The 223,324-nt window shown below is 68.4% G+C and carries 189 protein-coding genes, 4 tRNA genes, 1 rRNA gene and 1 riboswitch; of the genes, 98 read left to right on the top strand and 96 right to left on the bottom strand.

The features are described from left to right. Nucleotides 1–113 precede the first annotated feature (113 nt). Nucleotides 114–758 carry a DsbA family protein gene (locus ACFXK0_RS15735; protein ID WP_379410961.1) on the bottom strand — a complete coding sequence of 215 codons (645 nt, stop codon included), beginning with the start codon at nucleotides 756–758 and terminating at the stop codon, nucleotides 114–116. 148 nt (nucleotides 759–906) lie between these two features. Here ACFXK0_RS15735 and ACFXK0_RS15730 point away from each other — a divergent pair, with 148 nt between their 5' ends. The 5 genes from ACFXK0_RS15730 (at nucleotide 907) to ACFXK0_RS15710 (ending at nucleotide 4,953) form a co-directional block, all read left to right on the top strand. Further along, nucleotides 907–2,127 carry an NAD(P)/FAD-dependent oxidoreductase gene (locus ACFXK0_RS15730; protein WP_379410960.1) on the top strand — a complete coding sequence of 407 codons (1,221 nt, stop codon included), beginning with the start codon at nucleotides 907–909 and terminating at the stop codon, nucleotides 2,125–2,127. Nucleotides 2,128–2,218: 91 nt separating this feature from the next. Beyond that, nucleotides 2,219–2,614 (top strand): YciI family protein, encoded by a 396-nt coding sequence (locus ACFXK0_RS15725; protein ID WP_379410958.1) that lies wholly within the window; start codon nucleotides 2,219–2,221, stop codon nucleotides 2,612–2,614. After that, a complete protein-coding gene (locus ACFXK0_RS15720) occupies nucleotides 2,611–3,849 on the top strand; it encodes an RNA polymerase sigma factor (protein ID WP_379410957.1) in 1,239 nt (412 codons plus the stop codon). Before ACFXK0_RS15725 ends, ACFXK0_RS15720 begins: the two co-directional genes overlap by 4 nt. A gap of 173 nt (nucleotides 3,850–4,022) precedes the next feature. Then, nucleotides 4,023–4,499, top strand: a complete 477-nt coding sequence (locus ACFXK0_RS15715) for an NUDIX domain-containing protein (RefSeq protein ID WP_379410955.1) — start codon at nucleotides 4,023–4,025, stop codon at nucleotides 4,497–4,499. A 22-nt stretch (nucleotides 4,500–4,521) separates the two neighbouring features. Continuing rightward, nucleotides 4,522–4,953 carry a nitroreductase family deazaflavin-dependent oxidoreductase gene (locus tag ACFXK0_RS15710; protein ID WP_379410954.1) on the top strand — a complete coding sequence of 144 codons (432 nt, stop codon included), beginning with the start codon at nucleotides 4,522–4,524 and terminating at the stop codon, nucleotides 4,951–4,953. On the opposite strand, the gene ACFXK0_RS15705 is transcribed toward ACFXK0_RS15710, so the two are convergent. Next, nucleotides 4,954–5,904 carry an AraC family transcriptional regulator gene (locus ACFXK0_RS15705; protein ID WP_379410952.1) on the bottom strand — a complete coding sequence of 317 codons (951 nt, stop codon included), beginning with the start codon at nucleotides 5,902–5,904 and terminating at the stop codon, nucleotides 4,954–4,956. A gap of 127 nt (nucleotides 5,905–6,031) precedes the next feature. Here ACFXK0_RS15705 and ACFXK0_RS15700 point away from each other — a divergent pair, with 127 nt between their 5' ends. Then, nucleotides 6,032–6,763 (top strand): NAD(P)H oxidoreductase, encoded by a 732-nt coding sequence (locus ACFXK0_RS15700; protein ID WP_379410951.1) that lies wholly within the window; start codon nucleotides 6,032–6,034, stop codon nucleotides 6,761–6,763. Nucleotides 6,764–6,900: 137 nt separating this feature from the next. Here the strand turns inward: ACFXK0_RS15700 and ACFXK0_RS15695 are convergent, their stop codons facing one another. Next, nucleotides 6,901–7,737 (bottom strand): phosphoribosylaminoimidazolesuccinocarboxamide synthase, encoded by an 837-nt coding sequence (locus ACFXK0_RS15695; RefSeq protein ID WP_379410949.1) that lies wholly within the window; start codon nucleotides 7,735–7,737, stop codon nucleotides 6,901–6,903. Between the two features lie 339 nt (nucleotides 7,738–8,076). Here ACFXK0_RS15695 and pepN point away from each other — a divergent pair, with 339 nt between their 5' ends. The 4 genes from pepN (at nucleotide 8,077) to ACFXK0_RS15675 (ending at nucleotide 12,754) form a co-directional block, all read left to right on the top strand. Next, nucleotides 8,077–10,668: an aminopeptidase N gene (gene pepN / locus ACFXK0_RS15690; protein ID WP_379410948.1), complete on the top strand. Its 2,592-nt coding sequence runs from the start codon at nucleotides 8,077–8,079 to the stop codon at nucleotides 10,666–10,668. Nucleotides 10,669–10,815: 147 nt separating this feature from the next. After that, nucleotides 10,816–11,277, top strand: a complete 462-nt coding sequence (locus ACFXK0_RS15685; RefSeq protein ID WP_379410946.1) for an SRPBCC family protein — start codon at nucleotides 10,816–10,818, stop codon at nucleotides 11,275–11,277. Between the two features lie 198 nt (nucleotides 11,278–11,475). Beyond that, complete coding sequence (locus tag ACFXK0_RS15680; protein ID WP_379410945.1) at nucleotides 11,476–12,081, top strand: ClpP family protease; 606 nt, start codon at nucleotides 11,476–11,478, stop codon at nucleotides 12,079–12,081. Between the two features lie 82 nt (nucleotides 12,082–12,163). Next, nucleotides 12,164–12,754 (top strand): ClpP family protease, encoded by a 591-nt coding sequence (locus ACFXK0_RS15675; protein ID WP_379410944.1) that lies wholly within the window; start codon nucleotides 12,164–12,166, stop codon nucleotides 12,752–12,754. 85 nt (nucleotides 12,755–12,839) lie between these two features. Here ACFXK0_RS15675 and ACFXK0_RS15670 read toward each other — a convergent pair whose 3' ends face one another. Genes ACFXK0_RS15670 through ACFXK0_RS15660 form a run of 3 tightly spaced genes read right to left on the bottom strand, consistent with a single transcriptional unit; the run spans nucleotide 12,840 to nucleotide 16,394 of the window. Then, nucleotides 12,840–13,676 carry an SDR family oxidoreductase gene (locus ACFXK0_RS15670; RefSeq protein WP_379410943.1) on the bottom strand — a complete coding sequence of 279 codons (837 nt, stop codon included), beginning with the start codon at nucleotides 13,674–13,676 and terminating at the stop codon, nucleotides 12,840–12,842. A gap of 28 nt (nucleotides 13,677–13,704) precedes the next feature. Beyond that, nucleotides 13,705–15,186 (bottom strand): flavin-containing monooxygenase, encoded by a 1,482-nt coding sequence (locus tag ACFXK0_RS15665; RefSeq protein ID WP_379410942.1) that lies wholly within the window; start codon nucleotides 15,184–15,186, stop codon nucleotides 13,705–13,707. Then, on the bottom strand, nucleotides 15,183–16,394 hold the full coding sequence (locus ACFXK0_RS15660; RefSeq protein ID WP_379410941.1) for a patatin-like phospholipase family protein: 1,212 nt from the start codon (nucleotides 16,392–16,394) through the stop codon (nucleotides 15,183–15,185). The genes ACFXK0_RS15665 and ACFXK0_RS15660 overlap by 4 nt, the downstream gene beginning before the upstream one ends. A 60-nt stretch (nucleotides 16,395–16,454) precedes the next feature. Here ACFXK0_RS15660 and ACFXK0_RS15655 point away from each other — a divergent pair, with 60 nt between their 5' ends. Beyond that, nucleotides 16,455–17,054, top strand: coding sequence for a TetR/AcrR family transcriptional regulator (locus ACFXK0_RS15655; RefSeq protein WP_379410939.1), 600 nt, complete (start codon nucleotides 16,455–16,457; stop codon nucleotides 17,052–17,054). 185 nt (nucleotides 17,055–17,239) lie between these two features. Here ACFXK0_RS15655 and ACFXK0_RS15650 read toward each other — a convergent pair whose 3' ends face one another. From ACFXK0_RS15650 to ACFXK0_RS15625, 6 genes are all read right to left on the bottom strand, one after another. Next, a complete protein-coding gene (locus ACFXK0_RS15650; RefSeq protein WP_379410938.1) occupies nucleotides 17,240–17,635 on the bottom strand; it encodes a helix-turn-helix domain-containing protein in 396 nt (131 codons plus the stop codon). Nucleotides 17,636–17,697: 62 nt separating this feature from the next. Then, a complete protein-coding gene (locus ACFXK0_RS15645) occupies nucleotides 17,698–18,909 on the bottom strand; it encodes an alpha/beta hydrolase family protein (protein WP_379410936.1) in 1,212 nt (403 codons plus the stop codon). Between the two features lie 218 nt (nucleotides 18,910–19,127). Next, complete coding sequence (locus ACFXK0_RS15640; protein WP_379410935.1) at nucleotides 19,128–19,592, bottom strand: DUF5130 domain-containing protein; 465 nt, start codon at nucleotides 19,590–19,592, stop codon at nucleotides 19,128–19,130. Further along, complete coding sequence (locus ACFXK0_RS15635; protein WP_379410933.1) at nucleotides 19,579–19,854, bottom strand: hypothetical protein; 276 nt, start codon at nucleotides 19,852–19,854, stop codon at nucleotides 19,579–19,581. Before ACFXK0_RS15635 ends, ACFXK0_RS15640 begins: the two co-directional genes overlap by 14 nt. Nucleotides 19,855–19,927: 73 nt before the next feature. Next, on the bottom strand, nucleotides 19,928–21,532 hold the full coding sequence (locus ACFXK0_RS15630) for a glycoside hydrolase family 13 protein (RefSeq protein ID WP_379410931.1): 1,605 nt from the start codon (nucleotides 21,530–21,532) through the stop codon (nucleotides 19,928–19,930). Between the two features lie 209 nt (nucleotides 21,533–21,741). Then, nucleotides 21,742–22,155, bottom strand: coding sequence for a globin (locus ACFXK0_RS15625; protein WP_379410930.1), 414 nt, complete (start codon nucleotides 22,153–22,155; stop codon nucleotides 21,742–21,744). A 186-nt stretch (nucleotides 22,156–22,341) separates the two neighbouring features. On the opposite strand from ACFXK0_RS15625, the gene ACFXK0_RS15620 reads away from it, so the two are divergent. After that, complete coding sequence (locus ACFXK0_RS15620) at nucleotides 22,342–23,055, top strand: HNH endonuclease (protein WP_379410928.1); 714 nt, start codon at nucleotides 22,342–22,344, stop codon at nucleotides 23,053–23,055. A 1-nt stretch (nucleotide 23,056) separates the two neighbouring features. Here the strand turns inward: ACFXK0_RS15620 and ACFXK0_RS15615 are convergent, their stop codons facing one another. Then, nucleotides 23,057–23,626 (bottom strand): helix-turn-helix domain-containing protein, encoded by a 570-nt coding sequence (locus ACFXK0_RS15615; RefSeq protein ID WP_379410927.1) that lies wholly within the window; start codon nucleotides 23,624–23,626, stop codon nucleotides 23,057–23,059. A 67-nt stretch (nucleotides 23,627–23,693) separates the two neighbouring features. Between ACFXK0_RS15615 and ACFXK0_RS15610 the strand changes: the two genes are divergently transcribed. Both ACFXK0_RS15610 and ACFXK0_RS15605 read left to right on the top strand, forming a co-directional pair. Continuing rightward, nucleotides 23,694–24,407, top strand: coding sequence for an AzlC family ABC transporter permease (locus tag ACFXK0_RS15610; RefSeq protein WP_379410925.1), 714 nt, complete (start codon nucleotides 23,694–23,696; stop codon nucleotides 24,405–24,407). After that, a complete protein-coding gene (locus ACFXK0_RS15605; RefSeq protein ID WP_379410924.1) occupies nucleotides 24,404–24,724 on the top strand; it encodes an AzlD domain-containing protein in 321 nt (106 codons plus the stop codon). Before ACFXK0_RS15610 ends, ACFXK0_RS15605 begins: the two co-directional genes overlap by 4 nt. A gap of 282 nt (nucleotides 24,725–25,006) precedes the next feature. On the opposite strand, the gene ACFXK0_RS15600 is transcribed toward ACFXK0_RS15605, so the two are convergent. The 7 genes from ACFXK0_RS15600 to ACFXK0_RS15570 all read right to left on the bottom strand — a co-directional run bounded on the left by ACFXK0_RS15600 (nucleotide 25,007) and on the right by ACFXK0_RS15570 (nucleotide 36,733). Then, nucleotides 25,007–25,678 carry a hypothetical protein gene (locus ACFXK0_RS15600; protein WP_379410923.1) on the bottom strand — a complete coding sequence of 224 codons (672 nt, stop codon included), beginning with the start codon at nucleotides 25,676–25,678 and terminating at the stop codon, nucleotides 25,007–25,009. Between the two features lie 3 nt (nucleotides 25,679–25,681). Next, nucleotides 25,682–26,107, bottom strand: a complete 426-nt coding sequence (locus ACFXK0_RS15595) for an acyl-CoA thioesterase (protein ID WP_379410970.1) — start codon at nucleotides 26,105–26,107, stop codon at nucleotides 25,682–25,684. Nucleotides 26,108–26,148: 41 nt separating this feature from the next. After that, entirely contained in the window at nucleotides 26,149–31,026 is a 4,878-nt protein-coding gene (locus ACFXK0_RS15590) for an NAD-glutamate dehydrogenase (protein WP_379410921.1), read from the bottom strand. Between the two features lie 268 nt (nucleotides 31,027–31,294). Further along, a complete protein-coding gene (ettA, locus tag ACFXK0_RS15585) occupies nucleotides 31,295–32,971 on the bottom strand; it encodes an energy-dependent translational throttle protein EttA (protein ID WP_379410920.1) in 1,677 nt (558 codons plus the stop codon). Between the two features lie 69 nt (nucleotides 32,972–33,040). Next, nucleotides 33,041–33,574 (bottom strand): single-stranded DNA-binding protein, encoded by a 534-nt coding sequence (locus ACFXK0_RS15580; RefSeq protein ID WP_379410919.1) that lies wholly within the window; start codon nucleotides 33,572–33,574, stop codon nucleotides 33,041–33,043. Between the two features lie 121 nt (nucleotides 33,575–33,695). Beyond that, complete coding sequence (locus ACFXK0_RS15575; RefSeq protein ID WP_379410918.1) at nucleotides 33,696–34,670, bottom strand: serine/threonine dehydratase; 975 nt, start codon at nucleotides 34,668–34,670, stop codon at nucleotides 33,696–33,698. Beyond that, nucleotides 34,667–36,733 (bottom strand): cytochrome c oxidase assembly protein, encoded by a 2,067-nt coding sequence (locus tag ACFXK0_RS15570; RefSeq protein WP_379410917.1) that lies wholly within the window; start codon nucleotides 36,731–36,733, stop codon nucleotides 34,667–34,669. Before ACFXK0_RS15570 ends, ACFXK0_RS15575 begins: the two co-directional genes overlap by 4 nt. 136 nt (nucleotides 36,734–36,869) lie before the next feature. Between ACFXK0_RS15570 and ACFXK0_RS15565 the strand changes: the two genes are divergently transcribed. Both ACFXK0_RS15565 and ACFXK0_RS15560 read left to right on the top strand, forming a co-directional pair. Further along, a tRNA-Arg gene (locus ACFXK0_RS15565) sits at nucleotides 36,870–36,943 on the top strand. Nucleotides 36,944–37,041: 98 nt separating this feature from the next. Beyond that, nucleotides 37,042–37,452 carry a hypothetical protein gene (locus ACFXK0_RS15560; protein WP_379410915.1) on the top strand — a complete coding sequence of 137 codons (411 nt, stop codon included), beginning with the start codon at nucleotides 37,042–37,044 and terminating at the stop codon, nucleotides 37,450–37,452. Here the strand turns inward: ACFXK0_RS15560 and ACFXK0_RS15555 are convergent. From ACFXK0_RS15555 to ACFXK0_RS15540, 4 genes are all read right to left on the bottom strand, one after another. Continuing rightward, nucleotides 37,436–37,822: a pentapeptide repeat-containing protein gene (locus ACFXK0_RS15555; RefSeq protein WP_379410914.1), complete on the bottom strand. Its 387-nt coding sequence runs from the start codon at nucleotides 37,820–37,822 to the stop codon at nucleotides 37,436–37,438. The genes ACFXK0_RS15560 and ACFXK0_RS15555 overlap by 17 nt on opposite strands. Nucleotides 37,823–37,970: 148 nt before the next feature. Further along, the gene (locus tag ACFXK0_RS15550) at nucleotides 37,971–38,306 is read right to left on the bottom strand and encodes an EthD domain-containing protein (protein ID WP_379410913.1); all 336 of its coding nucleotides are present in this window, start codon (nucleotides 38,304–38,306) and stop codon (nucleotides 37,971–37,973) included. Nucleotides 38,307–38,458: 152 nt separating this feature from the next. Beyond that, nucleotides 38,459–38,887 (bottom strand): MerR family transcriptional regulator, encoded by a 429-nt coding sequence (locus tag ACFXK0_RS15545; RefSeq protein ID WP_379410911.1) that lies wholly within the window; start codon nucleotides 38,885–38,887, stop codon nucleotides 38,459–38,461. A gap of 138 nt (nucleotides 38,888–39,025) precedes the next feature. Next, the gene (locus ACFXK0_RS15540; protein ID WP_379410969.1) at nucleotides 39,026–39,634 is read right to left on the bottom strand and encodes a helix-turn-helix domain-containing protein; all 609 of its coding nucleotides are present in this window, start codon (nucleotides 39,632–39,634) and stop codon (nucleotides 39,026–39,028) included. 88 nt (nucleotides 39,635–39,722) lie between these two features. Between ACFXK0_RS15540 and ACFXK0_RS15535 the strand changes: the two genes are divergently transcribed. The 3 genes from ACFXK0_RS15535 to ACFXK0_RS15525 are packed head-to-tail and all read left to right on the top strand — an operon-like array spanning nucleotide 39,723 to nucleotide 41,899. Continuing rightward, nucleotides 39,723–40,349 (top strand): methyltransferase domain-containing protein, encoded by a 627-nt coding sequence (locus tag ACFXK0_RS15535; protein ID WP_379410910.1) that lies wholly within the window; start codon nucleotides 39,723–39,725, stop codon nucleotides 40,347–40,349. A gap of 25 nt (nucleotides 40,350–40,374) precedes the next feature. Beyond that, nucleotides 40,375–40,860 carry a DinB family protein gene (locus ACFXK0_RS15530; protein ID WP_379410909.1) on the top strand — a complete coding sequence of 162 codons (486 nt, stop codon included), beginning with the start codon at nucleotides 40,375–40,377 and terminating at the stop codon, nucleotides 40,858–40,860. A gap of 19 nt (nucleotides 40,861–40,879) precedes the next feature. Next, nucleotides 40,880–41,899: an alpha/beta fold hydrolase gene (locus ACFXK0_RS15525; protein ID WP_379410908.1), complete on the top strand. Its 1,020-nt coding sequence runs from the start codon at nucleotides 40,880–40,882 to the stop codon at nucleotides 41,897–41,899. A gap of 18 nt (nucleotides 41,900–41,917) precedes the next feature. Here the strand turns inward: ACFXK0_RS15525 and ACFXK0_RS15520 are convergent, their stop codons facing one another. After that, a complete protein-coding gene (locus tag ACFXK0_RS15520) occupies nucleotides 41,918–42,505 on the bottom strand; it encodes a TetR/AcrR family transcriptional regulator (protein WP_379410906.1) in 588 nt (195 codons plus the stop codon). A 135-nt stretch (nucleotides 42,506–42,640) separates the two neighbouring features. Between ACFXK0_RS15520 and ACFXK0_RS15515 the strand changes: the two genes are divergently transcribed. The 6 genes from ACFXK0_RS15515 to ACFXK0_RS15490 all read left to right on the top strand — a co-directional run bounded on the left by ACFXK0_RS15515 (nucleotide 42,641) and on the right by ACFXK0_RS15490 (nucleotide 48,072). Then, entirely contained in the window at nucleotides 42,641–43,558 is a 918-nt protein-coding gene (locus ACFXK0_RS15515) for an SDR family oxidoreductase (RefSeq protein WP_379410967.1), read from the top strand. Between the two features lie 179 nt (nucleotides 43,559–43,737). Then, entirely contained in the window at nucleotides 43,738–43,863 is a 126-nt protein-coding gene (locus tag ACFXK0_RS15510) for a hypothetical protein (RefSeq protein WP_379410904.1), read from the top strand. An 81-nt stretch (nucleotides 43,864–43,944) separates the two neighbouring features. Beyond that, nucleotides 43,945–45,315, top strand: coding sequence for an ATP-binding protein (locus ACFXK0_RS15505; protein ID WP_379410902.1), 1,371 nt, complete (start codon nucleotides 43,945–43,947; stop codon nucleotides 45,313–45,315). Nucleotides 45,316–45,378: 63 nt separating this feature from the next. Beyond that, the gene (locus tag ACFXK0_RS15500; protein ID WP_379410901.1) at nucleotides 45,379–46,254 is read left to right on the top strand and encodes an ABC transporter permease; all 876 of its coding nucleotides are present in this window, start codon (nucleotides 45,379–45,381) and stop codon (nucleotides 46,252–46,254) included. Beyond that, nucleotides 46,247–47,077, top strand: coding sequence for an ABC transporter permease (locus ACFXK0_RS15495; RefSeq protein ID WP_379410900.1), 831 nt, complete (start codon nucleotides 46,247–46,249; stop codon nucleotides 47,075–47,077). Before ACFXK0_RS15500 ends, ACFXK0_RS15495 begins: the two co-directional genes overlap by 8 nt. Before the next feature lie 2 nt (nucleotides 47,078–47,079). Next, nucleotides 47,080–48,072 carry an ATP-binding cassette domain-containing protein gene (locus tag ACFXK0_RS15490; RefSeq protein ID WP_379410898.1) on the top strand — a complete coding sequence of 331 codons (993 nt, stop codon included), beginning with the start codon at nucleotides 47,080–47,082 and terminating at the stop codon, nucleotides 48,070–48,072. A 6-nt stretch (nucleotides 48,073–48,078) separates the two neighbouring features. Here the strand turns inward: ACFXK0_RS15490 and ACFXK0_RS15485 are convergent, their stop codons facing one another. Continuing rightward, the gene (locus tag ACFXK0_RS15485; RefSeq protein ID WP_379410897.1) at nucleotides 48,079–48,399 is read right to left on the bottom strand and encodes a hypothetical protein; all 321 of its coding nucleotides are present in this window, start codon (nucleotides 48,397–48,399) and stop codon (nucleotides 48,079–48,081) included. Nucleotides 48,400–48,753: 354 nt separating this feature from the next. On the opposite strand from ACFXK0_RS15485, the gene ACFXK0_RS15480 reads away from it, so the two are divergent. Further along, nucleotides 48,754–49,266 carry a DUF4254 domain-containing protein gene (locus ACFXK0_RS15480; RefSeq protein ID WP_379410896.1) on the top strand — a complete coding sequence of 171 codons (513 nt, stop codon included), beginning with the start codon at nucleotides 48,754–48,756 and terminating at the stop codon, nucleotides 49,264–49,266. Here the strand turns inward: ACFXK0_RS15480 and ACFXK0_RS15475 are convergent, their stop codons facing one another. The 3 genes from ACFXK0_RS15475 to ACFXK0_RS15465 are packed head-to-tail and all read right to left on the bottom strand — an operon-like array spanning nucleotide 49,267 to nucleotide 51,901. Beyond that, nucleotides 49,267–49,617 carry a hypothetical protein gene (locus ACFXK0_RS15475; protein WP_379410894.1) on the bottom strand — a complete coding sequence of 117 codons (351 nt, stop codon included), beginning with the start codon at nucleotides 49,615–49,617 and terminating at the stop codon, nucleotides 49,267–49,269. Further along, a complete protein-coding gene (locus ACFXK0_RS15470) occupies nucleotides 49,617–50,765 on the bottom strand; it encodes a fatty acid desaturase family protein (protein ID WP_379410893.1) in 1,149 nt (382 codons plus the stop codon). Before ACFXK0_RS15470 ends, ACFXK0_RS15475 begins: the two co-directional genes overlap by 1 nt. A 44-nt stretch (nucleotides 50,766–50,809) precedes the next feature. Further along, nucleotides 50,810–51,901 carry a ferredoxin reductase gene (locus ACFXK0_RS15465; protein WP_379410891.1) on the bottom strand — a complete coding sequence of 364 codons (1,092 nt, stop codon included), beginning with the start codon at nucleotides 51,899–51,901 and terminating at the stop codon, nucleotides 50,810–50,812. 144 nt (nucleotides 51,902–52,045) lie between these two features. Between ACFXK0_RS15465 and ACFXK0_RS15460 the strand changes: the two genes are divergently transcribed. Then, nucleotides 52,046–52,693 carry a TetR family transcriptional regulator gene (locus ACFXK0_RS15460; RefSeq protein WP_379410890.1) on the top strand — a complete coding sequence of 216 codons (648 nt, stop codon included), beginning with the start codon at nucleotides 52,046–52,048 and terminating at the stop codon, nucleotides 52,691–52,693. 31 nt (nucleotides 52,694–52,724) lie between these two features. Here ACFXK0_RS15460 and ACFXK0_RS15455 read toward each other — a convergent pair whose 3' ends face one another. Further along, nucleotides 52,725–54,065, bottom strand: a complete 1,341-nt coding sequence (locus tag ACFXK0_RS15455) for an MFS transporter (protein ID WP_379410889.1) — start codon at nucleotides 54,063–54,065, stop codon at nucleotides 52,725–52,727. Nucleotides 54,066–54,180: 115 nt separating this feature from the next. On the opposite strand from ACFXK0_RS15455, the gene ACFXK0_RS15450 reads away from it, so the two are divergent. After that, nucleotides 54,181–54,735 (top strand): PadR family transcriptional regulator, encoded by a 555-nt coding sequence (locus ACFXK0_RS15450; RefSeq protein ID WP_379410887.1) that lies wholly within the window; start codon nucleotides 54,181–54,183, stop codon nucleotides 54,733–54,735. Continuing rightward, nucleotides 54,732–56,762, top strand: a complete 2,031-nt coding sequence (locus tag ACFXK0_RS15445) for an FAD-dependent oxidoreductase (RefSeq protein WP_379410886.1) — start codon at nucleotides 54,732–54,734, stop codon at nucleotides 56,760–56,762. Before ACFXK0_RS15450 ends, ACFXK0_RS15445 begins: the two co-directional genes overlap by 4 nt. Before the next feature lie 247 nt (nucleotides 56,763–57,009). Here ACFXK0_RS15445 and ACFXK0_RS15440 read toward each other — a convergent pair whose 3' ends face one another. Next, nucleotides 57,010–57,771, bottom strand: a complete 762-nt coding sequence (locus tag ACFXK0_RS15440) for a phosphotransferase enzyme family protein (protein WP_379410885.1) — start codon at nucleotides 57,769–57,771, stop codon at nucleotides 57,010–57,012. 333 nt (nucleotides 57,772–58,104) lie between these two features. Between ACFXK0_RS15440 and cmrA the strand changes: the two genes are divergently transcribed. After that, on the top strand, nucleotides 58,105–58,908 hold the full coding sequence (gene cmrA / locus ACFXK0_RS15435; protein WP_379410883.1) for a mycolate reductase: 804 nt from the start codon (nucleotides 58,105–58,107) through the stop codon (nucleotides 58,906–58,908). A gap of 155 nt (nucleotides 58,909–59,063) precedes the next feature. Then, nucleotides 59,064–60,359 carry a diaminopimelate decarboxylase family protein gene (locus tag ACFXK0_RS15430; RefSeq protein WP_379410882.1) on the top strand — a complete coding sequence of 432 codons (1,296 nt, stop codon included), beginning with the start codon at nucleotides 59,064–59,066 and terminating at the stop codon, nucleotides 60,357–60,359. Here the strand turns inward: ACFXK0_RS15430 and ACFXK0_RS15425 are convergent. Next, entirely contained in the window at nucleotides 60,356–62,020 is a 1,665-nt protein-coding gene (locus tag ACFXK0_RS15425; protein WP_379410881.1) for a helicase HerA-like domain-containing protein, read from the bottom strand. The two genes, ACFXK0_RS15430 and ACFXK0_RS15425, sit on opposite strands and share 4 nt — an antisense overlap. Nucleotides 62,021–62,191: 171 nt before the next feature. On the opposite strand from ACFXK0_RS15425, the gene orn reads away from it, so the two are divergent. Together orn and ACFXK0_RS15415 are read left to right on the top strand one after the other, a co-directional pair. Beyond that, a complete protein-coding gene (orn, locus tag ACFXK0_RS15420; protein WP_379410879.1) occupies nucleotides 62,192–62,830 on the top strand; it encodes an oligoribonuclease in 639 nt (212 codons plus the stop codon). A gap of 55 nt (nucleotides 62,831–62,885) precedes the next feature. After that, a tRNA-His gene (locus ACFXK0_RS15415) sits at nucleotides 62,886–62,958 on the top strand. 44 nt (nucleotides 62,959–63,002) lie between these two features. On the opposite strand, the gene ACFXK0_RS15410 is transcribed toward ACFXK0_RS15415, so the two are convergent. Then, the gene (locus ACFXK0_RS15410) at nucleotides 63,003–63,530 is read right to left on the bottom strand and encodes a CGNR zinc finger domain-containing protein (RefSeq protein ID WP_379410878.1); all 528 of its coding nucleotides are present in this window, start codon (nucleotides 63,528–63,530) and stop codon (nucleotides 63,003–63,005) included. A gap of 25 nt (nucleotides 63,531–63,555) precedes the next feature. Between ACFXK0_RS15410 and ACFXK0_RS15405 the strand changes: the two genes are divergently transcribed. Both ACFXK0_RS15405 and ACFXK0_RS15400 read left to right on the top strand, forming a co-directional pair. Beyond that, the gene (locus ACFXK0_RS15405; protein WP_379410876.1) at nucleotides 63,556–63,732 is read left to right on the top strand and encodes a hypothetical protein; all 177 of its coding nucleotides are present in this window, start codon (nucleotides 63,556–63,558) and stop codon (nucleotides 63,730–63,732) included. Nucleotides 63,733–63,836: 104 nt separating this feature from the next. Continuing rightward, on the top strand, nucleotides 63,837–64,187 hold the full coding sequence (locus tag ACFXK0_RS15400; RefSeq protein WP_379410875.1) for a hypothetical protein: 351 nt from the start codon (nucleotides 63,837–63,839) through the stop codon (nucleotides 64,185–64,187). Between the two features lie 69 nt (nucleotides 64,188–64,256). Here ACFXK0_RS15400 and ACFXK0_RS15395 read toward each other — a convergent pair whose 3' ends face one another. After that, entirely contained in the window at nucleotides 64,257–65,465 is a 1,209-nt protein-coding gene (locus ACFXK0_RS15395) for an Ig-like domain-containing protein (RefSeq protein ID WP_379410874.1), read from the bottom strand. A gap of 348 nt (nucleotides 65,466–65,813) precedes the next feature. Between ACFXK0_RS15395 and ACFXK0_RS15390 the strand changes: the two genes are divergently transcribed. Beyond that, nucleotides 65,814–65,886, top strand: a tRNA-Lys gene (locus ACFXK0_RS15390). Between the two features lie 232 nt (nucleotides 65,887–66,118). Here the strand turns inward: ACFXK0_RS15390 and ACFXK0_RS15385 are convergent. After that, nucleotides 66,119–84,241: an SDR family NAD(P)-dependent oxidoreductase gene (locus ACFXK0_RS15385; protein ID WP_379410873.1), complete on the bottom strand. Its 18,123-nt coding sequence runs from the start codon at nucleotides 84,239–84,241 to the stop codon at nucleotides 66,119–66,121. A 2-nt stretch (nucleotides 84,242–84,243) separates the two neighbouring features. Further along, nucleotides 84,244–85,455, bottom strand: coding sequence for a cytochrome P450 (locus tag ACFXK0_RS15380; protein ID WP_379410871.1), 1,212 nt, complete (start codon nucleotides 85,453–85,455; stop codon nucleotides 84,244–84,246). A gap of 41 nt (nucleotides 85,456–85,496) precedes the next feature. Between ACFXK0_RS15380 and ACFXK0_RS15375 the strand changes: the two genes are divergently transcribed. After that, a complete protein-coding gene (locus ACFXK0_RS15375; protein WP_379410870.1) occupies nucleotides 85,497–86,069 on the top strand; it encodes a hypothetical protein in 573 nt (190 codons plus the stop codon). A gap of 1 nt (nucleotide 86,070) precedes the next feature. Here the strand turns inward: ACFXK0_RS15375 and ACFXK0_RS15370 are convergent, their stop codons facing one another. From ACFXK0_RS15370 to ACFXK0_RS15355, 4 genes are read right to left on the bottom strand one after another with little or no spacing between them, the layout of a single operon-like run. Beyond that, nucleotides 86,071–87,300 (bottom strand): hydroxymethylglutaryl-CoA synthase family protein, encoded by a 1,230-nt coding sequence (locus ACFXK0_RS15370; protein WP_379410869.1) that lies wholly within the window; start codon nucleotides 87,298–87,300, stop codon nucleotides 86,071–86,073. Further along, entirely contained in the window at nucleotides 87,297–87,998 is a 702-nt protein-coding gene (locus ACFXK0_RS15365; protein WP_379410868.1) for a thioesterase II family protein, read from the bottom strand. The genes ACFXK0_RS15370 and ACFXK0_RS15365 overlap by 4 nt, the downstream gene beginning before the upstream one ends. After that, nucleotides 87,995–89,224, bottom strand: a complete 1,230-nt coding sequence (locus ACFXK0_RS15360; protein ID WP_379410867.1) for a beta-ketoacyl synthase N-terminal-like domain-containing protein — start codon at nucleotides 89,222–89,224, stop codon at nucleotides 87,995–87,997. The genes ACFXK0_RS15365 and ACFXK0_RS15360 overlap by 4 nt, the downstream gene beginning before the upstream one ends. After that, entirely contained in the window at nucleotides 89,221–101,709 is a 12,489-nt protein-coding gene (locus tag ACFXK0_RS15355; RefSeq protein ID WP_379410865.1) for an amino acid adenylation domain-containing protein, read from the bottom strand. Before ACFXK0_RS15355 ends, ACFXK0_RS15360 begins: the two co-directional genes overlap by 4 nt. Nucleotides 101,710–101,900: 191 nt before the next feature. On the opposite strand from ACFXK0_RS15355, the gene ACFXK0_RS15350 reads away from it, so the two are divergent. The 4 genes from ACFXK0_RS15350 (at nucleotide 101,901) to ACFXK0_RS15335 (ending at nucleotide 105,123) form a co-directional block, all read left to right on the top strand. Then, nucleotides 101,901–102,482: a hypothetical protein gene (locus ACFXK0_RS15350; protein WP_379410864.1), complete on the top strand. Its 582-nt coding sequence runs from the start codon at nucleotides 101,901–101,903 to the stop codon at nucleotides 102,480–102,482. A gap of 172 nt (nucleotides 102,483–102,654) precedes the next feature. Further along, entirely contained in the window at nucleotides 102,655–103,647 is a 993-nt protein-coding gene (locus tag ACFXK0_RS15345) for a copper resistance D family protein (RefSeq protein WP_379410862.1), read from the top strand. A 113-nt stretch (nucleotides 103,648–103,760) separates the two neighbouring features. Continuing rightward, nucleotides 103,761–104,357 (top strand): 4'-phosphopantetheinyl transferase family protein, encoded by a 597-nt coding sequence (locus ACFXK0_RS15340; RefSeq protein WP_379410861.1) that lies wholly within the window; start codon nucleotides 103,761–103,763, stop codon nucleotides 104,355–104,357. After that, on the top strand, nucleotides 104,341–105,123 hold the full coding sequence (locus ACFXK0_RS15335) for an alpha/beta fold hydrolase (RefSeq protein ID WP_379410859.1): 783 nt from the start codon (nucleotides 104,341–104,343) through the stop codon (nucleotides 105,121–105,123). Before ACFXK0_RS15340 ends, ACFXK0_RS15335 begins: the two co-directional genes overlap by 17 nt. On the opposite strand, the gene ACFXK0_RS15330 is transcribed toward ACFXK0_RS15335, so the two are convergent. The 6 genes from ACFXK0_RS15330 to ACFXK0_RS15305 are packed head-to-tail and all read right to left on the bottom strand — an operon-like array spanning nucleotide 105,109 to nucleotide 109,776. Then, nucleotides 105,109–105,864 (bottom strand): enoyl-CoA hydratase/isomerase family protein, encoded by a 756-nt coding sequence (locus ACFXK0_RS15330; protein WP_379410858.1) that lies wholly within the window; start codon nucleotides 105,862–105,864, stop codon nucleotides 105,109–105,111. The two genes, ACFXK0_RS15335 and ACFXK0_RS15330, sit on opposite strands and share 15 nt — an antisense overlap. A gap of 17 nt (nucleotides 105,865–105,881) precedes the next feature. Next, nucleotides 105,882–106,247, bottom strand: a complete 366-nt coding sequence (locus tag ACFXK0_RS15325; protein ID WP_379410856.1) for a VOC family protein — start codon at nucleotides 106,245–106,247, stop codon at nucleotides 105,882–105,884. Between the two features lie 57 nt (nucleotides 106,248–106,304). Then, nucleotides 106,305–106,712: a DUF6157 family protein gene (locus ACFXK0_RS15320; protein WP_379410855.1), complete on the bottom strand. Its 408-nt coding sequence runs from the start codon at nucleotides 106,710–106,712 to the stop codon at nucleotides 106,305–106,307. Nucleotides 106,713–106,744: 32 nt separating this feature from the next. Continuing rightward, nucleotides 106,745–107,581 (bottom strand): ABC transporter permease, encoded by an 837-nt coding sequence (locus tag ACFXK0_RS15315; RefSeq protein WP_379410854.1) that lies wholly within the window; start codon nucleotides 107,579–107,581, stop codon nucleotides 106,745–106,747. Next, nucleotides 107,565–108,524: an ATP-binding cassette domain-containing protein gene (locus ACFXK0_RS15310; protein WP_379410853.1), complete on the bottom strand. Its 960-nt coding sequence runs from the start codon at nucleotides 108,522–108,524 to the stop codon at nucleotides 107,565–107,567. Before ACFXK0_RS15310 ends, ACFXK0_RS15315 begins: the two co-directional genes overlap by 17 nt. 43 nt (nucleotides 108,525–108,567) lie before the next feature. Beyond that, nucleotides 108,568–109,776: an acyl-CoA dehydrogenase family protein gene (locus tag ACFXK0_RS15305; RefSeq protein WP_379410852.1), complete on the bottom strand. Its 1,209-nt coding sequence runs from the start codon at nucleotides 109,774–109,776 to the stop codon at nucleotides 108,568–108,570. 181 nt (nucleotides 109,777–109,957) lie between these two features. On the opposite strand from ACFXK0_RS15305, the gene ACFXK0_RS15300 reads away from it, so the two are divergent. From ACFXK0_RS15300 to ACFXK0_RS15250, 11 genes are all read left to right on the top strand, one after another. Continuing rightward, a complete protein-coding gene (locus ACFXK0_RS15300; protein ID WP_379410851.1) occupies nucleotides 109,958–111,439 on the top strand; it encodes a class I adenylate-forming enzyme family protein in 1,482 nt (493 codons plus the stop codon). After that, the gene (locus ACFXK0_RS15295; RefSeq protein ID WP_379410850.1) at nucleotides 111,436–112,683 is read left to right on the top strand and encodes a type III PLP-dependent enzyme; all 1,248 of its coding nucleotides are present in this window, start codon (nucleotides 111,436–111,438) and stop codon (nucleotides 112,681–112,683) included. Before ACFXK0_RS15300 ends, ACFXK0_RS15295 begins: the two co-directional genes overlap by 4 nt. Next, complete coding sequence (locus ACFXK0_RS15290; RefSeq protein WP_379410848.1) at nucleotides 112,680–112,925, top strand: phosphopantetheine-binding protein; 246 nt, start codon at nucleotides 112,680–112,682, stop codon at nucleotides 112,923–112,925. The genes ACFXK0_RS15295 and ACFXK0_RS15290 overlap by 4 nt, the downstream gene beginning before the upstream one ends. 480 nt (nucleotides 112,926–113,405) lie before the next feature. After that, nucleotides 113,406–114,059, top strand: coding sequence for a Crp/Fnr family transcriptional regulator (locus ACFXK0_RS15285; RefSeq protein ID WP_379410846.1), 654 nt, complete (start codon nucleotides 113,406–113,408; stop codon nucleotides 114,057–114,059). A 58-nt stretch (nucleotides 114,060–114,117) separates the two neighbouring features. Further along, nucleotides 114,118–116,268 (top strand): PfaD family polyunsaturated fatty acid/polyketide biosynthesis protein, encoded by a 2,151-nt coding sequence (locus tag ACFXK0_RS15280; protein WP_379410845.1) that lies wholly within the window; start codon nucleotides 114,118–114,120, stop codon nucleotides 116,266–116,268. 76 nt (nucleotides 116,269–116,344) lie between these two features. Then, complete coding sequence (locus ACFXK0_RS15275; RefSeq protein WP_379410844.1) at nucleotides 116,345–116,842, top strand: RDD family protein; 498 nt, start codon at nucleotides 116,345–116,347, stop codon at nucleotides 116,840–116,842. Between the two features lie 31 nt (nucleotides 116,843–116,873). Further along, nucleotides 116,874–118,034 (top strand): winged helix DNA-binding domain-containing protein, encoded by a 1,161-nt coding sequence (locus ACFXK0_RS15270; RefSeq protein WP_379410842.1) that lies wholly within the window; start codon nucleotides 116,874–116,876, stop codon nucleotides 118,032–118,034. Further along, nucleotides 118,031–118,873, top strand: a complete 843-nt coding sequence (locus ACFXK0_RS15265; protein ID WP_379410841.1) for a cupin-like domain-containing protein — start codon at nucleotides 118,031–118,033, stop codon at nucleotides 118,871–118,873. The genes ACFXK0_RS15270 and ACFXK0_RS15265 overlap by 4 nt, the downstream gene beginning before the upstream one ends. 333 nt (nucleotides 118,874–119,206) lie before the next feature. Then, nucleotides 119,207–119,509: a hypothetical protein gene (locus ACFXK0_RS15260; protein ID WP_379410839.1), complete on the top strand. Its 303-nt coding sequence runs from the start codon at nucleotides 119,207–119,209 to the stop codon at nucleotides 119,507–119,509. Between the two features lie 617 nt (nucleotides 119,510–120,126). Continuing rightward, nucleotides 120,127–120,744: a transglycosylase SLT domain-containing protein gene (locus ACFXK0_RS15255; RefSeq protein WP_379410838.1), complete on the top strand. Its 618-nt coding sequence runs from the start codon at nucleotides 120,127–120,129 to the stop codon at nucleotides 120,742–120,744. Between the two features lie 77 nt (nucleotides 120,745–120,821). Then, nucleotides 120,822–121,163, top strand: coding sequence for a hypothetical protein (locus tag ACFXK0_RS15250; RefSeq protein ID WP_379410836.1), 342 nt, complete (start codon nucleotides 120,822–120,824; stop codon nucleotides 121,161–121,163). A gap of 4 nt (nucleotides 121,164–121,167) precedes the next feature. Here ACFXK0_RS15250 and ACFXK0_RS15245 read toward each other — a convergent pair whose 3' ends face one another. The 6 genes from ACFXK0_RS15245 to ACFXK0_RS15220 all read right to left on the bottom strand — a co-directional run bounded on the left by ACFXK0_RS15245 (nucleotide 121,168) and on the right by ACFXK0_RS15220 (nucleotide 127,652). After that, entirely contained in the window at nucleotides 121,168–122,973 is a 1,806-nt protein-coding gene (locus ACFXK0_RS15245; RefSeq protein WP_379410835.1) for a TIM barrel protein, read from the bottom strand. Nucleotides 122,974–122,990: 17 nt separating this feature from the next. Continuing rightward, nucleotides 122,991–123,743 carry an ABC transporter ATP-binding protein gene (locus ACFXK0_RS15240; protein WP_379410834.1) on the bottom strand — a complete coding sequence of 251 codons (753 nt, stop codon included), beginning with the start codon at nucleotides 123,741–123,743 and terminating at the stop codon, nucleotides 122,991–122,993. Continuing rightward, a complete protein-coding gene (locus ACFXK0_RS15235) occupies nucleotides 123,736–124,800 on the bottom strand; it encodes a FecCD family ABC transporter permease (RefSeq protein ID WP_379410832.1) in 1,065 nt (354 codons plus the stop codon). Before ACFXK0_RS15235 ends, ACFXK0_RS15240 begins: the two co-directional genes overlap by 8 nt. Further along, on the bottom strand, nucleotides 124,781–125,899 hold the full coding sequence (locus ACFXK0_RS15230) for an ABC transporter substrate-binding protein (protein ID WP_379410831.1): 1,119 nt from the start codon (nucleotides 125,897–125,899) through the stop codon (nucleotides 124,781–124,783). The genes ACFXK0_RS15235 and ACFXK0_RS15230 overlap by 20 nt, the downstream gene beginning before the upstream one ends. 132 nt (nucleotides 125,900–126,031) lie before the next feature. Then, nucleotides 126,032–126,220, bottom strand: a riboswitch (cobalamin riboswitch). A gap of 66 nt (nucleotides 126,221–126,286) precedes the next feature. Next, a complete protein-coding gene (locus ACFXK0_RS15225; protein ID WP_379410830.1) occupies nucleotides 126,287–127,126 on the bottom strand; it encodes a hypothetical protein in 840 nt (279 codons plus the stop codon). A gap of 64 nt (nucleotides 127,127–127,190) precedes the next feature. Next, entirely contained in the window at nucleotides 127,191–127,652 is a 462-nt protein-coding gene (locus tag ACFXK0_RS15220; protein ID WP_379410829.1) for a MarR family winged helix-turn-helix transcriptional regulator, read from the bottom strand. Nucleotides 127,653–127,725: 73 nt separating this feature from the next. Here ACFXK0_RS15220 and ACFXK0_RS15215 point away from each other — a divergent pair, with 73 nt between their 5' ends. Together ACFXK0_RS15215 and ACFXK0_RS15210 are read left to right on the top strand one after the other, a co-directional pair. Beyond that, complete coding sequence (locus ACFXK0_RS15215) at nucleotides 127,726–128,703, top strand: pirin family protein (protein ID WP_379410827.1); 978 nt, start codon at nucleotides 127,726–127,728, stop codon at nucleotides 128,701–128,703. A 126-nt stretch (nucleotides 128,704–128,829) separates the two neighbouring features. Continuing rightward, nucleotides 128,830–129,126, top strand: coding sequence for an excalibur calcium-binding domain-containing protein (locus tag ACFXK0_RS15210; protein WP_379410826.1), 297 nt, complete (start codon nucleotides 128,830–128,832; stop codon nucleotides 129,124–129,126). Between the two features lie 65 nt (nucleotides 129,127–129,191). On the opposite strand, the gene ACFXK0_RS15205 is transcribed toward ACFXK0_RS15210, so the two are convergent. Next, nucleotides 129,192–129,425 (bottom strand): DUF3618 domain-containing protein, encoded by a 234-nt coding sequence (locus tag ACFXK0_RS15205; protein ID WP_375936923.1) that lies wholly within the window; start codon nucleotides 129,423–129,425, stop codon nucleotides 129,192–129,194. Nucleotides 129,426–129,500: 75 nt separating this feature from the next. Here ACFXK0_RS15205 and bcp point away from each other — a divergent pair, with 75 nt between their 5' ends. Continuing rightward, the gene (bcp, locus tag ACFXK0_RS15200) at nucleotides 129,501–129,974 is read left to right on the top strand and encodes a thioredoxin-dependent thiol peroxidase (protein ID WP_379410825.1); all 474 of its coding nucleotides are present in this window, start codon (nucleotides 129,501–129,503) and stop codon (nucleotides 129,972–129,974) included. Here bcp and ACFXK0_RS15195 read toward each other — a convergent pair whose 3' ends face one another. Continuing rightward, nucleotides 129,975–130,697, bottom strand: a complete 723-nt coding sequence (locus ACFXK0_RS15195) for a TetR/AcrR family transcriptional regulator (protein WP_379410824.1) — start codon at nucleotides 130,695–130,697, stop codon at nucleotides 129,975–129,977. It lies immediately after the preceding gene. A 115-nt stretch (nucleotides 130,698–130,812) separates the two neighbouring features. Here ACFXK0_RS15195 and ACFXK0_RS15190 point away from each other — a divergent pair, with 115 nt between their 5' ends. Beyond that, on the top strand, nucleotides 130,813–131,766 hold the full coding sequence (locus tag ACFXK0_RS15190) for an ATP-binding cassette domain-containing protein (protein ID WP_379410822.1): 954 nt from the start codon (nucleotides 130,813–130,815) through the stop codon (nucleotides 131,764–131,766). Between the two features lie 20 nt (nucleotides 131,767–131,786). Further along, the gene (locus ACFXK0_RS15185) at nucleotides 131,787–132,545 is read left to right on the top strand and encodes an ABC transporter permease (RefSeq protein WP_379410821.1); all 759 of its coding nucleotides are present in this window, start codon (nucleotides 131,787–131,789) and stop codon (nucleotides 132,543–132,545) included. Nucleotides 132,546–132,563: 18 nt separating this feature from the next. On the opposite strand, the gene ACFXK0_RS15180 is transcribed toward ACFXK0_RS15185, so the two are convergent. Next, entirely contained in the window at nucleotides 132,564–133,751 is a 1,188-nt protein-coding gene (locus ACFXK0_RS15180; protein WP_379410820.1) for a hypothetical protein, read from the bottom strand. 306 nt (nucleotides 133,752–134,057) lie between these two features. On the opposite strand from ACFXK0_RS15180, the gene ACFXK0_RS15175 reads away from it, so the two are divergent. Next, a complete protein-coding gene (locus ACFXK0_RS15175) occupies nucleotides 134,058–134,675 on the top strand; it encodes a TetR/AcrR family transcriptional regulator (protein WP_336083583.1) in 618 nt (205 codons plus the stop codon). Between the two features lie 19 nt (nucleotides 134,676–134,694). Here ACFXK0_RS15175 and ACFXK0_RS15170 read toward each other — a convergent pair whose 3' ends face one another. Beyond that, on the bottom strand, nucleotides 134,695–135,132 hold the full coding sequence (locus ACFXK0_RS15170; RefSeq protein ID WP_379410818.1) for a holo-ACP synthase: 438 nt from the start codon (nucleotides 135,130–135,132) through the stop codon (nucleotides 134,695–134,697). 11 nt (nucleotides 135,133–135,143) lie between these two features. Next, on the bottom strand, nucleotides 135,144–144,428 hold the full coding sequence (locus ACFXK0_RS15165; protein WP_379410817.1) for a fatty acid synthase subunit beta domain-containing protein: 9,285 nt from the start codon (nucleotides 144,426–144,428) through the stop codon (nucleotides 135,144–135,146). Between the two features lie 372 nt (nucleotides 144,429–144,800). On the opposite strand from ACFXK0_RS15165, the gene ACFXK0_RS15160 reads away from it, so the two are divergent. Both ACFXK0_RS15160 and ACFXK0_RS15155 read left to right on the top strand, forming a co-directional pair. Next, nucleotides 144,801–144,882, top strand: a tRNA-Leu gene (locus ACFXK0_RS15160). Between the two features lie 598 nt (nucleotides 144,883–145,480). Next, complete coding sequence (locus tag ACFXK0_RS15155; protein WP_379410815.1) at nucleotides 145,481–146,299, top strand: tyrosine-type recombinase/integrase; 819 nt, start codon at nucleotides 145,481–145,483, stop codon at nucleotides 146,297–146,299. Nucleotides 146,300–146,406: 107 nt separating this feature from the next. On the opposite strand, the gene ACFXK0_RS15150 is transcribed toward ACFXK0_RS15155, so the two are convergent. From ACFXK0_RS15150 to ACFXK0_RS15140, 3 genes are all read right to left on the bottom strand, one after another. Then, nucleotides 146,407–147,039 carry a nucleotidyl transferase AbiEii/AbiGii toxin family protein gene (locus ACFXK0_RS15150; RefSeq protein WP_379410814.1) on the bottom strand — a complete coding sequence of 211 codons (633 nt, stop codon included), beginning with the start codon at nucleotides 147,037–147,039 and terminating at the stop codon, nucleotides 146,407–146,409. After that, nucleotides 147,039–147,368: a hypothetical protein gene (locus ACFXK0_RS15145; protein WP_378918371.1), complete on the bottom strand. Its 330-nt coding sequence runs from the start codon at nucleotides 147,366–147,368 to the stop codon at nucleotides 147,039–147,041. Before ACFXK0_RS15145 ends, ACFXK0_RS15150 begins: the two co-directional genes overlap by 1 nt. Before the next feature lie 106 nt (nucleotides 147,369–147,474). Next, the gene (locus ACFXK0_RS15140) at nucleotides 147,475–148,956 is read right to left on the bottom strand and encodes a hypothetical protein (protein ID WP_379410812.1); all 1,482 of its coding nucleotides are present in this window, start codon (nucleotides 148,954–148,956) and stop codon (nucleotides 147,475–147,477) included. 586 nt (nucleotides 148,957–149,542) lie between these two features. Here ACFXK0_RS15140 and ACFXK0_RS15135 point away from each other — a divergent pair. Together ACFXK0_RS15135 and ACFXK0_RS15130 are read left to right on the top strand one after the other, a co-directional pair. Further along, a complete protein-coding gene (locus ACFXK0_RS15135) occupies nucleotides 149,543–150,229 on the top strand; it encodes a histidine phosphatase family protein (protein ID WP_379410810.1) in 687 nt (228 codons plus the stop codon). 182 nt (nucleotides 150,230–150,411) lie between these two features. Further along, nucleotides 150,412–151,848 carry an ATP-binding protein gene (locus tag ACFXK0_RS15130; protein ID WP_379410809.1) on the top strand — a complete coding sequence of 479 codons (1,437 nt, stop codon included), beginning with the start codon at nucleotides 150,412–150,414 and terminating at the stop codon, nucleotides 151,846–151,848. Between the two features lie 62 nt (nucleotides 151,849–151,910). Here the strand turns inward: ACFXK0_RS15130 and ACFXK0_RS15125 are convergent, their stop codons facing one another. The 3 genes from ACFXK0_RS15125 to ACFXK0_RS15115 form a co-directional block, all read right to left on the bottom strand. After that, complete coding sequence (locus ACFXK0_RS15125) at nucleotides 151,911–152,561, bottom strand: hypothetical protein (RefSeq protein WP_379410807.1); 651 nt, start codon at nucleotides 152,559–152,561, stop codon at nucleotides 151,911–151,913. A gap of 37 nt (nucleotides 152,562–152,598) precedes the next feature. Beyond that, a complete protein-coding gene (locus tag ACFXK0_RS15120) occupies nucleotides 152,599–154,755 on the bottom strand; it encodes an elongation factor G-like protein EF-G2 (protein ID WP_379410805.1) in 2,157 nt (718 codons plus the stop codon). Between the two features lie 133 nt (nucleotides 154,756–154,888). Further along, nucleotides 154,889–155,290, bottom strand: coding sequence for an NUDIX hydrolase (locus tag ACFXK0_RS15115; protein ID WP_379410804.1), 402 nt, complete (start codon nucleotides 155,288–155,290; stop codon nucleotides 154,889–154,891). Here ACFXK0_RS15115 and ACFXK0_RS15110 point away from each other — a divergent pair. Genes ACFXK0_RS15110 through ACFXK0_RS15100 form a run of 3 tightly spaced genes read left to right on the top strand, consistent with a single transcriptional unit; the run spans nucleotide 155,237 to nucleotide 157,577 of the window. Next, nucleotides 155,237–156,511 carry a protein kinase family protein gene (locus ACFXK0_RS15110; protein ID WP_379410802.1) on the top strand — a complete coding sequence of 425 codons (1,275 nt, stop codon included), beginning with the start codon at nucleotides 155,237–155,239 and terminating at the stop codon, nucleotides 156,509–156,511. The genes ACFXK0_RS15115 and ACFXK0_RS15110 overlap by 54 nt on opposite strands. A 47-nt stretch (nucleotides 156,512–156,558) precedes the next feature. Then, a complete protein-coding gene (locus tag ACFXK0_RS15105) occupies nucleotides 156,559–156,888 on the top strand; it encodes an ArsR/SmtB family transcription factor (RefSeq protein ID WP_379410801.1) in 330 nt (109 codons plus the stop codon). Next, the gene (locus ACFXK0_RS15100; RefSeq protein ID WP_379410965.1) at nucleotides 156,885–157,577 is read left to right on the top strand and encodes a cation transporter; all 693 of its coding nucleotides are present in this window, start codon (nucleotides 156,885–156,887) and stop codon (nucleotides 157,575–157,577) included. The genes ACFXK0_RS15105 and ACFXK0_RS15100 overlap by 4 nt, the downstream gene beginning before the upstream one ends. A gap of 10 nt (nucleotides 157,578–157,587) precedes the next feature. On the opposite strand, the gene ACFXK0_RS15095 is transcribed toward ACFXK0_RS15100, so the two are convergent. Together ACFXK0_RS15095 and ACFXK0_RS15090 are read right to left on the bottom strand one after the other, a co-directional pair. Next, nucleotides 157,588–158,322, bottom strand: coding sequence for an alpha/beta hydrolase (locus tag ACFXK0_RS15095; protein ID WP_379410799.1), 735 nt, complete (start codon nucleotides 158,320–158,322; stop codon nucleotides 157,588–157,590). 198 nt (nucleotides 158,323–158,520) lie between these two features. Then, a complete protein-coding gene (locus ACFXK0_RS15090) occupies nucleotides 158,521–159,462 on the bottom strand; it encodes an SDR family oxidoreductase (protein ID WP_379410798.1) in 942 nt (313 codons plus the stop codon). A 146-nt stretch (nucleotides 159,463–159,608) separates the two neighbouring features. Here ACFXK0_RS15090 and ACFXK0_RS15085 point away from each other — a divergent pair, with 146 nt between their 5' ends. The 3 genes from ACFXK0_RS15085 (at nucleotide 159,609) to ACFXK0_RS15075 (ending at nucleotide 162,627) form a co-directional block, all read left to right on the top strand. Further along, nucleotides 159,609–160,448, top strand: coding sequence for a helix-turn-helix transcriptional regulator (locus tag ACFXK0_RS15085; RefSeq protein ID WP_379410796.1), 840 nt, complete (start codon nucleotides 159,609–159,611; stop codon nucleotides 160,446–160,448). A gap of 332 nt (nucleotides 160,449–160,780) precedes the next feature. Continuing rightward, nucleotides 160,781–161,440: a hypothetical protein gene (locus ACFXK0_RS15080; RefSeq protein WP_379410795.1), complete on the top strand. Its 660-nt coding sequence runs from the start codon at nucleotides 160,781–160,783 to the stop codon at nucleotides 161,438–161,440. Between the two features lie 2 nt (nucleotides 161,441–161,442). Further along, the gene (locus ACFXK0_RS15075; protein WP_379410793.1) at nucleotides 161,443–162,627 is read left to right on the top strand and encodes a PrsW family intramembrane metalloprotease; all 1,185 of its coding nucleotides are present in this window, start codon (nucleotides 161,443–161,445) and stop codon (nucleotides 162,625–162,627) included. Here the strand turns inward: ACFXK0_RS15075 and ACFXK0_RS15070 are convergent. The 7 genes from ACFXK0_RS15070 to prpD all read right to left on the bottom strand — a co-directional run bounded on the left by ACFXK0_RS15070 (nucleotide 162,610) and on the right by prpD (nucleotide 173,341). Beyond that, nucleotides 162,610–163,410, bottom strand: coding sequence for a crotonase/enoyl-CoA hydratase family protein (locus ACFXK0_RS15070; RefSeq protein WP_379410792.1), 801 nt, complete (start codon nucleotides 163,408–163,410; stop codon nucleotides 162,610–162,612). The two genes, ACFXK0_RS15075 and ACFXK0_RS15070, sit on opposite strands and share 18 nt — an antisense overlap. Before the next feature lie 121 nt (nucleotides 163,411–163,531). Beyond that, entirely contained in the window at nucleotides 163,532–165,175 is a 1,644-nt protein-coding gene (locus ACFXK0_RS15065; RefSeq protein ID WP_379410790.1) for an ABC-F family ATP-binding cassette domain-containing protein, read from the bottom strand. Nucleotides 165,176–165,377: 202 nt separating this feature from the next. Continuing rightward, a complete protein-coding gene (locus ACFXK0_RS15060; protein WP_379410788.1) occupies nucleotides 165,378–166,316 on the bottom strand; it encodes a methylenetetrahydrofolate reductase in 939 nt (312 codons plus the stop codon). Next, complete coding sequence (locus tag ACFXK0_RS15055; RefSeq protein ID WP_379410787.1) at nucleotides 166,306–169,704, bottom strand: pyruvate carboxylase; 3,399 nt, start codon at nucleotides 169,702–169,704, stop codon at nucleotides 166,306–166,308. Before ACFXK0_RS15055 ends, ACFXK0_RS15060 begins: the two co-directional genes overlap by 11 nt. A 96-nt stretch (nucleotides 169,705–169,800) precedes the next feature. Then, nucleotides 169,801–170,925 (bottom strand): bifunctional 2-methylcitrate synthase/citrate synthase, encoded by a 1,125-nt coding sequence (locus ACFXK0_RS15050; RefSeq protein WP_379410785.1) that lies wholly within the window; start codon nucleotides 170,923–170,925, stop codon nucleotides 169,801–169,803. Then, the gene (gene prpB, locus ACFXK0_RS15045) at nucleotides 170,925–171,839 is read right to left on the bottom strand and encodes a methylisocitrate lyase (protein WP_379410783.1); all 915 of its coding nucleotides are present in this window, start codon (nucleotides 171,837–171,839) and stop codon (nucleotides 170,925–170,927) included. The genes ACFXK0_RS15050 and prpB overlap by 1 nt, the downstream gene beginning before the upstream one ends. Next, nucleotides 171,839–173,341, bottom strand: a complete 1,503-nt coding sequence (prpD, locus tag ACFXK0_RS15040; RefSeq protein WP_379410782.1) for a 2-methylcitrate dehydratase PrpD — start codon at nucleotides 173,339–173,341, stop codon at nucleotides 171,839–171,841. The genes prpB and prpD overlap by 1 nt, the downstream gene beginning before the upstream one ends. Nucleotides 173,342–173,496: 155 nt before the next feature. Between prpD and ACFXK0_RS15035 the strand changes: the two genes are divergently transcribed. After that, complete coding sequence (locus ACFXK0_RS15035) at nucleotides 173,497–174,930, top strand: short-chain fatty acyl-CoA regulator family protein (protein ID WP_379410780.1); 1,434 nt, start codon at nucleotides 173,497–173,499, stop codon at nucleotides 174,928–174,930. Between the two features lie 26 nt (nucleotides 174,931–174,956). Here ACFXK0_RS15035 and ACFXK0_RS15030 read toward each other — a convergent pair whose 3' ends face one another. Continuing rightward, entirely contained in the window at nucleotides 174,957–175,583 is a 627-nt protein-coding gene (locus tag ACFXK0_RS15030) for a DUF4203 domain-containing protein (protein ID WP_379410779.1), read from the bottom strand. Between the two features lie 149 nt (nucleotides 175,584–175,732). On the opposite strand from ACFXK0_RS15030, the gene ACFXK0_RS15025 reads away from it, so the two are divergent. Together ACFXK0_RS15025 and ACFXK0_RS15020 are read left to right on the top strand one after the other, a co-directional pair. After that, entirely contained in the window at nucleotides 175,733–176,161 is a 429-nt protein-coding gene (locus ACFXK0_RS15025; protein WP_379410778.1) for a DUF6325 family protein, read from the top strand. Between the two features lie 13 nt (nucleotides 176,162–176,174). Further along, nucleotides 176,175–176,501, top strand: a complete 327-nt coding sequence (locus ACFXK0_RS15020) for an SHOCT domain-containing protein (RefSeq protein ID WP_379410776.1) — start codon at nucleotides 176,175–176,177, stop codon at nucleotides 176,499–176,501. Between the two features lie 4 nt (nucleotides 176,502–176,505). On the opposite strand, the gene ACFXK0_RS15015 is transcribed toward ACFXK0_RS15020, so the two are convergent. Beyond that, the gene (locus ACFXK0_RS15015) at nucleotides 176,506–177,519 is read right to left on the bottom strand and encodes a phosphotransferase family protein (protein WP_379410775.1); all 1,014 of its coding nucleotides are present in this window, start codon (nucleotides 177,517–177,519) and stop codon (nucleotides 176,506–176,508) included. A gap of 252 nt (nucleotides 177,520–177,771) precedes the next feature. Here ACFXK0_RS15015 and ACFXK0_RS15010 point away from each other — a divergent pair, with 252 nt between their 5' ends. Then, entirely contained in the window at nucleotides 177,772–179,076 is a 1,305-nt protein-coding gene (locus tag ACFXK0_RS15010) for a lipase family protein (RefSeq protein WP_379410774.1), read from the top strand. 46 nt (nucleotides 179,077–179,122) lie between these two features. On the opposite strand, the gene ACFXK0_RS15005 is transcribed toward ACFXK0_RS15010, so the two are convergent. Further along, nucleotides 179,123–179,737, bottom strand: a complete 615-nt coding sequence (locus ACFXK0_RS15005; RefSeq protein WP_379410773.1) for a TetR/AcrR family transcriptional regulator — start codon at nucleotides 179,735–179,737, stop codon at nucleotides 179,123–179,125. 226 nt (nucleotides 179,738–179,963) lie between these two features. Between ACFXK0_RS15005 and ACFXK0_RS15000 the strand changes: the two genes are divergently transcribed. From ACFXK0_RS15000 to ACFXK0_RS14985, 4 genes are read left to right on the top strand one after another with little or no spacing between them, the layout of a single operon-like run. After that, on the top strand, nucleotides 179,964–182,030 hold the full coding sequence (locus ACFXK0_RS15000) for an acyltransferase family protein (protein WP_379410772.1): 2,067 nt from the start codon (nucleotides 179,964–179,966) through the stop codon (nucleotides 182,028–182,030). 47 nt (nucleotides 182,031–182,077) lie between these two features. Further along, nucleotides 182,078–182,659 carry a TerD family protein gene (locus ACFXK0_RS14995; RefSeq protein WP_379410770.1) on the top strand — a complete coding sequence of 194 codons (582 nt, stop codon included), beginning with the start codon at nucleotides 182,078–182,080 and terminating at the stop codon, nucleotides 182,657–182,659. Between the two features lie 45 nt (nucleotides 182,660–182,704). After that, nucleotides 182,705–183,409 carry a response regulator transcription factor gene (locus ACFXK0_RS14990; RefSeq protein ID WP_379410769.1) on the top strand — a complete coding sequence of 235 codons (705 nt, stop codon included), beginning with the start codon at nucleotides 182,705–182,707 and terminating at the stop codon, nucleotides 183,407–183,409. Between the two features lie 49 nt (nucleotides 183,410–183,458). Next, a complete protein-coding gene (locus tag ACFXK0_RS14985) occupies nucleotides 183,459–184,799 on the top strand; it encodes an ATP-binding protein (protein WP_379410768.1) in 1,341 nt (446 codons plus the stop codon). A gap of 230 nt (nucleotides 184,800–185,029) precedes the next feature. Here ACFXK0_RS14985 and ACFXK0_RS14980 read toward each other — a convergent pair whose 3' ends face one another. Next, the gene (locus ACFXK0_RS14980; RefSeq protein ID WP_379410766.1) at nucleotides 185,030–185,698 is read right to left on the bottom strand and encodes an MspA family porin; all 669 of its coding nucleotides are present in this window, start codon (nucleotides 185,696–185,698) and stop codon (nucleotides 185,030–185,032) included. A gap of 41 nt (nucleotides 185,699–185,739) precedes the next feature. After that, the gene (locus ACFXK0_RS14975; protein WP_379410964.1) at nucleotides 185,740–186,396 is read right to left on the bottom strand and encodes an MspA family porin; all 657 of its coding nucleotides are present in this window, start codon (nucleotides 186,394–186,396) and stop codon (nucleotides 185,740–185,742) included. Between the two features lie 182 nt (nucleotides 186,397–186,578). Between ACFXK0_RS14975 and ACFXK0_RS14970 the strand changes: the two genes are divergently transcribed. The 6 genes from ACFXK0_RS14970 to ACFXK0_RS14945 all read left to right on the top strand — a co-directional run bounded on the left by ACFXK0_RS14970 (nucleotide 186,579) and on the right by ACFXK0_RS14945 (nucleotide 192,717). Beyond that, a complete protein-coding gene (locus tag ACFXK0_RS14970; RefSeq protein ID WP_379410765.1) occupies nucleotides 186,579–186,908 on the top strand; it encodes a hypothetical protein in 330 nt (109 codons plus the stop codon). Between the two features lie 161 nt (nucleotides 186,909–187,069). Further along, nucleotides 187,070–188,422, top strand: coding sequence for a cytochrome P450 (locus tag ACFXK0_RS14965; RefSeq protein WP_379410763.1), 1,353 nt, complete (start codon nucleotides 187,070–187,072; stop codon nucleotides 188,420–188,422). An 18-nt stretch (nucleotides 188,423–188,440) separates the two neighbouring features. Beyond that, nucleotides 188,441–189,682: a cytochrome P450 gene (locus ACFXK0_RS14960; protein WP_379410762.1), complete on the top strand. Its 1,242-nt coding sequence runs from the start codon at nucleotides 188,441–188,443 to the stop codon at nucleotides 189,680–189,682. Next, complete coding sequence (locus ACFXK0_RS14955; protein WP_379410760.1) at nucleotides 189,682–190,926, top strand: glycosyltransferase family 4 protein; 1,245 nt, start codon at nucleotides 189,682–189,684, stop codon at nucleotides 190,924–190,926. The genes ACFXK0_RS14960 and ACFXK0_RS14955 overlap by 1 nt, the downstream gene beginning before the upstream one ends. Continuing rightward, a complete protein-coding gene (locus ACFXK0_RS14950; RefSeq protein WP_379410758.1) occupies nucleotides 190,920–191,642 on the top strand; it encodes a class I SAM-dependent methyltransferase in 723 nt (240 codons plus the stop codon). The genes ACFXK0_RS14955 and ACFXK0_RS14950 overlap by 7 nt, the downstream gene beginning before the upstream one ends. Before the next feature lie 55 nt (nucleotides 191,643–191,697). Next, nucleotides 191,698–192,717, top strand: a complete 1,020-nt coding sequence (locus ACFXK0_RS14945; protein ID WP_379410756.1) for a prenyltransferase — start codon at nucleotides 191,698–191,700, stop codon at nucleotides 192,715–192,717. 12 nt (nucleotides 192,718–192,729) lie between these two features. Here the strand turns inward: ACFXK0_RS14945 and ACFXK0_RS14940 are convergent, their stop codons facing one another. Next, nucleotides 192,730–193,386 carry a class I SAM-dependent methyltransferase gene (locus ACFXK0_RS14940; RefSeq protein WP_379410755.1) on the bottom strand — a complete coding sequence of 219 codons (657 nt, stop codon included), beginning with the start codon at nucleotides 193,384–193,386 and terminating at the stop codon, nucleotides 192,730–192,732. A 66-nt stretch (nucleotides 193,387–193,452) separates the two neighbouring features. Here ACFXK0_RS14940 and ACFXK0_RS14935 point away from each other — a divergent pair, with 66 nt between their 5' ends. Beyond that, nucleotides 193,453–193,599, top strand: a complete 147-nt coding sequence (locus ACFXK0_RS14935) for a DUF1059 domain-containing protein (protein ID WP_379410753.1) — start codon at nucleotides 193,453–193,455, stop codon at nucleotides 193,597–193,599. 93 nt (nucleotides 193,600–193,692) lie between these two features. Here the strand turns inward: ACFXK0_RS14935 and ACFXK0_RS14930 are convergent, their stop codons facing one another. Then, a complete protein-coding gene (locus tag ACFXK0_RS14930; protein ID WP_379410751.1) occupies nucleotides 193,693–194,721 on the bottom strand; it encodes a beta-ketoacyl-ACP synthase III in 1,029 nt (342 codons plus the stop codon). 88 nt (nucleotides 194,722–194,809) lie between these two features. Here ACFXK0_RS14930 and ACFXK0_RS14925 point away from each other — a divergent pair, with 88 nt between their 5' ends. The 3 genes from ACFXK0_RS14925 to ACFXK0_RS14915 all read left to right on the top strand — a co-directional run bounded on the left by ACFXK0_RS14925 (nucleotide 194,810) and on the right by ACFXK0_RS14915 (nucleotide 196,169). Beyond that, nucleotides 194,810–195,391, top strand: coding sequence for a TetR/AcrR family transcriptional regulator (locus ACFXK0_RS14925; protein WP_379410750.1), 582 nt, complete (start codon nucleotides 194,810–194,812; stop codon nucleotides 195,389–195,391). Between the two features lie 98 nt (nucleotides 195,392–195,489). Further along, nucleotides 195,490–195,726 carry a hypothetical protein gene (locus ACFXK0_RS14920; RefSeq protein WP_379410749.1) on the top strand — a complete coding sequence of 79 codons (237 nt, stop codon included), beginning with the start codon at nucleotides 195,490–195,492 and terminating at the stop codon, nucleotides 195,724–195,726. 5 nt (nucleotides 195,727–195,731) lie between these two features. Further along, nucleotides 195,732–196,169, top strand: a complete 438-nt coding sequence (locus ACFXK0_RS14915) for a hypothetical protein (protein ID WP_379410748.1) — start codon at nucleotides 195,732–195,734, stop codon at nucleotides 196,167–196,169. Nucleotides 196,170–196,210: 41 nt separating this feature from the next. Here the strand turns inward: ACFXK0_RS14915 and ACFXK0_RS14910 are convergent, their stop codons facing one another. Continuing rightward, a complete protein-coding gene (locus ACFXK0_RS14910) occupies nucleotides 196,211–197,116 on the bottom strand; it encodes an alpha/beta hydrolase fold domain-containing protein (protein ID WP_379410747.1) in 906 nt (301 codons plus the stop codon). A gap of 25 nt (nucleotides 197,117–197,141) precedes the next feature. Then, nucleotides 197,142–197,684, bottom strand: coding sequence for a YaeQ family protein (locus ACFXK0_RS14905; protein WP_379410746.1), 543 nt, complete (start codon nucleotides 197,682–197,684; stop codon nucleotides 197,142–197,144). A gap of 63 nt (nucleotides 197,685–197,747) precedes the next feature. Between ACFXK0_RS14905 and ACFXK0_RS14900 the strand changes: the two genes are divergently transcribed. Continuing rightward, on the top strand, nucleotides 197,748–198,176 hold the full coding sequence (locus tag ACFXK0_RS14900) for a hypothetical protein (RefSeq protein ID WP_379410744.1): 429 nt from the start codon (nucleotides 197,748–197,750) through the stop codon (nucleotides 198,174–198,176). A 15-nt stretch (nucleotides 198,177–198,191) separates the two neighbouring features. Here ACFXK0_RS14900 and ACFXK0_RS14895 read toward each other — a convergent pair whose 3' ends face one another. The 5 genes from ACFXK0_RS14895 to ACFXK0_RS14875 form a co-directional block, all read right to left on the bottom strand. Next, complete coding sequence (locus ACFXK0_RS14895) at nucleotides 198,192–198,533, bottom strand: MmcQ/YjbR family DNA-binding protein (RefSeq protein ID WP_379410743.1); 342 nt, start codon at nucleotides 198,531–198,533, stop codon at nucleotides 198,192–198,194. Between the two features lie 36 nt (nucleotides 198,534–198,569). Continuing rightward, nucleotides 198,570–199,451, bottom strand: coding sequence for a metal ABC transporter permease (locus tag ACFXK0_RS14890; protein ID WP_379410742.1), 882 nt, complete (start codon nucleotides 199,449–199,451; stop codon nucleotides 198,570–198,572). 9 nt (nucleotides 199,452–199,460) lie between these two features. Continuing rightward, nucleotides 199,461–200,189 carry a metal ABC transporter ATP-binding protein gene (locus ACFXK0_RS14885; RefSeq protein WP_379410740.1) on the bottom strand — a complete coding sequence of 243 codons (729 nt, stop codon included), beginning with the start codon at nucleotides 200,187–200,189 and terminating at the stop codon, nucleotides 199,461–199,463. Then, entirely contained in the window at nucleotides 200,186–201,121 is a 936-nt protein-coding gene (locus tag ACFXK0_RS14880) for a metal ABC transporter substrate-binding protein (protein WP_379410739.1), read from the bottom strand. Before ACFXK0_RS14880 ends, ACFXK0_RS14885 begins: the two co-directional genes overlap by 4 nt. A gap of 67 nt (nucleotides 201,122–201,188) precedes the next feature. Further along, complete coding sequence (locus tag ACFXK0_RS14875) at nucleotides 201,189–201,563, bottom strand: cupin domain-containing protein (protein WP_379410738.1); 375 nt, start codon at nucleotides 201,561–201,563, stop codon at nucleotides 201,189–201,191. Between the two features lie 70 nt (nucleotides 201,564–201,633). On the opposite strand from ACFXK0_RS14875, the gene ACFXK0_RS14870 reads away from it, so the two are divergent. Together ACFXK0_RS14870 and ACFXK0_RS14865 are read left to right on the top strand one after the other, a co-directional pair. Then, nucleotides 201,634–202,095: a MarR family winged helix-turn-helix transcriptional regulator gene (locus ACFXK0_RS14870; protein ID WP_379410737.1), complete on the top strand. Its 462-nt coding sequence runs from the start codon at nucleotides 201,634–201,636 to the stop codon at nucleotides 202,093–202,095. A gap of 184 nt (nucleotides 202,096–202,279) precedes the next feature. Beyond that, nucleotides 202,280–202,513 carry a hypothetical protein gene (locus tag ACFXK0_RS14865; protein WP_379410736.1) on the top strand — a complete coding sequence of 78 codons (234 nt, stop codon included), beginning with the start codon at nucleotides 202,280–202,282 and terminating at the stop codon, nucleotides 202,511–202,513. Here the strand turns inward: ACFXK0_RS14865 and ACFXK0_RS14860 are convergent, their stop codons facing one another. Continuing rightward, complete coding sequence (locus tag ACFXK0_RS14860; protein WP_379410734.1) at nucleotides 202,514–203,938, bottom strand: amidase; 1,425 nt, start codon at nucleotides 203,936–203,938, stop codon at nucleotides 202,514–202,516. It lies immediately after the preceding gene. A 165-nt stretch (nucleotides 203,939–204,103) separates the two neighbouring features. Here ACFXK0_RS14860 and ACFXK0_RS14855 point away from each other — a divergent pair, with 165 nt between their 5' ends. Next, nucleotides 204,104–205,678 carry an AIM24 family protein gene (locus tag ACFXK0_RS14855; RefSeq protein WP_379410733.1) on the top strand — a complete coding sequence of 525 codons (1,575 nt, stop codon included), beginning with the start codon at nucleotides 204,104–204,106 and terminating at the stop codon, nucleotides 205,676–205,678. A gap of 54 nt (nucleotides 205,679–205,732) precedes the next feature. Here the strand turns inward: ACFXK0_RS14855 and ACFXK0_RS14850 are convergent, their stop codons facing one another. Beyond that, nucleotides 205,733–207,037, bottom strand: coding sequence for a hypothetical protein (locus ACFXK0_RS14850; RefSeq protein WP_379410732.1), 1,305 nt, complete (start codon nucleotides 207,035–207,037; stop codon nucleotides 205,733–205,735). A 366-nt stretch (nucleotides 207,038–207,403) separates the two neighbouring features. Between ACFXK0_RS14850 and ACFXK0_RS14845 the strand changes: the two genes are divergently transcribed. The 3 genes from ACFXK0_RS14845 (at nucleotide 207,404) to ACFXK0_RS14835 (ending at nucleotide 209,881) form a co-directional block, all read left to right on the top strand. Then, complete coding sequence (locus ACFXK0_RS14845; RefSeq protein WP_379410730.1) at nucleotides 207,404–207,961, top strand: hypothetical protein; 558 nt, start codon at nucleotides 207,404–207,406, stop codon at nucleotides 207,959–207,961. Between the two features lie 109 nt (nucleotides 207,962–208,070). After that, nucleotides 208,071–209,216 carry an acyl-CoA dehydrogenase family protein gene (locus ACFXK0_RS14840; RefSeq protein WP_379410729.1) on the top strand — a complete coding sequence of 382 codons (1,146 nt, stop codon included), beginning with the start codon at nucleotides 208,071–208,073 and terminating at the stop codon, nucleotides 209,214–209,216. 140 nt (nucleotides 209,217–209,356) lie between these two features. Beyond that, a complete protein-coding gene (locus tag ACFXK0_RS14835; RefSeq protein WP_379410727.1) occupies nucleotides 209,357–209,881 on the top strand; it encodes a DUF4254 domain-containing protein in 525 nt (174 codons plus the stop codon). A gap of 142 nt (nucleotides 209,882–210,023) precedes the next feature. Here ACFXK0_RS14835 and ACFXK0_RS14830 read toward each other — a convergent pair whose 3' ends face one another. Continuing rightward, entirely contained in the window at nucleotides 210,024–210,548 is a 525-nt protein-coding gene (locus ACFXK0_RS14830; RefSeq protein ID WP_379410726.1) for an Rv3235 family protein, read from the bottom strand. Nucleotides 210,549–210,661: 113 nt separating this feature from the next. Then, entirely contained in the window at nucleotides 210,662–211,504 is an 843-nt protein-coding gene (locus tag ACFXK0_RS14825; protein ID WP_379410725.1) for a DUF72 domain-containing protein, read from the bottom strand. Between the two features lie 104 nt (nucleotides 211,505–211,608). On the opposite strand from ACFXK0_RS14825, the gene ACFXK0_RS14820 reads away from it, so the two are divergent. The 4 genes from ACFXK0_RS14820 to ACFXK0_RS14805 all read left to right on the top strand — a co-directional run bounded on the left by ACFXK0_RS14820 (nucleotide 211,609) and on the right by ACFXK0_RS14805 (nucleotide 215,612). Beyond that, nucleotides 211,609–212,832: an MFS transporter gene (locus ACFXK0_RS14820; protein ID WP_379410723.1), complete on the top strand. Its 1,224-nt coding sequence runs from the start codon at nucleotides 211,609–211,611 to the stop codon at nucleotides 212,830–212,832. A 25-nt stretch (nucleotides 212,833–212,857) separates the two neighbouring features. Further along, nucleotides 212,858–213,052, top strand: a complete 195-nt coding sequence (locus ACFXK0_RS14815) for a hypothetical protein (RefSeq protein ID WP_379410722.1) — start codon at nucleotides 212,858–212,860, stop codon at nucleotides 213,050–213,052. Nucleotides 213,053–213,123: 71 nt separating this feature from the next. Continuing rightward, a complete protein-coding gene (locus ACFXK0_RS14810) occupies nucleotides 213,124–214,329 on the top strand; it encodes an Ig-like domain-containing protein (RefSeq protein WP_379410721.1) in 1,206 nt (401 codons plus the stop codon). Beyond that, nucleotides 214,326–215,612 (top strand): LCP family protein, encoded by a 1,287-nt coding sequence (locus tag ACFXK0_RS14805; RefSeq protein WP_379410719.1) that lies wholly within the window; start codon nucleotides 214,326–214,328, stop codon nucleotides 215,610–215,612. Before ACFXK0_RS14810 ends, ACFXK0_RS14805 begins: the two co-directional genes overlap by 4 nt. 36 nt (nucleotides 215,613–215,648) lie before the next feature. Here ACFXK0_RS14805 and fadD32 read toward each other — a convergent pair whose 3' ends face one another. Then, on the bottom strand, nucleotides 215,649–217,520 hold the full coding sequence (gene fadD32 / locus ACFXK0_RS14800; RefSeq protein WP_379410963.1) for a long-chain-fatty-acid--AMP ligase FadD32: 1,872 nt from the start codon (nucleotides 217,518–217,520) through the stop codon (nucleotides 215,649–215,651). Nucleotides 217,521–217,547: 27 nt separating this feature from the next. Further along, nucleotides 217,548–218,801, bottom strand: coding sequence for a KasA/KasB family beta-ketoacyl-ACP synthase (locus tag ACFXK0_RS14795; protein WP_379410718.1), 1,254 nt, complete (start codon nucleotides 218,799–218,801; stop codon nucleotides 217,548–217,550). Between the two features lie 198 nt (nucleotides 218,802–218,999). Here ACFXK0_RS14795 and ACFXK0_RS14790 point away from each other — a divergent pair, with 198 nt between their 5' ends. Beyond that, on the top strand, nucleotides 219,000–219,992 hold the full coding sequence (locus ACFXK0_RS14790) for an acyl-ACP desaturase (protein WP_379410716.1): 993 nt from the start codon (nucleotides 219,000–219,002) through the stop codon (nucleotides 219,990–219,992). 4 nt (nucleotides 219,993–219,996) lie between these two features. Here ACFXK0_RS14790 and ACFXK0_RS14785 read toward each other — a convergent pair whose 3' ends face one another. The 4 genes from ACFXK0_RS14785 to rrf all read right to left on the bottom strand — a co-directional run bounded on the left by ACFXK0_RS14785 (nucleotide 219,997) and on the right by rrf (nucleotide 223,144). Next, complete coding sequence (locus ACFXK0_RS14785; RefSeq protein WP_379410715.1) at nucleotides 219,997–221,277, bottom strand: diguanylate cyclase domain-containing protein; 1,281 nt, start codon at nucleotides 221,275–221,277, stop codon at nucleotides 219,997–219,999. A gap of 38 nt (nucleotides 221,278–221,315) precedes the next feature. Next, nucleotides 221,316–222,125 carry an SAM-dependent methyltransferase gene (locus ACFXK0_RS14780; protein WP_379410714.1) on the bottom strand — a complete coding sequence of 270 codons (810 nt, stop codon included), beginning with the start codon at nucleotides 222,123–222,125 and terminating at the stop codon, nucleotides 221,316–221,318. 93 nt (nucleotides 222,126–222,218) lie between these two features. After that, the gene (locus ACFXK0_RS14775) at nucleotides 222,219–222,881 is read right to left on the bottom strand and encodes a YdcF family protein (protein WP_379410713.1); all 663 of its coding nucleotides are present in this window, start codon (nucleotides 222,879–222,881) and stop codon (nucleotides 222,219–222,221) included. 146 nt (nucleotides 222,882–223,027) lie between these two features. Next, nucleotides 223,028–223,144 (bottom strand): 5S ribosomal RNA (gene rrf / locus ACFXK0_RS14770). Nucleotides 223,145–223,324 lie beyond the last annotated feature (180 nt).

Raw genomic sequence — 223,324 nt, 5'->3', positions numbered from 1 at the left:
CGGTACCCCCCCCCCCCCGCCAACCCGCTGCCGGCGCTCCGCCCCCTACTCCCCAAGCACCGGTGCCTGATCGACGGGACCCAAGGGGGCGCGAACCTCGAGCGCGCCAGCGCTCAAATAAACACAGGCTCTTCTGTGCGGGTGCGCTTCAGTTCGAAGAAGTGGGGGTAGGAGGCCAGGGCGAGCACCCCGTCCCAGACCCGGCCCGCGTCCTCGCCGCGCGGGATGCGCGAGAGTACGGGGCCGAAGAAGGCGACCCCGTTGACGTGGATGGTCGGGGTGCCCACGTCGGGGCCGACCTTGTCCATGCCGGCGTGGTGGCTCACGCGCAGCGCTTCGTCGTAGTCGGTGCTGGTCGCGGCGGCGGCGAGGTCGGCGGGCAGGCCCAGTTCGGCGAGGGCGTCGGCGACGACGGCGTCGAGCGTTTCGCCGGTGGTCTCGCGCTCGTATTCGTCCTTGCGGTTGTGGATGCGGGTGCCCAGTGCGGTGTAGAGCGGGGAGAGGATCTCGTCACCGTTCTTCTCGGCAGCGGCGATGGCCACGCGGACCGGGCCCCAGGCCGCGGCCATCAGCTCGACGTAGCGTTCGGGCAGGTCGTCGTTGCCCTCGTTGAGTACCGCCAGGCTCATGACGTGGAAGCGGGCGTCGATGTCGCGCACCTGCTCGACTTCCAGGATCCAGCGCGAGGTGATCCAGCACCACGGGCACAGCGGGTCGAACCAGAAATCGACGACATCTTTCGTGGCCTGATCGCTCACGAGTTTTCCTCTCGGGTCAGCGTGTGGCGGACACGCGCGGCCCGCCGCCAGATGCAACCGCGCGCGGGCCGGAATCGTTCCCCCGCGCGCCGGAGCGGATTAGGCTCGTCGGCGAGGAGTCCGGTCGCCCGCGAGAAGGAGTCCGTTCATGAGCTCGAATCAGCGTTTCGTCGTCATCGGTGGCGGGCTCGCCGCCGCCAAGCTCGCCGAGGCTTTGCGCGCCAATGATTTCGACGGTCAGGTGACCGTGCTGGCCGGCGAGGAGGAGCTGCCCTACGAGCGGCCGCCGCTGTCCAAACAGCATCTGGCCGGCACCCAGCAGCTGCCCGATTTCACCGTCGACCAGGCTGCCTGGTATCGCGATCACCACATCGACCTGCGGTTGGGCACGACCGCGACCGCGTTCGACGCGCGCGCCAAGACCGTCACCCTGCCCGATGAGTCCACGCTGTCCTACGACAAGCTGGCGCTGGCCACTGGGTCGCGTCCGCGCACGTTGAAGGTGCCCGGCGCCGACGCGCCGAACGTTTATACCCTGCGCACCATCGGCGATTCCGATGTGCTCGCGCAGGTGCTGCGCACCGAGCAGCGGCTGGTCATCATCGGTGCCGGCTGGATCGGGCTCGAGGTGGCCGCGCAGGCCAGGGCCCGCGGTGTCGATGTCACCGTGCTCGAGTCGGCGCCGCTGCCGTTGATCGGCGCGCTGGGTCCGGAGATGGGCGCCTTCTACGCCGACGTGCATCGCGCGCACGGCGTCGACCTGCGCACCGACACCACCGTCGAGGCGATCCTGACCGACGACGGCAACGCGACGGGCGTGCAGTTCGGCGACGGCGAGGTGGTGCCCGCGCAGGCGGTGCTGATCGCGGTCGGCGCCGCGCCCAATATCGAGGCGGCGATCGCGGCCGGGCTCGACTACGACGGCGGCGTGCTGGTCGACGCCGCGCTGCGTACCAGTGATCCGGATGTGGTGGCGGTGGGCGATATCGCCGAGCAGCAGCATCCGGTGCTGGGGCGGTCGGTCCGGGTCGAGCACTGGGCGACGGCGCTGAACCAGCCCGCGGTCGCCGCGCTGACCATGCTCGGTAAATCCGCTGCCTACGACCGGCTTCCGTATTTCTTCAGTGATCAGTACGACGTCGGCATGGAGTACACCGGCTATGTCGGGCGCGGCGACGATGTGCGGGTGGTGGTGCGCGGTGATCTCGACGAGCGCGAGTTCGTCGCGTTCTGGCTGGATCCGCAGCACCGGGTCAAAGCGGGGATGAACGTCAATGTGTGGGACGTGACCGACCGGATCAAGCAGCTGATCCTGTCCGGGGAGCCGGTGGATCCCGAGCGGCTGGCGAATCCCGATATTCCGCTGTGATTTGTTGCGCGGGTCTGTCGAAACCGGCGCGACGGCTCCGACCTGTAGGTGCGGGCGCCGACCGGGCGCCCCGGAAACAAGGAGCACTGTCGTGAAGTTCATGCTGGTCAAGACCTATACCGGGGCCGCCTACTGCGATCTGCCGCTGCCGGAGTGGGCCCCCGAGGACATCGCCGCCCACATCGATTTCCAGCGCGCGCTGGGTGCGCAGCTCGCCGCCGCGGGCGAACTCGTCGACGCCCAGGGCCTGGCCGAACCGGACCAGGCGCTGATCGTGCACGCCGACGGCCGGTCGGCGCCGGTGGTCACCGACGGACCGTTCCCGGAGACCAAGGAGTTCCTGGCCGGGTATTGGATCGTCGACGTCGATTCCCGCGAGCGGGCGATCGAGATCGCCGCGCAGGCCTCGGCCGCGCCCGGTCCGGGCGGCACCCCGATCGGCGAGTACATCGAGGTGCGTCAGGTGATGAGCGCCCCCACCCCGTGAGCACCACACCGCACGTCGAGGACCTGCTGCGCGAACTCGCCCCGCAGGTCCTCGGCGTGCTGGTCCGCCGGTTCGGCGATTTCGACCTGGCCGAGGATGCCGTGCAGGACGCGCTGCTGGCGGCGACGACCCAGTGGGCGACCGACGGACTGCCCGGGAATCCGCGCGGCTGGCTGATCCAGGTGGCCCAGCGCAGGATGGCCGACGCGGTGCGCGCCGAGGTGGCGCGACGGCGCAGGGAGACCACGGATTTCGTGCGCGCGGTACCGGTGACGGTCTCCGGCCGCGACGACACCCTGGACATGTATTTCCTGTGCTGTCATCCGGATCTGCCGCCCGCCGGGGCGATCGCGCTGACGTTGCGGGCGGTCGGCGGGCTGAGCACCGCCGAGATCGCGGCCGCCTTCCTGGTCCCGGAAGCGACCATGGCGCAACGTATTTCCCGCGCCAAGAAGCGGCTGTCGGAGTCCGCGCGCCCGTTCGCCGACGGTGCGCACGACAGTTCCCGGCTCGGCGCGGTGCTCCAGGTGCTGTATGTGATCTTCACCGAGGGACACACCAGCAGTTCCGGCGCCGGTATCCGCCGCGGCGATCTCGCCGCCGAGGCGATCCGGCTGACCCGCGCGCTGCACGCGTTGCTCCCGGAGCACCTCGAGGTCACCGGCCTGCTCGCGCTGATGCTGCTCACCGATGCGCGCCGGGCCGCGCGCTCGGGCCCACACGGCGAGCTGGTTCCCCTGCACGAACAGGATCGTTCCCGCTGGGACCGCGCCCAGATCACCGAGGGCCTGCGCCTGCTCACCGCCACCATGCCGGCCGGCCTGACCGGGCAGTACCAGCTGCAGGCCGCCGTCGCGGGCCTGCACGCCCAGGCCGCCCGGGTGGAGGACACCGACTGGGCGCGCATCGCGGCGCTCTACACCCTGATCGAACGCAGGAATCCCAACCCGATGGTCACCTTGAACCGGGCGGTGGCGACCGCCATGCTGCACGGCCCAGCAGCCGGCCTCACACTGATCGACACAGTGGCCGAACCGCTGGCCCGTTCGCATCGACTGGCCGCGGTCCGCGGGCATCTGTACGAGATGACGGGCGATACCGCTGCCGCCGTCGCGCAGTACCGCCTGGCCGCGAAACAGACCGCGAGCGTGCCCGAGCGCGACTATCTGCTGCTGCGCGCCGCCCGCCTACGGACCGGTCCGGCCGCACACGTGGACACCGCACAGCCCCGGTGACAACGCCAGCCCGCAGGCCGGCGACCACGCCGCGTTCGCCCACCCTTCTCGCAGACGGCGCCGGCCCGTGTGCTGGCCGGCGACACCGCCGCCGGCCTCGCAGTGTCGGCCCGCGTGCCCGGCCGGTTCGCCGGTGGCCTCGCAGGACGGTCGGACCTGGCAGACTCGCACCCGTGACGGAGGTATTCAGCGCGGGTGTGCTGGTCTATCGGCGCGGCACCGCCGGGATCGAGGTGCTGCTCGGGCACATGGGCGGTCCGCTGTGGGCGAAGAAGGACGCGTCGGCCTGGTCGATTCCCAAGGGCGAGTACGTCCCCGGCGAGGAGACCGCGCGGGTGGCCGCGGCCAGGGAGTTCACCGAGGAACTCGGCCTGCCCGTACCCGAGGGCGAGTGGATCGATCTGGGCGAGGTGCGCTACGGCAGCGGCGGCAGGCGCAAGACTGTCACCGTGTGGGCGGTCGAGGGTGATCTCGATCCGGCCGCGGTGGTGCCGGGGACCTTCGAGATGGAGTGGCCGCCGCGCTCGGGCCGGCTGAGCGTTTTTCCCGAGATCGACCGGGCGGACTGGTTCGATCCGGCCACGGCGCAGGACAAACTCGGCAAGGGCCAGCGCCCGTTCCTCACCCGTCTCACCGAATCGCTCGGCTGAGCCGGAGGCGTAGATTGCGGTTATGCCCACCGACCTGCAGCTGAAGATCATGAACGCCGGCCACCGCGTCCTGCTCACGCTCACCGGCGGCCGCATCGGCAACTCCATTTTCGGGATGCCGTCGCTCGAACTGACCACCACCGGCCGCAAATCCGGCGAACCCCGCCGGGTGATGCTGACCGCGCCGATCGTCGACGGCGACACCATCGTCGTGGTGGCCTCCCGCGGCGGCGACCCGACCCATCCGGCCTGGTTCCTGAACCTGCGCGACAACCCCGATGTCGAGGTGTCGTTGCAGCGCGGCCCGGCCCGGCCGATGACCGCCCATGTCGCCACCGCCGAGGAACGGGCGAAACTGTGGCCCCGGGTGGTCACCGCGTACAAGGGCTACGGCGACTATCAGACCAGGACCGACCGTGAGATCCCGCTGGTGCTGTTGTCGCCGCGCACCTGATCAGCCGACCAGCGCGGCCCGGAACTCCGTCGGGCTGCTCCCGCGCGAACGCTTGAACGCCGCACTGAATCCGAAGGCATCGGAGTAGCCGACGGTGGTCGCCACCTGGGCGACGCTGCGGGTCGGGTCGGCGAGCAGTTCCTCGGCCTCGGCCATCCGCCATTCGGTGAGATAGGTCAGCGGCGGTTCCCCGATCACCTCGGTGAACCGCTTGGCGAACAGTGCCCGCGACACCGCGGCCTCGGCGGCCAGGCTCGCCACCGTCCAGCGCTCGTACGGTTTGGCGTGAATGGCCTCCAGCGCCGGGCCGACCACCGGATCGGCCATACCCCGATACCACGAGGGCGCGCAGTGCTGCTGGGCGGCGAGCCAGGTGCGCAGGTTGCAGACCAGCGCCCAGTCCAGCAGGCGATCCATCATGGCCTGTGAGCCCGCGCTGTGCCGGACCGCTTCGGCGGCGGATTCCTCGAGCCAGGTGCACACGTCGACGTCGGCGGCGACCACCATCACCGGCGGTAGTGCCCGCAGCAGCCGTTCGTGGCGCCTGCCCGCGGCGCGATAGGCGCCGACGATCAGCGAGGTCTCCTCCTGCGCATCGGCTTCCGCGATCAGCTCGATGGATTCCGTTGTGGCACAGGACAGATCGACGGTGCCGAAACCGTCGGGCACGAAACAGGACAGTTCGTACTCCACCGGTGGCCGGTCGGCCACCTCGTCGATGCCGTCGAGCCGGAAGGGTTCTCCGGCCTGGATGATCGCGGTGTCCCCCGCCGTGAGCGGGGTGCGCGAACCGTCGGCGAGCACGAGGGTGCCGCCGCCACGCAGCACACACACCATGATCAGCGGCGCCCGGTCGGCGAAGTGGATCGTCCAGGGCGCGCGCAGGACGGCGTGGGCGAGGACCGAGCCGTCGGCGCGGATGCCACTCAGCAGTGAACTCAACGGATCCATGCCACCAGCGTAGACGAATTCCTATCAACCCGAGATGATCAACCATAGATCGTCCACCGCTTTCCCGGTTGACTCGAAGGCACGGAGCGCACCGCTCCGCCGGTCACGATCCACCAGGGAGCCCACCGTGTCACAGTCACCCAGCACCACCGCGTCGACCAGCCTGACCAGCACCGGGGCGACCCCGAGCGAATCCGGAACGCGCACAGCGCTTGTCGTGCTCGCCCACCACCGCGCCGACTCGCTGTCGGCCCATATCGCCCGGCGCGCCACCGATCGGCTGACCGCCGCCGGGTACACGATCGACTTCCTCGACCTGCACGCCGAGAACTTCGACCCGCGGATGACCGTGGCCGACCAGCCCGACTGGGGCTACCGCGACAAGCGGTACTCCCCCGCGATCGAGGCGCACATGGCGCGCCTGCTGGCCGCCGAAGTGGTGGTCGTGGTGTTCCCGATCTACTGGCAGAGCGTGCCCGCCATTCTCAAGGGCTGGATCGACAGCGTCTGGAACTACGGTTTCGCCTACGGCCGCAGCAAGCCCCGGCTCGCGGGCAAACGGATCCTGTGGCTCGGCCTGGCCGGCGCGACCGCCGACGACGAGATCGTCGCCGGTATGCGGCAGCTGCTGGACGCTCAGCTCAGCGTGGGCCTGGCCTATTACAGCGGCTTCGCCGACTCCCGCGTCGGCGTGCTCCCCGATGCCGAGGAGCAGCCGCAGAGCATCGATGACGCGGGCAATCTCGTCATCGGCGCGGCGATCACCGGCGATGCCCGCGCCGCGCACTACGCCGCCTTCGACGCCAAGGCGGACGGCTTCGTCGCGGAGTTCCTCGCCGCCGAACTGGTCACCGCCTGAGCACCGCGACCGCGTGGTGGCGCCGGCGAACGGCTCGTCGACGCCGCCATGATGCCGCCGTCGATCAGGTCGACCCCGTTGTCCCCGGCCCACCGTCCGAGTGCGGCGCCGAAGTATCGCCCGGCACCGCGCGGGCATCAGCCCTGGATGCCCTGCCAGGTCTTGCCGGTGATGCGCTGGTAGGCGTCTTCGTACTTGCGGCGGGTCACCTCGACGATGTCGGCGGGGATCTCCGGGCCCGGGTACTCCTTGTTCCAGCCCGTCGAGGTCGCCCAGTCGCGCACGAACTGCTTGTCGAAGGAGCGCTGGGCGCGGCCCGGCTCCCACTCGTCGGCGGGCCAGAAGCGCGAGGAATCGGAGGTGAGCACCTCGTCTCCGAGGGTGAGAACGTCACCGTCCCACCCGAATTCGACCTTCGTGTCGGCCACGATCACGCCCGCTGTCGCCGCGTGCTCGGCACCGCGCGAGTAGATCTCCAGGGTCAGCTCACGCAGCCGCTCGGCGACTTCGCGTCCCTCCTGGTTCACCACGTCGGCGAAGCTGATCGCCTCGTCGTGACCCTCGGCGGCCTTGGTGGACGGGGTGAAGATCGGCTCGGGCAGTTTGTCGCCGTCACGCAGACCCGGCGGCAGCGCGATCCCCGACACGGTGCCCGACTGCTGATACTCCTTGAGCCCCGACCCGGTGAGATACCCGCGCGCGATGCACTCCACCTGCACCATCTTCAGCGGCTTCACCCGGATACCACGCCCGGCGAACTCGGCGGGCACATCGGTCGCCGAGACGACATGGTTGGGGATGCCGGTGAAGTATTCGAACCACCAGTTCGACAGCTGGGTCAGCAGCGCGCCCTTGTCCGGGATCGGCGTCGGCAGCACGACGTCGTAGACCGACACCCGATCGGAGGCGACCAGCAGCAGGGTGTCGCCGTCGGAGTAGAGGTCACGAACTTTCCCGGCGTGCACATGCTTCAACGTCGAGCCTCCGAATTCTGGGTGCGAATTTCCGTCCTGGGAACTGTACCGGCAGGGCCGGGTGCCGAATCATCCCTGGTCACCACGAGCGAGACCGGTCACATCCGGCGGCGGAGCGGTCGTGTGCGGCGTCGCCCGAGATCCACGTCGAGGCAGGCCGGCCAGCCGCCGGCACCGACCGGCGGCGCGGGCACGTCGATCGTGCTGATCCTCGGCACCGGGTCCTGGGCGGACCCGGGAGCGGCGGTCGGTGACAGGTGGCATTGTGGACGCTGACGCGCGCGCCGGTGGAGCCGGGGCGCGCGGACGTGCCGTGTTCGTCGACGACGAAGGAGATCTATGTCCGCCCCGAATCTCACCCGCGACCAGGCGGTCGAACGCGCGGCCACCGTCGCCGTGCACAACTACCGGATCGAACTCGACCTCACCGATCAGCCGCGTGGCGCAGGTTCGGCCGTGTCGGACACCTTCGGCTCCAAGACCACGGTCACCTTCAGCGCCACCCCGGGCGCGAGCACCTTCATCGACCTCGTCGCGCCGCGCGTGCGCTCGGCCGTGCTCAACGGGGTCGACCTCGACATCAGCGACTACGACGAGTCGGCCGGGATCGCGCTGGCCGACCTGGCCGCCGACAACGAGCTCGTGGTCGAGGCCGACTGCGAGTACTCGCACACCGGCGAGGGCCTGCACCGTTTCGTCGACCCGGCCGACGACAAGGTCTACCTGTACTCGCAGTTCGAGACCGCCGACGCCAAGCGCATGTTCGCCTGCTTCGACCAGCCCGACCTCAAGGCCACCTTCGAGATCGTCGCCACCGCGCCGGCGGACTGGCAGGTCGTCTCCAACGGCGCCACCGCCGAGGAGCACAAGGTCGGCGCGGTCGTGCGGCACACCTTCGCGACCACCCCGAGGATGAGCACCTACCTGGTCGCCATGATCGCCGGTCCGTACGCCAAGTGGACCGACTCGTTCAGCGACAGCCACGGCGAGATCCCGCTCGGCCTGTTCTGCCGCGCCTCGCTCGCCGGCCACATGGACGCCGAACGCCTGTTCACCGAGACCAAACAGGGTTTCGCCTTCTACCACGACAACTTCGGCGTGCCGTACGCCTTCGGCAAGTACGACCAGCTGTTCGTCCCGGAATTCAACGCGGGCGCGATGGAGAACGCGGGCGCGGTCACCTTCCTCGAGGACTATGTCTTCCGGTCCAAGGTCACCCGCGCCTCCTACGAGCGCCGCGCCGAGACCGTGCTGCACGAGATGGCGCACATGTGGTTCGGCGACCTGGTCACCATGAAGTGGTGGGACGACCTGTGGCTCAACGAGTCGTTCGCGACCTTCGCCTCGGTGCTGTGCCAGGCCGAGGCCACCGAATACACCAGCGCCTGGACGACTTTCGCGAATGTGGAGAAGTCCTGGGCCTACCGCCAGGATCAGCTGCCCTCGACGCACCCGATCGCCGCCGACATCCCGGACCTGCACGCGGTGGAGGTCAACTTCGACGGCATCACCTACGCCAAGGGCGCTTCGGTGCTCAAGCAGCTCGTCGCCTACGTCGGGTTGCAGCCGTTCCTGGCCGGTCTGCGTGCCTACTTCGCCGAACATGCCTACGGCAACGCCACGTTCGACGATCTGCTGGCCGCGCTGGAGAAGGCCTCCGGACGCGACCTGTCGGATTGGGGCGCGCAGTGGCTCAAGACCACCGGCCTCAATATCCTGCGCCCCGATTTCACCGTCGCCGACGACGGCACCTTCGCGAGTTTCGCAGTGGTGCAGGAGGGTGCCGCGCCGGGTGCCGGTGAGCACCGGGTGCACCGGATCGCGGTCGGTGTCTACGACGAGGTCGGCGGCAAGCTGGTGCGCACCGACCGGGTCGAACTCGATCTCGACGCGACCGGGCGCACCGAGGTGCCCGAGCTGGCCGGCGTGCCGCGCGGGCAGCTGGTGCTGGTCAACGACGACGACCTCACCTACTGCTCGCTCCGCCTTGATCCCGAGTCCCTCGACGTCGTGGTGCGGCGCATCGGCGACATCGCCGACTCGCTGCCGCGCACGCTGGCCTGGTCGGCGGCCTGGGAGATGACCCGGCAGGCCGAACTGAAGGCCCGCGACTTCGTGGCGCTGGTGCAGCGCGGGATCGGCGCCGAATCCGAGATCGGCGTGGTGCAGCGGCTGCTCATGCAGGCCGCCACCGCCATCTCCAGCTACGCCGACCCGGCGTGGGCCGAGCAGGAGGGCTGGCCCGGCTTCGCCGACCGGCTGCTCGAGCTCGCCCGCGCCGCCGAGGCCGGTTCGGATCATCAGCTCGCCTTCGTCAACGCGCTGACCGGGGCGAAGCTGGCCCCGCGCCACACCGAGGTACTGGCCGGGCTGCTCGACGCCGATCCGGCCGGGGCCGGACTGGCCGGGCTCACCGTCGACACCGATCTGCGCTGGCGCGTGGTCACCGCGCTGGCGGCGGCCGGGCTGATCGACGCCGACGGCCCCGAGACCCCGGCCATCGACGCCGAGCTGAAGGGCGACCCGACCGCCGCCGGTCAGCGCCAGGCCGCCGCGGCAGCCACCGCCCGGCCGATCGCCGAGGTCAAGGCCAAGGCCTGGGACACCGTGATGGGCGACGATTCGGTGCCCAACATCACCGCCCGCGCCATTGTCGGCGGGTTCGCCCCGGCCGGTCAGGGTGAGCTGCTCGCGCCGTATGTGGACAAGTACTTCGCGGCGATCCCGGCCGTGTGGGAACGCCGCTCGAGCGAGGTCGCCCAGACCGTCGTCGTCGGGTTGTACCCGCACTGGGCCATCTCCGCCGAGGCCGTCGCCAAGGCCGACGAGTTCCTCGCCGGTGATCATCCGCCCGCGCTGTACCGCCTGGTCTCCGAAGGTCGCGCCGGAATCGAACGTTCGCTGCGCGCACGGGAATTCGACGCGAAGTAGGCATACTCTCGCGATGGCCCCGATCCCACCGGATCGGGGCCATCGGTCGTTCACGGCGTAGCGCATTCGCCATGGACATATCTACTACTGCGAGTAGTATTCAGTGCGGGGGACTTCCTCCATGTCGGACTTCGAAGGAGAAGCGGGATGGAAACTGTTGTCGTCGAACGCGTGATCGCGGCACCGATCGAGCAGGTCTTCGACTGGTGCGCGGTCACCACCAACTACGAACGCTCGTTCTGGGTGCTGCGCAACCGGCTGACCACGCCCGGCCAGGACGCGCCCTACGGGCTCGACGCGATCCGCACACACACCTGGCTGGTCGGCCACTTCCGCGAACGGGTGACCCGCTACGACGCACCGCACTCGTTCGACTACGTGGTCGACCGCAGCTTCCCGCCCGCCCGGCACGAGGGCGGCACCATGACTTTCACGACGGTGCCGGGCGGAACCCGGGTCGTCTGGACCACCACCAGCGAGATGAAGATCCCCCTCATCGCGGGCCCGCTGACGCGCCTGCTGGCGAAACCGCTCATCGGCCTGGTCTTCGGCCAGATCCTCGACCACTGCGCCACCGAACTCACCACCACCGCACCGACCGGCCACTGATCCACCGCACCAGTTGTGCCGCACAGACTGCCGAACCGCGCAGCCTGTGCGGCACAAGCCGGCTGGTCGCGTGATCAGCCGATCACACCTGGTGTCAGGAGGCGGCGCCGGCGCGAGCAGGCCGATCGCTGCTGTGAGCAGATCTGCTGGGGGCAGCAACAGCGGCGAATCGTGGTGCGCGCGAGGCACGGTGGACCCATGGCACACGACGACAAGACTCCGATGTTCAGCTGGCGGGCACGCGAACAACTGTTCGGCCGCCGCATCCTCGTGCTCGACGGTCCCCTCGACGACGACAACGGCACGCTGCTCATCACCCAGCTGCTGACCCTGGCCGCGCAGAGCCCCGAGGCGTCGATCTCGCTGTGGATCCACTCCCCCGGCGGCTCGGTCCCCTCGATGCTCGCGATCCGCGACGTGATGCGGCTGGTCCCGTGTGAGGTGTCCACCCTCGCACTCGGATTGGCGTGCAGCGCAGGGCAGTTCCTGCTGTCCTCGGGAACTCCCGGCCGTCGCTTCGCGCTGCCGCACGCCCGCATCCTGATGCACCAGGGCTCGGCGGGTATCGGTGGCAGCGCGGTCGAGGTGGAAGTGCAGGCCGACGACCTGCGCTACACCGTCGACACGGTGCTCGGCCTGATCGCCGCCGATACCGGACAGCCCTTCGACCGCGTCTACGAGGACTCCCTGCACGACCGCTGGTTCACCGCGCCCCAGGCCCGCGACTACGGCTTCATCGACCACATCGTCGAGTCCTTCGACCAGGTCGTCCCGAACCGCCACCGCATCGGCATCACCGCCTGAACCCCCAGCGAGCACGCGGGCACAAGGGGAGCTCGGCGGGCCACCCTTACGGCAGGCCACAACACTCGGAGAGGCGCAACACATGACCAGTTACACGATCCCGAACGTGGTGTCCCAGCATCGCGGCGGCGAGCGGATCACCGACATCTACTCACACCTGTTGAGCGAACGCATCGTCTACCTCGGCACACCCATCGACTCCGGGGTCGCCAACGCGCTCATCGCCCAGCTGCTGCACCTGGAATCCGACAGTCCGGGCCAGGCCATCAGTCTCTACATCAACTGCGAGGGCGGCGATCTGTCCGCCATGCTCGCCGTCTACGACACGATGCGCTTCATCAAGGCACCGGTGCACACCACCTGCGTCGGCCAGGCGATCGCCGTCGGCGCGGTGCTGCTCGCCGGTGGCGCGGCCGGTCACCGGGCCATGCTCCCGCACACCCGGATCGTGTTGCACCAGCCCGCGACTCGCGGCCAGGGCACCATCCCGGACCTGATCCTGCAGGCCGACGAGATCGTCCGTATGCGGGCCTCGATCGAGGCGATCCTGTCCCGGCACACCGGTCAGACACCGGAGACGCTGCGCCGCGACACCGACCGCGATCGGGTGTTCACCGCCGATACCGCCCTCGAGTACGGGCTGGTCGACCAGGTGCTGCACGAACGCGAGTGACGGCCACCGGCGTCATCGTGCAAATCGGCCGCCGTCAGTCGATATACCGACTCAGCGGCGCCGATTTGCACGATTACGCCGGGCGTCACTGCTTTTCGATACGGTCCAGGTAGACGCGGCGGACATCATCGTCGACGCGAGTGATCGCGGCGTCGTCGTGGGCGGCGGCGCGCAGCAGCCGCATCAGCGGCTCCGGGACCAGCCCGGCGGCATTGGCCGCCAAGCCGACATACCCCGGTACGGATGTCTCGGCCGCGCGCGTCTTGACCGAACGGACGACAGCGGCGGCGATGTCCTCGGGTTCGACCGCGGGCAGGATCCCGTAGTCGATGCCGGAGCTGAGTTCGGTGCGCACAGCCGAGGGCAGCACCGCGCTCACACTGACGCCGGTGCCGTCCATTTCCAGGCGGGTCGCGGCGGTCAGGCCGACGACGGCGTACTTGCTGGCGTTGTAGACGGCCAGCCCCTTGAGCGGGAATTTGCCCGCCAGCGAGGCCACATTGACCACGTGTCCGTACCCGCGCTCGACCATGCCCGGCAGGGCCAGGCGCATACCGTGGATGACGCCGAAGACATTGACATCCATGGTGAGCTGATCGATCCGGTCGGCCTGGTCGAGGAACGCGCCATTGGGCATTACGCCCGCATTGTTGACCAGCACGTCCAGCGGCGCGCCCCGCCACCGCGCTGCGGCGTCGAGAAACGCCGCGTAGGAGGACTTGTCGGTGACGTCGAGGGCGTGGCCCAGCGCGCGCTCGCCGATCCCGGCGGCCGCTCGCACCGCCAGCGCCTCGTCGAGATCTCCGAGGGCGACATAGGCGCCCGCCTGGGCGAAGGCGGTCGCGGTGGCCAGGCCGATGCCGCGCGCGGCGCCGGTGACGGCGACCAACGCGCCGCTCAGATCGATGCGGGGGTAGCTCATGAAATGTCCTTTCGGCGACGCTGCCGGTTCACGCGGGGATCTCTACATCGTCGGTGGTCGTGACGGTGAAGTCGGCCGGATCGAAGGAACTGACCCGGGTGGTCAGCTCGCCGGTCGACCACGGCCAGCTGAAACTGTTGCGGCCGTTGGCATCCAGGTAGTAGCTCTGGCAGCCGCCCGCGTTGTAGACGGTGCCTGCCAGCGCGGCCTGCACCTGCTCGACATAGCCGGCCTGCACCTCGGGACGCACATCCAGCGCCGACCAGCCCCGGCGCCGGGCCGTGGTGACGGCCGCGACCAGGAACTCGACCTGGGCTTCGAGAATGGCGAAGGCCGAGGAATGGCCGGTGCCCAGGCTGGGGCCGAGCACGGTGAACGCGTTGGGGAAACCGGTGGTGACGGTGCCGAGGTAGGCCTCCGGCGAGCCCTGCCAGTGCTCGGCCATGGTCCGGCCGTCGGCGCCGCGCACGATGTCGGCGAGCGGGGTGTCGAGGATGTGGAAGCCGGTGCCGAGGATGACGGCGTCGACCTCGGCGGTGCTGCCGTCGGCGCCGACGACGGTGTTGCCGCGGAATTCGGCGACCGCGGTGGCGTGGACCTCGACATTGTCGCGGGTGAGCGACTGGAGATAACTGTTGGAGAACAGGATCCGCTTGCAGCCCAGCAGATAGTCGGGGGTGAGCTTGGCGCGCAGCGCCGGATCACGCACCACCGCGCGCAGATACGCCGAGCCGACGGCCTGCACCGTCTGCATGAGCGGTCGGGGATGCCGGAAGGCCACCCCGAGACCCTCCATGATCGTGTACTCCACCGCGCGCAATGCCGTGTGCGCGAACGGAATGCGCCGCATCATCCGCTTCTCCACCGCGGGCACCGGATGATCGAGTTTGGGCAGCACCCACTGCGCGGTGCGCTGGAACAGGTGCAGCGCGGCGACCTCGGGCGCGATGGCAGGCACGAACTGCACCGCCGACGCACCGGTGCCGACCACCGCGACCCGCTTGCCACGCAGGTCGTAGTCGTGGTTCCAGCGCGCGGAATGGAAGACCGCACCGGTGAACTCGGCCAGGCCGGGGATCTCGGGAACGCGCGGCTCGTTCCACGGGCCCGCCGCCGAGACGACGAAGCGCGCGGTCAGTTCACCGGCACCGGTGCTCAGGCGCCAGCGCTCGGCCGCGGTGTCCCAGTGCGCGCCGGTCACCTCGACGCCGAAGCGGGTGCGCTCGGCCAGACCGTGCTCGCGGGCGACCCGGTCGACGTAGCCGAGGATCTCGGGCTGGGTCGCGAACAGCCGCGACCATTCGCTGTTGGGCGCGAAGGAGAACGAGTACAGACCCGAGGGCACATCGCAGGCACACCCCGGATAGGTGTTGGCCCGCCAGGTGCCGCCGAAGGTGTCGGCCTTCTCGACGATGACGACATCCTCGACGCCGGCCTCGGCGAGCTTGATCGCCGCGCAGACCCCGGAGATCCCGGCGCCGATCACGATCACTTCGTGGTGGTTGGTCACAGGTCGACTCCTTCGTGCGCCGCGCGGATCGCCGCGGCGACGCGTGCGGGTGTGGTCCGGCGGGCGATCTCGAGCGTCGCCGCCCGCCGGCGGAAATCCATGAAATTGGGGCCCATGACGGCCAGGTCGACGGCACTGGGCTCGACCCGGATCACCCGGGTCCCCGCCGCGCGCAGCAAGGCGACCTCCCGATCCAGACCGCGGGTCATCTGCCCACGCAGCAGCCGTTCGGCCCGATCCAGACCGGTCGCGGGCTCCCCGCCCGCCGAGGTCATCGGGGCGACGACGACCACCTCGTCGAGACCGAGCGGCACCAGCAGATCCGCCGACACCGACGACACCGCCCCACCGTCGACATAGTCGCGCTCCCCGATCCGCACCGGCGGAAACCACCCGGGTATGGCCCAGGATGCGGCGATCGCGTCACCGAGCCCGACCGCGGGCACCCGCCCCGATCCACCACCGCGGCCGCCGGCACCACCTTCTGCGACCTGCGCGGCACCACCCTGTGCCTGCGCCCGCGCCGCGGCGTCTGATGCGGGGTGTTGCGCGCCGGCCGACGTGTCGAGTGCCGCACGGTCCACGCCGGGGTTCGAGCCGGTGGTGGATGCCGCGCCGGAGCGGGGTTCACCACCGGTCCGGTCAGCCGCGGCCGTGGCACCGGGCACCCTGTGCGCCGCCGACACGGCGGGCGTGCCCGGCTGCGTGTTGTCGGCGCCGAAGGCGATGCGCTCGCCGGTGGCCGCGTCGGCGGCGACCAGCCAGGTCGCGGGGTGCGGCACCCAGCCGGTCGGGTCGGCGAGGGCGTGGCCGAAGGCGCGCAGCCAGGCGGCGTCGCCGCGACCACGGGGCAGCAGGCCCGCCAGGGCGGTGTAGGCGGAGCCGCGGCGGAGGCCCGCGGCGACCAGGCCGCGACCGGGCAGCCCGAGGCCGGGCAGCGGGGGCAGCGCACCGGGGTCGACGGCCACGTGCCCGGCGAGTACCGGGTCGGCGTCCGGGGTGGCGTCGAGGGCGGCGAGCAGGGCGGTGGGCGTGCGGCCGGAGCCGAGGGCGGCGACGATCTCGGCGCCCGCCGAGGTGCCGACCAGGACCTCGGCGTCGCGGACGTCCCAGTCCAGCGCGCGTTCGACGGCGTCGAGGGCGGCCACGGTCCAGGCGAAGCCGAGGATCCCTCCGCACCCGATGGCCAGGCCACGTCGTGTAGTCATGATTCGGATACTAACGGTATTTGAATTCCAGCGGTAGCCCGTCTTGCTAAACTCCTGCGCATGGCCAGGATGACGCGCAAGCAGTCGCACGCACGCACCCGTGAGCGTCTGGTCGAAACCGCCAAGCGCCTGTTCCTGGCCGACGGATACAACGTCACCTCCCTGGAGAAGGTCGCCACCGAGGCCGGCTTCTCCAAGGGCGCTGTCTACTCGAATTTCGCCACCAAGCACGAGCTGGGCCTGGCCGTGCTCGACGTGGTGCATGTGGAGCGCGGTGATTCACTGTCGGCCGCAGTGCTGACCCACGACACGATGGTCGAGCGCATCGAGGGTTTCGCGCGGTGGGCCGACGAGAACATCGGCGACGTCGGCTGGACGGCACTCGAGGTCGAGTTCGCCACCAGCACCCGCCATCTACCGGCGATCCGCGAGGAACTGGCCGTCCGCCGCCGCACCCTCACCGCGATGCTGGGTTCCCTGATCGCGGTACACGCCGACGAGATGGGCATCGAACTACCGGTCCCGGCCGAAGACGCCGCACTGCAACTGCTCTCCCTCGGCATCGGCCTCGGCGTCCAGCGCGCGATCGACCCAGAAATGCCGGTCAACTCCCTGGTCGACCTACTCCGCACCCTGATCGAATCCGCCCGCACCACCTGAGCAGCGAACATCGTCTGACGCGAAGCACCACGTGTCCGGCGCGTCGACATTCGGCATCGCGATCGAATTCGGCGCCACGATCCGGCGATCCGACCAGTTCGCCTACCGGCCCCACCGACCATCACGCCCGTGGGCCCGGCGGCGCATCGCCCCCGGCGACCTCGCCGGCCGGCCCAGCGCCGCGATCAGGCGGCCAGCAGCACCGGGTTCGGTGTGACGGCGTGCGGCTGGGTGCCTGGCATGGGCGCGGGGATCCGGCGGTCACCACCTACCACCACCACGGCGGGGGCCATGGCGTGGCGGCGCATGGTGTGGGCGACCTGCGCGACCAGGTCGCCGACCGAGGTTCCCAGTGCGCCGGCCAGTGCGGCGATCATCTCGCTCGACGGCTCCTTGCGGCCGCGTTCGACCTCGGACAAGTACTGCGGCGAGATGCCTGCCCGGCCCGCGGTGTCCACCAGGGTGGAGCGCTGTTGCCGGCGCAGCGCGCGCAGGTGTTCACCCAGTGCCTCGCGCCACAGCGGCTCCGGCCGCCGCTCGCGGCCGCCCGCGATCACGCGCAATCGGTTGTGTTCGCCCATACTCCGAGGGTAGGGATCGGGCGGCGCGAACACCGCGCTCTTCTGCTGTCGGCGTAACCGGCTCAGCGGGTGATGCCGAACCTGGCGTCCACCCAGGCGAGCGCGTCGGCGAAGGACGCGCCGACGATCTCGCTGTGGTCGGTGTCGTCGAACTTGCGGTAGTCGACGTTCTGGCCGTTGCCCTGCTGGTCGTCGACCATGGCATCGGTCGACTGCGGCAGCACGGTCAGATCGTCGCGGCCCTGCAACACGAGCACCGGCACGGTGAACGCCAGACCGCTGGGATCGTTGTCGTCGAGCACCCGCAGCAACGCCGACAGATCGCCGTCCTCGGTGAACACGTCCCTGGTCGACAGTCCACCCCACTTGCCCTTGTCCCGCAGTCCGGTACTGCACTCGGACTCGGCGATCGGCAGCATCGCCACCGCCTTGTCGGTGAGGAACCGGCCGGGATCGACCGTGGCGACCGTCTGCGCGCCGCGCACCAGCAGCGGCACATACACCGACAGGTCGCCCGCGCCGATCCGGCCCAGCGGATTGGACACCGTCCACTTCGCCATCCGCACCTGCTCACCCAGATGCGAGACCGGCGCCAGCGCCACGGCGCCGAGCAGCGGCGTGTCCGGCGCCCACCCGGTGGCGGCACTCGCCGCGAACAGTGCCGCGTGCCCGCCCTGTGAGTGCCCCATGGCGACCCAGCGAGAGCCCACCGACTCGTCGACCGCGCGGGCCGCCACGGCGAGATCGGCCATCGCGCGCTGCTCGGTGCCGCCGATCAGATAGCCGTGGTCGCCGGGTGTGCCGAGGCCCTGGTAGTCGGTCCTGGCGACCGCGTAGCCCTTGGCGATCCAGCGCGCTTGTTCGTCGCGGCTCGGCGAGGACCCGTCGGTGCGCGAGGGTGCGCACACATCGGCGATGCCGTTGGTGCCGGGCGCCCACGAGATCAACGGCCAGCCACCCGCGGGCGCGGTGCCCTCGGGTACCGCCAGCGTCCCCGAGACGGCGACCGTCGCGCCCTTGGCGTCCACGGAGCGGTACAGGATCAGGTGGTTGCGCGCGCCGGGCACCGCCTGCGCGCCGGTCAGCGCCTGGGTCCGGATCACCGAGGCGCGCGCCCCCGGCACCGATTCCGGTGCGGGCGTGTAGAAGTCGGCCTGCGGCGCGCCCACTGCGAGCCCGGACGCACCGGACGCCTCATCCGCGCATCCGGCGACCGGAAGCGCCAGGCAGACGACCGCCGCCGCCGTGATCACCCGCGCGATTGCTGTATCCATAATCCCCCCGCTGCCACCATCCATCGACCGTCACCCGCGGCCGGTAAAACCGTCGATCAGATTACTCGATGACCTGCGAAAGACCGGGCGCCGCATCACGTCCGGGACCGAGCTCGGTGCGGGACCCTGCCCAGGAACCCACGGATCGGCGCGGCAGCGACCCGGAAACACGAACGGCGCGTTCACCCAGTAGGTGAACGCGCCGGACGCGGAAGGAACTAGCGGCCGATGGCGGCGGCCATCACCCGCACCGCCGAGATCAGGCCGTCGATCAGGTTGCCCTGCCGGAACGAGGCCAGCGCGGCGGTGACGCCGAGCTGGCAGATGCGGTCGTTGGCCCGCTCGGCCACGTCCGCACCGGAGCGCACCTCGATCGCACCCTGGTTCGGCGATACCGCGATGAGCACCGAATCGGCCGCCTCGGGGGTGTTCGGCAGCAGCGCGTCGGCGCCTGCGGCCGGATCGTTGCCGAGGTCGCCGAGATAGATGTTGAAGCGCACCTTGGTCGCCCGGGTCGCCTCGGTGAGCGCGTTGTCGAGGGAGATGCGCTCACGGTCGGTGAAGGGCACCTCGTCGAAAACGGTGCCCGACTCGTGCACACCCGAGACACGGCCGCTGCTGGTCAGCACGGAACCGTGCGGCAGGTCGGCCTCGACCACCGCGGGCCACTTAGAACTTGCCACTTGCCCGGCCTCCGATCAGCGCCGCGTCGGCGGCTTCGAGAGCCGCATGACTGCCATGCGACTCGGCGGTGTGGTGACCCGCAGTGGTCACCTCGTCGGTAGCGCTCCACAGCACCGGCGAGTGGGTCCACTTCTGCCCGAGCGCGAAGTGGGCCGGCTTCTCACCGGGAAATTGCTTACCGAGATAGGACAAACCCGCGATCGCGAAGTAGATCGCGGCCGGGATGCCGACGAAGATCAGCACTGTCTCGAGAATGCTCACGGTCCAACGGTAGACGATGCTGTGTAGTAGTTCATCCTCCGGCTCTCGGTTCGTGATGCGTGTCCGGTGAGTTTCAGACCAGCCAGGCCGCCGCGTTCGCGGGCAGGTGCTCGTCGACCACGGGCGCGCTGGCCAGCAGCATCTCCCCCGGCGGCAGCTGGATCGGCCCACTGGAGGCGTTGAGCACACAGATCAGCCCGCCCGGCCTGCGGAAGGCCAGGGCGTCGTCGGGGCTGCCGTACCACTCGATCCGATCGCCGGCGAATTCCGGCCGGGTGCCGCGCAGCTCGATCGCCAGCCGGTACAGCGACAGCGTCGAATGCAGGGTCTCCAGTTGGGATTCCACGGTCCGGCCTGCCCAGTCGGCGGGGATCGGCAGCCACGATCGCGCGCCGTCGGTGAAGCCGAACGGCGGCGTCGCGCCCTCCCACGGGATCGGTACGCGGCAGCCGTCGCGGCCGCGTTCGGTGCGGCCCGAGCGCAGCCACACCGGGTCCTGCAGGACTTCCTCGGGCAGGTCGTCGACATTGGGCAGGCCGAGTTCGGCCCCGTTGTAGACGAAGACCGCGCCGGGCAGCGCCAGCTCGACCATCATCATCGCCCTGGCCCGCGCGACCCCGGTCTTGCCGCCGCCGTAGCGGGTCACCTCCCGCTCGACGTCGTGATTGGACAACGTCCAGGTCGGCGGGGCGCCCACGGCCTCCACCGCGTCCAGCGAGTGGGTGATCGCCGCGCGCACGCCCTCGACGGTGAACGGTGTCTCGGCGAGCCGGAAGTTGAAGGCCAGGTGCAGTTCGTCGGGGCGCACGTATTCGCCGAAGCGGATGTTGTCCTCGACCCACACCTCGCCGATCGACACCGCGTGCGGATAGTCGTCGAGGACGGCGCGGAAGCGGCGGTGGATGGCGTGCACGCCGGGATTGTTGAAGCGCGGATCGTCGTCGTCGTTGACCAGCAGTTTGGTGCTGACCTCGGCCATATCGGGCAGGCCGTCGGGTTTGGCCATGCCGTGGGCGACATCGAGGCGGAAGCCGTCGACGCCGCGGTCGAGCCAGAACCGCAGCGTCTTCTCGAAGTCGTCGGCGACCTCGGGATTGGTCCAGTCCAGGTCGGGCTGTTCGGCGGCGAAGATGTGCAGGTACCACTGGCCCGGCTCACCGTCGGCCTCGGTGACCCTGGTCCAGGCCGGGCCGCCGAAGATGCTCGGCCAGTTGTTGGGCGGCTGCGACCCGTCCTCGCCGCGGCCGTCGCGGAAGATGTAGCGGGAACGTTCGGGACTGCCGGGCGCGGCGGCCAGCGCCGCGGTGAACCAGGGATGTTCATTGCTGGTGTGATTGGGTACCAGATCCATCGTGACCTTGATCTCGCGATCGTGGGCCTCGGCGATCAGCTCGTCCATGGCCGCCAGCCCGCCGAAGAGCGGGTCGATGTCGCGCGGATCGGACACGTCGTAGCCGCCGTCGGCCTGCGGCGAGCGCATCACCGGACAGATCCACAGCGCGTCGACCCCGAGTAGCTCGAGATACCCCATCTTCTCGCGCACCCCGCCCAGGTCGCCGATTCCGTCACCATCGGAGTCGGCGAACGAGCGGGGATAGACCTGATAGAACACGGCGGTTGTCCACCACGGAGCGGTGCTGTTGTCCCCCGGCACCGGCGAGGCAGGTGTCTGTGTCACACCCGCAATATTGCCAAAGTTCGCCCGCAATATTCCTCTGGCGCGGCGATTTCTCGAGATCCGGCAAATCGCCAGCGTCGGCCACGCCGGGCCGAAACATCGCGGTAAACCTCGTTATGGCCCCGAAACCGGGCCGCCACCTGCCGGTCATCAGCGAACGCGGGGCACGCAGCCCGTCGTTTGGGCGCGTTCTACCCGGGAGGTGGGGGCTAGGTGGGCGCGTTTTGGAGGGATGCTGCGGCCATTTGGAAGTACTCCAGCAGGGCCTTGCGGTGGGCGTCGTCGAGGACCGACGGTTCGATCTCGCCGACGGCGATTGTCATGCACCGCATCCACGCGTCACGTTCCAGCGGCCCGATGACGAACGGATGGTGACGCATCCGCAGCCGCGGGTGGCCGCGCTCGTCGGAATAGGTCCGCGGGCCACCCCAGTACTGCTCGAGGAACATCCGGAGCCTGCGCTCGGCGGGACCGAGGTCCTCCTCCGGATACATCGGCCGCAGGATCTCATCGGCAGCGACCTCGCGATAGAACACCGACACGAGGCGGCGGAAGGTCTCCGCGCCACCTACCGCGTCATAGAACGAGGTCGTTGTCTGCTCACCTGAAGTCACGTCCCCCATTGTGCCCCGGCGATCGGCGGGCCGACCGGGCGGCAGCCTCGCATCACGAACGCGCGGCCCTTCAACCACAGTTCACCCGGAAGTTTGAAAAATAGCCGTGCAATACCGGCTCGAGCATGGTCAACTGGGTGACAGTATCGGCCCCAGATACCACATGATCCTGCCAATCATGAAATTGAGGTCAAGATGAAGCAGCGACCAGGCGCCCGGTCACACGAGGCGCGCGCGCACCGACAACTCCAGCCCGCCGACGTCCACAATCGTGGCTCGGGGGCCATCCCGCTGCACATCCTGTCCGATCACCATCCGGGCGCATCCGGTCGTCACGACCTGCCGCATCACCCCGCGCCATTGCATCTCGCCGGAGACCACGACGCCGCCGCGTGGCGCAAACGCCGGGTCCTCCTCCTCAATGCCACCTACGAGCCGCTCACCGCACTGTCCGCACGTCGCGCCGTCGTGCTGCTGATCTGCGCCAAAGCCGACGCCGTGCACGACGATCCCGACGCCCCGGTCCTGCATTCCGCGGGCGCCGCCGTGGCGATTCCCTCTGTCATCCGCTTGCGCACCTATGTGCGGGTGCCCTATCGCGCCCGGGTCCCGATGACCCGCGCCGCGCTCATGCACCGCGACCGCTACCGGTGCGGTTACTGCGGCGGCAAAGCCGAGACGATCGACCATGTCATCCCGCGCAGTCGCGGTGGCGAGCATTCGTGGGAGAACTGCGTCGCCAGCTGCGCCCCGTGCAATCACCGCAAAGCCGACAAGATGCTGACCGAGCTGGGCTGGACCCTGCGGCATCCGCTGGTCTCCCCCAAAGGCCCGCACTGGCGGCTGCTGTCGACCACCGCCGAACTGGACCCGATCTGGTTGCAGTATCTCGGCGAAGGCGCCGCCTGAGTCAGGGGCTCTCGATCACCATCGAGGCCCAGGTACCCGGCTCCAGCGCCTCGAAGACATGCGGGAGATCGCCCAGGTAGCGCACGTAGTCGCCGGGGCCGATCTCGATCGGCTCGTCCGCCGGGCCGACCAGTGCGCGCCCGGCGGCCAGCACCACGTGCTCGACCACACCGGGGGTGTGCGGGTCGGAGCGCCGGGTGTGGCCGGGCTCGGCCGCGATCCGGTACACATCGCAGCGGGTGTGTGACTGGCCCGCCGCGAGCAAGGTCACCCGGTAGCCGGCATCGGCCGAGGGCACCGGCGCGCCCTCGTCGGCGCGGATCAGCTGGACATTGGGCCGGGGCGGGTCGAGCAGCCGCGAGAACGGCATCTCCAGCGCCACGCAGAGCGCCCACAGGGTTTCCAGACTGGGGTTGCCGGTGCCCGATTCCAGTTGCGACAGCGTCGATTTCGCGACCCCGGCCCGGCTGGCGACCTCGGTCAGCGACAAACCTGCGCGGGCGCGTTCGCGCCGCAGCGACGCCGCGATCACCGCTTGGGGTGGTCCGGCGACCGGGTCCTGCCGGTCCATCAACGCCTCCTGGGAGCTGGCGAGTTCGCGTTGACTTTACCCACCCGGGGCGTTCATTATGAGAAACATGCGTTCGATATGGCGAACACTCGATCGGCGAACCGGTACCGCCGTGGCCGCGGCCTGCCTGGCCGTCGGCCTGTTCGGGGTGTCCTACGGTGCCTCCACGATCGCGGCCGGGTTCCCGATGTGGATGCCGATCGTGATGGCGGTGACGGTGCTCGCCGGTGGCTCGGAGCTGCTGTTCTTCGGCATCGTGGCGGCCGGTGGCAGCCCGATCGCGGCGGTCGTGGCCGGGCTGCTACTCAATGCCAGGCACCTGCCCTACGGGCTGTCGGCACCGGAGGTGTTCGGCCGTGGCTGGCGGCGCGTGCTCGGCGTCCACGTGCTCAACGATGAGTCGGTCGCCTTCGCGACCGCGCCGGGCGACCAGGACCGCAAACGGGCCGCGTACTGGGCCTGCGGCATCGGCGTCGCCCTGTGCTGGCCGCTCGGCGCGACCCTCGGCGCCGCGCTCGGCTCGATCGTCCCCGACACCTCGGCGCTCGGCCTCGACGCGGTCTTCCCGGTGATCCTGCTGGCCCTGATCCTGCCCGCGCTGCGCGATCGCGCCACCCTGCGCCCGGTCCTGACCGGCGCTGCCCTCGCTGTTGCCGTCGCCCCCTTCGTCCCCGCCGGCCTCCCGGTCCTGATCGCACTACTGGGCCTCGTGTTCGCACTGCGTCCCCTGGAGCAGGCTCATTCGGATCGCCGACAGCCTGCCCAGGTGGGACGGTCGTGAACGCGCCGTACCTGCTGCCCGCCATGCTCGCGCTCGCCGTCGGCACCTACGCGCTGCGCTGGACAGGCCCCGCTTTGCGGCATCGGCTTCGCCTGTCCGCCAGGACGATCCACCTGCTCGACACCGGCGCGCTCATCCTGCTGGCGGCCCTCGTCGCGACCTCCACCATGCCGACCGGATCCGGCGAACTCGGCCTCGCCCTGCCGGCCGGCGTGGGCGTCGGCGGCCTCCTCGCCTGGCGCCGCGCCCCACTGCTGCTCACCGTGCTGGCCGCAGCCACCACCACCGCCCTGCTCCGGCTGGCCGGCGTGCACTGACCAGGATCCGGTGAACTCAGCGCCGCACCGTCAGTCCGGCGGGACGACCGTGGATTCGCCTGGCGCCATCGCCGCTCGTGACACGCAGACCGCAGCCGCGCCGCTGCGATGGGCGGTCACCTGGCGTCGGCCACCGCCGCACGTGTGCGCAGCGTCGGCAGCCAGCGACTGATCGGGGCATCGACTACGGGCATCGCGACCGGCGCAGCTCAGGTCGACGCGCACTCTGCCGGCGAACGACCGGCCGGCCTCCACGGCAGTCTCGCTGAGCGGATGCCGGATTCAGCTGGGTGACAAGGGAATCGCGCCGCCGAGCCGACGGGCGACCGAGCCGTAGCGGGCGTCGAGGCGCAGCCAGGTGCGGGTCGCACGGACGCGGACCAGTTCTGTGGGCTGGATCCGGCGCGATTCGGCCTTCTCCCCCGCGTGCGGAATGAAGTCCATGGCGGTCAGCGCGAAGACCACCCGCATCGGGACCTCGACCTCGATATCGCCCGCGCCGGTCACGGTGAGCACCGATTGATCCAGCAGGGAGGCGGGCGGGCCGTGCGCGCCGCCGTGTTCGCGGGCCACGTCGGCGCCGCGTTCGGCCAGTTCGACCAGGGCGCGGGCGGGCACGTCGTCGACGTGGGTGAAGCCGTCGACCGGCGGCAGCGCGCCACGCCAGGCCGAATCCATCGAATAGCCCAGGTCGACGGGGTGCCCGGTGCGCAGGCCCGCCAGCACCGTGTCCGCGCCTGCGGTGGCGTCGGCGACGCCGAGTTCGGCGGTGACGGTGCGCACGGCGAGGGTCTCGAACCCGGTCGCCACCCAGGCCGAGACCAGGCTGGACCCGCGGCGGCGCAACCGGACGACGGCGGCGGGGTCCAGGCGCAGAGCCCTACTGAGAAAGGTGGCCAGGTTCTCGCGTTCGGCCGGGTCGGGCGTGTGCAGCACCCGCTGTTCGGAACTCACGAATCAGGCCCGCCACAGTGCCAGATAGTCGCGTTCGGTATCGCTGAGCCTGCGCAACCGCTGGGTCTCGATATCGAAGGCCGCCAGCTGCGTGGTCGCGGTGACCGCGGGCGGCGAATCGGGTGCGGCGCCGTCGGCCCGCACCTCGTAGCCGATGGTGAAATCGACCGCGCGCAGCTGCTTGACCCACATCGCGATATCGAGCGGGGTGTCCTCGTGCCGCAGCTGCCCCCGGTACTTCACGTGCAGGTCGACCAGCACACAACCCTGACGCCCCATCGACGCGGTGGGCTTGTCGTCGTCGAAGAGCCAGGGAATGCGCGCCTCTTCCAGCAGCGTCACCATCCGCGCGTGGTTCACGTGCTGGAACACGTCCATATCCGACCAGCGGATCTCGACCTTCGCGTGAAAACGCTGCGGCAACACCAGATCTGCCGCGGGTGCGGCGGTGTCGCCGTTCGGCGAACTCGTCACCGTGGTACCTCCGATTGGGCGCCCACCCCGCTCACCATGCTCCGCACCTGTCGCGCGGCGACCGACAGTGTGGCGAGGTCGTGGGTCCCGGACTCGAACAGTTCCGACAGGGCCGCGCGCGCACGACCCAGCCGGGACTGGTTCTTCGACTCCCAGTATGCAATTTTCTCGTCGGCCGTCTCCTCCGGGTCACCCGCGGAGAGCACATCGAGGGTGAGCGAGCGCAGCGAACCGTACATGTCGTCGCGCAGCGCGAGCCGGGCCAGCGCGTGCCAGCGATCGCCGCGTTCGAGATGGCTGACCGCCTCGAGCAGCCAGTCGATCTTGAGATGCTCGTTGAGCGCGTAGTACAGCGCGCCCACCTCGGCGCCGTCACGATCGGCGATATCGGCGATATCGACCACGTCCAGCAGCGGGAACAGGCTCAGCAGCCCGAACACCTCGGTCGCCAGCTCGGTCGGCGCGCCACGGGCGATCAGCTCGGCGGCGCCCTGGGTGAGCGAGGTGACGTGATGTCCGCGCAGCCAGCCCGGCACCTGCGGCGCGAGTTCCTGGACCCGGCGGCGGTAGCGGTTGATCTCGGCGCCCACCGCGACCGGCTGCGGCCGGTTGCTCAGCAGCCAGCGCGAGGCCCGGTCCAGCGTGCGCTTGGATTCCAGCTCCATCAGATCGCACACCCCGGCCGGGGCGTCGGCCCCACGGATGCGGGCCCACACATCGTGCAGCTCGAAGATCTCGCTGGCCGCGGCGAAGGCACGCACCACATCGGTGGTGGTCGCGCCGACTTCCTCGCCGAGCCGGTGCGCGTAGGTGATGCCGCCGTAGTCGACGACCTCGTTGACGACCATCGTGGTGACGATCTCGCGCCGCAGCCGGTGCTTCTTGATCTCGGCCCCGAAGCGCTCGCGCAGCGGGGTCGGGAAATACATCGGCAGCCTGCGCGCGAAGTAGGCGCTGTCGGGCAGGTCGGTGTCGAGCAGGTCGGCCTTGAGCCCGAGTTTGACGTGCGCGAGCAGGTTGGCCAGTTCCGGCGAGGCCAGACCGCTGCCCTCCTCGTCGCGCCGCTTCAGTTCGGCGGTCGACGGCAGCGCCTCGAGCTCGCGGTCCAGGCCGCGGCGCTGCTCGAGATCGTCGATGACGCGGCCGTGCACGCTCACCATCTGCGCCGCGTCGGTGCGCGCGATACCGATCAGCACGTTCTGATCGACGTTGTCCTGCAACACCATCCGCGCGACCTCGTCGGTCATCGAGGCCAGCAGCGGATTGCGGTCGGCGGGGGCCAGCGCGCCCGCGCTCACCACGCCGTCGAGCAGCACCTTGATATTGACTTCGTGGTCGGAGCAGTCGACACCGGCGGAGTTGTCCAGCGCGTCGGTGTTCATCTTGCCGCCGGCCCGGCAGAACTCGATGCGCCCCAGTGCGGTGGCGCCCAGGTTGCCGCCCTCGCCGACCACCTTGACCCGCAACTGTTTTCCGTCGACGCGCACCGCGTCGTTGGACTTGTCGCCGACCTCGGCATTCGATTCGGTGCTCGCCTTGACGTAGGTACCGATGCCACCGTTCCACAGCAACTGCACCGGCGCCAGCAGGATCGCGCGCACCAGCTCCGGCGGCGACAGTGCCTGCACCGCGTCGGGCAGGCCGAGCGCCGCCCTGGCCTGCGGCGAGATCGGCACCGATTTCACGGTCCGCTCGAACACCCCGCCGCCCTCGCTGATCAGGGCGCGGTCGTAGTCGGCCCAGGACGAGCGCGGCAGCGCGAACAGGCGTTCCCGCTCGGTGTAGGAGGTGGCCGCGTCGGGGTTCGGGTCGAGGAAGATGTGCCGGTGGTCGAACGCGGCGACCAGCCGGATGTGCCGGGACAGCAGCATGCCGTTGCCGAACACGTCACCGCTCATGTCGCCCACGCCGACCGCGGTGAAGTCCTGGCTCTGGGTGTCGATGCCCATCTCCCGGAAGTGGCGTTTGACCGCTTCCCAGGCGCCCTTGGCGGTGATGCCCATGGCCTTGTGGTCGTAGCCGGCCGAGCCGCCGGAGGCGAAGGCGTCACCGAGCCAGAAGCCGTAGCCGGTGGCCACGTCGTTGGCGATGTCGGAGAAGCTGGCGGTGCCCTTGTCGGCGGCGACCACGAGGTAGGTGTCGTCACCGTCGCGGCGAACCACCCGCGCCGGCGGCAGCACCGCGCCGGTGGCCAGGTCGACATTGTCGGTGACATCGAGCAGACCGGAGATGAAGGTGCGGTAGCAGGCGGTGCCCTCGGCGATGCTCGCCTGCCGGTCCGCCGCCGGGTCACCGATGGCCGCCGGCGGGCGCTTCACCACGAAGCCGCCCTTGGCGCCGACCGGCACGATCACCGCGTTCTTCACCGCCTGTGCCTTGACCAGGCCGAGGATCTCGGTGCGGAAGTCCTCGAGCCGGTCCGACCAGCGCAGGCCGCCGCGGGCCACCGAGCCGAAGCGCAGGTGCACGCCCTCGACCCGCGGCGAGTAGACGAAGATCTCGAATTGCGGCCGGGGCTTGGGCAATTCGGCGATCTCGCGCGGTTCCACCTTCAGCGACAGGTAGTCGCGCGGGCGGCCGTCGGCGTCGACGACGTAGTAGTTGGTGCGCAGGGTGGCCTTGATCAGGCCGAGGATCGCGCGCAGGATGCGGTCGGCGTCCATGCTGACCACTTCGTCGATGCCGGCCCGGACCCTGGTCTCCAGTTCCGCCGCGGTGTCGGCCGAGACGGTGTCGGGGTCGAACCGCACCGCGAACAGCGCGACGAACTGGCGCGCCACCTCCGGATGGGCCAACAGGACCCGCGCGATATTGGCCTGGCTGTACGGGAAACCGGCCTGCTGCAGGTATTTCGCGTAGGCGCGCAGAATGGTCACCTCCCGCCAGCCGAGCCCGGCGCGCAGCACCAGTTCGTTGAGGCCGTCGGCCTCGGCCCGGTCGTACCAGACCGCCTCGAAGGCGTCGGTGACCCTGGACCGCAGGGCGTCGGTATCGGTGCTCGGCGTCAGCAGACCGGCGTCGAGGTCGGTGACCAGCGGGCTGCGCAGCAGATCGGGGCGCGCCTGCAGGCCGAAGTCGTAGATCCAGCGTTCGGCGTCGAGCTCGAGCCGGTAGGGCCGCTCGTCGACCACTTCGACACCCAAACTCTGCAGCACCGGCAGCACCTGGCTCAGCGAGACGCCGCGCCCGGCGATGTAGAGGCTGAATCGCCAGGTGCCCGGCGCGGAATCGGCGGTGCGGTAGAGGAATTGACCGATATCGCCCTCGTCGAGGCCGGCCAGGCGGCCGAGATCGTCGAGACCGCGCGCCGGGGTGAAGTCCTCTTTGTAACTCTCGGGGAAGGTGTCGGCGGCGCGTGCGACGGCCACCGGGTCGTGCTCGGTGGAGGTGCCCGCCTCGCTCTCGATCCGGTCGCCCCAGGAGTGGCTGGCGCCGTCGAGCAGCTCCTGGATGCGCAGCCGGTTCTCCTCGGAGGTGTCCGGCGTCGGCGCGTGTGCCGCCGTGGACAACATGACCGTGAAATAGACGCTGGCGAGCTCGCTTTCGCTGACCCGGGCCGAGTAATCGATATCGGTGCCGCCGAGTTCGCGGACCAGGATGTCCTGCATCTCGAGCCGCACCGCGGTGGTGTAGCGGTCCCGCGGCAGGTACACCATGCAGGCGACGAAACGGCCGTAGGAATCCGAGCGCAGGAACAGCCGCACCTGGCGGCGCAACCCGACCCCGAGCACCGCCACCGCGGTCCGCCGCAGGGTCTCGGTCTCGGCGGAGAACAGTTCGGTGCGTGGGAAGGACTCGATCACCTCGAGCATGGCCTGCCCCGAGAACGACTCGAGGTCGAAACCGGCCGCCTCGATCGCGCTGCGTACCCGGCGGTTGATCACCGGGATGTCGAGCACGTTCTCGTGCACCGCGCTGACGGTGAAGATCCCGATGAACAGGTGCACGCCGACCACCGCGCCCGCGTCGTCGACATCGGCGACGCCGACGAAGTACGGGTACACCGACCGGTGCACAGTCGCCCGGACCAGGCCCTGGGTGAGCAGCAGCAGCGGCCGGTCGCCGCCGTTGATCGGGACCTGGAAGTCGGTGCCGACACCGGGGCGCAGCACGCCGAGCGCGCTGCCGTCCACGGCGCTGGAGACGGTGTGCCCGCCGACGGTGTCGCGCCGGTAGCGCGCGTAGCCGAGCAGCGTGAAGTTGCCGTCGGCCAGCCAGCGCAGCAGATCGGCGCAGGCGCCCAGGTCGTCGGCCGGGAAGGGGGCCGAGGAGCCGGTCGCAGTCTGGTCGAGCCGATCGGCGAGCTCGGACTGCACCCGGACCATGTCCTCGGTGTCGTCGATGACCTGCCGGACATCGGCGATCACCTCGGGCAGCGTCGCGGCGATCCCGTCGAGTGCCGCGCGGCTGGTCGACGGATGCAGCTGCAGGTGCATCCACGATTCGGCCAGGCCGACCGCGCCGTTGCCGTCCACTTCGTGCGGCGCCGCGGAGACCAGCTTGCCCTCGGCGTCCCGGATGACCTCGAAGATCGGATGGATCACCTCGGTGACGCCGACCTGCGCGCGGTTGAGCGCCGCGGTGATCGACTCGACCAGCAGCGGCATGTCGTCGGTGACCAGCTGCACCGCTGTCCCCACACCGGCGCCGTCGTCGAGATGGTGCACCCGCACCAAAGCCTTGCCCTTGGGCCGCTCGGTGGCCAGCTCGAGGTGGCGGCGGAAGATCTGGGTGATGCCGGTGATCGTGCAGTCCACGTCGCCGGCGTCGACGTGCCGGAAGTACGCCTCCTCCAGGGTGGCGAGCTCCCCGCGCAGAGGCTGGGGCAAACGCGCTGCCCACGCCGCGCTGGACAATTCCGACGAGACCGTCATTTTCCGTCCACTCCCAAGGATTCGGTTCCGCTTCGGTTCCGCACTACAGGTGACGCCGAATCGAGACTAGCCCGAGGTCAGGGGACGCGCCGAGAGACAACACGATTGCCCCGCCGGTAACTTCGCAATCGCCGGGTTACCGCTCCCGAACCCGCCGCGCCGCAACGGATTCCGCCCGCAGCGAACAGTCGCGGGCACCCCCGCAGACACCGCGGGCAGGGTAGTGACACTGCACTACCCTGCCCGGCCGGCCTGCGGTGAGCGATGCTCAGTCGCGGGTCAGCTTGCGGTGGGTGACGCGGTGCGGCCGGGCCGCCTCGGCGCCCATTCGCTCGATCTTGTTCGCCTCGTAGGCCTCGAAGTTGCCCTCGAACCAGAACCACTTGGCCTCGTTGTCGTTGTCGCCCTCCCACGCGAGGATGTGGGTGCAGGTCCGGTCCAGGAACCAGCGATCGTGGGAGATCACGACGGCGCAGCCCGGGAACTGCTCGAGCGCGTTCTCCAGCGAGCTCAGGGTCTCGACGTCGAGGTCGTTGGTCGGCTCGTCGAGCAGGATCAGGTTGCCGCCCTGCTTGAGCGTCAGCGCCAGGTTCAGGCGGTTGCGTTCACCACCGGAGAGCACCCCGGCCGGCTTCTGCTGGTCCGGGCCCTTGAAACCGAACGCGCTGACGTAGGCGCGCGAGGGCATCTCCTGGTTACCGACCTCGATGAAGTCCAGCCCGTCGGAGACGACCTGCCAGACGTTCTTCTTCGGGTCGATGCCTGCACGGTTCTGGTCGACGTAGCTGAGCTTGACCGTCTCGCCGACCTTCACCTCGCCGCTGTCGGGCGCTTCCAGGCCGACGATGGTCTTGAACAGCGTGGTCTTACCGACACCGTTGGGGCCGATCACGCCGACGATGCCGTTGCGCGGCAAGGTGAACGACAGGTCCTTGATCAGCTGACGATCACCGAAACCCTTGTCCAGGTTCGACACGTTGACGACGATGTCGCCCAGGCGCGGACCCGCGGGGATCTGGATCTCCTCGAAGTCCAGCTTGCGGTGCTTCTCGGCCTCGGCGGCCATCTCCTCGTAGCGACCGAGGCGGGCCTTGTTCTTGGCCTGGCGGGCCTTGGCACCCGAGCGCACCCAGGCCAGCTCCTCCTTGAGGCGCTTCTGCAGCTTCTGGTCCTTCTTGCCCTGGACCTCGAGGCGCTGGGCCTTCTTCTCCAGGTAGGTGGAATAGTTGCCCTCGTAGCCGATGGCCCGGCCGCGGTCGAGCTCGAGGATCCACTGGGCGACATTGTCGAGGAAGTACCGGTCGTGGGTGACGGCCAGCACGGCGCCCTGGTAGGAGGCCAGGTGCTGTTCGAGCCACAGCACGCTCTCGGCGTCGAGGTGGTTGGTCGGCTCGTCGAGCAGCAGCAGGTCGGGCTTGCTCAGCAGCAGCTTGCACAGCGCGACGCGGCGGCGCTCACCACCGGAGAGGTTGGTGACCGGCTCGTCCGGCGGCGGGCAGCGCAGCGCGTCCATGGCCTGCTCGAGCTGGGAGTCGACATCCCAGGCGTCGGCGTGGTCGAGGAACTCCTGCAGCTTGCCCATCTCGTCCATGAGCTCGTCGGAGTAGTCGGTGGCCATCAGCTCGGCGATCTCGTTGAAGCGGTCCAGCTTCACCTTGACCTCGCCGAGGCCCTCCTCCACGTTGCCGCGGACGGTCTTCTCCTCGTTCAGGTCGGGCTCCTGCATCAGGATGCCCACCGTCGCGCCCGGCGCGAGGAACGCCTCACCGTTGTTCGGCCGATCCACTCCCGCCATGATCTTCAGCACGCTGGACTTACCCGCGCCGTTCGGTCCGACGACGCCGATCTTCGCGCCGGGCAGGAAGTTCAGCGACACGTCGTCGAGAATGACCTTGTCGCCGTGCGCCTTGCGAACTTTGATCATCTGATAAATGAACTCAGCCATATATGGAAGCCTATCGGTGCGGGTAACGGGGATGAGATGCGGAGCGGGCCGGGTGCCGCGGACAGCGCCTCAGGCGTCGACCTGCTCGGGGATGCCCGCCAGGGGCATCGCGTCCGGCGATCGCGCCGGGAGGGAATCCGCCGCGGTCGTAGAGGCTACGGCAGTGGGGGCGGTCGACGCATACTCGGCCGGGTCCGCGACACCGGCGACCGTCGGTGCAGCGCCGCCGTGGCCGGAAATATTCCGCCGGCGCACGACCGAGGCGCTGCATCGGCCGAGATCGGGCCCGACGGCGACCGCGCGCATCTCCAGATCCCGCCGCTCGCCGCCGTCTTTGCCGCGGTACTCGTGTGAGCGCAGCTGACCGTAGGCGATCACCGGATCGCCCCGGTGCAGCGACCGGTCCACCCCGTGCACCAACCGGCGCCAGCAGGACACCGTCAGGTACAGATTCCCGTTGTCCACCCATTCGCCGGCGTTGGGATCGAACCGGCGGGCGTTGCTGGCCATCCGGAAGGTCACCACCTGCTCGCCGTTGGCGAGATCCCGCCGCACCGGATGGGTGACCACCGTGCCGATCACCGTCGTGTTCGCCTCGTACATCGAAACCGCCCCCACTCGATCGTCGTTGCTCTGACCACTCAACAATGACCCGGCGCTGGCGCGATCGGGGTGCCGGATCGCGATCTGTGGACAACTTTCGCAGTTGTGGACATCCCCTGTGTCAGAGGACGGGCAGCTCGGTGTTCGCCCCGCACAGCACCACGATCGGGCGCACCCCGGGCTCGGGCTGGTAGACCCCGCTCTGCACCGCTGCCAGCGCCGCGGCGCCCTCGAGCTCCACGACCACCCGGAATTCGCGCCACAGGTACTCGCGTGCCGCCGCGATCGCGTCGTCGGCGACCGAGAGCGCCGGCATCCGATGACGTCGCGCGATGTCGAAGGCGATATCGCCGACCCGGGTCGCGCACAGCAGCTCGGTCGCCCTGGACTGCGCGCCGATATCCACCGGCCTGCCCGCGGCGAGCGCGGCCGAGAGCGCGGGCGTGTGCTCGGACTCGACTCCGACGATCTGTCTGCGCTTGCCCAGCGCGGCGCCCAGCCCGGCGATCAGCCCGCCACCGCCGACCGCGGCCAGCACCGGCGGCCTGCCGCGCACCTGTTCCTCCAGCTCGAGCCCGACGACACCGGCGCCGGCGACCACCGCGGGCATGTCGTAGGCGTGCAGATGCTCGGCGCCGCGCTCGGCGGCCAGGGTCACCGCCCGTTTCTGCGCCTCGGCGTAGCTGGTGCCGTGCCAGAGCACCTCGGCGCCGTGCGCCCACATCGCCGCGACCTTGGTGTGCGGCGCCGACTCGGGCACCACCACCGTGCACGCCTTTCCCAGCTGGGCGGCGGCCAGCGCGACCGCGATCCCGGCATTGCCGCCGGAGGCGACCACCACGTGCGCGGCCTTCTCGTCGGCGGTCAGCAGCGCGTTGAGTGCGCCACGCACCTTGAAGGTGCCGCCGTGCTGGAGGAACTCGAGCTTCAGCGAGACCGGCACCGGACCGTCCGGACCGTCCACGCTGGTGTGGAAGACCGGGGTCTTGCGCACTCGCCCGGTCAGCCTGCGCCGCGCCGAACGCACATCGGTGCGCAGGACGCGGGGCGGCTCACGCTCGGCCGATTCGCTCACCGGCACGCCACGTGCGCTCACCGGCGCGCCTCGCCGTCGCGGCGGGCCAGCTCGGCGTACATCGCGTTGTAGGCGGTCAGTTCGGCGTCGTTGTCACGGTCGGCGGCCCGGTCGGTGCGTTTGGCCAGCCGCTGATCGCTGCGCGACCACTGGATCAGCAGCGCCAGCATCACCACCACCAGCGGCACCTCACCGCTGGCCCAGGCGAAACTGCCGCCGTTGCGCTGGTCGGCGAGCAGATCGATGTGCCAGCCGAGGCCGAGCGTGCGGTAGAACCAGCCGCCGAGCACCGTGGTCATGCTCATCAGCGCGATGCCGAAGAAGGCGTGGAACGGCAGCGTGCCGAAGACCATGCCGAGCTTGGTCAGCGGCGCCACCTCGCGCGGCTTGGGATCGATGCCGATCACCACCCAGTAGAACAGGTAGCCGCTGATCAGGAAGTGCGCGTTCATCATCAGGTGCGCGGCGTGCGAGTCGACGTAGGTGTCGAAGATGCCGCCCAGGTAGAGCGCGTAGAAACCGGCCACGAAGATCACCGAGGCGACCACCGGCTGGGTCAGGAACCGCGACACCGGGTTGTGCACCGCGGCCAGGATCCACTCGCGCGGCCCCGGCACCCCGCCGCGACCGGCGGGGGTCAGCGCCCGCAGCGCCAGGGTCACCGCGCCGCCGAGCGCGAGCAGGATCGGCGCCAGCATCGACAGCGCCATGTGCGCGCCCATGTGCACGCTGAACATCGCGGGCGCGTACCGGCCGACGCCCGACGAGGTGGCCAGCAGCAGCACCAGACAGCCGCCGCACCAGGCGATGGTCCGTCCCAGCGGCCAGGCGTCACCGCGCTTGCGCAGCCGGTGGACTCCGAGCAGGTAGAGCGCGGCGAGCACGATCGCCAGCGTCCCGAAGATCAGGTCGAAGCGCCAGTCGAACAGCAGGCGCGCCACCGTCGGCGGCCCGTCGATGACATATCCCAGCTCGACTTCCATCGGCGTCGGCACCGCGGTCGGCGGCGGGGGCGGGGTGCGCCCGAGGCCGACGGCCAGGCCGATGGTGGCCGCGAAGATCAGCATCTCCACCCCGGCGAAGCGGATCAGCGCCGAACGATCGCGCGGGTCGGCCGCCAGCGCCGGCAGTGCGGCCCGGCGCTGCAGGTAGCCGATACCGGCCAGCACCAGCAGCGCGGCCGTCTTGGCCAGCACCAGCCGGCCGTAGGTGGTGGTGAACAGGTCGCCTGCGGGCACCCGCACCCAGGCGTTGACCACGCCGCTGACCGCGATCACCGCGATCGACACCGTCGCGGCCAGCGAGAACCTGCGCGCCGCGATATCGGTGTTCGCGCCGCCGCGCATCGCGTGCGCGAGCACCGCGACCAAACCGCCGACCCACACCGCCGCCGACACCATGTGCAGCAGCAGCGAGTTGGTCGCCACATCATGGGACCCGCCCGAGGACGAATGCCCGGTCAGCGCCAGCGGCATCATCGTGATCAGCGCACCGCCCAGCAGCACCGGGGTCCAGCCCCAGCGCAGCGCGCAGCGGCAGCCGATCGCCACGATCAGTGCGAGCAGCACCGTCGTGCGCCAGGCCCCGGCGACCTCGACCTGCGTGATCACCGGCCAGAGCTTCTCCGGCCGCCAGATGTCGAGCACCGGTTGCCCGGTGGTGTCCGACACCGTCAACGGCACCAGCAGCGCCGCGGCGCCCGCCCAGACCAGCGCCGCGGCGGAGGCGCGCCGCACCGCCCGGTACCCACCGGCCTCGAGCAGCCCGCTGTCTCGCGGCGGCAGCAGGAACGCCGCGAACAGCAACGAGCCGACCGTCACCGCGGCGGCCAGATCGGCGACAGCGCGCAACGCGGGCAAGCCATATGTTGTCAACGGCCCCGGATCGGGTATACCCAGCAGACTCAACGCCTGCGCCGCCGACAACCCGACCACCATCGCCGCGACCACCGCGGCCACCGCCCCCGCGACAGCGCTCAGCACTCCGAATGACGCAGCGTTCCCCGCCGCCGCAGTCCGACCCGGCTCCGCCGGTGGTCCACCGTCGACGGCGGGTCCAGCGGAGGGGTCCTGCGATAACGACATGACAACGAGGGTAGTTCGGTCGGCCCACCCCGCCCCGCTGGGGCTCTCCCCCACGCCCCCCTGCCCCGATCCGGTCGGTCGCTATACTTTTTCGAGCTGGACAGCAGGGCCGTGATCGGCCAATGTATATGCCACTGCCTCCGTAGCTCAGTTGGATAGAGCAAGAGCCTTCTAATCTCTAGGTCGCAGGTTCGATTCCTGCCGGGGGCACAAATGGCTCCTGACCTGCAAGAACTGCCGGTCAGGAGCTTCGACCTACTCCAGCACAATGCTCCAACAGCTAGAAACATTGCCCCTATTGTGGCTGTATGAGCCAGGACCTCGACGACATCAACGAGCTTCTCGAGGACTTCACGAGCGAGCTGCGGCAGCAGAACAAGGCCAAGGGCACGATCGATCTCTACGCGCGGGACGTCGGCTACTTCCGGAAGTACCTGATCAGCGAAAACCTGCCTCCGACCCTTGAGTCATTGACACGTCAGCGGCTCGGGGCGTACATCGAGCACACGCTCAACCGCCTGAATCAGCGCACGCAGAAGCCGGTAAACCCGGAATACGCGCACCGCCAGTACCGCAGCCTGCAGCAGTTCTGCAGCTCGGCCGGACGGACCAGCGCCAGTTCGCACGCCGAGGAGGCGCCAATCAGCCTGCGGGGCAACGTGGTTCAGCGGCAGGATGAAAAAGGGCTCAATGATAGCCGGGTCACGATCGAATGGTGACATCCACAGCTCCATTTTCGCTCAACCATTTCTTGAGCTCGAGACCCGCGAGAACCATAGCCGATTTCACTCCGACATCCACTGGACCAATTATGGACCCCGAAGCGCCTGCCACCGAACACCCGCCCATTCGTGCGCCCGAAAAGTCTGTCGAAGAAAACTCGCAGCCTCGCAGATCGGCGGATCCGAGATCGGCATCCGCAAAGCTTGCGCTCCGCAAGTCAGCACCAACCAGATTTGCACGCCGGAAGTCCGAATCCTCGAAGACCGCGCTCTGAAGACGGGCATCACAGAAAATACCACCAGATGCCGAACAGCCACGACCTTCGATCTTGCGGAGCCGCAGGGCCAGAAGGCCAACGCTTGACATCACTCCTGGTCCGGCCATAAATCAACTGCCCCATACTACTTTTCCTTCCCGCTGGGGCCTTCCTCGCGACGATGCTGCTGGTAGTCCTGTTCACCGACGCCGACATCACCAGTGGCTCATTCATGGCCTGGCCATTGCCTACACGCGCCTATTTGATGACGAGTTCCCCTGTCACCATCACGCCGATGGAACTGATCTCGATGAACGTGGCTTCATCGGGATGGACCAGCTCCTGATAATTCTTCGACGAAAAGAACGCGTCGTGATCCGGCCAGTTGTCGAACCAGATCTCGGTCAGGCCGTCGTACGCGGCACTGGGGTATCCCCGCGCTGGGACCGGGTGTGAGACCGCGTATTTCCGCACCAGTGCCTCAGCTTCCGGGATCGACATGAAAAGCGGTGCGTGCTTCGTCCGGTGGTGATTCACGAACTGCTCGAAGGTCATTTCCGGCACCCGGTTGATCATGAAGACAAGTTTGATCATGTATCTGATCCATTTCTTTGCGTAGTGTCCGGCCGGTCGTTCAGCCGCACACACCTACGCTAAAACCTCACATAGATGTGAGGGTCAAGACTCGGTGACGCAGCACACAGAGAAGGTCGATTTCTCCGGTACGCAGAACCGCGACCGTCGGCTCACCCGGAGGCCTCGAGCCGGATGGCGTCGCATCGGGCGCGCGTCACCGCATCTGCTCGGGGTTCGGCCGGGGTGTGCGGGTGATGCGCGCGATCGACGTCCATGAGTTCGTCGAGGGCGTCGCGGGCACGGGTAAGTTCGGCGATGTGCTCGGTCAGCCGGGCACGTTCGCGCGCCATCCGCTCGAAACCGATCTCCGCATTCCGCTCGGTGGGGGCATCGACACAGCGCACCAGCTGGGAGATCGTGCGGCTGGACAACCCGGCCGCGTACAGCTGGCGCAGCAGCAGCACCCGGTCGACGTGGTCGAGGGTGTAATGGCGTTGACCGCTGGGGCTTCGAGTGCTGGTCAGCAATCCCTGTTCCTCGTAATAGCGCAGTGACCGGACACTGGCTCCCGTGCGCGTGGACAACTCACCGATCCGCACAGCCGTCCTCCTCATGATCTGCGACACAGGCAGTCTCCTCGCACGTCCCATGTCAACTTTCAGCGTAATTCTGTCGCCGGCGCCCCACCCCCGGCGCCGGGCCCGGTCGCGGGTAAGCGCTCGGCGGCAAACAGGTGGTCACACATTATTGCCCTCGCCGTGCGATGACCCCGGTGCGTCGGCGCGCACGTGTGCACGCATCCCTTGCACACCGAACAGGATCAGCAATTCGACCGCACCGCCGTCGGCGCTGCCGAGCCAGTGCGGCAAGGATGTGTCGAACTCGGCGGCCTCGCCGGGCGGCAAGGTCAGGTCTTGCTCGCCGAGCACCAGCCGCAGGCGACCGTTGAGCACGTACAGCCATTCGAAACCGTCATGTGTCTGCGGTGTCGGTTCGAGCGGTTCGGGCACCGCGGGAATGATCATCTTGAACGCCTGCACCCCACCCGGCCGCCGCGACAGCGGTATGAAGATCAGCCCGAACCGCCGGATCGGCTTCAGGTGGATTCGGGGGTCGCCGGCGCGCGGGGCGCCGACGAGATCGTCGAGCGGAACGTCGTAGGTGCGCGCGAGGGGCAGCAGCAATCCCAGAGTCGCCCGGCGCTGCCCGCTCTCCAGCCTGGACAGGGTGCTCTCCGATACCCCCGTCCGCGTCGACAGGTCGGCGAGGGTGATGCCGCGATCTCGACGCAGCGCGCGCAGCCGCGGACCGACCAGGTCGAGCACATCGTCCGTTTCTCGATCCATGAGTTCCATCTTGCCGTAACAGCAAGATTGCGTGCCAGACCCAGCTTGGCCCGGAAACACTGAAAGTGTCCCGATCAAAGGAGTCTTGATGAGCCCCACCGACGCGGTCACCTTCTGGAACGGCGTCTACGCCGCCCGCTCGCCGGCAACCGACCCTCAGCCGAACGACCGTCTCACCGAGGTGGTTTCGGATCTGTCACCCGCAGACGCGTTGGATCTCGGATGCGGCGACGGCGGCGACACACTCTGGCTCGCCGACCGGGGATGGCATGTCACCGCCGTCGATATCTCGGCCGTGGCGGTCGCCCGGCTCGCCGACCTCACCAGTTCACGCGGCCTGGGTAACCGCGTCACCGCCGTGCGGCACGATTTATCGAAGTCCTTCCCACAGAGCCGATTCGACCTGATCTGCGCCCACTACCTACACACCCCCTTCGACCTGGACCGGGCCGACGTCCTGCGGGTGGCCGCGCACGCTTTGCGCCCGGGTGGGCGACTGCTGGTCGTCGACCACGGCTCGACCGCACCATGGTCGTGGAATCAGGACCCTGACCTCCACTATCCGAGCCCACAGGATGTCGCCGCGGGGATCGATCTGGATCCGGCGACGTGGCTCGTCGAGCGGGCCGACGCGCCCCGCCGGATCGCGACCGGACCGCAGGGACGCACCGCCGAGGTCATCGACCATGTCCTGCTGATCCGCCGCACTGCCTGACCGGCCACCGACGAAGGAGACCGTCGTGCCCTCCACCCACCGACGCCACGACGCCGCACCGCCCCGGACCGGTAGCAGCGAAACCGCTACTCTGCGCGCATTTCTCGACTACCTCCGGGCCTCGATTGCCGCGAAGGTCGACGGTGTCCCCGAACCGCACGTGCGAACAGCGGCGGTGCCGTCGGGCACGAACCTGCTCGGACTGCTGAATCACTTGACCTTCGTCGAACGCTCGATATTCCTCGGGGCCGATGTGACCGACTGGCAGGCGACATTTCGAGCCGCACCGGCCGACAGCGTGGCCGATGTCGTCACCCGCTACCGCGAGACAGTCGAGCGCGCGAACGAGGTTCTCGATGGGTGCGCCGATCTCGGCGCACCCATGCCGCAGTCGAAGCATCCCGCTCCCAGCGTCCGCTGGGCACTCGTCCACATGATCGAGGAGACCGGCCGCCACGCAGGCCACGCCGACATCCTCCGCGAATTGATCGACGGCGCCACCGGGCGCTGACTCCACAGGACAGGAACACATGATCACCGCAACCCGGCAGTCGTCGCACCGATCCGTACGCGCGATGGTGACCGTCACGCTGACCCTGCTGCTCACGGTCGGCGCCGCGGCGTGCACCACGCCGACCCCCGCCGACGTTCCCTCGCACGCCATTGCCACCCACAACGACCCGGAGTTCGGCAACACCTTCCGGCACGAGTTCGCCGATATCGACGGGGTCCGGATGCACTATGTGACCGGTGGCAGCGGCACACCGGTGGTGCTGATACACGGTTGGCCACAGACCTGGTTCGGCTGGTGGCCGATCATGCCGGAGCTGGCCGAGAAACACACCGTCTACGCCATCGACCTGCCCGGGCTGGGAGACAGCACCGGCTCACCGAGTGGCTACGACAAGGCCACCCTGGCCCGGTACGTGCACACCCTGATCGCCGATCGGCTCGGCGTGCGTGATGCCCGCATCGTCGGGCACGATTTCGGCGCCGCGGTGGCATTCCACTACGCCGCCCAGTTCCCCGCCGACACCGCACGCCTCGGCTACCTCGACCTGCCGCTCCCCGGGCCCGCGATCGATGCGCCCACCTACCGTTCGATGAGCTGGCATATCGCCTTCCACTCTCAGCGGCGGGTTCCCGAGGCGGTCGTCGACGACGACGTCCGCGAGTACCTGGCGCTGTTCTATCCGCAAGTCGCCTTCGGCGGATCGGCCTTCGGTGGCACGTCGGACCGATCGCCGTTCACCGACGCCGAGATCGACGAGTACGCACGGACTTACCGCCAACCCGAAAAACTGGCAGGCGGCTTCGAGCTCTACCGCGCTCTCGACCAGGACATCCGCGATGCCGTGACAGCGGCACCGACACAGGTGCCCACGCTGCTGATGACCGCCCAGGGCCAGCTAGACGCGGTCCGGGCCACCGTAGCCCCACGGATGACCAATATCGTGCGCGCAGTGGACGTGCCGAACGCAGGACACTGGCTCGTCGAGGAGAACCCGCAGTTCGTCACCTCGGAACTGTTGCACTTCCTCGACAGCTGAGTCTCCTCCGATGCGAGTTCACGTACCTGGAATCGCGGGATGTTCGACGGATGTGGTGAGTCGTCCAACAGTGTCCAGGGTTTCCCGGACGTGCTCGGCAAGGGAGCGCCGGTCAGGGTCGTCGATCCAATTTTCGAAAGCAACCTTGAAGGCGGCGATTCCGATTTCCGCCGCGAGGGCCGCGGTGGCGGTCTCCAGCCCGCGTGCGCGCAGCGCGTGAGCCAGGGTGGCAGCGAGAGTCGCGAGTTTGGCCAGTTCGCGCTCCTGGAGTTCAGGGTTGGCGGCGACGACGGCCTGGCGTTGCCTTGCCAGGTCTGCGCGTTCGTCGAAGACGGGAGCGGCTTCGGTCAGCGCGTGGGCGATCACCCCCAGTGGCGCGAGTGAGCTGGGCGCAGTGGCCGTCGCGTCCGCGAGGATGTCAACGAGGGGATTCGCCAGAAAGAGGACTTCCCGTTTGTCGGCGAAATGCCGATAGAACGTCCGATCGGTAAGCCCCGCGCGGGCGGCGATCTCCGCGACCGTGGTGGCCTCGAACCCCTTGTCGTTGTAGAGCTCCAGCGCCGCCCGCTCGAGTCGGCCGCGCGCATCGGGCTTCCATCGACTCATGCCGTGATCCTACAGCCTGATGTCATAGGCCGACATCAGGTGATGACAGAGACTGACATCAGTCCTATAGTGATGTCACCAACTGACATCACGGGCGTCTTTCGACAAAAGCGCCCGCAACAGAAGGGCACACCCATGCGTGTATTCGTCACCGGAGCATCCGGACATATCGGCTCCGCTGTCGTTCCCGAACTGCTCGAGGCAGGACACCGAGTCGTCGGCCTGGCCCGCTCGGACTCCTCGGCCTCCGCGTTGACGGCCGCAGGCGTAGACGTATACCGAGGCGACCTCGACGATCTCGATGGCCTCGCTGCGGCCGCCGCAGCGGCTGACGGCGTCATCCACCTGGCCTTCAAACACGACGCCATGTTCGCCGGCGACTTCGAAGGCGCGGTCGCAGCGGATCTGCGCACCGTAGAGGCACTCGGAGATGCGCTCGCAGGCTCCGGCAAGCCCCTGGTCACCACGTCGGGAACCATGCTGCTCGCCGGGTTGGATCACACCGCCACAGAAGCCGACGTCCTCGACGCAGGGCCGCGGATCGACGCCGAGAACGAGGTCGTCGCACTCGCCGCACGTGGCATCCGCTCGTCGGTGGTGCGGCTCGCTCCGACTGTGCACAGCGCGCAAGACCGCAACGGGTTCGTCCCGACCTTGATCTCCATCGCCCGGTCCACCGGCGTCGCCGCCTATATCGGCGACGGGGCCAACCGCTGGCCCGCCGTACACACCCTCGATGCCGCGCACCTGTTCCGGCTGGCGCTGGAATCCGCGCCGGCCGGGTCACGGCTACACGGCGTCGATGACCAGGGCGTGCCCTTCCGGCAGATCGCCGAGACCATCGGCGGGCGACTGAACCTGCCTGTTGTCAGCATCCCCCCGGCGCAGGCCGAGGCGCATTTCGGCTTTCTCAGCGGCCATGTCACGGTCGACAACCCGTCGTCGAACACGCTGACCAAGACCCTCCTCGGCTGGAAACCGGTCCGACCCGGCCTTATCGACGACCTCGTCCGAGGCCACTACTTCGGCGCTCCGGCAACCACATCCAGCTGAGCATTTCCACCGCATGGCATCGGTTCGACGACGCAGAGGACAACTTCCGAACCCTCACGATCGCGGGCCGGGCAGCCCTTCTCGTCGACCGGGATCGCGGCAGTCGTCGGGGAGCGGACGCGGTAGGGCCAGAATCGCCTTCGCCGGCGCGGCGGGCGGATCCGGAGAGGAGTTCGGCAATGCGATTCCGGGTCTGGACCGACGGACCGGTACTCTTCTGCCTCATGTGGATCATTCTCGCCATTTCCGTGGTCAGCTCCGTGATCATTGCGATCCTGTTCGCTACCGGCTTCCCGGAGCACTGATCGGGCGCACTGAGCGTCAGTAAGGTAGCGACTCGGTAGCTATCGGTCTGTTCCACCTCCATCCGGTGCGATGATCGGCGGATGCCGAACAATTGCCAGACCATCGCACGCTCCGATGACGGTCGTTCGTTCGTGGTTGCCGATGCCACCGGCTGCGGGCTGGTGGCCGGGTCGCTGGCGATCATCGCCAGCGCGCTGCACCGGCAGCTCGTGCTGGTCGAGGAACGGGCGGACACCTCGCCTGCGCGGTTGCGCGGACGGATGATCGGCACGCTGGTACCCGACGGTATCGATGTCGGCGCCGGGTATCCGGTCGACGACGGCACGGTCGAGCTGGTCGACGCGGCGACCGTGCAGGCGCTGCACGACACCACCGGCGCCCGGCTCGACATCGGCGTCAATCTCACCCCGCCCGGCGGCCCGGCCCGCCTGCTGCCCACCCGGTTCAACCGGCACACCTTCTGGTGCGGCCAGAGCGGCTCCGGCAAGACCTACGCGCTCGGCGTGGTGCTCGAGCAGCTGATCGCGCACACCGCGCTGCCGGTGGTGATCTTCGATCCCAACTCCGACTTCGTCCATCTCGGCGAGCTGAACCCGGACGCGAGCGGGCCCACCGCCGATGCCCTGCGCCGCCGCGACATCCGGGTGTTGCGGCCGCATCAGGGCGCGCTGCTGCGGGCCAGGTTCACCGAGATCCCGCTGCCGTCCAAGGCCGCGATCCTGCAGATCGACCCGATCGCCGATCGCGAGGAGTTCAACGAGCTGCTGCACCTGTCGACGGTGCTCTCGGCCGCCGACCTCGACGACACCCTGCCGCATCTGCGCGCCTCGGAGTCGCCCGCGCAGCGACGCCTCGCCATGCGGATCGAGAACCTCGGCCTGCTCGACTGGGAGGTGTGGGCTCGTGACCGGCGCGCGGTCACCGATGTGGTGGCCGAACGGCCCGACGCCACCGTGCTCGACCTGGGCGGTTTCTCCACCGCCGCACAGCAACTCGTCGTCGCGCTCGCCCTGCTCGACGACCTGTGGGACCGGCGCGAGGAACGCCGTCCGGTGCTGCTGGTCATCGATGAAGCGCACAATCTCGCCTCGCCCCGGCTGGATTCGCCGATCGCGGTGGCGGTCAGGGAGCGGCTGATCCAGATCGCCGCCGAGGGACGCAAATTCGGCCTGTGGCTGTTGCTGTCGACGCAGCGCCCGTCGAAGGTGCATCCCGGCATCCTGTCCCAGTGCGACAATCTGGCGCTGATGAAGATGTCGTCCCCGGTCGATCTCGCCGAGCTGGGTACCCACTTCGGTTACGCGCCCGCCGCATTGCTCGACCGCTCGCCCTGGTTCCGCCAGGGCGAGGCGCTGTTCGCCGGTGGTTTCGTGCCTGCGCCCGCGCTGGTGGCGATGAACACCCGGCTGACCAGACAGGGCGGTAGTGACGTCGGTGTGCCATTGCGCTGAACAACCGACGATCCGTGCCGTTTTCGTCCTGATCGCCCGGGATCGGCCTAGAGTTGACTGATTGTGCGGGGCAATGCGGAGGGGGACGGTCAACTCGCGATCGCGGTGCGCCGGTGTCCGGTCCGCCGCCGCAGGCCGAGCGTGATCGGGGTGTATTGGACGCTGGCGCGTGCCGGTTTCAAACGGCAGGCCCAGTACAAGCTGGCGATGTTCGCCGGGCTGTTCACCAACTGCGTCTTCGGGTTCGTGCGCGCCGCCGTGCTGGTCGCCGCGGTCCGCGCCGCCGGTGATTTCGGCGGCTACGACGAGGGAACCATCGGCGCGTACGTGTGGCTGTCGCAGGCGCTGCTCGGCGCCACCCAGTTCATGGGCCCGCCGATCGATCTGGTCGAACGCATCAAGACCGGTGATGTCGCCATCGATTTCCTGCGCCCGGTCGACGTGCAGCTGAGCTATCTGGCCGGCGACATGGGCCGTGCTGCCTGTACCTTCCTGCCCCGTGGTGTGCCGAGCATCCTGATCGGCGCGGCGACCTTCGGGCTGTCGATGCCGACGACCCCGGTGGCCTACCTGCTCGGCGTACTCAGTGTGCTGCTGGCGGTGGCGCTGTCGTTCCTGTGCCTGTTCGCGGTGGCGCTGATCGGCTTCTGGGTGGTGGAGATCCGTGGGATCCGCGTGCTCTACCAGATTGTCGGCACGTTCCTCGCAGGTCTTTTCGTACCGGTCCACATGTTCCCATGTTGGCTGCAGGCCATCGCCAGGGCGACACCGTTCCCCTCCATCCTGCAGGCGCCGATCGATACGCTGTCGGGCCGGGTCGCCGGCATGGAAGCGCTGTGTACCGTTGCAGCACAAGGATTTTGGGTGCTGGTGATCGGACTGCTCGGCAGAGTGATGCTGCGTGCCGGCCAACGCAGACTGGAGGTACAGGGTGGCTGAACCGGAGACCCGCATCGTGGCCGGGACCTGGTTCACCCCCTACCTCGCAGTATTGCGTTCGCGTGTGAAAGCACAGCAGGTGTACCGGCTCTCCTTCGCCACCGAGGTGTTCAGCGCGTTCCTGATCGGGCTGGTCGAGTTCGCCGAGGTCTGGGTGATCTTCCACAATGTCGGCACGCTCGGCGGCCTCGACGTGAATGCGGCGCTGTTGCTGTTCGGCCTGTCCAACACCTCCTTCTCGCTCGCCCAGGTCCTTGTCGGGCACCTCGATTCGCTACCGGCGATGATCCGGATGGGCGCACTCGACGCCTACCACCTTCGCCCGCAGCCGCTGCTGCTGCAACTGATCACCAGCGATATCTCGCTGCGCAGGTTCGCCCGCGCCGCCGTTGCGGTGATCGTGCTCGGTATCGGGCTCTGGCGCAACGACATCGACTGGGGCATCGGCCCGGTTACCTTGATCGTGATCACCCTGCTGAGTGGAATTGCGCTGTTCTGTGGCCTTTTCGTATGCGCGGCCGGACTACAGTTCTTCCTGATCGACGGTGCCGAGCTCACCAACAGCTTCACCTACGGCGGTTCGTTCGCCGCGATGCAGCCTGCCTCGGTGTTCCCCACACCGCTGAAACTGTTGTTCGGGTTCGCGATCCCCGTCGCGTTCACGGCGTACGTGCCGACCATCGCGCTGCTCGGCCTGCCCGGCCCGCCGCTGTTTCCCGCATGGTCGGCCTGGCTGACCCCGCTGGCGGCGGTCTGGGTGTGGTTGCTGGCGTTGTCGGCATGGCGGATCGGTACGAGGCACTATCAGGGAGGGGGTGGCTGACGATGGACGAACGAGACGATGCCGAACCGATCATCGACATCGATGACCTCACCCGGCAGTTCACGGTCTACCGCAAGAACGGCAGCCGCTGGCGCAGACACCGCGACACCATCACCGCGGTCGACCGGATGAGTTTCCGGGTCGAACGCGGCTCGGCGGTCGGCTATATCGGCGCCAACGGCGCGGGCAAATCGACCACGATCAAAATGCTCACCGGCATCCTGGTCCCCACCTCGGGCAGCGTGCGTACCTGCGGGCTGGAGCCGGTCCGTCAGCGCAGGGAGCTGGCCTCGCGTATCGGGGTGGTGTTCGGGCAGCGCTCGCAGCTGTGGTGGGACCTGCCGCTGCACGAGTCGTTCTCGATCCTGGCCGCGATCCACCGGCTCGACCCCGACATCGCCGACAAGCGCACCCACGAACTGGTGGAACAGCTCGAGATGGCCGACACGCTCGACACTCCGGTGCGCCAGCTCTCGCTCGGTCAGCGGATGCGCGCGGAAGTGGCTGCCGCGCTGCTGCATTCCCCGGAGCTGGTGATCCTGGACGAGCCGACGATCGGGCTCGACGTGCTCTCCAAACAGCGATTACGCGAGTTCCTGCGCGCCGAACGGATCGAGCGCGGCACCACGCTGCTGCTCACCACCCACGACATGGGCGATATCGAACGGCTCTGTGATCGCGTGCTCGTCGTCGATCACGGCAAGTTGGTGTACGACGGTTCACTGACCGGCCTCGGCGCCACCGTCGGTGCCCGCCGGGTGTTGGTGGTCGATCTGGCCGCGCCCACACCGGATCTCGACGATCTGCCGTGCGGGGCGCAGTTGCTGTCCAGCGAGGCGGGCGGCATGCGCCAGCGGCTGGCCTTCGACGCCGAGCACACCACCGCGGCGGCGTTACTGGCCGCGGTGTCGGACCGGGCGCAGGTGCGCGATCTCTCGATCGAGGAACCGGGCATCGAGGATGTGGTGCGGCGGATCTACGAATCCGCGCGCTGAGCGAATTCAGCTCGGCGCGTGCGGATTTCCGGAATACAGGCGCACCTCGCCGCCCTCCCCGAGAAAGGCGTTGACCAGCATGATGCGCTGCGCGTGCAACTCGGCCGCTTCGGGGGCGGTGGTGGTGATCGAGATCTGCGGAATGGCCGACCAGTTCACGACATAGCGTTCCGGTGGCCCGTCGTCGTCGGACAATCGCGCGATCCGGAACACCGATACCGCGTGGCGCTCCATCAGATCGCCCACGACATCGGCGATTCGCTGTGGGTCTTCCAGCGCGAACAGGAACCCGAAGGTCAGTTCGGGCGAGGACACATAGGCCGGCACATTGTCCGAGGTTAGTGCATCCTCCCGGCCCCGGCAGCGCACACCGGGAAATGATTGCCCGAAATGTGCCGAGCGGTTACCCGGGGGACGCACCGTGGTGACCCGGCCGTAACGGTGGATAACGATTTCCGCCGTCGCCCGGATTTGTACTCCGTACTATTGCGCGTCGGCCGCCGGTCGCGCTTTCCTGAAAGGGTCCCGAATTTCCCGGGTCGTCTTCCTCGCCGCAGCGTCGCGGACAATTCGTCGACGCCCGGGCGGGGCTACGCCGGTGCCGGGGAGCGCACCTCCCCCTCAGCCTCCCCGGCCCCGGCGTATCCAAGCACGAAACTGCGCATCCCAAGGGCGTGCACCATGCCGAACGATCCCGCCGGCCCTTCTGTGGACGCCACGCAACTGCCTTCGCCATCGGCACTGTTGCGCGCGTTCGGCCACTCCACCGACCAGGACCATCCGGTGCTCGAGGCGGCCTCATGCCTGGCGCACTGCCACGCCCGCAGGCGCACCGCCGTCGACGCCGCCCGCGATCCGGCGGCGGGCGCCGCCTCCGGGCAGCTGCTCGACGATATCGACGACACCCGCGCCACACTCATCGCCCGCATCGACGACTGGGTCGCGGGCAATGTCGCGCACCGCAGCGGCGCCTCGCTGCACACCGAGACCCTCGGCGCGGTGATCGACCGGATGGCAGAGAAATGGATCGCCGCCCAGCAGGCGCTGGGCGGCGATCCATTGACACGTTCCACACCGCGGCTGCGGGAGGCCCGCACCCACATGCACTGGTGCCGATTGGCCGAGCTGACCGACGGCTACCGGGATCTGATCACCGATGTGACCGAGCGGCGCCGACGGCTGCCGGTCTGGTGATCAGGGCTTGCCCTGTTCCCCCGCGACCGGTTCGGTCTCGGTGACGATCTCGGCATCGGTGACGACCGGCTCGGTGCGCCGATCCCCCGCCCTGGATTCGGGCCGCTCCGGCTCGTCGACATCCGCGTCGGCCTCGGTCTCGCGACGTTGTTCACGTTCTACCGCGGCATCGCGGCGCGCGGCCGCGGCCGCCTCGTTCATCTCGATCACATCGGTGACGAATTCACCGATTTCCCGGGCCACCTCGGCGACGGTCCCGGTGATGAGTGCGGCGATATTGCCGACCCGGCGGGCACCGGAGGACGTCAATTCCTGGACGAGGTCTTTGTCTGTCTCGAATTTCCCGATCATCACACGCCCACTTCGGTTGCCTTCCGATTACGGACAACGATAACACCGGGCCGCCGGGCCTTCTTCACGAAGCGATCGGGCACCGACAGCAGGAAGATCTTGGCCCACACCGAGCCGATCTGCTTGGAGAATCGGCCGGTGTTGTAGGGCAGGCCGTACTTCTCGGCCAGCGCCTTCACCTCGGGCGCCATCTCCGGGTACCGGTTGGCCGGGATGTCCGGGAACAGGTGGTGCTCGATCTGGTGCGACAGGTTGCCCGACATGATGTGGAACAGCCTGGAGCCCTTGATGTTCGCCGAACCGAGCATCTGGCGCACGTACCACTCGCCACGGGTCTCGACCTCGGTCTCCTCCTTGGTGAACGTCTGTACACCGGCGGGGAAGTGGCCGCAGAAGATGATCGAGAAGGTCCACAGGTTGCGCACCAGGTTGGCGGCGGCGTTGCCGGCCAGGGTGTGCAGGAACAGCGGACCGGTCAGCAGCGGGAAGGCCACGTAGTCCTTGACGACCTGCTTGCTCGCCTTGCGCGCCTGGCCCTTGAGCAGCGGCTTGAGGTCGGACCACTTGCGCTTGCCCTTGATGATGTTGTCGGCCTCGAGGTCGTGCACCATCACGCCCCACTCGAACAGCACCATCAGCAGGAAGGCGTAGATCGGGTTGCCCAGGTAGTAGGGGTTCCACTTCTGGCCCTCGTCGATGCGCAGGATGCCGTACCCGATGTCGCGGTCCATGTCGTGGACGTTGGTGTAGGTGTGGTGCATGAAGTTGTGCGAGTGCTTCCACTGATCCGCCGGGCACACGGTGTCCCAGTCGAATTCGCGGGAGTTGATGCCGCGCTCACGCATCCAGTCGTACTGACCGTGCATGACGTTGTGGCCGATCTCCATGTTGTCGAGGATCTTCGACACACCGAGCGCGGCCACGCCGGCCAGCCAGAACGGCGGCAGGAAGCCCAGGTACATGAGGCCGCGGCCGGCGATCTCGAAACCGCGCTGCGCCTTGATGATCTTGTAGATGTAGTCGCGGTCGCTCTCGCCCAGGTCGGCTTCGATGCGCGCGCGCAGCTCGTCGAGTGCCGTGCCCAGCTCCTCGACCTGGTCGGGGGTCAGGATGACCGGGCCGTCTTTGCCTTCGGTGAGGATCGTCATGTCGGTATCTCCCCTTGGTTGGTGAATCGGGCTGTGGTTGTCGTCTAGAGCGCGATGTCGACGTCGCCGACCGCGGTGTTCACGCAGATCTGGATCTGCTTGCCGGGATCGGCGTCGAGCTCGCCGGTGCGCAGGTTGCGGGTGCAGCCGGAGACCTTGGTGGCGGTGCAGGAGAAGCAGATCCCCATGCGGCAGCCGTATTCCGGGGTGAGCCCGGCGGCCTCGGCCTGGTCGAGCAACGGTGCGCCGGTGTTGTCGGCGGTGACGGCGCTGCCGGAGAAGGTCACGGTGCCGGTGGCCTCGGCCGGATCGGTGGGCACGGTGGTGAGGGTGAACTCCTCGCTGTGCACCCGATCGCCCAGGCCCTCGGCCTCGAAGAGGGTCTGCACCGAGCGCATCAGCGGCGGCGGGCCGCAGACGAAGGTCTGCGACTCGGCGAACCAGGGCGCCACGCGCTGGAGCTCGTCGTAGTCGAAGAACCCACTGCCGATGGAGGTTTCCCCGTCGACGACGGTGCCCGGCTCGACCGGGTAGCGGAATTCGACGCGGAAGTTGGGGCGGCGGTTGGCGATCGCGGTCAGTTCGGCGCGGTGCGGCACCAGCTCGGGCTGACGCGCGTAGTGCAGGAAGGTCACCGGGCCGGTGAAGCCCTCGGCGTCGAGGGTGCGCAGCATCGACAGCACCGGGGTGATGCCGGAACCGCCGCTGACCAGCAGCACCTTGGCGGGCCGCGGCTCGGGCAGCGCGAAGACTCCGGCGGCGGGCGCCAGATCGACGATCAGGCCCGGCTTCGCGTGCTCGTGCAGGTAGTTCGACACCAGCCCGCCCGGGTGGGCCTTGACGGTGAGCTGCAGGAAGCGATCGCCGCGGGTCTCCGGGTCGATCGGCGAGTAGCAGCGGGTGTGGCGAACGCCGTTGATCGAGACGCCGATCTGCACGTACTGACCGGCGGTGTGGCCGCGCCACGGCCGGGTGGTCCGCAGGGTGAGCGTCACCGAACCGGGGGTGACGTGCGAGACGTGGGTGACCTCGGCGCGCAGTTCCCGGGCGGTCAGCCCGGGGCGGACGAGCTCCAGGTACCGGTCCAGCGGGTGCGGCGTCGTCAACGTCTGCACCAGATCGATCAGTCCCACCATGTGCGTGTGCCCCTCTGCGGAAGTTCCTCGGCATGCGATCCACATTTCAGTGCACGCCTGTACACTCACCAGTGTGCCGGATGGACCCATCCCGCTGTCAACCGGCAATAATGTGAGGCGGGCTACATCTCCAGGGAAGTGACTATGGTGAACGGCTGTATGCTCACCGATGTGACTGAGCAGGCAGGAACCCGTAACGAGCGCAAAGCGCACACCCGGGCGGCCCTCCTCGACGGCACGCTGACGCTGGCCGCCGACCGCGGCTTCGCGGCATTGAGCCTGCGGGAGATCGCGCGTTCGGCCGGAATCGTGCCGACCGCGTTCTACCGGCATTTCGCCTCGCTCGACGACCTCGGCGCGACCCTGGTCGACGAGGGTGTGACCGCGCTACGGCTGGCCTTGCGCGAGGTCAGGCGCAAGCCGGACGCGCATCTGGCCGATACCGTGCGCTTCGTGTTCGACCAGGTGCGGGCCAAGCGCGCGCTGTTCGGTTTCCTCATCCGCGAACGCCACGGCGGCTCGGCCGCGCTGCGTCAGGCGATCGCGATGGAGATGCAGTTGATCGTGCGCGAGATCGTCGCGGATCTGTCCCGCCTGCGGGCGCTGGACTCGTGGAGCACGACCGAGCTCGAGATCGCCGCCGACCTGCTGGTCACCACCGTCACCGACGGTATCGCCGCGTTCGTGGCCGCCACGCCACGGGAGGAGGCGGCGATCGTCGAGCGCACGGTCATGCAGATGCGCCTGATCGCCCTCGGGATCGCGGGATGGCTACCCAAGAACACCGGCTGATCCACAGTGTGAACATTCGTTCACTGTGAGATCACCCAGCGTCGGCCGGTTCCGCCCGTGCAGGCGCGCGCACCGGCAGCAGCACCAGCAGACCCGCGACCAGCACGACCAGCAATCCCGCGATTCCCGCGCGATCGGACCCGAACGCCCAGACGAACAACCCGAACAGGGCGGGCGCGAGGAACGACACCGCGCGCCCGGTCGTGGTGTAGAGCCCGAACAGCTGTCCCTCCCGTCCCGGCGGGGCCAGCCGCGCCAGATACGAGCGGGCCGAGGCCTGCGCGGGCCCGACGAACACCGTCAGCGCGAGCCCGAAGATCCAGAACATCAGCGTCCCCGACACCACCAGCAGCACCAGACCGCAGCCGATCATCCCGATCAGCGAGGCCACGATCACCCGTTTGGGCCCGATCCGGTCGTCGTAGCGGCCCGCCAGCACCGCCGCCGCACCGGCGACGACATTGGCCGCGACACCGAACAGCAGCACGTCGGCGTCGGCGAACCCGTACACCTGCACCGCCAGCACCGCGCCGAAGGTGAACACCCCGGCCAGCCCGTCCCGGAACACCGCGCTGGCCAGCAGGAACCACACCGTGTGCCGATCCTGGCGCCACAGCTCACGCACGTCACGCCACAGCACCCGGTAGGACCCGGCGATCCCGGCCCGCGCCGCGCCCGGATCGGCGCCGGTGCGCGGCAGCTCCGGCACCGCGAACAGCACCGGCAGCGCGAACACGGTGAACCAGACCGCGGCCAGCACGATCACCAGCCGGACATTGAGCCCCTGATCGGTGGGCATGGCCAGCAGCCCGCGGGTGTCGCCGTCACCGGCGAGGAACCCCACGTAGCAGACGAGCAGCAGCACGATGCCACCGAAATAGCCCATCGCCCAGCCGAATCCGGAGACCCGCCCGACCGTGGCCGGGGTCGACACCTGGCGCATCATGGCGTTGTAGGGCACCCCGGCCAGTTCGAAGGTGGCCGAGGCGAAGGCCAGCAGCGCCAGCCCGAGCCACAGGTCGTGGTAGTCGTCGTGCACGAAGAACATCAGCGACATGGCGCCCGCGGTGAGCGCGGTCAGGGTCGCCAGCGCGCGTTTGCGGGAGCCGACCGCGTCGAAGTACTGCCCGGAGACCGGCGCGGTCAGCGCGACCACGAGACCGGCCGCGGCCAGCGCCCAGCCCAGCCACGCGCTGGCCGACACCCCGCCGGGCAGATCGTCGCCGACCTTGTCGGTCAGGTACACCGAGAAGACGAAGGTCAGCGTGACGGCCTGGAACGCCGAGGACCCCCAGTCCCACAGCCCCCACGCCAGCACCTGCCCACGTCCGGCCGCCTCGCCGACGGTTTCGGACGCGTTCACCTCGGTCATGGGCGAAGCGTAATGGCGATCGCGGCGCCGGGCAGGACACATCGGCGTTTCGGCACGCCGTCGTTCGATATGAACCCGGTTGCATAGTACCGGGTGTAACGGATATTCTCGTCGCATGGCATTGGAGCACGCATTGCTGGTCTCGCTCAGCGAACGAGCGGGCTCGGGATATGAGCTCGCCCGCCGATTCGACAAGTCGATCGGCTATTTCTGGAGCGCCTCGCATCAGCAGATCTACCGTGTCCTCAAGCGTATGGAGGAATCCGGCTGGGTGACCGTGGAATCGGTGACCCAGCAGGGAAAACCCGACAAGAAGGTGTACTCGGTCGCGCCGGCGGGACAGACCGAGCTGGCCCGCTGGATCGCCGAACCCAGCCAGGCCACCAGCGCCCGCGACGAACTCGGCGTGAAGGTCCGCGGCGCCGCGCACGGCGACATCGAGGCAGTGTGCGCCGAAGTCGCCCGCCATCGCGCCGAGCACGCCCAGCGGCTCGACGAGTTCCGGCTCAGCGAAAAGAAATTCTTCCCGGTACCGGACCAGCTCTCCGGCACCGCCCTGCACCAGTACCTGGTCCTGCGCGCGGGTATCCGCTCGGAGTCCGGCTACGTCGAATGGTGCGACGAAGTACTGCAGGCCCTGCGACCGCGAAAAGGTGAACCCAGCCCATGAGTTCGTTTCCCCATCTGTTCGAACCGCTCGACCTAGGCCACACCACCCTGCGCAACCGGGTGGTGATGGGTTCCATGCACACCGGTCTCGAGGACCGCGCCTGGGACACCAACAAGCTGGCCGCCTACTTCGCCGAACGCGCCCGCGGCGGTGTCGGCCTGATCATCACCGGCGGCTACGCGCCCAACCGCACCGGCTGGCTGCTGCCCTTCGGCGGCAAACTCACCAACAAGACCGAGGCCTACCGCCACCGCACCATCACCAAGGCGGTGCACGCCGAAGGCGGCAAGATCGCCATCCAGATCCTGCACGCCGGCCGCTATTCCTATCTGCCGAACAGTGTTTCGGCCTCCGCGATCAAGTCGGCGATCAACCCGTTCAAGCCGCGCGCGCTGTCGAGCAGGGGCGTCGAGTCCACCATCGACGACTACGCGCGCTGCGCGGAACTGGCGAAGTTCGCCGGGTACGACGGCTGCGAGATCATGGGCGGCGAGGGCTATTTCATCAACCAGTTCCTCGCACCACGGGTGAACAAGCGCACCGACAAGTGGGGTGGCACCGCCGCGAACCGGCGCAGGCTGCCGGTGGAGATCGCCAAGCGCATCCGTGCCGCGGTCGGCCCCGATTTCATCATCGTGTTCCGGCTCTCGATGGCCGAACTGGTGGAGAAGGGGCAGACCTTCGAGGAGATCATCGCGCTGGCCAAGGAATTGGAGGCCGCGGGCGTCGACATCCTCAACACCGATATCGGCTGGCACGAAGCGCGGGTGCCCACCATCGTCACCTCGGTGCCGCGCGCGGCGTTCGTGGAGTTCACCGCCAAGATCGCCCGCCAGGTCGGCATCCCGGTGTGCGCGTCGAACCGGATCAATATGCCCGAGATCGCCGAGGAGATCCTCACCCGTGGCGACGCGGCGCTGATCTCACTGGCGCGCCCGCTGCTGGCCGACCCCGAATGGGCCAACAAGGCCCAGGGTGACCGTGTCGACGAGATCAACACCTGTATCGCCTGCAATCAGGCCTGCCTGGATCACGCCTTCGGCAACAAGAAGGTATCGTGCCTGGTCAATCCGCGCGCGGGCAGCGAGACCACGCTGAACCTGCTGCCGACCCGGCGCGCCAAAAGCTTCGCGGTGGTCGGCGCGGGCCCCGCCGGGCTCTCGGCCGCGGTGAGCCTGGCCGAGCGCGGGCACCACGTCGACCTGTTCGAGGCCGACGACAAGATCGGCGGCCAGTTCGACATCGCCCGCCGCATCCCCGGCAAGGAGGAGTTCGACGAGTCGATCCGCTACTTCCGCCGCAAGATCGAGCTCACCGGCGTCACCCTGCACCTCGACAAGCGGGTCACCGCCGGGGAATTGATCGCAGGCGGCTACGACTCGGTGGTGCTGGCGACCGGGGTGCGTCCGCGCATCCCGAACATCCCCGGCATCGACCATCCGATGGTGCTCTCCTATGCCGAACTGGTGAAGGAGGAGAAGCCGGTCGGCAAGAAGGTCGCGGTGATCGGCGCGGGCGGCATCGGCTACGACGTCAGCGAATACCTCACCGTCGAAGGTCATCCCACGCTCAAGCTCGACGAGTGGAAAGAGGAGTGGGGGGTCGACGCCGACGACGAGCAGGTCCGCGGCCAGCTCAAGGAGCCCAAGCCTTCGCCCGCCGCCCGCGATGTCGTACTGCTGCAACGCAAGTCGACTCCGTTCGGCAAGGACCTGGGCAAGACCTCGGGCTGGGTGCACCGCGCCGCGCTCAAGGCCAAGGGTGTCGAGCAGGTCGGCGGCGTGAACTACGAGCGCATCGACGACGCGGGCCTGCACATCTCCTTCGGTGACAAGCACGAGAACCCCCGCCTCATCGCGGTCGACAATGTGATCGTCTGCGCCGGACAGGAATCGGTGCGCGAACTCGAGGAGCCGCTGCGCGCGGCCGGCATCGACCTGCACCTGATCGGCGGCGCCGACGTGGCCGCCGAACTCGATGCCAAGCGCGCCATCGCCCAGGGCACCCGCCTGGCGGCGAACCTGTAACCCACCCCGACCCGGTCGTCCGACGCGACGGACGACCGTCGCACCGCCCCGTCCACCGAACTCGCATCCGGTGGACGGGGCGGTGTTCTCCGTCCTGGTACGCGACCGGCGCGCGGCGACGAACCGCGTCGACACCATCCGGGCAGCGCCGCTGGGTCGTCGGACGGACAGCGTTCTCCGTCCCGGTCACCGACCGGCGCGCGCAGCGACAAACCGCGCCGACACCCCTCCCGGCAACACCGCCGGGTCATCGGACGGACGCGTCGCGGATCCTGGTGAGCGGCGCGCGTCCGGATGGGGTCTCATACCAGTGGAGGTGGCCGAGAAGCCAGTCCTGGTAGGCGATTTCGGCATTGCGTGGCTGGCAGGCGGCGCTCAGGAAGTAGTCGATCTCGGACAGTTCGTAGCCGACGTGCACCAGCGGCAGCAGCTCGGCGAGCAGGGCGCGATCGGCGATGGCGAGCGGACGCACTGCGTGGTAGCCACCCAGCAGCGCGGTGATCTGGTCGTACCGGACGTGCGGTGGTCCGCCGGCGCGCAGCGACAGCCAATCGATCGCACTGCGTTCGATCGCCGTTGCCAGGTCGAACATCGCCGTGGTGCGGTCGGCGAGACCGAAGTCGATCACCGAGCCGACCCGATGCCCACGCCAGAGCAGGTTGGTCGCGTGCCAGTCGCCGTGGGTCCACAGCGGCGCGGCACCAGCGAGATCCACCCGCAGATCAGGTGTTTCGGCCCGCCAGTCCCGTGCCGCGAGAAACTCCGCCACCGCCGGACGCCGCGCGAGATGCCATTCGAACGCCTCGTGCACCCCCGCGTGCATCGACGCGACCAGCGGACGAGCCGCCCGAGCCGGTGCGTCGAACCCCTCCGCGGCCAGGTGCAACCGAGCCAGCGTCACACCGGCCCCCTCCGCATCGGCGCTGTCACGATAGGGCGACCAGGAGAAGTCCGCCCGATACCGGTCCTCCCCCACACCGACCGCCTGCACCTCGTAGACGAACAGCACGGAACTCCCCGCCCCGCCGCCGGATTCGCCTTCCGAAGGCGGGTGAGCGCCGGCGGCTTCACCAGCCGCACGCCGATCGGCATCGCCGGATCCACCTACCGCACACCGATCGACGCCGTCGCCTCCCCTCGCACCGCCCAGCGGATCCCCAATAGGCAGGTCTACGCCCGGCGCCGCGACGCCCGACCGCGAACGGGCACCGGCGCGGTGCGTAGCAGCAGCACCGTGGCGTGGTGGGAGACATCGGTAGCCATGTCGACCGTCATGCTATGCCGGTCGAGTGGGGTGCCGGGGCCCGGCGCACTCGCGTGGGAGATCCCCTAAGCTCCCCGTGTGAGCTTGCCCTCCCCCACTGCAGACAATCGTGCCGTCGTCACCGGCGCTTCCTCCGGTATCGGCACCGCGCTGGCCGCCGAGCTGGCCGGTCGCGGGTATTCGCTGATCCTGGTCGCGCGGCGCGGCGAGGTGCTGACCGAACTGGCCCAGCGGCTGACGCTGGCCCACGGCATCACCGCCGAGGTGCGCGCGGTGGACCTGGCCGATCGCGGGCAGCGGGCCGGTCTGGTCGACGAGCTGGCCGTTCGCGATATCGCGATCCTGTGCAACAACGCCGGCATCGCGACCTTCGGTCCGGTCGCCGAACTGGACTTCGCCTACGAGCGCGCGCAGATGGAACTCAACGCCACCGCCGTGCACGATCTGACCCTGGCCGTGTTGCCCGGCATGATCGAGCGCAATGCGGGCGGCATCCTGATCAGCGGTTCGGCCGCGGGCAATATGCCGATCCCGAACAACGCCACCTACGCGGCGTCGAAGGCCTTCGCCAACACCTTCTCCGAGTCGCTGCGCGGCGAGCTCAAAGGCAGCGGCGTGCACGTCACGCTGCTGGCCCCCGGCCCGGTGCGCACCGAGACACCCGCGCCCGAGGACGAGTCGATCGTGGACAAGATGGTCCCCGATTTCCTGTGGGTCTCTTCGGAATACACCGCCAAGGTCTCCATCGACGCCCTGGCCCGCAACAAGATGCGCATCGTGCCCGGCCTGATCAGCAAGGGCATGAGCGTCGCGGGCAACTACGGTCCGCGCGCGGTCACCGCGCCCATCGCCGGCGCGTTCTACCGGAAGCTGGGCAGCTGAGCCGTCCCTGAGTGCGCCTGCCGCGTCAGCACTGCGTCAGGAATGCCGTCGCGGTGGTCAAGGACTCGTCAACGCCGGGTCCGGCGCCCGCGCGGCGGCGTAGTCCTGGAATCGGCCCCGCCGTCCGAGCGCGGGGGCGTCCCCAGGAGACCACCGTGACGTTGCTCGACATCTTCCCGTCGTTGCGCGCGACCACCGTGCCACGGCTCGACCCCGCCGTCTGGCCCGCCGACACCCACTACGACCCCGACGGCCGGATCACCCTCGGCACGGTGGCACTGGCCGACCTCGCCGACCAGTACGGCACACCGGTCCAGGTGATCGACGAAGCGGAGGTCCGCGCCCGCTGCCGCGCCTACCGCAGGCACTTCCCGAGCACCGAAATCATCTACGCGGGCACCGCGCTGATGGTCGGGGCGGTGGCGCGCTGGGTCGCCGAGGAAGGCCTGTCGGTGCAGGTCGGCTCCAGCGGTGAACTGTCGGTGGCACTGGCCGCGGGCATCGCGCCGCGCCGGATCGTGCTGCACGGCGACGGCAAGACCTTCGACGAGCTGAAGACCGCCGTGGACAGCGGCGTGGGCCGGATCGTGGTCGGCGCGATCAGCGAGATCACCCTGCTCGCCGCGCTGGCGACCGAGCCCCAGCAGATCCTGCTGCGCGTCGACCCCGGAATCGATGTCGACCGCGGCGTCCATCACGGCTTCCCGCTCGGCAGCAGCTCGCTCGAAACAGCCGTCGCCCGCATCGCCGGCCAGCCGAACCTGCGGCTCACTGGGCTGCACTGCCATCTGGGTGGCCAGATCCACAATCCCGACCACTACGGCGAGGCGATCCGCCGGATGATCGGCGAAATGGCCTGGATCGACAACGAATACGGTCTGCTGCTCAGCCACCTCGACATCGGCGGCGGGCACGCCATCGCCTACCGGGGCGGCGACGCCGAACTCAACCTGACCGAGCTCGCCGACATCCTCGACGACGCACTCGACGCCGGCTGCGCGCGCCACCGCTTCCCGCGCCCGGTGCTGGCCATGGAACCCGGGCGCGCGATCGTCGCCAGGGCGGGCATCACGCTCTACCGGGTGCTCTCGGTCACCGATACCGGCGAGGGCGGCGCCCGCGTGATCGTCGACGGCGGCGGCTGCGGCCAGGGCAGCGGGTACGGCGCGGTGGTCGTCAACCGGCACCCGACCGGTCCCCAGCGCATCGCGACGATCGCGGGCAAGCACTCCGAGGCCGGTGACCTCATCGCCCGCGACGTGCGTATCCCCGCCGATCTGCGCGCCGGCGAGATCCTGGCACTGCCCTGCACCGGCGCCTACCATCACGGCCTGGCCTCGACCTACCGCACGGTCGGCAGGCCGCCGATCGTCGCCGTCGCCGACGGGCGCAGCACGCCCCTGCTGCGCCGCGAGACGATCGCCGACCTGCTGATGCGCGAACTCGGCTAGCGCCGCCTGGTCCCGAACAGGCTGCGGCTGATCTCGCGCCCGGCCGCGCTGGCCGCCGACCGCAGGAAGCTCTTGACCGCCGGATTCCTCATGATCCGTTCCGCCGCCGAGTCGTCCTCGGCATCGTTGGCCGACCGGCCCGGCGCCGGGGCCGTCTCCGGGGTGGGATCGGCGGCGGCGACACTGGCCAGCAGCTTCTCGTAGGCCGATTCGCGGTCGATGGTCTGGCCGTATTTGCCTTGCAACGCGCTGGTCAGCGCCTTGGACTTGATCGCGTCGTCGCCGATGGTGTCCATCAGCGAACGCGGCGGCACGATCTTGGTCCAGGCCACCGGGGTCGGCGCGCCCTTCTCCGAGAGCACCGTGACGATCGCCTCACCGGTGCCCAGCGAGGTCAGCGCCGATTCCAGGTCGTAGACCGACGACTTCGGGTAGGTGCGAACGGTTTTCGACAGCGCCTTCTGGTCGTCGGGGGTGAAGGCGCGCAAGGCGTGCTGGACGCGGGCACCGAGCTGGGAGAGCACCGGGTTCGGGATATCGGTGGGCAGCTGGGTGCAGAAGAACACCCCGACGCCCTTGGAGCGGATCAGTTTCACCGTCTGCTCGACCTGCTGCAGGAACGCCTTGGACGCCTCGGCGAAGAGCAGATGCGCCTCGTCGAAGATGAACACCAGCTTGGGTTTGTCCAGGTCACCTTCCTCGGGCAGCACCTGGAACAGGTCGGCGAGCACCCACATCAGGAAGGTGGAGAACAGCACCGGCCGCGCCGCCTGCTGCCCCAGTTCGAACAGCGTGATCACGCCCTGCCCGCCCGCGGTGCGCAATAGATCCGGCGGATCCAGTTCGGGTTCGCCGAAGAAGGTGTCGCCGCCCTCGGCCTCGAGATTCACCAGCGCGCGCAGGATCACCCCGGCCGTCTGCGTGGACACCCCGCCGATCCCCTTGAGGTCTTCCTTACCGTCGGGGCTGGTCAGATGGGTGATCACCGCGCGCAGATCCTTCAGATCCAGCAGCGCGAGCCCCCGCTGATCGGCCCAGTGGAAGATCAGGCCGAGCGTGGACTCCTGGGTGTCGTTGAGGCCGAGCACCTTGCTGAGCAGGATCGGGCCGAACGAGCTGATCGTCGCGCGGATCGGCACCCCGATCCCGCCGGTACCCAGCGAGACGAACTCGGTGGGGAACGCACTGGGCACCCACTCGCCCGCGCCGGTCTCGGCGGCGCGGGCACGGATCTTGTCGTTGTCCGCGCCGGGCTCGCTGAGCCCCGACAGATCGCCCTTGATATCGGCCATCACCACCGGAACCCCGGCGCGCGAGAGCTGTTCGGCGATGCCCTGCAGTGTCTTGGTCTTGCCGGTGCCGGTCGCACCGGCGACCAGGCCGTGCCGGTTCATCATCCGCAGCGGAATGCGCACGCGCGCACCGGGATCGGCGACACCGTCGACCATCACCGTGCCCAGCTCCAGCGCGGCACCCTCGACGGCGTACCCCGCCGCGATCTCCTGGGCGGCCGCCGATGGTGGCCGCTCCGACGACGATTCGGCGCTCGCGGCGGCTTCCCGTTCGGCGGCTTCGGCGGCCGCGGCCGCCTCCGCGGCGACCCGCGCCGCCTCCTCCGCCGCTTTGCGTGCCGCCGCTGCCTTCTCCTGGGGGGTGGTCATCCGCGCGTCCTCCGTCTTGTCACAAAGCCGTACGCAAGTCCAGGGCAAACTGTATCCCCGCCGGTCACCTCGTTGCCGCCGCATCCGGTGATGTCGCGGGCAATCCGGTCGCCTCGCCCGTGCGACGCACCTACCGATCCGGCGGCCGAGCGCACCGTTAGGGTGGCTCAGGTGTCAGACAAACTCCTGGTCTGGATGGATTGCGAGATGACGGGGCTCCGTCTCGACAGCGACAAGCTGATCGAGATCGCCGCGCTCGTGACCGACAGCGACCTGAACATCCTCGGTGACGGTGTCGACATCGTCATCCACGCCGACGACGCCGCCCTGGCCTGCATGCCACCGGTCGTCGCCGAGATGCACGCGAAATCCGGTCTCACCGAAGAGGTCAGGGCCTCCACGGTGACCCTCGAACAAGCCCAGGCCGAGGTCCTCGACTACATCCGCCAGTACGCGCCCGCCACGCGCACGGTTCCGCTGTGCGGCAACTCGATCGCCACCGACCGCGGCTTCATCGCCAGGGACATGCCGGAACTGGACGCGCACCTGCACTACCGGATGGTCGATGTGAGCTCGATCAAGGAACTGTGCCGGCGCTGGTACCCGCGCATCTACTTCGGGCAGCCGGAGAAGGGCCTGGCCCACCGCGCCCTGGCCGACATCAAGGAATCCATCCGCGAACTCGAGTACTACCGGCGCACCGCCTTCGTACCGCTGCCCGGCCCCTCGACCACCGAGATCACCGCCGCCGCCGCGGCCGCCACCGAGGCCGTCGATGTCACCGGATCCACCCTCCGACCAGCGGATTAGGGATTGAGCACTCCAACACGCTAGTATTTACCGCGCCGGTGAATAACCGGTGATGGTGACTGTAGTTCAGTTGGTAGAGCACCAGGTTGTGATCCTGGCTGTCGCGGGTTCGAGTCCCGTCAGTCACCCCGAGAGAGAAAGCCCGGTCCCCACGGACCGGGCTTTCTCTGTCTCAGGACCGCATTGCCCGCCCCGCCCGGTGCCTGCGCACCGCGGACCGGTTCGCACAGGCCGGGCTGCAGAAACGCTGTCGGCCATTGCGTGAGGTATCGGCGTAGACCCGCTCGCAGCCCTCGGCCGCGCAACCGCCCAGCCGGTCCATGCCGAGCCCCGTCAGATGCAGTGCGGTGCCGACGGTGATCAGGGCCGCGATCTGACGATCGGTGGGGACGCCGGGGTCGCGGAAATGCAGGTGCCAGCCGTCGCCCACGTGGTCGGTCAGCCGGGGCGCCGAGGCGTACTCGGCCAGCAGGACGTTGAGCGACGCCGCGCGCTGCGGCCGATCCGCGCACACCACCACCTGTCGCCAGCGCGCCAGGAACGCCGTCACCGTCGCGAGGTCGGCCTCGGTGGGCGGGATGGACAGCACCAGCCCGGCCGCGGCACAGCGGCGCGCCAGCTCGGCCGCATCCGCGCACGGCTCGTTCAGCAGCTCGATGCCGAGCTGCACCGGCTCCCGTCCGTAATGGTTGTAATGCACAATGCCATTACAACAGACTCGGAGCATGAACAGTCACAGCACACACATCTGGCGGATCGAGTCCTGCCATCGGACCAGCGAGGGCCTGATCGCTTACCAGCGCTGCCGCTGCGGTGCGCGCCGGGTCGTCGCCGGTGACCCGGGGGTCGGCATCTCCGCCGAGCTACGCGCGAGTAGGCAAGGGCTCGCGGCCACGGCGTAGACCATTGGAGGTTCATGACGCGCATCACGTTTGCCCGCTACACTCTGGACCGTTGCCCAGATGTGGGGCATCTCTCGTCAGCGCTCGACCGGAAAGACCACTAGATGAAGCGTTCCACCGTCGTCGTGGCCCTCGCGGCCGCCACCGTGCTCGGCCCCGTCGCAGGTGCCGCGGCGGCCGCCCCCGGCCTGCCCCTCACCGAGTTCACCGCCGACCTCCCCACCGCCACCGGCGGCGCCGGGCTGCCCACCGAGCTGCCCGAGTCCGGTTCGGCGCAGAGCGGCTCGACGACCGGCATGGAGACCACCGGCTCCTCCGGCACCGGCTCGGCCGGCCTGCCCAACCTGGACCGTCTGCTGTTCGGCGGCCGCATCCTGTGCGGCGCCCTCGGCAGCGCGCTGGCCGTCGCCGGCGAGGCGATGATGGACTGCGCCGACCTCCCGACACCCGCCTGAACCACCGGCGAAAACACGAAGGTCCACCGGAGTTCTCCGGTGGACCTTCGTTGTCCGCGCTGGGCGTGGCTAGTCGGCGTCGGCGTTGCCCGCCTTCCACTCCGGCCACGGGATGTTCCAGTCACCGAGCCCGTCGACACCGGACAGTGTGCCGCCGACGGTGTTCTTCACGATGGTGATGTCACCGCGCTTGGCGTTCTCATACACCCAGCGCGCGTTCGCCGGGCTCAGGTTCAGGCAGCCGTGGCTGGTGTTGGAGTACCCCTGCGCCCCCACCGACCAGGGCGCCGAGTGGAAGAAGATGCCGCTGTAGGAGATCCGGGTGGCGTAGTCGACCGGGGTGCGGTAGCCGTCGGCCGAGTTCACCGAGACACCGTAGGTCGAGGAGTCCATGATGATGTGCTCGAACCGGTCGCTGACGATGTAGACGCCGTTGTCGGTGGGCGTGCTGTCCTTGCCCATCGAGGTCGGCATCGTCATGATCACCTCGCCGTTGCGCTCGACCACCACCTGCTTGGTGTTGTCGTCGGCGGTGAAGATCACCGCGTCGCCGACGGTGAAGAACGAGTGGATGTTGTCCTGGCCGAACAGACCCTCGCCCAGGTCCTTGCCATAGACGTTCACATCGATGGTCACCTTGGTGCCCGACGCCCAGAAGTTCTCCGGCCGCCAGCGCACCTCCCGGTTGTTCACCCAGTAGAAGGCGCCCTCCACCGGGGGTTCGGTGGTGATCTTGATGGCGTCCTGCACGGCACGCCGGTTCGGGATGTCCTCGTCGAACTGGATCGCCACCGGCTGGCCGATACCGACCACCTCGCCCTCACCGGGCAGCAGATACGGCTTGGTCTGATTGTTCGGGGAGCTGGTGGTGAAGCTGAGCGTGGCCGAGTTCGCCCCGCCCAGACCGATCGCCGACGCGGTCAGCTGATAGGTCTTGCCGTAGCCGAGCACCTCGGTGGTCTCCCAGGAACGCCCGTCGGCGGCGAGCTTGCCCGCCACCTTCGTGCCCTGCTGGTTGGTCAGCGAGACGTCGGTGAAGGTGCCGTCCTCGACCTGGAAGCCCAGCGGCATCCCCGGCGAGACACCGACCTGACCGTCCTTGATCGCCGAGACCAGCTTCGGCTTGATCAGCTCGGTGATCGGGTTGCGATCGATCGCAACCTCGACACCGGTGCCCTCCGCCGACGAGCACGCCGAGGCGCCCAACGCGAACACCGTGAGCAGCACCACCGGAACGATTGTCCGTAGCGACCGAGGTCGCCCCCGCTTCTTACCCATGTCAACCCCGTTTCCGTACCGACGCGATAACCATGCGCCGCAGATCCCACCGACTGAACCGTTCGTGCCAACCGCGCCGGCGGGGCGTTCGAGATCGTCGTCCCGTCATTCTGCCAGCCCGCCCGGCCGCAACCAACGGGAAAGCCCCCGCGACACGACCAGTTCACAATCGTTAGATACGTCTGGAGCCCGCCACCGTTAACAACGCGAACAGCATCACGTCACCGCTGGTCAGAGCCCGATTTCACTTTCCGCCCCCGAGCCTGTTACTGTTTGTTCCGCACCGGAGAGCGGCGCAAGGGAGACACCGAGAGGTTCTCCCCAGAGTCACGCTCCACAGCAAACCAAGCGCCATTAGCTCAATTGGCAGAGCAGCTGACTCTTAATCAGCGGGTTCGGGGTTCGAGTCCCTGATGGCGCACAGTAACAGTAGGCCAGGCCCGACCACCGGGCCTGGCCTACTTTGTTTGTCGTCTGTGACCAAAGAATCGCTGAGCACCGTTTCAGCTAACCCCACCTGGCAGCTGTTCAACTCCCCACTGCGGCCTTCCGGTGATTTTCGTCATATTTTGGACGGAAGCGCTGCGCGCGGTGACAGCCAGGTGGAACTCGGACCCCTCGGCCTGGGTCGAGACGCACACAGGATGCTTTCGTCAGCGATCGTGCCTACCGACGAACTCCGCGACCAAGCCGCACACGAGGACCGGCTCGGTGAAGCAGACGAAGTGGCCCGAGCGCTCGAGCTCTGAATATTCGGAACCGGGGATGCTGCGGTTGATGAATTGTCCGGTCGAAACGCCGACTACCGAGTCGTGCCGACCTTGGACGACGAGAGTCGGAACCTTGATGGACGCCAGTCTGTCGGTGAGGTCGGAGCCCTGCGCGAACAGATCGAGGTAGCGGAGGCCGGTGCGCGGATCCATGCTCTCGCACTCCAGGAGAAGATCGACCAGGCTGCGTTCGAGAGTGTCGTCCACCGGAACGCCGCCCGCCTGGATGGCGGCGAAATCGTCTGCGATGACAGTGTCGAGTTTGTCGATTCGCCCCCTGCGGTTGGCGAACTTGTACGAGCCACCGAGAAGCGACAGGGACGCTACCCGATCTGGATGGGACAACGCCATCCACTGCGCGAAGATCGAGCCCACCGAGGCGCCGCCGAGATGGAAGCGGCCCCGCACGCCGATTCGGTCGAGAACACGAATCTGGAGATCGATCAAACTGTCGAGGCTCAGCGTGCTGGTGGTCCGGGTGCGACCGACACCGGGTTGGTGGATGACCACGACGCGGCGACTTTCGGCGAGGTTCGTGAACAGGTGGGCGAACATACCCGCACCGATGTTGAAGGGATGCATCAGTACCAACGGGAGCTCGCCGGTCCCCACGTCGAAGACTTCTACCTCACCTTCCACGTCCTCGACGACGGTCGATCGGACCGCTGGACAGAACCGCTGGAGGACGCGGAGATTGCCCGGAGGCGCTGGTTCGCCCCCACTCGTCCGCAGGTCGGTCAGGTAGGTCTCGCGCAGCTGACCGAGCTGGTTGCTGAACCACGACGGCTGAGGTCCACGACGGTCGTGTATCCGGCCGATCGTCCCTGACATGTCAGCGACCTTCGCGCGGACCTGCTCGGTGTAACCGATCGGAATCGCCAATCGCACGAACCCGTCGAGTCCGGGATACACCGGGCTCGACAGGTGCGGGCCGACACGAACGCCTGTTCGCTGGTACAGGTGCGCAGCCAGCGTCATCGCGTCCGCCTCGGCCGTACCGTCCGACGCCACGCACAGGGCAAATGTCGGCTTGTCAGGAATGACATGGACACCCTGCGCCCGAATAGCGTGCGCCATTTCGGATACCACGATCTGTCGTTCGGTCACCAGCCGGTGTGCCGTGTCGAGGTCGTCCAGACCCGCGTGCATGACCGCGCGTCCGATGGCCGAGAACTCTCCGTGGTCGCTCGCGAGCCGCGTTCGAAGGCGTGTGCTCAGCGGTTCATACGACGTGCCGACCAAGCCGCCGGACGTCAGGGCAAAGTTTTTCGACAGGCTCATTGTGGTCGCGTCCGCGTATCGCAACGTCCTGGTGAGTGCCTCGGCGAGCGATTCCGACCGCATTTCCGCGGTGACAGTGTTGTCGACAATGCGCGTGGAGTCGAGAACCAGTCGTGTACCGGACCGGTCGCAGACCGCGCGGATCCGCGCGAGCTGACTATCCGGGATCGGAACGCCACCCGCGGAGTTCGGGCACAACTCGATGAGTACGAACGATAGTGGCTCCGGCATCGTGGCCAACGCCCGATCGACGGCGGCGGCGAGTCCGTCGGTCTCGATATTCTCGATTCCGACAGCGGTGAAGCGGTTCTCGGCCAGGGCGGCGAGCCACGTGGGAAACGCGCCGTTGTGCAGTACGGTGCCCCGTCGACCCGGCCACGCACGGCACAGCATCGACTCCGATTGGCGTCCGCTCGACGCAAGGACGATGCATTCGAACGGAAGCCACGAGGGCATCGGAGGATTCGACGCCAGCAGTTCGGTCATCCGTGCGCGGACTGTGTCGTCGTCGCGGTCGGCCCATGAGTCGGAGATGAGGTCGAGCTCGACATCGGTTCGCTCGAGGCTCAGCACGTCCATCGGCGGGCCGACCTGCACGTCGTCCGGTGTCTCGGGCCCGGGATCGCCGATCAGGAGCATGATCTCGGCGACGCCGGTGCGCTCACCGTGGGGTTGGCACAGGTAGATCGGCGACTCGGCCGGTTTGAATTTTCGTTTGAAGTGATAGTTCCCCAGCGGGGTCAGTCCGGCCTGGCTCATTCGCTCGAGCTCATCGACCAGGATCGGGTCGGCATTCGCCGAAGTTCCTGTCGGTATCGCGAAAGTTGCTCCCAGACTGAAGATGTCGATGCCCTCACCGCGGAGACGATCCACGATCTGGGTCACGGTGTACTCCAGGCATCCTGGAGGCGTGTCGGGGCCGTAGAACTCGACATCGAGCAGGTACCCGTTCTGCACGCCGAGTCGCGAAATGACAACCACCGCGACCAGGTCGTCATCGACAAACGTGAGGAATACCCGATAGACCGGCGGGAGGCTGCCGCGCATCAGGTCGGCTCGGATGGTCCCGACGTAGGGGCTGACATTCCGCTTGCTTGCCGACCAGGCGTCGATGAGCCGTACAACCTCCCGGTCGTATCGGGACAGTTCGTCGGTCCGGCATTCGGCTACCCGGATCTCGCCGGAGCGTGCGAACTTGTTCACGACTCCGCGCAACCGACGCACCGCTCCCCCGGTGAGTGTGAAGGAGCCGATGTCGCCGATCTCCTGCATGACGCCGAACGGAGTCGCGCCGAATCGCTGCCCACGCACAGTATCCAGTGGGTCCGGCCAGAGCACGCTGAGCCGAGCACCCGCACTCGCGGAAACATCACCGAATTCCGCAAGAGCGTCGATCGCGGATTCGGCGGGGCCGGTGTAGCCCCAGACCAGAACGATGTCCCCGACCCACCCGACATCGAGATACCACTGCTCGCTGGTCGGCACATAGACGAAGGGAGCGATGTCGCGACCGGCGAGCGCGTTCTCGAGTCGATACGCGCGTGAGAGCTCAGCGATCGCGGCGCCCACGTCCGCGAGCACGGGCAGGTCGGCACGCCGGACCATCCGTCCGTTCGGCAGGTCGACCACCTCCCCCACACCGGGCACAGGAGCGCGCACGGCCGAAGAGGTGACAGCTGCGGCGGAGAACCCCTCGATCACCGCTGCCGAGAATGTCTGGCGGAGGTACGCCGCGACGGCAACTGTCGACGGGCTGTCGTAGAGAAGGGTCTTCGGCAGCGGGCCGAAATATGATTCCAGGTAGCCGACGGCCCGTAATCTGTCGATCGACGAGAGTCCGGCCGCGTCGAAATCGTCGGGCGCGTTCTCGGATATCCCGGTGAATCGCTCCAGCACCAGATGAATCTCCTGCTCGAGATCGTGGGCCGGGGCGGTCAAGGAAGCGATATGTGCACGGAGTCCGTCCACGGTCGCCGCATCCACGACCGCGACGGCGGAGACAGCGACCCCGAGCTTCGCCGTCAGCCGTTCGGCCAGGTCGACGGCGAAGATGGAATCCAGACCCAGCTCGCGCCAGGTGCGGGAGGAATCGAGGGCGCCGCGCTCCATGTCGAGGATCGCGGCCACCTCGTCGTGCACCCAGCCGTTTTCGAGCACGGGAACCTCGGCGGCAGGATCCGACTCGGGCTCTGATTCTGAGAACCAATGCCGCAGCGGCGCGAACGGCGGAGTGGGTAGCGAGATCACCGGCGGAATGCGCGTCCACAGGACACTCCAGTCGACCTCGTGCCCGGTCAGCCATCGATCCACCACGGAATCGAGGTTCCGTTCCGCCAGCCCGTCAGGGTCCGCACGCAAGCAACGCTCGTCGGGTTGCCCATCGCCGAGGGCCGCGGCGGCCGCCCGGAAATCGGCGATGTCGCGGCATCTCAGGATCGCCCGTGCTCGACCACCCGAATGCCGTCGCTGCAAGGTGGCGGCTATCCGGTCGATCGAATGGAGTTCGGTTGCCTCCGCGGCGAGTACGCGCGCGTAGGCCGCCAGGCGAACCTCGTCGTGCGCTGCCAGCGGAACCACGTACTCCCGCGACGGCATGCCGTGCGCCGACGCCGACGCCGAACTCGGCGCGGAGCCGAGTACGACGTGCGCGTTCGTCCCGCCGAACCCGAAGGCGCTGACCCCGGCGACGAGGTCACGATCGGTCGGCAGGTCGACGGCGGTCGTGACGATGCGCACAGGTGTACCGGCCAGCACGATCTGCGGGTTGAGCGAGTTCAGATGCAGCTGACCCGGCACCGTGCGATGCCGGAGGATCTGCACCGTCTTGATCAGTCCTGCCATCCCGGCGGCTGCCTCCAGGTGGCCGACCGAGGCTTTGATCGAGCCGACCAGGATCGTGCCATCGGTCCCGGAGTCGAGTGCCTGCTTGATCCCCTCGATTTCGACAGGGTCGCCGAGCCGAGTTCCCGTTCCGTGCGCTTCGAGATAGTCGATCGAACCGAATTCGGTGTTCGCGTCACGATACGCTGCCCGCAGAACCGCGGCTTGTCCCTGCGGTGAGGGTGCCGTCAGCGAGGCCGTCCGGCCGGCGTGGTTGACCGCGCTTCCTCGAAGAACAGCGAGCACCTGGTCGTTGTCACGAAGGGCAACGGCCAACGGTTTCAACAGCACGGCGCCTGCGCCCTCCCCGCGGACGTACCCGTCGGCACGAGCGTCGAAAGTGGCGCAGCGCCCGCGTTCACTGAGCATTCCGGCATCGGCGAAGGATTGGTAGAGCCCTGATGTCAGGGTGAGGTTGACGCCGCCGACGATGGCCTGCGAGCACTCGCCCGAGCGCAGTGCCCGAATCGCGCGGTGTACCGCGACGAGCGAACTCGAACATGCGGTGTCGACGGCCTCGCTGGGACCGCTCAAGTCCAGCATGTGTGATACGCGGTTGGCCAGTACCGCGTGTGACAGCCCGGTAGCCGAATGGGCGCGATCGGGGATTCCGCCGGCAGACATCAAGTCCTGGTAGTCCATGGTGGACACGCCGACGAAGACACCGGTCGCACTACCGCGCAGATCCTCCGGTGCGCGGGCCGCGTCCCAGATGGCTTCCCAGCACACGGTCAGGAAAAGGCGCTGCTGCGGGTCCATCACCTGGGCTTCGCGGGGGGAGATACCGAAGAACTCGGCGTCGAACGCGGTCGCGTCGTCGATGAACCCGCCCCGGATTCCGGCCATGACGGGGTTGTCGTGCAGTTCGGCGCGGTCGGGTGGCACCGAGCGCACGAGGTCCTGACCTTCGATCAGTGCGTTCCACAAGTGCCTGCTCGAGGGGGCGGCGGCGATCGACGACGCCATGCCGATGATGGCGATCGGTTCGTGATTCGACGCCGCTCCCGGTGTCGTCACCACCGGCACAACGCCGTCATCGGGCACAACGCCGCCATCGGACACAACGCCGCCGTCGGGCACAGGCAGCGTGACCAGCTCGCGCAGGTGGTCGGCGAGATGCTGGAGCGTGGGATTGTCGAAGGCGACGGCCGGGTGCAGGCTGGTGCCGAAGGCGCTGTTGAGACGCTCGATCAGTTCGGTGAGCGTGATCGAGTCGAATCCCAGTTCCAGTAGTTCGGCATCGAGATCTACTTCCGCGGCAGGGACGAGCAGGAAGTCCGCGGCATGTCGTCGCACCTCGGCGACAAGCTGGTCAACCGGCATCCCGGCGATGACGGGGTCCGGTGCGGAGACCGGTTCCGGTGTGGAGCGCGGGCCAGGAGGTTGTGGCGTTTCCAGTTCCGCGACGTGCAGTACCGGATAGCCGGCGCCGATAGCCCGTGCGAGCACACCGAACGCCGTCGCTGTCGCCATCGGCACCATGCCATGGCGGCGGCGCAGCTCCTCGAGCACCGGGGTGGGCATGCGCATTCCCCCCTCGGCCCACAGCGGCCAGCCCACTGAAACCGATGCGCCCGAACGGTTTCCCGCGCGAACGAGTTCATCACGTTGTCGGCAGGCAGCGTCGAGGTAGGCATTGGCGAACGCGTAGTCGGTTTGGCCAGGGCTCGGGTTGCGTGCTGTGAGTGACGAGTAGGCGACGAAGAAGTCCAACGAGTCGTTCGCGGTGGCGCTGTCGAGAACCCGCATACCCGTCAGCTTCGGTTCCAGAACGGCAGCGATGTCCGGTCGAGTCTTGCCGGCCGCTAGTGCGTCCCGCAGTGTCCCCGCCGCGTGGATCACACCACGCAACGGCCCGGCGAATCGGGCCTCCGCGAGCGCCCGGTCGACTGCGTCGGCATCGGTGACATCGACCTGCCGGAATTCGATCCGGCCGAGGCCGTACCGGTCGATGAGTTCCCGCACCTGGGGACTCGCGGGTGATCGACCGAGCAGCCACACTGTGTCGGCGCCGGCATCTGCCAGCCACGCGGCGGTCGCTACGCCGAGTCGTCCACCACCGCCACTGATCACATAGGAACCCCCGCTGACCGGCGGTGGCGCAATGTGCGGCAGGTCGGCCTCGACCATGGTCGCGACTTCCCGCGCGGCCACAGCGCCGCGGTGGTAGCGCACCTCGGCCACCTCACCACCACCGGTTTCATCGAGCAGCACGCGCGCCGCGGCAGGCACGGGCATACCGCCCAGGTCGACGACCGCGGCGGACACCGGCATTTCGGCGGCCACGGACCGGAGCAGACCAGCCGTGGCGGGTCCGGTCGGGTGTGTCGAGGCCTGCCAGGCGCACACCAGCCGCACCGGGGTGCGACCGCGTCGCGATGCGTATCGGGCGGCCACCCGAACAACGGTGCTCACCAGCTGTACCGGGGCGACTGTCGGCGGGTCGAAGAGCACAACGAGGGCGTCGACGTCGCCGGCGGTGTCGACGTCTTCGTCGAGCGAGACGGCATGGACACCGCGGTGCCGAGCCTCGGCGATCAGTGCCTCGGCCAACGGCTGATCGCTGTCGGCCAGCGCGAGGACACCCACCGATCTCGGCGCGCTCGTCACCGTGCCGATGGCCGCCGGTTGCCACTTCGGGACCTCGAAGCGCAAGGAAGTAGCCGACCCCGACGGACGCCCGGTACCCGGTCGGGCCGGATTCGGCACGTTGTAGGCGCGGCGCCGCGTAGGGACGCCGGGATAGGCCAGCCTGCCCGGCTGGTCACGCCACAGTTGTTTCCACTCGATCCGGGCGCCGTCGACCCACCATCGGGCCAGCCGGTCGAGATCGCGAGTTCGCAATGCCGCTGTGGCCACAATGTCTTCCGATGCCGGGCTGCGGGTGCTCGGCGCGCCGAGGTATGTTCCCGCACCGGCCGTGGAGTCCGGAGTGGACCCGGCGGCAAATCTCTGGAGCCGGTTCGCGAGTTCTTCGCCGGTCGAGCAGACGACGGCGAGCCGATGGCCGAAAGCCGGCCGACCGACTTGGCTTGTCCACGCCAGCCGGGCGAGTACGCCACCGGCAAGATCATGCGCGAACGCGGCCAGATTCGCCGCGTACTCGCGAAGCCGGTCCACGTCGGGGCACGACAACAGCACGAGATGTGGACCGGTGCTTCGGCCCTCCTGTCCGCGCGGGGGTGCTTCTTCGACGACGACGTGGACGTTGGCGCCACCGGCCCCGAACGAACTGACGCCGGCCCGCAGGGGTAGCCCCGGCACGCCGGGTAGCCACTCGGTCAGGCGCTGCACCGGTTGGGTTCCCAGCTCGCCGAACGGAATGCGTGGATTGACTGTCGCCGGACCGATGGACGGCGCCAAGCTTCGGTTCCGAAGCTGAAGGACGGCCTTGGTCAGTCCGGCGATTCCGGCCGCGCCCTCCAGATGGCCGATATTCGACTTCACCGAACCGACCCAGCGGGGAACGGATTCGGACCCGAGTCCGCGAAACGCGGCGCCGAGCGCGGCGATCTCGATGGGATCACCGAGCGCGGTTCCTGAACCGTGTACTTCCACATACGAGATCGTCTCCGGCGCCACCTCCGCGTTGCGCAGGGTCGACATGATGACCTCGGCCTGAGCGTGCGGGTTCGGGACGGTGTATCCGCTGGTGTGGCCACCGGCGTTCACGGCGGTTTCCCTGATCACGGCCCAGATGTCGTCGCCGTCGCGCAGCGCGGCCGCGAGGGGTTTGAGCAGCACAGCTCCCACGCCTTCGCCGGGGACGTAGCCGTCGGCGGCATCATCGAAGACTTTCACTCGGCCGTCGGCGGCGAGCATGTTCCGTTCGCCGAGCGACACCAGGTGCGACGGGTGCAGGACCAGGTTGACTCCACCGGCGATGGCGCTGCCGCATTCACCGTCGCGCAGACTCCGCACGGCCAGATGCACCGCGGTGAGCGAGGACGAGCAGGCCGTGTCCACAGCCATGCTGGGCCCGGAGAGATCGAGCGCGTAGGAGACTCGATTGGCGATCGACCAATAGGCCGAGTGGGCGCCGTTCGGCGTCCCCTGCTGGTCGAGTCGGGCCCCGATTTCCCCATATCCTCCGTACATGACACCGGCGAAGACGCCGATGGCGCGTGCCTGCGTGTCATCGCCCAGGTAGCCGGTGCGCTCGAGCAGATCCCAGGCCGTCTCGAGGAAGAGCCGCTCCTGTGGATCGATGTCTTCGGCGACCTTCGGCAGGATCGAGAACAGCGCGGCGTCGAACGAGTACGGGTCGGTGATGAATCCACCCCACGCTTGGTAAGGCTGGAGGCCTCGACGCGGATCGGGGTGATCTCGCCAGTGCCACCGCTCGGGTGGCACTTCGGTCAGCGAGCAGATGCCCGCGCGGAGATTGCTCCACAGTGTGTCGATGTCGGGCGCGCCGGGGTATCGCCCGGCGACACCGATCACGGCGATGTCACCGGCGCTGCCTGTCGAACCGCTGGCTGCGGTACCGCCGGACGCAACCTCAGGTTCGGCGATCCGATCGGTGACCACCACCGCTTCCGGACAGTCGGTGGCCAGACGTCGCGCGAGCGCCCTGATGGTTTGCGCTTCGAAGAGCAATGTCGGTGGCAGCGTTCCGAAGTCGCGCTCGAGTCGTTCCAGGAGTTGAACTCCGATGACCGAGCTGACGCCATAGGTCTCGAACGTCGCGTCGAGGGTGAGTTCCTTCTCCTCGAATCCCAGGACGTCGCAGAAGGCCCGCCGAACAGCTGTGCGAGCCTGCTGGATGCCGGCTGGATCGTCCGAGGAACTGCTCGCTGCGGCGGGCACGTCGGGAATCGCCGGGATCGTTTCCCGGTCCGACGCCATGCCGAAATGACGCAGCCCGTTGGCCTGGGTTTCGACGATCAGGGTCTGGCCCTGCCCAGATCGCAATGCGGCGGCGAGCGCGGGGATCGCCGAATCGGCTGTCAGTGGCAGGATCCCGTCCGCCGCCAGCAGCTGCCGGTGATACGACGTCGACGCGACACCGTCACCGCTCCAATACCCCCAGTTGACAACGGTCACCTGGCGCCCATCAGCCCGGGCCGCGACGGCCATCGCGTCCATCGCACGGCAGGCCGCGGCATAGTTCGCCTGCCCCGCGGAGTCGACCAACGCCGCGGCCGACGATGTGACCAGCACAGCCGGGTCGGAGCCGGTGAAGGTGTGGCCGAGCAGATGTGCCAGGCCGTCGACCCGAGGACGCACCACTGCCGCGATGTCGTCGGCGGCCAGGTCGCGAATCCGGCGATCGCGCAGCTCACCCGCACAATGCACCACCGCATCGATTCCGCCGAGCAATCGTTCGGCCGCACTCAGCGCCTGCTCGATACTCCCCCTGTCCCCGATATCGGCTTGCAGATAGTGCACGGTGGCCGTGTGCGCCACCCGCTCGACGATGGGGCTGACCGCACTGATCGGTCTGCGCCCGATCCAGACCTGTGTACCGAGTCCTTCGGCGGCGTGGGCCGAACAAATCGCCTGCCCGATGGCACCGGTCGCACCGACAACGACGAGCCGTCGACCGAGTCCCAGCCCCGTTCCCGCACCGACGACAAGCGGCCGGAACACTCTGTGCAGCAATTGTTCCGAGCGCACAGCGAGGACTCGGTGCGTCGAGTCGTCCGGCATCTCGACCAGCAGGGCTCGGCGGATACGGTCGAAACGCTCATTGTCGTCGCGGACGTCGATGCAGCGGACCGTCCAGGTCGGCTGTTCCGCGGCGATCGCGCCGGCGAATCCGGGGATGGCGCTGTCCACCGCGCTCGGCGACTCCTGCTCGACCACGACGCCCCGCCGTGTGATCAGCGACAGCCGCACCGGGCGCGCCCCGAGCTCGTTGTCGAGCTCACGACACCAGTCACTCAGCAACGCAAGGGTTTCCGACAAGGTCGCATCCGCCGGTCCGGGCAGAACAATCACCGAGCGCACGGCCGGGGTCAGTGTGCCTCGCAGTGCGTGCGGCTGGTCGAAGGGAACAAGCGTGGCATTTCCCGCGGCATCCCGCATCAGGGCGGCGCTCAGATCGTCTCGTGATCGATCAGCGATCACCAGCAGGTCGCCGTTGTCGGGCACCGACGTCCTCGCGTCGATCGGTAGCCACACCGGGTAGAGCAGACCGGTGCCGCCGGCCTGCGGGTCCGGATTCACCCGGATCGCCGCTGCTGTCATCGGATGCAGCCGCAACCCGTCGAATTCCGCGACGAGGGACCCAGCGGAGTCGGTGAGCCGAACCCGGTAGGTGGTGCCGGTCCGCTCGCCGATGACCGTTGTGGCGCGAGTCGACCACCCCCACATCGAAATTCGCCGTACCGCCACCGGGACGAGTGCCGATCCGTCGCCGAGCCCGGGCATGGCCCCCAGGGATTGCAGCGCCGCGTCCAGCATCGCGGTTTCCGCGCCGAAGCCGGGCGCTATCGGATTCAGGACGCCGACCACCAGGTTGTCGCCCACCCGGATTTCGCCGAGCCGACGGTATCGGGCACCGTAGTCCAACCCGGCGTCGGCAAATTCCGCGTACAGGCGATCCGCGCGCACCGTCCCGTGGCAGGCCGCCGCCAGCGCCTGCAGATCAAGATGATCGGGAGTAGCCGCCGGATCGCCGAGGACCTCCAATGATGCTGTCACAGCAACGGTTTCATCGGCCGACCCGATCGCCAGCAATCTTTTCGTCACGTCGTCGGGATCGAGGCCGGTCACGCGGGCGGAGATTGTGATGACAGCGTTGTTCTCGACGGTCAGCGGCGTGCGCCATCGAACCCCGGACAGCGCAAAGGCACCCGGCCTGCCTTCGCGGTCCAGCAGACTGCGGGTGAACTCGATGGTCGCCGCTCCCGGCAGCAGCCTCGTTCCGGCGATGACATGGTCGGCAACCACCGGGTGATCCGGGCGAATCCGGAACTCGACGCTGCCATCACCTCCCGTGGATCCCGCGGTCTCGCCGGCCGCGTCGTTTCGCCACGGCAACGACGGCGGGGCGTCCTGCACGATCACCACGCTGTTCGTTCCCGAGAACCCATAGCTCGCGACAGCCGCCGTCCGCGCGGCACCTGGACGGTATGGCCACGGATGTTTGGTGGCCGGTACCCGAAAGCGGCCGAGACCGTTGATCTCCGGATTGGGCACGGCGTAGTTCGCCAACGGCGGAACGATCTCCATCTGTAGACAGAGAACGGCTTTGATCAGGCTCGAGATGCCCGCCGCGGTGGTGGTGTGGCCGATGTTCGCCTTGACCGAACCCAGCCAGGCAGGCTCGTCGGCGGCGAGCGACTCGCGCAACCCGGCGATCTCGATCGGGTCACCGAGCGGAGTACCGGTGCCATGCGTCTCGACGAAGGAGATATCGCGCGGCTCGACGCCCGCGCGTTGCAGAGCGCACACCATCAACTCCGCCTGCGCACTCGCGTTCGGAGCCGTGATCCCGTTGGTGTGCCCATCTCCGTTGACACCGGTGCCACGCACCACCGCGAGGACGTTGTCGCCATCGCGCAGCGCATCCCGCAGACGACGCAACACGACCACACCCACGCCCTCGCCCAGTACTATTCCGTCGGCCGATGCGTCGAACGGCGCACTGGTGCCCGTCGGCGACAGCATGCCGACATTCGCGGAACGAACCTGGAGTGAGGGCGTTTCCATCACCGCGACTCCACCAGCGAGGGCGGTGTCCACCTCTCCGGTCAGCAGCGCCTGGCACGCGAGGTGAACGGCCACCAACGACGACGAGCACGCGGTGTCGACAGCGATAGCCGGCCCGCGCAGGTTGAGGAAGTAGGAGATGCGGGCGGCCAGAATCGACGCCGAACTGCCGAGAAACGCCTGGGCGGTCTCGTGCGAGTTCGTCACCCGCAGCTGTTCGCCGTGGTCACCGGGCGCACAACCGACATAGACACCGGTGCGTCCCCGGTTGCGGACGTCTGTCAGGTGTCCTGCGGCGTCCAAAGCGTTCCATGATTCCGTCAGGAACAAGCGCTGCTGACAGTCCATCGCGGCAACATCGAGCGGCGAAAGGTGGAAGAACGCATGGTCGAAGGATTCGATATCGTCGATGAGCGCGGCCCAGCGACCATCGGGTCGGGCGCTGTCGGCGACGTTCGACCCGGCGCCCCATCGTCGACCGTTCACCTCACCGATCGCACTACGGCCCGCGGCGATGTTGCGCGCGAACTGCTCCAGGTCGTCGGCGTCCGGCCACCGACCAGCCATACCGACGACCGCGACCGCCGTCCCGTTGTCCTCTGCGAAGGGATCCGGCTCGGCCTCGGCGTCCTCGGCACCCTCGGACCCGGTCGGTGTGGTGTGGGCGGCGGCGGTCAGCAATGCGATGGTCGCGATCTCGCCGGCGAGATGGTTCGACAGTTCCTCGACGGTGGGGTACTCGTAGACAATCGTCGACTCGAGATCGGTGGCAAGCGCCGAATTCAGGTCCCGAACCAGTTGCACCGCGCCAACCGAGTCGAGTCCCTGATCCCGGAACGATTGCCGGGTGTCGATCTCGGGTGGCTCGGCGAACAGGATGTCGGCGAGGCTGGTCACGATCACCGAGGCCACGTCGACGGTCGCGGTGTGATCGGCCTGACGAATCCTGCCCTGATCAGCCCTCTTCGACTCCGCGGCGGGTTCGGACAGGGCCCGGTGCATGCTCATCTCGGCCGCGATGGCCGCGGGAAGTTCGCGGCGGGCAGGCGACGACAGGTGCGCCTTCAACTCCCGGACGGCATCCGGCCGATGTCCCGCGACAACGCGGGCCAGCGACATCGCTTCCGCGACAACGCGATCGCCGTCGCAGAACTTGACCGGTGCCCCCCGGCGTTCGAGTTCCCGACCGGAATACTCGCTACCCGTCAACAGCATCTCCTGAGACAACGAGCTGCCCAGCCGCTGTTCCAGAATGTAGCTCGCACCCATGCCCGGAGTAATCCCGTGACGGAGGAAATTCGCCGCGTAGTACGCGTCACGGGACATGACCACCAGGTCGCCGTACAGCCCGAAGGCCAGACCGCCACCGAACGCGTTCCCCGCCAGGGCGGTGACAACCGGCTTACGGCAGGCCGCCAGACCCTCGTAGACAACGGCGGCGTCGGCGAAGGTGGTGCGCTGGGCCGCGACATCGCTGACCGCTTCGGGAGTTCCACCCAGGCAGAACTCGTCTCCGTTGCCCGCGATGACCAGCACCCGAACGGCGTCATCCGCGTCGACCTGCGCGAGCACGGATCCGAGCAGCTCGAGAAGATCATCGGTGAGCATATTGTGTGTCGCGGGTGAGTCGAGACGGAGCAGTCCGATACCGTGCGGCAACAGCGAGAACGAGTGCCCGGAACCCGATTCGGACGGCAGCGAGACGATCTGCTCTTCGGTCGATTCGGCAGGCAGACGCTCCGGTGTCGCGCGGTCCCGCCAGCCACCGAGTCGGCACTCTTCGGTGTCCAGCGGTGCCACCGGCAGACTCACGCGCCGCCCGATCGGCGTCGCGCGCGGGTCGAGCGTCGCACCAGCGCACCATGCGGGCGCGATCTCGCGCGCCGATCCGGTGCACGGCGCGCTGTGCTCGATATTGTCGGCGACTCCGCTGCTGTGCTGAGGTCCGGACGGCGCCCCGTCAGCGTAGTCCGCGAGCGCGACAGCCAACTGACTCGAGCTGGTGCAGCTGACGGCGAGGCGGACCCGGCGGTGGCGGCGCCCGACCCACAGGGTGTGCGCGATGTCGGCGAGTGGAACCTCGACGCTCGCTGCCCTCATCAGCTCACGCAGCGTGCGTCCGGGCAGTTGCTCCGGCGGTCCCAGCCGCGCGCCGGCCGATTCGAGGACCACATCCACGGTCGCTGGGTCGAGACCCAGATCGGCGAGCGTCCAATCGACGTCGATCTCGTCGCAGGGAACGCCGAGAACTTTCGCGACTCGATCCAGCACGGACTGCGCTGATGGGCTGTCGGTGGCCGATTCGTTGTCGCGCAGCCAGCGACACAGATCTGCGGAGAATCTGCGCAGCGACGACTCCGAATCCGCAGAGAGCAGAACGGCGATCTCGCCGTCGATCGCCTCTGCGCGATGGTTCGTCGGCGGCCGTTGCGGCGCGGCCTCCACAATCACGTGCGCGTTTGTTCCGCCCGCCCCGAAGGCACTGACCCCGGCGATTCGGGATGCGTATCGAGCGGGCCACGGGATGGTTTCCTGCGGAAACTCGAGAGTCGGCGCGACATCGACCACCGCAGCGTTGAGCTGCGCCGAGTGCAACGTCGGCACGATCGAAGCGTGCTCGACTTGCAGGACGGCCTTGATCAAGCCCGCGATGCCCGCCGCACTTTCCAGGTGCCCGAGATTGGTCTTCACAGATCCGACGTGCAGCGGGCTGTTCTCGGTTCGCTCGTGGGCGATTTCACGGTGAATGGCAGCGGCCTCGATCGGGTCACCGAGCGCTGTTCCGGTGCCGTGGGCCTCGAGGTAGCCGATCTCTGCGGGCTCGACATCGGCCGCGGCGAGTGCGGCGGCGATCAAGGCGGCTTGGGCGGCGGGATCGGGCACGGTGAATCCGGCAGAACGACCATTGTGGTTGACCGAAGTACCACGTATCACCGCGTGGACGACATCGCCGTCGGCCTGGGCCCTGGCCAGCGGTTTGAGGACGACAACGCCCACCCCGTCCCCCGGCACGTAGCCATCCGCCCCGGCACCGAATGCCCGGCACCGTCCAGTCGGCGACAGGAAGGTGTCGGCGGACAACTGCACGTACTTCTGTGGATGGGTGGTGATGTTGACCCCGCCGGCGAGCGCTACCGTCGATTCGCCGCGACGAAGGCTCTGCACCGCGAGGTGTACCGCGACCAGGGAACCGGAGCAGGCGGTGTCGAGTGCGATGCTGGGACCCGCGAAGTCGAAGGTGTAGGAGACCCGGTTGGGGATGGCGGAGTGCAGCGCGGTGGGCGCGACACCGTCGGCATCGCGGTAGAGCTGGTAATGGTTCCACATGACGCCGCAGAAGACGCCGACGGTCTCCGTGCGGAGCGACTCCGGTGGTCTCGCGGCGTCCTCCAGCGCACGCCACGCGGCCATGAGGAACTGCCGTTCCTGCGGGTCCATCGATTCCGCCTCGCGGCGACTGATACCGAAGAAGGCGGGAGCGAAGTGGTCACGTTCGGGAAGCACACTGCCCCAACGGCTGTAGGAAGTGCCGCGCTCGGTCTGTGGGCCGTGGGCGAGGGGCTCGGGCCACGCATCGGCCTCGATCTCACCCACACTGTCCTCGCCCGCCTGGAGCAACTGCCAGAACGCCGCCAGGTCCGGCGCGCCGGGACAGCTTCCCGCCATTCCGATGATCGCGATGGGCTCGGGGGCACCCGCAGCGACCGGGTCCGGGTAGGTCACCATCTGCGCCGTCGAGCGATCCGGCTCGCCGTAGGTGACGCAGACGTGCCCGGCGCGGCTCCGCCGTAGCAGCTCGTCGAGCAGGCCGAGCGCCGTCTCGGTGGGTAGACCGGCCGCCGGGTCGGCACTCTCCCCGGCACGCATCCCGCCCTCCTCCCAGTAGGGCCACGCGATGCTCAGCACCTCACACGGACTGTCCCGATGAGTGCGGCTCCAGAAGTCGAGGCTGGAGTTCGCGTAGGCGTACGCGCTCTGCCCGGGATTCGCCACGGCGCCCGATACCGAGGTGAAGGACACGAAGAAGTCCAGGTCAGCCGGATCGACAGCACGCCACAGATTCCGCGCACCGTCCAGCTTCGGGGCGAGGACCGCACGGGTGCGCTCGGCCGAACCCGCGATGAAGACGGAGTCATCGAGTACGCCGGCCAGGTGGAAGATCCCATCGAGGCGTCCGTATTGCCTCGTCAACTCGGCAACCGTGTCGTGACACGTATCCGGGTCGGTGACATCGCATTCGGTAAAGGTGACGGTCGCGCCGCGCGACCGCCAGGCCACGTGGTCGGCAGCAGTGGCAGCGGGCGGCTGTCTTCGACCGACGAGGTGAACGGCCGCGCCGTGTTCGGTGATGAGGTACTCCGCCAACTTGCTACCGAGGCCACCCGACCCGCCCGAAATGAGGTACCTACCGCCCGAGCGCACCAGCGGTGCTGCGGCGGCCACTTCGACCGGTCGATAGTCGAGAGCCTGAAGATGCTCCCGGGTCAGCCGAAACAGCCCGGACTTCCGTGCGCTGACCAATGCGGTGATACTGCGCGCGACCGCGGCGAGTGGCGCGGTGCGCTCGGCCACGAGCACCGCCGCCGACAACAGTCGAACCTCGGCGGCCGCTGTCGCGCAGAATGCACCTGTCCCCTGGAACTCCGGCACCGGCCGGTCGACCAGGCCGAGTAGCAATGCGGTGCACGGTCCGGTGGTGCGGCGACCGAGCCCGCGGACGAGGTCTTGATACTCCGCGACCGCTGCCACCTGGTCGGCGCCGGCGACGACGCACCATACGCCGGTGGGGTCGGGCGTATCCGGCGCAGTGGCGTGCTCTCGCACGGACCAGCCGGTGGCCTCGAGCGCTACCCGCAGCCGGCTACGAAGTTCGGCATCGTGCCCCAGCACGCTGATCGTGTGCCGACCCGCGGGCAGGCCGGCCGCCGGGTCGATGTCCACCCACTGTGCTGCCCACACCTGTGCCGTCGGCCGAACACGAGATGTGGTGCGGGGCTCGGGTGCCGCAGGTTCGGCGATCGGTCGAGACGGACGGTATTCCGCTTCTATGTACCGGGTGAGGTCATCGACGGTGCTGTACTCGAACAGCACCGTCGGATACAGGCGGACACCGAGCGTGTGGCCGATGGTTGCGGAGAGTTCGAGCAACGCAACGGAATCGAGCCCGAGCTCGTAGAAACCCGTGCCGGAATCGATGTGCTCGACCTGGACACCGAGGCGCGCGGCGATCGTGCCACGCACGGCATCGTGGACGAAATCCGGCTCCGCCGTCGTCGACGCCGAGCGCGGTTCGCGCACTGCTGGTAGTGGTTCCGGGTCGGGCTGGGCCCCACCGCGCGAATCACTGCCCGTGAGATCCGAGATCAGCCGCCGATTCCGGATCCGCTTGCAGGTCAGCCGCTCGATGCGCGCGACAAGGCCGCCGTGCGGGTCGACGATGTCGTAGTTGTTGTGCATCACGTCGCCGGTTCGGGCATGTACCTCCGCGGCGGGCACCCACACTCGGCATCGCGGGCCGATGAGTGGTTTCACCAGGGTGGCCTTGGCGATCGTGATCGGGATGTAGGGCTGTTCGAGCTTGGGCGTGCGGGCGAAAGCGACCAGGGTCGAGGCGTCGAGCAGCGCGGGGTGCAGATGGAATCCGGTGGGTGCCGGATGGTCGGGGTCGAGCGCGATGTCGGCGATCAGACCCGTTCGCGTCCGGACCAATCGGCCGAGGGCTCGCATCGGCATGCCGTGGACTATGTGTTCCGACCGGGCTTGTGTGTAGAGGTCGTCCATGGTCGTGAACGCCGGGCCGGCCAGGTCGTCGGCGTCGGCGAATCCCGGATCGGGAGGCTGGGCAAGGATGCTCATCGTCGCGGTCATGTGTCGACGGACGGTGCCGAATTCGCCGCCGTCACCAACCGAGATGCTGGTGACGAGCACGTCGAGGGCACCGTCGGGCCTGCGTTTCAGTCCGATCCGCAGGCGGCGGTCGAACCGACTGTCGGTGACGACAGGTTCCTCGAAGATGATGCCGGTCAGCTCCAAGCAGCCCTCGACACCGCGAGTACGTGCGAGCCGCCAGACCACGTCGAGCAAGGTGGCGCCGGGAAGCACACTCGTCTCGTGGACGTGATGGTTGGCCATCACGAAGTCCGTACGGGAGAGCAGCAGCGTCGCGCCCAGATCCTTGTCGGACATGATCACCATGCGACGGGGAGACTCTCGACTCCGTAGAGGCCGACCGACGGCGGGCGCATCCGCACCTCGTCGACCGGTACCGCGAGGTGCAGGCCGGGAAACCGGGCGAACAGGCGGGAGAAGACTTCCTCCAGTTCCATCCTGGCGATGGCGTGCCCCAGACAGTGATGGGGGCCGTAGCTGAAGGACAGATGATTACGTGGATTGCGGGCGACATCGAGGACGTCCGGGTGCTCGTATGCCCGGGGATCGCGGTTCGCCGTTTCGAGCACCATCACCACGCCCTCTCCCGCGTGAATGGTCTCGCCGTCGATCTCGATGTCGGTGACAGCAACTCGCTGTACCGGGTTCTGCACGATGGTCTGGTGGCGCAATAGTTCCTCGACCGCCGAGGGCCACAGGTCGGGTTGCCCGGCGAGGCGGGCGAGCTGATCGGGGTGTGCGAGCAGCGTGTAGGCACCCAAACCGATCATGGTCGCGGTGGTCTCGTGTCCGGCGACCAGAAGAATGAGTGCGATCTGCACCAATTCCTGCCGCGCCATCGTCCCGGGCAGCAACTGCTCGTGGACGAGGCGGCTGAGCAGATCGTCGGCCTGTTCTGCCTGCTTGCGGGTGAGCAGTTCGTCGAGGTAGCCCATGATGGCCCCCATCGCCGCCATCACCTGTTCCTGTGTGCTCGCGATATCGATCATCGCGCGCGTGTTCTGCTCGAAGACAGGTCGATCCTCGATCGGCACACCCAAGAGCCGGCAGACCATGCTCGACGGCACCGGAAAGGCGAGGGCCGCGACAAGATCGGCGGTCGGCCCGACCGTGTCAATCTCGTCCAGACACGAATCGACGATTTCCGCAACCACTGGCCGGAGCTCGGCAGCGCGCCGTGGCGTGAACTCTTTGACGAGTATCCGGCGCACCCGCAGGTGGGCGGGGCCATCGGTCCGCATGAAGGTGTCTTTCAATGGCGAAGCGAACGCGCCCTCATAGAGGAACGGATAGCCGGGCACACCCTCATCCGAGCTCAGCCTGGAATCGTCGAGCAGGCGCCGGACGTGCTCGTGCCGCGTCACGAGCACGGCGGGCAAGCCACTGGCCAACCGCACCCGCTGGAACGGTGCCGAATCCTGCAACTTCGCATACGCGCCGGGCGGATCGAATCGCGATGTGCGTTCGGAAGGGAAGGGGCACAGGCTGTTCGCGGCGGCGGTCTCGCTCATATGGCCAGTCTGCTCGCAGGCTCCGGACCCGCTGCCGAATAGTGAGCATCGGCGCGGGCTGCAAAGTGTTGGCATGGCAGGTGCGAATCAGCGCACGACAGGAGGGGCCGATGACCGAGGAAATCCGGACCGCCGAGGGTGAGGTGACCGGTTTACGCTCGGTCGGTATCACGCGAGTCGACGGCAAGACGATGCTCGAGCACGCCGGCGGTCCGGTAAAGATCCGGGAATTGTCCGAGCTGTTCCACACCGCGGTACTCGAGGATGATCTGCTGCACGATATGTTCGCGCGTGGTTCTCGACATCACGCCGTTCATCTCGCGCATTTCCTCGAGGAGATCATGGGTGGTCGTCAGCGCTACACCGACCTGCACGACGGTGTAGCGGGGTTGTTCGAAGCCCACCGGGATCTACGAATCACCGAAGACCAGCGACGCAGGTTCGTCGAGATCATGATCTCGGTGCTCGACATCGTCGACTTTCCCCGAGACAGTCGATTGCGAGCGGGATTCTCGGCCCGGCTGGAACAGGGCTCGCACTTCTCGAAGAACCTCTCGCAGGTCGGTGCCGAACCGCTGGACCCATGGCCACCGGTCGGTACGTGGGATTGGTGATCTAGGCGAACCGGTAATGCCGTTCGAAGCCCTCGATCGACTCGAGTACGGCGAGACCTGTCCCAGCCAGGCACGCCTCGAAGAGCTCGCGATAGGGCTCGATCGTCATCTCGGCGTGCTCGACTCCGCAGAACCGCTGCTCCCCGAGTTCGCTGACGAGCTCGTAGGTCGCCATGTCGAGTTCCTGACGCTGCCCGATGGCCGCACTCATCGCCATCGGCCCGGGAGCGGAGGTTGCGCCTTCTTGTAATGTGCCGCTGTAGAATTCGGAGCAACAACCTGACCCGTAGGAGAACAGGCCGACTCGCTGACCCGGCTTCGCGTGACCGTGCACCAGCATCGAACACAGGGCGAGGTACAGCGAAGCGCCGTAGGTGTTTCCCACGTCTTGGGCGAATTCCAGGCCGCCCGCCATCGCGACCTGGAAGTGCCGGGCGACCTCGCTGCGGGAAAGGCGACCGTTCTTTCTGGTCAGCGTGCGGTGTGCGCCGACCACCATCCCCGCGAACGGGGTATGGAACACCATCCGGTCGAAGGAATTGAAGGTCGCTCCGGGGTTGCGCTCGCAGTACATCGCATAGGTCTCGTCCAGGCAGGTCAGGTAGGACAACAGCGATAGATCGGAATTTCCGGCCTCGAGTTCGGGGCGCGGGCGCAGGGTGTCCATGACGTGGAAGGTGTACATACCGCTACGGCCCAGGTCGATCTCGAGAATCGAGGGATCTCGCCCGACCAGCATAGCTACCGCGCCCGCCCCCTGGGACGGTTCCCAATAGCTGTCGATATCGATCCGGGCAGCGGCGTCCGATGAGATGACGAGCGCTCTGGCTCGCGGGTTCGACGATGTGGCGACGATCGCGGCGGCGGCGTGCAGTGCGGCGGTCCCGCCATAGCACGCGTGCTTCACCTCGAACGAGCGACAACGCCTCGTCAACCCGAGCAGGTGGTGGATGTAGGTGCTGATCGGCTTGCCGAAATCGAGGCCCGACTCCGTACCGACCACGAGCAATTCGATGTCGCCGATATCGGCCGGCGACATTCTCCGCAGTAGCGGCAATGCCGCGTTCACCGCATTGGTCACCGGATCCTCGCAGGGCAGGTTCACCGATTTGCGGCGCATCATCAGATTGGTCAGCCGGTCGCGATCGAGACCTCGAGCATCGAAAAGCACTCCGGCATCCAGCGACGCACGTCCGACGTAACCATCTATATCGTGGATTCCAACTCTCATCGCCGAGCCTGTCCTTCCATGTCGTCATAGATGGCTTCCAGAATCGCCGCGCTGTGCTCGCGGTGGTAAAAATGTCCGCCGGGGAAGGCGCGGGCGCGGAACGAATGCCCGGTGATGTCGCGCCACGCCAGCACATCGGCGACCGAGACAGCCGGGTCCTGCGCACCGACGAACGCCGAGACAGCTAGCGGCAGCAGCGGTTTCAACGGCGCGTCGTAGGTCTCGTGTACCGCGAAATCGGCGCGCAGGATCGGCAGAAAGGTCGCGAGGAGGGCGGGATTCCGGATGACCTCGTGCGGAATTCCACCCAGCCCCACCAGGTAGTCGATGAAGACCTCGTCGGAGGCGGTATGGACCGACGGCCACGACGGCGCACGATGGGGCGCCCGGCGGCCGGACACCGCGAGGAGCCGGGGCATCGGCGCACCCAGCTCGTACAGCTTGCGGGTGAGGGCGTAGGCGACGCCCGCCCCGAAACTGTGCCCGAAGAACGCGAAATCCCCGACCAGGCGGGGTCCGAGTACGTCGATCACGTGGTCGACGACCAGCGGCATCGACGGCGGCATCGGCCGGTCACGGTGAGCTTCCCGGCCAGGAAGTACGACGGGGGCCACCTGGAGCCGGTCGGCGGGGTGTTTCCACCCCAGAAAAGCCAGCGCGCCGCCTCCCGCGTGCGGAAAACAAAATACCGTCGTCACTGTCGTCCGATCACGATGCTGGTGTTGAAGCCGCCGAATCCGTAGCTGTTGCTCAGTGCCACGGCATCGGCAGCGAGAAGGGTGCCGATACGCGGATGACGCATCGTCGACGAGATCGGTGTCACGAGCCCCACAGTCGGATGCAGCCTGCCGAGCTCGAGCTGGATCAGGGTGGCGACGCACTCGACCAGACCTGCCGCCGAAAGAGTGTGCCCCACCATCGATTTCGTTGCGTTTATCCAGGGGGGATCGGCAACCCGCGCGAAAACTTGATCCAGGGCCGCCAGCTCAGCGGCATCGCCGACGACCGAACCACTCGCGTGCGCGTTGACGTAGGCAACCCGGTCGGGGGTGATCCCCGCCGCGGCGATGGCCTGACGCATCACCTCGGCTTCGACGTCCGCCCGGGGTTCCGGGCCTGCCGAGGCGTGCAGGCGCTCCGCCCATCCGCGCACTACCCCGTATACGCGTGATTCGCGGCGTTCGGGGGGTGGATCACGCTCGACCACGACCGCGGCCGCGGCCTCCCCCGGGATGAACCCCGCGCGGTCGACCGAGAGCGGAACGCTCATGCTGTGCCAGCTCAGCGCACCGGCGTTCGCCAGCGCCCGCGATTCGATCGGTGCGGATCTGCCGACGGACCCGACGACTACACAGGCGTCCGCTTCACCGGTCGCCAAGAATCGGCAGCCGCAGATCAGCGCGGCATTGCCGCTCGCGGAGGCCGCGCCGACCTGGATTCCAGGGCCGGTGATCGCGAGAACCTCGCTGATCACCGAGAGCAGGTGCGAATCCATCAGGCTCAGCGCGAGGCGCGGCGACACGTACTGTTCACGCTGCGCGAACTGCCCCTCGGCGCGGTGCACGGCGTCGGCGGTGAGATTGTTGCCCGCGACGACCAGCGCGATCCGCCCGGGGTGATCATCGTTCGCGAAGCCCGCATCACGCCATGCTTCCAACGCGGCGAGCACGCCGGCACGCACCGGCGGACCCGATCGCGCACACACCTCGGCGGCCCGCGTGGCGATCGCCACGTCGGGATACCGCTGCACGACGTCATCGAACGCGAGAGCAGGCAGCGGAGCCCGATATGTGGGGTATTCGGGATCGCGGACCTCGCCGACGCCGGTCAGCCCGCCGCGTACCGCCGCGGCGAAAGATTCGGTGCCGACCCCGACCGAGCTCACCAGACCGACGCCGGTCACTCGCGGGTGCCGTCCGCTCACACTCCGCCGCCGAGAACCGCGGAAATCTCGCCGAGACTCATGGTCTTCGCGAATCGCGCAATCGGGACCGAGACGTCGAGCGATTCCATCGCGCGAACGAGGACCTCGGCCCGTTCGATACTGGCCAGACCGAGGTCGGAGAGGGTGTTCTCCGCTCGAAGAGCCGCGGGATCCAGCGCAGGCGCGACGTCGCTCACGGCGTCGACGAGTTCCGGCAGCAGTACCCGGCCGTCGAGATCGGGCCGGTCCCCGGCGACGGGGATCACTCCGTTCTCGCTGTGCAAGTCGAACTGCAGCAGTGACGCTACCGATGCGGTGGATCTGTCTTCGACGGCGTCCACCCACAGCCGAATACGGCGGTAGACCGGTGCGGGCAGTGGCGCGCGACCATCGCTCCACGCCGGATCAGCTGCGGACACAACGGCATGGGCGTTGGTACCGCCGAGGCCGAAGGCCGACACACCGGCGACCCGTCCACCTTCGCGTTCGGGCCAGGGCATGGCCTCGGTCACGGGGAAGAAGGGCGAATCGGCGAAGTTGAACCGCGGATTCGGATTGTCGCAGTGCAGGGTAGGCGGAATGACGCCGTGCTGGACGGCGAGAACAGCCTTGACCAAACCCGCCATACCCGACGCACCCAGCAGGTGGCCGATATTGGACTTCACGCTGCCGACCGCACAGGACCTCGGTGTCGCGCCACCACGGAAGACTCTGCTGAGGGCCTCGAGTTCGATGGGATCACCGATCACCGTGGCCGTACCGTGCGCTTCGACCATGCCGACCTCCGCCGGGACGCGCCCGCTCATCGTCATGGCGTTGCGGATGACCCGCTCCTGACCGTCGAGACCGGGAGTGGTGAGACCCATGGTCCAACCATCGTTGCCGACCGCGACGCCATCGATAACCGCTCTGATCCGGTCGCCGTCGGCGATCGCATCCTCGAGTCGCCGCACCATCAGCACCGCGCCGCCCTCCCCCGGGACAAAGCCGTCCGCGTCGGCCGAAAACGTGCGGCACTCACCGTGACCCGACAGTGCTCCCATCGCGGCGAACTCGCGATACGGCTGCCGATCGAGCAGGTATTCGGCCGCCCCGACGAGCGCGGTCGAGACCTCGCCCTGGAGCAGGCTGTGGCGCGCGAGCGCCAGCGCACCGAGCGCGGACGAACACGCGGTGTCCACCACCATCGCGGGGCCACGAAGGTCGTAGACGTGGGCGGCCATGGCGGCCATGAAGTTCTGGTCGCCGCCGGAACCAGCGTGTCCGTGCCGCTGGATCACGCGGTGACGATAGTCCGTCAGCCGGCCGCCGACGAAGATCCCGATGTCCGACCCGGCGACCTCCTTGCGGAGATACCCCGCGTCGGCCAAACACGCGTCGACGCCTTCGAGCACCAGCCGTACGGTGGGGTCGAGCGAAATGCCCTGATCCGCCGACAGTCCGAAGGCTTCGGCATCGAAAGCCTCCACACCGGAGACGAATCCGCCCCTTCCGGGCTGCCCGGCCTCGTCGTCCCACCGACCTGCGGGCACGCTCGAGATCGAGTCGGCGCCGCTGCGCAGGTTGGACCAGAACTCGGCGACGGTGTCGGCGGCGGGGAACCGGCACGACATCCCGACAACAGCGAGGCGTCCCGAACCCGGATGTCGTCGGCCGCGGCGAGCATCGATGTCGCGGGCGGCGCCGAGCGCCTCGGCGGCCCGGCGCAGTGTCGGGTTCTCGATCAGGTCGGTTGGCGTCACCGGCCGGCCGAGGAGAGCTTCGAGCCGTACGGTGAGTTCGGCCAATGCCACGGAGCCGACCCCGAGATCGTGAAAGGTGGTGTCCGGGTCCAGGTCCGCATCGGCCAGTCCGAGGACCTCGGCGAAGACCTGTTTCATCGCGAAGGGCACCTCGCTGCCCAAGTGCGGCGCCTGCGCCGAGACCACACTGTCCGCTCGTGGTTCGAGTCCTCGCGTGATATCGGGGAGGTCGAGCAACCGGTCGGGCTCGAGACGCGCGCGCCCGGTGACCACGACGGTGTGGGGTTCGAGGAGACCGTCGATGGCCAGATCGATCACCGCCACACCGTCTTCGACCCGGAGCGGAGCCAGACCGCACCGGCTGGTGTCTCCGCCGCGCATTCCGCTGACTTCCCACTCCGGCCACGCGATGGAGACGACGCCGCGCTGCCCACTGCGCAACGCCAGCTGGTCGAGATATCGGTTCGCCGCCGCATAGGAGCCGACTCCGGCACCGAGGGCGGGGAAGGTCGCGGCCACCGAGGAGAACAGGATGACGAAATCGGGATCGGCGCGATCGATCTGTTCGCGATTCCTGGACTCCCACAGGCGACATTTGGCGTCGAAAACGCGGGCGAGTTCCGCAGGATCGGTGTTGGCGAACTCACCGACACCCGGCATGGCGCCCGCGCAATGTACGACACCCGCCCAGGGACCCCAGCGATCGGTGATCTGCTCGCAGAGCGCGGCCAGCCGGGCGTCGGCGAGGTCGCCGAGGTAGAGCTCGACCTCCACGCCCGCCACGCGCAGCCGATCGATGGCGCCACGCACTCGTTCAGCGCGCCGGGCCTCAGCGCTCTGATCGCCGGCGGACAGTTCCGGAACCGCGCGGGTGCCACACAACACGATCCGTCGTGCGCCGCGGGCGGCGAGGTGGTCGGCCACCAACACGCCGAGCAGGCCGGTACCGCCGGTGACCAGGTAGGGACGATTCGGGTCCAGCGCCCGGCGCTCACCGTCGCGTGGTTGTTGGGCGGCCAGGACCGGGACGTACGGTGCGCCACCGCGATATTCGACCTGCGGTGCGGAGTTCCCTACCTGTGCTTCGATGTGGCGAACCGCGTCGACACCGCGCTCGTCGGTGGCGAGGGCCGTGCCGTGGAAGGTGGCCGACTCGGCCGACAGTGCGAGCACCAACCCCGCCAGATCATTGCCGAGTCCACCTCGCGATGCGACACCGGCGACGTGGATCCAGCGGACACGGCGGCGCAGCTGGACAGTCGCGCGCAGAACCGCCCACCGCGCCGCCCGCTGGGACACCACGCCATGGTCGACACCGAAATCACAGGCGTCCACGATCGCATCGACCCGCTGACAGAGATCACGCATATAGCGCTGTAGCGCACCATGATTCGTGGGCAGGTCGGCGAGGTCGATCAGCTCGTGCCCCGCTGTCGCGTCCGCCGGCAGGCCACGATTCGATGCGGCGACGAGAAAGGCCAGGCGTGGCTTGCTCGACGGCCGAGCGGAGTGCTCGGTCGCGGCGATCCATCGGATTTCCGCGAGCAGCACATCATCGGAGGGCGCACGGCCCCGCACTCGGTCGGGGAGCGTTGCCGCCCAGCCGGTGCCGGGGTAGCGCACGGACGGGTTGTACCGATGTGGTCGGGATTCGAATGGATACACCGGGAGGTCGAGCAGTCGACCGCGCGCGGCGGAATTCAGACCGGCCCAGTCGACCGATTCCCCGCGTAGCCATTTCGCGCATGCCCGTTCCAGCTCGGTTCGCGCCGGGTCGGCGGTGACGATCGGGGGTGCTCCAGCGATCAAGCGACGCAACGCGGAACGAACCTCGGCGATGGAGGAGACGATCACGGCGAACCGTTCAGCCATCGGCTCGCGGCCGATTTGAAGGGTGAATGCCAGGTTGCGCAACAGTGCGACCGCCTCGCGGTGCGGGGGTTCCGTACTGGGACGCAAGGCCGGCCGATCGTCGAGTGCGCGTCGGATCTCTTCGACCAGCCGATCGGGAATCGAGGACTCGGAGTCGACAAGCCGCGCGATTCGTCGGAGGACCGCCGCATCGTCGACGCTGTCCGTCGTGCTCGGCGCGAGATGCTCGGCCTCCCGGGCATCCAGCCAGCGAAGCAGTCGCTCAGCGCTTTTCACCAGCGCCGAGGAGGTCCTGGCCGACAGCACAACGGCCTGGGGCCGAACCGAATCCGGAGCGATCGGCAATTCCTCGGGCGAGGCGGTTTCGGCGACGACGACATGCGCCGTCGCGCCGCCCGCACCGAACGAACTGACACAGCCCACCCGCGGGTGCGTCCCGTCGAGGACCCAGGGGCTGCCCTGACGCTGCACATGGACCGCGGCGCTCGCCCAGTCGATCAGCGGATTCGGTTCCGACGCGTGCAGGGTCGGCGCGAGGTACCGATGCCGTAGCTGCAGGATGACTTTGATCAGACCCGCTATGCCCGCGGCGCCCTCCAGATGGCCGAGGTTCGACTTCACCGATCCGATCGGACAGGACGGGCGCTGCGTTCCGAGTACCGTGGTGACGGCGTCGACCTCGATCGGGTCGCCGATCCGGGTGCCGGTGCCGTGTGCCTCGATATAGCCGACAACGTCGGGCTCGACGCCCGCGCGGGCGAGCGCGGCTTTCATCACCGCCGCTTCGGCGGTCGGGTCGGGGACCTGGTAGCCGTTCGTGCGTCCGGTGTGACCGATGGCCGAACCCTTGATCACGGCATGAATACGGTCACCGTCGGCCAGGGCTCGGTCGAGGGACTTACACACCAGCACACCGACGCCCTCGCCTGGCACCATGCCGTCGGCATCGGCGCCGAAGGGCGAGCACCGCCCGCTCGATGACGTCATGCCCAATTGACGCTGCTCGATGAAGCGCATCGGGTGGGTGATCACATTGACTCCCCCGACGAGCGCGACTTCGCATTCGCCATCGCGCAGGCTGCGGCAGGCCAGGTGCACAGCGGTCAGCGACGCCGAGCACATGGTGTCCACGGTCATACTCGGGCCGATGAAATCGAACGCATAGGACACCCGATTGGCGATCCCGGCCGTCGACGACCCGGTACTCACCAATCTGCCGGCGATCCGTTCCTCGACTCCGACGAACGAGTAGTCGCTGTACATGGTGGCCGCGAATACGCCGACCGCACGACCGTATTCACGAGACAGTCGGGCCGGTGGGTATCCCGCGTCCTCCATCGCTGCCCACGAGGCTTCGAGGAACACGCGTTCCTGCGGATCCATCAAATCGGCATCGACCGGAGTGATGCCGAACAGACCGCTGTCGAACAACTCGGGCCCCGTGAGGAATCCGCCCCGCAGCGGCCCCGCTGACCGATCATGGGCCGCGTGGTCCGGTGGCATCGCGCCGACGGCGTCGATTCCATCGCGCAGGAGTGTCCAGAAGGATGCGAGATCGTCGGCTCCGGGGAAGCGACCGGCCATGCCGACGACGGCGATGTCGGTGTTCGGATCGGCGTCGCGGGTTCGTCCGGCCTCTCGGGCCGGCTCGACTCGGCGGGATGGCGCCGCGGCGGCGTCGACAACGGCATCTCGAAGGCTGCGGTGGGCGAAGAAGGCGGACGCGCGCAGGGGAATGTCGCGCGCGGTGAGTGCGGCGGCCAAGCGCTCGAGGGTGAACGACGACAACGAACTCGACTCCAGCGGTGTGTCGAATTCACCAGGGTGCGGCGACCGGCCGGTGGCTTCAGCGAAGGCTGCGGCGAGGTGGACGAGTACGTCGGATTCGCCGGTGGCCGAGGTGTTGCCGGGCGCGGTGCCTGCGGGCGCTGGTAGTGGTGTCCGCGGATGAGCCAGCGGTGTCTTCGGCAATGCAACCAGCCTGCCTGCGGCGCGGGCAGGCTGCCAGCTGTCCAATGATCCATCGAGCCACAGCGCGAGACAATCGGCGTCGTCACCACCTGGACGAGGTTCGCTCCGGTGCCCGCGGTGCGCTATCTGGCTGTCCGGGGATCGCAGTACCGCCTCGATACCTGCCTGGAGCTCGCCGATGTCCCGGACGCAGCATCCCCACCGCCAGGCCGAGGCCGACCGCCCACGTTGCGTACTGAAAGCCAAGTCGTCCAGCGACACCACTGTCGCTGTGCTCGCCAGCCATTCACCCAGTTGGCGAACAGATGCGATCACTTGGTCGCGAGTGGCGCCGGACCACACCACGGCCCGTGGTTCGGCGCGGCCGACCCGGCCCTCGTCACTATCGGTGCGCGGCCGTGGCGCGCGCAGGAGCGCATGGGCGAAGCCGCCGCCCGCGGCGAATCCCTGGACGACAGTCAACGGACGTGCACTGCTCAACGGTTCGATCGTCCGAGCGACCCGGATCGGGAGATAGTCCCAGGGGACCATCGGGTTCAGCTCGTCCGCTGTCGAACCGGGAAGGATCCTGCCCTGCCGAATCTGTGCGACGGCACGCGCGATCTGGGCCATTCCCGATGCCGCTTCGGCATGGCCGAACACCGACTTCACGCTGCCGATGGGAACGGGCGCAACGGATCGGTCCGCGCGGCTCGGGTGTTCACCGAGAACTCTTCCCAGGGCTTCCATCTCGGCGGCATCGGCCACGGCGGCACCCGCGGCGGCGCACTCGACGTATCCGATGTCGGCGGGGACCGCGCCGGCGAGGTCGAGTGTTGTCCGCAGCGAGGCGGCCATCCCGTCGACAGACGGCGATTCGAATCGCCTGCCGCCGCCGTGATGTCCAGCGTGGGTCGCCGCGACGACAGCGACTACGTTGTCTCCGGCTCTTTCCGCGTCCGCCAACGGCCTCAGCACCATCGCGCCGACGGCTTCACCGGGAAGCCATCCGGCTGCTGCGGCGGCGAACGCCGGAAGATAGTCCGCTGCGGGGTCCTTCGCCACGAGACCCCAGTCGCGGAGCTGATCGAGGTGAGTCGATCGCAGGATCAGGTTCGAGCCGACCACGACAGCGGCGGCGCACTCACCGTCGGCCATGCTGCGGCGGGCGAGGTGGATCGCGGTCAGCGTCGAGCAGCAGCCCGCGTCGATCGCGATGCTCGGCCCGTCGAAGCCGAAGTGATGTGAGATGCGTTGACATATATCGGAAGTCACGGTGCCGAAGTCCTGCCACATCGCCGCCACGAAGACACCGACCCGGCCCGCTGAGGAGCGCAGTTGCTCGCTCGTGTAGCCGGCGTCCTCCAGCGCGGACCATACGCGTTCGATGCCGAGCAGAAGTTGCGGATCGGTCCGGCTCGCCTCGAGTGGCGTCATACCGAGCAGATCGATATCAACGCGATCCACCGAGTCGAGCCAGCCACCCCGGCCGCGCACGCCACCCGGTCGGCCCGGCCCCAATCCGGTGGCACCCGAGGTGAGCAACTCCGACAACTCGTTGTCCGCGCAACCGGGCAGCATGGTGCTCAGACCGATCAGTGCGGAGGGCTCCGAGCGGTGCGCGATCACCGCGTCCTCGGATCGCGCCCGAACCCGGGTCGCGCCGCCCAACAGCGAACAGAGGAACACGTGCCGCGAGTCGAGGCCGAGGGCGGAACTCAGGTGTGCCGCGGAGACCTCGCCGATCGGGCAGAGTCCCACGCCCGACTCGGCCTGGTGCTGTTGGAGCAGTTGCGTCATCGCCCCGGCTTCGATGGCCAGGTAGCGCGCGGCGTTCTCACCGTAGAGCGGTTCGATGCTGTCGAGCGCGCCGATCAGATAGATCTCGAAGGCCGCGCTGTCGAAGAGTTCTCGATTGTAGTAGAAATGGGCCTCGCGAAGCAGGCCCGCGCCGACCGGTTCGAGCTCGTGCGTCTGCGGTCGGTAGTAGTAGGTGCCGGGCGTGATGCCGTTCACCCGTCCTTCCCGGACGAGTACGTAGGTCTGTACCCCGTAGCAATCGCCGGCCGAGGGATACCGATATCGTTCGAACTCGGACGATTCCGGAGCCAGCAGCGCCAGCAACTCGCCGAGTTCGGCGGCTTCGACGTTGCGTTCGGCGAACTCCCGGACGCTCCTGCGGATCGTTTCGCCGGTGCTCGGACGCGCGCTGAGCGCAACGCCAGGACTCCCCGCGCTCGCCGCCCGTCGATTGCGATGTTCGGCTTTGAACGCCGCGCGGCTGGCGGGCGAGAAGAAGTCCACCGTGTTCCCCGTGGTCGCGGCGGGCATCGGATCGTCGGTCAAGGTCGCTGCGATCGCACGCACGGTCGGCTGGGGGAGCACATCGGCCACCCCGATCGGCCGCTCGAACCGCTGCTTGATGTCCTCGGAAACCTGAACGAGCGTGAACGAGGTCGCGCCCTGGTCCCAGAGGTCGGCGTCCGGATCGATCGGATACCCGAGCGCTTTCTCGAAGGCCGCGACGAGCTGGTCGAGCGCGGTGGCCGCGCCGAGTCCGCCGACGGGCCGATCCCGCACGTTCGGCGCAGTGCCGGAGGGCAGGTGCCAGGGCAGCGCGGCACGGTCGAGCTTGCCGTTCGTGGTGACCGGGAAGGTGTCCAGGCAGACCAGGTGGTTCGGCAGCATGTAGTCCGGCAGCACATCCTGGCAGCGCCCGCGGATCTCGGGCAACGTGATCGGCGCCCCGGCCGACCGCACGTAGGCGACCAGCTTGGTATCACCGCCGGCATCCGGCCGCGTCAACACCACCACGTCGAGGACATCCGGATGAGCGCGAATATGAAACTCGATCTCGGCGAGCTCGACTCGGTGCCCACGGACCTTGACCTGATTGTCGGCACGGCCGGTGAAGGTGAGCTGCAGATCCGCGCCGAGGTAGGCGCGGTCGCCCGTTCGATACATGCGGGTAGCCGGTCGCAGCGAATGCGGATCGGCGACAAACGACCCGGCGGTCGCGGCGGCCGACCCCCAATAGCCTTCCGCGACACACGCTCCGGCGATATAGAGATCGCCCTCGGTCCCGATCGGGCACGGCGCCAAGTGCTCGTCGAGGACGTAATATCGTGCGTTGTCGATCGGCCGACCGTACGGAATGCTCCGCCAGTCCGGGTCCACTCGATCGACAGCGAAATAGTTCGACCACACGGTGGCTTCCGTCGCACCGCCCAGGCTGATCAGCCGCGCTTCGGGAGACACCTGCCGAAGGGCGGCGGGCAGGTCGAGCGGCGTGTAGTCGCCGCTGAGGAAAATCAGCCGAAGCCGCGGCAGCGGGGTATCGAGCAATGTGCGTAGTTGCGCGAGTGCCGCGGGCGCGGAGTTCCAGAATGTGATGCCACGGTCGAGGATGCCACGGAGGGCAGCCGGATCGCGCCGCTCGACGTCGTCGGCGATATACAGTCGCGCGCCGACGCCGAGCAGACCGAAGACATCGAAGACCGACAGGTCGAACCCCAACGCCGCGACCGCGAGACCGTAGTCGTCACTGGTGAATTCACCGATACGCCAACACCACTGCAGCAGATTGGCCAGCGAGCGGTGGGAGACTGCGACACCTTTCGGAGATCCGGTCGTTCCCGACGTGAAGATCACATAGGCCAGCCGATGGGGATGATGGGGTGGGAAGACGCGGGTCGGGTGCGTCGGGAGGTCGAGGTGTCGCAGCGGTGAAACGTCGATCTGGCGGACACCGACGTCGCGCGGGCCAGGAGTCTCGGCGGTGACGAGAGCGACCGTTGCCCGGGTCTGCCGAAGCACAGAACGAAACCGTTCGATCGGAATCGTCGGCTCGACCGGAACATACGCGGCGCCGGCTTTCACCGTGCCAAGGACTGCGGCCACCATCGCGGCACCGCGAGCGCACCCCACCACGACCAGATCACCTGGCCGGACGCCTGCCTGATGCAGAGTCTCCGCGATCTGCTGTGCCCACCGGTTCAGCGCGCCATAGGTAACCTCCTCCCGTCCGGTGACTATCGCGACAGCATCCGGTCGAGCTGCGGCGATTCGTTCGAAGGGACGATGCGCGGGCTGCTCGGCATCGAACTCGTGATCAGTTCTGTTGAACAGATGAACGATTCGGCGATACTCGGGCAGCGTCGGGGTGCCGCGCGGCGCAGGCGCGGGATCGTCCCCCACAGCCAGTCGGTGCACCATCGATGAATAACGCGCGAACGCCGTTTCGATCCAGCCGTCAGCGAAGGCGCACTGATCGACATCCCAGCCGAACCGCACAACCTCGCCGTCGGAGAAGCCGACGCAGTCGACATGGACACCGGGGGTCGCGCTTTCCCACGCCGCGAGCCGGTATCGGGCGGGCAGCGGCCACCGTGACGCGTCGACATCGCAGGTGAAGACCAGCGAGGGCGTTTCCGGGGCAGGTGCGGCGCGACGCAACCGACGTCGCACACGGAGACCTTCCACCTCGTCAGCAGCCAGGTCCTCGGCGAGCAGCACCGCGAGTTCGGCGGCGAGTCGTCCTACCTGCTCATCAGGTCGAGCGGTGGCGACCCAGCTCAGCCTGGTGAGACCGGTGGAATCGGGGTGCTCTCCCCAACGCACGACGGTGACCGGCACCGGCGCGTTGTGCTCTGTTGCGCACGCGATGAGAAACGCGGCCAGCAGCAGCGCGTCGACAGTGGAACCCGCGGCCACCGCGGCACGTCGCAGACCGAGAAGCTCGACCGGCTCGCCGTCGATCCTTGTCCGACAGCGCGACGGCGCCGACACCGGCGGTAGCTCCCCGCCGCCCACCAGTTCGCCCAACTCCGCGAACCGTGCTTCCCAGTGCGGTGATCGGACGGCGCGCCGACCACCACCCTGCTGGTCCAGGACATCGACCGGTGGGCCGGCCAGCCGTCCGCGTGCGGGCGCGCCATCGAGCATCCGGATCAACTCACGAGCCAGGAAATGACACCAGGGCGCATCCACAACCGAGATGTCCAGCGCGACGTGGAGTTGCGCATGCGCGTCATCGACAGTCACTGCGACCGTCGCCGCGGGCCAGACGCCGACCGGACGATCGCGGTGCAGAAGCAACGACCGCACCGCCGCGTGCGGATCGCGTCGAATCCCGGGACCGGTGCTCGTCTCCGGCACCCGATCGTTCTCGCGCAGCACAGGCACCCGCCAGCCGGCCGGGGGTTCGGCGAGCTCGACGAACCTGCCGTCGTCGGTGAGCACCACCGAGAGCAATTCGTAGGTCTCGATCCAGGTAGCCACCGTGGCATCCACCTGGCCCAGCACGGCCATCGGCACATCGAAGGAGAAGGCCAGGCGACCGCTCGGTGCCGACTGATCGGCGGCCCTGGCGACGACATAGGACTCTTGCAGCGCCGTCGGCGAGACCGGCAGTGCGACGATCGGCGCGCCGAGCATCCGCAGGATGTTTTCGAAGTCGGCCATCGCCATGACGATCGGCACGGGCCATGCGGCAGGATCAGCGATGTCCCACCTGAATCGGAGTCCGCCGTCCTCCTCCCACACCTCGCAGTCGAGTGCGACCCCCGAGGTTTCGACCGCTTGCCACTGGATGTCCCGCGCGAAACTGTCGGCGTCGACGGCGGGAACAGCATCGATCATGCTGGTGAAGGCGAGCCCGATGTCGTCGATGACCCCTCGTGCGGGATCGTCGGCGGCGCGCCGGGCGGCACGCGCGACCGATACCGAGGACAAGCCAGGATTCTCGAGTCCACGCCACACTTGACGGTGAACGGCCGTCGCCAGTTCCGCGATGTCGAGGCGGTCGTCCGCGAGAACGGGCAGCGCGTAGCTGAACGGACCCGCCATATCGTCCGACCCGGAGGGCAGCCACGGTCGGTTGCTCAGGGTGACCGCGGCGACAACGCTTCCGCCGAGCGCGTGGATCTGAGTCGCGCAGAATGCCGCCAGTACCGCACTGGACGCAGTGAGCCCGGCCGCCGCGGCCCACGCGCGTACCGCCTCCCACTCGGCCCGCGACAGACGCCCCGCGCGACTGTCGCGTCGCTGGCCGGTCGGTGCCGGCGGAGCGACACAGCGGGCGGTCGCGGCGCCCAGCTCACCAAGAATCTCTCCGCACGCCGGGGGCGCGGAAGTCCGCGTTCTCGCGCTCAGAGTCCGCACAGCCGAGGCGAATTCGGCGGTGCCTGCCGCTGGGAGGCTGCTGCCCGAGTACAGCGCACCCCACTCCGAGAGCAATCGTTCGGTGCTGTATCCATCGAGTAGCAGCATGTCGAACGCGAGGTCGACGACGGCACCGCCGTGCTGGTGGACGACGACCGCCACGGTCGCCGCCCGATACCCGGCCTGCCCCGCCGTTGCGATGGATTCGCGCACAACGCCGATACCGAAATCCATGGTCGAGGCTGGATCGCCGGTCTTCCGTACCACCGTCAGCATCTGCTCAGCGGTCACCGCGTCGACCGTGAGCACGCCGCTCGAATTCACCGTTGAGCGCAGCGCTCCGTGCCGAGCGACAATCGCGTGCCATGCGGTGACCAGCGCATCCAGGTCGACGTCGGGCAGCATCAGACGCAGATAATGCCGACAGCCGACAGCATCGGCGGTCAGCGCGGGATTCGTACCGATCAAGTACGCCTGTTGCTGTGCGGACAACCCGACATCGGTAGTGGCGTCATCGATCCGGGTCTCGGAATCGGAAGGCGACACAGCCACCGCGGTCGCCACCTGCCGACTCAGCGCGTCGAGATCTGCGGCGGTCATCAGGGATTCGAGATCGAGTTCGGTACCGAACTCCGCTTCGAGCGCGGCCCACAATCGGGTGACTGCCAGCGACGGGTGTCCAGCCGGCACGGGCGTCTTCGCGGTGATCGCGTCGATGCCCAGAGTTTCCCGCACGACCGACTCGACACGGGTTCTCACCTGCTCGAGATCCATGAACGCAGCCCCCTGAGAGCCTCGGGTCGATGACAACCTCAGCCTTGCCGCCGGAGACTCGAACAGTCGACCAGGAGTGGACGTCCTGACCGGATGCACATTTTTGCGCCTCATCCCCCACCGGATGTTGGCAGTCTTCAGATCAACAGCGCATCACCTGATCTGGGGGCAGCAGTATGATTTCGATCGGATCCGGCGCTGAGGCTGATACCCAAGCGCACCAACGCTTTTCCTGGTTTTCCCAGATCAACTCGGGCAAACATTTCCCAGCACTGCGGATCTATGTGGCCATCCTCATCGCGCACGCGATCGAGCACACAGTCCAGGCCTTTCAGATCTACGTCCTCGACATGCCGCGGACGAAGGCAGGCGGGTTCATCGGCTACCTGCTCCCTGCGGTGAACAAGGACGAGGTCCTGCACTGGACATACGCCGTACTGATGATCGTCGGGCTGATCCTGCTTCGCCCGGGCTTCAAGGGCCGCAGCAGGAAGTGGTGGACGATTGCCCTCGGGATTCAGATCTGGCATTTTGCCGAACACACCTTCTTGCTTGCGCAGTACTGGTCCGGGATGCATTTTCTCGGTCGGCCGGTGCCGACCAGCGTCGTACAAGCCTTCTTCCCACGCGTCGAGCTGCATCTCATCTACAACATGGCTGTCATGCTGCCGATTCTGGCCGCGTTGAGCCTGCATTGGTTCGGGCCCGCCGCCGCAGGCTCCCAGGGTGATTGCGACTGTCGTTCGCATTTCCGTTGACCGTCATGCAGTTCCTGTCCGACCATCTCCTGCACCTGATTGTCGGAGGATTCCTCGTCTTGTTCCTCCGCAAGGCCGTCGTCTCAGCTGTTCGTCCCACCACAAGCCCCGATGACATCGAGTCCGGCGGATCGGCACAGACCGGCGAGTGTTGCGACGAGAGCGCGACAGGATGACATCGAGCAGGCGGGCATTCGGGCTCGCGGTGCTGATCACGACAGCACTCGCCGCGCTCCTCGCGGGAATATCGGCTGGTCATATCGCCGATCCACCGCCGCCCGCGTTGCTGGCCTTCGATCCGGGACCGTTCACTCGATGGGGTGGACCGCTGCTGCGACTCGTCGGGACGACAACCGCGGTTCTCACGGTCGGATCGCTGCTGGGCATGGTGCTGTTGGGCGGACCGACCGAGCACCGGCGGACCACGGATTCCCTGCGACGCGGAGCCCGTCGGCTCGCGCTGACGACGGCGGCCACCTTGGCCTTTCAGGCAATGCTTGGCATCTCGGCGATTGTCGGCAAGCCGGTGCTCGACATCCCCCCAGCCGACGTTGTCGCGTGTCTGACATCGCCGAGCATCGCGTACTGCCTCGCGGGCAGTGCCGGCTTCCTGACGCTGGCCGTACTGACACGAACGACCGTCCTGCCCCTGACGCTGCTCACGGTTGCCATGGTTGCCGTGTGTCTACCGTTCCTCGGCGGCCATCCGAGCTCGGCGTCGAATCACGTGATCAATGTCGCGATGATCGTCGCGCACGTCGTGTGCGCGGCACTGTGGGTGGGTGGTGTGGCGGTGCTGGTGTTCATCGGGGCCGTGCGGGGTGATCGTGCCGCGCTCCGGGTGGCGTTGCCGAAACTCAGCCGCCTCGCGCTGGTGTGTGCGGCAGTCACGGCCGCGAGTGGCCTCGGCAGCCTCCTCGCTCGAATCCCCGAGGCGGACGGATTCTCGCGCACCTATCTTCTTCTCGTACTCGCCAAGGCGGCCGGGCTGGCCGGCCTCGTCGCGTTCGGCGCGTGGCACCGACGCCACAGTGTCCCCACTGTGGCACGCGGCGGCAGTCCAGAGCGGTTCTTGTACACCGGTTTTGCCGAGGCGGTCGTGATGACCGCCGTCGTCGCCACAGCGACCGTGCTGTCACAAACCCCGCCCGGGGGGCCCGGATGACCCGGACCGTCGTGCTTCGGGTCCGCGAGGCCCACGTCTGGATCGCGCACACCGGAGATGTCACGACCCTCGATTGTCTGAGCCCTGAGGAGCTCCGGAGATGGCGGCGTATCGTGCCGACGGAAGCGCGCCGGGCGTTCGCCGCCGCCCACGCCCTCGCCCGCCACGCGCTCAGTTGGTGCGCGCCACGGATCGACCCGTCGGAATGGCGGCTGAGTGCGCGGAACCCACATGGCCGACCCGAGGTTTCGGCTCCGCGGCTCGACGCGGACATCCGCGTCAATCTTTCGCATACCGACGGGATGGTCGCCGTCGTCGCCACCTTGACCGACGCGTGCGGAATCGACATCGAACGGCGTGCTGACTCCGCCATGGTCTCGCGGGTCGCCCATCGGGTGCTCTCCGCTACCGAACTCGCCACGATGCGCGACCTCGACCCGGCGGCTCGAACGGACCAATTCTGTCGCCTGTGGACGCTCAAGGAGGCGACAACCAAGGCGCTGGGAACGGGTTTGCGCACGCCCTTCGACACCATCGCCTTCGATTTCGACGACGACCGGAACGCACGTCGTGCCGACAACGATCCGAGCTGGTCGATGCGCTCGTGGCCCGCCTCGCCCGAGCACCATGTGTCCGTCGCGGTCCACGCACCGAAGGTCGACTTCGTCGTCCACAGTCTTTCCGAGGAGCTCCGTGCTCGAAATCCCTGACACGCCTGTCCTTTTCGTCAATGCCTTCGGACAGGGCCCGGCCCCCTGGTCCCGCCTCGGCGAGCAGATCGCCGGTCATCCGACATCCCTCTGGACACCTGCCTTGCAGTGGACCGGGGCGACCCAGGCGTCCGAACTGTCACGACAGCTGGCGGCACTCGGCCGACCGGTTCACCTTGTCGCATGGTGCACCGGACCGAAGATCGCCCTGCGGGTTACCGCGCGACACCCGAATTCCGTCGCCTCGCTGGTCTTTCTCAATCCGTCACTCAAGGGGCCGAGTCGCGCGAAATCTCTCGACACCGAATACGAGTCCGAACTCGAGGCACTGCTTCGCACCGTATACAGACGGCAAGCGAGCGCCGGCCGGCTCGCCGAAGCACTCAACCGACGGCGGTCAGCTGGTACCAGCTCGTCCATCGGCTTGCCTGCCGAACTCGCCGACGCGGGAGTCGGCGCCTTTCACAGCGCGCCCGATCTCATCGCGTATGCGACACAGCATCTGGAGTTCTGGGAGGACGACATCCTGGCCGACACCGCCGTTCGATCGATTGCCGTCCCGATAACGGTCATCTCGGCAGTCCAGGATGTCGTCGTGTCCGCAACCGATGCCGCCGACATCGCGCGAGTGTTCCCGCAGTCGGAATCCGCCACCGTGGGTGGTGGGCACTTCTCTCTTTTCACCCACAGCGACGAGGTGGCGGCGAAGATCTCCGCTCATCTCGCCTCCGTGCGGACGCGAACCCGGTCGTCACTCCCACGGTAGCCGACCGGTACGCGTCCACTTGTCGATCCGATCCACCACGCCCGGAGCTCGCACCGCCGCCGTCAACACAGCGGCGGCCTCGGCACCCCCGTGCGCGGGCAACGCGTCGAAAGAGTTGGTATAAGCCTTGATTCGGGCGATCGTCGCACGATCTACTCGAACGCACCGTCTGGTCGCGGCGGTAGCCGCCTGGTCCACACGCTCACTCACCTCGTCGACCAGCCCCATCCGCGCCGCTTCGGGGGCCGTCATCGTCCGAGTCGACAGCGCGAGGTGGCGTGCTCCCCCAGGGCCGACTCTTCGACGCAGAAAGGGATACACCGCCGCGGGCACCAGACCCCACAGGGCCTCGGGTAAGGAGAAGGTCGAGCCGGCTGAAGCGAGCACGACATCGCAGGCCGCGACCAATCCGACCCCGCCCCCCGCCACTTGTCCGTCGACGATCGCGATCGTGGTGAGATCGCCCAGCGCGAGGCGTTCCAGGACCGAGTAGAAATCCGCTGTGGTCCGGACCGGTTCAGCGACATCGGCCAGGTCCATACCAGCGCAGAACCACGGGCCGTGATGCCCGAGTCGCAGGACCCGGACCGTGGGTGATCTGTGAACGACGTCGAGGGACCGGTGCAGCGCCGTCAACAGATCGGCGTCCAGGACGTTGCGCCGCCCAGGTCGGTCGAGTGTGAGTGTGGCAGTGGCCCCCTCGATATCGAGTTCGAGGGGGCCACCGGAATCAGCGCGCATCGTCGGACGGAACCGTCCTAGCCCATCGGGGGCGCGATGCAGAAGGGGTGCCCAGCCGGGTCGATGAAAACCGACCAGTAGTCGCCACCGGGCTGGTGCTCAGCCTTGACCGCGCCTGCGGCCAGGAGTTCCTTCTCCGCGGCCGCGAGGTCCTGTGCTTCGAGATCGAGGTGGAACTGCTGGGGAACATCGCCTTTGGGCCACGCAGGCGCGACGAAGTTCTCTACCTTCTGGAACCCCAGCTTGAGCCCGGCGTCGCTCGCCAGATACGCGACGTTGTCGTCGCGGTGGACCACGTTCCAGCCGAGGACCTTGGCGTAGAACCCGGAAAGCGCGTCATGGTCGGGGCAGTCGAGCGTGGTGCAGGTATACGACGCGATCATACTGAGTGACCTCCTTGGTCGTTCGTTGAGGAAATATCCGATCTGAACCTCACCCGATTACGCTCGTTTGGTCCGCAGTGCCTTGACAACCTTCAGGTCGGTGGACTGGACGAACTCCGCGTACTCCGGTGAATCCTTGGGGCACAGGGCAATCAGGCCTTCCTTGTCGAAGACCAAGCCCCACCCGTGGGTGCGGGTCAAGGGCGATGTGCGCAGGCACGGCTGTTCCTTGGAGAAGAACTGCGCACGCAGGTCAGCCTTCTCCGCCTCGCTCACCTCGAGATCTTGCCGGGCGAACCAAGACTCGAACAACACGTCTTCTTGGGTATAGGTGTACGGGTGCTCGGACAGCATCTCGTACTGGATCTGCGCGACCGATCGTGAGGATCCCCGCGCGACCGGCACCTTCCCGTAGTCGACCTTGCAATCATCGGCCACCGCGATGAATGTCCCGATGTAGTTCATTGCGCTCCTTCGGTACGGCTGACAATCATTGGCTAGTTCCGACTCACTCGGCCCAGCAGTGCGGTAAGGGCCAGACCGATACTCAAGATCCCCACCACCACAATTGCCAGCAACGCCGGGCCGAGCGCGGAGAGGTTCCAGTTCTCCGTGAGCAAACTCCGCAGCGCCTCCAGGATATAGGTGACCGGGTTGACTGTCGCCACCGCGTCGAGAAGCCCGTTCAGCTGATCCTTCGGCAGGAAGGTCGTGGTAAGGAACGCGAAGGGGAAGAACAGGATCGTTGCCGAGGCGACAGCGGCCGTGCTCGCGGTCTTGAAGGCGATCGCGTAGGTGAATCCGGGGAACACCATACCCCATAGTGCCGAAATAGCAATGAAGACAAGGAATCCCGCGATGCCGTTGTGGAAACCGACACCGACGAAGAAGCCGAGACACAGCACGGGGAGGGTCATCATGGCCACCAAGACGAAGTCCGCTGCCATCGTGCCGATCAGCAAGGCCAGCCGCGACACCGGCGTCATCAGCAAGCGGTCGAAATAACCCGAGTTCAGGTCCGCTACCAGCGATGCTCCTCGGCTGATTCCGGTGACCGCGAAAACGATGCCGACAGGTAGCTGAAATGCCTTGTAGTCGATCGCGAGCGCCGACTCGGTCAGTTTCTCGAGCGACCCGATATTGACCGCCATGAAGAAGACCGGAATCATCAGGGCCGGGAACACCGCCTCCGGCTCCCTCGGCAGCTGGCGGATCGATCGCATCGCGATGATCGCCACATCACGAAGGAACGACGAGGTCCGCGGCGCGAGCTCGGGGTCGACCGCGAACTCGTCCTGTGTGGAATGCATTTCGACTTCAGCGGATCGACTCATTCTCGCCCTCCGTGATGTGGCCACCGGTGAGTTCCATAAAGACATCGTCCAAGGTGGGGGTTCGCAGTGTGATATCGGTGAGTTCCAGCTCGGCCTTCTGAATCGCCATCGCGACCGGGCCGATGGTCTGCGCACCATCGGAGGCCCTGGCCTCGATTCGCTCCGCGAGCGCCGTCACGGATTTCACCCCTGGGATCGCTGCGAGCGCTGCCTCCGCGCGCCGCGCGTCACCCTTGATGTTGGCAACGACGATGTCGTCCCGGACCGTGCGTTTGAGCTCGTGCGGGGTACCCTCCGCGACCAGACGGCCCTCGTTGATGATGCCGAGCCGATGCGCCAGCGCATCCGCTTCCTCCAGGTACTGCGTGGTCAGCAGAATCGTCACGCCGAGTTCCTGATTCAGCCGCCGGACCTCGTCCCACATCTGCTGTCTGCTGCGTGGGTCCAGCCCCGTGGTCGGTTCGTCCAGGAACAGTACCGGAGGCCGGTGCAGCATCGCCGTCGCGATGTCGAGACGTCGCTTCATGCCACCGGAGTAGGTCGAGACTCGTTTGTCGAAATCGCTACCCAGATCGATGAGCGACTCCAGCTCGGCGATCCGCTTCTTCGCGACGGCCGGCCTCACGTTGTACAGCTTCGCCTGCAGCGCCAGCATCTCCCGCCCGGTCTGCAGGCCGTCGATGGCCGTGGCCTGCAATGCCGCACCGATACGAAGTCTGACATTGGTGGGGTCGGTCGCGACGTCGTAACCGGCGACCCGGGCAGAGCCGCTGGTCGGCATGAGCAGCGTGCAGAGTATCCGCACCGTCGTCGACTTTCCGGCGCCGTTCGGTCCGAGCAGGCCGTACACCTCACCGCGTGGGATTTCGAGGTTCAAACCCTCGAGGGCGACCTTGTCCTTGAATGCTCGCCCGAGGTCTCGCGCAACAATCGCGGGAGTCATCATCGCTTCCTCACTACCGGTCGACTCCTGATGAGTGCCGTGGTCACAGCTGAAAGAACAGCCAGTCGTTGGGCTTTCCGAGCATGGCCTTGACCGCCGACTCGTATCGGGTCTGCGAAGCGAAGGCATGCTGGCTGAGGGTGTGCGCGTCGCGGAAGAGCTTCTCCAGGGAACTGGATTCCCGGAAACCCGTCGAACCGGCGATCTCGTGCACGATTTCACTGATCTCGCGCGCGGTTTCGATCACAAAGCACGCGGCGAGCTGCATGGCGATGCCGTGTTCGGTGGTGACGAATTCGCCGGTCAGCTGGTGCTGCCACAGCTGATCCACCGTGTCGTAGAGATAACCGCGGGCAGCACGGTACTTGGCCTCTGCTTTTCCGAGTTGGCGTTGCACCGAGGGGCTGTCCCCGAGAACCTCCATCATGAAGTTCCCTCGCTTGGTACGCACCAGCGCGCCGACCTCGTCCAGACCGGCCCGCGCGACGCCCAGTGCGGTGGCGGCGAAGGCCGGGTGTCCCGACCAGAGCCGCGACTTGTACAGGGGGCCGGAAAAGTGACTGTTCGGCTCGCCCAGCGTGAGTGGCGCTACCCGTGCGGCAGGAACGAACACCTGGTCGTAGGCATAGTCGTGACTGCCGGTTCCTCTGAGCCCCAGAACATCCCAGTTCTCCACCAGCTCGCAGGCACCACGGTCCATCGCCGCCAGGAGCATGACCGGCCCGGTGGGGGTCATTGCGGGCTGCCCGTCCACCATGAGCATGGCGTAGGCGGTCACCCAGGTCGCGATGTGCGCGCCTGAGGCGAAGCCTGCCCGACCCGAGACGAGGTAGCCGCCGGGGACCTCGACGGCCATCGCCGGCGGAAACGCGCCGCCACAGATGACCGCGCCCTTGTCCGCGAAGACTTCCTCGACCCCCTCCGCGGAGAGTGCCATCATCGCGAACGCCTGGCTGTTCATGTTGCCCACCAGGAAGCCGGCGCTCGAATCGACGCGGGACAGTTCCTCGACAAGCCGAGTCGCCTCGAGCGGATTCAGCTCCAAACCGCCGAGCGACTCGGGTACCTGCACCTGGAACGCGCCCGCGTCGACGAGCGCCCGCGCGACGTCGTCGGGGAGCCTGCGATGCGCCTCACCGGCCGCGACACCCGACCGCAAGATCGGAATCAACCTCTCGAGCATCTCGTCGACAATGCGCGCGGAAGGGTCCGTGTCACGCTCGACTGGTTCGCGGGATTCGATCACGGTCATGTTCCCCACCTCGTGGCCTGGGCTCGCTTGTCCACGGGAAGGCTAGGAGCATCAGGCGGACGAGACTGCGCAGAATTGAGCTCTCTCCACAGATTCTTCCAGCGCTCAACCTTGAGCCTCGAGCATGCCCGTGGCCGTCATAGCGTGCGATGACAGCATCCGGCCATCGTGAGGAGTTCCTTTGCGCGAGCAGTTGTTGCACGACCTGCTCGATCGTCGGGCGAAGCTGTCACCGTCCAAGATCGCCCTCTGCGCCCGCGACCGGTCGTGGAGTTACGGACGAGTGCGACAGATAAGCCTTGCCATCCAGGGTTACCTGCGCGACCTGGGAGTCGAGCGCGGCGATCGGGTGCTGACACTCGCCTCCGCCAGCGCGATGGCCGTCCCCCTGGCCTTCGCGTGCTCGCGGGCTGGGCTGGTCTATGTCCCGGTCTCCCCGGATCTCAAGCCGTACCAGTTGCGAATGATCGTCGACGATTGCCGGCCGACGGTCGTGGTATTGGAGTCCGCGACGAACGATCTGGCTGCCGATGTGGCCCCGGACGTGCCGCGCATCGACATCGACGAGCTCGCCGAGGCGCGCCGCAGGCCGACGCCTGGCCGCTATCGGCCCGCGATCTCGTGCGATCCGGTGTGCCTGATCTACACCTCGGGCAGCACCGCCGCGGCGAAGGGTGTCGTATCCACGCACGCGCAGGTACTGTTCGCCACCAAGGCGATTCAATTGCGGTTGAACTACACAGCCGACGACAGGGTGCTGTGCGTCCTCCCTCAGTCCTTCGACTATGGCCTCTACCAGGCATTCTTGACCACAGACGTGGGAGCGACCCTGTTCTTGGAGCCCCGGGAGTCGGCAGGAACCGCCATCCTGGCGACGCTCGAACGCACCAGGACAACGGTGCTGCCGTGCGTCCCCTCTCTCGCCCAGATCCTGCGGATGGCCGTCACCCGATCGGGCGAGCCACCGGCGAGACTGCGCATGATCACCAGCACCGGTGCCGCTCTGGCCCCCGCGACCATCCAGGACCTGACCGACCTCATTCCCGGACTGGCGGTCGTGCGAATGTTCGGACTCACCGAATGCAAGCGAGTGGCGATCATGCCCATGGACCAGCTCGACCAGCGCCTCGACTCCGTCGGCTATCCACTCGACGACATCGAATGCTTCGTCGTCGACGAGCAGGGCAACCGGCTACCACCCGGCCACCGGGGCGAACTCGTCGTGCGCGGCGCGAATGTCATGTCCGGGTATTGGAACGCTCCAGACCTCACCGAGCAGCGTTTTCGCCGGGACTACCTCGGCGGGACCTTGCTGTGGACCGGCGACCTCTGTCACCTGGACGAAGACGGATACCTGTATCACCACGGCCGAATCGACGAGCAGTACAAACAGAACGGATTCCGGGTCTCAGCCGCCGAGATCGAGGGCGCGGCTCTCGACATTCCGGGAGTGTGTCAGGCAGCCCTCATCGCCCCGACCGACGACCAGCCGGCGTGCTTGGTCGTCGTCGTCCAGTCCGATCTGACGCTGCGCGACATCGTCGTCCAACTCGCCGATCGAATCGAGCGGAGCAAGATGCCGCAACGGACACTCATACGAGACAAGTTGCCGCTGAACATCAATGGAAAGGTCGACAAAAGGCTGCTGCGGGAGTCGTTGTGACCGGCACGTCGTCGGTCGAGCTGGCCTGCCGGTACGGAAGCCCACTGTATGTCTACGACCTCGCTCTGGTACGAGAATCTTGCACGAACTTGCGCGCTGTTCTGCCCCCGGGCAGCAGGCTGTACTACTCGTTGAAGGCAAATCCGCATCCAACGATCGTCGCGTGCCTGCTCGACCTCGGCTGTCATCTGGAGGTCAGCTCGGCCGGCGAGGTGGACGTGGCGTGCGCTGCGGGCGCGTCACCGGATCGTGTGCTCTTCACCGGTCCAGGAAAGACGCGGTCCGCGATCGAGCACGCGCTTCGGGTCGGCGTGCGGCGCTTCTCGGTCGAGTCGGCGGGCGATCTCGATCGGATCGCGACGGCGAGCCTGGCGCATTCGACGAAGGCCGAGTGCCTGATCCGCGTCAACCGCGATGCCCCGCTCGCGGGGGGTTCGCTGACCATGACAGGTGTCTCCTCACAGTTCGGTGTCGACGCTTCCCTGTTGATGGACAGGCCCGAGCTGTTCGGTTCACGTCCCGGCGCCGACATCAGCGGATTTCACCTCTACGCCGCGTCGAACATCGCCGACCCGGCGCGCCTCGCCGAGCAGCTGTACGAAAACGCCGTCATCGCAGCGGAACTGAGCTCGGCGACCGGCATCGCCCTGCGCGAGGTAGACCTCGGTGGCGGGTTTCCGGCTCCCTATGCCGGACGAGGCACAACACTCGACGTCGCCGAGCTCACGGGACTCGCCGAGCGTTTGTCGTCGGTATGGTCCTGCTACGACCGACCACCCCTGCTCAGCTTCGAATCCGGCAGGTTTCTGGTAGCGACAAGCGGGTCCCTGGTCGCCGGCGTCGTCGACAGCAAGACGTCCAAGGGATTCACCTATGTCGTGCTCGAATCCGGCGTCAACCATCTGGGCGGGATGTCGGGACTACGGAAGCTGCCACGGCCACAGCCGAGTGTCGAGGTCCTCGGCGGCGCGGACGGTCTGGTACGGGGGTCGCTGGTCGGCCCGCTGTGCACACCGATCGACTGTCTGTCCAGCGATGTCGAACTCCCGGTGGTGACCGAGGGTGACCTGATCCGCATTCCCGACGTCGGCGCCTACGGATTGACCGCGAGCCTGATCGCGTTTCTCGGCCACCCGGCACCGACCGAGATCGTCATCGACGGCGCGGACGGTGTCATCTCGGCCAGCCGGTTGACGATCGCCAGAACACCTGTCGGTCCCGAACCTTTCAGGGAGTCACCATGAATGACCAGTTCGTCGCCATTGTGCGCACCCGCCTGCCGTTCCTCGCGGCGGACGAGCCCCTGCTGCCGGATGCCGACCTCGCCGAGCTCGGGCTCGACTCCCTGCGGACGGTCTCGCTGCTTCTCGATCTCGAGGACGCTCTCGATATTTCCCTGCCGGATTCGGCAATCGGTGATCCTCGGACATTCAGCACCCCCCACAATTTGTGGCTCGCGGTGGACGCGGTTCTCTGCAATAGGTGACCACCACCTACCCGGGATCATTTCATGATCATTCGGCCACGCCCGGACCGACGTCGAGCCGTCTGGGCATCACATGCCCCAAATACGTTGGGGCCCTGCGCTCTTCGCAGGTCACGCAGCCCAAGACGGTTGACGGGGGTGGTACGTCTTGATATTTTTGCCAGGGAGAGAATCCAGTTGGTTCCAGGGGAGGGACCTCACGATGACAAACGCATCAACGATTAGGCAGTAACGACCAGCAGGACTGTCGAACGGTACGCCTTCGCGGTGCAATCTCGACAACGTTCCAGCCCGACGCTCCGTTCCTGCGATTTACCCGAGTCGAGGGCAATCCGCCTCGCTACCGATTCGGTTCGAGTCCGCCGGAGCGGGACTGGACGTACCATGATCTTGGGGAACGACGTGACTATCGACTGGTCCAGCAGCTCACCTTCCAGACAGGCTCAGACTCCGGAGCCGACCGCACAGCATCGACCGCCGGTGACCGAACTGTCGCTGGGCCTCTCGCTGGCGGATCTGATCAGCAAGGGCCAACTCCGTGGCCCTGTCCGGCGGATACCCACGGGCAGCCGGATCTACGGACGCAGCGACACTTCGGACTGGATCTGCTTGATCCGCACCGGCTGGGCGAAAACCCTCAGCACCTCACCGCAAGGCAAGCTGTGCGTCCTCGGCATCGAAGGGCCGGGGTCGGTGCTCGGAGTCGCCAAGGACGCCAAGGGGTCGCGCAGTGAGGACGTGGTGACCAAGAGCGAGGTGATGTTCAACGTGATCCCGCGCATGGACTTCGAAAAGTTCCTCGCCACTCCTCCCTTCAGCACCCAATGGCGCGGTCACATGATCGATCTCATGACGGAAAGACAGCGGACGATCGTCTCTTTCGTCACCCTCGACAGCGAGCGGCGACTCGCCGCGACGCTGATCCAGCTGGGTACCAACTGGGGGATCGCCCACAACGGCTGTACTCGGCTTCGATGTTCGCTCACGCACGAAGAACTGGGTCAGATGGTGGGAACCACCCGGTCGCGCGTCGGATACTTCATCAACAGATTCCACGACCTGGGACTGGTCACCAAGTCCACCGACGGACTCGGCCTCCGCATGGAAGCACTGCGACGCTTTGTCCACGGTTGAGCACGGCACCGGACGTCGCGCTTGGTTGTTCCCGGGACAGGGGTCCCAGGTCGCCGGCATGGGCATCGAACTACTGGCCCGCTTTCCCGCCGTCCGACGACTCTGCGATTCGGTGCTTGACTTCGATATCGCTGCGGCCTGCGCGGGCGACGCCGGGCATCTCGAGCGGACCGACCACCTCCAGCCGACACTGTTCACAGTCAACTACCTCTCCGGGCTGGCCCGCCGTGACAGCGAAGGCTGGCCCGATGTGATGGCGGGCCACAGTCTCGGTGAGATCAGCGCACTCGCCATCGCAGGCTTCATCGACTTCGAACAAGGGCTTCGCCTGGTCGCGGCCAGAGGCCGGTTGATGCACGCGGTCCGCGAGGGTGGTATGGCCGCCGTGGTACGCGTCCCTGCGGCTGTCGTCGCCGATGTGCTTCGCTCCAGCGCGATCACCTCGGTCGACATCGCGAATTGGAACTCGCCCACCGAGACGGTTCTGTCCGGGCCGACTGCGGATCTCGCGCTGTTGAACGACGAAGTCCGCGCGGCGGGAGGCATCCTCGTGCCGCTCAAAGTCGGTGCCGCATTCCATTCGCGCTATATGGCCGACGCCGCGCGGGCCCTCGAGGCCCACCTGTCCAGGGTGGACTTCAGGCAGGGTGTCGTCCCGGTGCTCAGCAATGTCACCGCCGGCGAATACACGCCGCACAGCGCGGCGCGGCTGTTGGCCCAACAGGTGCGCGAGGCCGTTCGCTGGAGCGACTGTATGGCGGCGTTGCGTGCTCGCGGGGTCACCGAGATCGCCGAGGTGGGCCCCGGCCAGGTGCTGACCAAGCTCTGGTCGGCGAATATCGGCGCAAGCCGATCGAACCCGGGTACCGAAAGACTATCGACCACGTCGAGGTCGGGCGCATCGGCCGACGACGACTTCCGCACAGCACACGGCGTGCGGCAGGCCTACGTGGCCGGATCGATGTACCGGGCGATCTCCTCGGTGGAATTGGTCGAACGTATGGCGAAGTCCGGCTATCTGGCGTTCTTCGGGACCGGCGGACTCACTCGGGAGGAGATCGATCACGCCACGTCGCGGCTCGCCCGTACCTGTACAGGTCTGCCATACGGCCTCAATCTACTCAACCAACCCGACAGGATCGACGCCGAACAGTGGGTCGTCGATGCCGCCCTACGTTCGCGGGTATCGGTCCTGGAAGCCGCGGCGTACACCACTCTGTCAGCACCTCTGGTCCAGTTCAGGTACGCGGGCAGCCGGCTGACCACCGGGCGGCCGCACGTGCCGAATCGGATACTCGCCAAGGTCTCACGCGGCGAGATCGCGCGGAAGTTCCTGCTGCCCGCGCCCCCGAAGCTCGTCGATGAGTTGCTCGGCACAGGGCTGCTCACCGACGAGGAGGCACAGGTCGCGAAGATGGTGCCGGTCGCCTCCGATATCTGTGTCGAATCCGATTCCGGCGGTCATACCGACCGCGGCAGCGCACTGACCCTGATACCGAGCATCGTCGACCTGCGCACGACCGTGTCTTCCGAGTGCCTGCTGAGCAGGCAGGTGCGCGTCGGTGCGGCGGGCGGCATCGGTACACCGTTCGCCATCGCCGCGGTGCGCGCGCTCGGCGCCGAATTCGTCCTCACCGGATCGATCAATCAGTGCACACCGGAGGCCGGGACATCGGAGACCGTGAAGGACCTCCTGTCGACTCTCGGTGTCCACGACACGGGTATGGCGCCGGCGGCCGATTTGTTCGAGGTCGACGGCCGAGTGCAGGTGGTTCGCCGGGGGACGCTCTTCGCCGCACGAGCCAACAGACTGCACCGGGTATGGCGCGAGCACAGCCGCTGGCACGACATCGATCCCGCGGTCCGATCCAGCATCGAAGGCCAAATCCTCAGAAACACCTATGAATCGGCACTCGAGCAGGTGAAAGCACGCTATCTGCGGCTGGACCGACCCGACCGTCTGAAACTGATCGAGAACGACCCGCGTCACGAGATGGCCGCGGTATTCAAAATCTACCTGGTGCATTCCACCGACTCCGCCATCGCGGGCAACCACCGCCGCGCGGCCGACTTCCAGGTCCATTGCGGACCGGCGATGGGTGCATTCAACATGTGGGCCCGCGGAACGGACCTCGCAGACTGGCACAACCGGCACGTCGACACGATCGCGGACGCGTTGATGGCGGCCGCACTCGGCGGGTCCGGCTGAATAACATTGAGCAGCGCAAGGGACGTGATCGAGAGAGGCTTGCAGCCGTCGCCAGTATCACTGCCGGAGGTTACGGATGTTCGTCGCGCCTTTCTCGAAGCGGGCCCTCGCCTGGCTCATCGACATGCACGTCAGCATGATCGCGCTCGTTTTCGCCTACGTGGTGAGCACCTGGGGATCGAACAACCACGGGGGATCGACCGCGACCGTCATCACCATCGTGGCGTACGTGGTGTGGTGGATGGTCGGTTTCGTGAATCGCTGTATCTGGATGGGACGCACCGGCCAGTCCTGGGGCCGCAGGTTCTTCGACATCTCGCTGGTCAACGAGCGCGACGGGAAACCGATCGGCATCTGGAAAGCCTTCATCCGCGAGAACACACACTTCCTCGACTATTTTTCGCTCGGCTACGGCTGGTTCCGGCCGCTCAAAGACCCCAAGGGCCGGACGATCGCCGACTACCTGAACAAGACGATTACCGTAGAGGGCCAGCCCCCACATCAACCAGTGATCGTCGCCGACCCAGCCGGGGTGGCCGACACCAGCACGAGCCCAACGAAAGCGGAAGTGTGATCCCTGATTGCCCCCTCCCCCACCCGCTACCGTGACCCGGTCGGTCCCGCACTCCCTTCGCCGCGCGCGCCTCCAGCGCCGGCACGGACTGACCGAGAAGCCCTTCCCCTCGGCAGCTGACGCGGTTGGCTCGGTCGTGGCGTTTCACGCAACCGATCCAGCCACCGTCTTCCTAGGACTCGCTGCCCGCCTGGCACCCGTGTCCGCCGAGGAATTGTCAGCCGAGTTGTACGACTCCGGGTCGTTCGTGAAAATGCACGCGATGCGCCGCACGGTGTTCATCGCCAGACGAGCCGACGTCGCGCGGCTACGGGCGGCAGTGACCGACGATCTGGCCGTGCGCGAGCGCCGCGCGATTCTGCGGCTGTTGAGCTCGGCCGATCTGGGTGAGACCTGGCTGAGATCGGTACAGGACGCGATCTGCGACGTTGTCGCCGACGGGATCTTGCGATCCGGCGCCGCGCTCGTCGAGCTCGAACCTCGGCTCACACAGCAAGTCCGCGCACCGGACAGGGCGTCGGCCAAGTGGGTTTCGATCGGGAGCCGACTACTCGGACTGCTCGCCATGGAGGGCTGGATCGAGCGTGGCGGTCCGGTGGGATCGTGGCAGAGCAACCAAGTCACCTGGGTTCGAGCGAGCGGGACGCCGCCGGTTGATCCGGCCGCGGCCCGGGCGTGGCTGTTGTCGTCCTACCTTGACCGATTCGGACCCGCCACCATGACCGATCTGACCTGGTGGACCGGATGGGGCAAGGGCGTGATCAATCGAACCCTCGGCGACATCGGCTCTCGGACAATCACATTCGAGGACGGGCAAGCGGCCGTGACAACCGACGACGACCTCCTCGACGACGAACCGGCGAGTACCGGGCGGGCGGTATTGCTCCCGTCGCTCGACCCGACCGTCATGGGCTGGAAAGAACGTGACTGGTATCTCGGCCCCCTTCCGACCGCCCAACTCATCGACCGCTCCGGCAATATCGGCCCCACCGTGTGGTGGGACGGTGCGGTCGTCGGCGGCTGGGGCCAGGATGCCGGAGGCACAGTGCGCTGGGAGCCACTCGCACCGCTGACGGCACAGGCACGCGAAGCTATCGGCTCCGAAGCCGACCGGGTGACCGGCTTCCTGGACGGCCGCACGGTCGCCCCACGGTTCCGAACTCCGCTCGAATTGCGCTTGGCGGCGTCGTGACCGAGCCGTTGTTGATCGTCGATTCCCCACCGACGCAGCGGGAGTTCGTTGACAGCTACCTCGCGCGCTCGCGGCCGCTCGTTGTGCGCAACGGCCTGCAGAGTTGGAATATGCCTCCTCCGTGGACCTTCGACAGCGTGCTTTCGATGGTCGGCGATCAGCGGGCCCCGATCTACGACAGCCTGTTCACCCTCACCGGGCTGACGACACTGCGCAAGTATCATGCTCGGTTCGTTCAGAACGCCGAACCCGGTGCGCGCCCGCCCTATCTGCGATGGTTCTCCCGCCAGTCCGCGGAGCGGCTGCCCTGGGCCGACGACGCTTTCCTGGCCCTGGCGAACTCGTGGCATGCACCGGAGTGGATTCCGACCGAGGGATATACCTTCCCCGCCGGTGCCACGGCGGTCGATATCGCACGTCAGTCCTTTCCGGCGAAGGGGATTTTCGTGTGCGGCCGGGGTGGGATGACCCGCTGGCACGTCGATCCCTGGTACAGCGACGCGTACCTGTGTCAGGTGATCGGCCACAAGCGAATCCTGCTCTACCCGCCGGAAACCACCACTCCCGCTGATCCAGAAGCGCTTTTCGCCGTCATCGACGCGCCCGGCATGCTGCCCCCCAGGTGGCCGTCGAGTCCATTGATCGACGTCGTGCTCGCGCCCGGCGACTGCGCCTATATCCCCCAGCAGCACCCGCACGCCGCGCTCGCCATGTCCCCGAGCTTGTCGCTGACCTGGAACTTCGTCCACAGCGCGAACGACACGGGCTATCGATCCCTGCCCAGCTCGGACGCCGCCGAGGACGCGGCTTTGGCCTATTTTTCCAACATTCGCGCATGAGGCTATGGCGGGGCGATATGTCGCGACCGGCGCGGCTGCGGGCGTATCGTGCCGCCGCGACCGCGCTGGCGCTGCGCAGCGATCACACGTTGCGTGCGCTCGTTGATGCGGCCGTGCCGGTCGGGGCCGGGATCGGTGGGCAGACCGCGCTGCTGGAGGTCGCCGGGACGCCGGTCTTCGTGAAGCGGGTGCCGCTCACCGAGCTGGAGCGACGGGCCGAGCAATCGCGCCGTCGCCTACTGGGACGACCGGCCACAGATACGCCACCGGATCGAGGCGGTGCGGGACGCGTCCGCGAGCATCGAGCGGGAACTCGCCGCCGGGACCGCGTTCATGAACAGTCGTGGCCTGCTGCACCTCGACACGCACTTCGAGAACATCCTGACCGACGGCAGTCGCCTCTACTTCGGCGACTACGGCCTCGCGCTGTCCGCCGACTTCGACCTCTCGCCGTCGGAAGCCGCGTTCCTCGACCGGAACCAGACCTATGACCGTGGGCGTCCCGGCCGGAACCGCCGCGCTCATCACCCGGCACGCGCCGATCGCCGCGACGATGTCGGCGTTCCTGCGGACGTTCCAGCAAACGAGCCGGCGCACGCCGTATCCGGACGAGGAGATCCGCTACCTGCTCGATGACCGGGAAGCCACACACGGCCGGTCCCTCTGACACCGCGGAAGCAACCCCTCGGCAGTCCGGCGGTTCCGTCAACCAACGGTCACAGACCCGTTATCGAAGCACCCCCGATTTCGGCGCTCATGCCACTTTCGCACCAATCCGGACAGCGACGAGCTGGGCAAACGCATCCGAAACCAGATTTTCGAGAACTTTTTCTGTGACCCGCGCCACCGCGGTAACGCCGGCAAACCCCCTGCATAGATAACGATTCTGCAACCGCCAGGCGAAGCTACCAAGATCGCCATCGTTTGCCGTTCAGATTCTGTTTACCCGGCGTTCACTTATCGTGACCATTCTGCAATCAGGTCACAAACAGACCTGCGGTTTGGTTAGCCCGGAAGTATCCAACCTTCGGAAGTACCGAACAGCGCGTGGTCTCCCCGCAGCCAGCTGTGGAGCACCGTGCGACGCGGCGGACAGCCATCGAGCGTCCCGCCCTGACAGCGTCGCACCTTCCATACAGACAGAAACAACACATCGCCTGACCGGCGTGCGCCGCTGCGTGCGCTGCCGCGATCCACCGTACTCCTCCGCGATGCCGGTGCTCGCCAGACAGAGATGAAGGAACAGAAAAGCAATGCTCAACAAAGACAAGCTCAGCACCGTTATCGGCCGTCGTTCGCGCCGTGAGGCGTTCACCGTGGCGGTCGCCGCGGTCGGTCTGGTCGCCGTAGCCGCGTCCTCCGCCGTCTCCTTCGCCGACGACAGCGTTCCCGAGCGTGCAGCCATGGTCGTCGAGCAGGCGGAGACCATCCCCGCCGCCGGCGCCGCCCCGGCCGTGGAGGCCGCCCCCGCCCCGGCTCCCGAAGCCGCACCCGCGCCCGCTCCGGAGGCCGCCCCGGCCCCGATGCCGGAACCGGCCCCCAAGACCTACCCGAACAACCTCGACGGCTGGATCCGTGAGGCGCTCGACATCATGGCCGCCAAGGGCATCCCCGGCACCTACGAGGGCATCCACCGCAACATCATGCGCGAGTCGACCGGTAACCCCCAGGCGATCAACCTGTGGGACATCAACGCGATCAACGGCATCCCCTCCAAGGGCCTGCTCCAGGTGATCGACCCCACCTTCGCCGCGTACCACGTCGAGGGCACCCCCTTCGATGTCTGGAACCCGGTCTCCAACATCGTCGCGGCCTGCAACTACGCCGCCGCCCGCTACGGCTCGATGGACAACGTCAACAGCGCGTACTGACAGCTGCTGACGCATTGAACGCCCGCGCCCCGGTCATCGTCGACCAGGGCGCGGGCGTTCGTCGTAGAATCGCCGACGTGCCAGACAGCGCCGATCAGGCACCCGATCACGCGCATTCCGACGCGGCCACCGCCAGCCGCGTCGCCAAGGCCCGCCGGCTGGCCGCCTACGCGTGGTCGCGCGACATCTGCGCCACCGAACTACGCGCCCTCCCCGCCGCCACCCTGCGCAAACTCGCCAGAGCCGCCGACACCAACCCGCCGAGCACCGGTGAGACCTGGCAGGTCGTCGCCGACCTGCTCGACCAGAAGGACGGCTGGGCCGCCCGCAACCCCGGCCACCCGGCCGCCGCCCGCACGCACGCGGACGAGAAGCTGCTGTGGGTGAAGCCGCCGGTGAAACCCTGGTCCCAGTCCTGAACGGTCAGTCCGGCCGCAGAACGGCCGCGTACTGCTCGACCTGTCCGGCGGTGCGATCACAGCCGACGAGCACCGGCAACGTGCCGAGACGGCGCAGTTCGATCCGGTGCCGGTGCACAGCGCCGGATCGGGGGTCGTGGACGGTGGCGTCGTAGTGGGTGTCGTCGATGGCGGTCACGCTCAGCCGGCGGCTCAGCCAGTCCCAGCCGTACCGGGCGAACAACTCCCGTTCGATGACCTGCTCGGCGGGCTCGCGCAGACTCGACCAGCCCCGGTACAGGTCGAACAACTCCGTCGGGTCGCCGGTGCGCCGGACCAGCGCCGCCATCCGGTCGGGGGTCAGGTTGCCCCAGTACCGGCCCTCGGGCAGGTCGACCAGGGTGGGCGCGAAGCGGTGCCCACCGAAGCTGCTGATCCGCCACACCCGAACCCCGGTCGCGTCGCCGTGGGCTTCGCGCAACCGCTGGTAGAACGGGTAGCCGAGGGTGCCGCAGCAGGCGTCGACCGAGGCGTGGGTGCAGACCACCAGGTCGCGGTGCCCGGCCGGTTCCCGGTACGGCGCGAAACCGTCGAGCGCGGCCGGGGCGGCGCCGAAGAGGGCATCGATCAGCTCCGGCGCCCGCTCGGCCGGGACGTGGTACTCGGCCCGGCGCAGCGGCGCCGCCGGGCCGTCCGCCCGGTCGAAGCGGATCACCCGCATCGCGCCCGGCGCCGAATACCGCGCATCCGGGGCGGCGGCGAAGGTCTTCATCGTCCGGCCGGCCTCGGCGATACTCCGGGTCGCCCGGCGCAGCGCCGCGCGCAGCGCTTCGGGCACCCGGGCTGTCTCCCACACCGGCGTCCCCATGCCGGGCGGCCACGGCAGCGGCAATTCGAGCATGAGGAAATGGTCGAAGGATCGCGCGGTGCCGATCGGATCCTGCGCGCTCGCCCGCGCGCGCGACGAACACGACTCGGCGGCCGGGATCACCGGCTCGGGCCGCGGCAGGCGCGACACCCGTCCGGCCATCGCGTCGAGCACCGTGTGCCGGGCGCGCCGGGCCTCGGCGTCGAGCTCGTCCACCGTCCCCAGTTTGGTGACGCTCTCGATCGCGCTCGGGCCGGTGAACCCGTGCGCCCGCAGCACCCGGTACAGCTCGGCGAAGTCCACGATGCCGTCACCGGGGGTGATCGCCGGCGGCATTCCCCCGCTCGCGCGCAAGCTGGCGCGCGCGGGATGGTCGCGCACGCCGACCGCGGCGATGTAGGGGGCGAGCTCGGCCAGGTGCCGGTCGGGCGGCTCGCCGCCGTAGTGCACGACATTGCCCGGATCCCAGCACGCCAGGAACGCTTCGTGCCCGACGCGGCGCACCAGCGCCACCGTGTCGGCGGCTGTGCGGGTCAGCCCGCCGTGCGGTTTCACCGCGATCGTCACACCGAGGGACGCGGCGTAGGGCGCGGCCGCCGACATCAGGCGCAGGTAACGCTCGGCGTGGGCGAGTTCGGGACAGCCCATGTCGACCAGGACACGCACCTTGAGTCGCGCGCAGTGGTCGAGCTGGCGGCGCAGCGCCGCCGTGGCGCGTTCCTCGGTGCTGTCGAGATCGGCGGCATGGCTCAGGATCGCCGGTGTCAGATCGTTGGCCCGGATCATCGCGGCGACCTCGGTGACCTGCGCCTCGGTGCTGTCGGGGGTGATCACCTCGGTGACACCGTGCACCGGCAGCGCCACCGACTCGAAGCCCGCCACGCGGATTCCGGCCAGCGCGCGGTCGAGCGGGAACTGCGCCCACGGGCGCACGGTGCAGGCCAGCCCGGACTCCATCGACATCGGCATCCTCTCGGTCGTCACTTCTCGTAGCGGGTGATGATCACCCGGCGTGGCCGCTGCTCGTCGACGAGCACCGTGTGCGCGCGCACCCCGTACAGCTCGCCCACCGATTCGTCGGTGAGTGTGGTCTCGACCGGCCCGATCCGCACATCGCCGCCGCCGAACAGCAGCATCGCGGTGTCGGCGATCTCGATCGCGTGATCGGGATGATGGGTGGTGAGCACGACGGTGCGGCCTTCGTCGGCCAGGCCGCGCAACAGATGCAGCACCTGTCCCTGGTTGCGCAGGTCCAAGGCCGCGGCTGGTTCGTCGAGCACCAGGATCGGGCTCTCGGACACGATCGCGCGCGCGATCAGCACCAATTGCCGCTCACCGCCGCTCAGGCTCGGATAGTCCCGCCCGGCCAACTCCGCCACCCCGACGCGCGCCATCGCGGCGCCGGCCAGTTCCCGGTCGCGTCTGCCCGGCATCGCCGCGGCGCGCAGGTGCCGGGCGCGACCCATCAGCACCATGTCGAACGCGGTGTAGGAGAACGTCGTCCGATGATGTTGCGGCACATACCCGATCGTGCCCGCGCCCGCGACCCGGCCCTCGGTCGGCGCGGCCAGACCGACCAGACAGCGCAGCAACGTGGTTTTCCCGCGCCCGTTGGGGCCGAGCACGGTGAGCACCTCACCGGCCTCGAACCGGTGCGAGACCTCGCGGAACAGCCAGTTCACGCGGTCGTGGGTGTAGCCGAGCGACTCCACGGCCAAGGCGGGTTCAGGCATCGGACCACATCCGGCGGCGGCTGCGTTGCAGCAGGATCAGGAACACCGGCGCGCCGACGAGGGCGGTGAGCACCCCGAGCGGAATCTCCGCGGCGCCGAGGGTGCGCGTCACCGTGTCGATGATCGTCAGGTAAGCGGCGCCGAGTCCCGCGGTCACCGGGATCAGCACCCGGTGATCCGGCCCGACCCACAGCCGCGCCAGGTGCGGTACCACCAACCCGACCCAGCCGATCACACCGCTCACCGCGACCGCCCCCGCCACGATCGCGGCCACCGTCACCAGCAACAGCCAGCGCAAGGGCGCGGGCCGCACCCCCAGCGTGGTGGCGTCGTCGTCGCCGAGGGAGAGCAGGTTGATCCGCCAGCGCAGGGCCCAGATCAGCGCGCCGCCCAGCAGGACCGGGCCGAGCGCGATCGCGACCTTGCCGAAGCTCGCGGTGGCCAGACTGCCCAGCAGCCAGAACACGATGGCCTGCAGTTCGCCGTAGGGGTCGGCCAGATACGTCAGCAGCGATACCAGCGCCGCGAAGAACGCGCCGACCACCATGCCCGACAGCACGATCGTCAACGGCGCCGCCCGCCGTCCCCGGCTGGTCGCGAACACCGCGACGAGGGCGAGCAGTCCGAACCCGAAGGAACCGAAAACCAGTGCCGCCGAACCCAAGCCGAGCACAATGGCCAGTGCGCCACCGAACGACGCCCCCGACGACACACCCAGAATGTGCGGGCTGACGATCGGATTGCCGAACACCGCCTGCAACACCACCCCGCACAGGGCCAGGCCTGCGCCGATCAGCATCGCGAGCAGCACGCGGGGCAGCCGCACCCGCAGTACCGCGGCCTCCTGGGTCGGCGACCAGGTCTGCTCGAGCTCGAACACTTGGCCGAGCAGGATGCGGACCACCTCGTCGACGGCCACCGGGTAGCGGCCGACGCCCAGCGCCAGCACCCCGACCGCCAGCACGAAGACCGGCAGCCCGATCAGCACGCAGTACCAGCGCACCGGCCGGGTTCCGGAACGCTCGGTTCCGGTCTGCTCAACGACCGAAGTCCGCATAGTCGCGCGAGCCTCCGTTACTCGGCATCGCCAGCATCGCGTCCAGCTGCGCGGCGGTGGGTTCGACCCCGTACAGGAAGCCGTACTGGCGCACGATCTCCGCGCGCAGCCCCGGTGCGCGGGTGCCGTGCACCAGGCCGGCGAGCCATTGCCACATCAGCGGTGACTCCTGGCTCGGCGGATCCCACCGGTAGCCGCCGAGCGGAACCTTGTACACCCGGCGCTCACGCACCGCACGCAACGTCGCCAGGGCCGGGTCGCCGTAGAGATCATCGGGCTGGGCCGGACCGAAGTTCCCGAGCAGCACGACGTCGGGGTCCCAGGCCAGCAGCTGTTCGGTGCCGATGGTGGCGCGCTGCTGGCCGATCCCGGCGGCGCAGTTGCGCGCACCGGCCAGTTCGATGACGAAATGGTTGTAGGAACCGGCCCCCGCGGCGTGCATGGCCTCGGCGCCGCCGAACAGATACAGCACCGAACATGCCGGGTCGGCGGGCGCGGCGGCGCGCATCCGGTCCAGGGTGGTTCGCATCCCGTCGACGATCCGGCTCGCCCGCTCCCGCTTGCCGAGCAGTTCGCCGTACATCCGCACCGCGCCCTCCAGATCGGCCTGCGTCCCGTAACTGAGTTCGGCGACGGTCAGGCCCGCGGCGCGCAGCGGCTCGGTGATCCCCGGCCCACGATCGCCCCACTGGATCACCACATCCGGTTCCGCGGCCAGGATGCTTTCGACATTCGGCGCGAACTCGGCGCCGGCGACATCGGTGCGCACGTCGAGCAGGCGCGGATACACCTCGCCGAGGAAACCGCTCTCGATCGCGGTGGCCGAGGCCGCGTTCATCCCGGCCAGCACATCCGGGCCGCCGTTGACCGCCACCATCATCGACGCCGCCGGCATCGGGATCGTCACCACCCGACGGGCCGGACCGCTCAGCTCGACGACCCGACCGGTCAGATCGGTCACGGTCAGCTCGGCGCCGGTGCCCGCCGATCCGGTGCCGCCGCACGCGCCGGCGAGAAACGGCAGCGCGGCCGCGGCCAGTGTTCCGCCGAGCATCCTGCGTCGCGACATCTCGCCGCTGGGCGGCCGGTGATCGGGCATCGGGTCGGTCCTCTCGTGTCCGGAAGAGGACTCGAGCACACGCCACCCGGCCACGATCGAAACCGCCCCTGCACCGTCACCGATCAGGGCATTTCTCGCTGCCACCCGCACGCCGCCGCGGGTCCTCGCCCGTGGATGGTGTCCGCGACAGGTCAGTATCCTGACTCCCGGATCAACGCGCACCCCGACCTTCCAGCCTGGCGGCCGTGGTCTTCGGTGGGGTCGGCTCCCCGGTCACAGTGGCGGGACCGTGCCGGATTCACACCGGCTTCCTGGTTCCCGTCGCGGTAGTTCGAGCGACACTGTAACGCCACCGGGCGGTTTCGGTGTATCCGCTCATCGGTATCGCGACATTGCCCGTGACGGCGGCGCTCGCGGGTCGCGGACTCACTGCGCGGCCGCGAAGTAGGCCGTGCGGACCTCGATCTTCGCCGGTAGTGGGAAGTCGGGGCTGCCCGAGCCGAGTGGGCCGACGGCGACCTGCCAGGTGTTCGAGGACTTGTCGATGGCGGTGCGGGAGTCGGAAGGTTGCAGGACCACCTCGTGGCCGCCGGAGCAGGAGTAGGCGCCGACCAGGCCGTCGGCGCGGCCGCCCCAGGCGCCGCCGACGCGGATTCGGCACTGGCGTCCGTCGGCGAGTTCGAGTGCCCAGGGTTCGGGTGATTCGGTGCGGCCGATGGGGGTGAGCGGCGGGTCGACCTGATATTCGCGCAGGGTGCGCTGCCAGGGGTCGGAGCCGCAGAGCAGGGCGGTTTTGCCGGGGGTGGGCCAGCAGACATCGGCCGCGGCCGCGGACGGGCCGCAGTGGTAGATGCCGGACGTTGTCGCCGACCGGCTCGGGACGGCATCCGCGCAGTTCAAGGTGCTGACCGGGTCGGCCGTCGCGAGGGCGAATCCGTCGCGGGGCTGACCGGAGGCGTCGACGGCGATCAATGTCACCACGGCGGTGGCCGGACCCGGCACGGGCGCGGGCGTCTTGACCGGGGAACCGGCGTCGGACGGTGCCGGAGTGCCGCCGCCGGTCGGTGCCGTGATGTCGGGAGCCGGCGTGCCGCCGCCGGTCGGCGCCGTGACATCGGGCGCTGGCGTGCCTTCGCCGGTGGGTGCGGCACTCGACGGCAGGAAGGTCATCCCGGGATAGTCGATGGGTTGCTGCTCGTCCGCGCAGCCGACGAGCGCGACCGCGCAGACCGCGCCGATCACGCCCAGTGTTCGTCCGATGATCATGGCCGCCCCTTCGTCCGAGAGCTCGAACCCCGACGTCTGTGCATCGTCTGCGCGGCCGCGCTCGTTAACCCGGCGAACAGATCCCGTCGGCCGCCTCGATCACCTTCGCCGACAGCGACCGCAGCGCGGCGCCCTCCTGCTCGGTGAGCTTGTCCACGAACAACTCTCGCACCAGTTCCACGTGCTCGGGCGCGGCCCGCCGCAGCACCTCGCGCCCCGCCTCGGTCAGCGAGACGATGATCCCGCGCGCGTCGTCGGGCGCGGGCACGCGGTCGACGAGTCCGCGCGTGGCCATCCTGGCCAGCTGCTTGGACAGCCGGGACTTGTCCCAGCGCACCTCGGCGCCCAGGTCCTTGGCGCGCAGGCAGCCGTTCGGCGCGGCCGAGAGCGACACCATCAGTTCGTAGTCGGCCATCGACAGGCCGTGTTCGCTCAGCCCGGCGTTGATCGCCCCGTCCAGGCGCTGGCGCATCTTGATGAACGCCTGCCAGGTCTGTTGCTCCGCCGCGGAGAGCCATCTCGTCACGGGAATGATCCTAGATGGCTTATGGTTGACATGGAAACCAAGTACCGAAGGTCCACCTCAGGAGGCGTTCGCCATGCCAGCTATCACCGTCGACGACATCATGGTGTTGCCCCGGCTGCCCCGGCCCGACGTCACCGAGACCCAGCGGCAGGTCCGCCAGATCACCAGCGCGCACCGCCAGCAGGAAGGCGCGGGCTTCGAGGTCACCCGGCCGTTCCCCAGCGTCGATCTGCGCGCCGCCGACCCGTTCATCCTGCTCGACCAGATGGGCCCGGTCGCCTACGAACCCTACGAGGCCAAAGGCGCGCCATGGCATCCGCACCGCGGCTTCGAAACCGTCACCTACATGATCGACGGCACCATGGTCCACCACGACTCCCAAGGTGGCGGCGGCGTCATCGGCGAAGGCGACACCCAGTGGATGACCGCAGGCTCGGGCATGCTGCACGACGAACTGCCCGAAGAGAAACTGGTCATCTCCGGCGGCACCTTCCACGGCATCCAGCTGTGGGTGAACCTGCCACGCGCCAAGAAGTTCGCCACCCCCCGCTACCAGGACCTGCGCGCCGGCGAACTGACCCTGGTCAGCTCACACGACGGCGGCGCACTGGTCCGCATCATCGCCGGCGAGCTCGCCGGCCACGCAGGCCCCGGATCGACCCAGACCCCCATCGCCTACGCACACGCCTCGATCAGCCCCGGCGCACAGCTGGAAACCCCATGGCCACAACACTTCACGGCCATGGCCTACGTGCTCGGCGGCAGCGGCACCGTCGGCACCGAACGCAGGCCGATCAGCGCCGGACAGCTGGCGGTCTTCGGCGCCGGCGACGCGATCTCGCTCACCGCCGACACCGAACAGCACACCACCACCGGCGATCTGGAAGTACTGCTGCTCGGCGGCACACCGCTGCGCGAACCGGTGATCCAATACGGGCCGTTCGTCATGAACACCAAGGAAGAAATCATCCAAGCCATGGAAGACTTCCAGGCCGGTCGGATGGGCACCATTCCCGCCGAACACCTCACCGGTCGCCGGTTGGGTGAATAAGCGACCACGAATCGGAAGAACCCGCGCGGTTGACAACGGGCGGCCCCGTCACGAAGGTGGACGGGGCCGCCCGCCATTCGATGTGTCCGGGCCCACCACCGAACCGCAGCAGACATAGAGGAATTCATGAACGTTCGCCGGCTCACTGTCAGCCTCGCCGCCGTAGGCCTCGGCCTGCTCGTCACCCCCGTCGCCAATGCCGACGTGGTGTCGGGCTCCGCGGGCACCGGCTCATCCAGCTTCGACTCCCTGCTCGGCGCGACCGGCTCGGCCAACCTGGTCCAGTCCGGCTCGGCCGGCGGCGCCTTCGCCAGCTGCGACGAAGCCATGCGCGCTGGTCGCGCCCCCCTGTTCCGCGGCGAAGCGGGCTACTCCCCCCACCTGGACCCCGACGGCGACGGCCTCGCCTGCCCCACGCAGTAAGAGAACGCAGAAAAGCACCCGATGTGGCAGCTGCCGCATCGGGTGTTTTCTTTACCGCCGGAAAGTCAGCGGCGGAAGATCTTGATCAGGAGCAGGCCCGCTACGAGGGCACCTGCGCCGATCACTGTGTATTTGACCTTGGGCTCGTTGAACTTGGCGACCACCATCGCCTTGGTGTCGTCCGCGATCCGTTGCGGATCGGCGCGCACCGCCAGTTCGTCGAGTGTGGTCGCCAACCGGGCGCGCGCGATCTCGATCTCGCGCTCGATCCGGTCGGTGTCGTCCTTGGCCACCGTCACCTCCAGGTAAATGTCTGCTGCTCGCCGACGAGTCTATCCATGCCCCTGGGCGGCCTCGTCGGTTACCGTGCGGTGGTGACCGACAACCATCGCCTCTCCCCCGGAGACACCGCCCCCGATTTCACGCTGCCCGACGCCGACGGCAAGGACGTGTCGCTGTCGGATTATCGCGGCCGCAAGGTGATCGTCTATTTCTACCCGGCCGCCAGCACCCCGGGCTGCACCAAGCAGGCCTGCGACTTCCGCGACAACCTGGCCGAACTCGGCGGCGCTGGCATCGAGGTCCTCGGCATCTCGCCGGACAAGCCGGCCAAGCTGGCCAAATTCCGCGACAACGAGGGCCTGACCTTCCCGCTGCTCTCCGATCCCGAACGTGACGTGCTGAAGGAGTGGGGCGCGTTCGGCGAGAAGATGATGTACGGCAAGACCGTCACCGGCGTGATCCGCTCGACCTTCCTGGTCGACGAGCAGGGCAAGATCGAACTCGCCCAGTACAACGTGCGCGCCACCGGGCATGTCGCCAAGCTGCGCCGCGACCTGTCGGTCTAGTCAGCCGCCGAAACCGGCGATGTACACCTCGTAACCGTCGAGCAGCCGGGCCAGGCCGAATTCGAAATCGGCACGGTCCCAGTCGATGTCGTCGTCCTCGAAGGCGGCGGTGGCGAGGGCGGCCGAGACCGACGGGAAGCGCTGCGGGTCGAGCACCCTGGCCATCACCGAGACGAAGTCGCCCTCGTCCACGTCCAGGTCGCGCAGGAACCGCCGCTTGCTGACCACGAACATCGACACGTTCATCACCAATTGGAGCTTCACCGGCATCGGCACCGCCGCCTCGGCCAGCACGCCGAGCGCGGTCTCGAGCCAGGCCATGTTGTTCGGTCCCCTCGGCGGCCGGGCCAGCGGTATGTCCATCCACCACGGATGCCGGCCGATCCGGTCGAACTCGGCCAGCGCCCACTGTTCCAGCCCCGCGCGCCACGGCGTCCCCGGCGCGATGACGGGCGGCTCGCCGACCACCCGGTCCATCAGCAGATCGATCAGCGTGTTCTTGCTGTCGACATAGCGATACAGCGACATCGCGGTGAAGCCGAGCTGCTTGGCGACCCGGCCCATCGACAGCGCCGCGTACCCCTCCGCGTCGGCCACCTCGACGGCCGCGTCCAGGATCTGATCGAGGGTGAGACCGCGCCGGGGGCCACGCGCGGCGGGCTGGTCGAGCCCCCACATCAGCTCGACCACCTTGGGCAATGCCGTATCGCCGGACGTCGTCATCGACTCCTACCTCCTCCGCTCGCCTCGACTCTAGCTGTCGCCTCCCTTGCGCTTCAGAACTGCTTACTCTATAAACTAGGTTTATTACATAAACAGTTTCTCGAACGGAGAGCTCATGCCCACCGAACCCGCCCCCGCGCTCACGGTCAGCGCCCTGCGCAAGTCCTACGGCGCCCACGTCGTGCTCGACGACCTGGACCTGAGCGTTCCCGCCGGCACGGTCTTCTCCCTGCTCGGACCGAACGGCGCCGGCAAGACCACCCTGGTCCGCATCCTGGCCACACTGATCCAGCCGGACAGCGGCCGGGCCGAGGTCTTCGGCCACGATCCGGTCGGTGACGCCGATGCCGTGCGCAGGCTGATCGGCGTCACCGGTCAGTACGCCGCCGTCGACGGCGTCCTGACCGGCACCGAGAACCTGCGCATGACCGGCCGACTCCTGCATCTGGGCCGCGCGGAGACCAGGCGCCGCACCGCCGAACTCCTCGACCGCTTCGACCTCACCGACGCCGCCGACCGGCCCGTGGACACCTTTTCCGGCGGTATGCGCCGCCGGCTCGATCTCGCGATGAGCCTGATGGGCAGGCCGCGCATGGTCTTCCTGGACGAGCCGACGACCGGTCTCGACCCGCGCAGCCGCCGCGACCTGTGGACCGCGATCCGCGAACTCACCGCCGACGGCACGACGATCTTCCTCACCACCCAGTACCTGGAGGAAGCCGACCAGCTCGCCGACCGGATCGCCGTCCTCGACGGCGGACGCATCGTCGCCGACGGCACCGCCGACGAGCTCAAACGCCTGGTCCCCGGCGGGCACCTGCGCCTGCGCTTCGCCGAGCACCGGCTACTGACCGCCGCGGCCTCGGTGGTCGCCGGCGGTCACACCGATCCGGACCAGCTGACCCTGCAGGTGCCCTCGGACGGCAGCGCGACCGAGATGAAGCACCTGCTCGACCGCTTCGCCGAACTCGACATCGCCGTCGAACAGCTGACCGTGCACACCCCCGACCTCGACGACGTCTTCTTCGCCCTGACCGGTCAGCCCCGCCCGGCCGTGGCCGCGGCCTGAGCAACGAAACGAGAACTGCCATGAACGCCCTGCAAGACTCCGCCACCATGCTCGACCGCAATATCCGCCACACCCTGCGCAGTCCCGACATGATGATCATGACGGTCGCGCTGCCGGTGATCATCCTGCTGATGTTCGTCTACGTCTTCGGCGGCGCGATGAACATGGGCCGGGGCGCCTACATCGACTACGTGGTGCCCGGGATCATCCTGCTGTGCGCGGGTTTCGGCGCGTCCACCACCGCGGTCTCGCTGTCCACCGACCTGGCCGAGGGCATCATCGACCGGTTCCGCACCATGGCCATCGCCCGTTCGGCGGTGCTCACCGGACATGTCACCGAGAGCGTGCTGCGCAATCTGATCACCTCGGGGATCGTGATCGGGGTGGCGATGCTGATCGGTTTCCGGCCGACGGCCGATCCGCTGCGCTGGCTCGGCGTGGTCGGTGTGCTCGCCATGTTCATCTTCGCGCTGTCCTGGCTCGCCGCAGCGCTCGGCCTGCTCGCGCGAAACCCCGAGGCGGCCAACGGCTTCACCTTCGTATTCATGTTCCTGCCCTATGTGAGCAGCGCGTTCGTGCCCACCGAGTCGATGCCGACCTGGCTGCACGCATTCGCCGAGAACCAGCCGGTGACACCGGTGATCGAGACGATGCGCGGGCTGCTCATGGGCACGCCGATCGGCACCAGCGGCCTGCTCGCCGTGCTGTGGTGCGCGGGTATCGCCCTGGCCGGGTATCTGGGCGCCGGCGCGCTGTTCCGCCACCGCAACAGGTCCTGACAGACGCCCCCGGGCGGGTCAGTCGGCGGATTGGGACTGCGGCCCCTGCGGGGTGACGGCCTGGGCGGGCTGCATACCCATCGGGATCCCGGTGCCGGGCACGGTCGGCGCGGCGGCCGGGATCTGCGGCACGATCGGCGGCGCGGGTTCGAGCGGCAGCGGATCTTCCTGCGGCGCATCGCCGTACAGCTGGGTGGGGTAATCGAGGGGGAACTCGGCCGGGTCGACCAGCTGCGGGTTCGGCGACACCGTCTCGTACTGCGAGGTGTCCGACAGCTCCGGCACCGGGGGCACCGCACCGGTCTCGGCCGAGCCGGAGTCGGTGGTGTGCTGGATCTCGGGGACCTGCGGGGCGACCGGGCCAGCGGGCGCCGCACCGGGCTCCGAGGACACCGCGGTGTTGTCCACCGCGGGCGGCCCGCTGTTCATCACCGCGTACGACCCGCCCGCGACGAGCCCGCCGGCCAGCACACTCGCGGCCGCGGCGACCAGCGCCGTGCCCCGCTTGGACCGCGGAGTGAGCACGGCCGGCACCTCGGTCGCGTCGCCGAGGGCGACCAGCGCCGCACCCGCCGCGGGGGCGAACGGCGCCAGTCGGCACGGCAGCACCGGCACCCCGAACCCGGCGACCGCCTCGCGCACCGCGGGCGCGTCGGCCGAGGAACCGACGAGCACGACGGCGCCGGGCTTCACCGAGGCCGCGTCGAACTGATCCCAGGCCGCCGACACGCCCGCGCGCAGGGCATCGGGAGTGGGCGCGCCGGTCTGCGCGTAGGCGGCGAGGACGCGGTGGCGGCCCGCGTCGATCAGCGTCATCGCCTGGTAGCCGGGCACCGCCTCGTAGACGAGCAGGGTGTCGAACTCGTCGAGCCAGGTCATCGCGCCTGCCACGAACAGGTGCGCCGACTTCGCCGAGACCAGGGAGGCACTGCTCCAGTCGCTGGTTGCCAGCCGGGTGACGATCGCGCGCCGCTCGTTCGCGTCGCGGTAACTCACTGCCGCTCCGGCGATCTCGTACTCGTCGTCGAGTTCGGCGGCGAGCGCGTCGAGCGCGGTGTGCACCGCCGCGGCCACCTCGGCCTTGCCGTCGCCGCCGGCACGCATGGTGCGGCGCAACAGCATCCGGTCGGAGAGGGTGCCGCCCGACTCCGCGAAGGCGACCGCGTGCACGGCGCCTCGCTCGGTGCTGACGCCGAGGGTTACCACAGATCCTGGTGCCACAAGTCTTGCCTTCCCCTGTGCGAAAACTGTGCGAATCGGGTGCGGAACGCCGGCCGCGCGGGGGCCCACGTGGATGCACGCACGCTCATCTGATGATTCGTCACCGGTCACCGCCCGGATGGGTGGGATCTCACCCGATCATCGGCACATTGTTGACACGCTGTCGGTATGCGCGTGTCGGGAACGTCGGGATACCGCTAGCCTGGATGGGTGGAAGTACACGCGCAGGCCCGGTCCAAGCAGAGCCGTCCGGACCCTGCGCTGGAATTGCAGGACGATCCACAGGAACTGATGCCGCGCAAGCGGCCGACCCAGGAACGCAGCAAGCGCAAATTCGACGCGCTGTTGCAGTCGTCGCGGGAATTGCTGGTCGAGGTCGGTTTCGAATCGTTCACCTGTGAAGAGGTCGCGCAACGCGCCGAGGTGCCCATCGGCACGCTGTATCAATTCTTCGCCAACAAATACGTGATCGTCTGCGAGCTCAACCGGCAGGATCTGGTGGCGGTGTCGCGCGAGCTCGCCGATTTCCACGGCGAGGTGCCCTCGCTGGACTGGTTGCGGCACATGAACCAGTTCGTCGACCACCTGGCGAATCTGTGGACCACCGATCCCTCGCGGCGCGAGGTGTGGCTGGCCATGCAGTCGACCCCGTCGACGCGGGCCACCGGCGCGCTGCACGAGAAGGAATTCGCCGAGGTGGTCTCGCAGATGCTGCGGCCACTGACCCCGCGCACGCCGCGCGCCCGGCGCACGATGATGGCCGAGGTACTCGTGCACGTCGTGTATTCGATGCTGAATTTCTCGGTCCAGGACGAGCAGTCCAATGCCGACGCCGTCGCCGAACTCAAGCGCCTCATGGTCGCTTATCTCCTTGTCGCAGAAAAGGAATCGCGGACCGCCCAGGAGTGACGGTCCGCGATCGGTAGAACTAGCGAGTGGTTTCGCGCCCTTCGATGAGGTCGGCCAGTTCGCCGGGGTCTTCCAGTACCACCATCGCCGCGGCGGTGTCGCCGTCGTGGGTCAGCGACAGGTGGACCCGCACGCGTGGCAGGAATTCCGCGGCCAGGCCGTGCAATTTGATGCTCGGCCTGCCCCAGGCGTCGTTGACCACTTCGATCAGCGGATACGGGTTGTCGCCGATCTGCGGGCTGCGCGCGAAGCGAGACGATGCCCAGGCCTTGAGCACCGCCTCCTTCGCGGCCCAGCGTGCGGCGAAGCTGCGGGCCGGGTCCGTCTGCTTGCTCTGGCAGTAGCGGCGTTCACCAGCGGTGAAGCTCTCCCTGAGCATCGTCGTCCCCGACCGTTCCAGCTGCTCGGCGAACTCGGAGATGGTGACCAAGTCCAAACCGATTCCGAGAATCGTCACGAAGCGGCAGCCTACGACGCTTCGCCCGACTGCGGAGCCGAACCGACCTGGTACACACCCGCGCCGTCGAGGCGGGCCTGCGGCGAGAGCAGCATGTCGGCCTCGAGCTGGCGAATCTGCTTGGCCGGGGTGCCGTCGGCGCCCAGGCGGCGATCGGCCGGCCGCTCGTAGAGCGCCGCGCCGCCACACATGGCCTCGGCGAAACGCTGCCTGCCCGCGAGCTGACGCGCCTGCGCCCGCTCCTGGTAGTCCGCCCGCGCACCCGGCTCGATCGCCGCCAGGAACGCCTGCGGATGCACCACCGCGAGCAGCCCGGACACGTGCCCGAAGCCGAGCGAAGTCACCAGGCCCGCCTTCAGCGCGAACTTGTCCCCGAAGCGCAGCGGCTCGCGCGCCCACACCAGGTGCGGGTAAGCCTGCATCTTCTCGTCGACGCAGTCCAGGCTCCGGTTCGGCGGCACCACACCGTTTTCCAGCACCTGGCACAGGCCGATGAGCTGGAAGGCCGCCGCGCCGCCCTTGGCGTGACCGGTGAGGCTCTTCTGCGAGACCACGAACAGCGGTGCGCCCTCGGTACGGCCCAGCGCGCCGGCGAGCCGCTCGTGCAGCTCCGACTCGTTGGGATCGTTGGCCGCGGTGGAGGTGTCGTGCTTGGAGATCACCGCGATGTCGTCCGGGGTGACACCGAGCTTGCGCAGTTCGGCGGCCAGCCGCGAACCACTGCCGCCACGACCCGCACCCAGTGCGCCGAGACCCGGCGCGGGGATGGAGGTGTGCACGCCGTCGGCGAAGGACTGCGCGAAGGCGACCACACCGAGCACCGGCAGACCCATCTGCACGGCCACGTCACCACGGGCCAGCAGCACGGTGCCGCCACCTTGGGATTCCACGAACCCGCCGCGACGGCGGTCGTTGGCGCGGGAGAAGTACCGGTCGCTGATGCCCTTGGCGCGCATGGCCGCCGAGTCCGCGGTGGCCGACATGTCACCGAAGCCGACGATGCCCTCGATACCGAGATCGTCGAAACCGCCGGCGACCACGACCTCGGCCTTGCCGAGCCGGATCTTGTCGACGCCTTCCTCCACCGACACCGCCGCCGTGGCGCACGCCGCGACCGGGTGCACCATGGCGCCGTAGCTGCCGACATAGGACTGCACCACGTGCGCCAGCGCGACGTTGGGCAGCGCCTCCTGCAGGATGTCGTTCGGGCGCGGTTCGCCGAGCAGGTTGTCGACGTAGAGCGAGCGCATCGAGGACATGCCACCCATACCGGTGCCCTGGGTGTTGGCCACCAGGCTCGGGTGCACCCAGCTCATCAGCTCGTCGGGGCTGAAGCCGGCGCCGACGAACGCGTCCACGGTGCAGACGATGTTCCACAGCGCGACCCGGTCCACCGAGGCCGCCATGTCGGCCGAGACGCCCCAGATGGTGGGATCCCAGCCGGTCGGGATCTGGCCGCCGACGACGCGGGAGAGCTTCGCCTTGCGCGGCACGCGGATCTCGGTGCCCGCCTTGCGTGTCACCGTCCAGTCGGCCGAATCGGCGACCGGGGTGATCACCGTGTGCTCCGGGTCGGCGGTGTGGAAGGCGCGGGCCTCGGCCTCGTTGGCGACGGTGAAGCTCAGGTCCTGGTCGAGGAAGACCGAGGTGAGCAGCGGTGCCGCGTTGTCGAGCATGGCGCCGTCGTCTTCGTAGCGGCGCACACCGCAGCGCTCGACGACGGTGTCGTGGTAGCGCTCGGCCAGCTCCGACTCCGGCACCAGGTCCCCGGATTCGGTGTCGTACCAGCCCGGCTTCGGGTCGTTCTCCCAGCGGATCAGACCGGTGGTCCAGGCCAGTTCGAGCACACCGGCGGCGGAGAGCTGATCCTCCACCTCCATCTCGAACCGGGTCCGCGAGGAGCCGTACGGGCCGAGTTCGGCCGCGCCGACGATGACGACCATGTCGGCGAGATCGGCGGTGACCGCACCCCATTCCGGCACCGGCAGTGCCGAGCTCAGGGTGGGCGGTGCGGGCAGCGCGGCGATGGTGGCGGCGGTGGCCGCCTCCTGCTCGCTCGCCGCCGCGGCTTCCTGGGCCTGCTTGGCCAGCGCGGGCAGGTCCAGCTTGGCGCGGGCCAGGCCACCGGTGAGGTCGATCTGCTGTGGGCCGGTGATGGTCACCTGACGAGCCCGCGAGGTGCACCACTTGAGCAGCTCGGTGGCCATCTCGGTGGTCGACCAGGTCTGCACGCCCGCCTTCTCGGCCGCCTCGACCACCGGGTCGTTGTGGCCCATCAGCCCGGTGCCGCGCACCCAGCCGATCAGCGCGTGCACCATGGTCACCCGGGCGGCCCAGGACTTCTCGGCGCGCCAGCGGGTGACCACCGCGTCGAGCGCGGCCTTGGACTCGCCGTAGGCGCCGTCGCCGCCGAACAGGCCACGGTTGGGCGAACCCGGCAGCACCACATGCAGTTTCGCGTCCACGTCGTGGTCGGCGCCGAGGGCGGACAGGCCGCCGATCAGCCGTTCCACCGACCACAGCAGGACCCGCATCTCCATTTCGGCGCGCGCACCGGCGTCGGCGAGGTCACCGGCGACGCGCGGTGCCGCGAACGGCAGCAGCAGCGTCGGGGTCATCGCGTCCTTGGTCTTGATCTTGGCGCCACCGGCATTGTCGACCTGCTCGGTGCCGACCCACTCGATCAGGGCGTCGAGATCCTGGTAGGAGGCCATGTTCGCCGGGACCACCCACAGCGCCGCGCCGTGGCGGGCGTTGTCGCGGTAGAGCGAGCGGTAGAACTTCAGCCGCTCGTCGTCGAGCTTGGAGGTGGTGACCACGACCGTGGCGCCACCGGCGAGCAGCTTGCCGGTGACCGCGGCCGCGATGGAACCCTTGCTGGCGCCGGTGATCACGGCGGTGTCGTCGGACCACAGGCCGGGCTCGGCGGTGTCCAGTGCGGCGTCGGCGATCTGGCCGTAGACCCCGGCCAGCACCGAACGGGCCTCGTGCATGGCCCGCTGACGCCACCAGTTGGCCTGCGCGGCAACGGCTTCGCCCGCACCCAGGTAGCCGGTGAGCGGCTGTTCGGCGGTGACGGCGTCGTCACCGAGCCACATCTTCGCCAGGTCCTCGCGGGCGGTGGCCCAGCGGTCGTCGATCAGGACGGCCTTGCGGGCGTCGAACGCCGGCGCGACCAGCCGCGGCCAGTCCGCGCCGAGCTCGGCCGACACCAGGTCGACGAGGGTGTCCGGGGTGGCCTCCGGCGCGCTGACCTGCTCGCTGAGCCCGAGCTGTTCGAGCACGACCCGCGCCGCGGTGGCGAGCACGCCGTCGCGCCCGGTGATCTGCTCGGTGAACTCACCCAGCGCGGCCGCGTCGACGGTGCCGCCGGACGCGCCACCCGCGCTGGGCAGCGAGACCGCGACCCCGCGCCGGGCGGCCACGGCCTGCACGGCCGCGTCGATGGCGGCGTCGACCGAAGCCGCGTCGCTGAGCGCGCCGCCGACCAGTCCGCCGAGATCGCCGCCGCGCACGCTGGCGCCCTCACGGGTGCCGAGGGAGACCTCGGCGGTGACGTGGCTGGCCCAACCGTCGCCGAGCTCCCAGGTCTTCTTGACCCGGTCGGCGATGGCCGCGGGCCGCTTGCCGGACGGACCGAAGACCTTGCGCAGGTGATCGCCGATGGCATCGGTGAGCACGGTGCCGAACGGCTTGTAGGTGCGGGCCAGCCGTTCGACGGTGCCCGCCAGCGCGCCCATGTCGGCATCGGCGGCGCCGTCGATGGCGCCCAGCGACAGCTCGGCGCCGAGGTCGACCAGCAGCTGGTTGCGTCGCGAGGAGACACCGTCGCAGAGGCCTTCGATGGTGTCGACCGGGCCGATCTGGTCCAGGCGCAGCTTTGTCCACAGCGCGATGAGCACGCGGGTGGCGTCGGCGGCGCTGAAGACGATGTCGTCGGGGCGCGGACCGCCGGTGGCGACCGGTGCGGCCGCGGCGACCGGGGCCGCGGCGGGCGCGGTGGTCTCGGCGGCGGGCGCTTCGTCGATGTCGTCCTCGACCGGCGCGGGATCGGTGTCGGTGGCGTAGACGACCGCGGCATCGCGCTCGACATTGACCACCTCGACGGTGGCCGACCCGAACGCGGGCAGCTTCAGCGTCTGCGCGGCCAGGTTCGCCACCGTCGGGGTGGCGCCGAGGCCGATCTCGACGAAGCGCTCCACGCCGAGACCGCCGTGCGCGGTGTCGGAGAACAGCAGGTCCTGGGTTTCGATCCAGCGCACCGGGCTGGCGAACTGCCAGGCCAGCAGCTCGATCAGCACCACCCGGCACAGTTCGGCCGAGCGCTGCGCCCAGCTGTCGAACTCGGCCAGCACAGCTCGCAGCGGCTCCGAGGGCACGAGTTCGGCGATCTCGGTGAGGAATTCGCGGCTCAGCGAGAACGGCCGCGGCACCAGGTTCGGGATGTAGCGTCCGACCAGCACCGCCGGGTCGATCTCGGTCGGCAGCAGCTGCTCGAGCTTGTGCCGGAACTCCGGGACGCCGTCGCGCAGCACCGAGGAGTGGAACGGCACATCGATGCCGGGCACCAGGATGAACGCCCGCTTGCCACCGAATTCCTCGCGGCGCCGGTCGATCTCGGTTTCGAGGGCCTCGAGGCCGGCGACCGTGCCCGCGATGGCGTACTGCGAGCCGCGCAGGTTCAGGTTCACCACCTCGAGGAATTCCCCGGCGGCCGCGCCGACCCCGGCGACGAAGTCGACGACCTCGGCGTCGGGCAGGCCGAGCTGCGACGGGCGGATGGCGGCCATCCGGTAGTCGCTGCGGCCCTGGGAGTCACGCGGGACCAGCTCGTGCATGGCCGAACCACGCTGGAACACCACCTCGAGCACGGCTTCCAGCGGCAGCACCCCGGCGACGGCGGCGAGCGCGTTGTACTCACCGACCGAGTGACCGGCCAGCATCGCGCCCTCGACGAAGGCGCCCGCTTCGCGCAGCTCGGCGACCTGGGCGACACCGAGGGTCGCCATGGCGACCTGGGTGAACTGGGTCAGGTGCAGCACGCCGTCCGGGTGCCGGTGTTCGACACCGCGCGCCTTGAGGTAGGTCGGGTTGTCGCGCACCACCGCCAGGATCGAGAAACCGAGGGCTTCGCGGGTGTGCGCGTCGGCCCGCTCCCACACCTGCTTGGCCGCCTTCGAGCGGGTCAGCGCGTCCAGACCCATCCCCTTGCGCTGGATGCCCTGGCCCGGGAAGGCGTAGACGGTCTTCGGGGCGGCGGTGCGCCCGGTCGCGGTCATGACCAGGTCACCGTCGACCCGGCAGGAGACCTCGACGATCTCGCTGCCCGCGTCCACCGCGATCCGCTCCACCCGCACGTCCACGGTCGCGCCGGGACGCACCATGCCGAGGAACCTGGTGGTCCAGGCGGTGAGTGTGCGTGCGGGAACGGAGCTTTCGGGATCCACCGCGACGACCGCGTGCTGGGCGGCGGCCGAGAGCCACATGCCGTGCACGATCGGGCTGCCCAGCCCGGCCAGTGCGGCGGCCGCCTCGGAGGTGTGGATCGGGTTGTGGTCGCCGGAGACGGCGGCGAAGGCGTGCATGGCGCGCGGGGCGGTCATGGTGACGTCACGACGACGGCGACGCGGGGTGTCGGTGGCGGCCTCGGACACCGCACCGGCCGCGCGCGGCGGATCGGTGAGCTCGCCCGCGCCGTTGCGGCCACGGATGGCGAAGCGCTCGACGAGCCGGGCCAGCGGGGTGGCGTCCAGGCCCTGATCGAGGATCAGGCCCACCGAGACGGCCACCTCGACGACGCGGCCCATATCGGTGTCGACGACCTCGCCGCCTTCGGCCCGCACGACCAGAATGCTGGTCTCGGAAGGCAGTTCGCTCAGCAGCTCGATCTGGTGATCCAGGTGGACCAGGTCCAGCATGCCTTCGATCACCGAACCGCCCGCCGGGGTGCGCGCCGCGCCCAGCACCGCGAACACCGCGGGCCAGCAGGCGCCGACGAGCACGTCGGGCGCGGTGCGGCCGAGGGTGCTCAGTGTCGCGGGCAGACCGGAGCCGGTGACTCCCGCGTGGTCGGCGACCAGATCGGGCATCCAGGCCAGGTTCAGGTGCGCCACACCGGCTTTCACCTCGGGCAGCGCCTGCCCGGCGGCCACGCCGAGCAGCGCCGACATGGCTGCCTCGGCATCGGCTTCGGTGATCACCGGCGCGCCACCGGAGTACACGCTCACCGGCACGGTGATCCGGATCGTCACCGCGTCCTTGCCGAGCAACGGCACCGACAGCTCCACATAGCTGAATTCGGCTTCGGGACCGGTGGTTTCGGTGAGGGTGGCGCCGGTGCGCTGATGCACCGCGCTCCCCTGCGTCACGGTCCACTCGGCGGTGCCGCCGAGGCGATGCACCGGGTTGACGGTGGTGCGTCCGGCCCACTGCACATCGGGCGCGGCCAGCACGGTGTCGATCGCACCCGTGGCCACCCCGGCCACGCGGCGCGCGTCCCGCAGCGCGGGCTCCTGGCCCGCGGCGACCAGCGTGTCGGCGGTGTCGCGCTCGAAGCGGTCGAGCAGCTCGCCCACCGGCTCGTCGACCCGGGTGATCCCGGCGACGGCCACAGTGCCCGGGATGACGCACACCTGATCGGCCGAGTAGCGCGGATCGTGGGCCTGCCACAGCGAATCCGAGCGCCACCAGCGCCGCACGTCCGCGTCGACGACGGGCACGAAGTTCACCGGCTTGCCCGGCGTCTTGCACAGCGAGACGAAGAACGGCACGTCGGCGGGGTGCAGCACGGTGTCGGCGACCGCCGGGTACTGCTTCTTCAGCGTGCACAGAGCCTGTACCGGGTGCTCGAACTCGGCGTCGTCGGCGAACAGCGTCTCGATCTCGCCGCTGTCGGCCGGGTGCAGCCGGGATTCGGTGCGGCGCATCATTTCCGCGAACCGGTCGCGCCAGCTGATGTCGAGCCAGTCCGAGCGGGTGGCGTCGATGATCGCGTCGCCGATATCACTGCCGCAGTCGAACGAGATCGGGACATCGCTCGACACCGCCAGCGAGACATAGCGTTCCAGCCACTGCTGGTAGGTCATGGTGGCGACATCGCCGAAGTACGGCTTGGCGGTGGCGTCGAGCGCGGCGATGATCTCGTCGCGGCGGCGCGCCACGGCCTCGGCGTCGCCGGCGACCTCGTCGAGCAGGCGGCCGGTGCGCGAGGCGGCATTGTCGATCTCGTGGATGTCGGCGCCGAGCTGGCTGCGACCCGAGGCCATCCCGCCGCTCGCGGTGCCGGCGCCGACCCAGTCGGGGGTGCCGGGGGTGTCGACGAGCAGCTGCTTCACCTCGGGCGCGGTGGTCGCCTCGAGGGTGGCCATCGCGGCGGTGCCGACGAGCACACCGTCCAGCGGCATCACCGGGTAGCCGTGGCGGGTGGCCCAGGCGCCGGTGAGGTAGTCGGTGGCGCGCTCGGGGGTGCCGATGCCGCCGCCGACGCAGACCACCACATTGTCGTGGCCGCGCAGCTCGGAGTAGGTGGCCAGCAGCAGGTCGTCGAGGTCTTCCCAGGAGTGGTGACCGCCGGCCTTGCCGCCCTCGATGTGCATGATGACCGGGTAGTCCGGTACGGCGTCGGCGATGCGCAGCACCGCGCGGATCTGCGCGACGGTGCCCGGCTTGAACGCGACATGGCTGATGCCCGCGTCGCCGAGCTCACCGATCAGCGCGACGGCCTCGTCGAGCTCGGGGATGCCCGCGGTGACGATCACGCCGTCGAGCGGCGCGCCGGCCGCGCGGGCCTTCTGCACCAGGCGCTTGCCGCCCAGCTGCAGCTTCCACAGGTACGGGTCGAGGAACAGCGAGTTGAACTGCACCGCGCGGCCCGGCTGCAGCAGCCGGCGCAGCTCGGTCATCCGGTCGGCGAAGATCTGCTCGGTGACCTGGCCGCCGCCGGCCAGCTCGGCCCAGTGGCCCGCATTGGCCGCCGCGGCGACGATCTTCGCGTCGACGGTGGTCGGGGTCATGCCGGCGAGCAGGATCGGCGAGCGGCCGGTGAGCTTGGTGAACGCGGTCTCCACCACCACCCGGCCGTTGGGCAGGCGCACCGGCTTCGGCGCGAAAGCCGACCACGGCGTCGATGGTTCGGGCGCGGCACCCGGGGTGAGCAGGCTGCGCTGGCCCGCGCGGGTGGCGGCGGCGATCACGCCGACACCGGTGCCTTTCAGCGAACCGCCGGTGACCCGCGAGAGCAGGTCGCCCGGGCCCAGTTCCAGAATCCACTGCGCGCCCGCGCCGACGACGGCGTCCACGGTCGCGACCCAGTCGATCGGATCGACGAGCACCTGCTGGGCGAGACCGGCGGCGAACTCCGCGTCCAGCTCGCACTGCCGCGCCCAGCCGGCCACCAGCTCGACGGTCTCGGCCAGCGCGGGGTGATGGAAGGCGACGTCGACCGGGATGTCCTCGAACACCGGCGCGAACACCGCACCGCCACGCGCCTTGCTCTCCCGCTCCCGGGTCTGCTCGTCGTGCAGTTCCGCGCAACGCGCCCGCACCCGATCGAGCTGCGCGGGCGCACCCGAGAGCACGACGCGGCGACGGCCGTTGCGGATCGACAGCACGGCGGCGAGCGCGGGGTCGACACCCTCGCCGACCTCGGCCACGATCGCGCGCAGCTCCTCGGGATCGACATTCGACACCGCGACCATCGGCGACCGGTCACCGACCGGCATCAGGCCACGCCGGCGCGCGACCAGCCCGGCCGCGGCACCGACGAGCTGGGCGATCGCCAGCATTTCCGCATCGCGCGCACCGCCTGCCTCGACCGCGGCGGCGGCGAAGAGCCCCTGCGAATGCCCGATCACCGCGACCGGCGCGTTCTCGGCCGGATCCAGGCCCTGCAGCCGCAGTGCCCTGGTCGCGGCGAGCTGGGTCAGCAGCACGCCGGGCATGGAGACCGCCGCCGCGCGCAGCACCGCGTCCGCGGGCGCCGAGGACGGCTCCTCCGGCTCGTCCAGCTCGCTCTCCAGCACCCAGCCCATGGGATCGAAGCCACTGGGCCGCACCACCAGCAACTGCGCCGCAACCGGTTCGATCAGTGCCGCGGCCTCGTGCACCAGCGCGGCCAGCTCGGCCTCGAGCGCACTGTCGCGACCGATCTCCTCGAGCTCGCGCAGCCACTGCGCACCCTGCCCACCGAACGCCAACGCGTATCCCACCCCGTTGCGCAGCTGCTCCAGCAGCGCCACCCGGGCACCCAAGACCTGCCCGGATCCCGTTCCGAGTTCGGTGCTCTCGTTGATCGTCAAGACGCTCGACTTCCTTCTCCTGGCATTCCGCCCACCGACGGCACGCGCACGTATCCGGCAGCCCTTCGGGCCTGTTGCGAGCCACGATCGCACAAAATCATGAGGAAAGCCTCACGTTTCCCGCCGCCCAGCCAGCTACTCCCGGGTATTTCTGTACGCCCGTACCATTTCAATCTGAAACATGACCCTCCCTCACGTTTGAACCCGCAGGTGAGGGCGCTCGGACTGGATGCGAAACATGAGTGCCCCTCACATTGGGGTTTACCAAATCGTTATAACCCCAGGTCGTGTTACCGACCGGTACGCCACGCCGCCACCACGCTTCGCGTAGCCGGAATTGCCCGGTAGAGTTTGGACGGTCGTACACATCCAGCGCGAGTGGCGAAATTGGCAGACGCGCCAGATTTAGGTTCTGGTGTCCACGGACGTAGGGGTTCAAGTCCCCTCTCGCGCACAGATTCACGGTAGATCTGCCGCATTCACGTGCCGTGTGTTCGAGCGCACTCGAACACACGGAGGTGACCTGGGAAATGCGCTCCCACCTGCACGAACTCCTGGCAGATTTGCCAGGATCGACCATCCCTGCCCCTGCCGGACCGCGCACACGGCGCGATCGGGGGCAGCGATGATCCCCCCGTTGATTCCCCCGCAGGCGCCACTGGAACAGCTGATCCGTGGCCCACTGCCGAAGCCGCCGGGACCCGACCCGATCCCCGACGACGACGTGCTGTTCGGCATATCGACGGTCGGCGACGCCGGCAGAGTCCTGGACCGATACGTGATGACCGCACTCGGCTGGCTGCCCGGGACACGCCTGGGGATACGCACCCTGGACGACCTCCTGCTCGTCAGCGAAGCCGCCGACGGTCCGGTCCACGTCACCGCCGACCGCTACTTCCGCATCCCGTACCGGCAGCGCCGCCGAGTCGGCCTCCTCATCGGCCAGCGCGTCCTGCTCACCGGACGCCGCAGCCGCAGACAGCTCCTGATCCATCCGCCATCCCAACGGGCAGGGTCCTGGCCACCCAACTCGCCCTGCTGGCCGGTGACCCGTGGTCGTCCCGAACGCGGTCGCCACGACGAGCGACACGATCGCCGCCGCGCGCCTGCTACTCACGCAGATGGGACTGTCGCCCGCAGACCTCGTGACTCCCGCCACCTCCGTGCCGACGTTCGCCGAAATCGTCCCGGCGGTCCGCGCGATCCGCACCACTGCCCGCACCAACCGGGCCTCTCGCGGAGGCACCAGCGCCGTCGAACACTTCATCTCCACCGTCCGCTGTGTCTACCGGTACGCCGAAGATCGAGGATGGATACGTGCCAGCGGCAACCCCGCCCGGCAACTCGCGTTTCCCGCACGCCGCAAATCCCACCGCTACGCGATCCCGTCGGACCAACTCACCGAGATCTGCCGAGTCGCCGCCACCACTGGCAACGATCCCGACCTGGACTCCCTGATCCTGCGCCTTCACCTCGAAACAGTCTGTCGCCGAGCCGGAGCCCTCTCACTCCGCCCACACGACCTCGACATCTCACGATGCCTGGTCTTCCTCCGCGAGAAGGACGGAACCGACCGCTGGCAACCGGTCTCCCCCACGCTGATGAGCCATCTCGTCGCTCACGGCCACGGGCGCCACAGTCCTCAATCCGGGCAACTCCGATACCGGAACGGTAAGCCCATCACCCATCGACGCTACGACCACATCTGGCACCGCCTCGGCCTCGAACTCCCGTGGGTCGCCACTCAAGGCGTCACCACACACTGGCTGAGGCACACCACTCTGACCTGGGTCGAGCGCACCTTCAGCTACGCCGTCGCCCGGGAATACGCCGGGCAGGCAAAACCGGCGGCACCACCGCGACCTACGTGAAAGCCGACCTGTTCGAAATCGCCGCCGCCCTGTCAGCCCGACACAGGAAGCACACCCGCTACTTCTCGCAGACAACAACATCGACCCTGGCATCAGGCGGTAACTCGTCAGGACAGCAGATCAGATTCCCAGTCGGCGAAGCGATCCCGCATCGCAGCGATGTCAGCGACGGCGACGCCGTAGGGCGTGAAGTCGCGGTCGGGGATCTGCCGGAGGTAGGACAGCGATTCGGCGAACATGCTCCGGTCGAAGCCTGGATTATGTTCCGACGCAACGATAAGGAGGGCCTCACGCGTGTAGCGTTCACTGACCAAGATGGCGTCGATATCGAGATAGTCACGCGGAGCCCAGCGATTGAACAGCGCATCCATCTTCCCGGCCACCGCGTCATCGGGATGCAAGACCGGCCCGACTTCGAGCAGAACGGGTGACTTGGACCGCCAAAACACTCCGAGATCCACCTTGGCTACGTACCCCTCGGCGAAAGAAACCGTCAACTGCACTAGGTCAGGTGTGCGGCGCACAAACGAAACATCGAGACCCGCCTCGAGGAAGGCCGCGGCGACGTCATCAGCGACCTCGCCAGGGCTTCCTCGCCGATCGGAGAACAGATCGACATCCTCGGACGGCCGCGAACCCATCCCGTGCAACGCCACCGCATGACCACCACCGAGCACGAACCCACGGTTACCAACGGTGCGAAGTGCGATGCGGGCCAGCTCGAGTTGACGCTGATCCATCAGGCAGCCGCGCGCAGCTGCGGGAACTGCTGCTCCCACAGCGCGCGCACTTGTCGCGCCGGACGCATTTGCGCCCAAATCACGGCAAGTAGCCGCCCACTGACCAGTTCACGCAGGTGACGGCCGGTGCCCTCTTCCAAGACGATCTTGTACACCGCAGTGCGGTCGTATGAATCGTCCAGGTCGAACTCGGTTCGACCACCCCACGCCAACTCCGTCGGCAGCCGCAACACCCCATGTTCAGGCCCACGCAGATCCGCCAAGGAGTCAACGACCTCATACGGCTTGACCTCGGCAAAACTGAACGGCGTACCGGGATGATCGGACATACCACCAGTCTGCCCGACGGCTCGAGGTAGGTAAACCGCGGCACGGTCTAGCGGTAGGTCTCGGCACCGCGGCGTAGGCGATCAACACCTCGCCGACATCGCCCGGTCAGGGCATTGAGTTCCGCGCCGCATTTGTGAGATCCATTCGTTCCTCCCAGGTCATGTACCGATTCCGCGGCGGGCCAGGAACACCGGTCAGCGGATCAAGTCTCTCGACGTGCGCCCTGCACCACTCAAGCCACTCGATCGCCGCCGTTCGCTGCTCCTCGTCCTGGATCACCTGGACCCGAGCCGCCATCGCAACCAAGTAACGCCGGATCGCGCCTACCTCCGCCCATTGAGATGCCTGCTTTCGCAGTTCCTCGGCCTTCAGGTTCTCTTTGTGCTGGATCTCGGCGAGACGCGCCGCTTCGCGCTGACGCTCCGCCTCGGCAATCTGTCGAAGCCTGGCCGCTTCCTTCGCAGCATCACGCCGATCCGCATCCTGCTCAAGCCATTGCATGGCCTCGGGCAACAGATCCTCGACCACGATTCGCCGCTTGGAATTGTCGTTGAACTGCTGAAAGTCGCGACCCTCCAGAAGGCCGACACTGATGCCGAGCTCATCGTTGGGGACCGAGTCCCATTTCGGAATACGGTTCCAAGAGTAGCGTTTCTGCTCCTCGATCTCTTTGAGAGTGGGAACGTGAGCGACGCGGTCATGCTGCTGAATCACACTGACGGAGTAACAGTAATCGCGAATGGTGATCTTGAGATCCCCGTGCTCATAAGTTCGCTGGTATCCGTGGCGGTCGACCTCACGGCGCGGCAGCACCGTCCTGTGTCCACGGGCATCCGCCTCGGTCCCGAAGGTGTGGAGGATCCGTAGCGCACGAGGTTTGACCTGCGCGGTGCAGTTCAGACGTTTTTCAGTACGGACGCTCGCGACGACCGGGTGCCACCGAGGAATGCGGTCGCCCGCAGCAACATCGCGAGGCCACGTAGAGAGCCATTTCGGTGCGGTGATAAAGGTGAAAATCACCTCACCATCGGTATCGGTGTTCGCGACCATGAGGCGACGTCGCGCGCCGGCGAACTGGTTGGCGTTGACCAGGTCGACAAGCCTCGAAAGGTACCGCTTCCTACCCGTCGCACCCCGACGAAGTTCACCGCTCGCGGCCTCGACGTCTGCGGCCAGCTGGCGCGCCGCCGCCAGTTCCTCGTTGTCTTGCCGCTCGATCGCGGGGTCACCTGCTTCAACCGACGCCGATACCACTGTTGTGTCTGGTTTCTCAGGAAGCACTCGTGGGGACGGAACCGCGCGAGCGGTCTGACGCTCGCCGTCGGCGGAACTCGCCGTCGCCGGCCTCCGGCGTACCTGCTTGGTCACTGCCGGGAACGCCCCGTGGGCGCGATAGTATTCGCCGGTTTCGGTCAGCACAGCGCTCCAGCCACCACGCTTGGTGATCCTCACAAGTCGGCGGTTTTGCAGAGCGATCGCGGTGGTCTTGTAGGTCGAGTTCGGCCAGTCGCGCGGCGGGCAGCCGTCTGCGATCCAGTCGAGAACCTCTCGCTGACGACCATTCAACGGGGTGGCTGTGCTGACCATATGACGATTCGAGCACAGCTGCCTCCGAGTAGCCAGTGCCAAATTCACGGACTCCCCCGGCGCCGACATCTCTGGCAACGACAGCGAGACGAACCGCCGCGTGATGCTTCGTCATGCCGCTCGAACCCCTCGCCACAGGTCGCCTACCGTCGTGATACTGCCGCTCATGTGCGAGCTCGGTCTGCTGATGTAGCTCGGCCTGTGCCAGTTCGGGTGCCGAGGTGGATGGAACTCCAGGAACAGCGCCGTCCAGAATGCTGGTGGGATCGCGGAAGTAGGTCGCGTACCGCCATCTCTCGGGTGTCCGGTACAACACGAACGTGGTCGGAGTCCCCCACCTCAATCGAGCGGCCAGGCTGCCTTCGGTCATGAACGTGACCCTAACCGGCTGGTCGACCGCAGTTCCGTCGGCGGACCGCTGCTCTGCCCCGCCGACGGTCCAGGGCGCGAAAGATCCCGATCAATGGGAAGCCCCGTATTCGATTCGGGCATACAGCTGCTTCTGTGAGTCGCGACACACCCCCCCATTCCGGGAAAGGCACTCCCACCCATGCGAATCCGATCTCTTCGATTGTCCATTGCAGTCATGGCGGCTGCGGCCACCACCGCTACCACCGGCGTCGCGTCCGCCGATATCGACTTCGGAAGCTCCGGCGGCGGCGACATGGTCATCACCCTGGTGCGCCATGCCGAGTCTCTCGGTAACACTTCCGGCCTGATCGACACCAAGGTGCCCGGACCCGACCTGTCCGCACGCGGCCGGACCCAGGCCGACAATCTTGCCGTCCAGCTGGCCGGCAAGAATTACGACTGCGCCTTCGCGTCCAATATGGTGCGTACCGAGCAGACTGCGGCACCGACCGTCGCCGAGCAGGACCTGAGCCTGGGCATTCAGCCCGGTTTCCGGGAGATCGAGGCAGGCGAGTACGAGGGCACCCCGGAGGCCGATGCGCTGTCCGGGTACCTGCAGGCGCCGATCAAGTGGCTCTCCGGCGACCTGAACGCCCGGATTCCGGGCTCCATCGACGGCAACGAGTTCGACGGGCGCGTCGATCAAGCACTGCTCGATGTGCAGCGCAGTGGCTGCGTCAACCCGGTGATCTTCTCGCATGGCGGCACCATCATGTTCTGGTCGATGATGAACGCAGCCAACGCCGACAAGAACAAGCTCGGCACCGATCCGATGCGCAACGGCGGCCGCGTCGTCCTCGAGGGCAACCCACAGAAGGGCTGGACGATCGTCGAATGGGTCGGCCACCCCGGCCTGGGCTGATCCACCGTTCCGCGCCCCGGTGCCACCGACACGATCGATGGCACCGGGGCGCGATCGCATCTCAGCCAAGATCCCCATTGCGCAGTCGTGAGTCGCCCGGAGCCACCGGATCCCGTGGACCTAACACCGTAAATGTAACCGATTCGTCCGCAAATATAACCGTCGTGTGGTTACATTTGCGCATGGCGAACTTGGATGAGCTGGTGGCAGAACTCCGAACCGCTGACGGCGACCGCGTCGACGTAGAGGTCAAGTCAGCGGCCGGCGGGTTGCCGCAGTCGTTGACCAGCACATTGAGCGCCCTCGCAAACCTACCGGGTGGCGGCACCATCATCTTGGGACTGGATGAACGCACCGGCTTCCGACCAGTACCCCTGTTCGACATCCAGCGTCTGAAGCAAGGAGTGGCCACCAAAGCCCGGTCCTTCACGCCACCCGTCCGGATCGTCATCGAGGATGCGGCCGTCGACGAAAGTCCGGTCATCGTCGTGCGGGTCCACGAGTGCGACCGGTCAGCCAAACCATGCCGGGTGTCCGCCAGCGGAACGGCGTACCTGCGCAGCCATGACGGCGACTTCGCAATGTCGGGGCTCGAAGAACAAGCATTCCTGGCATCCAGACAACAGCCGTTGTTCGACCGCGCGCCGGTGGCAGGCGCAACCCGGGCGGATCTGGACGAGGACCTGGTCCGCGAGTTCCTCCGATCGGTACACGACCGCGATCCACACGGTCTGGGACGGTTCACCGACGACAATGAACTGCTCCTGCGTGCTGGTGTCGTGGATTCGGCGAATGTCCCGACGGTCGCCGGGATACTCGCGATGGGTCTGTATCCGCAGCAGTGGTTTCCGCGGTTCATGATCCAGGCCGCCGCGGAACCGTTGCCCGGAGATCTGCCCGGCAGCCGAGCACGCAACCAAACCACGATCACCGGCCCGATTCCCCGCATGCTCGACGAAGCCCTGGCATGGGCACGCCGGACGTTCGACACCACCATCGTCACCGACGACGACGGCACGGTCCGGGATCGACCGGAATTTCCGCTGGTCGCCTTCCGGGAGCTGATCGCCAACGCGCTCGTCCACCGCGACCTCGACCACTGGTCGATGGGGACGGCGGTCGAGGTCCGGTTGCGCCGTGATCGCTTGGTTATCACTAATCCCGGTGGCCTCTATGGGATCACAGTCGAGCGATTAGGGCGCGACGCGGTGACTTCCGCGCGCAACGCTCGACTCGTCGCGATCTGCCAGCACGTCCGATCCCCGGAGACCCAGGCTCGGGTCATCGAAGCTCTGGCGAGTGGACTTCCCATGGTCGCCGAGTCACTCGCGGCGGTGTCCCTTCCGCCGGCCCGCTATGCCGACGCCGGGATACGCTTCACCGCGGTCCTGTACCACGCACCGCCTGGACCGGCCGCCATTGTGAGCCTGAACCTGACCGAGCAGCGAATCTACGACGCACTGGCCGCAGGGCCACACAGCGTCACCGAACTCGAAACCAGGCTCGGCCTGTCCGGGCCGAACATCCGCAAGGCACTGCGAAGCCTGCGAACTGCCGGCCTCGTCGAACAAGAGGGCGGTCGCGGGAAGCCGACGACCTATCACCGCAACGCATCCTGATCGCCGCCGCGACGTGATTCTCTATCGGAGCCGAACTTGCCGAAGCCGTGGCGAATCGATTTCTAGGAGGTCGTGGTCCACGTCCGTGTGGGTGCTTCGCGGGTGGCGCAGGTGCCTGCGGGGAGGTCCAGGACGGACTGGAGGGTCGGGTCTTCGTCGATGGCGTGCCACAGGTGGCCGGTTTTGGTGGCGGGGCCGGGGTCGGACGGGCCGGTCAGGTGCCAGCAGCCGGTTTCGTCGTGGGCGACGTGCAGGATCGGTTCCTGTTGTTCGAAGACCTGGGAGGTCTGGACGCACTGCGTGCCGACGACCCAGTGGCGCATCCACCAGGCGCGGGGGTCCCGTTCCATCACCCGGTCGACCACCCACCAGATGAACGGCAGGTCTTCGTGCGCGCGTGCCTGGCCGGCGGTCAGGTCCGGGCCACCCTGTGGCACCTGCTCGAAGGGGTCGTCGACGAGGGCGTAGGCGTGGGAGCCCTGGTGGGGGAAGACCACGGCGTGGAAGGTCGCGCCGCCGGGGTTGCCCGCGCCGATGCCGATGGTGATGCGGCCCGCGTGCGGATCGGAGCCGGTGGTCCAGCCCAGCGCGTAGGACGCCAGTTCGCCTTGCGGCCCGACGAATTCGCCGAAAGCCCGCCGATCCATGCCGGTCGCGTCCGCCGTCGGCACTTCGCTCATTCGGCCGGGAATCACCTGCGCATCCGTGTTCACCCGGGGATCGTAGCCACTCTCGCTGTCGCCCGGCGATTCAGGCGGGGGCCTCGGCGCCTTCCTTGCGTGCCCGTTGCGCGGCGGCGGCAGGCATCGGCTCGTGGCGCAGGTACTCGCGGGTGAACGATCCCGCGCCGTGGGTGAGTGACCTCAGGTCGACGACATACCCGCTCAGTTCGAGTTCGGGGACCTCGGCGCGGATGTGGGTGCGGCCGGTCTCGGCCGGTTCGGTGCCGAGGATGCGGCCGCGCCGGGTGGACAGGTCGCCCAGGACGGCGCCCAGGTGCTCGTCGGGCACGGTGACCCGCACCGCGGCGACCGGCTCGAGCAGCCGGGTGCCGGACGTGTCGGCCGCATCGCGCAGGGCGAGGGCTCCTGCGGTCTGGAAGGCGGCGTCGGAGGAGTCCACCGAGTGCGCTTTTCCCTCCAGCAGGGTCACCCGCACATCCACCAGCGGATACCCGGGTGTGACCCCGCGCGCGGCCTGCGCCCTCGCTCCCTTCTCCACCGATCCGATGAACTGGCGCGGCACCACGCCACCGACCACCCGGTCGACGAACTCGAATCCTGTCCCCTGCGGCAGCGGTTCCACCTGGACCCGGCACACCGCGTACTGCCCGTGCCCGCCGGACTGCTTCACCAGCCTGCCGTTGCCCTCGGCCGGCGCGGCCAGGGTCTCCCGCAGCGCCACCCGGAACGGTTCGACGTCCACGCGCACCCCGAACCGCCCGCGCAACCGTTCCAGCGCGACCTCCCGGTGCGCCTCCCCCAGACACCACAGCACCAGCTGATGGGTGTGTTCGTTGTTCTCCAGCCGCAGTGTCGGATCCTCGGCGACGAGCCGGGTCAGGCTCTGCGAGAGCTTGTCCTCGTCGGCCTTCCCCTGCGCCCGGATGGCCACGGGCAGTAGCGGTTCCGGCAGTTGCCACGGCTCGATCAGCAGGGGCTGCCCGGTGCTCGACAGCGTGTCGCCGGTTTCCGCGTGGCCGAGTTTGCTCACGAACGCGATATCGCCGGCGACGGCCTCGCTCAGGGTCCGCTGCTGTTTGCCCAACGGTGCGCTGACCCCGCCGACCCGGTCGTCGGCATCGTGTTCGGGTCCGCAGACGTGGACGGTGTCCTCGCTGTGCAGCGTGCCGGAGAACACCCGCACCAGCGATATCCGGCCCACGTACTGGTCCGACGAGGTCCGGATGACCTCTGCGGCGAGTTCGCCCGCCGGATCGCAGCGCAGCGCGGTGGGTGTGGCGCCGTTGCCGCGCGACACGGCCGAGAGCGGGTGTTCGAGCGGTGTCGGGAACCCGCCCGTGATCAGTTCCAGCAGTTCGAGCGTGCCGAGGCCCTGCTCGGCGTCCTCGGGCGCCGGGGCCGCGAACAGCACCGGATGGAAGCTGCCACGCGCGACGGCGCGTTCCAGGTCATCGACCAGGGTGTCGAGTTCGACGGGTTCGCCGTCGAGGTACCGGTCCATCAGCGTTTCGTCTTCGCTCTCGGCGATGATCGCCTCGATCAACCGATCGCGGGCCGGGTCGAGCTCGGTGAGCTGTTCGGCGGACGGTTCGGTGCGCTCGCGTTTCCCGCTGCGGTAGTCGGCGACCCGGCGCTCGAGCAGTTCCAGTAGTCCGATCGCTGGCCGGTGCCCGTCGGGGTTCTTGGGCCCGTAGACCGGCAGGTGCAGGGGCAGCACGGTATCGCTCGCTCCGTCGGCCAGCAGCGCCTGACAGGTCTGTATCAGGTCCTCATAGTCCGCCCGTGCGGTGTCCAGATGTGTCATCACGATGGCCCGCGGCAGCCCCACCCGCGCGCATTCGGCCCACAGTTCCCGCGTCGCCCCCGCCACACCCTCGACACCGTCGGCCGCCGACACCAGGAACAGTGCCGCGTCCGCCGCCCGCAACCCGGCCCGCAGTTCGCCGACGAAATCCGGGCAGCCCGGCGTATCGATCAGATTGATCTTCACCCCGCCCCACAGCACCGGGACCACCGACACCTGCACCGACCTGTGCTGTCGCCGTTCGACCTCGTCGTAGTCCGACAGCGATGTCCCGTCCTCCACCCGCCCGGCCCGGTTCACCGTCCCGGTCGCCAACGCCAGCGCCTCCACCAGCGTCGTCTTCCCCGCCCCGCTGCTACCGACCAACGCAACATTCCGGATACTCTCCGGTCGCTGCGCCCCGTTCGTCCGGTCCACCATGTCGCACGCTCCCTCGGGTTGGGGCTTCGGCTCCTTCGAGCTTCCCACCGCAGGCAGGGGCACGTCCACGGTTTCGCACCGATCGATGCCGCGACCCAGCACGAGTGGCCGATCGGGCAGGTGTCCGCAGCGTTCAGTGCTGGACCAGACCGCCGACCGGAGTGGACGTGATGTGACCGGTTGCCGGCAGGGTCTGGGCCAGTGCCAGGCCGTGATCGACAAGTGATGCTCGGCGCAGAGTCGCCACCTCGCCGATCGGCGTCCAGGTCGGCTCGACAGTCGCCCCGTTCGGTTCAGCTCGCAGCCGACCGCCGGTGATGCGCACGCGGTAGAAGATCCCGACATTCTGATGCTCGACTCCCGAGTGGGCCATGGCCGCGGGGATCACCCTCGAATCCACACCCAGCAAGCGTTCGACAACGCCGTCGTAGCCGGTCTCTTCGGAGAACTCCCGGGTCACCGCATCGTAGGGATCCTCCGCATGCTCGACCCCACCGCCGGGAAGTGTCCAGTTCGTCTCACCGCACGCGGCCACGTGACGGGCGAGCAGCACCCGGCCCTGTTCAAGGCATACGGCGTAGGCCGCGATCCGGAAACTCACCCGCTGAGCCTAACCCGCCGACTGGGTTCAGATCTCCATGTACAGTGGCGGGCCCGTATCGCGGAGAGGTTGAACCTGGTGAAGGTGTTCGATGCGGCGCGGGGTGCGCGAATGGCCAACTACAGCGCCGTCTCCACCGCGCTGGCGCTGTGCAGTGATCGTGAGCTGCGGGAGCTGGTGGCGGGGGCGGTGCCGTTGGGTTCCGGGATCGGGGGGACTTCGGCGTTGCTGGAGGTGGATCGGCGGCCGGTGTTCGTCAAGTGGGTGGCGTTGACCGATCTGGAGCGGATGCCGGATAACGTGCGGTCCACCGCGAACCTTTTCGGGCTGCCTGCTTTTTGTCATCCCGGGCTCGGTGTTCCCGGATGCCCGGGGTGGGGTGCCTGGCGGGAGCTGGCTGTGCACACCATGACGACGAATTGGGTGCTCGCGCAAGAGTATGCGGGCTTTCCGCTGATGTATCACTGGCGGGTGCTGCCGCATGCCGGGCAGGCGCTGCCCGCGGAATTGGCCGACGTGGACGGCGTTGTCGCCTACTGGGGTGGCGGATCGCAGGTGCGGCACCGGATGGAGGCGTTGCGGGACTGTTCGGCGAGTATCGCGCTGTTCCTGGAGTACATCCCGCAGAACCTGCACGACTGGCTGGATGTTCAGGTCACGGCCGACGAGGAGACGGCGGTGCGGGCCTGTGCCATGGTGACGAAGGAGCTCGAGGCCGGGATCTCGTTCATGAACGCCCGCGGGCTCCTGCATTTCGACGGTCACTTCCAGAACATTCTCACCGACGGTGAGCGGCTGTTCTTCACCGATTACGGTCTCGCGATCTCCGACCGGTTCGACCTGTCGACCGAGGAGGCCGGCTTCTTCGCCGCACATCAGAGCTATGACCGCTGCTACACGATCACCCACCTGGTGCAGTGGCTCGTCACCGCGCTGTACGGGTTCGGGGGCGACGAGCGCATCGCGTTCGTGCGCGCCTGCGCCCGGGGGGAACCGCCGACGGGAATCCCGGCGCCGATCGCGGCGATCCTGCTCCGCCACGCCGAAATCGCCGCGGTGATGACCGACTACTACCGCGAGTTCCGTTTCGAGAGCAGGCAGACACCGTTTCCCCTGGCGACGATCCGCGAGATCGGCGGGCCGCGCTCGTTCTGATGGATCCATCGGTTTCTGAATACAGATTTACATGTACTATCTGAATCATGGCGACCGCTCTGCACACCGACGCACTGGCCCGATTCGGGCACGCGCTGTCCGATACCACCCGCACGCGCGTGCTGCTCGAACTGCGCGACGGCGGTGCTTATCCCGCTGAGCTGGCCGACAAGATCGGCGTTTCCCGCCAGATCCTGTCGAACCATCTGGCCTGCCTGCGTGGCTGTGGGCTGGTCGTCGCCATACCGGAAGGCCGGCGCTCCCGCTACGAGCTCGCCGACCGGCGCATCGCCGCCGCGCTGGGCGACCTGCTGGGCCTGGTACTCGCGGTCGACCCGGCCTGCTGCCCCGCCGCCGACGCCGAGGGGTGCTGCTGATGACCTCCCTCGGCATGCCGTCGACGACCTCACGCGGGCTGGACCCGGCCCGGAAAGCCTTGCTGGCACGGCGGATTCGCTGGTTCGTCGCCCTGACGATCTCCTACAACGTGCTCGAGGCGATCATCGCGCTCACCGAGGGCACCCGGGTGTCGTCCACCGCGTTGATCGGGTTCGGCCTCGATTCGGTGATCGAGGTGTCCTCCGCGGCCGCGGTCGCCTGGCAGTTCGCCGGCCGCGATCCCGAGCAGCGGGAGCGGATCGCGCTGCGGATCATCGCGTTCTCGTTCTTCGCCCTCGCCGGCTACGTCACCGTCGATGCCGTTCGGTCCCTGCTCGGCATCGGCGAAGCCCAGCATTCCCCGGTCGGCATCGCGCTGGCCGCCGCCAGCCTGGTCATCATGCCAGTGCTGTCGGCGGCGCAGCGCCGCGCGGGCAAAGAACTCGGATCCGCCTCGGCGGTCGCCGATTCCAAGCAGACCCTGCTCTGCACCTACCTCTCGGCGGTGCTGCTGGTGGGCTTGCTGCTCAACAGCTTGCTCGGCTGGTCGTGGGCCGACCCGATCGCCGCGCTGGTGATCGCCGTGATCGCGGTCAAGGAAGGGCGCAATGCCTGGCAGGGCGATACCTGTTGCCCGGCGCCCGTCGCCCGGGGCGCGGACACCTGCTGCGACAGCACCGGGACCTGACCCACCGGTCTCACCTCATATGCCGGGCGAGAAACCGGCCCGCCGCCTCACCCGCGTGCTGCGGGACGCCGGTGTGCCCGCCCATATTGGCGTTCAGCGTCTTCTCCGTGGAGCCGAACGCGTCGAACAGGTCCAAGGCCATTTGCCGATCGTTTCCCTCGTCGTCCCATTGCAGCAGGACATACAGCGGAATGGTGACCTGCCTGGCCTCTTCGATAATGGCGCGTGGCACGTAGCTTCCCGCGAACAGGACGGCAGCGGCGATGCGCGGCTCGACCACCGCCAGCCGGGTGCCGATGGAGATCACGCCACCCGAATAGCCGACCGGCCCGCCGATCCCGGGCAGCGCGAGGAGCGCATCCAGGGCGGCCTGCCATTCCGGGACCGCCTTGTCGACCAGCGGGAGGATGAGCCGGTCGACGATCCCGTCGTCGACCGGCTCACCGGCCGCCAGCGCCCGGCGCAGGTCGGCGACGGCCTGATCGGCGGCCGCCGAACGGGGCCGGTCACCGCTCCACGGGAGCTCGATGGTGGCCACGGCGTAGCCCTCCGCCACGATGTGCCGGGCCCGGTCGAGCAGGCGCGGGTAGGCCGTGCGCAGCCCGAGGGGCGGGGGGCCGAGCAGGATCAGCGGCAAAGGTTCGGCTGTGGATCCGGGCGTCCACAGGATGCCGGGGATCTCGCCGAGGGTGAATTCGCGCTCGCGGATATCGTCGTCGAGGCGCTGTTCAGTGGTGAATTGCATGGTCGTGCCTTTCGGGAGTGCTGTCGAACAGCGCTCCCGGGCGACCTATCGCCCGACCGAGACCCCAGCGGAGAGCGCCCATGTCGATACTGCGTTCACGGGTACCACCTCCTCGGTCTCTTGCACGGCCCCCGCACGGTAACAGCGGCCGACACGGTTCGCCAACAGGTTTTCCGGTGGTCGCTGCTCGCCTCCGCCTTATTCCGGGATGCGGACGCCGGTGCGGTCTTCGGAGATCTGCCAGATGCACTGGGCATCTTCGGGGCTGCGCAGGCGGCTGTAGAGCTTCTGTTCGGCGGGTGGGCCGCCGAAGTGGCCGGGGCCGTTGGGGCCGTAGAAGCGTGCGGTGTGGGCGTCGGGGGAGGTGGCGGCGTAGAGGGCGGGGAGTGCGGCCGAGTCGACGGTGCCGACGATGAGGCCGCGGGCGGAGAACCACCGGATGAGTTTCACGCCGAGGGTGTCCGCGCTGCGGCCGACTTCGGGGCGGGCCGCGAGGAGGTTGGTCGGCGCGACGCCGGGGTGGGACAGGTTGCTGGTGATTCCCCAGCCCTGTGCGCGGCTGCGGCGGGCGAGTTCGAGGCCGAACAGGCCGAAGGCGATCTTGGACTGGCTGTAGGCGTGCATGCCGTTGTAGGAGCGTTCCCAGTTCAGGTCGTCCCAGTTGATCCCGTTCTGGTTGGCCGCGACGCTGACCTGCGAGGTGACGCGGGCGTTGCCTGCGCGCAGCAGCGGCAGCAGCTGCCCGACGAGGGCGAAGTGGCCGAGGTGGTTGGTGCCGAATTGCAGTTCGAAACCGTCGGCGGTGAGCTGCCGGTCCGGCGGGGTCATCACGCCGGCATTGTTGATCAGCAGGTTGATCGGCGTGCCCTCCTCGCGCAGGGTCTTGCCCAGGGCCGCGACCGAGGCGAGCGAGGACAGGTCGAGTTCGCGCAGCGACACCTGCGCTCCGGGGGTGAGCGTCCGGATCTGGGTGAGCGCCGCTTCGCCCTTGCGCTGATTACGCACGGGCAGCACCACTTCGGCACCGGCGGCGGCCAGGCGAGAGGCGATGCCGACTCCCATGCCGTCGCTGGCGCCGGTGACCACCGCGCGGGTGCCGGTGAGATCGGGGACGGTGATGTCGGGTTGCCTGCGTGCCATGTCGCTGCTCCTTGTTCGTCGCGTGTGTGCGGCTCGATATCCACGATGGCCGGGTCACGATGCGGCATCCAGGGACTATCGATCCGTGGCTACCGTCCGGCCTGCACGGTAGAACCGAAACCGGGGCGCGGAAGGAAGAAACTCCGATGGTCGATCGCGCAGGGCTGGCCGGGTTCCTGCGGCAGCGCCGGGAATCGCTGCAACCCGAGGACGTCGGGTTGCCGCGGGGGCGGCGACGCCGGACGAGCGGGTTGCGGCGGGAGGAAGTGGCCGCGCTCTGCCACATGTCGACCGACTATTTCGCGCGGCTCGAGCAGGAACGGGGGCCGCAGCCCTCGGAGCAGATGATCGCCTCGATCGCGCAGGGCCTGCACCTGTCCCTCGACGAACGCGACCACCTGTTCCGCCTCGCCGGACACACCCCACCGGCACGCGGCGCGCTCAGCGACCACATCAGCCCCGGGTTGCTGCGCATCCTCGACCGGCTCCAGGACACACCAGCCGAAATCGTCACCGAACTCGGCGAGACACTGCGCCAGACCCCGCTCGGCCGAGCTCTCACCGGCGACACCACCCGCTTCACCGGACCCGCCCGCAGCATCGGCTATCGGTGGTTCACCGACCCCGCCGAACGCGACCGCTACGCCCCCGAGGACCACGCGTTGCTGTCGCGGATGTTCGTCTCCGGGCTCCGCGAGGTGGCCACCCGCCGCGGCCCCGATTCCCGCGCGACCCACTACGCCGATCTCCTGCTGGCCGGCTCCGCCGAGTTCCGCGCCCTCTGGCACACCCACGAGATCGGCGTCCACCCGCACGAGGTGAAGCACTTCCGCCACCCCGAGGTCGGCGCCCTCGAGCTGAACTGCCACACCCTGCTCGACCCCGCCCAGTCGCACCTGCTGCTCGTCTACACCGCGACCCCCGGCACCGACAGCTACGAGAAATTGCAGCTGCTCGCAGTGGTCGGCGCCGACATGCTGCGCTGACCGCGGACCGGAATTCCCGGAAGTGTCCGCCGAAGTATTGACAGCTGGCGAATTCGGAGCACACTGGACATACACCGGATTTTTGGAAGAGAACCACGTGGTCGGTAGAGACGTCGATTGATCACAGTGACGTATTTCAGGAATCTGGCCAGGCCCCCGGCAAGCCAGTCGAATACCGGAGCTGTCAGCGACGACTGAAGCTCATGGAATCGATGGAGACTACCGGGGACTGTTCTGTGTAGGGGGCGACAACACCCGACACGGCCGATGTCCCTGGATCCGGCCGGTCAGTGGCTACATTCGAGTGACTCACCGAATTTCGGAGGTCGCTCATGCCGGATCCAGCTCAGGTCGACCACACGGCGGTCCCGGAATTCTCACCTGGTGACCGGTGGGTGCCGGTCGATCGGCGGTGGCTGGGACTGGACAGATCCACGATCTGGCCCGCGCTCGTGGTGGTCGCGGTGGCTGCGATGATGGGCACCGTCGCACCGGCGATCAACGACGCGGTGCCGTATGACGATCGGGTGCGGCCCGGCGACGTACTGGTGCTCAAGGGCGGTGTCGAGTTCGTGCCCACTCCGGGGTGGGGAATCACCGAGGGCGTCCGGGCCACCGACCCACCGACCGGCTCGTTTCCGGCGCAGGCGGTCGTCGTGGACGGACCGACCCGATTCGCGGTCCGCACCGGCGAGTTCGCCGGCACCGCCGAAGAGCTGCTCACCCAGATCGAGAAGAACGACGAACTGCTCACCAGCCCCGAGAGTTTGCGTGCGACCGGCGACCCGCAGCCGATCACCACCCGCGACGGTACCCGCGGATTGATCGTGCACTACTCCAGCGCTGATACCGACGGCGCGCTCGCGGCGTTCGTCATCGACGGCCACGGCGTCCAGGTGGTCGCCACCGGTCCGATCGATTCCCCGCCGCAGGCCGCGACCGATGTCGCCGCCATGCTGACCAGTGTGGCCGCCGACCGCGAAGGGCAGTGACGATGGGTACCGATCTGACGACCCGGCGGGCGCGTGCGGTGCGGGATTCCGGCTGGGGCAACCGGTTCACCTTCTACCAGCCCCGCAACCTCGCGTTCTGGGTGTACACGGCACTGGTGACGGCCGGGCTGCTGCACTTCGTCACCATGCTGACCGATCGCTCACCGGTCTATGCACCCGCGCTGACGGTCGCGATCGCGGCCTTCACCCTCTACGGCGCCCTGTTCTGGTGGTTCACCCACCGCCTCGACCGCTACGCCCGCCAACCCGTCGGCATCGCGGTCGCGGCCTTCGCCTGGGGCGGATTCGCCGCCACCTGGGTGATGGCCGCCGACGCCAACGACGCCCTGCGCGCCCTCTACGCCAAGGCGTTCGGCCAGCGCTGGGCGCTGGACTGGAGCGCGGGGCTGGTCGCGCCCTTCACCGAGGAGATCGCCAAGGGCGTCGGTCTGCTGCTGCTGATCACCCTGGCACCGCGACTCGTCCGCACCGCCTTCGACGGTTTCGTGCTCGGCGCCTATCTCGGTCTGGGCTTCCAGATCATCGAAGACATCGCCTATGCGATGAACTCGGCCGCCACCCAGTTCGGCACCAATCAGATCGGCGCCGAAGCCTCGACGATCTGGTTGCGGATGGTGGTCGGGGTCGCTGCCCACATCCTCTACAGCGCGATCTTCTGCGCCGGGTTGGTCTATCTGCTCGGCCGTCCCGCCGAACCGCGCCGGATCGGACGCGGGCTGGCGTTGATGGTGACGGCGATGGTGCTGCACGGCCTGTGGGATTCGCTGGGTGCGATTCTCGGCGGCAACGGCGTGCTGCTGATGATCGGCTGGGTGGTGCTGATCGCTGTCGCCCTGATTGTCGTGGTGAAAGTTTTCGACAGCACGGTCGGCCGGGAACGGGACTTCCTGCGCGACATCCTGGCCCCCGAGGTCGACGGCGGGGCGCTGACCGACGCCGAGCTCGACGCGGTCTGTGGTGACCGGCGGGCCCGGCGGGCCTGGCGCAAGGCGGGCGGTGGACGCGCGGAGCGCCGCAACCGGGGATTCGTCCTCGAAGCGGCCACCGACCTGGCCGATGAGATCGCCGCGGCGGACGCGCGAGACACTCCCCAGGTGGGTTTCGCGCGCAGCGAACTGATCCGGGTGCGAGAGCACCGCCCACCGATCTCACGGGATGCCCGGTGAACCCGGTCCTTCCGTCGTGAAGTCGCCGTGCCTGCCCGCGCCCGCGGCGAAGCGGGCTGCGCCGGCGACGGTGTCGGACAGCGCTGAGGTCATGCCGTGGGTGAATTCGTTGGCCATGGCCTCGGTTTCGGTCAGGCCCGCTTGTTCGAGGGCTGACAGGCGGTCTTCGCGCAGGCAGGTTTGCGGGAATCGGGTGAGGTCGTTGGCGAGTTCGCGGGCCGCCGCCAGGGCTTGGCCGCGCGGGGCGACGCGGTTGACCAAGCCCATGCGATGGGCCTCGGCGGCGTCTACGGGGCGGCCGGTGAGGATCAGGTCCATGGCGTGGCTCTCGCCGATGAGACGGGGTAGGCGGACGGTTCCGCCGTCGATCAGCGGGACGCCCCAGCGACGGCAGAACACACCGAGCACGGCGTCCTCGTCGGCCACACGCAGGTCGGCCCAGATGGCCAGTTCCAGCCCGCCCGCGACCGCGTAACCGGAGATGGCGGCGATGACCGGTTTGCTCAGCCGCATCCGGGTCGGCCCCATCGGACCGTCGCCGTCGACCTCGGCGACATTGCCGCGCTCGGTGCCGATCGCCTTGAGATCGGCTCCCGCGCAAAAGGTTTCACCGACCCCGTACAGGATCGCGACCGCGGCCGCCGGGTCGGCGTCGAAGTCGCGGAAGGCGGCGGCCAGCGCGGCGGCGGTCGGACCGTCGACCGCGTTGCGCGCCGCGGGCCGGTTGATGCCGATGAGGACGACCGGGCCGTCGCGCTCGACGAGAACAGTGGGGGTGGTCATCTCCGGATGGAACAGCCCGGCCGGACCGTTGTCAACCGCTGTTCGGCGCGGTCCTCGAGCTGAGGGTGACGATCCGCGCACGCGGGGAACGGCGGGTTCGGCCCACCGTTCCCCCCGGTGCTCAGTGCCGTGCCGGTGCCGGTGCCCGCAGCTCCAGGCACGGCCAGTGGCCGAGGTCGCGGCGTAGTTGGCGGTCGTGGGTCGCTACGACGACGGCGGCTTCGGTGGCGTGCAGGGCCTCGGTGAGCTCGTCGACCAGGGTGAGCGAGAGATGGTTGGTCGGCTCGTCGAGGAGCAGGGCGTGCGGGCGGGCGGCCACGGCGCAGGCGAGATCGAGGCGGCGCTGCTGGCCCATCGACAGCTCACCGATCGGCTTGTTCGCCTCGTGCGAGGTCAGCAGGCCGAGGCTGGACAGGCCGACGATCTCGTTCTCGGCGAGCAGCCCGGCGGTGACCAGCTCGGCGATCCGGTGCTCGTAGACCTCACGCGCCCGGCAGCGCAGCGGCCACCGGGATTCCTGCCCGAGCAGGTGGACGCGGGCTTTGCGGGCCCGGTGCAGCTGCCCGGTCGACGGGGTGAGGGTGCCGGTCAGCACGCTCAGCAGCGTCGATTTGCCGGTCCCGTTGGCACCGCTGAGCACCAGGCGCTCCCCCGAGTCCAGGGACAGGTCGACCGGTGCGGTCAACCGCCCGGCGACGGTCACGTTCTCGGCCCGCATCAGTGTCACTCCCACCCGTGCGGGCAGCGCGGGCATGCTGAATCGCTGCGGCGGCGTGGGCGCGGTGACGCTGTGCCGGTCCAGTTCGTCCTGCCGGCGATGCACGGCCCGCGCCAATGATCCCGCGCGCGTGGCCCGCTGGTGTTTGCCGGTACCCTTGTCCGGCCGCCAGCCGGTGACCAGGCGGTTCTGGGCCGCCGAGAGGTCCTGCGCCAGCTTGGCGCGCTCGCCGCGCTGCTGTTCGTATTCCTCGGCCCAGCGTTCCCGCTCGGCGCGGCGGCCGTCGCGATAGCCGGCGTAGCCGCCACCGTAGACGCGCGGCCGCCCGTCCCGGGTCGGGTCCAGGTCGAGGAACGATTGCGCCACATCGGTGAGCAACGCGCGGTCGTGGCTCACGACGACGACCCCGCCGGCGAACTCCCGCAGCCGCGCGGTCAGGAAGTCGAGCGCGGCGCGGTCGAGGTGATTGGTCGGCTCGTCGAGCAGCAGGAAGTCGTCCCCGGCGGCCAGCAGCACCGCAAGGCGCACGCGATAACGCTGGCCGACCGAGAGTGTGGCCAGCGGCCGGTCCCGGTCGGTGACGGCGCCGAGTCCTGCCAGGGCGATGTCGACCCGGCGGTCGGCGTCCCAGGCGTCGAGCAGCTGGGCCAGGTCGAGTGCCTCGCTGTAGTCCTGGTCGGCGCCGGGGCTGCCCTCGGCCAGTGCGGCGGTGGCCGCGTCGAGGCGCCGCATCGCCGCGCGGGCGGCGGCGAGGTGCTCGTCGACGACCGCGCCGACGGTGCGGTCGTCGTGGTCGGGCATCTCCTGGGTGGCCAGGGCCAGCGTGCCGACACGCTGCACGGTGCCGTCGTCGGGGGTGAGCAGCCCGGCGAGCACGTGCAGCAGCGTGGATTTGCCGCGTCCGTTCTCGCCGACGATCCCCCACCGGGATCCCGGTGAGACGGTCAGGTCGACACCGTCGAGGACGGTGCGTTCGCCGCGCTGGACGCGGATGCTGGAACAGGTCAGCTGAGCCCGGGCGCGGGCAGGCCGAATTGGGTTGGTCATGGTCTTCCTCCGGGCACAGCTCACCCCCGCGAAAGGGGGAGGTGCCGTGTTCGATGAGTGCGCGCTCATGGGCGCGACGGAGCCATCGATGCGGGGCCGTGGGCGATCCGCCGATGCGGACGCGGCCCGGAATCCTAGAGGAAGTACAAATGCATGGTCGCCACGGTAACGGCGTCGTGGACGCGCGTCCAACGATTATTCGCTAGGCGACGGCAGTGGTGGTCTGGTGTGCGCTGTAGCCGAGGTTGGTGAGGACTTCGCTGGTCGCCTTGGCGAAGTTGAGGGTGATGAAGTGCAGGCACGGCGCGCCTTCGTCGATCAGCCGCTGGGCGATCTCGGTGGCGATCCGGATGCCTTCGGCACGCACCGCGGCCGCGTCCTCCACCGGACCGGTGCCCGCGGCCCGCTCGAGCCGGGCCCGTATCGCCGCGGGCAGCGGCCTGCCACAGAGTTCCTCGGCCCGCCGCACCGTCCGCAACGACGTGATCGGCATCAGCTCCGGGATCACCGGCTTGACGCCCTCGACCGGATCCAGCGCCACCACCCGGTCCCGTAACCGCAGGTAGTGCTCGACATCGAAGAACATCTGGGTGATCGAATACTCCGCGCCCGCACGCAATTTCGCCACCAGATGCCGGGTGTCGTGCGCGAGGTCCGGGGACCGGTGATGTCCCTGCGGGAACGACGCCACCCCGACCTGGAAGTCACCCAGATCGCGCACGATGCGTACCAGTTCGTCGGCGTATTCGACGCCCTCGGGGTGCCTGCGCCATTCCCCGAGCGGGTCGCCGGGCGGGTCGCCGCGCAGGACGAGCAGGTTGCGGATGCCCGAATCGGCGTAGGAGCCGACCAGGGAGCGCAGTTCGGCGATGCTGTGGCCGACGGCGGTGAGGTGCGCGACCGGCAGCAGGGTGGTCTGGGTGGCGAGTTCGCCGGTGATCCGGACGGTGCGGTCCTTGGTCGAGCCGCCGGCGCCGTAGGTCATGGAGACGAAGGCGGGGTGCAGGCATTCGAATTCACGCACCGTCCGCCACAGCCGGGATTCCCCGGCGGCGTCGCGGGGCGGATTGAACTCCACCGAGAACGGCACCCGGTACCCGGGGTGCTCGCGCAGGCGCTGTGCCACGGACTCACCGGTCATCGACATCCCCCAGTTCGACTAGTAGGTCGCCGCCCTCGACCTGCTGCACCTTCGCCGTGGCGACCCGTTCGACGATACCGGCGCGCGGCGCGGTGATGGCCGCTTCCATCTTCATTGCCTCGATCGTGCCGAGAGTGTCCCCGGCATTCACCGAATCTCCTTCGGACACAGCGAGAGTCACGACACCGGCGAAGGGGGCGGCGACCTGGCCGGGATTGTTCTTGTCGGCCTTCTCCGCGACCGGGAGCTCCGAGGTGATCGCCCGGTCGCGCACCGCGATCGGGCGCAACTGCCCGTTCATGATGCACATGACCGTGCGCACACCCTTCTCGTCCGGCTCCGAGATCGCCTCCAGGCCGATGAGCAGGGTGACGCCCTTCTCCAGCTGGACCCGGTGTTCCTCACCCCGGCGCAATCCGTAGAAGAACTGGTTCTCCGACAGGCCGGTCGTGTCGCCGTATTTCTCGCGATGAGCATGGAATTCGGCGGTCGGGCCGGGGAACAGCAGCCGGTTGAGGGTGTCGCGGCGCTCGTCCGGCGACCCGTCGAGACCGGCCTGATCGGTGGCCGTCAGCGCGACTTCGGGTTTGGGTTCACTTCGTCCGGCCAGGGCTTTGCCCCGGAACGGTTCGGGCCAGCCACCGGCCGGGGTACCGAGCTCACCGCGCAGGAACCCGATCACCGAATCCGGGATGTCATAGCGACCCGGGTCGGCGGCGAAGTCCTCGATACCGACACCGGAACCCACCAGCGCCAAAGCCAGATCACCGACCACCTTCGACGACGGCGTCACCTTGATCAAACGCCCCAGCAGCCGGTCAGCCGCCGCGTATTTCGCTTCGACCTCCTCGAACCGGTCACCCAGACCCAGCGCGATCGCCTGCTGACGCAGATTCGACAGCTGACCACCGGGAATCTCATGGGTGTACACCCGGCCGGTCGGCGCGGGCAGACCCGACTCGAACGGCGCATACACCTTCCGCAACGCCTCCCAATACGGCTCCAGATCGCAGACATTCCGCAGATCCAGACCGGTGTCACGGTCGGTGTGCGCGGTAGCCGCGACGATCGCCGACAACGCCGGCTGCGAGGTGGTACCCGCCATCGCCGCCGACGCACCGTCCACGGCATCGGCGCCTGCCTGCCACGCCGCGAGGTAGGTGGCCAGCTGACCACCCGGAGTGTCGTGAGTGTGTACGTGCACCGGCAGATCGAAGTTGCTGCGCAGCGCGGTCACGAGCTTCGCCGCCGACGGCGCACGCAACAGACCGGCCATGTCTTTGATCGCCAGCACATGCGCGCCGGCGTCGACGATCTGCTCGGCCAGCTTCAGGTAGTAGTCGAGGGTGTAGAGCTGTTCGTCCGGGTCGAGCAGGTCACCGGTGTAGCTCAATGCGACTTCCGCGACGGCAGTGCCGGTTTCGCGTACGGCGTCGATGGCGGGCCGCATCTGCTCCACATTGTTGAGCGCGTCGAAGATCCGGAAGATATCGATACCGGTGGTCGCGGCCTCGGAAACGAAAGCGCGCGTCACCTGTTCCGGATACGGCGTGTAACCGACGGTGTTGCGGCCACGCAACAGCATCTGCAAGCAGATGTTCGGCACAGCCTCACGCAACGCGGCGAGACGCTCCCACGGGTCTTCATGCAGGAACCGCAGCGCCACATCGTAAGTCGCGCCACCCCACGCCTCGATCGAGAGCAGTTCCGGGGTCAGCCGCGCGACATGCCCGGCCACACCCAGCAAACCGTTAGTCCGGACACGGGTGGCCAGCAACGACTGATGCGCGTCACGGAAGGTGGTGTCGGTGACACCGAGCGCTTTCTGCTCCCGCAGCGCCCGCGCGAATCCCTCGGGCCCGAGGGCGCGCAGCCGCTGACGTGACCCGTCCGGCGGCGGCAGGGTCAGGTCGATCGCGGGCAGTTTGTCGTACGGGTACACCGTGGTCGGACGTTCACCGTGCGGTTTGTTCACCGTGACATCGGCCAGATAGTCGAGAATCTTCGATGCCCGGTCCGCCGGCACCCGCCGTGTCACCAGATCCGGGCGCGCGTCGATGAACGAGGTGTTCACCTTCCCCGCCCGGAAATCCGGATCATCCAGAACTGCTTGCAGGAAAGGAATATTCGTCGCGAGCCCACGAATGCGGAATTCGGTCACCGCCCGCTGTGCCCGGGCCACTGCCGCCGGGAAATCCTGACCCCGGCAGGTGAGTTTGACCAGCAGCGAATCGAAATGCGCCCCGATTTCGGCGCCGACCGTCGCCCCACCGTCGAGCCGCACGCCCGCACCGCCGGGCGTGCGGTACGCGGTGATCCGCCCGGTATCAGGCCGGAAACCATTGGCCGGATCCTCGGTGGTGATCCGGCACTGCAACGCCGCACCACGAATCGACACCGTCTCCTGACTCAAACCCAGATCCGCCAGGGACTCCCCCGCCGCGATCCGCAACTGCGCCTGCACCAGATCCACATCGGTGATCTCCTCGGTCACCGTGTGCTCCACCTGGATCCGCGGATTCATCTCGATGAACACATGATTACCGCGCTCGTCGAGCAGGAACTCGACCGTGCCCGCGCAGCTGTAACCGATCTGGCGGGCGAAAGCCACCGCATCGGCGCAGATGCGTTCGCGCAGCGCGGGATCCAGATTCGGCGCAGGCGCCAGCTCGATCACCTTCTGATGCCGCCGCTGCACCGAACAATCCCGCTCGAACAGATGCATCACATTGCCGTGCTGATCAGCCAGGATCTGCACCTCGATATGACGCGGATTCACCACCGCCTGCTCGAGGAACACCGTCGGATCACCGAACGCCGACTCCGCCTCCCGCGACGCCGCCTCGATCGACTCACGCAACAGCTCGGGCGCGGCCACCCGGCGCATACCGCGACCACCACCACCGGCCACAGCCTTGACGAAGATCGGATAGTCGAGTTCCGCCGAGGCGGTCAGCAATTCCTCGATACCAGCCGACGGCTCGCTCGACTTCAGCACCGGCAGACCCGCCGCCCGCGCCGCCTCGATCGCGGTGGCCTTGTTCCCGGCCATTTCCAGCACCTCGGCCGATGGCCCGACAAAGGTGATGCCCTCGCGCGCACACGCCGCCGCCAGCTCCGGATTCTCCGACAGGAAGCCGTAGCCCGGATAGATGGCGTCGGCACCGGCCGATTTCGCCGCCTCGACGATCGCCTCGATCGACAGGTAGGCGCGCACCGGATGGCCCGGCTCACCGATCTGGAAGGACTGGTCGGCTTGGTGCCGGTGCGGGGAATTGCGGTCCTCGTACGGGAACACCGCGACCGTGCCCGCACCGAGTTCATAGGCGGCGCGGAAGGCGCGGATGGCGATCTCGCCACGATTGGCTACCAGGATTCGGGAGAACATATCGACCTTGTCGAGTCGGGGCGTCAGCGAGGGTGCGCCGGGTACGGCACGGCGGCCCGCACGGGTGGTGCGGACCGCCGAGAACGGGCTGTAGTGCTAGGCGACGACCGTGCGCTGTGGCACGCCGACGTATTCGCTCAGGGGCCGGATCAGTGCGTTGGATTCGCCCTGTTCGATGATGTGCGCGGTCCAGCCGGTGATCCGGCTCATCACGAAGATCGGGGTGAACGCCTCGATATCGAAGCCGAGCAGGTAATAGGCGGGGCCGGTCGGGAAGTCGAGATTCGGTTTGATGCCGGTGGCCTCGTCCATGGTGCGTTCGAGCTCTTCGTACATCCGCACCCACTGATCGCCGTCGGTCGCGGCGGCGATATCGAGGAACGCCTTTTTCATCGTGGGCACCCGGGAATCACCGTTCTTGTAGACCCGGTGGCCGAAACCCATCACTTTTTCCTTGTGCGCCAGCTTCTTTCGCAGCCATTCCTCGGCCAGCGCGGGATCGCCGATCTCGAGCATGTCGTGCATGACCGCTTCGTTGGCCCCGCCGTGCAGCGCACCCTTCAACGCTCCGATGGCGGCGGTCACCGCACTGTAGATATCGGACAGGGTCGAGGTGACCACACGCGCGGCGAAAGTGGATGCGTTGAAACTGTGCTCGGCGTAGAGGATCAGCGACACCTCGAACGCCTTGACCAGCTCCCGCGACGGGACGGCGCCGAAGCACATGTTCAGGAAGTTCTCCGCATACCCCAGATGGGAGTGCGGCGCGATCGGGTCCAGGCCGTGGCGACGGCGGTGGTCGGCGGCCACGATGGTCGGCAGCACGGCCAGCATCCGTAATGCCTTGGCGCGGTTGGCCGGTGCCGAGTTGTCGTCCTCGGCGGGGTCTTCGGCGCCGAGGTAGCTGATCGCGGTGCGGACGATGTCCATCGGATGGCAGTTGTCGGGCATCTTCGCCACCAGCGACAGCAGCGAGCGGTCCGCGCGCCGGGACGCGCGCTCCCGCTGACAGAACCGTTCCAGCTCGACGTGACCGGGCAGCTCACCACGCCACAGCAGGTAGGCCACCTCCTCGAACGAGCAGTGCGCGGCCAGGTCCTGCACGGCGTAGCCGCGGTAGGTCAGCGAATTCGTTTCCGGGACCACCTTCGAGATCGCGGTGGTGTCGACGACGACGCCGGCCAGGCCCTTGTAGATGGTGGGTACCGCGATGTCGGTCATCACTGGTCCTTTCGCAACGCGAAATTGAAGATGTCGGAATCGAATTCGTTGTAGCGCTCGTACTGCAGCAGTTCGTAGAGCCGGGACCGGTGCTGCATCCGATCCAGCAGACTGGCCTGGGTGCCCTCGGCGAAGATCTCGCGCAGGCCGGCTTCGGCGGCGAACATGGCCAGCCGCAAGGTGGACACCGGGTAGATGACGGCGTTGTAGCCGATCTTCTCCAGCGTGGCGGCCGGGACCAGCTCGGATTTGCCGAACTCGGTCATATTCGCCAGCAGCGGGGTGTCCACCGCGGCCCGGAACTTCTCGAAATCGGCGGGGGTGTGCAGGGCCTCGGTGAAGATCAGGTCGGCGCCCGCCTCGGCGTAGGCTTTGGCACGCTCGATCGCCGCGTCGATGCCCTCGATTCCGGCGGCGTCGGTGCGCGCGCAGATCACGAAGTTCGGGTCACGCCGTGCCGCGACCGCCGCGCGCAACCGCCGCACCATCTCCGCCACCGACACAACGGCTTTGCCGTCGAGGTGGCCGCAGCGCTTCGGATTCACCTGGTCCTCGAAGTGGGCACCCGCGATGCCCGCGTCCTCGAGGAAGGTGACCGTGCGCGCCGCGCTCATCGGCTCACCGAATCCGGTGTCGGCGTCGATGAGCACGGGGAGGTCGGTGACCCGCGCGATCTGCCTGCCACGCTCGGTGACTTCCGTCAGCGTGGTGAGCCCGATATCGGGCAGCGCCAGATCGGCCGAGACCACCGCGCCCGAGACATAGACGCCCTCGAAGCCGATCTCCTCGATCAGCCTGGCCACCAGCGGATTGAACGCGCCCGGTATCCGCTGGATCCGGTCCGAGGCCAGGCCGGCCCGGAACACGATGCGCTTGTCGGCGGCCGAGGTCGCCGCGGCGAGCAGCCCCGTCATCAGAACAGGCCCTTCGGCAGCTTCGGCGCGCGCGCGAGCACCTCGTCGGAGACGGTGAAGTTCAACCCGCCCAGTTCCTCGCCGGTGAGCTCGGGGGTGCGCTCGGCGAGGTCGAGGAAGCGGTCCTGTTCGGCCGGGTCGATCACGCCCTCGGCCAGGGTGCGGAACTTGGCGATGTACTGGTCGCGGGCGAACGGGCGCGCGCCCAGCGGATGCGCGTCGGCGACAGCCAGCTCGTCGACGAGGACTTCGCCGCTCTTCAAGGTGATTTCGGCGCGGGCGCCGAAAGCTTTCTCGTTCGGGTCGGTGGAGTGGTAGCGGCGGGTCCACTCCGGGTCCTCGGCGGTGGAGATCTTGTTCCACAGCGCGACGGTGTCGGGACGCTGGGCCCGCTCGGGGGCGTAGGAGCGCTCGTGGTGCCAGGTACCGTCCTGCAGGGCGACCGCGAAGATATACATGATCGAGTGATCGAGGGTCTCGCGCGAGGCCGCGGGGTCGAACTTCTGTGGGTCGTTGGAGCCGGTGCCGATCACGTAGTGCGTGTGGTGGCTGGTGTGCAGCACGACGGTCGCGATCTGGTCCAGATCGCCGATCCGCTCGCGCAGGCGGAAGGCCAGGTCGATCGGTGCCTGGCTCTGGTACTCGGCCGAGTGTTCCTTGGTGTAGGTGTCGAGGATGCCGCGCTTGGCCTCGCCGGGGCCGGGCAACGGCACCGAGTACTCCGCCTGCGGGCCGCCGAGCAGCCAGGCGATCACACCGTCCTCGCCCTCCCAGATCGGCGACGGCGCACCCTCGCCACGCAGCGCGCGGTCGACCGACTCCACCGCCATCTTCCCGGCGAAGGCCGGCGCGTAGGCCTTCCAGCTGGAGATCTCGCCCTTGCGGGACTGACGGGTGGCGGTGGTGGTGTGCAGGGCCTGGCCGATGGCCTGGTAGATGGTCTCGGTGTCGAGGCCGAGCAGGGTGCCGATGCCCGCGGCGGCCGAGGGACCCAGGTGGGCGACGTGGTCGATCTTGTGTTCGTGCAGGCAGATCGCGCGCACCAGGTCGACCTGGATCTCGTAGCCGGTGGCCAGGCCACGGATCAGGTCGGCGCCGTCGCGGCCGGTGTGCTGGGCGACCGCGAGGATCGACGGGATGTTGTCGCCCGGGTGCGAGTACTCCGCGGCCAGGAAGGTGTCGTGGAAGTCCAGTTCCCGCACCGCGACGCCATTGGCCAAGGCCGCCCATTCCGGGGAGAACCGGCCGGGCACACCGAACACGGCGGCTCCGGGGCCGTAGGGGTGGGCGAGTGCTTGAGCGCGCGCGTTCGCCACCGGGCGCCGGGTGAGCGAGGCCGCGGCCACCGCGGCATTGTCGATGATCCGGTTGACGATCATCTCCGCGGTCTCGGCGGGCACCGCGACCGGGTCGGCGGCAACCTCGGCGATCCGCCACGCGAGGTGTTCGGCACGGGGGAATTCCTCGGCGGAACGATGGGTGCGGACGAGATGGTTCTTCACGGTGAATGCCTCCCGGAGCGGTGAATTCCTGCTGCTTGTTTCGCACGTTACACACAGCGCGTTTACCGCGAAATACACCGCAAATGCCAAATATTGTGGACGAATTCCAGCAAATTTGCGTAAGTTGTGAAAGGTGCGGCTGCTACGTTGGTGGCATGCAGAAGATGTACGCGGGCGCGCGGCTGCGGACGCTGCGGGAACAGCGTGGGCTGTCCCAATCGGGGATGGCCAAGGTGCTCGGGCTATCGGTGAGTTATGTCAATCAGCTCGAGAACGATCAGCGCCCGCTCACCGTGCAGGTGCTGCTGCGGCTCAATGCCACCTTCGACCTGGACATGGGTTTCTTCGCCGCCGACAGCGACGCGCGGCTGCTGGCCGACCTACAGGACGTCTTCGCCGACGACCCCGACGCCGCGGCGGTCTCCACCGCCGAACTCGACGACCTGATGACCAGGGCGCCCCGCGCGGCCCGGCTGCTGGTCGGCCTGCACCGGCGCCTGCGCGGCGCCACCCAGCAGCTCGAACAGTTCTCCGCCGAACTCGAGACCGGCCCGGCCGAACCCGGCACCGCCATGCCCTACGAGGACGTGCGCGACTTCTTCTACGACCGCCGCAATCACATTCCCGCGCTCGACCAGGCCGCCGAAACGCTGTTCACCGAGAACGGGCTGAGTATCGGCGGACTCGATCTGCAATTGACCCGCTTGCTGCACGAGCAGCACGGCATCACCGTCGGCATCCGCACCGACGACCCCACCGATCCCGGCCCCAAACGGATCTACGACCCCGATGCCCGGCGAATCATCTTGGCCCGCAGGCTTTCTCCCGGGCAGCGCGCCTTTCAGCTCGCCACCCAGCTGGCGTTCCTGACGCACACCCACATCATCGACGCGCTCACCGCGTCGGTGGAGTCGATGCCGGGTGGTTCCCGGGATCTGTTGCGGATCGGCCTGGCGAATTACTTCGCGGGTGCGCTGATCTTGCCCTACACCAGGTTTCGCGATGCGGCCGAGGACATGCACTACGATATCGACCTGCTGTCGTCGATGTTCGAGGTCGGTTTCGAGACCGTCTGTCATCGGCTGTCCACGCTGCAACGGCCGAATCAGCGTGGGGTGCCGTTCTTCTTCGTCCGCACCGACCGCGCGGGCAATATCTCCAAGCGCCAGTCCGCCACCGCGTTCCATTTCTCCCGGGTCGGCGGCAGCTGCCCGCTGTGGGTGGTGCACGAGGCCTTCACCACGCCCGGCCGGATCCGCACCCAGATCGCCGAGATGCCCGACGGCCGCAAATACCTGTGGCTGGCCAGGACCACCGACGAGAGCACCCCCGGATATCTCTCCCCCAAAAGGGATTTCGCCATCGGTCTCGGCTGCGATCTGGCCTATGCCGAGAAACTCGTCTACTCGCACGGTCTGCCGATCCACGACGAGTCCACCGCGGTCCCGATCGGCGCAGGCTGCAAGGTCTGTGAACGTCCCGCCTGCGCGCAGCGCGCGTTTCCGCAGCTGGGCCGCGCGATCCGGGTGGACCAGAATCGCGCGGCCAACATCCCCTACACCCCGGCCGACCGGGGCACTACGGGGTGACGACGGCGAAATCGGGGGTCGGGTGGTCAGCCGGGCCAGCCGCCGTTGCGCTTGCGCTGGTCGATCTCCGGTTCGTCGTCGTCACCGACGAGGTGTTCGATGCCGAGTTTCTCGGCGAACAGGTGGCGCTGGGTGATCCAGCCGAGAACCGACAGTCCGATCCAGGCCAGGGTCGAGACGATCTGTTCCCAGGCCTGGTCGGGCGAGCGCAGGAAGGCCAGCGAATCACCCATCCGCGCGACACCGCTGAGGATCATGCTGGCGCCGCCGATCGAGGTGAGCCACAGCAGCGCGCGGGCGGCGAATTTCTGGGCCAGGAAGGCACCGGCCACACAGATCGCCAGCACCACGATCATGCTCAGTGCCCAGTTCTTGTCGCCGGGCTGCAGCACGGTGGCCAGCTTCGCGCCGATCATCGCGCCGGTCAGGCCGCCGATGAGATAGGCGGCGAACTTGAAGATCAGCGAGGTCACCACCCACGCCGACACCGCCCCGATCAGACCGATCAGCAGCAGCCACCACAGCGACGCGTTGAACAGGTCCGCGATCAGCCAGCCCAGGCCGAACCCGATCGCCAGGATCCCCAGATGCACCGAACGGATGCCGTAGAAACACAGCAGTGCGCCGACCAGAGCCACCACGATGCCAGTCATGAGCTGAAGTTATCCACCTCGCCGACCCGACGGATCGCCCGTTTCGGATGAAATCGGCGCCGAGATCGGCCGTCCCCGGCTGAGCGCGCCTGTATGGTTCACCCGATTCGGGTGAAGCGCGGCGGGCCGGGACGGCGCAGGATCGGGCCATGGAATCAACACCAGTGCTCGGGCCGGTCGAATTCCTCGCGCTGACCTTTCCCGGCACCGCGATCGACGCGACGATCACCGACGCGCTGGCCCAGGTGGTCGGCGACGGCCTGGTGACGCTGCTCGATCTGATCGTGCTGTCGATGGATGCCGCGGGCGCGGTGACCGAACTCGAGATCGACGACGACCTGAACCAGGTGGGCCTGACCGGACTGACCGCCGCCGACATCGACCTGGTCAGCGACGCCGACCTCGAGGTGGTCCGCGCGTCGATGGAACCGGGGACCACCGCGGTGGTGCTGGTCTTCGAGGAGACCTGGGCGCGCAGGCTGACTGCCGCGGTGCACGGCGCGAAAGGCGAAGTGGCCCTGCATGTCCAGGTCCCGCGCGATGCCGTCGACGCGGCCCTCGCCGCGGCGAAGTCCTAGGAAGGGATCTGCCATGCCATTGCGAATGGGTCGTGTCGGGCGACCGGGACTGCTCGGCACCGTGGCCAGGACCGCGGTTGTCGCGGGCACGGCCACGGCCACGTCCAACGCGGTCAACAACCGGGCCCGCAGGCGAGCCGCCGAACAGCAGGCCTACGTCGATCAGCAGACGATGGCCCAGCAGCCACCCGCCTACGCACCCCCGCCACCACCGGCTCCCGCACCGCAGTCCGGCGGCGTGGACGTGGTCGCCGAGTTGACCAAGCTCAGCCAGCTGCACCAGGCGGGTGCGCTCACCGACGCGGAATTCGCCGCGGCGAAGACCAAGCTGCTCGCCTGAACGTTCAGTTCCGGAGGTCGGCGAGCACAGCGGTGACCGGGCCTGTCGCCATCAGCAAGGCCCTGGCGCGCGCGATGATCCGCTCGCGGCAGGCCTCGTCGACGTAGCTCGTCCATGCGGCGCGGCTCGGGCCCCAGAAGCGGTAGAGCGTCTGCACTGCCAGGTGCTGGGTCATCTCCGTTTCCACCGAATCCCGGCTCGCCGCAGTGAAATACGCGCAGTAGTGATCGAGGAATTCCGCGATCGTGCGCGCGACCCGGTCGCCTGCACCAGCGGTCTCCATCGAGATCAGCAGTTCGCAGAGGAGGTAGGCCAGGTCGTAGGCCGGGGTGCCCAGGTGCGACTGCTCGAAGTCGATGATGCCCAGGGCGGTGTCGGTGGCGAGGATATTGCGCGAGTTGAGGTCGCCGTGGGTGACGCAGTCGGTGCGGGCCTGGTAGGCGCGGCGGCAGGCGAGCACGCGCTCGGTTTCGGGTGGGGTGAGGTGGGCGGTGATGTCGTCGTATTGCAGGCGCAGTTTGAAGTCGCGGAAAGCGGTGTTGGCGAACAGCGAGTCCGGCGGGAACCGGTGGTGGGTCGACTGGTGCAGTCCGGCCAGGGCGCGCGGTAGTTCGGTCAGGACCGCCCTGGGCTGTTCGCCCCGGGCGAGGTAGGCGTTGAGTGGCTCGTCGCCGGACGCGGCCGTCATCAGGAAGGCGCAGCGGCGCCGGTCGAAGGCCACGATCTCCGGCACCTCCTGCGTGGAGCAGGCGGCGGCCAGCATCTGGACCCGTCCGGCCAGTTCGGCCCGCTCGGCCGCCGGGATCCGCGGCGGGGAATAGAGCGGGTTGGGCACATCGTCGAGGTACTGCTTGAAGAAGTAAGTGCCCTGTGTTGTGTCGACCCGCAGCAGGTAGTTGAACAATCCCCCGGTCTGCGGCGCGATTCCCCGGACGGCCGCGCTGTCGAGCCCGAGCCCGGCCTCGACCACGGCCAGGCAATCGGCGAGTCGTTCGGGTGCGATCGTTTCGTCGATCATGGACGGCCCCCCACTGTCGGTGTGTACGGGAATTATGGCCTCGCACACCGACAAACAGGCAGCGGCGGGACCATAGCGCCACCCGGTACCGATCAACCAATAAATATTGCGAACGGTCGAAATATTGATTTCGGGAACCTGTTCCCGTAGCGTCCGAATCCACGACACGAGAGTGGGGAATACATGGAACGCCGAGGCTGGACAGGACGCCGGGGACGGTGGGGCGCATTGCTCGCGAGCACGCTGGTTGCGGTGGGCGCACTGGTCGCCGGGCCCGCCGGCGCCGAGGTGGCCGACGACTTCTACACACCGCCGTCCGGGTACGAGTCGAGTGCGCCGGGGACGATCCTCGACAGCAGGCCCGTGGTGGCGAAGGTGTTGCAGCAGTTCCCGATCGACGCGCAGGCCTGGCAGCTGCTGTACCGCACGACCGACGGCGACGGCAATCCCTACGCCGCCGTCACCACGGTGCTGGTGCCGCAGGGTCCGGCGCGGCCACGGCCACTGCTGTCGTTCCAGGCCGCCTACGACGCGATCCAGCGTGAGTGCATGCCGTCGTACTCGCTGGTGCACGGCAACCTCACCGATCTGCTCGACACCGCGAAGCAGTCGGGCCGGTCGACGGTGCCCTCGGAGGCCGCGCTGGTGGCCACCGCGCTGTCGAAGGGCTGGGCGGTGAGCGTGCCCGATCCCGGCGGTGTCGACGACCACTTCCTGACCCCGCGACTCATGGGCTACACCGTCCTGGACGGCATTCGCGCGGCCGAGAACTTCGCACCGCTGGGACTGCCCGGCGCGGCGACGAAGGTCGCGGGCTGGGGCTATTCGGGTGGCGGTGTCGCGACGAGCTGGGCCGCCGAGGTGCAGCCGCGCTACGCGCCGGAGCTGAACGCGGTCGGCTTCGCGATCGGTGCGCCGGTCCAGGATCTGGAGGCCGCCATCCGCACCGCCGACGGGCGCTCGACGGTGGGTCTCGTCCCGCTCGGGCTCGCCTCGATCAGCAAGGACTCCCCCGAATTCGCCCAGCACATCGATCCGTACCTCACCCCGGCGGGCCGCGCCGTCGTCGAGCTCGCCCGCACGAGCTGCACCGCGACGACGGTGGGCAGCACCCGGTTCCGGCGGGTGAGTGAGTGGCTGAACGCGCCGATCGACCAGATCATGACCGACCCGGTCATCCGCCGCGAGGTGGACGCCCGCAAGCGCGGCAGCGAGACACCGACCGCGCCGCTGTACGTCCTCAACGGTCTGCACGACGAAGTGAGCAACGGCCCGGCCGTCGACGCGCTGGTCGCCCGATACTGCGCCGCCGGCGCCTCGATCACCCAGATCAGGGACGCGGTGCCGGACACGCCGATGGGCGCGCACGGCATGGTCGCGCTCACCGGCGCAGGCGGCATCCTGTCGTGGCTCGAGCGGGCGCTCGACGGCGACGGGCCCGTGCAGGGGCCCGGTTGCACGGTACGCACCATCACCTCCTCGGCGCTGGAACCCGAATTCGCCGGCAACCTCCCGGATTTCGCGTCCGCGATCCTGGGCACACTGCTCGGCCGATGAATACCTGAGCGGGGCGTGCAGGGGGCGCCCCGCTCAGCCCGGCCGGTCAGGCCGGGCCGCGATGCGCGGCGAGGTAGTGACCGACCATCTCGCTGAACACCGCCATGCGCGCCGCGTCCTGCTCCGGCTGCGGGAACGCGCCGGTGCTCAGGGCGTCGCCGTCGAAACAGAACACCACGATCGAGCCGAGCGCCAGCACCTGTTCGACCGAGAGCCCGCGTGCCGAGGGCATTTTCACCCCGCCGGTCACCAACGCCGCCGCGTACTCGAGCCGCACCACCTCGAGTTTCTCCCGCAGCGCGGGATCGGTGCGGGCCGCCATGGTCAGCTCCAGCCACACCGCGTTGATCGGATCGCGCGCGGCCGACCGCCACAAGCTGAGGACCTCGGTGAGATCGGACCGATCCGGCAACTGATTCATCTTGGCGACGAAGGACTCCCGCTGCCGCTTGCCGACCTCGGCCGCCGCGGCGGCAACCAGATCGAACAGGGTCGGGAACCGCCCGAACAGCCCGCCGTGGGACACCCCGGCCCGCCGGCAGACCTCCTTCACGGTGACCTGCGCGTACCCCTTGTCGACGATGGTCTCGATGGCCGCGTCGATGAGGGCCTTGCTCGTCTCGGCCCGCCGCTGCGCCTGCGTCCGCCGGACTTCGGGCACCCCATCACTCCTTCGGGCTACGGGAGATTATCGACCGGATGGTCGAAATCAACGATAGCAGCGGAAACGCGGCAACCGTCACCGGCAGCCGCCGTGACAGGCAGCCGATGATGTGACACCGGCATTCGGCCCGTGGTAGGAGATTCGTCATGCTTTCCACGCTCGCCGTTCTCGGGAATACCGATTCACTTACCGCCGGCGGGGGCGTGGCATCGGATTCGCGGCGGTGACGGTCACCGGATCCGGTTCGGCGACCACCGCGCCCCTCGCGGCAAGCACCTACCGATCCGATCTGGACGGGCTGCGCGGACTGGCCATCGCGCTGGTGGTGGTCTTCCATGTGTGGATGGGCCGGGTCTCCGGCGGTGTCGACGTGTTCCTGGTGCTGTCGGGCTTCTTCTTCACCGGTTTGCTGCTGCGCCGGGCCGAGCGCGACGAAACCGCCTGGGAGTGGGCGGTTCTGCGGCGCACCGCGCGGCGGCTGGTCCCCGCCATGACGGTCGTGCTCGCCGCGGTCGTGGTGGCGAGCACGCTGCTGCTGCCGTACACGCAGTGGTCCGACATCGCGGCGCAGACCGTGGCATCGCTGTTCTACCACCAGAATTGGGAACTGGCGCTGAGCTGGGCGGACTATCTGGCCGCCGACCCGTCGGTCAGCCCGCTCCAGCATCTGTGGTCGATGTCGGTGCAGGGGCAGTTCTATCTCGCGGCGCTGGTGGTGGTCGCGGTGGTGGCCCGCGGGTGCGCGGCACTGTCGCGACCGGCGCTGATCCGGCCGCTGGTCGGGATCGTCGTGGTGGCGGCGGCGGTGTGGTCGTTCGGGTACGCCATCGAGGGCGCGGCGACACGGCAGGGCTGGAACTACTACGACACCCTCGCGCGCGGCTGGGAGCTCGCGGCCGGCGCGGGGCTGGCCGTGCTCGCGCCGTGGCTGTCGCTGCCGCGCTGGGCGCGCGGTGCGGCGGCGGTGCTCGGTGTCGCGGGGGTGGTGCTGTGCGGGTGGCTGATCGCCGACGGCGCCAATCGTTTTCCCGGACCGTACGCGCTGCTGCCGGTGTGCGCGGCCGCGGCGGTGATCCTGTCGGTCAACCGGGTGCCCACCACGGACTGGACCGGCCCGCACCGGCTGCTGGCCCATCCGCTGATGCGCTGGCTCGGCGATATCGCCTATCCGCTGTACCTGTGGCACTGGCCGATCCTGATCTTCTTCCTCGCCGAACGCGGCGACGCCGAGATCGACCTGGTCGGCGGCGGTGGCGTGATCGCGATGTCGCTGGGCCTGGCCTGGCTGACCCACCGGGTGATCGAGGAACCGTTGCGCAGGCCGACCGGGGTGGTGTATCTGCGCCGGCTGGCGGGGGTGACGGTGGCCGCGCTGCTGGTCGCGATGCTGGCCGTCACCTCGGTGTGGCAGTACGGCGTGGTCCGGACCGAACCCGCCACCGCGGCCACCGGCCTCGAGCTCGCGGGCTACCCGGGCGCCGAGGCGCTGGCCGCCGGTGTCGCGGTCCCCGTGGCGCCCCTGCGCCCCAGCGTCTTCGACGCGCACACCGATCTGCCGCCGCCGACCGTCGACGGCTGTATCGCCGACTGGAACACCCGCGAGGTGGTCACCTGTACCTACGGCGATCCCGAGGCCGAGCGCACCCTCGCGCTGGCAGGCAGCTCCCATGCCGAGCACTGGCTGCCCGCGCTGCAGGTACTCGCCGAGGAACACTCCTTCCGCATCCAGGTGTATCTGAAGATGGGCTGTCCGCTCACCGTCGCCGAAGACGCCACCTACGTGGGTGAACCGATCCCGGACTGCCGCGACTGGTCACGCGAGGTGATCGACCGGCTCGGCACCGACCGGCCCGACTGGGTGTTCACCGTCGGTACCCGCCCGCGCGACAGCGGCGGCGACGAGACGCCCGCGGAATACCTCGACGTCTGGTCGGCGCTCTCGGATCAGGGCCTCAATGTGATCACCGTGCGCGACACCCCGTGGCTGCGCCGCGGCACCGTCCGCTACGCGGCCGCGGACTGCCTGGCCGCCGGTGGCGACCGCACGAGCTGCGGGATGCGCCGCACCGACGCGCTCAGCCCGGTCGACCCGCAACTCGAACCGGCCGCACGGTTCCCCAGCATCTTCCCGATCGACCTGAGCGACGCGGTCTGCCGGGCGGCGATCTGCACGGTCGCCGAAGGCAACATCCTCATCTACCACGACGAGCACCACCTCACCGCCAGCTATTCCCGTTCTCTCGCAGGGGCCTTGGGGCGCGCGCTGCAACCGATCCTCGGCTGGTGGTGAGGACGCCGCACCGCACGGCATGCCCGGAATGTCGGTAGCCTCGTCGTGTGATCACTCTCAGAAAAGAAGACGGCGCAGCCGATCTCGCAGGTATCACCAAGATGAGCGTCGGCGTGAGCTGGGATCCGTCGGCCGGTACCAGCGGCGGCCTGCTCGGCATGGCCCGCCGCAAGCGCGGCGTCGACCTCGACCTGATCGCGGTGCTGCTCCAGGGCGGCGAGCCGGTGCGCTTCGCCGGACTCGACTCGCTGGACCCGATCGGCAACGGCTCGGTACTGCACTCCGGTGACGAACAGACCGGCGCCGCCGCCGGCGACGACGAGACCGTGCACGTCACCTTCGCCGACGTGCCGACGCCCATCGACGCCATCGTGTTCGTCGCGGCCGCGTTCAAGAAGGGCGCCTCGTTCGAGAAGGCCAACAACGTCTCGTTCAAGATCTACGACGCCACCGGCGCCGACACCCAGCCCGTCGCCGACATCTGGCCCTCGCTGCTGGGCGCGGAGAACGCCAACGCCATCGCGCGCGCGTTCCGCAACGGCCCGGTCTGGCAACTCGAGGTCCTCGACCGCAAGGGCAAGATCAAGCAGGGTGACCGCCAGGCGCTGCTGCGCTTCGCCATCGGTTAGGCACCGCCTGCCACCGACCAGCTACCGTGGGATCGGAGGCAATGAATGAGCGCACAGTTGATGATCGTGGAGGACGACACCCGGGTTCGGACGTCGCTGCGGCTGGCGATGGAAGACGAAGGGTATGTCGTCGCCGAAGCCGAGCTCGCCGAGACGGCGCTGGATCAGGTCAGGACGCACGGCGTGCCCGACGTGATGATCGTCGACCTCATGCTGGGCAGTGGGATGGACGGCTACACCTGTATCCGGGAGGTGCGCCGCGAGCACGACGTGCCGATCATCGTGGTCAGCGCGCGCGACGACACCCATGACGTGGTCGCCGCGCTGGAGGCGGGCGCCGACGACTTCGTCACAAAGCCGTTCGAGGTCAAGGAGCTCACCGCCCGGATCAGGGCGCTGCGCAGGCGCACCAGGAACACTGTCGAGCGCGAGGTCACCGAGCTCGTGCTCGACGCGGGCAGGCAGCTGGTGCTGTGCCAGGAACGCGGCTCGGTGCAGCTCGGCGGCGCCGACCTGCACCTGACGCTGACCGAGTTCCGGCTGCTGTGCGAGCTGGCGGGCAACGACGGGCTGGTGCTGAGCAGGCAGGTACTGCTCGACAAGATCTGGGACCGCGGGTTCTTCGGTGACGAACGCATCGTCGACGTGCACGTGCGCCGGCTGCGCACCAAGATCGAACGCGATCCCGCCGACCCGCGTCTGCTCGTCACCGTGCGCGGGCTCGGCTACCGACTCGATGTCCAGGCCTGAGTCACGCCTGCGCTTACCTTCCCGATTCCGTGGACTGCGGGGCCGGGTCATGGCCGCGTTCGTCTTCGGCGCGAGCCTGGTCGCGGTGGTGCTGGCCGGCTCGGTGTACGGCATCAGCACCAGCTACATGGAATCGCAGCGGACCCGCACGGTCGAGCGCGCCACCGGCGTGCACGCCGAACTGCTGCGGCTGCGCATGGACAAGCTGCACGTCACCGGTGAGCAGGCGCTGCAGACCCTGCACCTGCCCACCGGCACCATGGCTCTGCTGCGCTGGGACGAGGAGTGGACCATCGTCGGCAGCGACGTCACTCCCCCGCCGCTGGCCGAGGCCGTCGGCGAGCACGAACTGGAGCCGGCCGAGGTGCGCCTGGGCGGTCAGCCCTATCTGCGGACCGGCGCGCAGATCGACGAACACGCCGTGCTCTACGAGTTCGCGCCGATGCAGGAACTGGTCTCGACCATGCGGGTGATGCGGACCATCGTGCTCGCCTGCGCCGTCGTCGCGGTGGCCGTGGCCGCCGCGCTGGGTGCCTGGGCCGCCCAGCACGCGCTGAGCCCGCTGCGTCAGGTCGCGCGCACCGCATCGCGGATCGCCTCGGGCGAACACGAGCAACGACTGCCGCGCACCACCGACCAGGACCTCTCGACCACCGTCGACTCGTTCAACGCCATGGTCGATTCGCTGCAACGCCGCATCGAGCACGAACGCAGGCTGGTCTCGGATCTCAGCCACGAGCTGCGCACCCCGCTGACCACCCTCACCACCACCGCGACGGTGCTGGCCGGGCACCGCGACGAACTCTCCGAACGGCCGCGCGCCGCACTGGATCTGCTGATCGAGGAGACGACCTATCTGCGCAGGCTGCTCGACGACATGCTCGCGCTGGCCCGCGCCGAGGCAGGCATCCACCGCTCCGATCCGGCTCCGCTGGCACCGGCGGACCTGCTCGCCCACCTGCTCGCCGGGCGCGGCGCCGCACCCGAGCTGCTCGAGGTCGGCACCGAGGTCATGGTGCGCGGACGGCGGATGGAACTCGAACGCGCCCTGGTGAATCTGCTCGACAACGCCGAACGTCACGGCGGCGGTCTGGTCGGGGTCCGGGTCGAGCGGGACGGCCCGGACTGCCGGATCCTGGTCGACGACGCGGGCCCCGGCGTCCCGCCCGCGGACCGGGAGCGGATCTTCGACCGCTTCGTCACCGCCTCGCGCACCACCGCGGGCACCGGGATCGGGCTGGCTCTGGTGGCCGAGACCGTCGCCGGGCATCACGGCAGCCTGTGGTGTGCCGAACGGCCCGGCGGTGGCGCGCGTTTCGTGCTGACCATCCCGGCCCTGCCCGTGGATCGTCATGCGATCGCAAACAAGCGCCCTGATCCGATGCAATGAACACTTGCGATTCTCGACCGGTGCCGGGGCCCGATGAGGGGCCGCGACACCACTGGTCACCGGGATCGAGTCGGTACGCAACGGCGCCGGTTCGGAGGAGGACACCGCCCGCACGCGGCCGCGGATCCGGATGCCGTCGCAGCACCCGATTCCGGTGACCGAACCAGCCCCGAACACAGACGAAGGCCCGGCGCGCGATGCGCCGGGCCTTCGTGTCCCCTGTCAGGGCATCAGCCGATGCTGAACGGCTGACCCCACAGCGTGACCACCGAATTCACGTTCTCGGTCTCGACCTTCACCTTCACGAACGCGCGCGCCTGGGCGTAGCCGCCGCAGCCGCTGAGGCCGATCGTGGAGTCGGCCCAGGTCACCGAGCCGGTCTTGCCCTTGAACTTGTTGTTGGTGGAGTGATCCTCGTTGCCGTAGTCGTCGGCCTTCTCGAGATCGAGCAGGTAGAACGACTTGGCCTGGCCGGGGCCGAGGCTCAGCTCGGCGCCGCTGCTGGCGCCGACGTTGACATCCTCGCCGTCCCAGCTGGATTCACCCTCGACGCCACCTTCGACGCCGCCGCCGTCGATGTTGACCTGGCAGCCGACGACGTAGCCCGGGTAGATCTTGCCGCCCTTGGCGTTGTCACCGGACACCTCGACCTGCGCGCTGCCGGAGACCCAGACGTTGCGGTGCACCGGGGTGGAGCCCATCGACGGGTTGATGTTGGCCGACTCGCCGACCAGGCGCACGGTGACGACGGTGCCGTCGGCCAGCGTCTTGACGATCTCGCCGCCGGGCAGCGGCACGAAGGTGTCGGCGTTGGCGGCGCCGGTGGACAGCAGTCCGAGCGCCACGGCGGCCGCGCCGACCACACCGGCCAGCCGAGCCGAATTCTTACGGTCGATCATGTATGTCATTTCCTCGGATCGATTCGGTCGCTGCGGTGCGCTCAGCCGATGCTGAACGGGGCACCGTAGAGGGTGGTCTTGGAGTAGTGGTCGCCGATGATCTCCACGACCGAGTAGGAGCGGGCCTGCGCGTAACCGGCGCAGCCCTGGACCTCGATCTCGACGTCCTGGTACTCGACGGCGTAGACGCCGGCCTTCAGGATGTCCTTCTTCTCGATCTGGACGAACTTGACCTCGCCCGGGCCGAGTTCGAGACCGACCGAGCCGCCGATGCTGCCACCGGACCGATCGATGCCGCCGGAGATGCCGGCGGAGATGGCGTCGTCACCGATGGCCACCTGGCAACCGACGATGTAGCCGGTGTTGAGCTGCGAGGCACCGTGCGTGGAGGAGTTGTTGGTGCCCTCCTTGCCGGCCGGACCGTTGTACGGGCCGACCTCGCCCTCGGGAGTGGCGGTGACATCGGCGATCACGGTGCCCGAGACCCAGGCCACGCGGCCCGCGCCGTTGGCGGCCAGCGACGGCGAGATCACGGCGCGCTCACCGGTTCGCGTAATGGTCACACCCGGGCCCTGGCGCTGGCCGTCGGGCAGCGGGACGTTGGCGTCGGCGCCTGCGGTACCGGCGGCGAAACCACCGAGTGCGACGGCAGCGGCCGCGGCGGCGCCCAGTGCGGATGGAGCATTGCCCTGGCTGATGGCCCGCTGAGAACGCTGCGACGGCCCACCGATGAAGGTCCAGGAACGGGAACATTGCCGGTTCTTTGCAGTCGTGTGACGGCGTCCTGGTCGGTGCCGGGTCTTCGCAGCCGGTGCGAAGTTCGGTCAAGGGGGCGTGATTTCGGTGTTCCCTGAATAGTTGCTGCACTAGCGTTTCCGGCATGGACGACATCGAGTTGGATTTGCCGAGCGTCGCTTCTTCGCACAGCGCCGGACGGATTCTGGAGATCGGCGCGGTCGGTCTGCGCAACCCACTGCCGGTGAACGGCGAGCGGACGCACGCCTATGTGTCCACCGTCGACGGCACCACATTGCGGTTACCCGACTCGCTGCAGCACTGGGCGATGCAGACCCTGGCCGCGAACTACGACCTACGCGCGACCGGCCTACCCTCCCTGTTCCCCTGCCGCTTCGAATTCGGCATCCGCGACGGCGCCGCCTACGCCGTCCCCGTCACCCAGCGCTCCCGAACCGCCGCCGCCCCAGCCTGATTCCACCCCGATACCACCCATAGCCCGTGCCGGCGTGCCTCTCGCGCGCCGGCACACGTGTGTGCGCCGGGCCCGAAACCTTGTCGCGAACCGGTAACCGTAGTAACGTCCAGACACATGTCCATACGGTGTCTGGACAGTATTACGGGAAGGATCTCCCCATGACGCTGGTGCAACCACGGCGTGTGTCCGGCGGCGCGGAAGAACACGGGCACCTCGACGAATTCCGCACCGATCCGATCGCCCTGATGCGTCGCGTGCGCGCGGAATGCGGCGATGTCGGCACCTTCGAACTCGCCGGGCGCGATGTCGTGCTGCTCTCCGGGGCCGAGGCCAACGAATTCTTCTTCCGGGCCGGCGACGACGATCTGGACCAGGCCGCCGCCTATCCGTTCATGAAGCCGATCTTCGGCGAGGGCGTCATCTTCGACGCGCCGCCGGAACGCCGCAAGGAGATGCTGCACAACCAGGCCCTGCGCGCGGACCACATGCGCGGGCACGCGGGCACCATCGCCGCCGAGGTCGACCGGATGATCGCCGGCTGGGACGACATCGGCGAGATCGACCTGCTCGAATTCTTCGCCGAGCTGACCATCTACACCTCGTCGGCCTGCCTGATCGGGCGCAAGTTCCGCGAGCAGCTCGACGGCCGCTTCGCGCACCTCTACCACGAACTCGAACAGGGCACCGACGCGCTGGCCTATGTCGACCCGTACGCGCCGATCGAGAGCTTCGTCCGCCGCGACGCCGCGCGCGCGGCCCTGGTCGAGCTGGTGCAGGCGATCATGACCGGTCGCATCGCGAATCCGCCGGTGGGCAAAGAGGATCGCGACATGCTCGACGTGCTCGTCTCGATCACCGACGACAACGGTGAGCTGCGCTTCTCGGCCAGCGAGATCACCGGCATCTTCATCTCGATGATGTTCGCCGGTCACCACACCACCTCCGGGACCGCGGCGTGGACGATCATCGAACTGCTGCGTCACCCGGAGACGCTGGCCGGGGTGGTGCAGGAGCTCGACGAACTCTTCGCCGACGGCGCCGATGTGAGTCATCACGCGCTGCGCCAGATCCCGCAGCTGGAGGCCGCGCTCAAGGAGACCCTGCGCCTGCATCCGCCGCTGATCGTGCTCATGCGGGTGGCCCGCGGCGAGTTCGAGGTGTGCGGGCACCGGATCTCCCCGGGTGACATGGTCGCCGCGACACCCGCTGTCTCCAACCGGATCCCGGCCGACTTCCCCGACCCCGACGCCTTCGACCCGGCCCGCTATCTCGACCCGCGCCAGGACGACATCGTCAACCGCTGGACCTGGATTCCCTTCGGCGCGGGCAGGCACCGCTGTGTCGGGGCGCCGTTCGCGCTGATGCAGCTCAAGGCGATCTTCTCGATCCTGTTGCGGGACTGGGAATTCGAGCTCACGCAACCCTCGGACACCTACCGCAACGACCATTCCAAGATGGTGGTGCAGCTACAGCAACCCTGTCGCGTGCGCTACCGCCGCAGGCAGCGCTGAGCGCGGCGAGGAGCAGCAGTGATCCCCTCCGGTTTCGATTTCACCGACCCGGCCCTGTGGGCCACCCGCAATCCCGTCGAGGAATTCGCCGAACTGCGCAGTACCGCGCCGGTGTGGTGGAACGCCCAGACCGATGAGCAGTCCGGCGGTTTCCGCGACGGCGGTTACTGGGTCGTCAGCAAGCACGAGGACATCAAGACGGTCTCACGCAATGCCGAGCTGTTCTCCTCCCAGCTCAAGGGCTCGGTCATCCGGCTGCCCGGCGAGGTCACCCCCGAGCAGATCGAGCTCACCGGCGCGCTGCTGCTGAACATGGACCCGCCCAAGCACAGCAAGATCCGGCGGATCATCTCCCAGGGGTTCACGCCGCGCGCAGTCGAGGGGTTGCGCGCGGCGTTGACCGAGCGGGCAGCGGCCATCGTGGAATCGGCGCGCGGTTGCGGCGGCGGTGACTTCGTCGAGCAGGTGGCCTGCGAGCTGCCGTTGCAGGCGATCGCCGAGCTCGTCGGGGTGCCGCAGGAGGACCGGCGCAAGCTGTTCGACTGGTCCAACCAGATGCTCAACTACGACGACCCGGAATACGGCGACAACACCACCACCGACGCCTCCTCGCTGGCCGCGGCCGAGATCCTCGGCTACGCCTGGAACATGGCCGAACAGCGCCGCGCCGACCCGGTCGCCGATATCGTCAGCAAGCTCGTGCACGCCGATCTGGACGGCGAGGCGCTCGGCTCCGACGAGTTCGGGTTCTTCGTCATCCTGCTGGCGGTGGCGGGCAACGAAACCACCCGCAATGCCATCACCCACGGCATGAAGGCCTTCGTCGACAATCCGGACCAGTGGGAGCTCTACAAGCAGCAGCGCCCGCGCACCGCGCCCGACGAGATCGTGCGCTGGGCGACGCCGGTGACGGTGTTCCAGCGCACCGCCACCGCCGACACCGAACTCGGCGGGCAGCAGATCAAGAAGGGCCAGCGGCTCGGGTTGTTCTACAGCTCGGCCAATTTCGATGAGGACGCCTTCGACGACCCGTTCCGCTTCGACATCCTGCGCGATCCCAATCCGCACCTGGGTTTCGGCGGCACCGGCGCGCACTTCTGTGTCGGCGCGAACCTGGCCAGGCTCGAGATCGACCTGATGTTCCAGGCCATCGCCACCGTGATGCCGGATCTCACGCAGGTCGCCGAGCCGGAGCGGTTGCGCTCGGGCTGGATCAACGGCATCAAGCACTGGCAGGTCAGCTACGGGGCGGCGCACTGATGCGGATCGCACTGCTGTCGTATCGCAGCAAGGCGCACTGCGGCGGGCAGGGTGTGTACGTGCGGTACCTGAGTCAGGGGCTGGTCGAGCTCGGCCACGAGGTCGAGGTGTTCTCCGGGCAGCCCTATCCCGAGGATCTCGATCCGCGGGTGCGGCTGACCGAGGTGCCGAGCCTGGATCTCTACCGCGACGACGACCCGTTCCGCACCCCGCATCCGCGCGAGCTGCGCGATCGCATCGACCTGCTGGAGCTGGCCACCATGTGGACCGCCGGGTTCCCCGAGCCGCGCACCTTCAGCCTGCGCGCGGCCCGGCTGCTGGCCGCACGCACGGCGGATTTCGATGTGGTGCACGACAATCAGTGCCTCGGCTCCGGCCTGCTCGACATCGCCGCGCGGCTCCCGCTGGTGGCCACGGTGCATCATCCGATCACCCGGGACCGCGCGGTGGACCTGGCCGCGACACCGTGGCGGCGCAAGCTGTTCGTGCGGCGCTGGTACGGCTTCCTGGGCATGCAGCAGCGGGTGGCCCGGCAGATCCCCGACCTGATCACGGTGTCCTCGTCCTCGGCCGGCGATATCGCCGCCGACTTCGGGGTCGCGCCCGAGCAGCTGCGCACCGTCCCCCTCGGGGTGGACACCGACCTGTTCCGGCCCCGCGAGACCCCGCGGGTGCCCGGCCGGATCGTCGCGGTCGCCAGTGCCGACAAGCCGCTCAAGGGCATCGCGCATCTGCTCAATGCCGTTGCCCGCCTGCGGCATACGCGCGAGGTGGAACTGCGGCTGGTGGCCCGCCTGGAACCGAACGGGCCGACCGAGAAACTCATCGCCGAACTCGGCCTCGCCGATATCGTCACCCCGGTCAGCGGGATGAGCGACGAACAGCTCGCCGAACTGCTCGCCTCGGCCGAGATCGCCTGCATTCCCTCGATGTACGAGGGCTTCTCGCTGCCCGCCGTGGAGGCGATGGCCAGTGGCACACCGCTGGTCGCGAGCCGGGCAGGCGCACTGCCCGAGGTGGTCGGTGACTGCGCCCGGCTGGTCGCACCCGGCGACGTGTCGGCGCTGACCGGCACCCTCGGCGAACTGCTGGGCGACCCCGCCCAGCGTGAGCGGCTCAGCGCGGCGGGCCGGGCCCGCGCGCTCGACCTGTTCAGCTGGCCGGCCGTCGCCGCGCAGACGGTCGCCGTCTACGACCAGGCGATCGCCCGGCATCGCGACAACCACCAGGAGGCACCGTGCTGACCGTCGATTTCGACCATCTGGGCGTCGGCCCCGGCTCGCGGGTGATCGATGTGGGCTGCGGGGCGGGCAGGCATTCCTTCGAGGCCTACCGCCGTGGCGCCGATATCGTCGCCTTCGATCAGAACGCCGAGGACCTGGCCGAGGTCGCGGTCATGTTCGAGGCCATGGCGGCCGAGAGCCAGGTACCCGACTACGCCAAGGCCGAGACCGTGTGCGGCGACGCGCTCGAACTGCCCTACGGTGACGGCGAATTCGACGTGGTCATCGCCTCGGAGATCCTCGAGCACGTCCCGCGCGACACCCAGGCGATCGCCGAGCTGACCCGGGTGCTGAAACCCGGTGGCGCGCTGGCGGTCACGGTGCCGCGCTGGCTGCCCGAACGGATCTGCTGGGCGCTGTCGGACGAATACCACGCCAACGAGGGCGGGCACGTGCGCATCTATCGCGCCGACGAACTCCGCGACAAGATCACCGCGCGCGGCCTGCGCTACCGCGACCAGGACTTCGCGCACGCGCTGCACGCACCGTACTGGTGGCTCAAGTGCGCGGTCGGCGTGCGTAACGACGACCATCCGCTGGTGCGCGCCTATCACCGGATGCTGGTGTGGGACATGATGTCCGCGCCCACCCTCACCCGCACCGCCGAACGGCTGCTCAACCCGCTGGTCGGCAAGTCCGTCGCGCTGTACTTCACGAAACCGGCGGACGCCCGGTGAGCCGATGCCCCACCCGCCGGGTTCCTCGCCCCGCGCCCATTGACGGAGCACCCCGATGACCGCTGACCTACCTGCTGTGCCCGGCATCCTGTCCGCCGACGCGATCCGGCGCACCGCCGAATCCATCGCCGCCGCACAGGAACCCGACGGCGCACTGCCCTGGTTCACCGGCGGGCACACCGATCCGTGGGACCACATCGAATCGGCCATGGCCTTGACCGTCGGCGACCAGTGGGACGCGGCACGCGAGGCCTACATCTGGTCGGCCAAGAACCAGCGCACCGACGGTTCGTGGCCGACGCAGGTGCGCGCGGGCGTCATCGAGAACCACGACGCCGACACCAATTTCTGCGCCTATCTCGCCACCGGCGTACTGCACGCGCTCACCGTCACCGGTGACCGCGAGTTCGCCGCCGAGATGTGGCCGACAGTGCGCGCGGGCATCGACTTCGTGCTCAGCTTGCAGACCGAACGCGGTGAGATTCATTGGTCCGCAGGCGAATCCGGGTCATCGGGTGAGGCCCTGCTGACCGGTAGTTCCAGCATCTTCCACAGCCTCGGCTGCGCGGTAACCTTGGCCGAGCTGGTCGGCGACCCGCGCCCGGACTGGGCGGCGGCCAGGGCCCGGCTCGGGCACGCGCTGCGCCATCACCCCGAGGCGTTCCTGGACAAGAGCCGCTACTCGATGGACTGGTACTACCCGATCCTCGGCGGCTCGGTGCGCGGTGCCCCGGCCCACGACCGCCTCGCGCGGCGCTGGGACGAGTTCGTGGTCGCCGATCTGGGGATCCGCTGTGTCGAGGACGCACCGTGGGTCACCGGCGCGGAGACCTGCGAACTGGTCCTCGCCCTGGACGCCATCGGCGACACGTTCAACGCGCGCCGGCTGCTGGCGAACATGCAGCACCTGCGCGAGAACGACGGATCCTATTGGACCGGACTGGTTTTCACCGACGGTGAGCGCTGGCCGGTCGAACGCACCACCTGGACCGCCGCCGCGGTCGTGCTCGCCGCCGACGCGCTCTCGCGCACCACCCCGGGCAACGGCATCTTCCGCGACGCGCGCCCGTCCTGAGTTCGCGGGCGCTCAGTTGCAGGCGGCGGTGCGCTGCAGAATCCGCAGCGAACCGGTCACCGAGAGCTCCCGGAACTTGCCGCTGTCCAGTGCCCGGCGGTAGATGTGGAAGGGCGGACGCCCACCGTCGGCGGGATCGGGGAAGACATCGTGGATGGCGAGCAGGCCGCCACCGGCCACCCAGTGCACCCAGTTGTCGTAGTCGCGCTGGGCGGCGTCCTCGCTGTGCCCGCCGTCGATGAACAGCATGCGCACCGGCGCGCGCCAGATCGCGGCGGCGGCCGCGGAGGACCCGATGATCGCGGTCACGGTGTCGGTGAGGCCCGCGCGCACCATGGTGCGGCGGAAGGCCGTCACGGTGTCGAAGACGCCGGTCTCCGGGTCGACGAGGGTGGTGTCGTGATACTCCCAGCCCGGCTGATGCTCCTCCGAGCCCCGGTGATGGTCGACGGTGACGACGTGGCCGCCGGTCTCGCGGGCCGCGGCCCCGAGATAGACGGTCGACTTGCCGCAGTAGGTGCCGATCTCCACAATGAGACCGTCGCCGAGGTAGGCGCGCGCGGCGTCGAACAGGGCTCGCCCTTCCGCTTCCGGCATGAACCCGGTGACCTGCTCGGCCAGCGCGAACAGCGCCCTGGTCTCGGCGGAGATCTCGTCCACAGCACCCATGCCCGCCACGCTAACACACCACCTGGAATATAATCCGGACTACTGTCCAGAAACGAGGAGCACGCCATGAAGACCCGTCTCAACTGCCCCTGCGGCGAACACATCCGCGGCACCGACGAAGAAGAACTGATCACCCTCACCCAGGCGCACCTGGCCGAGAACCACCCCGGCCACGATTACAGCCGCGACGAGATCCTCTTCATCGCCTACTGAGGCGTCGCCGCTCGGTCCGCCGCGGCACGGCCGCACACTCTCGAGGTACGCACGGTGGATCGTTGCCGGTGAGCCGGATCGCCGGCGAACCGCTCAGACGATGGCGGGCAGGTGCACCACCTGTCCCGCGTAGGCCAGGCCTGCGCCGAACCCGAGCAGCAGCGCGGTGTCGCCGGGCCGGGCGGCGCCGGAGCGCAACAGCTGTTCCATGGCCATCGGGATGGAGGCGGCGCTGGTGTTGCCGGTCTCGACGATGTCGCGGGCCACCGCGACCGAGTCCGGCAGCGCCAGCGTGCGCACCAGAGCGTCGGTGATCCGGCTGTTGGCCTGGTGCGGGACGAAGGCGTCCAGCGCGTCGGCGGTGACGCCCGCGTTGGCCAGTGCCTCCCGGCAGGCCTTCTCCAGGAAGGTGACGGCCCAGCGGAACACCTCGGTGCCGTTCATCCGGATATAGGGGCGCACCGCGTCGGATCCCCGTTCGGCGACTTCGGCGAAGTACCGCACGAAGTCCTTGTCCTGCTTGATCGCCGAGGTGCGGCTGCCGTCCGAACCCCAGGCGACCGGTCCGATGCCCTCCTGCTCGGCCGGTCCGACGACGACCGCGCCCGCACCGTCGGCGAAGATGAACGCGCAGGTGCGGTCGGCGGTGTCGAGCAGATCCGACAGCCGCTCCACCCCGATCACCAGGACGTGACGCGCCTGGCCCGCGCGCACCAGATTCGCGGCGTCGGCCAGCGCGTAGCAGAAGCCCGCGCAGCCGGCGGAGATGTCGTAGGCGGCGGTGTCGTCCATGCCGAGTTCGGTGGCGACCACGGCACCGGCCGACGGGCCGAGCACCATCTGCGAGGACGTGGCCAGCACGACGGCGTCGACCTGACCGGCCTCGATTCCGGCCGCGGCGAGCGCGTCGCGGGCCGCGGCCACACTCATCGCGACAATGGTCTCCTCGGTATCGGCCCAGTGCCGGGCGGCGATGCCGGAGCGGGTCTTGATCCACTCGTCGGAGGAGTCGATGGCCGCGACGATCTCGGCATTGGGGACGACCCGGCGCGGGCGATAGACGCCGAGGCCGAGAATTCCTGTATGGGTGACCGGAACAGCAGTGGCGATGGGGGTCGGCATGGCATCCTCTCCATATGAACCGATCGGTTCACGTGGAATAGGTCTAACATGAACCGATCGGTTCAATCAAGAGTTGGGAGGAGATCTGATGGCAGCCGGACCACGCGCCCGACTGATCGAACACACCATCAGCACGGTCCAGCAGCACGGCGTGCACGCGGCCGCGCTCAGTGAACTGCTCAAGCGCAGCAACACCTCACGCAACTCGCTGTATCAGCACTTCCCTTCCGGCAAGGGCGAATTGGTGCAGACCGCGGCCCGCATCGTCTCCCGGCTGGTGTACTCGCACGTGTCCACCATGGCCGATTCGCTCCAGACCACCCCGTCGGTCCAGCGGTGGGTCACCGACCTGCTCGCCTTCTGGCGCACCCCGCTCGAGGAGTCCGACTACAGCGCCGGCTCGTTCATGATGGCGGCCGCCCTCGACGAACTCGACCCCACGGTCCAGTCCGTCGCGGGCCAGGCCTTCGCCGAATGGACCGCCCGCCTGGCCGACGGCATCGTCGCCACCGGCATCGAACGCGCCACCGCCGTCTCCCTGGCCGGCTTCCTGCTCACCACCATCGAGGGCACCATCGTGCACAGCCGCGCCCTCAAGTCCCCCCACCCCTTCGACCAGGCCGTCACCCAACTCACCCTCCTGCTCGACCTCCACCTGTCCCAGCGCTGAACCGGGCCCGTAGCGCAGACTTCCGGTTCGCCGTCGGCGACATCGACGAATGTCAAGACAACCTTGACAGGCGCAGATGTAAAGGTAGCCTTGACAGTGTGGAGATACGGCAAGCGGCCCGAAAACATGGTGTGGCCGATGCCGACATCCTTCACGCCTGGAAGAACGCGTTACGAACAATCGAATACGAATACGAGGGTGACGAGCGGTTGCTGGTCATCGGTCCCGACCAGTCCGGTCAGCTACTCGAGCTGGTGGCGGTACCGGTCAACGGACCGAACCGAATCATCCACGCCGACCAGCTGAGACAGAAATTCTACGATTACCTGAGGTGATATTCATGGCCACAACCAAGAAGCCCGACAAGGTGGTGACCAAGAAGGCCTCCGCCCTGACGTCCAGGACCCGCCGCAGGACTCTGTTGTCCCCGGTGACGACAATCAAACCGCGCTCCGCGACGGCGTTCACTCTCAGTGCGCCTTCGGTTGAGCGCGGCAAGGCGGACACGACCCGCAAGAAGGCACCGCCAAAGACCGAAGTACCGGCGGAGAAGGCCGAAGACTCCGGCCTGGACGGCCTGGATCCTAAGACGACACCGGCACGGGATGCGAAGCACTTTCGGCGCATCATCGAAGCTCGCGAGCAGTTGGCACGGGCTGAGGCTGAATTGCGGGCGGCGGTCAAGGAGGCCCATGCCGCCGGAGATTCCTGGACCGTGATCGGATTGGCGTTGGACACCTCTCGCCAAGCAGCATTCCAGCGTTTCGGCAAAGACTGACTCCGGGATCACACCCGCGGGTCGGGCACTGATCGCCCCACTCAGGCGGTCAAATGTTCGCGCAGGGTGGCGATGATGGTGCGGCGGGCCTCGGCGCCTTCCCGGGTGGGGGTGAGTGGGTAGACGTGGACCAGGCCGGCGGCTTCGTGGTAGTCGACTTCGACGCCCGCGGTGCGGGCCTTGTCGACGAGCAGGCGGGTGTCGGGGTTGAGGATGTCGTAGGTGCCGCTGAAGATCGTCAGCGGGCCGAGGCCGGTGAGGTCGCCGAACAGTGGGCTCACCAGCGGGTCCTTCATCGGGAGTTCGCCGCGCCAGTGGCCGCCGAAGACCAGAGCGCCCTCGCGGCCGAGCCACGGGTCGTGTGGGATCACCGCGTCGATGGCCGGGTTCTCCAGGGTCAGGTCGAGTGCGGGTGAGATCAGCACGGTCCGTGGGACTTTCACGCCGAGGGCGTCGCGCAGGTACAGCGCCGTCGACAGGGCGATCTGACCACCGGCGGAATCTCCGGCCAGGAAGGTCGGGCCGTAGCGCTCGCCGCTGTCGGTGACGATCTCGGCGAAGCGCGGAATCACCTGCGCGGCAGTGCCGGACGGGATCAGCGGGTAGATCGGCACGGTCACCGTCAGCTCCAGCTCGGCGGCCAGGCGCGCCGCGAGATGCCAGTGCTGGGAGACGATCTCGCTCACCCAGCCGCCACCGTGCGCATAGACCAGCCCGCCCCGCGACCGGCCCGAGTTCGGCGTGAGGGTGAAGATCGGCCAGCCCCGGTCGGTGACCGTCGAGACCGTCACCCCGCGCAGCCGCTCGGGCGGGTCGTAGGAGGCGGGCGCGGCCACGCACTGCCGGATGTAGGCGTGCGCCGCCTCGGCGCTGACGTACTTGCGATTGCGGCGGGTGACCCGCAGGAATACCGGCAGCAACCGGCTCAGCACACTGAGATCTGACACCCCCGCGACATTACGGGTACCGGGGTCAGGCCAGCCGGTGTTCCTCGATCTCGCCGCGCAGGCTGGTGCCGTTGAGGTCGAGGTAGAGCACGCCCTCGGTGACCGACAGGGTCGCGGTGTTGCGGCGCTCGATCAGGGGAACGGCCGCGTCGACGAACGCGCGATCGACACTGTAGAGCGGGATGTCCGCGGCGCGGTGGATCTTCTTGCCGGCGTACTGGGCCAGCACCTTGGCCGGGTCGCGATGGGTGTAGACAGCGGCCCGACCGGCCAGCTTGCTGCCGCGATGCACGCGGTCGGCATCGGGCGCGCCCACCTCGATCCAGGCGGTGACCCGGCCGGTCAGGTCGCGGATCTGCACGGCGGGTTCGTCGGTGGCCGAGATGCCGCCCTCGCTGAACACGATGCCCTCCTCGTACTGCAGGCAGTAGGCGAGGATGCGGGTGAGCATGTACTCGAGCGTTTCCGACGGGTGGCGGGCGACCCGCAGCTCGAGATCCTCGTAGACGCCGCGGTCGACGTCGGCGAGCTGGACGGCGAAATGATGCAGGGTTGCGCTGAGTGCCATAGGAGCTGTGAGCCTACTCGGCCACCACTTGCGCAGACCGGGCCGGACCGCCAGAGTCTCTCCATGCGAATCACCCACGTTTCAGCACTCACCGCCGCGCTGCTGACCCTCGGCACGGCAAGTGCTGCCGCACAACCTGATCCGGCCGACACCCCGCGCCAGGCGATCGCCCGCAGCTACCTCGACGCGCTGGTCTCCCACGACGCCAGCGCGGTCCCCTTCGCCCCCGACGCCACCCGCGTCGAGGTCGGCTTCCAGACCGGTTACTCCGGCCCGCAGCTGGCCCACGACCTGGAACACGGCCTGCAATACCGCGTCATCCAGGGCATCCGCGAGCTCACCATGTCCGAGCACGGCGACACCGTCACCACCCGCTACCTCCTGGACACCGGCGTCGCCGGCATCCGCCTGACCACCGTCGAGATCCACGAGACCTTCGTGATCCCCGACAACGCCATCCAGACCATCGAAGCCACCATCACCCCGGCGTAGCCCCGAGGCCAACGGTCACCCTTCGGCGTCCTCCAGTAAGGCCCGAGGGGCGGCTTGCCGCCAGGAGTCGGTGACGATGGCCGTGAGTTCGTCGCGGTCGTCGAGGGCGGACAGGTAGACCCGGACCCACGGGTTACCGGCCTCGTGGGCGGCGATCCAGAACTTGTGCGGCTCGGCCATGACCAGTTCGTCGCGGTCGAGCACCGGGCAGCGCACCGCCATCGAGGTCTCGTCCTCTGGCAGGGTGAGGAACAGCCGGCCCGCGACCTTGAAAACGGGCATCCCCCAGGCGAAGTGCTCGCTCGTCTCGGCCAACGCGAGCACCAGGGCGCGGACATCGTCGCCGGTGACTTTCATGCTCCCGATCATCGCAGGGCGGAGGCGACAGGTGCCCTAGACGGCGGCCTTCGCCGCGGTCGCCGCACGGGCGCGCGCCGCGGTGATCCGCCGGCCGATGATGCCGTGCCGAGGCGCGAACAGGTAGACCACCGTAAAGGCCACACCCTGGGTGACCACCACCATCCCGCCCGCGGCGGTGTCGAGGTGGTAACTCAGATAGAGGCCGGTCACCGCGCACAGCACCGAGACCGTCGGCGCGATGAGCAGCATCCGGGAGAACCGGTCGGTCAGCAGGTAGGCGGTCGCGCCCGGGATGATCAGCATGGCCACCACCAGCACCACCCCGACCGCCTGCAACGCCACCACCGAGGTCAGCGCGAGCAAGGCCAGCAGCGCGGTACCGAGCACCCGCGGATTCAGGCCGATGGCGTGCGCGTGCGTTGCGTCGAAGGCGTACAGCGTGAAATCGCGTCGCTTGAGCACCAGCGCGACGAGCACGATGGCCGCCAGGATCATGATCTGGATCATCTCGCCACGGCTCACCCCGAGCAGATTGCCGAAAACGATGTGGTTCAAGTCGGTTTGGCTCGGCGTCACCGACACCAGCACCAGACCGAAGGCGAACAGGGTGGTGAACACGATGCCGATGGCGGCGTCCTCCTTCACCCGGCTGGTGTCGCGGACCACGCCGATCAGCGCGACAGCCAGGAAGCCGAAGATCACCGCGCCCACCGCGAACGGCCAGCCGGCGATATAGGCCAGCACCACCCCGGGCAGCACCGCGTGCGAGACCGCGTCCCCCATCAGCGACCAGCCGATCAGCACCAGCCAGCACGACAGCACCGCGCACACCAGCGCCGCGGTGACCGTGGTCGCCAGCGCGCGCACCATGAACTCGTAGCGCAGCGGGTCGACGAAGAATTCTTCGAGGCTCATCAGGTTTCCTCACTCGTCCACATCGAGCCCGAAGGCCTTGGCCAGGTTCTCCGGACGCAGCACCACATCGGGGTCACCGTGTTCGAGGACCCGCCGGTTCAGCAGCACAGCCTCGTCGGCCAGCGCGGGCAGGGCGTGCAGGTCGTGGGTGGAGACCAGAATGGTGGCGCCGTCGGCGGACAGTTCGCGCAGCAGCGCGGTGATCGTCGCCTCCGAGCGTTTGTCGACACCGGCGAACGGCTCGTCGAGCAGCAGGATGGTGGCCTCCTGGGCGATGCCACGGGCCACGAACGCGCGCTTCTTCTGGCCGCCGGACAGCTGCCCGATCTGCCGGTCGGCCAGCTCGGTGAGCTCGACCCGGTCCAGGGCCGAGGCGACGGCGGCACGGTCGGCCTTACCCGGGCGGCGGGTGAAACCCATCTTCCCGTAGCGGCCGGTCAGCACCACATCGCGTACCGACAGCGGGAAACTCCAGTCCACATCCTCGGATTGCGGCACGTAACCGAGCGTGCCCGCCTTGCGCGCGGCGGCGGGGGCCTGACCGTTGATCAGCACCCGGCCGCGATCCGGGGTGACCAGGCCCATGACGGTCTTGAACAGCGTCGACTTGCCCGAGCCGTTCATCCCGATCAGCCCGCAGACCCGGCCCGATTTCAGCGTGAGCTCGACATTGTCGAGCGCGAGCACGTCACCGTAATGGACTGTCACGTCCTGGATTTCGACAACCGGTGCGGTCATTGGGGTACTCCGGCGAGTGCGGTCGCGATGAGGTTCGCGTCGTGGCGGATGAGCTGCAGGTAGGTCGGGACCGGGCCGTCGGCCTCGGAGAGCGAGTCGACGTAGAGGGTGCCACCGAAGCGGGCACCGGAGGCCTCGACGACACGCTGCATCGGCGCGTCGGAGACCGTCGACTCGCAGAACACCGCGGGCACGCCGCGTTGGCGGACGAAGTCGATGGCCGAACCGATCTGCTGCGGGGTGGCCTGCTGTTCGGCGTTGACCGGCCAGATGTACTTCTCGGTCAGCCCGGCGTCGCGGGCGAGGTAGGAGAACGCGCCCTCGCAGGTCACCAGGGCTCGCTGGTCGGCGGGCAGGGTGTCCAGCGCGGCGACGAGGTCGTCGTGGACCGTGGCGAGCTGGGTCTTGTAGGCCGCGCCGTTGGCGCGATAGGCCTCGGCGTGCGCGGGATCGAGGTCGGTGAACGCGCGCACCATGTTGTCGACGTAGATCTGCGCGTTCACCGGCGACATCCACGCGTGCGGGTTCGGCTTGCCGCGATAGGCGTCCTCACCGATGTCGATCGTGGCCACGCCCTCGCTGACCACCGCGTGCGGCACGTCGAGATCGGCGACGAACTGGGCGAACCAGGCCTCCAGGTTGAGCCCGTTGTCCAGGATCAGATCGGCCGTCGCGGCCTTCTTGATATCGCCGGGAGTGGGTTCGTAGCCGTGGATCTCGGCACCGACCTTGGTGATCGACTCGACCCGCAGATGCTCGCCCGCCACATTGCGCGCCATATCGGCGAGCACGGTGAAGGTCGTGAGGACCACCTTCTTGCCGTCGTCCTCGGCGCCCACCCCACCACAGGCGGTGAGCGCGAACGCCAGGACACTCAGAACAGCCGCCGCGAGCGTGCGGCGACCCGACGCACGGTGAAACCCAACCTTCATTCCAGAATTATATTGTTCGGGTCACCGAACTTTCAAGTTCAAGGCCCAAAACAGCGGTGGTGACGGCTCAGGATGCCCAGGGCGGGGCGAAGGTAGACCCATCGGGCAGTTCGGCCGCGAAGCCGACTCGCACGGTCACGAGCAGCACCGCGGCCACCTCGGCAACATTGGCGAGCGCGATGGTCGAGCCGGCGGGCGCGACCGCGGCATCGCCGGGCCGCAGGGTCGCGGATTCCCCGTCGACGGTCAGCTCGACCTCGCCAGACAGCAGGACGAAGGCCTCCTCCCCCAGGATGCGATGCGGCACGCCGGTCGAGCGCGGCGCGACCTCGGTCTGCCAGACGCAGAGCTCGGCACTGCCGGTGCCGGGCCGGATCAGCGCGGTGAAGCGGGCGTTGTGGATCTCGCGCACCTGCGCGTCGGCAGCACGGACGACCGGCATGAATACCTCCAATTAGTCAATCTTCTTGTCTATATAGTCAAGCAAGTTGTCTATCGTGTCAAGTGCCACAATGACTGTCGTGCCGACGAATCCGCCGCCCACCGGCGACCTCCCGCTGCTGCTACTCGCCGCCGCGGCCGAGGTGAACCATGCGGTACAGGCCGGCGTCATCGCGGCGGGCTTCACCGATATCCGCCCCGCGCACGGATTCGCCTTCGCGCGGATGGCACCCGACGGCGCAACCGTCGGCGAGATCGCCGAGCATCTCGGTGTCACCAAGCAGGCGGCGAGTCAGCTGGTCGAGGACCTGGTCACCAAGGGCTACGCCGACCGCAAGCCACATCCCGCCGACGCGCGCGCCCGGCTGATCACCCTCACCGAGCGCGGCTGGGCATGCACCCGGGCCGCCGACGCCGCGCTGGCGGAGTTCACCCAGCGCTGGGGCGAGACCCTCGGCCCGGCCGCACTCGGACAGGTTCGCCAAGCGCTGGCGCGAGTCGTCACACCAGGTCGAGTTCGCCCGAGCTGGTAACCCTTTTGGTGATCTTGACGATCTGATGACGAATGCCTGTTGATCCGAATAACAGGATTTTCAAAACGGCCACCGTGCGCACACGGTGCGCGGCATACTCGGCGACGAGCGGTGACGCGCCACCGCGGCTCCCGGTTCGCCGGAGCGCACTCGTCACACCGTTCGTTTCTAACCCGGAGAATCCATGTCCTCGCTTGCCACTGTTGTCAGCACGGTCGACACCATCACCCGCCACAAATACGAGCGCCTGCAGTACACCGGTTCGGCCGGCATCGTCAGCTCGCTCGAGGACGCGCGGCTGGTCGAGCGCTGGCGGCTGGACTTCCCCGGCTGGTCCGGCGAGCACTGGGCGTTCGAAGCAGGCACCGCCAGCCCCGGACGCCTGCGCCCGATCAATGTCGCGGTGCGACAGGGCTGATCAGGCGGCGCCCGCCGCGGCGGAACGGTCGACGATGCGCGGGAACGGGCTCGTCGCCTCCAGCTGATAGGCCAGGTCGAGCAGGGTCCGCTCGTCGCCACGCGCCGCGGCGAGCTGGATCGACCCGGGCAGGCCGGCCGGCAGCAGGCCGTGCGGCACCGAGATGCCAGGACCGCCGCCGACATTGTTCAGCGGCGTGAAGCCGACATAGTCGACCAGTTTGGTGAACAACTCGTCGAACGGCTGACCCGGCGCCAGCTCGCCGATCCGGGGCGCCGGATGCGACAGCACCGGGCTCAGCAGCACATCGATCCCGGCGAAATGCCGGTCATAGGTGGCCGTCCCGGAACGCAGCCGCCAGGCCGCCGCGGCCGCGCCGAACGGATTACGCTTGGCCAGCCCGATCAGCCCAGTTGTGAACGGATCGAGTTTGCGCGGATCGAAGTAGCCGCGATGCCCCAGCCGGAACGACAACGTCATCGCCGCCGCCATCACCGCCCAGTACTGCTTGAAGTCCTCCACGAAGCGCGGTTCCACATCCAGGCGCATCTCCACGATCTCGTGACCGAGACCGGTCAGCACGGTGACCGCCGAGGCCAGCACGGCCGCGTTGTCGGGATGGACCGGACGGCCCAGCACATCGGCGGTGATCAGCCCGATCCGCAACCGCCGCGCGCTCGGCCCCTCGACCAGGCCCACCGGGGCCAGCTTCGGATTCGGCGCGTACTGCTCGACGGCGGCCAGATAGTGCGCGGTATCGCGCACCGACCGGGTGACTACGCCCTCGGTGACCAGCTGCACCGGCAGACTGCGCACGCCGGGCTGATCCAGCAGACGGTTACGGGTGACCTTCAGCCCGACCAGGCCGTTGGCCGCGGCCGGGATGCGAATCGAGCCGCCTCCGTCGTTGGCGTGCGCGATCGGCACCACACCCGCCGCGACCAGCGCCGCCGAACCACCCGAGGACGCACCGGCCGAGTACTCCGGATTCCACGGGTTGCGGGTGGGCGCGCGATCGGTGAACTCGGTGCTCGCGGTGAGCCCGAACTCCGGCAGAGTCGACTTGCCGAGCACCACCACACCCGAATGCAGGAACTGCGCACCCGGACCACTGGTCGCGGTCGCCGGATGCGGCGTGAACGCCGCCGACCCGTGACAGCTGGGCAGCCCCGCGATATCGGTGTTGTCCTTGACGAACGCGGGCACCCCCGCGAACACCCCCGCTGTCTCCGGTGCCGCGGCCGCCCGCTCGAAGCACCGCACCTGCACCGCGTCCAGGCTCGGATCCACCCGCTCGGTCCGCGCGATCGCCGCCTCGAGTACCTCGGCCCGGCTCACCGCGCCCGACCGCAAGGCTTCGGCCACCCCGACGGCATCCCCTGTTCCCAGTGCATCATCGGTGAATCCGTGGACCGCAGAGCTCATGGCCGCAGCCTAATCCGCCAGGTAGGACCTTCGCAGCGGTAACCAATTTCCCCGGCCGGCCCGGCTGACCGGCCCACGCTGGCGAGCCGGGCGCGGACACGGCACTATCGAGGTCGTGGAAAACTTCCGAATCGGACAAATCGTCCCGATGTGGGGTGATCGGGCGTGACCGCGCTGGCGCGTGGGGAGAACCGGCCTGCGCCCGGTGACCAGCTGACCGTGACCGTGGCCAGTTCGGCGTCGGTCGATGTGTCGGCGTTGCTGCTGAACACCGCCGGGGTGGTGCGGTCGGACGCGGATTTCGTGTTCTTCAATCAACCGGCCGGACCCGGGGTGACCTATCGGCACGGCAACGGCGGACCCGATGTGGTGCAGGTGCAGACCTCGGCACTGCCCGCCGATATCGACCGCGTGGTGGTCACCGCCAGCCTCGACGGTCGCGGGCCAGCCACCTTCGCCGGTGTCGGGCAGCTGACCGCGACCATCGGATCCGGTTCGGACACACTGACATTCCCGATCGCGGGGCTCACCACCGAGAGCGGTGTGGTGTGCGTGGAGATCTACCGGCGCGGTGGCGGCTGGAAGATCAGGGCCATCGGGCAGGGCTACGACGACGGGCTCGCGGGGATCGCCTCGGCGTTCGGGGTGAACCTCGATGACGAGCCGGCCCCGGCCGCTCCCCCAGCCGCTGCCCGCCCAGCCGCCGCACCCACCGTCGCCTACCCACCCGCGGGCAGCCCGCCGCCTGGGCAATACGCACCGCCCGGCCCCGGCAGTCCGCCCCCTGCGCAGCAGTACCTACCGTCTGGCCCCGGCACCCCGCCGCCTGCGCAGTACGCGCCCGGTGCCGGTGGGCTCACTCCCGGACAGCCCGCGCAGCCATACCCGGGCGCACCCGGCAACTCCGCCCCGTCACCCGGTGGCGCCCCGGCCCCCTACCCCAGCGCACCGCCCGGATTCGGTCAGCAGCCGACCGGTCAACCGTCGTTCGCCTCTCAGCAAGGAGCCCCGCCCGTGCACAGCGACCTGTTCGATCCCTCGCATGCCGAGGTCAACGGCCTCGGTATCCAGAAACAGGGCGGCAAGATGGTCAAGGTCGGCCTCAACGGTGAGGTGATGGCCCGCGCCGGGTCGATGGTGGCCTACCAGGGTGAGCTGCAGTTCCAGGCGCTCGGCTCCGGCGGGATCGGCCGGGCCATCCGCCAGCACCTGACCGGTGAGGGCGTGCCACTGATGAAGGTCAGCGGGCGCGGCGATCTGTTCCTGGCCAACAGCGCCGCCGACGTGCACCTGATCGACCTCGACGGCAGCGACGGCCTCACCATCAACGGCGCCAATGTGCTCGCCTTCGACCAGACCCTGCACTACGACATCGGCCGCGTCCAGGGCGCCGCGGGTTACGCCTCCAATGCCGGCCTGTTCAACTGCGTGTTCACCGGCCGCGGCCGCATCGCCATCACCACCCACGGCAGCCCGGTCGTGCTCACCGTCGACCAGGCCACCTACGCCGACCCCAATGCCGCCGTCGCGTGGTCGTCGAGCCTGCAGACCGGCATCAAGCGCAACGACTCCTTCGGCCTGGGCCGGCTGATGGGCCGCAGCACCGGCGAGGCCAGCACCCTGTCCTTCGCCGGGCGCGGCTTCGTCATCGTCCAGCCCTCCGAGCTGCCCCCGGGTGGCCTGATCGGCGGCACCGGCGGCGGCCAGCAGGCGGGCACCGGCGGCAGCATCTTCGGCTGAGAAACGAATCCGGCGGCACACCAGAGGGTGTGCCGCCGGATTCTGCCCAGCGTGTCAGGAGCTGGCGCGTTCCTTGCGGGCCTGCCGACGGGCCTCGCGCATGGCGTTGAGTTCCTGTTCCAGGCTCTCGGCGATGCGGAACTGGCCGGTGTCGTAGACATTGACCGGCTCGACGGCCTCGTAGCCGAAGTTGGCTTCGGCGAACGCCTTCTCGACCCGGGCTTCGATATCGGAGATGGTGCTCTTGCGGGTCGCCGGCACCGCGTCGGCGACCTTGGCCGGCTCGGCGGGCTTGGCCGGCTCCGGTGCCGGTTCGGGGGCGGCGGCCGGTGCGGGCGCCGCGGCGGTCTTCTTGGTGGCCTTGTCCGAGGAGGAGGGCTTGCCGATGCCGAAACGCTTGCGCTTCTCGGCCGGGCGGCCGTTGCCGTTGGCCACCGGCTCGCTGGGCGTCCAGGCGGGTTCGCGGGTGACCGGAACGGTGGCGGCGGCGGCCTCGGCGGCCGCTTCGGCGCGGGCCGCGCCGGTCATCGGGGGCTGGTAGGTCAGGCGCACGCTGTCCACCGGCTGCCTGCTGAGCAGGTTCTCGGCGGGGTCGGGCAGGTCGCGCACCTGGCTGGTCGCGCGCGTGATGGCCAGGCCGTACCGCGCGCTGACCGCGTCGTGGATGAGCAGCGCGACACCGATCATCACCGGCGCCACCGCGTGCACCGCGGCGTCGTACCAGCGTCCGTCGCGCACATAGGGATAGGTGTTGAGGGTGACCGTGAGCCCGAGCAGCGCGAGCTCGGCGAGCGCGACCTGACGGCGGTTGTCGATGACACCCCACTCGGCGACCTTGTTGGTGCCGACCATGATGATGATCAGGCACACGCTGATCATCGCCTCGAGCAGATAGCTGAACCAGAACAGCGGATCGCTCGGCCCGCCGGGGGCGATGTTCTGCTGGACGTTCACCGCCGACCACAGCATGCCGGCACCGACGACGCCGGCCAGCGCTTTGAGCGACCACGACCGATGCCGGTACAGCGAAGCCAGCTTCGCGTGCGGGCTCGATTCGCGCCGCTGGGAGGCCATCGCCTTTCTGGCGAGCAGCAGATCTCGCATGTCGGCCTTCTCGATTGCTTCGGTGGTCTGGCGGGCGCGGTCGGAGGCCAGCGCCATCGCCTGGGTGTGCTTCCAGCGCTGTTCGCGATCCTGTTCACGAATGCGTTCGGCCAGTTCCCGTTCGGCGTGCAGCTCGTCTTCCGACAGCGCGTCGGTGAGGGCGGGATCGAATTGGTAGGCGAGGCGCCCGCGCGCTCGTTCGACTCGCTGGGCGAGCTGGGTGACGTCGTCCTCGAGCGGAGTCTCGATGGTCATGCCACACCACCGCCCCGGCATCGCGAAGGCAGGCAGGTGACCACACGTGTGAACGGCACACGCCATTCTTAGTCCATTCACCCTCGAGCGCGAAACCGATGCTAGGACACCGCTCCCCAGACACGGCGCGCCGCGCGCGACACGCGCAACCGAGACGCCCGATTTCCCGATCAGCGAAGATAATCGCCGTCCACCGCCGAGGCGGGAGTTTCCGGCGGTTCGGTGCCCGACTGTTGCCGAACGTCGTTCGCGGCGAACCGGAACCGTTCACCGCGCGACCCGACCGGCCGCGTCCTAGGGTTGAGCAAACGGGGGGCGCCGGAGGGGTTCGGTCCCGCCCGCGAGATCGATTCCTAGGGTGGCGAATTGACCGAATACATCGAGCTGGATCGCGCGATCGCCGAGCGGCTCGAGCCGTGGGTCGCGCGCCTGAGCGCCGACCGCAAGGCCTATCAGAACCATGTGCTTCGGGTGCTGTGCTTCGCCGATCTGCTGTTCGCCCGCACCGGCGCGGACGGGCCGCCGCCGAGTGCGCGCGAGGAGTTCCGCACCGCGGCGACCTTCCACGACCTGGGCATCTGGGCCGCGGGCACCTTCGACTATCTCGAGCCCTCCTGCGCGCTGGCCAACGACTGGCTGATCACCCACCACCGCGAGGATCTCTCCGAACTGGTGTGTGCGATGATCCGCGGCCATCACCGGGTCCGCCCGGCGGGCAGGCCTGCCGATCCGGTGGAGCTGTTCCGGCGCGCGGACCTGATCGATGTCGCGTGCGGCGCGCGCCGGTTCGGGCTGTCGTGCGGGGCCTACGCCGGGGTCGTACGCCGGTATCCCGACAGCGGCTTTCATCTCCGGCTCGTGGCGCTGACACTGCGCCGCGCGGTCATCCATCCGCTGTCGCCGTTACCGATGATCCGCTGGTGAGGGGCCATTTCCGGGATATTATTGTCACATCGCCAATACTGGTGCACACTGTATCCGTAACCACCGGTCACGCCTGGGCCGGTGCTGTGCCGAGCCGTAAGGAGACTCGATGGCCGCCAATCGGTCCAGCTGGATGAACGAGGACCTGGACGCCCTGCGCGACCTCGCCCGCGCCTTCCTGGCCAAGGAACTCGCGCCGAACATCGACAAGTACCGCGAGCAGCACCACGTGGACCGCGACCTGTGGAACAAGGCCGGTGAAGTGGGCCTGCTGTGCCTGTCGATCCCGGAGGAGTACGGCGGCGGTGGCGGCACCTTCGCCCACGAGGCTGTGCTCATGGAGGAGCAGGCCCGCGTGGTCGACACCTCGTGGGGCGTCAGCCTGCACAACGGCATCGTGGCGCACTACCTGCTCGCCTACGGCACCGAGGAGCAGAAGCAGCAGTGGCTGCCCAAGATGGCCAGCGGTGAGGTCGTCGGCGCCATCGCGATGACCGAGCCCGGCACCGGCTCGGACCTGCAGGCGGTCAAGGCCAAGGCGATCCGCGACGGTGACGAGTACGTCATCAACGGCTCCAAGACCTTCATCACCAACGGCGCCCAGGCCGACCTGATCATCCTGGTCGCCAAGACCGACCCCAGCCAGGGCGCCGCCGGTGTCTCGCTGGTGCTGGTCGAGGCCGATCGCGCCGGTTTCCGCCGCGGCCGCGTGCTCGACAAGATCGGCCAGAAGGGCCAGGACACCTCCGAGCTGTTCTTCGAGGACGTGCGCGTCCCGGTGACCAACCTGCTCGGCACCCAGGAGGGCCAGGGCTTCGTCCAGCTCATGCAGCAGCTGCCGCAGGAGCGCCTGATCGTCGCGCACGGCGCGGTCGCGGGCATGGAGGTCGCCCTCGAGCACACCCTGCGCTACACCAAGGAGCGCGAGGCGTTCGGCCGCACCGTGTTCAGCTTCCAGAACACCAAGTTCAAGCTGGCCGAGGTCGCCACCGAGGCGCGCATCGCGCGCGTGTTCATCGACGACTGCATCGAGAAGCACCTGCGCGGCGAACTCGACATCCCGACCGTCGCCATGGCGAAGTGGTGGACCACCGACAAGGCGATGCAGATCGCCGACACCTGCCTGCAGCTGTTCGGCGGCTACGGCTACATGAACGAGTACCCGATCGCGCGCATGTGGGTCGACAACCGCGTCCAGCTGATCTACGCGGGCACCAACGAGATCATGAAGGAGATCATCTCCCGCAGCCTGTAAAAGGCCTCCGGCACCGGATGATCCCGACCGGCCGCGAACAGCACCGCTGTTCGCGGCCGGTTTTCGTGTGCCCGGCGCCGACCTATCCGGAATCCGCGCCGAGACGAATGCCCTTCGACACGTGGGCGAACAGAGAGCGGGTGCGGCGAGCAGTGGAGACCGACGGCGCGTCGAACCGGCCCCGCCGGGCCCTACCCGCCCGCGCGCAGATGATGCAGGCGGTCTGCGGCGTCTGCGGTGACGGCGATCCCCTGCTGCACGCCGCCCACGAACTCGCCGCGCTGCACGAACGCCGCGAACAGCTCGTGCCCGGCGACACCAGCGAGATCGACGGTGCGCGTGCACGTCTGGTGTGCGAGATCGACCGCTGGGTGGTGCTGCGCTCGCCGCGGCCCGCGCTGACGGCCCCGATGCACACCGAGAGCATCGGCGCGGTCGTCGACCGGATGGCGCACTTCGCCGCCCTCACCTACCGGGCGCTGGCCTGCGGCGCCGAGCCCGAACTGCGCGCCGCCCAGCTGCGGCTGCACGAACTCGCCTGTGGCTACGACGATCTCATCGTCGAGGTGGCCAAGGGCGCGCGCAGGCTCCCCGACGGTCCCGACGGCGACACGCCGGAAAGCGGTGGCGCGCAACCAAGCCGGAACCGGCCGCGCACCGAATAACTGGTGGCACGCTGCCCGAGACCGGCCACGGCAACGGCGTGCCACCGCACCACCGCCGCGCTGGGGTAACACCCCATCCTCCCCCAGGTCCGGCGCGGCACCGGTCCCCACCGTTCGGGCAGGTGGGGACCGGTCTCCGGCCTCAGTACAGCCGCACCGCGACCAGACGCCAACTCCGCGTACCGGATTCGATCCTGCCCGCCAAGGCGAACGTGCGCGGACCGCGCTGGTAGGAGGCGAACACCTCCGCACCGGTCGCCGACCTCGAGGTCAGCCGCACCTTGGTCACTGTGGCCACCCCGAGCGCGCGCCCCGGCGCGAGATCCTGGCCGATCATCGTCTGCACCGCCGACAGCACCCGCTCATCGACCACCGAGCTCAGCTGGACCGCGGTGCGCCGCCGGTCGACGACCTCGAGCAGCAACCGCACCACCTGATCGGCGAATTGCTCTGCCCCCGTGGCGAACTCGATTTCCGGCGGCCGCGCCTGCCGACAAGCCTTGCGCACAGCCAGGCTGATACCGCGCGGCGCCGAGGCCCGCATGGAACCGGTAACCCGCTGTGCCGGACAGACATTCGCCGCGGCCACCCGCGCGGCAGCGACCTGATTCTCCAGCCGCGGTTCGCAGTGCGGCGCAGAGAACAACGACAGTGGATCCGTAGACATGGCTCGTCCCCTCGAGTCGGCCCCACCCACTCCCCAGTAGTGGCGCACAGCATGCCACGGGGGTCCGACAGATGTCCGCGAATCGACGCAGGTCACCTCACGATGTCCGCGCCTCAGAACAGGGTCATCGGCTCGGTTGGCGCCGGCGTCGGCTGCGCGGGCAGCTCCCCCACCACCGCCGCGACCTCGTCGTGGAACCGGCGGGCGAGATCGCGGGCCGACGCGTTGTCGGGCGTGTGCACGAACACCGTCGGCGAACGCCCCTCCCGCAGCCATTCCGCGACCGTCTCCACCCACGGCGCCCACCCCGCCACCGTGCGGTCGGCATCGGCGCGACCGTGATACCGCACGATCGGATACTCGGTGAGCGCCCGCGTCCGCCGCGGCACCCGCGGCTTCTTCGCGCGCGCTTCGTACTCCGATGGATCGCCGGGCGGCCCGTCGAAGAGCACCGTCGTGTCGAAGGGCACCCATTCCGCGCCGATCCGGCCGAGCACCCGCTCGAGCTGCGTCGCGGCCCGCTCGTCGGTGAAGAACGCCGGATGCCGCACCTCCACCGCGCAACGCAGACCGGCAGGCAGTTCCCGCTGGAACCGGGCCAGCGCGCCCAGCTCGGTCGGCCCGAACGAGGCGGGCAGCTGAATCCACAGCGCGTGCACCCGCGACCCGAGCGGCGCCATCACCGCCAGGAAGGCCGACAGGTCGGCGCCCACGTCGACAAGGCGGCGCTCGTGGGTGATCGCGCGCGGCGGCTTGAGGACGAAGCGGAAATCCGGCGCGGTCTGGCGGGCCCAGGACTCGACGGTCGCGGCCGACGGCGTCGCGTAGAACGTGGTGTTGCCCTCGACCGCGCCGCAGTACCCGGCGTAGGCGCGCAGTCGCTCCCCCGGTGCGGGCAGCCGCTGCTGCCATTGCGGATGCGTCCACATGGCACAACCCATCCGCAGCTCACGCACAGGCCGACGGTAGTACAGCGATCGGCCGCGCCTAAAATGAGACCGGTTGCCACCATTTCGCCCCGTCCGCGTTCCCCGGTGCGCGCACGACGAAAGGGCCCGAGATGGCGATCCTCACCAGCGAGCGGCCCCAGGCTGCCTCGGGTACCCGCGCACGGTCCTGGCTGGCCGTTTCCGCCGCCATGGTCGCGATCGCGTGGGGCGGCAACGAGTTCACGCCGCTGCTGGTGATGTACAAGGCCAACGGGTTGCCGCTGACCGCGGTCGACCTGCTGCTGTTCTACTACGTCCTGGGCATCGTGCCCGCCATGCTGATCGGCGGCCCGCTCTCGGACCGGTTCGGGCGCCGCCCGCTCATGCTGCCCGCCCCGCTGATCGCCGCGCTCGGATCACTGCTGCTCGCGGTGGGCGCGGACTCGGTACCGATGCTGGCGGCGGGCCGGATGCTGTGCGGCGCCGCGCTCGGCCTGGCGATGGCGGTCGGCGGCAGCTGGCTCAAGGAACTCTCCCAACCGCCCTACGCCGCCGCGGCCACCGGCGCGGGCGCGCGCCGCTCGGCGATGAGCCTGACCGCCGGTTTCGCGCTCGGCGCCGGGGTGGCGGGCACGCTCGCGCAGTGGGGCCCGCTGCCCGAATCCACCGCCTACCTGGTCAATGCGGCGTTGTGCGTGGCGACCTCGCTCTGGCTGGCCCGCGCACCAGAGACCGTCACTCGCCCGGCACAACCCGGCAAACTCCGTGACGACCTCAAGATCCCCGCCGCCGGACACCGCCGCTTCCTGCGGGTCGCTGTGCCGGTCGCGCTGTGGCTGTTCACCGCCAACGCCACCGCCTACGCGGTGCTGCCGACCCTCATGCTGCCCCGCGTCCAGCAGGCGCCCATCGCCTTCTCGGCGCTGGTCACCATGGTCACGCTGGGCTGCGGCTTCACCATCCAGTCGGTGGCCCGCCGCATCGATCGCCCCGGCACCGCCCGCGCCGCGGTGGTCGCGCTGATCCTGCTCACCGCCGGGATGGGACTGGCCGCCTGGACCGCGGCCGGCCTGAACATCTGGGTGACCCTGCTGACCGCGGTGGTCCTGGGCAGCGGCTACGGCATCGGCCTGGTCGCGGGCCTGCAGCAGATCGAGCGCATCGCGGGCCCCGGCGATCTGGCCGGACTCAACGCGGTGTTCTATTCGGTGAGCTACCTCGGCTTCGGTGTGCCCGCCGTGCTGTCGGCGCTGCACAGCGGTTTCGGCTTCGGCTATCCGGCCATGTTCGTGATCACCGCGCTGATCGCGGCCTGCTGCCTCGCCCTGGTCGCGGCGAACTACCGCGAACGCTGACCCCCGGCGTGCGACCATGCAGAGCATGGACGTGGACCGGGTCGAAACACTGCGCCGCTGGGCCGATTCCGGCGCGATCTGGCGGGTACTGACCCGCCGCGCCGACACGGTGACCATCGGCCTGTTCGAATGCACCGGCGGCCAGGAAGTCGACCGCTTCACCTCCGCCGACCCCGCCCTGCTGCGATTCCTCGGCGAACGCACCAGCAGCGAAGACTGAGGCGCGGGCGTCGAGCGGGCTACGCTGGTCAGGGTTGCACAGCGGAGAACGGGGCGAACGCAGGAGGCCGGATGGACCGACGACAATTCGGGGCCGGGCTCGCCGCCGGGCTCGTACTGTTCGTCGCGGCCTGCGATGATTCCCCGACCACACCCGGCACCGAGCCGTCCGCGCCCGAGCCGGCGATCTCCATCGCCCCCGCCGCCGGCGCCACCGAGGTCGACCCGCTCGGTCCGGTCAAGGTCAGCACGAACGCGGGCACCCTGGCCTCGGTCACCATGACCAACGAGCTGGGCCGCACCGTCGAGGGCATCTTCACCCCCGACCAGAGTGCCTGGAAACCCGCCGAACCGCTCGGCTACGGCCACACCTACACGATCGAGGCCGAGGCGCTCACCGTCACCGGCCGGGTCGGCCCGGTCACCTCCTCGTTCACCACGCTGGCCCCGAACAACCAGACGAAGGTGTACTTCCGCACCACCGGCGGAACCGCGCTGTCGCCGGCCGGCGAATACGGGGTCGGCACCGTGGTCGTCGCGCATTTCGACGAGGACGTTCCCGACCGGGCGATCGCCGAGCGAACCCTCACGGTCACCACCGAACCACCGGTCACCGGATCCTGGTACTGGCTCGACGACCGCAACGCGCACTGGCGCCCACAGAACTACTTCACCCCGGGCACGAAGGTCACCCTCGCCGCCGACATCTACGGCAAGGACCTCGGCGGCGGGCTCTTCGGCCAGGAGGACACCCACACCAGCTTCACCATCGGCCCCTCGCACGTCTCGATCGTCGACGACAACGACAAGCAGGTGCGCGTCTACGACAACGGCACGCTCGTCCGGACCATGCCCACCTCCATGGGCATGGGCGGCAGCGAGGTGATCGCGGGCACGACCATCACCTTCTGGACCCAGCCCGGCATCTACACAGTCATGGACAAAGCCAATCCGGTGATCATGGATTCCTCCACCTACGGTCTGCCGGTCAACTCCCGCCTCGGCTACAAGGAGAGCATCGGCTGGGCCACCCGGATCAGCACCGACGGCATCTACCTGCACCAGCTCGACGACACCGTCTGGGCGCAGGGCAATACCAATGTCTCGCACGGCTGCCTGAATCTCAGCGGCGAGAACGCGCAGTGGTTCTACAACTTCTCCCGGCCCGGTGACGTGGTGGAGATCCGCAATACCGGCGGCGCACCGCTCGAGGTGTGGCAGAACGGCGACTGGGGAGTCCCGTGGAAGCAGTGGCAGGCGGGTAGTGCGCTGCGGTGACCCGCGACCACGGCTCGCCACTGACCCGCCGGGAACCCGCCCGCTGCGGACCACGCCGCGTCGGCAGGCCGGTCGCCGCCGCATCCCGCGCGCCCCGTCTCGGCCGGTTGCGTCGCGCCTGCCTGATTCTGGTGCGCCTGTGCGCGGCCGTCGTCGCGCTGGCCGTACTGGCCGGGACCGGGATGGCGTGGTCGGCCAAGAACGAGGTGGAGTCCGGTTTCACCCATTCCACCGCGATCGGCCAGGACGCCCCGCGCTCCCGTGGCGGCGCCGTCAATATCCTGCTGATCGGCCTGGACACCCGCAAAGACCTCGACGGTAACGACCTGCCGCCCGAGGTCCTCGCCGCACTGCACGCCGGTGACGGCACCGAAGGCGGCTACAACGCCAATTCACTGATCCTGCTGCACATTCCGGCCGACCTGAGCCGGATCGTCGCCTTCTCCATCCCCCGCGACGACTACGTGCGCGTCACCGGCATCCCCGGCTACCAGCAGATCAAGATCAAAGAGGCGTACGGCCTGAAAAAGGCGGCGGTACAGGCGGCATTGATCGAGCAGGGCGAGACCGATCCGGTCGCGCTGGAACGCCGCGGACGGGAGGCGGGTCGCGCGTCCGTCGTCGCCACGGTGCGTGATCTGGTCGGCGTACCGATCGATCGCTTCGCCGAGATCTCGCTGGCCGGGTTCTACGATCTGGCGACCGCGATCGGCGGCGTCGAGGTGTGCCTCAACAACGCCGTCGACGACGGCGCCTACTCCGGCGCCGTCTTCCCCGCCGGACCACAGCATCTCGACGGCGCCCAAGCGCTCGCGTTCGTGCGCCAGCGACACGGCCTGCAGCACGGCGACCTCGACCGCACCCATCGCCAGCAGGCGTTCCTGACCTCGGTCGCGACCGCGCTGAGCGAGGCGGGCACCCTCACCGACCTGAGCAAGCTGACAGCGCTGATGGACGCGGCGCACCGCGACATCGTGCTCTCCGAGGGCTGGAATCTGTTCGACTTCGCCCGCGACCTCGGCGCCGCCGGATCGCTGCCGATCGAATTCCGCACCCTGCCCGTGCTGCGCTACGACGTGATCGACGGCCAGGACGTGAACATCGTCGACCCGGCCGCGATCAAACGCGAAGTCCGCGCCGCCTTCGGACTGCACCCGCTGCCCGGACCGGCAGGCGACGAGATGACCGGCGACACCGGGCAACCCGGCGCGACGCTCCCACTGCCCGATGCGGGCGCGCCGGTCACCTCCGTGATTGGCGACGGCGTCGTCTGCGTCGACTGAGTCCGGCCACCGGAACAGCCGGTGGCCGAACCACTCTCAGTCCGCGGGCGCGTCCGGATAGGCGTCCTGGCGATACCCCCCACGCAGCGTGCCGTCCACATAGGCCGCCTTACACGCCCGCCGCGCGATCTTGCCGCTCGAGGTCCGCGGAATCGATCCCGCCGGCACCAGCAGCAGGTCCCGCACCGTCACGCCGTGCCTGCGCGCGATCGCCGCCCGCACGGTGTCCACGATCGGCCCCGGCTCGAGTTTGGCCGCTCCCGTGCCGCGTTCGGCGACCACGACCAGCGCCTCGGCCATCTCGTCGGTCCCGCCCGCCACCTGCGCGGGCAGCTCCCCGGCCCGCACCGAGAACGCCGCGATGAAACCGGGACGCAGCGCGGAACTGGCCTCCTGCGCGGAGTACTCGAGGTCCTGCGGGTAGTGATTGCGCCCGTCGACGATCACCAGGTCCTTGACCCGGCCGGTGATGAACAGTTCGCCGTCGTGGTAGGCGCCGAAATCGCCGGTACGCATCCAGCGCGCGTCGTCGGGAGCGCCCTCGGCCCGGCTGCCGGACGGATTGCGCCTGCTCACCCGGTTGTGGAAAGTCTGCGTGGTCTCCTCGGCGCGGCCCCAGTAGCCGATGCCCATATTGTCGCCGTGCAGCCAGATCTCGCCGACCTCGCCGTCGCGGCGCTCGATCCCGGTCTCCGGGTCGACGATGACAGCCCACTGCGAACGGGCCACATACCCGCACGACACCTGGGCGACGGCCTGCGGCGCGTGCTCGTCGACCTCGATCATCCGGCCCTCGTTCAGCTGTCTCCGGTCGACGTAGACCACCCGCGCCTCGTCGTCGCGCCGGGTCGCCGAGACGAACAGCGTCGCCTCGGCCATGCCGTAGCACGGCTTGATCGCGGTCTTGGGCAACCCGTACGGCGCGAAGACCTCGTTGAACTTGCGCATCGAGGCCACCGACACCGGCTCGCTGCCGTTGATCAACCCGATCACATTCGACAGATCGAGGGTTTCGTCGTCCTTGGGCAGTCCACGCACCGCGGCGTGCTCGAAGGCGAAATTCGGTGCCGCCGAGTAGATCTCGGCACCATCACCGTGCGCGGCCAGCTCCTTGATCCAGCGCGAGGGCCTGCGCACGAACGCGCTCGGCGACATGATGGTGATGAACTTGCCGCCGATGGTCGGCAGGATCACCGTGAGCAGTCCCATGTCGTGGAACAGCGGCAGCCAGGTCACCCCGCGCGCGTTCTCGGTGATCCCGATGGCATCGATCATCTGCAGCAGATTGGTGCCCACGGCGCGATGGGTGATCTCCACCCCGGCCGGCACCCGGGTCGAGCCCGAGGTGTACTGCAGGTAGGCAACGCTGTCGATGGTGATCTCCGGCCTGCGCCAGGTCTTTCCGACACTGTCCGGAATCGCCTCGACCGCGATGATCCTGGGTCGTTGCTCGGCCGGCAGTTCACGGAAGAACTTGCGCACCCCCGCCGCGGCGCTGCCGACGGTGAGCACCGCGGCCGGCGCACAGTCGCCGAGGACGGCGTGCAGCCGGTCGCTGTGCCCCTGCTCCTCCGGATCGAACAGTGGCACCGCCACATTCCCCGCGTACACCGCCGCGAACAGCGCCACGACATAGTCCAGTCCCTGCGGCGCCAGCACCGCGACCCGGTCACCCGGCTCGGTCACCTGCTGCAGCCGCGCGGCCACCGCCCGCAGCCGGACCCCGAATTCACGCCAGGTCAGTTCCTGGTATTCCCCCTCCCGTTCGCGTGAATAGTCGATGAAGCGGTAGGCCAGATCGTCGCCGTTGGCCTCACTGTGCTTGTCGACGAAGTCGATCAAGGTCTGGTCACCGGGAATCCGGATATTTCCCCGCACGTCCACATAGTCGTCGAATGTCTCGCCGATCATTCCCTATCCTTTTGTGGCAGTTAGTCAGTAGCGTCCGAAGGCGATCGCCACGTTGTGCCCGCCGAATCCGAACGAGTTGTTCACCGCGTAGTCGACCCGGCCCGCCCTGGCCTGTCCGCACACCACGTCCAGATCGATCTCGGGATCCTGGTTGTCGAGATTGAGCGTGGGCGGAATGATGCTGTCGCGCACACTGAGCACCGTCAGCACCGCTTCGAGCGCGCCGACCGCGCCGATCGAATGGCCCAGCGCCGATTTGGGCGCGTACACCGAGGCGTGCGCGCCGATCGCCTTGCCGATGGCATTGGCCTCGGCGGTGTCACCGATCGGCGTGGCGGTGGCGTGGGCGTTGATGTGGGTGACATCGGCCTTGCCGATCCCCCCGGTCTGCAACGCGCGCGTCATCGCCCGCGCGGCGCCGGTGCCCTCGGGATCCGGTGCGACGAGATGGAATCCGTCGGAGGTGACGCCCGCGCCGAGCAGCCGCGCGTGGATGGTGGCGCCGCGCGCCTTGGCGTGCTCCTCGGTCTCGATCACCATCATCGCGCCCGCCTCGCCGAAGACGAAGCCGTCGCGATCGCGATCGAACGGGCGCGAGGCCGCCTTGGGATCGTGGTTGCGGGTGCTCATGGCCCGCATCTGGGTGAACGCCGCGATCGGCACCGCCTGGATCGAGCCCTCGACCCCGCCGGTGACCACCATGTCGGCATCGCCCATCACGATCATCCGCCACGCGTTGGCGATCGCCTCCGACCCGGATGAGCAGGCCGACACCGGCGTGGAAACCCCTGCCCGCGCGCTCAATTCGAGACCGACGCAGGCCGCCGGGCCATTGGGCATGATCGCCTGCACGGTGTGCGGGGAGACCTTGCGGTACCCGCCGTTGCCGAGCTTGTCGCGCGCATAGATCAGTGATTCGGCGCCGCCGAGACCGGTGCCCACCGACACGCCGAGCCGATCGCGGTCCACCTCGGGGCTGCCCGCGTTGCGCCACACCTCCCGGCCGAGGACGACGGCCATCTGCTCGACATAGGACAGCCTGCGCGCCTCCTCGCGGGTCAGCGCGGCCGCGGGTGACACCTTCAGGTGGCCGCCGATCCGCACCGGGAGATCGAAATCGTCGATGAAGGAATCCTCGAGGACGTCGATCCCGCTTTCGCCGTTGAGCAGACCCTTCCAGGTCGAGTCGACGTCGCCGGCGATCGACGTGGTCGCCGCCAGGCTCGTGACCACGATGTCGGTCATAGTTTTTCGCTCACTCTCTCTAGCTAATGCCACGACTGATCGGGAACCGCTGATGGAGCTGAACTGGTGGAGCGTATATGCAGGCGGCGCGACGCGCCCAAATTCAGAAACAGTCGCTGCCGCACCGTGTCGTTCGCAGCCACGATGCGCCGGGTCTACTCTCGGCGACGACGGGCAACACTACCGGACCAGCGCAACTCCTGCTTTTCACTTGACGGAAAGGGCACGAGCGTGGCCAGGAATCTCACCCAACTGGAACTTCTCATCGAGCTGGAAGGCGTTGCCGCGCGCAACGTCGACCGTCATCTGTCGACGGCCAAGGACTGGCATCCGCACGATTACGTCCCGTGGGATCAGGGCGGCAATTTCGCGGCCATGGGTGGAACCGACTGGGAGCCAGGACAATCCGCGCTCAGCGAGGTCGCCAAGGCCGCGATGATCACCAATCTGCTCACCGAGGACAATCTCCCGTCCTATCACCGCGAGATCGCCGAGAACTTCTCCAAGGACGGCGCCTGGGGCACCTGGGTCGGCCGCTGGACCGCCGAGGAGAACCGCCACGGCATCGCGATCCGCGACTACCTGGTGGTGACCCGCGGCGTCGATCCGGTCGCCCTGGAGCAGGCGCGGATGATCCACATGACCAACGGCTATTCGGCGATGGCCGTCGTCGACGCCAAACGCCCCGGCTTCGACATCCAGGTCTCCTCCGGCGCCGGCATCCTGTTCTCGGTGGCCTACGTGACCTTCCAGGAACTGGCCACCCGGGTCAGCCACCGCAACACCGGCCGGGTCTGCGCCGACCCGATCGCGGACCGGCTGCTCGCGCGCATCGCCACCGACGAGAACCTGCACATGATCTTCTACCGCAACCTCTGCGCCGCCGCTCTCGACCTCGCCCCCGACCAGACCGTCGAGGCGATCAACACCATCGTGCAGGGATTCCAGATGCCGGGGGCGGGGATGCCGGGCTGGCGGCGCAACGGGGTGCTGATGGCCAAGCACGGCATCTACGATCTACGTCAGCATCTGGAGGAGGTCCTGCTGCCGGTGCTGCGCAAGTGGAACATCTTCGAGCGCACCGATTTCGGCCCGCGCGGAGAACAGTGCCGTGAGGATCTGGCAGCGTTCCTGGACCGGCTGCGCGAGGACGTCGGACGCTTCGAGGAGCAGCGCGACCGGTCGCTGGCCAGAGCGGCCCAGCGCGAACGTCAGCCGATCTGAGCGGTCAGCGGGCCGGATCGCGACGCGCGTCGTTCTTGTTGCGATACATCGCCGAATCGGCCGCGTGCACCAATTCGTCCACGGCATAGGGCAGTTCGTCGAAGTAGGCCACCCCGATGCTCACCCCGACCGAGAGCATGTGGCCGTCGACCTCCCGCGGCGCGGTCAGCGCCGCCAGCAGGTCGTCGGCGAGTGCGGCCAATTGCTCCTCGCCCGAACAGTTCTCGACCAGCACCAGGAACTCGTCACCGCCGATCCGCGCCGGCATCGCCGCCAGCGGCGCGACCGTGGCGCGCATCCGGTCGGCGACCACCCGCAGTACCCGGTCGCCGATCCCGTGGCCCCACAGATCGTTGATCTCCTTGAAGCCGTCCAGGTCCAGATAGCAGACGCCGATCGGCGGGGTCACCTCGGCGAGGCGGGTGAACAGGTGCGGGCGGTTGGGCAGGCCGGTGAGCGCGTCGTAGTTGGCGTCGCGCCAGAGCCGGTCGGCGAGTTGTTTGCGCTCGGTGACGTCGACCGCGACGCCGATCAGGAACTCGATCCCGTTGTCCTCGTCGCGCACCGCCGACATCGACAGGTCGATATAGGTGATCCGGCCGTCCTGATGGCGATGTTCGGTCTCGGTGCGGAAACTCTCGGATTCACCGGCGACCATCCGCTGCAGTTCCACGAACGCCTGGTTGAGATTCTGCGGCCCGAGGATGTCGGCGACGGTGCGGCCCGGCATCGTCTCGGGGGTCTGGCCGAGCATCTCGGCCAGGATGGCATTGCAGTTCACCACGTGACCGGTCATGTCGACGGTGCCGATACCCACCAGCGCGCCGTCGAACACGGCCTCGAACCGCGCTTCCGACAGTGCCCGGCGATGTTCGGCTTCCCGCGCCGCCGCGAGCACCGCGGCCAGCGTCGCCTCCTGTTCGGCCAGCGCCGTCGTGCGCAGGGCGGCGGTGAACCCCGCGGCGAAGTCGGCGGCCAGCTCGATCGCACGCTCGCGGATCTGTGGCAGGGCCGGATCGTCGGGTCCGTCGGCGGCCGCCTCCACCAGATCGCGGCACAGCACCCGCACCGAGCGGCTCACCGCCGAGGAATCCCGGTAGTTGGCGGCCACCAGCATTCTGGCCGCCCTGCGCGCGATATCGGGGTCCTCGCCGCCGTGGGCGACCTCGAGCAGGCCGGTACACAGGGTGGCGAGCAGGTCCTCGATCTGTGAGCGGTTGAGCGTGGGAGCGACGACGCCGTCGAGCGCGTCCGCCCATCGCCGCGCCAGCTCCCACGACCCCACTACTCATCCACCCTGTCCATCAGCCGCCCCTCGGCGGTTCAGCCCTTGCGCGCGACCCCACACAGGCCGAGCGAACGGCCCGGCTTCTCGTGCTGGTCACGCTCCGACTCCGGCCGCCACGACGGCAGCTCGACCACGCCGGGTTCGACCAGGTCCCAACCCTGGAACATCTCGGCGATCGCGGCCTTGGGCCGGAACCGGATGCCGACCTTGGTCTCGTTCGCCGAGTGCTCCCCCAGCTTACCGGCGTCCTCGGGCCGCAGCTCGGAGGTGAGATGTGAAATGGCTATGAAACTGCCCGGCGCGACGGCCTCGTGCAGCGCGGCCACCTTGCCTGCCGGATCGTCCACGTCCTGCACCAGATGCAGCACCGCGACCAGCAGCAGGCCGAGCGGCTGGTCGAAGTCGATCAGCCCGGTGTCGCGCACGGCGGCGATCAGCTCGCCGGACTTGCGCAGATCGGCCTCGATCGCGCCCGCGTTGGGCCGGTCCCGCAGGATGGTCCGCGAATGCACGACCGCGACCGGATCGATATCGACGTAGAGCACCCTGGCCTGCGGGTCGAGTTCCTGCACGACCTCGTGCACATTGCCCGCGGTGGGGATACCGGAACCGATGTCGAGGAACTGCCGGATGCCCGCGTCGAGCATGAACCGCACGGCCCGGCGCAGGAAAGCACGGTTGCTCAGCGCGAGCCGGGGCAGGTCGGGGACGAGCTCGGTACCCATCTCCGCGGCCATCCGGTCGACCGCGAAGTTGTGTGAGCCGCCGAGCAGCGCGTCATACATCCGCGCCGGGCTCGGCTGCTGCATGTCGACGCCTTCCGGCGCCCATGCTGGCCTGTCCATCCCTGTACCCCTGTCTCCTCGCCGGCGTCCTCGCACCCAAGTACGCCAGAGGCATCGTAGACCTCCGCACCGACATCGGCGCGCTACCGCCGGTCAGCTCCCGGTGCCGTACGGCTCGGCCCACAGTGGCGCGACATCCGGTGTCATCGTCGCCACCACCGGGACACCGGCGGCGAGGAAGTTGTCCAGTGCCCGGCGCATGTGATCGGCGGAGGTGATGAGCACGGCCTTGTGCACGCCGAGCGCCTCCATCAGCCGCGCCGAGAACTCCGCGTTCTGCACCGTCGAGCCCGCCTCGGTCTCGGCGTGGATCCGCTGCCGTGCCACCCCGCGGGCATTGAGCCAGTCCGCCATCACTTGCGCCTCGGTCACCCCGTTGCGTGGATTGCCGCCGGTGACGATCACCGGCGACGCCGGCGACATGAACGCCTGGACCAGCGCGGCGTGCAGCCGATTGCTGAGCTCGGCGCGCATGCTGCCGTCGGGCCGCAGCCCGTAGCCGAGCACCACGATCGCGGTCTCCGGCCCGTAGGTGTCGGGCAGCTCGATACCCGCGACGCCGGCAACGGAATTCGCGGCACCGAGCAGGCTGTGGGTGACGCCGTGGGACACTTCCTCGGCGATCCCCGCCAGTGGATCGGGCGCAGGCGCGGCGACCACGGGAGCCGCGGTGGCGACCGAGCCGATCAGGGCGGCGGGCAGAACGAGGGCGGCAGCGCCGCGACGAAGAAGCTGGTGAGCGAACAGCCGATCCATGATGACCTCCCGAAGCTACGTCGCATCATGGTGACCGACGCACGCCGAGCGCGTCCGCGTTTCTGAAATATTGACTGTTCTCTTCTTCTTCGCCCGGGAACGCAAAAAGGCCCTCCAGCAAAGCTGGAGGGCCTTTCGCAATGATGTTCCGGCGGTGTCCTACTCTCCCACACCCTGTCGAGTGCAGTACCATCGGCGCAGGTGGCCTTAGCTTCCGGGTTCGGAATGGGACCGGGCGTTTCCCCACCGCTATAACCGCCGTAACTCTATGAAACTGTCACACAGAGAGCCACAATCCGCACACCCCCCGAGAACGGGAGTCGAGGATTGTTGTCTCGGTGATCTGTGTGTTGTTTCAGATACCGCACAGTGGACGCGTAACACCTTCGTAGTAAGCCCTCGGCCTATTAGTACCAGTCACCTACACACATTACTGTGCTTCC

The sequence above is a fragment of the Nocardia sp. NPDC059177 genome (genome assembly GCF_042755165.1).
GTDB lineage: Bacteria > Actinomycetota > Actinomycetes > Mycobacteriales > Mycobacteriaceae > Nocardia.
This window is presented reverse-complemented; position numbering and strand designations above follow the sequence as displayed.

Bases quoted from the DNA above. Each gene is read 5' to 3' on its own strand.
- ACFXK0_RS15730 (WP_379410960.1), top strand. From the start codon at position 907: ATGAGCTCGAATCAGCGTTTCGTCGTCATCGGTGGCGGGCTCGCCGCC.
- ACFXK0_RS15710 (WP_379410954.1), top strand. From the start codon at position 4,522: ATGCCCACCGACCTGCAGCTGAAGATCATGAACGCCGGCCACCGCGTC.
- ACFXK0_RS15705 (WP_379410952.1), bottom strand. From the start codon at position 5,904: ATGGATCCGTTGAGTTCACTGCTGAGTGGCATCCGCGCCGACGGCTCG.
- pepN (WP_379410948.1), top strand. From the start codon at position 8,077: ATGTCCGCCCCGAATCTCACCCGCGACCAGGCGGTCGAACGCGCGGCC.
- ACFXK0_RS15685 (WP_379410946.1), top strand. From the start codon at position 10,816: ATGGAAACTGTTGTCGTCGAACGCGTGATCGCGGCACCGATCGAGCAG.
- ACFXK0_RS15680 (WP_379410945.1), top strand. From the start codon at position 11,476: ATGGCACACGACGACAAGACTCCGATGTTCAGCTGGCGGGCACGCGAA.
- ACFXK0_RS15675 (WP_379410944.1), top strand. From the start codon at position 12,164: ATGACCAGTTACACGATCCCGAACGTGGTGTCCCAGCATCGCGGCGGC.
- ACFXK0_RS15670 (WP_379410943.1), bottom strand. From the start codon at position 13,676: ATGAGCTACCCCCGCATCGATCTGAGCGGCGCGTTGGTCGCCGTCACC.
- ACFXK0_RS15660 (WP_379410941.1), bottom strand. From the start codon at position 16,394: ATGACTACACGACGTGGCCTGGCCATCGGGTGCGGAGGGATCCTCGGC.
- ACFXK0_RS15655 (WP_379410939.1), top strand. From the start codon at position 16,455: ATGGCCAGGATGACGCGCAAGCAGTCGCACGCACGCACCCGTGAGCGT.
- ACFXK0_RS15650 (WP_379410938.1), bottom strand. From the start codon at position 17,635: ATGGGCGAACACAACCGATTGCGCGTGATCGCGGGCGGCCGCGAGCGG.
- ACFXK0_RS15645 (WP_379410936.1), bottom strand. From the start codon at position 18,909: ATGGATACAGCAATCGCGCGGGTGATCACGGCGGCGGCGGTCGTCTGC.
- ACFXK0_RS15625 (WP_379410930.1), bottom strand. From the start codon at position 22,155: ATGGGGGACGTGACTTCAGGTGAGCAGACAACGACCTCGTTCTATGAC.
- ACFXK0_RS15620 (WP_379410928.1), top strand. From the start codon at position 22,342: ATGAAGCAGCGACCAGGCGCCCGGTCACACGAGGCGCGCGCGCACCGA.
- ACFXK0_RS15615 (WP_379410927.1), bottom strand. From the start codon at position 23,626: ATGGACCGGCAGGACCCGGTCGCCGGACCACCCCAAGCGGTGATCGCG.
- ACFXK0_RS15610 (WP_379410925.1), top strand. From the start codon at position 23,694: ATGCGTTCGATATGGCGAACACTCGATCGGCGAACCGGTACCGCCGTG.
- ACFXK0_RS15590 (WP_379410921.1), bottom strand. From the start codon at position 31,026: ATGACGGTCTCGTCGGAATTGTCCAGCGCGGCGTGGGCAGCGCGTTTG.
- ettA (WP_379410920.1), bottom strand. From the start codon at position 32,971: ATGGCTGAGTTCATTTATCAGATGATCAAAGTTCGCAAGGCGCACGGC.
- ACFXK0_RS15580 (WP_379410919.1), bottom strand. From the start codon at position 33,574: ATGTACGAGGCGAACACGACGGTGATCGGCACGGTGGTCACCCATCCG.
- ACFXK0_RS15570 (WP_379410917.1), bottom strand. From the start codon at position 36,733: ATGTCGTTATCGCAGGACCCCTCCGCTGGACCCGCCGTCGACGGTGGA.
- ACFXK0_RS15560 (WP_379410915.1), top strand. From the start codon at position 37,042: ATGAGCCAGGACCTCGACGACATCAACGAGCTTCTCGAGGACTTCACG.
- ACFXK0_RS15555 (WP_379410914.1), bottom strand. From the start codon at position 37,822: ATGTCAAGCGTTGGCCTTCTGGCCCTGCGGCTCCGCAAGATCGAAGGT.
- ACFXK0_RS15550 (WP_379410913.1), bottom strand. From the start codon at position 38,306: ATGATCAAACTTGTCTTCATGATCAACCGGGTGCCGGAAATGACCTTC.
- ACFXK0_RS15540 (WP_379410969.1), bottom strand. From the start codon at position 39,634: ATGGATCGAGAAACGGACGATGTGCTCGACCTGGTCGGTCCGCGGCTG.
- ACFXK0_RS15535 (WP_379410910.1), top strand. From the start codon at position 39,723: ATGAGCCCCACCGACGCGGTCACCTTCTGGAACGGCGTCTACGCCGCC.
- ACFXK0_RS15525 (WP_379410908.1), top strand. From the start codon at position 40,880: ATGATCACCGCAACCCGGCAGTCGTCGCACCGATCCGTACGCGCGATG.
- ACFXK0_RS15520 (WP_379410906.1), bottom strand. From the start codon at position 42,505: ATGAGTCGATGGAAGCCCGATGCGCGCGGCCGACTCGAGCGGGCGGCG.
- ACFXK0_RS15515 (WP_379410967.1), top strand. From the start codon at position 42,641: ATGCGTGTATTCGTCACCGGAGCATCCGGACATATCGGCTCCGCTGTC.
- ACFXK0_RS15510 (WP_379410904.1), top strand. From the start codon at position 43,738: ATGCGATTCCGGGTCTGGACCGACGGACCGGTACTCTTCTGCCTCATG.
- ACFXK0_RS15505 (WP_379410902.1), top strand. From the start codon at position 43,945: ATGCCGAACAATTGCCAGACCATCGCACGCTCCGATGACGGTCGTTCG.
- ACFXK0_RS15490 (WP_379410898.1), top strand. From the start codon at position 47,080: ATGGACGAACGAGACGATGCCGAACCGATCATCGACATCGATGACCTC.
- ACFXK0_RS15480 (WP_379410896.1), top strand. From the start codon at position 48,754: ATGCCGAACGATCCCGCCGGCCCTTCTGTGGACGCCACGCAACTGCCT.
- ACFXK0_RS15475 (WP_379410894.1), bottom strand. From the start codon at position 49,617: ATGATCGGGAAATTCGAGACAGACAAAGACCTCGTCCAGGAATTGACG.
- ACFXK0_RS15470 (WP_379410893.1), bottom strand. From the start codon at position 50,765: ATGACGATCCTCACCGAAGGCAAAGACGGCCCGGTCATCCTGACCCCC.
- ACFXK0_RS15465 (WP_379410891.1), bottom strand. From the start codon at position 51,901: ATGGTGGGACTGATCGATCTGGTGCAGACGTTGACGACGCCGCACCCG.
- ACFXK0_RS15460 (WP_379410890.1), top strand. From the start codon at position 52,046: ATGGTGAACGGCTGTATGCTCACCGATGTGACTGAGCAGGCAGGAACC.
- ACFXK0_RS15455 (WP_379410889.1), bottom strand. From the start codon at position 54,065: ATGACCGAGGTGAACGCGTCCGAAACCGTCGGCGAGGCGGCCGGACGT.
- ACFXK0_RS15450 (WP_379410887.1), top strand. From the start codon at position 54,181: ATGGCATTGGAGCACGCATTGCTGGTCTCGCTCAGCGAACGAGCGGGC.
- ACFXK0_RS15445 (WP_379410886.1), top strand. From the start codon at position 54,732: ATGAGTTCGTTTCCCCATCTGTTCGAACCGCTCGACCTAGGCCACACC.
- ACFXK0_RS15425 (WP_379410881.1), bottom strand. From the start codon at position 62,020: ATGACCACCCCCCAGGAGAAGGCAGCGGCGGCACGCAAAGCGGCGGAG.
- ACFXK0_RS15405 (WP_379410876.1), top strand. From the start codon at position 63,556: ATGAACAGTCACAGCACACACATCTGGCGGATCGAGTCCTGCCATCGG.
- ACFXK0_RS15400 (WP_379410875.1), top strand. From the start codon at position 63,837: ATGAAGCGTTCCACCGTCGTCGTGGCCCTCGCGGCCGCCACCGTGCTC.
- ACFXK0_RS15395 (WP_379410874.1), bottom strand. From the start codon at position 65,465: ATGGGTAAGAAGCGGGGGCGACCTCGGTCGCTACGGACAATCGTTCCG.
- ACFXK0_RS15385 (WP_379410873.1), bottom strand. From the start codon at position 84,241: ATGTCCGACAAGGATCTGGGCGCGACGCTGCTGCTCTCCCGTACGGAC.
- ACFXK0_RS15380 (WP_379410871.1), bottom strand. From the start codon at position 85,455: ATGAGCGAGACCGCCGCCGCGAACAGCCTGTGCCCCTTCCCTTCCGAA.
- ACFXK0_RS15370 (WP_379410869.1), bottom strand. From the start codon at position 87,300: ATGAGAGTTGGAATCCACGATATAGATGGTTACGTCGGACGTGCGTCG.
- ACFXK0_RS15350 (WP_379410864.1), top strand. From the start codon at position 101,901: ATGATTTCGATCGGATCCGGCGCTGAGGCTGATACCCAAGCGCACCAA.
- ACFXK0_RS15345 (WP_379410862.1), top strand. From the start codon at position 102,655: ATGACATCGAGCAGGCGGGCATTCGGGCTCGCGGTGCTGATCACGACA.
- ACFXK0_RS15330 (WP_379410858.1), bottom strand. From the start codon at position 105,864: ATGCGCGCTGATTCCGGTGGCCCCCTCGAACTCGATATCGAGGGGGCC.
- ACFXK0_RS15325 (WP_379410856.1), bottom strand. From the start codon at position 106,247: ATGATCGCGTCGTATACCTGCACCACGCTCGACTGCCCCGACCATGAC.
- ACFXK0_RS15320 (WP_379410855.1), bottom strand. From the start codon at position 106,712: ATGAACTACATCGGGACATTCATCGCGGTGGCCGATGATTGCAAGGTC.
- ACFXK0_RS15315 (WP_379410854.1), bottom strand. From the start codon at position 107,581: ATGAGTCGATCCGCTGAAGTCGAAATGCATTCCACACAGGACGAGTTC.
- ACFXK0_RS15310 (WP_379410853.1), bottom strand. From the start codon at position 108,524: ATGACTCCCGCGATTGTTGCGCGAGACCTCGGGCGAGCATTCAAGGAC.
- ACFXK0_RS15305 (WP_379410852.1), bottom strand. From the start codon at position 109,776: ATGACCGTGATCGAATCCCGCGAACCAGTCGAGCGTGACACGGACCCT.
- ACFXK0_RS15290 (WP_379410848.1), top strand. From the start codon at position 112,680: ATGAATGACCAGTTCGTCGCCATTGTGCGCACCCGCCTGCCGTTCCTC.
- ACFXK0_RS15280 (WP_379410845.1), top strand. From the start codon at position 114,118: ATGGGCATCGAACTACTGGCCCGCTTTCCCGCCGTCCGACGACTCTGC.
- ACFXK0_RS15275 (WP_379410844.1), top strand. From the start codon at position 116,345: ATGTTCGTCGCGCCTTTCTCGAAGCGGGCCCTCGCCTGGCTCATCGAC.
- ACFXK0_RS15260 (WP_379410839.1), top strand. From the start codon at position 119,207: ATGAACAGTCGTGGCCTGCTGCACCTCGACACGCACTTCGAGAACATC.
- ACFXK0_RS15255 (WP_379410838.1), top strand. From the start codon at position 120,127: ATGCTCAACAAAGACAAGCTCAGCACCGTTATCGGCCGTCGTTCGCGC.
- ACFXK0_RS15245 (WP_379410835.1), bottom strand. From the start codon at position 122,973: ATGTCGATGGAGTCCGGGCTGGCCTGCACCGTGCGCCCGTGGGCGCAG.
- ACFXK0_RS15240 (WP_379410834.1), bottom strand. From the start codon at position 123,743: ATGCCTGAACCCGCCTTGGCCGTGGAGTCGCTCGGCTACACCCACGAC.
- ACFXK0_RS15235 (WP_379410832.1), bottom strand. From the start codon at position 124,800: ATGCGGACTTCGGTCGTTGAGCAGACCGGAACCGAGCGTTCCGGAACC.
- ACFXK0_RS15230 (WP_379410831.1), bottom strand. From the start codon at position 125,899: ATGCCCGATCACCGGCCGCCCAGCGGCGAGATGTCGCGACGCAGGATG.
- ACFXK0_RS15225 (WP_379410830.1), bottom strand. From the start codon at position 127,126: ATGATCATCGGACGAACACTGGGCGTGATCGGCGCGGTCTGCGCGGTC.
- ACFXK0_RS15215 (WP_379410827.1), top strand. From the start codon at position 127,726: ATGCCAGCTATCACCGTCGACGACATCATGGTGTTGCCCCGGCTGCCC.
- ACFXK0_RS15210 (WP_379410826.1), top strand. From the start codon at position 128,830: ATGAACGTTCGCCGGCTCACTGTCAGCCTCGCCGCCGTAGGCCTCGGC.
- ACFXK0_RS15195 (WP_379410824.1), bottom strand. From the start codon at position 130,697: ATGACGACGTCCGGCGATACGGCATTGCCCAAGGTGGTCGAGCTGATG.
- ACFXK0_RS15190 (WP_379410822.1), top strand. From the start codon at position 130,813: ATGCCCACCGAACCCGCCCCCGCGCTCACGGTCAGCGCCCTGCGCAAG.
- ACFXK0_RS15185 (WP_379410821.1), top strand. From the start codon at position 131,787: ATGAACGCCCTGCAAGACTCCGCCACCATGCTCGACCGCAATATCCGC.
- ACFXK0_RS15175 (WP_336083583.1), top strand. From the start codon at position 134,058: ATGCCGCGCAAGCGGCCGACCCAGGAACGCAGCAAGCGCAAATTCGAC.
- ACFXK0_RS15150 (WP_379410814.1), bottom strand. From the start codon at position 147,039: ATGGATCAGCGTCAACTCGAGCTGGCCCGCATCGCACTTCGCACCGTT.
- ACFXK0_RS15145 (WP_378918371.1), bottom strand. From the start codon at position 147,368: ATGTCCGATCATCCCGGTACGCCGTTCAGTTTTGCCGAGGTCAAGCCG.
- ACFXK0_RS15140 (WP_379410812.1), bottom strand. From the start codon at position 148,956: ATGGTCAGCACAGCCACCCCGTTGAATGGTCGTCAGCGAGAGGTTCTC.
- ACFXK0_RS15135 (WP_379410810.1), top strand. From the start codon at position 149,543: ATGGCGGCTGCGGCCACCACCGCTACCACCGGCGTCGCGTCCGCCGAT.
- ACFXK0_RS15130 (WP_379410809.1), top strand. From the start codon at position 150,412: ATGGCGAACTTGGATGAGCTGGTGGCAGAACTCCGAACCGCTGACGGC.
- ACFXK0_RS15120 (WP_379410805.1), bottom strand. From the start codon at position 154,755: ATGGTGGACCGGACGAACGGGGCGCAGCGACCGGAGAGTATCCGGAAT.
- ACFXK0_RS15110 (WP_379410802.1), top strand. From the start codon at position 155,237: ATGCTCGACCCCACCGCCGGGAAGTGTCCAGTTCGTCTCACCGCACGC.
- ACFXK0_RS15105 (WP_379410801.1), top strand. From the start codon at position 156,559: ATGGCGACCGCTCTGCACACCGACGCACTGGCCCGATTCGGGCACGCG.
- ACFXK0_RS15095 (WP_379410799.1), bottom strand. From the start codon at position 158,322: ATGCAATTCACCACTGAACAGCGCCTCGACGACGATATCCGCGAGCGC.
- ACFXK0_RS15090 (WP_379410798.1), bottom strand. From the start codon at position 159,462: ATGGCACGCAGGCAACCCGACATCACCGTCCCCGATCTCACCGGCACC.
- ACFXK0_RS15085 (WP_379410796.1), top strand. From the start codon at position 159,609: ATGGTCGATCGCGCAGGGCTGGCCGGGTTCCTGCGGCAGCGCCGGGAA.
- ACFXK0_RS15080 (WP_379410795.1), top strand. From the start codon at position 160,781: ATGCCGGATCCAGCTCAGGTCGACCACACGGCGGTCCCGGAATTCTCA.
- ACFXK0_RS15075 (WP_379410793.1), top strand. From the start codon at position 161,443: ATGGGTACCGATCTGACGACCCGGCGGGCGCGTGCGGTGCGGGATTCC.
- ACFXK0_RS15070 (WP_379410792.1), bottom strand. From the start codon at position 163,410: ATGACCACCCCCACTGTTCTCGTCGAGCGCGACGGCCCGGTCGTCCTC.
- ACFXK0_RS15065 (WP_379410790.1), bottom strand. From the start codon at position 165,175: ATGACCAACCCAATTCGGCCTGCCCGCGCCCGGGCTCAGCTGACCTGT.
- ACFXK0_RS15060 (WP_379410788.1), bottom strand. From the start codon at position 166,316: ATGACCGGTGAGTCCGTGGCACAGCGCCTGCGCGAGCACCCCGGGTAC.
- ACFXK0_RS15055 (WP_379410787.1), bottom strand. From the start codon at position 169,704: ATGTTCTCCCGAATCCTGGTAGCCAATCGTGGCGAGATCGCCATCCGC.
- ACFXK0_RS15050 (WP_379410785.1), bottom strand. From the start codon at position 170,925: ATGACCGACATCGCGGTACCCACCATCTACAAGGGCCTGGCCGGCGTC.
- prpB (WP_379410783.1), bottom strand. From the start codon at position 171,839: ATGACGGGGCTGCTCGCCGCGGCGACCTCGGCCGCCGACAAGCGCATC.
- ACFXK0_RS15035 (WP_379410780.1), top strand. From the start codon at position 173,497: ATGCAGAAGATGTACGCGGGCGCGCGGCTGCGGACGCTGCGGGAACAG.
- ACFXK0_RS15030 (WP_379410779.1), bottom strand. From the start codon at position 175,583: ATGACTGGCATCGTGGTGGCTCTGGTCGGCGCACTGCTGTGTTTCTAC.
- ACFXK0_RS15025 (WP_379410778.1), top strand. From the start codon at position 175,733: ATGGAATCAACACCAGTGCTCGGGCCGGTCGAATTCCTCGCGCTGACC.
- ACFXK0_RS15020 (WP_379410776.1), top strand. From the start codon at position 176,175: ATGCCATTGCGAATGGGTCGTGTCGGGCGACCGGGACTGCTCGGCACC.
- ACFXK0_RS15015 (WP_379410775.1), bottom strand. From the start codon at position 177,519: ATGATCGACGAAACGATCGCACCCGAACGACTCGCCGATTGCCTGGCC.
- ACFXK0_RS14990 (WP_379410769.1), top strand. From the start codon at position 182,705: ATGAGCGCACAGTTGATGATCGTGGAGGACGACACCCGGGTTCGGACG.
- ACFXK0_RS14985 (WP_379410768.1), top strand. From the start codon at position 183,459: ATGGCCGCGTTCGTCTTCGGCGCGAGCCTGGTCGCGGTGGTGCTGGCC.
- ACFXK0_RS14980 (WP_379410766.1), bottom strand. From the start codon at position 185,698: ATGATCGACCGTAAGAATTCGGCTCGGCTGGCCGGTGTGGTCGGCGCG.
- ACFXK0_RS14970 (WP_379410765.1), top strand. From the start codon at position 186,579: ATGGACGACATCGAGTTGGATTTGCCGAGCGTCGCTTCTTCGCACAGC.
- ACFXK0_RS14965 (WP_379410763.1), top strand. From the start codon at position 187,070: ATGACGCTGGTGCAACCACGGCGTGTGTCCGGCGGCGCGGAAGAACAC.
- ACFXK0_RS14955 (WP_379410760.1), top strand. From the start codon at position 189,682: ATGCGGATCGCACTGCTGTCGTATCGCAGCAAGGCGCACTGCGGCGGG.
- ACFXK0_RS14945 (WP_379410756.1), top strand. From the start codon at position 191,698: ATGACCGCTGACCTACCTGCTGTGCCCGGCATCCTGTCCGCCGACGCG.
- ACFXK0_RS14940 (WP_379410755.1), bottom strand. From the start codon at position 193,386: ATGGGTGCTGTGGACGAGATCTCCGCCGAGACCAGGGCGCTGTTCGCG.
- ACFXK0_RS14935 (WP_379410753.1), top strand. From the start codon at position 193,453: ATGAAGACCCGTCTCAACTGCCCCTGCGGCGAACACATCCGCGGCACC.
- ACFXK0_RS14930 (WP_379410751.1), bottom strand. From the start codon at position 194,721: ATGCCGACCCCCATCGCCACTGCTGTTCCGGTCACCCATACAGGAATT.
- ACFXK0_RS14925 (WP_379410750.1), top strand. From the start codon at position 194,810: ATGGCAGCCGGACCACGCGCCCGACTGATCGAACACACCATCAGCACG.
- ACFXK0_RS14915 (WP_379410748.1), top strand. From the start codon at position 195,732: ATGGCCACAACCAAGAAGCCCGACAAGGTGGTGACCAAGAAGGCCTCC.
- ACFXK0_RS14905 (WP_379410746.1), bottom strand. From the start codon at position 197,684: ATGGCACTCAGCGCAACCCTGCATCATTTCGCCGTCCAGCTCGCCGAC.
- ACFXK0_RS14900 (WP_379410744.1), top strand. From the start codon at position 197,748: ATGCGAATCACCCACGTTTCAGCACTCACCGCCGCGCTGCTGACCCTC.
- ACFXK0_RS14895 (WP_379410743.1), bottom strand. From the start codon at position 198,533: ATGAAAGTCACCGGCGACGATGTCCGCGCCCTGGTGCTCGCGTTGGCC.
- ACFXK0_RS14890 (WP_379410742.1), bottom strand. From the start codon at position 199,451: ATGAGCCTCGAAGAATTCTTCGTCGACCCGCTGCGCTACGAGTTCATG.
- ACFXK0_RS14885 (WP_379410740.1), bottom strand. From the start codon at position 200,189: ATGACCGCACCGGTTGTCGAAATCCAGGACGTGACAGTCCATTACGGT.
- ACFXK0_RS14880 (WP_379410739.1), bottom strand. From the start codon at position 201,121: ATGAAGGTTGGGTTTCACCGTGCGTCGGGTCGCCGCACGCTCGCGGCG.
- ACFXK0_RS14875 (WP_379410738.1), bottom strand. From the start codon at position 201,563: ATGCCGGTCGTCCGTGCTGCCGACGCGCAGGTGCGCGAGATCCACAAC.
- ACFXK0_RS14870 (WP_379410737.1), top strand. From the start codon at position 201,634: ATGACTGTCGTGCCGACGAATCCGCCGCCCACCGGCGACCTCCCGCTG.
- ACFXK0_RS14865 (WP_379410736.1), top strand. From the start codon at position 202,280: ATGTCCTCGCTTGCCACTGTTGTCAGCACGGTCGACACCATCACCCGC.
- ACFXK0_RS14860 (WP_379410734.1), bottom strand. From the start codon at position 203,938: ATGAGCTCTGCGGTCCACGGATTCACCGATGATGCACTGGGAACAGGG.
- ACFXK0_RS14850 (WP_379410732.1), bottom strand. From the start codon at position 207,037: ATGACCATCGAGACTCCGCTCGAGGACGACGTCACCCAGCTCGCCCAG.
- ACFXK0_RS14840 (WP_379410729.1), top strand. From the start codon at position 208,071: ATGGCCGCCAATCGGTCCAGCTGGATGAACGAGGACCTGGACGCCCTG.
- ACFXK0_RS14830 (WP_379410726.1), bottom strand. From the start codon at position 210,548: ATGTCTACGGATCCACTGTCGTTGTTCTCTGCGCCGCACTGCGAACCG.
- ACFXK0_RS14820 (WP_379410723.1), top strand. From the start codon at position 211,609: ATGGCGATCCTCACCAGCGAGCGGCCCCAGGCTGCCTCGGGTACCCGC.
- ACFXK0_RS14815 (WP_379410722.1), top strand. From the start codon at position 212,858: ATGGACGTGGACCGGGTCGAAACACTGCGCCGCTGGGCCGATTCCGGC.
- ACFXK0_RS14810 (WP_379410721.1), top strand. From the start codon at position 213,124: ATGGACCGACGACAATTCGGGGCCGGGCTCGCCGCCGGGCTCGTACTG.
- ACFXK0_RS14780 (WP_379410714.1), bottom strand. From the start codon at position 222,125: ATGGACAGGCCAGCATGGGCGCCGGAAGGCGTCGACATGCAGCAGCCG.
- ACFXK0_RS14775 (WP_379410713.1), bottom strand. From the start codon at position 222,881: ATGGATCGGCTGTTCGCTCACCAGCTTCTTCGTCGCGGCGCTGCCGCC.